This window comes from Fibrobacter sp. UWB7 (assembly GCF_900142945.1).
Classification (GTDB): Bacteria; Fibrobacterota; Fibrobacteria; order Fibrobacterales; family Fibrobacteraceae; genus Fibrobacter.
This window is the reverse complement of sequence record NZ_FRCO01000001.1, coordinates 115,344-346,029: the sequence shown is the minus strand read 5'-3', so window position 1 is coordinate 346,029 and position 230,686 is coordinate 115,344. Positions and strand designations below refer to the sequence as shown.

The following is a 230,686-nucleotide window of genomic DNA, read 5'->3' as shown; positions in this document are numbered from 1 at the left end:
TATACTCGCTTTGTCTGCGGTACAGGTTTTTGCCGCTCCACCTAAAACGTGGGATGCCATTTTTAACGCTGAAGGTCAGGGCGAATATGGCGCCGCCAAGATTGACGGGGATATCCGTTTTGGTGAATACACTCATTACAAGAACATCCAGCCGGTCTCGTTCCGCATTCTTGATGACAAGTTTGATTTTTCCGTTGCTGGTAACATGACGGTTCCGGCAAAGATGGTGGAAGATCCGAACTTCTATGAAAACTGCCGCAACACAATGGAAGCATGGGTTTCTTACTTTGACAAGCCGCGTCACTTTGGCAATGAAGATCTTATCATTAATATTGCCGGTGTGGACTTTGCATGTGGCAACGACTTGTTCAACGTTCATGACTTGCGTATAAAGTTTACGAATCCACAGGCCCAGAAGGCTTGGGTAGCAGAACTCGAAGGCCGTCAGAAGTACAAGCGCGAACAGCTTTCCGCTTTCCGCGTGGCTGAACAGGAACATCGTGCTGAAATCCGCGACAAGTCCACTTCTTTCACGGACCCGCGTGACGGACAAGTTTACCGAATCATCAAGGTCGAAGGTCGTGAATGGTTTGCTCAGAACGTGAACTACAATGTCGAAGGACATTCCTGGTGCTACGAAGACAAGGACTCTTACTGCGCTCGTAGCGGTCGTCTGTATGACCTCGAAGGTGCCCGCAAGGCTTGCCCGGAAGGCTGGCACTTGCCGCGTGACCGCGAATGGTCCGATATGCTCAAGGGCCTCACGGGTTGCTACGATGGTGTGGACAAGTGCGGTAACTTTGCTACAAAGATGAAGGCTACGACTGGCTGGCAGGGCGGTGGCGGTACCGATGAATACGGTTTCACCATTTTCTCATCGGGCTATCGTAAGCTTCTTGGCAAGTCTACGGTTCGCTATGAAGATATGGGCGAATACGCTGGTTTCTGGTCTGCACAGAACGGCCGTAACGAAACCATTTGGCTCTGGGCTATGGGTCGTATGAGCGACCAGATGGTTCGTCAGCTCGTCCCGGCAACCGCAAAGAACAACGGTTATTCTGTCCGCTGCATCAACGGTAACTAGGGCTTGCGCAGAGCGCAAAAAAAGAGAGCTTAAAAAGCTCTCTTTTTTTATATGCATAAAAAATGCGTCGCGCCGAGGGCGCGGCGTATTTTACATCTGGCGGATCGGGAAGAGGCCGAGCAAGTCGAGGACGTTTTCGAGCACAATCTGTGTAGACTGCACGAGGAAGAGTCTGGACTTTTCTTCGGCGGATCCGAGCACGCGGTCTTCGTGGATGAACTTGTGTGCGGCTTCGGCAATTTCGAGTGCGTATTGTGCGAGCACGCTCGGTTCATCGTCCTTGACGGCGGCGAGAATCTTTTCGCCCTTCTTGGCGAGAATGTTAATGAGGCTGTAGGCGGCGTCATCGGTAAGCTGTGCGTAATCCACGTCTGCCACCGGAACGGTGTAGCCAGCTTTGCGCATAATGCTGCAAAGACGGACGTGTGCGTTCTGCACATACGGACCTGTGTCGCCTTCGAAGCTCATCACGGCATCCCAGTCAAAGCGGACGTCCTTCAAACGGCTGTTCTTGAGGTCGTTGAAGGTAAGAGCGCTGATACCGATCTGGCGTGCGATGAGTTCCTTGTTTTCGAGAGTCGGATTCTTTTCGTCAATGAATTCGAGAATCTTCTTCTGGGCGGCTTCGATCACATCGCGGAGGAGGCTTGCCGTACCGGTACGGGTCTTGCCCTTTTCCCACTTGCCATCGACCATCTGGAGAATCACGCCGAACGGAATGTGGTACATGTCCTTGTACCATTCGCGACCCATCTTCTTGAGCACATGGAACACCTGCTTGAAGTGGAGAGCTTGTCCCAAGTCCACCACGTAAAGGCACTTGTCAAAGTTGTATTCTTTCTTGCGGTAGATGGCGGCAGCGAGGTCGCGTGTTGCATACAACGTGGAGCCGTCACTCTTGCGGATAAGGCACGGGTTCAGGTCAAATTCGTCGAGCATCACCACGTCGCGTTCCTGGCTGTTCACCAACAAGTTCTTTTCGCGGAGTTCGTCGAGCACTGCCGGAATCTTGTCTTCAAAGAAGGATTCGCCGGTGTAGTGATCAAAGCCAACGCCCATCATGTCGTAAATGCGCATGAGTTCCTTGAGCGTTGCGGCGCGGAATGCGGTCCACAGCTTGCGGTAGAATTCGTCGCCCTGTTCGAGCTTCGTGAATGCGGCGCGTGCTTCGTCTTCGAGACCGGGTTCTTCCTTGGAAGCCTTGGAGAAGCTAGCGTAAAGGATGTTGAGTTCCTTCACGGTAAGTGCGTTCAAAGTGGCTTCGTCGGTCGGGAGCTTTTCGCGGAGGTACATCACGATGAGCTTACCGAATGCTGTGCCCCAGTCGCCCAAGTGGTTGATGCGTTCGACCTTGTAACCGGCAGCCTTGTAGATGCGGGCAAGCGAGTTACCGATCATTGTAGAACGCAAGTGGTGGAAGGCGAGTTCCTTACCGATGTTCGGGGAGCTGTAGTCGATGCAGACAACCTTGCCATTCGATGCGGCGTGGCCGTATTCCAAACCCTTGGCGGCGATTTCGTCGAGTGTAGACTTGGCGAGGAATCCGCGATCAATGAAGAAGTTGAGGTAGCCGTTCACGGCTTCAACTTTAGAAAGTCCAGCCGGGAGCTGAACCTTGGCTGCTAAATCTTCGGCAATGAGCTTCGGTGCCTTGCGCAGAGTCTTTGCGAGAGAAAAGCAAGGAATGGTGTAGTTTCCGTGACTTGTATCAGGCGGTACGGAAATAAGTTTCAATGCGGCTTCTTCGTCAAAAGCTCCAGTTGCTGCAAGTGCCTTTGCGATTTCTGCATTAAATGAGTTCATTGTCGTCTCCAGACTTCTTAGCGTCTTCGCGGATGAAGTCATGTTCATCGAGGTTCATGAGTTTGCCGTCTGCATAGAGGCGGTCGAAGGAAATTTCGTTTCTCTTTTCTTCTTCGAAGAGGTGAACCATCAGGTCAAGACCAGCATCGAAGATGGCCCAACGCACACCTTCCTTGTATTCAACGCCGACATAGTGGAGCTTGCGAGCCTTGAATTCCTTGGTCAGTTCATTCAAGATTGCCTGCATCTGAGCTTCACTTTCGCAAGTGGCGATGAGGAAGTAGTCCGCTTCGTTTTTTACGCCGCGGAGGTCGATGAGCTGCACGTTTTGGGCGCGAAGTTCAAAAAGGATACCTGCACCAAGCTTAACGGTTTCAGAAAAATCTTGGTTATTTGTTGCTGTCATTTTGTTCTCCCTGATCGGGTTCTATTATTTGTTGAAAATCTCTTCCGGTGTGTACGACGGCATCGACAGTCGCGTTCTTGTTGAGCAAAACAAGGACGTTTTTGGTCTTTAAGGTGGCGGCGAGAGCCTGAGCTCCTTCCCATTCCGGGTTTCTGAGCACGATGACCGTTTCTTCGTAGTTCTGGAGTCGTTCGTTTTCGATGTGGACGACATCAAATCCGTTGTTGCGCAAAAACGCCTGCATTTTTGTGGCTGCGCCCTTCATGCTGCAACTGTTCAGCACTTCGACTTCGCCCTTGATGCTGCGGACTTCGCGAACAACAGGAGCCGGCTTTTCTTCTTCACAGCCTGCAAAGAGGAATGCGGCTAGAACAGCCGAAGAAACTCCTACGGCAAAGTTTAGGTGGAGCGTTTTTGAATAGTTGCGGAACATTCTTTGCTATAAAATTTAGAAAAATAAAAAAGACCCCGAAATAAATCCGGGGTGACAACATAGAATAGATGTGCTTACTGGCAGAGGATGGAACTTCGGCTAGAACATTCGTTGTGGAAGAAACGGTGTGGACCGTAGGCTTTCAGGGCGTCTCGTTCATTGACGTAGGAAACTCTTATTAATGTGTTTTCGCTAGGCTTGTATTCCAAAGAAACATCTGGAATCAACACATTAACATTGCCTTGGCGTAAGTCCTCTCTTGCAATGCGCGAACCGTTGCTAATGTTTGCGTAAATTGGCATCCAGAGACCAATATTTGCGTATAAGTGAAGATTCGGTGTGAACTCGTAGGCAAAATGCCCCATAAAGCTTTGGTTTGCGAATGAACCGAAACTTCCTGCAACGAAATTGAGTGAATAGGTGTATGCGACTTTTAATGCCGGGTCGAATGTTTGGTGACGGACCATGCGGTCGGAATCAAATTCGCGGTTCCAGGGGATGCCATCGTTTCGAAATTCGTAATTGGCATCGGCTTCATTGCTTTTGGATACTGATGTTTCGGCAATGACTTGGGATGCCATTTCGGATGGTTCGATGTTTGTGGTTACGTTTGCAAAGGCAAACGTTGATATGCAAAGAGCAGATAAAATAATTTGTTTCATAAAACCGAATATACAAAAGTGTGCAAGGCGAGAGTAGCAAAATTAACTACCAACAATAATGCGGGTTTCTCCATGGACAATCGTCATAGAAGTAACGGTGTGGTCCGTAGGCTCTGAATGCGTCTCTTTCGTTGACGTACATGATACGGAATGAGACCTTGTCGCTCGGCTTGTATTCGAGCGCGATGTCTGGAATCAATACGCCCACGTTTCCTTGCTTCACGTCCTCGCGGGCAATGCGGTTGCCAAAATGGAGGCTTGAATAGAGCGGCATCCATAGTCCAACGTTGGCGTACAAGTGCAAATTAGGGGTGAACTCGTAAGCGAAATGAGCCATAAAGCTTTGCTGAGCAAACGATCCGAATGAACCGCCGATAAAACTTACGGAATAAGTGTAAGCGACTTTTAGCGCTGGGTCGAATGTGTCATGGCGTATGAGTCGCTCTGGGTCAAAGTTCTCGCGGTTCCAGGGGATTCCGCTTTCTTGAATGACGTAGATTGTGTCGACTATGGTGTCTTGTGCTGCAACGAGTGTTTCTGAGAGCGCGGTAGAATCAGCCTTTGCGGGGGAGGCGGCAAAGGTGAACGCTGCTAGGAATAACACTGTAAAACACATGAATCGCATATCATGAATATAAAAAAAGGAGGCTTCGAAATAAAATGAAGTCTCCTCGTTTTGACGAAATTTTCAGTATTTATGGTTTACGCCTAGATTTTTTCGATGATTTCGTTCTTGCCGTTGACGCGGATGACGGTTGGCTTCCAGGTTTTGGCTTCTTCTGGAGACATCGTTGCATAAGCTACGATAATCACGAGGTCACCTGGCTGTACCAAGCGAGCGGCTGCACCGTTCAGGCAAATCACGCCAGAACCGGCTTTACCTTCGATAACATAAGTATCGAGGCGAGAACCATTATTGACGTCAAGGACGCCGACTTTTTCGAAGGGGAGGATGCCTGCTGCATCCATCAAATCGCGAGCTATAGTGATGGAACCTTCATAGTTGAGGTTTGCATCAGTTACAGTAGCACGATGAATTTTGGCTTTAAGTAATTCTAGCTGCATTGCTGCTTAGAACTTGACATTGAAGAAACTTGCTACGCCCTGGTCCGGAGTCGGAATAACACCAAAGCTGAAGCGGTTTGCATCCGGGTTGCTATCCCACTGAGTGGTAATGAAGGCATCTGCAAAGGACCAGAGATGAGCGGCTGCGATTCCGAGGAATCCGTACCACCAATAGCTTTTGTCTTGAACTTTGAGAACCACAGTAACAGCAATACTACCGATTTCAAGGACGTCCATGAAGGTTGCCTTAGCAGTTTGCTTTGTTTTCCACTGATAGTAGGAAGGAATTAAAAGAGAAAGATAAGCGCTGCCCTGATCACCGTTGCGATAGCGATAAGAACGGTCGATGTCAGCATCTTCCATGCCTTCGGCACGCTGGCTGAGCCAATCTTCTTCGCTCACACCGAGTCTGTTCCAAGGCTTTTGGAGATATTCTGTCGGGCGGATGCCAAGTTCGACGAGCTTCGTCAACTTTTCGCGAGTGACGCCTTGTTCCTTAGCCTGCTGATATTCCCACTGAGTAAGACCCATGTCTTCATATTTGAAGCCATCCCATTGACCACCAGTTGCCTGTGCGTTACCAATGTTTGATTGAGTCGTTGCTTCAGCGTTAGCTTGTGCGATAGAATCTGCAGTTGCAGCGTCTTGGAAATCGTCAGAGAAGAGGTCGTCAGACTGAGCAAACGCTAGTGAGCCCGCGAAAAGAACAGCAGAAAGCACTTTGAACATGTTACTCATTTTGATCTCTTTCTTAAACGTTTAATGCCGGGGGAGGGAATCGAACCCTCACACTCTCGCGAGTACTGGATTTTGAGTCCAGCGCGTCTACCAATTTCACCACCCCGGCGGGGGAGCAACACAAATATAGCACTATTTTTGCTTTTTTTGTAGGTATTAAGCAAAAAAACGCAAGTTTTAGTCGATAAAATCTGTAAAAAATTTTTTCGAGTATAATTTTATTTGCTTAAAGGGCTTGTTTTACTAGCATCGGCCTGAATTCTACGTTAAGTGGGGCAAGCTTTTTAGCTCCGTAATCTACTGCGCTTTCCTTTGTCTCAAATGGACCTGTGCGAACTATATAAAGGACTTTGCCGCTTTCAAGCGTGTTCTGGATGATGGTGCAAGCGATGTTGCGCTTTTTAAGATTGTCTACGAGCAGGTCTGCATTGGACTTGACGCCAAATGCGCCCAGTTGCAGCTGCCATGCGGATTTTTCTTCGACAGGCTTTGCTTCGGGAGATTTTGTTTGTGCGGGTTCTGCGGTGACGGTTGCTGAGGCTACAGGCTTGGAGTCTGCGACTTTTGCGGCGTCATTGTTTGCAGATGGATTGCTGCTTGTTTGCGGGGCGGTACTTGCGACTTGATTGTTCTTGGCTTGCTCGGTTTGAGCTTGTTCCTTCTTGGCTGCGGCAAGCTTCTGGGCTTCCGGATTGCCGAGATTTTTGCAGGCTTCATTCAGCTCTTCGCTGTGGGCGCGGTCTTGAACGGCGACGCAGACTTTCTGCAACACAGTCACTTGGTGTGGTTGCGAAGTTTCAATAGCGTGTACGAGGGATTCGGCGGCTTTGTTGTAGCGACCAAGGTACATTTGGAACTGTGCCTTAGTCATCATGAGGTCGGCGTAAATAGCTTGCTGCGGGTTCGTCTTGTCGATGAGACTATCGAGGCGCTTGCCTGCCTTGCTGAAATCAGCGGCAATACCCGTTTGCGAAAGGGCTAGCACGTTCCATAAATAACATTCGGTACGAGTGGCTTCGGGTTCGTTCGGGCAAACCTGCTCGTATGCGGCTGCGGCGACTTTCCAGTTGCCATTGACGTAAGCTTTTTGGGCGGTGGCGAGAGTCGGTGCGGCCTCAGCAAAAGATGCTGTGGTGGCAAATGCGCACAGTGCGCCTGTAATAACCAAATTGTGAATAAAATATTTAGCCATATTACCCTCAAGAGTAAAGATACAAATATATTTACAAAATGGCAGGTGCGAAAGCGTGTAAGTCGTTGATACTCCGTAAGTTACGTGAATGAACCTCGGTGCGGAGTCTGCTTTTTCGATGGCTAATAGGCTTGCGCGAGGGGAGGGCTACACGAGAGTGCCGCGGAGCGTCCAGCCACGGATATCGTCAATTTTCACCTTGACGTAATCGCCCGGCTTGATGATGCGACCTTCTTCGGGCTTGAAGATGACCTTCTTGAAGTTGTCCGTCTTGCCGACGAGTTCTGTCTTGTCGCGGGTGGAGCCGTGTTCGACGAGGATTTCTTCGGTGCGGCCAATCATCATCTGGTTGCGCTTGAGCGTGATGGCGTTCTGGAGTTCCACGAGGCGTGAATGGCGTGCCGATTTTTCTTCGGGCGTGAGGATTTCGGCTTCGTTGAACGATTCAGTGCCTTTGCGCGGGCTGTAGATGAACATGTATGCCGTGTCGAACTGGCAGGCCTCAAATGCCTTGATCGTCTGTTCAAAATCTTCGTCAGTTTCGCCGACAAATCCGCAAATCACGTCTGTTGAAATGGCGTAGTACGGATCCTTGCTGCGCAACTGCTCGATGACTGTCATGTACTGTTCCATGTTGTGCTGGCGGCGCATCTTCTTGAGGATGGCGTCGGAGCCGCTCTGGAGCGGAATGTGCGCGTAATGGCAGACCTTCGGGTTGTTCAAGAGAACGTCAATGAGTTCGTTCGTATAATGGCGCGGGTGCGGGCTTGTAAAGCGGATGCGCTTGATACCACCGATTTCGGAAACTTTTGTCAGTAATGTCGTGAAGTCAGCGTTTGGCGTCTTGTAGGCATTCACCGTCTGGCCGAGCAACATCACTTCGGTGATGCCCTTGTCGGCGGCGCGCTTGACTTCTGTCAGCACGTCGTCCATGTCGCGGTATTTCTCGGGACCACGGAGGTACGGCACGATGCAGTAGCTGCAGCGCTTGTTGCAACCACGCTGGATCGCGACGAATGCGCTCACGTCATTCTGCAGCTTGGCGTATTCGCCGAGGTAGTTCTCGTCGCGGTCTTCGTCGATGAACATCTTGTGGTGCGTCTTGTGCAGCGGGCTCTGGGCATCCCCGAACAGGAGTTCCGGAATTTTGCGGTACTGGTCCGGGCCTACGATGTAGTTCACGTTCTTGAGGCGCTTGAGCAGTTCCGGCCCGCGATTTTTTGCCATGCAACCGCATACGACGACTTTCACGTCGGGATTCTTCTTGCGCAAGTACTTGAGCTTGCTGATGTTGACGATGGCTGTTTCCTCGGCCTTTTCACGCACGCTGCAGGTGTTCACGATGATGATGTCGGCGTCTTCCTGGTTGTTCGTCTCGACGCAACCGCACATGTCTAGCTCCTGCGCTATCATCGCGGAGTCGTATTCGTTCATCTGGCAGCCGTATGTGGCCAAGTGGTATTTTTTCATGCGCGCAAATTTAGTAAAAGTGCGCAAGGTGAATAATGCGCGAAAGCTTGCTTTCGCATATTTGAGCCGCCGCCACGGACGCCGGAGGCGTCAAAAGGCGAGCGACGCGCGAGTCAAGTTTGCTTGAATGAGCATGTCCGAGCCGTACTAAATGCATGCGAAGCGTGCCAATTTAGTAAAAGTGCGCAAGGCGCAAATGGCGGATGTTACCGTTCGAATGTGCGGGAAATGCGGAAATGTGCTACAAAATTGCCAAAATACCTGATTTAGTAGCATGAAATTTGAATAAAATAACTAAAATTAATGCATGATTTCATGATTGAGCTCTTTTGTATGCTACAGAATTGCGTAAATGCCCGTTTTAGTAGCATAATTGCTGCGGCCTAGTCTTTAAATGTTGAATATAAAGTAAAATTTGTGCTACTAAATTGTTAAAAAGCTCATTTTTGTAGCATGTTTTTTCAAAAATTTCTCTTTGAATGTGAAATATGCTTCTCCACTTGTTTTTTCGCGACTATTTTTGCATATTTCAAATGTCGGGTTATGCAACCTGACCTATCTTATTATATGTAGGATGCGTTCGCTCCTTGGTTTGCTATATCGTTTATTATATGAACTATTACAAGAGGGTGCGATGCAATCATTTGAATGTTTGTCTCCCGACATTTTGTTGCTATCGTTACAAAATCGTGCGGAGGAACTTCTCCGTGCTGTTGAAAGAACGAAAAAATCTTTGAAGCGTGCTCCGCAGGGGCATTTGAGGCTCGCAAAACGCGGAAATCAATTTTACGGTTATCATTTGACTGATGCCAAATCGCTAAAGGGCGAATATATTCCCAAAGACAATGTTTCGCAAATGTCAAAACTTGCGCAGAAGGATTATGACGAAAAAGCACTTCGGGAAATGGAACATGAACTTTCGTTAATTGATGGTTTTATTGCAAAATACAGTCCCGAAGAATTGACAAACATTTACAATCGGATGAATGAAGTCCGCAAGTCTTTGGTTGAACCAATCCTGCTTTCGGATGAAGAATATGCGAGGCGATGGCTTGCTGTGCCGTATAAGGGAAAACATTTTGAAGCGGGAGTTCCAGATTTGCGGACTGCAAAGGGCGAACGAGTACGTTCAAAGTCAGAGGTGATTATTGCGGATACGCTTGGGCGTTTGGGAATCCCTTATAAATACGAATGTCCGTTGAAACTCGCGGATGGTGGTCGGAGCGTTTATCCAGATTTTACTTGTCTTGATTTGCGTACACGTAAAGAACTGTTATGGGAACATTTGGGAATGATGGATAATCCTGAGTATGCTTCTTTGTCTGTCAAAAAATTATCGTCTTACCTCCAATGCGGCTATGTCCCTGGGAAAAATCTCATAATTTCAATGGAAAGTTCTGAAAAACCGTTGAGCCAAACAGAAGTAAGATTAATTATTCAAGGTGTATTTAGGGTGAATGGAAAGTAACTCTGAAATACTGTATGTCGATTAAAATTTGTATTATTCCTACTATGAATAATATCGCAAAATCTCATTTGTTCTTGCTTGGCTTAGTTCTCCTGACAACGCTTTGGTCTGTTATTGGAGTTGAAGATACTTACCTCACCTGGATTCTTGAAGCGGCTCCCGCGATTGTTGGGCTGTTGGTCCTTGTATTTACCTACAAAAAGTTCAGGATGCCCACGTATCTTTACGTGGTAATGGCGCTCCACATGGCGGTGCTTTTGGTGGGGGCGCATTATTCGTATGCGAAGGTTCCGCTTGGATTCTGGATGGAAGATTGGTTCGGTTTTACGCGCAACAACTACGATAAAATCGGGCATTTGATGCAGGGCGTTACACCTGCACTTGTGATGATTGAACTTTTGCGCCGCACGACTCCGATCAAGACGGCTGGCTGGACGGGATTTTTGTCGGTGTGTGTGGCTGAGGCTATTTCTGCGCTTTATGAAATTATTGAGTGGCTAGCATCGCTCAGCAATCCGACGGATACGGAGGCATTCCTGGGAACGCAGGGCTACATTTGGGATACGCAGACGGATATGTTCATGTGCCTTATCGGGGCGACAATTTCTGTTTTAATTTGTTTAAATGCTAAAAAGTTCCGCAAATTAGAAACTTAAGAAATATATTTAAGTCATGGTTGGATTTTGGGTTAAAGCTTTAGAAAAAAAGATGGCGGCGTTTTGGGCGCTGGCTTTTGCGTTGATTGTTGCTGCTTGTAGCAACGATGATAACGGTTTTGTTTCGGTGAATCCTATAGGTGGCGAAAGTTGCGCTGCCATTGAAGAATCAAGTTCTTCGGATTACGCGTTGTCCTCGTCTGTTGTTGCATCGAGCTCTTCCGCGGATGGATTAGTTTCGATTTCAACGACTGTTATGGAGGATACGCTTGAAATTTTTGCATTCGGGGGTGTGAAACTTGACGTTGTTGCGGATTCGTTCCTGACAAAGTTTGATTATGGCGATGTCGTGACGGTGATGATTGCGGGTTACGATACAGTGGACGTTCCTGTGGTAGCTGGCTACGGATATGTTTTCCCTGGCGAATTCTTTTTGTATGTCTCCGAGGGGTTAAACTATATCAAGCTTGAGGCTCGTTACGGCCAAATGGCGGAGATTGTTGGTCTTGGGCGAGGTTTGACATTCCCGATAGATGTTGTTGTGCAGATGAAGGAAAAGGGTGGCTATGTGGACCATCTTGAAAATTTGAAGTCGCTTTCGTTTGCTTATTATTCAGAATCGTATCCAGACTTATCAATTGAGGAGTTTGCGAATTTTAGAATGGTGCGTACAACCGGAATGGGCGAGGGTGTGCTTTATCGTTCTTCAAGTCCGATTGATCCTGCAATTTATCGCAATGCCATTGCGGATTCATTGGCTGCGGTGGCTGGCGTTAAGACTTTTGTGAACCTTGCAGATGAATTGCAATATGCCGAAGAATACAAAGGCTTTGCTGAATCTTATTATGCAACGCAGAATGTGGTGTATCTTAATGTGGAGCCTGCTTTTGCGAATACGCCGTTCAAGGATGGGCTAGTCAAGGGCTTGCGCTATATGATAGAGCATGAAGTCCCGTATCTAGTGCATTGCACGTATGGTATGGATCGAACCGGATTTACGATTGCCGTGCTCGAAGCGTTGATGGGGGCGACTGCTGATGAAATCAAGGCGGATTACGCCACGACTCACAAGAATTTTTATAACGTGGTCGATGGTAAACATGTTGATTTAACAACAAAGCAGGTTGAGCTGCTTCAGGCGATTATTGTAAGACTAATGCAGAATGCGTATAAAACAACTGGTGTTGATATCTCTGATTTCGAAAATGCAGATTTAGCGTCCGCTACAGAAAAGTATTTGCTTGCGCTCGGGATGGAAAAGAGCGAAATTGAAGCGCTGAAATCGCGACTGAAGTAGATAATTTTGTTATTTATGATGTATGGCAAAAAACTTTAGCAAATTTCTTGGCAAAATCGCTTTGATGACCGCTGCAGCGTTGTGGTCGGCTTGTAACGATTCTGATAAAAAGGAATCCTCTAAATTTGATACGCCTAAAGCGGAGAAGGCCAATGAACAGCAGTCTGATACTCTCAAAGAAAGGGCTATAGTTTATCCGTTAAAATTAAAAAAGGTTGATGTCCCTAAAGTTAATATCGATACTTTTTCGGAACGGATCTCAAAGGGTTTGGACGGTCTTTTGCAAACTGTGGCTCTTTATGGTGTCCTTCCGGATGTTGTTCACAAAGGGGGTGATGGCAAGGTGGTTCCTAGATGCCGTATTAATCCTTTGTCTGCAAAAAACGTTGTCGTTGAAGGTCGTGATATTGATGTTCAGACTTTTTTAAAGGTTTATCGCCAACGAGTTCCTGGTTTACGTTTTATCTTCGATAAGAATGTAAGGCGTCGATCAGATTTAGCAAGTGAATTTGAAGGAAGAATAGTCTTGATTTTGAAAATTGCTTCAAGCGGCGAAGTTGAAAAAGTTCAAATTAAATCGACTACAATTGCCGAAAATAGCCCCTTTAGCGCTATTAATGAAGATGTCAAGGAATCTGTCAGCCATTGGAAATTCCCGAAAACGAAAAACGGGGCGACTTTCTCGTTCCCGATTTCCTTTTACATGATGCTTCCGCAACCATCGATGTTTGATGATTCGTCCTCAATAAAGAACAAGTAGCTTGTCGTGAAGTTCTATCCTTTTTGCGGTTCGCGATTTTCGTAGTCTTCTAGGAACGAATGCAGTTCGCCGCCGGCCTTGAATCCGGGGAAAGTCTCGATGCAGACGGAGTGCAGGCTGTTGAAGATGCTCTTTTCGATGTTCGGGTTTTCGCGCTTGAGACGCTTGATGAGCGCCTTGATTTCTTGGCGTTTGCTGCCGCCACCGCCGTTGTCGCAGACGGTGCAGCTTTCGGTAAAGCGGCAGGCGCACTGGATAAATTGCAACCCGTTGTAGTTTTTCCAGTTGATGATGTCCTGCTCGTTGATGCAATACATGGGGCGGATGAGTTCCATGCCGCCGAAATTCAGGCTGTGGAGTTTGGGCATCATGCCCTGCAGTTGCGAGCCGTAGAACATCGCCATGACGGTGGTCTCGATGACGTCGGAGAGGTGGTGGCCCAGCGCAATCTTGTTGCAGCCCAGGTCCTTTGCCTTGTGGTAGAGGTGGCCACGACGCATCTTGGCGCAGACGTAGCAGGGGGAACGTTCGGTGTTGTTCGCCACGTCGAAAATGTTCGTCTCGAAAACGGTGATGGGAATTTCCAGGAGCTTCGCGTTGCTTTCGATTTTCTGGCGGTTGATTTCGTTGTAGCCGGGGTCCATCACCAGGTATTCCACGTCGAATTTCACGTCGCTATGGCGGTGGAGCATCTGGATGAGCTTCGCCATGAGCATGGAATCCTTGCCGCCGGAAATGCAGACGGCGATTTTGTCGCCTTCTTCGATGAGCTTGTAGTTCTTGATGGCGGTAATGAATGGCGTCCAGAGCCTTTCTCGGTATGTTTTCGAAATGCTCCGTTCTACGCTTTGGACAAATGAAAGTTCTCTTGCCATTTTCATTACCTTTTTTGCGTTTATTTGCAAAGTTCCTTGTAGCAGCTGTCGAATGCGGCCAAGAATTCGTCGATTTCTTTTTCGGTGGTGAGGTGCGAAAGGCTTATACGCCAGGAGTTCAAGGCGTTTTTGCGGTCGCGGCTGACGGCAAAAACGGCGCGGGAGGGGAGCGCATCCACGCTGCAGGCGGACTTGACCGACACGTAAATTCCTTTGTCCGAAAGTGCCTTTTGGAAAACGCTTCCGCGAACCCCTGCGACACTCAGGTTCAAGATGTGCGGGACTGCGTCTGCGGGCGAATTGATGCGGACTTTCGGATAGCCGCAGAGTTTTTCTTGCAAAATCGTTCGCAGTTCCTTGACGCGGGCAAATCGTTTTTCGAAATGTTCCATGGCAAGCGACAGCGCTGTTTCAAGGGATGCGTCCAGCGCGAGCGTCGGGGTTCCGCTGCGGTAAATGGTGGTGCTTGCGCCACCGTAAATGAGCGGTTCCATGGCGATTCCGCTTTTCTTGTACAAAAGCCCGCTGCCCGAAAGCCCATAGAACTTGTGCGCGCCGATGCTTGCCGTGTCTGCCAAATTCAGGTTTATAGGCGTTTTGCCGATGGCCTGCGTTGCATCCACGTGAAGGCTGCAGTTCGGGAACTCGCGGACAATCTTACTGATGGATTCCAGCGGCTGCACGGTCCCGAGTTCGCTATCGACTGCATTCACTGTTACGAGCACCGTATCTTTGCGGAGCAGGCTGCGTAAGTCTTCCAGGTCGATTTTCCCGTCGGTACCGATTTTTACCATCTCGATTTCGTAGCCTGCTTCTTGCAGAGCCGTGAGCGTGGCGCTTACCGAAGAATGTTCCAGCGGGTTCGTGATGATGTGCTTGCCCACATGGCGCTTGGCCTGGACGATGCCGCGGATGGCGGTGTTGTTGCTTTCGCTTGCGCCCGAGGTGTAAATGATTTCGCCGGGATTTACGCCCAAAAGTTTCGCGATGGAATCGGTCACTTGGGCGAGGAAAGCTTTTGCTGCATGTCCTGCTTCGTGATTCGAATTGGCGTTGCCGATAAACCTGCGTTCAACTTCGCAGAATCGTTGCAAGGCTTCTTCGCATGCCGGGGTGTTTGCCGTGTAGTCGAAATAGGACATAACTATCAAAAAGATAGAAAATTGGGAGGTGCCTTCTGCGGTTAAATGAACTCGGCGAAGTCCTTGATATGGCCTGCTGTGTACCGCGGTTCTAGCGGGAGCAAGTTTTCAGCTTTGCCGAAGCCTTCAAAAAGCGTGATACAGTCAATGCCTGCGTTCTTTGCTGCTAGAACGTCGGGAGTGTCGTCTCCAATCATAATTGCTTTTTCGGGGGCAATTCCGGTTTGGCGGAGAATCTCGTAAATGCCGGCGGGGCTTGGCTTGCGTTCGGGGGTGGTGTCGCCGCAGAGGTATGTGGCGAAAGAATTTTCGAGTCTAAATTTTTCAAGAATCTTTTGTGCGGGGGCGACGGGCTTGTTTGTGAGCATGGCCGCGTATCTCGTTTCGGCGCATTTTGTCGCGACGCAGTTTACGGGCTGCGCACCATTCTTGTCACATTCCGCGCAGTCCTCATTTCGATTGAAATTTTCCGCGCGGTTTGAAATTCGTTGCAGTAGTTCCACGACGCCTTTGTATGGTTCCGTATTTTCTATGCAATGCTCCCAATAGAAATCTGAATAAACTTTATGGATTTCCTTGATTTTCTCTTCACTGTAGTTTTCGCGAGCGAGCGTTTCGGCGACTTTTGCCATGTCGCGGGTGCTTGCGACGGGAATGAAATTGGCAGCGACTGCTCGGCGGATCAAGTTCATGGAACCGTTTCCGATGAATGTGCGCACGTCGTCGTTTGAATGCGTGTGCAGGCCGAATTGCGTCATCGCGTAGTTTACGGCTGGAGCCAAATCGCCAAGCGTATTGAATAGCGTACCGTCCAAGTCGAAAATGAACAGTTCTTTTTGCGCAATGAGTGCCTTGATTTCGTCGAGTGAAGTCATGGCGCCAAAGCTAGAAATTTTGTATATTCACACCATGATGTCAAAAATTTTTAAATCTGTTTTTGCGACGGCTCTCGCTTTTACGGCGACAGTCATGGCTGAAGATATTATCCGTTTTGTGCCGGACCCGTACCCGATTGGTTATGCAGATCAGGGCGATGTGCGCCATATCGTTATCAAGGGTGCCAATATTACGAATAAAGAAATTGTTCTTGAAACTGTGATGGGCCAGGGCATTGGCATGTCGAACTTCAAGTATCCGACGAAAATTGCGCCGAATGCTCCGGTGACGATTGAGTTCGATATGGATTTTGCAGGTATGGACGGCCAAATCAACCCGGTCGTGGTGATGGTCGATAATCAGGGCAAATCGTATGCCGCGCAACTCGACGGCTATGTGAAAAATCCGATTTTCTTTGGCGAAAAGCTTTTTGATACGGGCTATTATGCCCCCAACGAAAAGCGTGAATGGACGTTCTACGTTTGGGGAACGGACAAGAAGACGCGCCCGGATTTGGCGCTTGACGAAAATGCCCAGAAGGAATTCAAGCTCAAGACCAAGAACGTGATGCTCAATGTCGATGACATGGGCAAGATCAAGGAAGGTGGCAAGGTGCCTGGCATCAAGGTCACGCTTTCGACCGCTGGACTTACACGCACGGGCTGGGAACTCAAGCAGAAGAGCATCCGCAAGATTGTGGGCTTCAAGAGCAAAAAATTCCCGAAGGCAACGCCCGAAGTGCTGATTGTAGGCTATTGGAAGGACTAGCGATATTCTAGAAAGGACTGGAAGTGCCGGAATGGGCTAATTATTGCTTTTTTCGGTAGCTTGCCTTGAAAAAATATCGTGGTTTAACTAACTTTGGCATACTCTTGTAAGAGACCTCGGGATGTAGCTCAGCCTGGTAGAGCGCTTGAATGGGGTTCAAGAGGTCGCTGATTCGAATTCAGTCATCCCGACTAAAAAGACTCGTCATTGACGAGTCTTTTTTGCGTTATAGCTTGCGAGCTTTGAGCGCGCATCTTGATATGTGCCGTTTGGATTGCGCGCGTCTTGTACGCGCGTTTCGCGAATTATAGCCCGTGTTCGAGCGAATAATCCGAAATTTTGATGAGCGTGTCGAGCGTGGCATGCATTTTGGCAGTGCGTTCGGCTTCTGTTTTAGCGAGGTCGTGTTCCTGACGCATGTCTCCATCGTTAAAAAGGTAGACTTCGTCGTTGCTAGCGGTCTTGGAAACAACGCGGTAGTTGTCGAGGCCGAGTGCGGAGTAGCCCGAGTAAGCGCCTAGCGAGAGCCCTGCGCGTTCCTTTTTAACGCTCGTGCTATCTGCATTGAAAATGGTTTCTGTGTCGCGCAGCAAGTTGTGTCCCATGAAAATGTTCGGGACGGCGTAGCCGGCGAGTTCAAGCACGGTGGGGGCGATGTCGATTTGAGCGGCTGTCGTTGTGTCGCGTGTTGCGTCGAGTCCTTTGCCGTGGATAAAGAACGGAATCCAGCTGATGTTCGAGAATCCGCCGCCGTTCATGGTCGAAACGCCGTTTTCACCCAAGGGGAATCCGTGGTCAGCCATGATGATGACGTAGGTGTTCTTGTACCATTCTTCGTTTTGGATGGCGCGGATGAATCGGGCGAGCTGCCTGTCGGCGTAATTCATCGTGACGTTGATGCGTTCTTGCAACGGGCGCGCTTTTTCTTCTTCGGTCATGCCGGCGGCAAAGTTGAACGGGTAATGGTTGGAGCGCGTCATAAGCGTGGCGAGGAACGGCTTACCAACTTTGGAAAGCGTGTCGCGTACGAATTCTGCGGCATGGTCCATGAAGGTCGAATCGTCTTCGCGTTCGCGGCTGTAATGTTCGGCGGTGTACCATTTTGCCATCCAGACGCCAAGGTTATCCCAGGCGGGGTCTGCGGCAGACATGTAATGCGTGCTGTAGCCATTCTCGGTCAGCACCGAGACGAAACTCGGGAGCGTCACATGTGCAAGGTCGGTGGCTTGCGCGAGTCTGGAGTGGTGCGGGATGCCGAGGTGCGTCGAAAGGACGCCGCCTGTGGTCGGAACGCCGCTGGTGTGCATGCGCATCCACACGTGTGAATTGGCGGCGAGCGAATCAAGGAACGGCGTGGGCGAGGGCTGAATCTGCGGATTCATATAGCCTGTATTGAGTCCTCGATGCGATTCCATAAGCACGAGGATAAAGTTTGGCTTCATTTCGCGCTGGGCGGCGAGCTTTTCGCTGTTCTGGAGTTCTGCGGTTGGGACTCGGTAAAGCGGGAGACCGTGGCCTTCCTTGGCGTCCGAGAATTTCCAAAGGCTATCGCCTTCAATGCGCTGCCACAAATTCTGGTAGGAGGTTCGGTAGGTGGCAAGCTCTTTTTCTGTAAGACCTGCAACTTTTTTAGTGACAAATAAATCGTTGTAGACGAGCGATACGACTGGACGGAGCTTTGCCATGCGGGCGTTTCCAGTCCAGATAAAATAAACGAATAAGTACGAGGCAATGTAGAAAATGACCATTGCGATGACGGACTTTTTCATGCGGAATCCGTCAGGCGTGCGGTAATGCTTGTACAGCAGTTTGTATAGACCGTAGGTGAGCGGGAGCATCAGCACAAGTACGACGAACTGCAAGTACGGAACGGACAAGTCGTTTGCCACGTAGTCGTAGAACATGGCGATGGACGAAGTGTCTTTGTACGTGTCCATAAGCCCAAAGCTTAAATGCCCACCGAGGAAACGCATCACTTCGTTATCGAGGAGCGTAAAGAGCAGAATGACGCTATGGAAAACCGTGTAGGCGATTGTCGTGATTTTTGTTTTATTAAACTTTGCGGCAATTCCGCCGAGCACCATAAATACCACGAGCGCATTGCAAATCCACATGAAGTCGATGCAAATCGCGTGGAAAATAAACCAGTCCGGCTTTGAAACAAACGGGAATCCGTAAGGGTTACTGCGGAACAAGAGCATCACGCGCAGCAGAATGTGCGTGACCCAGAATGCGAGAGTGATTAAAACCAAGTTCTTGGACGGCTCTAAGAACTTGGCGATTTTCTGTATAAAGTTTTTCATTTCTTATTTCCAGAAATTTCTTTGTACAAAGCGAGCTGGCGCTTGAAGCAATCGTTCCAGCTGAATTTTTCAGCGTATTTTCGAGCTTTAATCTTCTTGTCGGTGAGGTCGGAATGGTAGAGCTCGACAATCGCATCTGCCAATGCTTCGGGCGTGCGTTCCTTGAGGATTGTGCCTGCGCCTGATTCTGTGACATGCTCGAATGCGGCTCCAGCGGCAGCTCCGACGAGCGCGTTCCCGCTTGCCATGCTTTCCAGAATCGAAAGACCAAAAGTTTCCCAGCCAGAAAGTGCAAGTCCCATGTCGACGCTAGCGTAATAGCGAGCCATCTCGTCGATGGAATTCACAAAGCCGATATAGCTGACGTGCTTGTATTTTGCGGCCGCTTCTTGTACGAGCGGGAGGCTTGGGCCCGTGCCTGCAAAGACAATGGCGGGCTCGTGTCCGAGCTTTTGCGTCAAGATGTCATAAGCGCCGAGAACGAGGTCAATGCCTTTTTCGTTGCAATGCCTGTGCGGGAAGAATATCGTGAGTCGATTCGGATCGCCATCCTTGAGTTCGTTTACGATTGCTTCGTCGCGGCGGCTTGGCGAGAATGTATCGATGTCGCAACCGAGCGGAATCCAACGCGGGTCGGGGAGTCCGTTCTTCTTGAGGCGAGCCATCGCTTCTTTCGAAGACGCTTGTACGCAATCGTAGCCTTTAAATTCTTGCTTGGCGTACCAGAATGCTATTCTGCGGGAAAGAACGCCTACGCCTGTGCCGAATTTTTTGGCGATGGGGCGCCCCACGTAAGTCACGGGGAAGTCGGCGTGCCAAAAGCTGAACAGTGCCGCATTGGGAACAACTTTTTTTGCAATGCTGCGCACGGCGGATGGCAAAATGTAGGGCGAGCCCACTTCAATCACATCCGGCTTGTACTTCTCAAGAATCGGTCGAATTTGTTTAGACTTCCACATGAAGCGGTATTCCCAGTTGCCGGGGAATCGGAATGCTTCCACATGTTCGATAATTAAACCATCGCTTCGCGTTTCTGTATAAGTGCTCGCCGAGGGCATCACGAATACGGAACGGACTTCGTTTTGGCGTTCGTAAAACGCCATTTTCTGCAAATGGTAACGGCGGACTCCGCCTCCTGACGGACTCCAGAAGTTGTTAAAATCGACAATGGTAAACATTAAGCTTCTTTCATGCGGCTAGATTGTGGGTCAATCAAAATCTTGTCTTCGTACACGCGGCTTGTGCCCATGCGCTTGGAATCTACGGAGAGATTCAATGCGCCCTCCTTTTCGGTAAGCCAGTAAATGGCGTCAGAATCGCGGAGGTATGCACGCGGGCCAAGGAGTCCCATGTTGGAATCGATGAGCTCGCCACCGAGGAATATCGGGATATCGAGCGCCTTGTACAAGTCGAGCATGATGGACGAACGCTTCTCGTGGATGTCCGGGAGTTCCGGACGGTCGGTAATCTTCATGTGGTCGATACCGTCAATCACGAGAATCAAGTCCGGGTGGTCCTTGAGTTCCTGGCTAAACGTCTTGAGCAAGTCGTTAAAGTCAAGCGACGGCATATCGTCCCAGATTTCGAGACGGTTGTTGCGCACGTAACCCATGAGCTCGCGCGTTGCATCCAAAATCTTTTTATTGATTTCGTTATTCGTATTCTGCTTGCGGACGTTCAAAATTGATTCGCCGATGAGCATGGAAACGAAACGGTCAAAAATTTGGCGGCGCGGCGTTTCGTAAGCGACGTAAATGACCTTGAGGTTCGGGTTGCTCTCGATAAGGTCGAGCGTAAGGCTCGAAAGCAAGAATGTCTTGAGGCCGAATGGCTGAGACGATACAAAGAAACATCCCGACTGAACGCCGTCGATTTCCTTGGTGAGCTTCGGGAATGTGCTGAGCTTGTAGCCTACGCTCTGGTCTGGCGGGCATGCCATTGCGGTATCGAAGTTCTCCTTGATGTCCTGCAATAGCATGGAGCGGCGGTGCGAATGAATAGTATCGACTTCGGTATTGGCGATGAGGTCGATGAGCTGGTCGGCGCCGTTCTTGCGGACAAACGTATCAACGGATTCGTCCTTAGGGAGCACGATGGACTTGAGGCTCATGTGCATTTGTTCGGCGAGCTTCAAGTACTTCTGAATCTTGAGTTCCTGATTGCGACGGTCTTCTTCGCGGCGCAAAATAACTGTGAACGATTCGGCCCCGCAAGCTTTGAGTTTGTACAGGTGGTTGATGTTCAGTTCTTGGAACATCGTGGAGACAACGCCCGGGATGCCGGCGAGGTCAGCGGTGAGCGCGTCAAAGAATCCCTGTACGATAATGGGGTTTTCGCTATCTGCCTGGATGTTGAACGGAATAACGGTCGGGCCGGAAGCATACGTAATGTAGGTATGGCTCTTTTCGTTATCATCGATGAGTCTACCATAAACGGAATGGATAAATCCCTTGGAATTACGGGCCGGAATGGTAATTCGCGGTTCGTGGTACGCTTCGAGGTTGTCGAGGTAAAAACTGATCTGGTGGCGTTCGATGCCGGAGAGCATGCAATAGCTGATGAACGGTTCCGGGTCGCCGCTGTAGTAACCGAGACCGTAAAGTTGGGCTTGGCCAATGCTCCAGCCGCGGGCTTCGAGGAACTTTGCCGAGGAGGGACTCTTGCAGGCTGCCCAGTGGCAGTATCGCACAAAGCATTCGAGCACTTTGGACTTTTCGCCACCGACTTCCTTGACCCACGGGTGTTCGCTATCCTGGCTGTTCGCAATGTCCTTGTCGAGTGCGCCGAGGAATTCAAACGCTTCGGAACGGGCGGTCTGTTCGTCTACGCCGTTAAAGCGGCTCTTCATCAAAAAATCGACCAAGTCGCCTTCGGCACCGCATTGGAGACAGCGATAGCGCCAATAACCTAGCGCATCGTAGAAAAACAGCGATGTTTCTTCCGGTGAGTGGAACGGACAGCAGGCGATAAGGTTGCGCCCCCAACGGCTCAGGGGAATTCCCAGCTGCCTCGGGTGAGCTTTGGTTCTCATATACTCTGCATGTTCTTGATCAATCAGCATTGCGGCCTCCTATAAGAGAAATCTAATAAAGTACGCCCCCATAAATGCGTTTTTTTTGAAAAAAAAGCAATTCTTTAGTCTTTCATGCTTGCTTAGTGATAAAAATTAGGTCTTATTAATGAATGAATATTATTAAAGGTGTAAGTGAGATATTGATTTAAATAGGATGAGTATTCTTCGTTGAACAAATAAAAGCGTCGGACACAACCTTAAAAGGCGAGGGCCGCGACCATACTTGTATGGTCATGGTTGAGCCGTAAGGTTGGCGCTTGCGCCAGGATGGGTTAAGAATTCTCCGAGCTGGGGCCCCGCCCGCATGAAGTTCATTCTTGAATTTTTTATAAGCTTTTGGCGATAAGCCCATCTTTATCTATTTTTTGGATTATGGTTATTCTTGGTATTGACCCGGGCTCGATTACGACCGGATATGCTTTCTTGAAAAAGACCGGCATCCAGATTCAGGTGCTGGAATATGGCACATTCCACGCGAATGCCACTAAAAATCTCGAAGACAGGCTTGTGCATATCGTGACGGAGTTGGAAAAGCGCCTGGACTATTACCACCCGGATGCGCTTGCGATGGAAGGCGTGTTCTTTGCGAAGAACGTGAAGAGTGCGCTTGTGCTTGGGCATATCCGCGGGGCGATACTTGTGGCGTGCCACCGTCGCGGAATGACGTACGAGGAATACCCGCCGAAGGTCGTGAAACAGGCGGTTACAGGCAATGGTGCTGCCTCGAAGGAACATGTGGCGAATATGATTTTTGCGCATTTGGGAATCGCAGGCGGGGACCTTCCGCTGGATGCTTCGGATGCGCTTGCGATTGCATGGACTCATGCGAACCCGGCTCCGTTGGCTCAGTCGCTTTTGGGTAAAAAGTCGAAACCTAAAAAGAAAACGACGGTACAGCAGTGGAAAGACTTGATTGAAAAAATGGGAGGGACGATTCAATGACGGACTTGTTGTCTCTGGATTTGTTGCCCTACGGTCTTGGAACGCCTGACTTGGTGGAATTCCAGCCGGGATACTTTGTAGACCGCGAAATTGTGGATGACTTGCGTGCTTTGTCAAACGAAGCCAAGGCGAACGGTTTTGAACTGCGCATTGAATCGGCGTACCGCTCGTTCGAAAAGCAACTTTCGATTTGGAACCGCAAGGCTCGAGGTGAACTCAAGCTCTTGAATGAAAAGGGCGAGCCGATGGAACGTCCGAAAGACGAAGAAGAGCTGATGTATGCGATTCTCACATGGTCGGCATTGCCGGGGGCGAGCCGTCACCATCTGGGGACGGACATCGACGTGGTCGATGGAGCTGCGTGCCCGGAGGGCTATGAGGTTGAGCTCACGCCTGCGGAGTGCAGTGGCATGTTTGCGAAGTTCCATGCGTTTTTGACGTCTCGGATGGAAGCTGGAACATCGTTTGGCTTTAGCCGTGTGTTCATTCCTGGGCGCGGAAAAATTAAGCCTGAAGGTTGGCACATTGCGCACTTGCCGACATCGCGTAAGCGCTTGGAGCATTTCTCGCTGGATACGCTCCGGAGCATCTATGAACGCTCGGACATGGAATGCAAACGCTCTGTACTAGCGAATCTCCCGCAGCTCGCGGAGGAATACATTTATCCTTACTTTATCTAAAATTTCGTTATTAGTTGTTTGTCAATAGTCATTAGTTTCAAGTTTGGCGGCTTCGCCGCATTAAAAATGCTAATGACCAATGACTAAAGACTATAGGCTAAGTTGATTATGAAATTTTCTCCAGATTCTCGCGGTATTATCCGGTTGCCTTCTCTTGAATATGGGCGTTCTGTATTGGGCGCGCCGCTGCTGTACTACCCGTGCAAGAGCGAATGCAAGTTGCTTGTAATGGCGGGGATTCACGGCGAAGAGCCGGAGACGACGTTTCTCCTGAGCCGCGTGCTCCGTGCTTTTGATGAGTCTTTTGAATCTATTGCGTTTATTCTGTGCGCTAATCCGGACGGTGTTGCTCTTGGAACGCGCGGGAACGCAGGCGGCGTGGACTTGAACCGCAATTTCAAGACGCAGAATTTCTCGACGGAAAAGGTCGGTTCGCGCTCGATTCTCGAAGCGCCTCGTGATACGCTTTTATCGCCGGGTGCATTTGCAGAAAGCGAACCGGAAACGCAAGCGCTTGTTGCGTTAATTGAAACGCTGAATCCTGCGAGCGTACTTGCGATGCATGCCCCGATGGGCTGCGTCGATGCCCCGCAAAAGACTACGCTTGTTGAGCGCGTGATGGATGCGTTCAACTTGCCTTGGCTACCGGACATTGGATACAAAACGCCAGGGAGCTTCGGGACGTGGTGCGGTGAACACCATTTGGAATGCGTGACGCTTGAACTTCCGCGCATGTCGCTAGAACAATTGTTTGACCGCTATGGTCGCACGTTCGCTGAATTCCTGGAACGCTTTGTGTCGCGCTAGAAAGCTTCTATAATCTCCATAAAAAGAAATGCCCGCTCGCGGCGGGCATGACTTCAAATTAGCGACTGACGGCTATCCACTGTCTACCGTCTACTGTCTACTTCCTACTTCTTGGCTGCTTTTGCTTCTTCGATAATCTGCTTGCGGTAGATGAGGCCTACTGCAAAACCGATCACCATGTAGCTCGAACCGAGAATGAGCAGGTATTCGAGAATGTACGGCACCTTCGGGTTGTAGAAGAGGATTCCGGCAACGTAGGTGAGCAAAATCAGCACAATCTGGAAAATGTTGAATGCCTTGTTCTTGCGCGGCTGGAGTTTCGGGAGGAACAACGGGCTTACCATCAAGAATCCTGTAACGACAAACACGATAATCGGGAGCCAGAAGAGGAACGTGTTGGAGTCTGCGAAAACGCCCTTGGTCATGAGGAACACGATGAGAGTTGCATTGACCATGCCTGCAAAGGTGGAGGGGAGGCCGGAGAAATGGTGGTGGTACGTGTCAGAATCGCAAGCATTGTACTTGGCGAGTCGCATGGCGGCACAGAGCACGTAAACGGCAAGTGCAACCGTCATCAGAAGCCCATGGTTCTGGAACCATTCCGGTGCGTAAATTTTGTAGGTGAAGAAAACGCAGAATGCCGGGGCGAGACCGAAAGCGACCAAGTCGGCAAGGCTATCGAACTGGGCGCCGAATTCAGAACTGGCGTTCACGAGGCGGGCGGCAAAGCCATCGAGCTTATCAAAAAGGGCACACAACATGACGAAGTAGGCACCCATGCGGATCTGGTCTGCCGTACTAAACGAACCGAACGCTCCGGTTGTCCAGCAAATGGAAAATACACCGAGCAAAAAGTTCAGGCTTGTGAAAGTATTAGGCAAAACAAAACGTAATTTTCCCACGATATACTCCTTAGAATGGTGTGCTAAAGATAATTTTTTTACCGGAAAAGAGGAACTTTTTTATTGATTATCCTGCGGTTCGACAGGCACAATTTCCCAAAGTGCGCTAACGCCAGCCGCTACAATGAGGTTATTGGGCGGTGCATAGGGGTTTTCTTCTGTCGGAAAGTTCGTCCAATGCTTGGTCGAGAACTGGTAGAATGTCGCCGGTCTGTACATGACTGGGAGCACAGGGACTGTTTGCATAAACAGCCTGTTGAGCTCTTGGTAGGCATGCGTAAGAGAATCTTCATTCGAAATTGTCGGGATGTCGTTTAAAAGCTGGTTGATTTCATCGTTCTGGAAGCGCCCCTGGTTTGCGTAGGATTCTTCGCCGACGGGCTTGATGGTGGCGTTGTTAAGCATCTGGTAGAATCTGTTCCACGGATTGGCGATGGAATGCTCCGAGGGTGGCGTCTTCATGGCGAGGTCGAACGTTCCCTTGCGGAGGTTCATGTCCCAAATGCCGTAGTCGACGATGCTCGGTGTTGCCGTAATGCCGATTTCTGCAAAAGATTCTGCGATGACGTTGATGGCGTCAATCCAGTCGGTCCACCCTTGCGGACATTCTATAGAAATATTGCGGACAAGTTTTTTCTTCTTGTCGAGGAGCTTGCCTTCTTCGTTCCAGGAATAACCTGCTTCGGAAAGAATCTCACGAGCCTTTTCTGTGTTATAGCTATAGCCAAGTTCGTCGGCATCTTCCTTGTTGAAGTACTTTTTTTCGATACCAAATGGGAGGATGAACCCGGGCTGCATAGCTGGGGTGTAGTTTGAAACCGCTCGTGCCTTGATTTTTTCAAAGTCGATGGCATGGGCGAGGGCGCGTCTGAAACTTACATTGTTAAACGGTTCTTTCGTGGTGGCGATGACAAGGGCTGTGATCGTTGACGGAAGGTGGTAGGGTTCGACACGGCTCCAGGCGCGGATGCTGTCCTTTGTCTTTTCCCAAATTCTCGGGAGATAAATGGAGGATACGTCCAGATTCCCGCGGACCATCGCGTTATTGAAATTGTCGTTCCCGTCGTAAATCGGGTGGATGATGTACTTGGGAGCGGGCTTTCTTCCACCATATTTGCTCGTTCTCCAGTAATTTTCGACGCGCGTGAGCACAATCTGGTCGGGCGAGTAGTTTGCTAAGGTATAAGGTCCCGAAGCGACCGGTTGGTAGTCGTTCTTGAATTCGAGAATCTTGTCCATGTTGTAGCTCTTTCCGCTTTTTGCAGAATTGAGCAGAGGTTCAAAGACAGACTTGGGGAGGATCGATGTCTCGGCAATCGCATTCAGGACCATGAGCGGGTTTCTGTTTGCGGCGAGTTGGAACGTGATGTGGTTTTCGCTGTCGGCAGAAACGGTTTTGATATGCTTCCAGTTATTATGGTGAGCAGTCGGGAGAATGGAGTCGATTTTGAAGGAGTAAACGACATCCTCGACGGTGACCTTTTCTCCGTTATTCCACTTTGCCCTTGTGTCCAGATGCACGGTAATGGTCGAGTCCGTCTGGCTGTACGAATCGGCAAGCATTGGATCCAGATTCCCTGTGAGCTGGTTATAGGCGAGGAGCGACTCGTACATGAGTCGGATGTTGCCATCCGCTGGGAAATTCGGGTCTGGATCGAGCGGGTTGAACGTCGTTGGGGGTGCCCAGTCAAAACCACCTACGTAGAGAGTTTCGTTTCTGGGGTAATCGGATAACTTTGTCTTGACTGTCTTTGAAACGTCGTCTTTGCAACCTGTAGCCCAAAAAGCGGCCATTATGGAAAGGCTGCCTAGAGACACTATTTTTTTGAAATTAGCGGTCATGGTTATCCTGCAAAAACGAACTTGCTAAATGTAGTGAGATTTTGCAAAAATGACCACTAAAATTTAGTTTACCATACTCCAAGTTAGAGGGGGAACGCGTAAAGAACGTGCTTGGGGGAGGCTGTAAACAAGGTGTGGTTCAAAATGAAGGGGGTACCCGCGCCGCCTGGCGTGTTGAATGTCTTTACGATTTTGCCAGTTTTGATAGATATGGCGATAAGTTCGCTACCCTGGTCAATCCACGCTTTTCCATCGTAGATAAAAGGCTTGGAGAAAATGGATTTTTTCCCTTGGAATTTCCAAAGAGGAGTCCCGATGTTCGAATAAAGGAGAATCGACTGGTCTGCAAGCGAGATGATGATTTTGTCCTCGTTTTGGTCGCGTAGCACCTGCATTGAGATAATCGGGTATTCCATGAGCACTTGTATGGGGCTGAATTCTTTGCGTTTTGTATTTTGCAAGAATAGCTTGTTTGTGCTGGAAACGAGAACCAGTGTCGAATCAATACCTTCCATGGCGGTGATATTGACCTGGATTTTGTTTGTAGTATTATCTATGGTAAGCCCATTATCGTCATTGAGGCGAGTCAGTTCCCCATCAAGGTTGCAAAGTTGTAACGTACGGTTGAGCTTGACAACATGGAATGGCATGGAATAAACTTTGCGCGACCAGACAATGCTGTTGGTGTTACGGGAAATTTTGAGCAAGAATCCGTTCCAAGTGGCTGCGTAAATGTAGTCCCCGCTTATGGTAAAGTTAAATGCCTTGCCGGGCAGCTGTAATGGCTTGTTGAACGAATCCTTGTTCATGTCGTAAATGTTCATCTGGTAGCCCGTTGATATCACGATGGAATTCTCGTCGGATTGGATGACGGGGGCGTTACCGATTTTACCGATGTACTTGCTCCAGCGCTGTTCGCCTGTTTCGGCATTGATGCAGATGAGCTGCTCGGTGGCGGGGTCTACCGTGTAGATGTTCTTTTTAGAACCCAGTAATTGAGGGTATAGCGTTTTCGGGGAAACGCTGAGTTGGCTTGCAAATGTGGCTCCGATGACTTTTCGGTAATACTTTAAGACGATTCGAGCAATTTGCGGGCTGCCTGTAGAGAGTCTTACTGCTTCTGCCCATGCTTTCTGACGGTCTTTTTCGGACGACTTTTTCCGCTCGAGGTTAAACGCCTTGAGGAAATGTGCTTCGGCATTGCCTGGCTCGTTCTTGATGATGGAATCGAGAATGGGGGAAATGTTATCCCAACGATTTCTCTTGGCTAAGTGTACAGCCTGTGAAGCAAGCTTGCTGGAGAATAGTGGGCGTTGACCGTAATAATGGGCGTCGATGGCGTAGATTTTTTTGTTGTCGAAAGGAACGTATATAAAACGTCTTTTGGCGACGGGCTGCGTCATGGGGGCTTTGGCAAAATTGAACCCCCATAGCGGGCGGAGCAAAGTATCGACGGTAATGACGGAACCTTCGTTTGAAAACAGTCCGAGGGTGCCTTGTGCGAGTGTGTATATGTTTGAAGCGTTTGCACGGACGCTTGAAAGAATGGCGCCTGTCGTTCTGTTGTACAGGGTAATTTTTCCAGAAGCTTCTAGCGTGACTATGTTGTTTTCAAAATTCTGGAGGCTTTCGATATTTCCGATGGCAACTTTCCAAAGCGGGTTCTTTGTGTTTTGCAGCGAATAGCAGAACAGTTCGTTCCCGGAAACCAGGTATATGAGGTTTTTGAAGACGAATACTTTTTGGATGATGTCGTATAAGGCAATCGTAAACGTTTCTGTGGCGGTACTTGCAGAAACAAAGTGGAGTGCGTTATCGGGGCAGTTGAAAATAAAGTTGTCGTTGATAAATTGATCGTTTATGAGCTGGCAAGAGGCGTAATCGGTGTTTCCCTTGACGATAGAACCTTTGCGGTCGATTATGGAAAAGCCCTTGTCTGTGATGGCGATGGCGTTATTGCTTGTGGCTGTAAATTGGGAAATGTTCTTGACTTCGAAAGAAACTTCTTGATTAGGAGCGTTGTGTGGCTTGTAAAAGAGCGAATCACGAGTCGGATTCTGGAACCACATCCCGTCGGCATTGATTTGCAGCAGGTGCTCGTTTTCGTTGAGCTTTGAGGCGATTTCGATAATCATGCCGCTTTCGATTTTGGCGATATGACCGTTTTCGAAAAGGATGTTGGCATTTTTTCCATCGAAGAATTTACGGATGGGGCTGCGGAGCGGAATGGTCTTTTGCAGGAGCCTTTCCGGGGCAAAACTCGTGGCGGCGTCGCGTTGGGCGAGCCAATAAGATTTGCTTGTATTCTGGGTAAACGCCTGGCTTCGGCTATAAAAATGGTTTGCCTGAGCTTTGTTGCTCCCTAAATCGTAAATTTTGCCGAGATAGAAAAAGGCGAATTCCTTGTCATCGGCATCGCCCTGTCGGGATATCTTTTCGAGCAGTCTTATGGCGTCATCGACATCCCCTTTCATCTCGAAGAGGTAGATGGCTTCCTGAAGTTGCGAAGCCATCTTGCTCGCTAGCGCTTGGTTAGAAAACAGCGAACAGAGGGCGAGGATTGTAAGAATCCACGCCTTGAATATGTTTTCTTTTAGCCCAAGATTATGCATCGAACTTGTAGCCTGCTCCACGGATAGAAAGGATAATCTTTGGATTTGCCTGGTCGTCTTCGAGTTTGCGCCTCAAGTTCACGATATGGTTGTCAATCGTGCGTGTGGAGGGCATGTTGTCCGGCGTGTAGCCCCAAAGATCTTGCAGCAAGTCTTCGCGTAATACAACTTCGCCACGGCGCTGCCAGAAATACTTGAGGATTTGGAATTCCCTTGTGGAAAGTTCCAGCGGAACACCGCCCTTTGTGGCAACGAATTTTTTGAAATCCAGATGGATGTCTGCAAAGTCAATGGCATCGACGGAGGCAAGCTGCTTTGCCGGACTTGCTTGCGTCTGCAAGTCGATTCGGCGGAGGAACGCCTTCACGCGTGCCAAAAGTTCCAAAATCGAGAACGGCTTTGTCACGTAGTCGTCGGCACCCATGTCGAGCCCTGCGACTTTGCTCGTTTCTTCGGTCTTTGCCGTGAGCATGATGATGATGCATTCCGGATGCTTCTTGCGGATGATGCGGCAGACTTCAAAACCGCTTTTCTTTGGGAGCATCACATCCAGCAAAATCAAGTGTGGCTGGAACGAGTCCGTTTTTGCGATAGCTTCTTCGCCGTCGCATGCCGTTTCGACTTCGTAGTTTTCGAGCTCGAAGTTGTCCTGGAGCCCAAGCCGGATGATTTCTTCGTCTTCAACAATGAGAATTCTGTGTTGTTGCATAATCATTCTGCCTTTTTGAATCGTACGGTAAAGGTGGAACCCTTGCCGGGTTTACTGGTGAGAGAAATGGTTGCCTTGTGTGTTTCTGCCACGCGTTTCACGATGGCTAGCCCAAGTCCGGAGCCTTTTGTGCTGCGGGTCATTTCGTCACCGACTCTATAAAAATCATTAAATATATTTTTTTGTTCCGAAGACGGGATGCCTATACCGGTATCCGCCACGGAGAAAACGACTCTGTCTTCGTCGGGGGCGACCGTTATGGTAATATCGCCCGGAGCGTTAGTGTATTTGATCGCATTTTCAATCAAGTTTTGAACCAAGCTGTAAAGGGCTGTATAATCGCCAATGACAAATAGGTTCGGCTCAAGTTTTGTATGGAATAAAAGTCCTTTTTCGACGCCAATGTCTTCAACGTTATCGAAAACTTTCTGCACGCAGGCGGAAAAGTCGAGCTTTTCCCAATGGAAACCGCCTTTGCCGTGTTCCATGCGGGTGTAGTTCAAAATGGCGCCTATCAAGTTTTCCAGACGAGTCGCTTCCTTGCCGATAAGGCCCGAATATTCCTGCACCTTCTCGACTTTTTGGACTCGTCCGCGAGCCATCATTTCGGCAAACATCTTGATGGAGGTAAGCGGGGTCTTGAGTTCATGCGAAATGCTCGAAAGGAAGTTCGCCTTCATGGCTAGGAGCTTGTGTTCTTGCGTGAGGAATCGGAACATCACGATGGAACCGAGCAACACTGTAATCAGCGAGAACGACAAAAGCCCATACATGAGGAACATGCGCTTGCGCGTTTCTTTCTTGATTTCGCTGAGACCTTTTTCGTATAAGGTTAAATTCCAAGAAATGACTTTGTCTAAAATGATCTGAGCCATCACGGCGGAACTGTCCGAAACATGGCCGAGGATAAGTGTCTTGTCAGAACCTTCGGTAATGGAGTAAGGGATGTTTTTCCACCCTTGAGCCGAAGTCTTGAGCTTGGAACGCATGCGCTCGCGGTATTCATCGATGTTTACCTTGGCTAGCACCACCTGGTCGCCTGAGAGGATCGGGTAGCTCATCTTGATGAAAGTCGACTTGTTGTCGCTCATGATGTCGATGCCGCTCTTGGAAGTCGTTTCCTTGTTCAAGAGAGCTTGGACGATATCTTTGTTGCTAAAGAAAATGTCCATGTAGCCGAGCTGGCGGTTGAAGTTCTCGCGCAAATTCCAGAACGCTTCGCGTTTTTCCTGGCTTAAGTTTTCAAAAGAAAGAATCTGGGTAAATGCGGTTTCGAAGAAGAACTTTGCCGAGGGGAGGTTCTCGATGTTCTCGCTTTGCAAGAACTGGTTTAAGACTGCAATCGTGTAGTCTTCGGCTTCTTTGTGCTTCTTTTGTGCGACGAGAATTTCAAAGTGCAGCAAGTTGACGGAGCGGGTCAAGTCTGAATGGAGGTAGCCCTGCTGGTGTGGGTGCTCCTCGAGGATATTCAAAAGACGGAGCGCTTCGTCGTAGTCTTTGGTCTTGTAGGCAATGCGAACCAGTCCCAAGATGTTCTGAATCTGGTCGTCGACTGAATCGAAAGAGAATCTCAGCTGGCGAGCGGAGCGCGTGAGGTTTGCCGGCTGCGGCATGGCGGTATTGACCTCTTCGCGGAAAAGCATTTTTTCAAACGGACTGGCGATGCTGTTCGAGTAGTCTGAAGTCTTCGAAAAATGCTTGGACGAAATATCGGGGTAGATGAGCGTTCCGTTGTTGTACAGGAACATCGCCTCGATGCCATTTACCGTCTTGAACTGCGTTGCATTTCCAAAGTCGAGTAGGCTATGCGGCTGTTCGTAAAGGTACAGCGAAGCGGACTTGACTTCCTGGAATATCTTGCTTTGTTCTTTGCTGATGGTCGATTCACATTCTTCGCGGAATGTCGCTACACTTTCGCTAAAGTTCTTTTGAGCAAGGAAAGCTTCGTTCTGGATGTTCCTTACACTCAAGAACGAGAGGATTGCCGTCGGTAAGACAATTCCTCCTGCAAAAAAGGAAAGAAAAAGAAGGTTGCTACGAGATATCCGCATTGGCGTCCATTTCCTTAAAATGGAATATGTGCCGACAACTCAGGATAATGGATAATAAGAACACTCCCAGCCATGAGGATGGCTAGAAGTGAAATTGCTATGCCGATTATAATCAATAAGTTCTTTGTCACTGGGCCAAGTTTGCTTGATGGGTTATAGAAACCTTGTGGCCAACTTCAATGCGGCGGCTGTTCGAATAGACTTCACGAACAAGAACTGTAGATTCGTTGTCGGTAGCTCTTGCGATGATTCCGCGTCCAAGGAGTCTCGGTGGGAGACCTGCATCGGACTTGTCTTCTTCCCAGATGGCAATGGCATCGCCGGTATTGTATCCCTGTTTGGTACCTTTGTCTACCATGACATAGGCATAAGCGCCAATGATGAGCATCGGATCCATGGTATAGCGAAGCATTGCCATTTCTTCGATCTTGGCTTCGGGAACTGCGGTGTAGCCGGTTACGTTCAAAATGTTAAGCGGCTGTTTTAAACGTGCCTTGGCATGGTCGAGCTTGATTTCCCTAAAGCTTTGGACAATCTTTGCTCTCGAAAGAGTATCGCCAATAGCGGTAATCTTTGCGTATCCCGTGAGCCTTACCAATGCAAAGTTATCATAGCTCTTGCCCTTGTTTGCGGGCACTTCGATAGCGCGTGCGTCAAGAATTTCGACGAGGTCACCTTTCTTGAGGTCGGCGTTCGTTTTACGTCCGATGCCTACGACAACTTCGGATTCCGGGATGTGGATAATCGGTTCCTTCTTTTCTCCAGAGCGGATAGAGAAGAATCTCTTGTCTTTTTTGATGGAATCGAGCGTATAGATTTCGGGGGCGAGAATCTGGTAGTAGCCGTTGAAAATCTTCGGTGCCGGACGCTTTTTATAAAGGTAAGTGTCGGCAAGTTTTTTCTTCTTGTGCTTCTTGTCCTTGTCGCGGAGATTCCCGAGCATGTTTTCGAATTCACCACTGCGGGCGTCTTTTTCGTCACAGCCTACGGATTTGATCCCCTTTGGCAAGTTGGAATCGGCGACTGCGGCTTCGCACGGTCTTGTTTTCGGGAGGCGGTAACCTTCATCGATGCCATCGCCTAAATAAATAGAGTCGCCCGGATAAATCCAGTGCGGGTCTTCAATGTGCCTGTTATTTTCCCAGAGGTCCGGCCATGCGAACGGATCGTTTAAAAATTCGGCACTCAAGTCCCAGAGGGTATCGCCTTTTTTGACCACATAGGCAGATGCAATCAGAGCTGAAAGACCAAGACAGATCGAAGCACATTTTAAAAATCGCATACTATTCCCTAAGCAAAATTTTGGTGTTATGTTAAATAATTTAATCTTTTCTTTGCTTAAAAGTGGGCGTTTTTTGCACAAAATGAGGAATATCCGACGAATTTGAGCGCATGGGGCGTTCTTTCGGGCGTTGGATATTGCGTGAACGGTGTGCAAGGGCGGGGTTTTGGCCCAAAATGCCTACTCTATCCGGCACGAACAAGAAGAGAATTTCGAAAGTTCCGCGACCCGGTTCCATGTAAAGCGGGATGTTTTTGCGGAGCATGTAGCCCTCGTTACGGAATGCCTTAATCGCCTTGGAGGCGGTTTCGAGGTTTCCGGTCTGCAAAAGAATGCGTTCGGGGCGAGAACCGGCGAGCGTCTGCACCATTTCGGAATTGATGGTGTCGTTCATGCCCAGGTTGAGGTAGAACGTCCAGCGGCCTTCGGCGTTGTCGCTCTTCGAGAAGAATTTCGAGACGAAATTGGCGTCCAAATGGCTGCGGTGGAAACGCATGTTCTGCGTGGCGAGGTTGCGAATATTCAGCTTAGAAGACTGCATGGCGGATTCGCGGCAGTCAAGTGCTTCGACCTGTTTGAAGAACGGGGCGAGCGAAGCAGAAACGTAAGACGGGCCCGAGCAGAATTCGAAGAAACGGTCTTCGCGGTTCGGGTGGATGGCGTCCTTGATGCGCACGGGGAGGTTGAGCCATGCATCCTTGATGCGCGGCGTCCAGTCGAGGACGTGCATGCTAAAGCCAGTCGAGGCAATCGGCATAAAGCTACTGCCGAAAGAGCACTTGGATTCGACCTTCATGCCCTGAGCATCGGCGGGGTCAAAGAGGCGATCCGGCAAGCACTGGATTTGGTGGCAGCTGATGACTTCGGGACAGCTGCGTTCGATAAAGTCGACGAACGTCTTGTAGCCGTGTGCCGAAATCTTGCCTTTGACATTCACTTGTACGAGGAGCGCAAAGCGGCCGTCGCCTGTGGCGCGGAACCAGATTTGGCGCAAAGCCTTTTTGAAGATGCGCAAATGTTCCTTGTGGAGCTGCTCCAGGACGCGCTTCACGAGCTCGAGCGGCTTCATGTCGCGGGACGGTGCGTCAATGACCAGGTTTTCCTGGGCACCGTGGTATTCCTTGATGATTCTCCAGTCGGAGTTTTCCGGTGTTGCATCGGCGGTAAACCATGCCTGCAACTTTCCCGGAATACGATCGTTTTCCATCCAAGCGGCAACTTGGGTCTTGATGTCGTCGAACGAAAGTATCTTGCGGACAACAGGCTTTTCTGCCTTAGGCTTCTTTTCGTCGAGTTCATCGTCCTTGCGGACATCGGATTTTCTGGAAGCGTGGAATTTGCCTCCGGCGAGGGGTTTGCCGATTCTGTTGCCCATGGTGTTACGGGCAAAGCTCCCTTCGGAGCGGCGTGAAAAACGATTGTTCTGTTTGTACATCTTTATAATTGTGTTGAATGTTTAAACTACAAATCTAGGATAAATCCAGGAGCATTCGCGGGCGAGAGTCTTCGGGAATTCGCGGAACGAACCTTTAATCTGGTACGTGTTCAGGCTACCTTCAACCGGCGTGAGCGAAATGACGCTATCGGCGCGGGATTCAAGATAGGGGTATTCGTTGAAATTCGTGGAAGTTACGACGGCGCAACCCGTGAGGGCGATAATCGAATCGACCATCTGCATCAAAATCTGGTGCGGAGAGCCACTGAGTCTTGAAGACTTCGGGTTGTGCAAAACGGCAGAAATCGGGTCGATTACGACGACCTTGTAATCGTGATTTTCGAGCTTCTTGGCGCCTTGAATGCGCTTCGCGATAAGCTGTGCGATTTCGAGCGGTGTTAGCGCTGTGCCGCGGAGGTTCAAGAAACCGAATTTGGGCGTGTTAGGCTGGAGATTGCGCTTTTCGCCAAGCAAAAAGAGACGGTTCAGGAACACGGACTTGGTGAGTTCCAAGTTGATGTACAGAACATCGTTTTCGTTTGTCGCGTTGCCAAGCCAGTCTTCGCCGTGGCAAATGGAAAGAGCCATGTCCATAAGGGCAAGAGACTTTCCGCTTTTTGGTGGCGCTGTGAACAAGAAAAATTCACCAGCGCGGAGCACGTTTTCAATAATGCAAGGATCTTTTTTCGGAGCTTCTTCGCTATCGCTTGCAAGTTCTACGAGCGGTTTTCCGTCGAGAGAGTATTCAGCCCATTCGCGCCATTCCGTGAAATTCTTGGCGCCTTGTTCCAAAGCGATGAGGTACTGCTGCTTGCCGTTGCGGAGCACGCCTGGCATGCGGACCATCTGGTTCGGGTTGCGGTTGCCGTCATCGACTTTAAAGCCTTGCGATTCAAGCGTCTGGAAAAGGAAGTCTACGCGTTCCTTGTATTCTTCCTGGTCGTGCGCTTCAATCTTGATCCAAGCCTGCACGGAATTTGCACCCGTGTTTACAAGGGCGGCGCAGGGGAGGTTCAAGGCCTTGTAGTAAGCGAGCTGTTTGGCAAGCGTCATTTTCGGGTTGTCTACGACAACGTAACGGTAATGCCAGCTTTCGTCGGTCGCGTCGGCGCCGCCTTTCACAGCGTTAATCGTGAGGAGCGCTCCGTCCGGACCGTCGAGCTGCTTCATGATTTTCTTGAGCGCTTCGTCTTGCGCGATAATCTTCGAGACTATTTCGCGAGAACCGGATGGCGTGTTCGAAATCTTGAATTCGACAGTTTCGTCGGGCTTGAACGTTGCCGCCAAGAGCTTTGCAAAGTCCTTGCGCCAGTCTGGAGCGGGCCATGGAATCGAGAGCGCTTCGGGGTCAATCTTGAAGTTCTGCAACAGCTCAAGAGACTGGTTGTCGAGACCGAGCGCAATCATCTGCTGCATCATCGTTGCCGAAATGGGCGAGATGACGGTTGGGCCCATGGCTGCGTAGCCCGGAGCCATTCCGGGAGCCATGCCCGGTTGCGCTTGGGCTGACTGAGCTTGCGGCGCTTGTGCGGGTTGCGCTGCGGCTTGTGCGGCCGCTTTTTGTTCGGCTTCGCGTTCGGTACGGCGCTTTTCTTCGGAGAAGGCGTTGCGCAAAATCTTCTCGACATCGTCTGCCGAGAGCCCCTCGTCGCGTGCCTTGCCACCTAGCTGGAATGTGGCGTCCATGAACGTCCAGCCTTCGTCAAGCGCGGCAACGCCGGCTTGGTACAAAGCCTTTTTCAGTTCATTCTGGTCAGCGAATTTGCTCTTTACGAAGTCGTTAAGAAGTTTCTTTCCGTTTTCCATGGACACCTCCAATTCTTGCGAGTGGTTTGGCGAGTTTCAGTTTACTTCAGCGGGTCGCTGTTCGGGTCGAGCTTGCCTGTCTTTACGTATTCCTGAATGTCTTTAGAAATGCGCATCGAGCAGAACTTCGGACCGCACATCGAGCAGAAGTGCGAGGACTTTGCGTTGTTGCCCGGGAGCGTTTCGTCGTGGAATTCTACGGCGCGTTCCGGGTCGAGCGAAAGCGCGAACTGGTCGTTCCAGCGGAAGCTGAAACGGGCACGCGAAAGCGCGTCATCGCGGAAGTGCGCGGCAAAGTGGCCCTTGGCAAGGTCTGCGGCATGGGCGGCGAGCTTGTATGTCACCACGCCTTCACGCACGTCATTCTTGTCCGGGAGGCCCAAGTGTTCCTTCGGTGTCACGTAGCAGAGCATGGCGGTACCGAACCAACCAATCATAGCTGCACCGATAGCGGACGTGATGTGGTCGTAACCCGGTGCGATATCCGTGGTGAGAGGTCCAAGCGTGTAGAACGGTGCGTTGTGGCACATTTCAATCTGGCGGTCCATGTTTTCGCGAATCTTGTGCATCGGCACGTGACCCGGACCTTCAATGATGACCTGAACGCCCTTCTTCCATGCAATTTCGGTGAGTTCGCCGAGCGTATCGAGTTCGGAGAACTGTGCCATGTCGTTTGCATCTGCAATGGAACCCGGACGAAGACCATCGCCCAAAGAAACGCAAACGTCGTACTTCGCGAGAATGTCGCAGATTTCGTCGAAGTGCGTGTAGAGGAAGTTCTCTTGCTTGTGAACCATGCACCAGCGGGCGATGATGGAACCGCCACGGCTCACGATGCCTGTCGTGCGTTCCAAGGCAAACGGAATGTACTTGAGCAAAAGTCCTGCGTGGATTGTAAAGTAGTCGACGCCCTGTTCTGCCTGTTCAATAAGCGTATCGCGGAACACTTCCCACGTGAGGTCGTCGGCGATGCCGTTTACCTTTTCGAGTGCCTGGTACATCGGCACGGTTCCTATAGGCACGGGACTATTGCGCAAAATCCATTCGCGCGTTTCGTGGATGTCCTTGCCGGTCGAGAGGTCCATTACCGTATCGGCACCCCAGCGTACGGACCAGACCATCTTTTCGACTTCCTGTTCAATGGAAGAAGCGACAGAAGAGTTACCGATGTTGGAGTTGATTTTTGTGAGGAAGTTGCGGCCGATAATCATCGGTTCGCATTCCGGGTGGTTCACGTTGGCAGGGATGATGGCGCGGCCTTCGGCGAGTTCCTTGCGCACGAATTCCGGCGTGATGGCATCACCGTTGCTACCAAAAATTTCGTCCATTTTCTGGTTTTCGCGGATGGCAACGTATTCCATTTCGCGAGTGATGACGCCTTCGCGGGCGTACTGCATCTGAGTCTTGTGGGCGCCGTCTTTTTCCAAGCGTTCGCGGATCCACGGTTCACGAATGCGTTCAAGTCCTTTCTTTACATCAATCGTCTTGTCGGGGTCGCCATAAGCGCCACTCGTATCGTAAACAGGGAGCACAGGGCATTTCGGGTCGTCGAGCGAAATTTCGCGCATGGCGACTTTCAAATCCGGGAAAATCTTGCCGGGTACATAAATCTTGCGAGACTGCGGAAAAGGCTTGAAAAAGCCGTTGGATTCAGACATATTCGTTCCTTTTGTTCAATTACGAACCAAGTTCAAGGGGTATAATCTCAGCCCGCGTATTGTGTGCAGGCACCCCGCCTATAATATAGAACATTGTAGCCGGTATAAAAAAAGCACCTCGATTGAGGTGCCTATTTTGCAAGTTTTCTGGATTACTTTTGCTTTTGAGCGCCGTAACCTTCCATTAGTCCAAAGAGGGCTAGAGCTTCTTCCATCGGGTACTTGTTCATGAACATAGATACCTTAGACTTGATGGAACCCTGTTTGTTGAGACCCATAGCGGCTCTGAAAAGGTTTGCCGGGGAATTTTCATTGTACGAAGCTTGTTCTGTGTAAGTTGCGTTTAAGAAACCTTCCAAGTAAGCCTGGTTGATTTTTCCCTTGAAAATGCTAGGATCGCTAATGGAAATGTTTCCTTTGAGGCTCTGAATGCTCGGTGCGTCTTCTAAGTCTTCGAATGCACCGTCGGCGACGTTAAGCCAAAGGATGTTCGGGCTCACGGTAACAGTGACGTCACCCTTCTTGTTCAGGATGAATGCGTTCTTGTCGAGATAGACCTTTTTTGATTTGGGGTCACCCTTGGTGTTGTCAAATCCAGCCATCATATTGAGGGCTAAAATGTTGTTATGGATTCGGGTAATGCAGTTTGTGTTGGCTCGTACGCCGTAGCCCATGTCTTCGAACAGTTTGGTGCGAGTCCAGGTAAACATCACAGTATTGTAGGCAAATTCATAATCGACGGCATCGACTTTATTTTGCTTGGCTTGTACGTTTGCGCCAACGATTCTATTAGCGATAAAAATGTTGTTCAAAACTTTGACCTTGCCTGCGACATGGTTTAAGTTCAATGCAATATTACCGGCATTTACAAAGACGCAGTTCTGGATGGTAAGGTCGCCTTCAGAGTTTTCACCGTAGAGGCTGTAGTTGTTAAGGGAGGGGAAGGTGGTATTTCCCTTGGACGGAGGTTCAAGCCACATGCCGGTTTCGACGCCTTCTGGCTTGCCTTCAACCGGGTGGTAACTGTTGGCTTCGCCTTGGTCAAAAATGAATCCATCGATGACGACCTTCGAATTTGCTCCCTTGTAATTGAGGTGCAGAATTCCTTGGCCTTTGGTGCCGTTCATTTCGTTCGTCGGCTGGAATAAAGTCTTGTTTTTAACAACATCGCGACTGGAAAAATCGTCCGAGTAGCCACCGATGATGGACACTGGCTTGTCGAGCTTGATCCACCCTTGCTTCATCTGTCCGTTGTAATTGCCAGCTGCCACGCGGATGACATCTCCGTTAGAAGCGAGTTCAATGGCTTTCCAGATGTTTTTGAGCGGGGCGGATGGAGATTTTCCTTCGTTTTTGTTTTTGCCGCTTGGACTTACGTACCAATCTGTTGCGAACGATTGACTTACGAGGCAAAACGCTGCTACTGCAGCTAAAATTTTAATGGATTTCATTATTTTCTCCTTATTAGATGCTTGAAATATAGTAATGATTTCTAAAAATGGAGTATCATGTTGGTATTGTTGTTTGAATTCGCTAAATAATATTTAGATTATCTAGAGTAGTTTTATAAACAATCAAAGGATAAAAATCATGTCGGAAAAAGAGATGAACAACCAGAGGGCTATCTATGCGCTTTCTGACCTGAGAATGTATGCGAGCTCGCATTCCTTGGATGCGATTGATTACGCTATTGAAGTCTTGCAAAAATTGGAAAATGCAGGGATTAAAAATCCGCTCAAATCCTTAAATCCAGAGGAACAGTAATTTATGGAACAGGCCACAAATTCAATAATGGCTTATGGTACTTTCTTGGCTCTCGTGCCGGCTCTTGTCGCAATTATTTTAGCCCTTGTGAGTAAAGAAGTTTACTCGTCGCTTTTTTTAGGCGTCATTGTCGGAGGACTTCTTCTTTGCCAGGGGACTGGCTCGGGATTCTTTGATGCTGTTTTCAAGAACGGCTTGATTGCAAAGGTTGCTGACCCTTATAACGTGGGCATACTCGTATTCCTTGTTATGTTGGGTGCAATGGTGGCGCTTATGAACAGAGCCGGCGGTTCTGCCGCTTTTGGCAACTGGGCTAAAACACATATCAAGTCAAAAGTCGGTGCGCAGATTGCGACGATTTGCTTTGGCATCTTGATTTTTATCGACGACTATTTCAACTGTCTTACAGTAGGTAGCGTGATGCGTCCGGTAACAGACCGCTTCAAGGTGAGTCACGAAAAACTAGCGTACTTGATCGATTCTACGGCTGCACCGATTTGCATTATCGCTCCGATTAGCTCGTGGGCGGCTGCGGTTTCTGGATTCGTGGAAGGTGAGGATGGACTCACGCTTTTCATCAAGGCAATCCCGTTTAACTTTTATGCGTTGTTGACGATTCTTACGTTGTTCTTGGTTGTCGTTTGGAATGTGAATATCGGTCCGATGAAAAAGCATGAAATGCATACAAACGCTGTCGGCGGAAATCTGGAAGACTTGAATTTTACATCGACAAAAGGCAGAGTCTTGGACCTTGTGATGCCGATTGCTTCTTTGATTGTTTTCTGTGTTCTCGGCATGATTTATACGGGTGGTTATTTTGCATCAGGCGATGCGGCAAAGGGCTTTGTCGATGCGTTTGCTTCTAGCGATGCGTCTGTTGGTCTTGCGATTGGTTCGTTTGGTGCATTTGTTTTTACGGTTTGTTTTTACATGGTTCGTCGCGTTTTGCGTTTCGGTCACTGCATGGCTTGCTTGCCAGATGGCTTCAAGGCGATGGTTCCTGCAATTTTGATTTTGGCTTTGGCTTGGACGCTTAAGGGAACAACGGATGCGCTTGGTGCGAAGGAATTTGTAGCAGGTCTTGTGAAGGGCGGTGCCGCTGGATTCATGAACTTTATGCCGGCGATTATCTTTGTGATTGCGGCGTTCCTCGCTTTTGCAACGGGAACTTCCTGGGGAACATTCGGCATCCTCATCCCGATTGTCGTCGCGGCGTTTGGCGGCGTGGATTACAGCCTTATGGTCATCTCGATTTCGGCTTGCATGGCGGGTGCCGTTTGCGGTGACCATAGCTCTCCGATTTCGGATACGACGATTATGGCAAGTGCGGGTGCGGAATGCAATCATGTGAATCACGTCAATACGCAAATCCCGTACGTGCTTATCGTGGCGGCAATTTCATTTGTCACCTACATTGTTGCTGGCTTTACCCGTAGCGCAATACTTTCGCTCTTGTTCGGCTTTGTACTGACCTTCGGTACACTCGTGATGATTAAAAAGCGTGCCAAGAAAAAAGGCGAATAACTCCGCACTATTGGCGTCTGATTTTGACTTGCGCGAGGATGACGGCGGTAAACATTAGCACGCAACCGATTCCTTCTTGAAGGGTAAATCGCTCACCGAGCATCACCCATCCAGAAATCACGGAAAATACAGATTCAAGGCTCATCAATAGCGATGCTATGGTGGGCCTTAATTTATTTTGCGCGACAATTTGCAACGTGAACGCCACACCGCTCGAAAGGATGGCGGCGTATAAAAGCGGAATCCATGGTTTAAAATGCGAATAGACATCAATTACTGTGCCAAAGCCCGCGAGACTCCCTTTCAAGTCCACGAAAAACATCGGAAAAATGGAAAGTGTTGCCACCACGAGAAACTGTATTGCCGAAAGTCTCACATTGTCCATGTAAGGGCCGTACTTTCCGACGACGAGAATGTGTGCCGCAAAGGCGAGCGCGCAAAGCAATAGAACGATATCGGATGGTTGGATGGTAAAATCTTCCTTGATGCAGAGCAGGTAAAGCCCTTCAAGCGTGATGGCAACGCAAAGCCAAATTTTTGGGGAAATCTTTTTGCCAAAAAATGTGCTTAGAATCGGTACGAAAATGATGTAGCACGCGGTCAGGAACCCAGCCTTCCCGGCGGAACATCCGAGGAAAAGTCCCGTTTGTTGCAAGTTCATTGCAAAGAAAAGCGTAAGCCCGCAGAAAAGTCCTGCTTTCCAGAGAGCTTTGTTTTCTTCTTTAGTTTTCGGTCTTCTAGGACTTTTGTTGAATTTGTCCAATACCTTTGCAAGCCCGAAAAGGACTCCTGTCGCAATGAAATTACGCATGCACACAAAAGCGAACGGGCCGACGTCGTTGCCTTCGATTTGAGCGACAAATGTGGAACCCCACAGAAATGCCGCCAGTACCATTAAAAAACTATATCCAATATTTGCCATTCTAGTGTAAAAATAGAAATGCTTGTCAAAGATTGTTCAGTCTAAGCCCTAAGTTCAATAACCTTATATTGCCACTATTTCCTCTCGTCTCTCGTCTCTCGTCTCTCGTCTATTTTCTAAATTTCCCTCGTAAAATTTTAAAAGGACCCTGTTATGGAAATCCCCGAATCTTCGAATTTTATTCAGGACATTATCGTTAACGACCTCCAGACCGGCAAGCGCGATCACGTGCTGACGCGTTTCCCGCCCGAACCGAACGGCTACATTCACATTGGCCATGCCAAGTCCATCTGCTTGAACTTCGGCACCGCCAAGAAGTTCGGCGGCTTTACGAACCTCCGCTTCGACGACACGAACCCGACCAAGGAAGATGTGGAATACGTCGATTCCATCCGCGAAGACGTGAAGTGGCTCGGCTTTGAATGGAAAGAAGAATTTTTCGCAAGCGACTACTACGACCAGATTTACGCCTTTGCCGAAAAGATGATTGAAATGGGCAAGGCATACGTCGAAGATTTGACTCGTGACGAAATGCAGGAATACCGCGGCAACGATGCCGGCAAGCCCTCCCGCCCGAGCCCCTATCGCGACCGCAGCGTCGAAGAGAACATGAAGCTCTTCCACGAAATGCGCGACGGCAAGTACGCCGATGGCGAAAAGTGCCTCCGTGCGAAAGTTGACCTCGCAAGCCCGAACATGAACATGCGCGATCCGGTCATCTACCGCATCAAGCATTGCACGCACCATCGCACTGGCGACAAGTGGTGCATCTACCCGATGTACGACTTTGCCCACCCGATTAGCGACTGGATCGAAGGCATCACGCACTCCATCTGCACGCTCGAGTTCGAAGCCCACCGTCCGCTTTACGACTGGTTCCTCATTGAACTTGGTTTGCAGAACCGCCCGCAGCAGATTGAATTTGCCCGCTTGAACCTCACGTACACGATGATGAGTAAGCGCAAGCTCCTCGAACTTGTGCAGACAAAGGCTGTGCTTGGCTGGAACGACCCGCGTATGCCGACCGTTTGCGGTTTCCGCCGCCGTGGCTTTACCCCGAGCTCCATTCGCGAGTTCTGCAGCCGCATCGGCGTTTCCAAGGCCGACTCCATGGTTGATGTGAACCTCCTTTACTTCTGCATCCGCGAAGAATTGAACCAGACCGCTAACCGTGTGATGGCCGTGATTGATCCGGTCAAGCTCGTGATTGACAACTGGGAAGCGGGCAAGGTCGAAATGATCGAAGTCGAGAACAACCCGAACGACCCGAACGCAGGAACCCGCAAGGTGCCGTTCAGCGGTGAACTCTACATCGAAGCAGACGACTTCATGGAAGAACCGCCGAAGAAGTACTTCCGCTTGAAGCCGGAAGGCGAAGTCCGTCTCAAGGGTGCTTACTTTGTCACTTGCAAGAGCGTTGAAAAGGATGCTGACGGCAAGGTCAAGGTCATCCACTGCGTCTACGACCCGCTTAGCAAGGGTGGCGAATCTCCGGATGGCCGCAAGGTCAAGGGTACGATCCACTGGGTTTCTGCAGCACATGCTGTGGATGCCGAAGTACGCCTCATTGATAACTTGTTCACGCTCGAAGATCCTGCTCAGGTCCCAGAAGGCGAAGACTGGCACGATTATCTGAACCCGAACTCCATGGTCATTAAGCAGGCCAAGGTGGAACCCGCTCTCGCTGACGCGAAGCTCGAAGACCGCTTCCAGTTCATGCGTCAGGGCTACTTCTGCCTCGATAGCGAAGACTCCAAGCCGGGTCATCTCGTGTTCAACAGAACTGTGGGATTGAAAGATTCATTTAATCCTACAAAGTAAATTGAACTTGGTTTGTAGTCATTAGTCAGTGGTCATTGGTTTTGAACTAATGACTAACGGCTAACTACTAATGACTATTCCTTTTAGTTACCTCGGCCCAACAGCCGGGGTATTTTGTTTTTGCGGTAAAAAAATTGTAGATTAAAAAGAGGTCCTTTAAAGAAGGAGGTCTTATGAAACGTTTAATGACTCTGCTTGTGGCGATGATTGCGCTCCCGCTGATGGCGAATGCCCAGACTCGCTATACGCCTTCGGAACTCGATACGCTAGTCGCGACGATTGCGCTTTATCCAGACCCGCTCTTGGTGCATGTTCTGGATGCTTCGGTGTATGTTGATGATATTCCGCGTGCGTCTGCTTTTGCTACTGCCCATCGTCATTTGTCGGGCGACGGTTTGGCGAGTGCCATTGAACGAGCTGATTTGGAATTCGACGAATCGGTAATCGCGCTTATCCCGTTTCCGGATGTGCTCCGTAAAATGTCGAAGTATGCCACTTGGACAAAACAGCTTGGCGAAGCCGTGGATATGCAAAAAGCCGATGTGATGGATGCCGTGCAGAGAATGCGTCGGGTTGCTTACAGAAATGGCTATTTGAGCAGTGATGACAAAATTGCAGTGACCGTTGATGATAACGTTTCGATTCAGCCGGTTCGCGAAGAATATGTGTACGTCCCGGAATACGATCCGCGTGTTGTTTATTACGTTGTTTCGGACGGCAACATTCGCCTCCGTTATGTGAATGGCGTTTGGACTGGTGCGGGTCTTGTTTATTGGGGCTGGGATCCGTTCTATTATGATTGGGTGCATCGCCGTCCGCATTATCGCCATCCGCATCGTTACGCACCGCCTCCGCGCCGCCATGTAAGGCCGCGAAATGACAGGCCGCGTTATGATAGGCCTGCGCCCAGGCGTTTTGACAATCCGCCACCACCGCCGCGCCCGCATTCCAATGGCTGGCGGCCATCGGCGCCTCCGCCTCCGTCGAATTATAAGCGCCCGGCTCCGCCTCCGCCGCAGGCCTCTAGCTCGAACGATGATGAGGATCGTTGGCAATCGCGCCGTTCAGAACGTCATCACGGCTCGCATAATGCGCCACCTCCGCCACCATCGCGTAGAAGGTAAGGTTACTTGCGCTTATTCACTACAGAGCAAATCGGGCATTCTTCATCTTTGTGCCCGCGCGCTTTGCAGTAGTTGCGCCCAAAATAAATGATTTGCAAATGACGCTTTTCCCATTCGCTTTCGGGAAAAGCTTTTTTTAAATCTTCTTCGGTCTTTTCGACGCTCGAACCATCGCTTAAACCCCAACGTTCGGCGAGGCGATGAATGTGCGTATCGACCGGGAATGCAGGGAGTTTAAAGATGTGGCTCATGATGACGCTTGCCGTCTTATGTCCGACTCCAGGGAGGCTTTCGAGTTCCTCGAACGTGTGTGGGACTTCGCTTTTGAACTTTTCGACGAGCGCTTGCGAGAGCTTGAAAATGTTCACGCTTTTGGTGTTAAAGAAACCGCAGGGCTTGATGATTTCGGCAATGCGGTCTACTCCGAGCTTGATCATCTTGGCGGGAGTGTTTGCTTCTTTAAAGAGAACCGCGGTCACCTGGTTCACACGGATGTCGGTGCACTGGGCGCTTAAAACGACTGCAACGAGGAGTGTGAATGGGCTTGTAAAATCCAGCGGAATGGGCGGATTCGGGTATAGTTCGTCCAGCTTATCGCCAATGAATTTGATTTTGTCGCTCTTCTTCATGCGATGCCCCCTGCGCTCTCGTCTTTCGTCTGTAGCCCTTGGGCGTTTTTCCGTTTAGTTTTTGTCGCGCGTAAAGTCTTGCTGCATGTTGAAGCTCGGCATGTCGTCGTGCGGGTGGCCCACCTGAACGGCTGGGACGCCTGCATACGTCGTGTGAGCAGGAACATCGCAAAGCACCACGGCGCCAGCGCCAATCTTAGCGCCATCGCCGATGTGGATATTTCCGAGCAATTGGGCATGGGCGCCGAGCATCACGCCATTCCCGATTTTCGGGTGACGGTCGCCGATTTCGTTGCCGGTTCCGCCCAAGGTCACGCCATGCAAAAAGCTCACGTTGTTGCCGACGGTCGCGGTTTCACCGATGACGATATTTGTGGCATGGTCCACCAAAAGTCCGTGACCAATCTTTGCTGCTGGGTGGATGTCCATACCGAACTTGCGGCTGATAATGCTCTGGATCATCTTGGCGGGGAAGTGGCGGCCTTCTTCATAAAGAATGTGGGCTACGCGGTAGGCTTGCAAACCTTGGAATCCCTTGAAGAACAGGAGTGGTTCGAGGGGACCCGTGCAAGCGGGGTCGCGGAGGACCGTTGCGTGCAAGTCCTTTGTCGCGCAAATGAGCAAGTTGGGATACTTTTCGTACATGACGCGGAACATCTTCTCGAGTTCTGCGCGGTCGATGACTTCACCGGCGAGCTGACAAGCGAGGGTTACTCCAAGCATATCCGCAAAATTCTTGCGGTTAAGGATTTGCTCTTCGAGCATCAACTTCGAAAACGGCTCGGTTTTGACGAGCTCTGCTGCGTCCTTGCGGAGTAACTGTTCCATTTCTTCTGGTGTCATGATGACGCCAAATATAAAAAATATGTGACCGCGGCGCGTTCCTATTTGCTTTTCTTATAACTCTAGCAATGCTTTGGCGGGGATCCAGAACCAGTCGGGGCGGAATTCTAGCTCGTAGCATGCTTCGTAGATGGCTTTTGCGAGAATGTAAGGTTTGGATTCCTTTTCGATTTCTTCGGTGGAAATCCCGGAGACTTTGGAATATCCTGTGATAAAAGATTTTTGTGCTTCGGTCGGGTCGGTCTTGGCAACGGCGCCTGCGTAAGCAAAGCTGCGCAGCATTCCGGCGATATCGACAGCGGGGGAGCGGATGGTGCGTCTGTAGTCGAGGCTACGCGTGGGTTCCCCTTCAAAGTCTATAATCTCGAAATGCTTGGTGCCGTTTGCACTTTGCGTAATCAGCACTTGCCCAAGATGGTAATCCCCGTGGATGCGTTGCTTTTTGATGGTCTTATCGCTGAACGTTTCGCGGAGCAAGTCGCTGTAGCGGATGCGCAGTTCCGGGAGCTTTTCGCGCAATTTCGGAACGTACTCGGTATCCGTGGAGTTCTTCAAAAGTTGTGCCAATCGGTCGAAAGGTGGCTCGATGCCACTGTACTTGGGACCGCTTAATCGCTTGAGGCTTTCGTGCATCTGCGCGGTGGACATCCCGAGCTGGAAAGCGTCCGTGCTATTCATGTTATTGCAGAATTCGCTCCAGGCGTCAAGTGCGTTCGGGAAATGCTCTTCGAGGATTCCCCACGTGTAAATTTCACCGCCTTTGGCCTTGTAATTGCAGACGGCGTAAAGTCTTGGAACGCGGCTGCTGTCTGCCTTGTTCATCGCTTCTAGAATTTCGGCTTCGGGATGCAGCCCCGGTTCTAGCCTGCGGTATAGCTTGAAGAAAAACTTGCCGGGAGCGCAAAATGCTGAATTGCTCTGTTCCTTCGAAACGGGCTTGATACTCGTGAGCGCCGCTCTAGAAAATGGCGATGTAATTCTAAACGAGAAAAATCCGGAGTCGCCTGCGAAAACAGACTGCTGAGAGCCATCGAGGAATGCGTCTTCGAGAATTTTACCGACCGCATTTTCGTCATCGATGACAGTGTAAATATCGCTTTCGCCATCGTCAAACGAAACCTTGATAAGCCTGATGCGCGTGTTGCCGGCTTCTGTGGAGTCGAGCGTGTCAGCGCGTAAGATGGTTCTGTTTTTTCCCATGAACCAACGTTGCTTGCTAAAATACTTGATAAGGTTCATAATATAAACTTGTCATTCCCGCGAAGGCGGGAATCTCCCTACACGTTTTTTTTGAATATATAATTTTTGATTAGAAAATATTTTTTTAATAATAATCTATTTGACCAAAATAATGTATAATATAAAACGTAGGAGATGGAAGGGTGGATTCTCCTTGGAAAAACAAAGAAAGTGTCTTCGATTATGGTCGATGTTTGGTCGATACGGATTAGGAGAGGGCACTTTCTTTTTTATTTGCCCTAAATTATTTCCCTGGATTCTGAAGCGTTGCGAAATAGCCTTGTGAGCGTAACGAGGCTAGTACCTTGAGTTGCTGTGGCACGGGTTCGCGCGGTAGACCTTCGATTACGAAGGCGGGAATCTGCTTGATGGGCTTGAACGCTTCTGGAACATCGCTGTAATCGCAGAGCTGCCATGCGGCAAGCAGTTTTTCGATGAATTCCGTCCATGGAAAATTGTCGGACGGATGCATGGTAAATCTTGCGGGCTTGAGGTTGTCCCTCGCATCGAGCAAGAGGCTCCCGTCTTTATAACAAGCAATAACGGCGGCCTTACGAGAAGCTCCGTCGGTTGCTTGTTGGGCGGGTATGTTCAGAATGAGCTGCAAGCCTATGCCGTTGCGAGGAGTTCACGCTGGAGAAGGCTGTACTCGTGTTCCGAAATAGAGGTGATTTTTAAAATCAGCTCGCGTTTGAGCCCTGCTTTGATGAGCTCTTTTGCTTCGTCAATTTTTCTTGTTGTTGCCATATTAAGCCTCTTTTCTTAAAAGACGTAATATAAAAATAATCTTTCTGTGGTAAAAATGTCAATACCGGAAAGAAAATTTTTCGGCAAATATATAAAAAACGTGTTCTGTAACACATTGATAGTCAATGGATTGGGCTTGACTGATTGTCCAAGAATCTTTGAGCCACATCCCTTTATGGTGTGATTCAGTTCACTTGATTCTTACGGATTCGTCTATGATTTGCGCCAGTTCTATAAAAATTCTGGAGGGACGATGCCTTCGAGAACGGGGAAGGATTTACGATAATCACGTTCAGCTTGGAGGTCCAGTTCGGCATAAATGACGACTTCGTTTTGAGTTGGGCCTTCGGCGAGAATGTCTCCGTTCGGCGAAATGATGAGAGATGTGCCTGCAAGCGGGAGCTTTTGGTTGGGGTTTTCGCTGACGGCGTTCACGGCGGCGATATAGACTTGGTCTTCGATGGCGCGTGCTCTGAGGAGCGTCTCCCAGTGGGCTCGTCTTTTGGCGGGCCACGCTGCCTGGATCGTGATGAGGTTTGCCCCTTTTTTGGTCGCTTCGCGGAAGATTTCGGGGAACCGCAAGTCGTAGCAGATAAACGAAGCTATGGTCCAATTATTGAACTTAAATAAATTAACTTTCTCGCCCGCTTTAAAGCGTTCTTTCTCGGGAAAGAACAAGTTCATCTTGTTGTACCCGCGGAATTCCTGGGCTTCGTGTGGATTGTAGATGCTTACGTGGTTATAAAATCCGTGGCTTGCGCGGGTGATGCCTGCTCCCATGATGGTGCAGTTCGTTTCGTCTGCGATTTCGGAGAGCGTGCGTGCGGTTTCACCGGTGCTATTCGAGCTGAAGTCTTCGGCGGCATTGTCGAGGTCTGCGGGGACATACCCTGTGGCGAACATCTCGGGAAGGAGCACGAGACTCCCCTCATTGGGCGTTGCATCGAAAATCATCTTCTTTGCACGGGCGAGATTTTCGGTTTTGTTGCCTTTGGCGCTGTCAAATTGGACTAAATAAACTTTAAGCATGCGTATAATATAAGATGTTGAGGAACCACATGAATTTTTCTTGCATAAAATATCTATTTTGAAAGTATGAATTTCCGCTTATTTTTCAGTTTTGTCCTGTTTATTGTGGTTGGGGTCTTTGCGGCTTCGCCTACAACGGTTATCGGTGTCGTCCTTGAAGCAGAATCGGATTTGCCTGTCAAGGATGTGGCTATTACGTATCAGTCCGGCAAGCGCATCGGTGAGACGGATTCCCGAGGTCGTTTTGAGTTGACCGTGGATTCCAAGAATGCCTCGCTTGTGTTCAAGAAAGAGGGCTTCGATAGCGTCTTTGTGGATTTGCAGGACTATGCCGACTTGATGGACATGGTCATTACGCTCAGTACGAATGTCACGAATCTTGGTTCGAGCACGATTATTGGCGATGGTGAACCGGTCAAGTGGGAAGTTGAACGAACGGTAAAACTTGAAAAGCTTGAAGATGCGGCGGGAATGCGTTTTGACTTGACGGAGCACTTGAGCCAGATGCCTGGTATTTCGGGTCAGAAAGATTTTAGCAGCGCTCTTTATTATGAAGGTTCTCGTGCAAGCGACGTTGCCTACCATTTGGGCCGCCTCCGCATCCCGAACATGCGTCATTTGGATGTTGGCTTTCCGGGCAACTTGTCTATCGTGAACCCGCACACGTTAAGCGGTATCGAGGTTCATGACCATTACGGACAAGGACCTCTTGGGCAAGGCTTGGCAACTTCAATCCAGTACATTCCGGAACAGACGAGTGGCGAATGGGGGCTGAGAGGCTCTGCCGGTCTTACACTCCAGGAAGTTGTGCTTGATGCACCGTTTTTTATCTGGGATAGCTTCCGCTTTGCTTTCCGCCGCCTGGATGGCGAGATGCTCAAAAATTTGGGCGAAAAGTTCTTTACGGAATTCCGCAAGCGTGATGACGATTGCTCTGGCGACTGCAAGGTGAAGTCTTCGGATCCGTTTGATCTTACGGCATTTGATGTTTATGCACAGTTGAACGGTTCCGATTCTCTCGGAAATAAGACTTGGGCTTTGAGAGCGTTGTACAGCTCTGATGAATACAAGATCAGTCAGGATACATCGTCTACTTATGGTGCCATCAATTCGATTGATATTATCGAGGGTAGTCAAAAGTATTTGGTGCTTGGTGCTGAATACGCTTCTAAGTTTGGCGCGAGCTTCCATGCGGGGCTTGTCCGCGAGAGCTTGAGCGATACGTTGCGTGATACGACGGGATTCCGTTCGGGCAAGCTTTCCGATGAATCGGCAAGAACTTTTATTGACGGTTACAGCCAAACGCATACGACGCTCAGTGCTGGTGCGGATAAGAGATTTAATGCTGACATCTTTGGTGCGGACTTGCGTGGCGCTGTTCTCTATGAACACCACATGGTTGAACGCAGTTTCCCGGTTCCTGGTGGTGAAGAAAGTAGCGATTACCAGACGGGCGTTCTGTCGGGTGCAGTGACTCTTGACTGGAAGGATAATTATTCGGAACACATGCTTTCTGTGGGAGCTGTGGCGGATGCTGCGGACCACAAGGCTTTGCCGACAGCTTCTTTCGATATGGAACGCAATTTGTCTAAAACAGACTCTGCTTACTGGAGACTCTTTGGCAATGCCGCTTACCGTGCAGACTGGAAGCATTACTTTGACAATGGCGATTTGACCGGTCGTTTGGAATCGGGAACGTCGCTCAAGTTTGGCTTTGGCTACCGCTCCAAGTACTTGGTGGCTCAGCTCTCGGGCTTTGGCCGTTTCTACTTTGATCCGCTCCTCCCGTTGCCGAAGGCTTTTGCTAATTACAATGATGTGACTCCGGTTGATTACGCTTGGGTTTCTGGCGCTTCGGGATCTTTGGAATGGAAGACTTCTCATCACTTCTCGCTCGCGATGAATGCAAGTTCTGTGTACGGTGAATACGAACTGAAGGGCGGAAAGTCTTTGCCGTGGGAAGCGAACTCCCGTTTGGATGTGGTGACGCATCTCAGATATTATCCGCGCAAGGATTCGATTGTGTCTGTGATTTTGACGCACCATGCGGCATGGCATAGACCGCTTTACTATTATGCGATTAAGCCTGCAACAAATGATAAGAATGGCACGCGTGAACTTAAGGATTATCACGAATTCGCTGACTTGTACAGAACGGATTTGCGTGTGAATCTCGACTTGACAAAAACAAAGGGTTTCTTCAGGAATGCTAGATTCTACCTTGAACTGGATAATATTTTCTCGAAGCTCGATGTGGCTGCGTTGAAGTTCCTCGGTTCCGAGAATGCTCGAGAACGTTCTTGGGTCGCTCGTGATAACGACAAGAATACTGCCAATGGCTATGACCTCGTGCCGTTTATTGCAAAGGGCATGGGCCTTTACTTCCAGTTTGGCGTAGAAGTTCAGTTAGGGTTGTAATTGACGAAGCTATCTATTCTTTTGGTAATTGCGTTTTTCGCGGTTTCCTCGTTTGCGCATGTAACGGATAGCTTGTTTGTGCCGCCGAAGCCCGCGAAACCTTTGCGTTATTGCTCTTCGGCAAAGCAATGGGTGGATTACGCAAGCCACGATTCTAATTTGGTCGAAATTACGTATATGCGCGGGCTCCGCATGGACCTGCGCTATGCCACGTTTAACAACGTGACTGGTCACGATATGTATTGCGGTATCCAGCGTGCGTTTATCCATAAGGATGGCTTGCCAAAGCTGAAACGAGCGCTTTCGATTATCGCCAAGGAATTGCCGGGATATACGCTTGTGATTTTTGATGCGGCGCGCCCGATGTATGCGCAATCGGTTCTGAAACAATCTGTGGCGGGAACGCCTTACAGCCATTTCGTTTCGTCGGGCAAGACGGGTGGGCTCCACAATTACGGGCTTGCGCTTGATTTGGGAATTGCCGATAGCACTGGCAATTTGCTTGATATGGGAGCCGACTTTGATTCGTTTGAACGTTGTGCGGGTGCAGTGGGTGAGGCTGATGCTTTAAAGTCCGGGCGCCTCACGCAACAGCAAATCGATAACCGCAACTTGCTCCGCAATATCATGAAGCGTGCGGGGTGGGTGATGCTCCCTAGCGAATGGTGGCATTTTAATGCATTCACGCGCGCCTATACCAAGGAACACTACCCGCTGTTCCCGATGTAAGTTAAATGCTCTAAGTTACGAGTTTCTAGAAAATTTTATGTCAAGATTTTCTAATGACCAATGACTACTAACTAGTAACTATAATCTCGTATTTACGGTAAGGACTTGATGCTTGCGCGTTTCAAGCGGTCGTTGAGCGCCATGCCAACGCCTGTGTTCGGGATGGGGTCTACGAGAATCAGGTCGTATTTGGGGTCGTCGAGGTCGTGCATGAATGCGTAAAGCTTGGATGTTGCTTCGACCATGTCGCCTGTAGCTGACAAGTTTACTGTAGCAGGAATTGGACCTGTTTGAGTGCCGAATGCAATGCGAACGGTATGCTCGGGGAGCGTGTAGCCTGCCGGAACTTCGCCGTAGTAAAGCGGGACTTGCGGGCGGTAATGTGTATCGCATTGGCCAGGAGCGAGCATCGGCTGGCCCGGCTTAGATGTAGATTCCTTGATTTTCACTTCACCGAGGATGGCTTTGAACATCTCGGGTGTGATGGCGCCTGGACGCATCACGGTCGGTTCACCGACGAGCGAGATGATGGAACTTTCGACGCCAACGGAGCAGGGGCCGCCATCGACAATTCCTGCGATGCGGTCGGAGAGCTGTGCTGCTACGTGTTCTGCCGTTGTCGGGCTTACATGCTTAAAGAGATTTGCGCTCGGGGCGGCAAGCGGGAGCCCTGATTCCTTGATGATTGCCTGCGCAATCGGATGGCTTGGGAAGCGCACGGCCACGGAGGGGAGGGCGCTTGTACAAAGGTCGGGGATGCAGTCCTTCTTGGGGAGGATGATAGTCATCGGGCCCGGCCAATAGGCTTCGGCGAGCTTGTAGGCGCTATCAGGGATGTCCTTGGCGATGTCGGTGAGCTGTGCAATATCTGCGATATGGACAATCAGCGGGTCGAACGTCGGGCGTTCTTTGGCTGCGAAAATCTTGGCGAGAGCTTTGGGCTCGAATGCGTTACCGGCGAGGCCGTAAACCGTTTCTGTCGGGATGGCGACGACTTCGCCTTCCTTGAGGAGGCGGGCCGCTTCGCTTACACTTGTCCATGGCGGAAATTTCATGACCCAAAAATAGAAAAAGGATGGCTTTTCTGCCATCCTCTTTTTTGCTTATATGTTTTTCGCTTAAGCTTCAGTTGTTGCTGCCGGAGCTTCTTCCTTCTTTTCGTCCTTGCGGCCGAAGGCGAACACCTGGTCGCAAGCAGAATTGAAGCGCTTCCAGATCTTTTCGGAGTGTTCACGAGGAACGGCACCGACTTCCTTCCACAAGCGGCGGAAATGCTTGACCTTGTTCATCGAGGCAACGACCGTCTGATCGTTCAAGTCGGTGAGCAAGTCTTCGGCCTGTTCGCAGAGGAGAATCTTCTTCTGGAGGTTGTTCTGACGAGCCTGTTCCTGAATGTCGAGCTGGTCGCGGCGGCGGGTAAAGAAATCATCGCAGACATCGCGGAATGCCTTGCGGAGTTCATCGTCGTCGTTACCGCAAGAACCGAGCGTGACCCATTCCTTCTGAATGTCGCGAACGGCATCGGCGAGCTGGTTGGAGCCTGCGCTTTCGGCAAACTGGCGGACCTTTTCGATCATTTCCTGCTTCTTCTTCTTGATGTCTGCAATCTTGGCCTGGAGTTCCGGGTCAGATTCAGCCATCTTGGCGACAATCTTATTGACGATTGCGATGAAGCGTTCGTTGATGGATTCTACAGCGTCCTTCGGGACCATGCCAATCGTCTTCCATTCAGCATCGATGGCCTTGTAAGCTTCGATGACTTCTGGAGTGATGTTGGCGATGTCGAGAGCTTCGAGCTTTTCGCAGAGGGCCTGCTTCTGTTCGAGGTTTTTCTGCTTGGCGGCGTCCATTTCTTCAAAGTGGCTGCGCTTCTTTTCAAAGAAGGAATCGCAAGCGGTGCGGAAGCGTGTCCAAATTTCGTCGGACTTGCTCTTCGGCACTGGGCCTGTTGCCTTCCATGCGTCCTGCAACTGCTTGAGCTTGGTGGAGGTGGCGTTCCAGTCTGTCGAATCCTTGATGGCTTCGGCTTCCATGCAGAGAGCAACCTTCTTTTCGTAGTTAGCTTCGCGGCTGTCATCTTCGCGCTTCACATTTTCTTTGTGCTGGGCATAGAAGGCGTTCACGGCGTCCTTGAAACGCTTGTTGAGGGCTGCAAAAGCTTCCTTCGGGACCATGCCGATGTTCTTCCAGTTTTCCTGGATTTCCTGCACTGCCTTGAACTTGTCCTTCCAGAAAATTTCAGCGTTAGCAACGAGGTCTTCGACCTTCTGGCAGAGGGCTTCCTTGTCGACGAGGTTCTTTTGGCGTTCGGCGTTCTGTTCTTCGATGAACGGTGCGCAGTTTTCCTTGACCTTGTCTACGAGAGCCTGGAAGCGGTCGCGGTAGTCTTGGAACTTGGCTGCAGAAATCGGGCCGATTTCACGCCATTTGCCGCAGAGTTCGCGGAACTTGGCAAGCACAGCCTGGCTAGGAGTTTCCTTGGAGAGCGCGTCCATTTCTTCGATGATGGTGTCACGGTCCTTTTCGTTGTGCCAGTTTTCCCACTGCTGCATTTCCTGGAAACGGGAGGTGGCAATCTTGTATTCCTGCCAGAGATCGTGGTACTTGAACTTCTGTTCGCCAACGATTTCCTTCCATTCCTGATAAGTGTCGCGGAGAATTTTGTGAATTTCGCGGAATTCCTGGTTTTCATCGATGTTCTGGATGCGTTCGATGAGGCCGCGGAGCTTCTTGGAATTTTCTTCGATGACCTTCTGGGTCTTTTCGTTGAATGCGCTGATGAGTTCGCTCAGCTTGGTGCGGAGAGCATTGTATGCCTGGAGAATCGGATCGTCGCCTTCGAGGAGGGCTAGCTTTTCCCATTCGCGAACGATGGCATGCAAGTGCTTGCCCGTGTTTTCATCGATTTCCGTTTCAGAAAGTGCCTGGAGACGTTCGAGAAGGCTCTTGCGGATGGCTATTTCTTCTTCGCTTGCGTTTTCAGATTCTGCGGTCGGAATTTCAATCTTCTTTGCTTCTTGGGACTTGAAGTAGGCGTTGTTGAAGCGCTTGATCAAGGCGGCGTCCATGACGGACTTGCCTTCGTTCCATTCCTGGATGATTGTATTCACGCGGTCTGCGTTTTCTTCGGTCGTGCCTGCTTCGAGCAATCCTTCGAGTTCCGTGAGCGATTCCGTGAGGCGTGCAATCTTTGCCTGCTTTTCGGCTTCGGCATTTTCTGCAGCCTTCTTTGCGGCGTTTGCTTCGTCGTAGAACTTGTTGAAGCTTTCGTAAATTTCATTGAGCGTTGCTGCAGATTCGCCCATGCCGAGAGCATTTGCTTCGTTCATCAAGTCGTCAAACTGCGGCTTGGTGGCAAAAGCGTCCTTTTGGGCGGCGAGGAAGTGAGCCTGCTTGATGAGGGCTTCGCGCTTGCTCTGCAAGAGTTCGGCTGCCTTTCTGCCGTTGTCTTCGGCTTCCTTCTTTGCACGAACTTTGTCCGAAATCTTCTTACGGACGGACGTGTGCTTGGAGCTCTTGATGAGGTCTGCCTGCAATGATTCAGACGTGACGCGGTCTGCGGCTTGCAGTGCGATTTCTTCGCTGGAATCGCGGGTAGCGATCTGGGCGAGCAAGGACTGCTTGCTGCACTGCTTGACAAGTTCTCTCTTCAAAGTTACGTTGTCTGTTGCCTTGAGGACATCTTCGGTATAGCGCGTGTCCTTGATGGCTTCGATGTAACCGAGGACTTCGCTATTCAGAGCGGATTCTTTAAAGTTTTTCAGCTTTTTGACGATTTCTTCGAAAGCTCTCGATTCTGCCAAACGGCGTACGCCGGCATCGCTGTCTTTTGTCGAAATATCCTGAAGTGTCTTAATAATTGCAAGTTTCTTAACTGCAGCCATTCGCACTTCGACATTATCATCAGAAAGGGCCACTCGTTCGACAATATCTTGACTAGTGAGTTCATCCAAGTCTGCAATTGCTTCGATGCGCTTTGCGGGGTTGGAATTTTGCCATTTCGGTTTAAATGCGTCAAAAATGCTCATAATATCTCCAATAGGTAGGCGGGGCTTCCTCAGCTCCGTATAGCATAATCTAACTAAAAAAATATTATAGTCAGGAAAAACAGTGCGAATTTATGCCCATTTAAGCTTGTAACAATACTATCTTTGCCGCGTGGCAAAAAGAATTCCCAAAACGTCTGCTCCGGAGATGGTCAAGGAACGCTGTAATTCGGCGCTTCTGTCGCGTTTTTGCGAGGTTTACATCCCGTTGTCCCCATCGGTTTTTACTTACGGGGTGCCGGAAGGAGCGGATATTCAGCGGGGGAGTGTCGTTTGGGTGCAGCTTGCCCGCCGTAAGCCTACGCTTGCCTTGGTGAGCCGTGTCCATAGCGATAAACCGTCATTTGACGTTCGGTATGCGTGTCCGCATGAGTCGGGGTATGTGTTTTCTGAACGTTATATGGAATCGCTGGAGTGGGTGTCTAAGTATTATATAAGTTCGCCCATGCGCACTCTGAATGTCTTTTGGCCTGCTGATTTTGACAAGTTTCTCGATGCCTTGCTGGCCGAAAAATCTGAACCTCGGGGCGAGGCTCTATCAAATGGACCCGAAATGGAGGTTTGTTCGGACCTGCCCCCCTTGACAGGCGAACAAGAGACTGCACTTGCCAGTCTTGTTGAAGATTTGGATAAGGATGGTTTTCGTGGAACGCTCCTGCATGGTGTGACCGGCAGTGGCAAAACGAGAGTTTATCAGGAATTGGTGCGCGAAGCGCTTAAGCGCAATAAGCGTGTGCTCATTCTCGTGCCAGAAATTGGGCTTACTCCGCAGACGGCATCGCGTTTTGAAGATTATTTGAAGGTGCCTGTTGTTGTATTGCATTCGGCGCTCTCGGCTCCGCAAAAACGTGCGGGTTATTTGGCTGTGCTAGATGGCTCTGCAAAAGTGGTGCTTGGGACGCGCAGCGCCATTCTTTCGCCGTTTGATTTTGATGTTGTTATTTTGGACGAAGAACATGATTCCTCGTTTAAGCAACAGGATCCGGCTCCGCGTTACCATACGCGTGATTTGGCTTTCCACTTGGCGCAAAAGTACGGAGCGCTTGTGGTGCTTGGCTCTGCAACGCCTTGCCTTGAAACATTCCGCAATGCAAAGGCAGGGAACCTCAAACTGTTGACGCTCAAGAACCGTGCGACTGCGGCTCCGCTCCCTGAAGTGAAAGTGATTGATATGGGCAAGGTGCGCCAGCAAAAAGGCGTGCTCATGTCTCCTGCATTGCGCGAAGCGCTTTCGGATTGCATTGCAGGTGGTGACCAAGCGATTATCCTCATGAATCGTCGCGGTTACTCTAAGATTAGAGTTTGTTCTGAATGTGGTGAAACGCTTTACTGCAAGCATTGTCATATTCCACTAGTTTATCATAAACAGTACAATGCGCTGATGTGCCATTACTGTGCTGCGCTTTATCCGGTCGATACGCCGTGCCCGACATGCGGTGCCGAAACATATGAATTTGTTGGTGGCGCGATTGAAAAGCTCGAAGAAGAAATCCATGAATGGGTGGCGGATGCGAAAGTGATTCGCATGGATCGCGATACAACGCAGAACGTGGGCGCTGTCGAAAAAATCTTGACATCGTTCAGGAATCGTGAATACAATATTTTGCTTGGAACGCAGATGGTCGCAAAAGGTCACGATTTCCCGGGTGTGAAACTTGTGGGAATTGTCGGTGCTGATTCGGGACTTGGCATTCCTGATTTCCGCTCGACGGAACGCTTGTATCAGCTGTTGAGCCAAACGGCGGGACGTGCGGGGCGTGCAGGTGGCGGTGGCCGCGTGTTTATCCAGACGCTTAATCCGACCGAACCTGTAATGCAGTACGCCATTCGCCATGATTTTGATGGCTTTGCCGAAACTGAATCTTCGAATCGCCAGATGGCTTTTTATCCGCCGTTTTGCAAGCTCGTTGAAATCAGTTGCGGCTCGCGTGATGAAAACTTGCTTCGCGATACGGTAAACCGCCTTGAAAACATTTTACGCAAAGAATCTTCGATGACGGTGCTTGGACCTGTAGATGCGTTTGTTCCTAAGGTGCAAAATGTGTTCTGGGTGAAACTCTATATTAAAACGCAAAACCTTGCGGCTGTGCGCAAGGTGCTTGCTCCCATTTTGAATGCGCCTAAGGCTTGGGTAGCGGGCGTAGATATTAAAGTCGAATTGGATTGATTATAAATCAATAATGAATCTGTAAAAACAGAGCACAGACATCCCTAGAATAAAAACAACGACGAAGATAAATTGCACCGGGTGCTCATGAAAATCGTAATCGGCTTGACCGTACGTAAACTTGCCGCGGACAATGGCGCTTATGAAAAGTGCTAAGAAAAGGATGCCTAAAAGAAGAGTCATTAGTGGCTAATTGCTCCGTTCACTTTGCTGATTTTACCGTCAAAATAGACGAAGTCGCTGTCTTTATTTTTCCATACGGCGCGGAAAACGGTGGGGCGCTTGATGCCATCGGAATAGGTTTTGTAGTTTTCGCATTGCGCTTCCCACGGGGTGTATTCGATGGTTCCGTCGGATGATATTTGACCACGATCATTTGTGGTAAACGAGGTCATTTCGTAAGCGTCGTTGAAATGGAAAATTCCGGTTGCAGTTACGCCTTTGTTTGTAATTGAGGCTTCGACGGTGTGGTCATCAATTTGCTTGAACGTGATGAAATCTTTTAGGAGTGCTTCGGGCAAAAAGAATGCTTCGGCGAGATAGGTGATGAGGCAGGCCTTGTCCATTGCGGGGCCAGTCTGGTCGAATAGCGTGATGAGTTTCGCGAGGACGCCCTTCATGCCTCCTTTGCCGTTCATGTAGTAATCGTAGCCCTGGAATGGGATGCCGAATATTTTGCTGTCGATAAAGGCGAGCCTGTCCGGCGAATCGGTAAAGTCCACATGCGTGTAATCGATTTTGATTCGCGGCTTGTTTACGCCCATGCCGAAATCGACATCTTTGTATTCCATGGTTAAGTGCGTGCGCCTTTCGCTGCCGATGTAACCGCTTGTTTCGAGATATTTTTGAATGAGGGGTGGGAGGCTTGCGATACTCGCGGAATTAAGCGTTCCGGCGGGTGCGACGGAACTGTCGGTGTCTACGTTTGTGTGAGTCACGGCTCTTTGCAACCTTGCTTCAACATCGTTCTGAAACTGCGTTTTGACGGACGAATAGGGAATGTTGAACCAAATTGCCAAAAGCAAAATGAGGGAGACTATGATAATCAAGATGGTCATGAATTTTTTCTTTGCAAGCTTCATTTTTGTGCGTCTTTCGTCGTTTAAAATTTCTGTTAGGAGTGTTAAAATAAATCCAACGTACTGTCCAGATAAATTTCTTCGCGGATTTTGAGTTGGTGCTCGGGCTTTGTCATGTAATAAAGTAGAAATTCCAAAATGAGGGCGCTACCGAGACTGCGACCCTCGATTTTAAAGTGTTGGAATCCTGCGGGGGCGTAGATGTTTTGAATGTCCTCGATTCCAATAAAGCCGGGATTCTTCATTGCATCGGAGAAACGGTAGCCCCTTTGGGCTGTGGGCGAGACGCAGATGTGGTCTTCGCTGTTTTCACCGAGACTTTTCTGGCTCACGTTCTCATAGCATTTTTTGCGGTCATAGCAACCGAACCAACAACATTCATTGCAAAGAAATTCGACCTTTTGCTTTTGCGCATCTGTGAGCGTATTCAGTTTCTCGAATTGCTTGTTGAGCCTGAAATCAGGAACGACATAGCGGAATTCTTCGCGGTCTAGCTCTGCTTTGAATTGCTCAAAATCGGTGATGACTTTTGTGGTCGAGGATACGAAATAAAAGTCGGGATACTTTGCTTTGATGTAATTTAGCAACAGGTCGGAATGAACGATGATTCCATTTTGAACTGCGCGCATCTCGCCAGCGCTGGAAACTGCGCCGTTTTCGAACATTTTGCACAACTTGTTGCATCGGGCATCGGCGAAGTGTTCTTCGCGAATCAATGAATTGCTGAAAGTGAGCCTCGCCGAAATCTCATATTCTTTCATGAGTTCAGCTACTTTCCGTGGTTCTGCTTCCCCGAGGCCTACGCGCCCACCGCCCCAAATGCAATCGTTCGGTGCTCCGTAAATGGAGCCGATTTCGCACCAGTCGTAAAAATATTCCCGGTGCTCACGCCAAAGTGGCAAGAACGCTTTGTACAGCTCGTAAAATTCAAATAGCCCGGGGAGGTGGTAGTAGATTTTCATTTTCACGCTATGGTGTGGGGTGTTGTTATTTCAAATGCTCTACTTCGACATTCAACCCAAGTTCCTGTAGCCGGCGGAAGAATTCGTTTTCAATAGCAGTTTCTTGGATGTTTCGTGAAAAATTAATGAACGCTTTGCCGTTCACGCTGATGATACTGCAGGTGTTGGGAATCGTTTTTTCCGTTCCTAAAATAAAGTATAGACGATCTATGAAGGGACGCATTTCGTCTGGAAGATTTGTATCGCCAAGGTTTGAAATAACAATGCTTATAACAGCGTCTGCTTCTCTTGAGTACAGGTAGCTGATAATCCTGTCCTTAATAATGCACGGCATATATTTTACCAGCGGATTCTCCAATGGCGCTACGTAGGCAGCGGTCATATTCCGCACTAAATCCTTGTCTTGCAAAAAATCTTTAAGCTGTTGCCCCATCAGATTGCACTTTTGCTGTAGGCTGAGGTCCAATTGCTCGGGAAGAAGAGTAATGCTCTTTTGCACGGAATAATTGCGCATGGTTTTGCTTGCAAGAATTTCCCTAACATTGACCGGAATGCCGATGGCAATGGGTTGCTTTTTCTGCTCCTTGTTTTGCATGCCGTTGATCACTTCAGCCATAACTGCAGAAAGGAGCGTTGTGACCGTAGTTCCATAGCTATGTGCTTTGGCAATGAGCGCGTCCGTATCGATGATAGCAATCGTGAATAATTTTTGACCGCTAGCTAGGCGGGTGCCATGCAATTCGTATGATTTGGGTTCCTTTAAATCGACGGGATTCTTGCCTGCATTCTTTGCAAAGGCGTTTTCCGTTTCTTCTTTTAGTGGCTTGCCGTTAAATGAATAGACTAGGTTGTGCTGAAAATTTGCAGGAATACCTGGCAAACCGTGTTTCAGTTCCAGATAGCGGTGCAAAAGCGTGAGCAAGATAACGCTTGCTCCATGACCATCCGTTAGCGAGTGTAGAACCTCGAGGGCGATATGTTTTTCACCGTAGAGGATGCGAAAACAATGGTGCGAAGCCTCTTCCTTTCCGTAATAGGTGAGGACGCCTTCGTTATCGGGCGTAATTTTTAAGGGCTCGTCGTTCTCTTCTAAGTAGTAGGAACAGGTACCTTTCTTTAGGGCAACAAATATGTAGGGAAATCGGATTCTGAGTTCATCTGCCGCTTGCTGTAGCAAGTCAGGGGAGACAACGTCGTGTAGCGTTGCCTGCAATCTGAATATGGGACTCCACGTTTTGGAGTGGATAGCCCCATAGATTTGTCCTACTGTATCAAGCTCGTATTTTTTCATTTGTCTATTTTTTGAATGTCATAAAAATTATAGCGATTTTTTTCAACTTCAACATCCGGTTTTCCATCTGTTGTGCTAAAATATGGTATATTAAGAGTGTCTAGAGTTATCAAGAGGGGTTTATGAAAAAGGTATGTTTGGCTTTTTTGTTTTTTTGTTATTTGGCGGCTTGTAGTGATAGTTCCCCTAGTTTTGTAGATAGTGCTCCCTGCAGTTCCTCAAAAAAAGTGGATGGGATGATTCTTGTTCATGGAGGATCGCTTACTTTAGGTAGCAATGATTCTAGTTATAGAGAGAATGAACGTCCTGCAATGAACGTGTTGTTGGATTATGATTTTTATATGGATGTTCATGAGGTAACTTGCGATGATTACCAGAATGCAGCAAAAAATGGAAATCTCAATGATTTTGGTAAATGCGAAGATGGTAGATATCCTTTATCCAATGTGACTTATTACGATGCCGTTTTGTTTGCGAATGCGAAGAGTAAATTGGAAAACTACGATACGGCTTATACATATAGCAAGGCTATTTTTGACAGCGATGGTCATTGTACAAATTTAGATGGCTTTGCTTTCCATCCAGAAGTAAATGCCTACCGCTTGCCTACAGAATCGGAATGGGTCTATGCCGCTTCTCGTGGGTGGAACCCATCGCGAAACAGTTGGAATGCCGATAACGCCGATTTTAAAGTGCACCAAGTCTGTACTGTAGAAAAAGACACGCTTGGTTTCTGCGATTTAGCAGGCAATGTAAAGGAATGGGTCAATGACTGGGCTGGAAAATTACGTGACACAACTATTGTGAATTTTGTGGGAAGTGCTGGCGATGGCAATGTCGGTGAACGCATCTTGAAAGGTGGCTATTATTCGGATCGTGCATCAAACATGAATGTCGTTTCGCGTGGAGATGACTATACGGTAGTTTCTTCCTCTAGGGCTAAACATATCGGTTTCAGACTTGCTTTGGGCTCGATTCCTGCGCCGACGTGGCTAAGCGTTAGTGGAAATGCGCAATCAAGTATTGTTTCCCCGATTGTAAGTGCATCGACATTGAAACGTTTCACTGGAACCAATGATATGATACTTGCTTTCCGCGATGACATTAGCGGAAACCTGGCTTACATAAATTATAAAGACGTTATTCTGACCGTAACGGAAATTAGCGATTCTATGGAAGTTTACCATCCTGATATTTCGCCTGATGGGAAAAAGGTGGCGTTTTGTACCAAGTTTGAAGGGCTCGGTGGTGATTCTCGTCTTTACGTGCGTGATTTGAATGAAAAAGGAACGAACCTTGTAAAACTGGATGTCGCAAGTGCCGCTATTCCTCGGTGGCGAATCCTCGAAAACGGAGATACTGTCATTGTTTATGTTACAGATGCGGGCGATAACAAAGATGAATTGACTTTCAAAAAAGCCTCTACTTGGCAGGTCAAGTTTGCAAACGGCAAATTCGGCGTTCCTGAAAAACTTTTTGATGGTGCATACCACGGTGGTATTAGCGAAGACTATTCGCTTGCTGTGAGTGGGGCTCGCCTGTTGCGCGCACGCATGGCTAAATCCGGTTCTACAGTCTTAGATAAAGCTCGTGATACGGTTTGGTATAATGGTGAGCAGGCATGTAATGTTTCTCTAGCGCAAGATGGCAGCAAACGCGTTGTGTTTCTGGATTTTGGCGGAAATACTGGTAGAACGTTTGCTAACGAAAATTATTCCACACACCAACGTTTACTTATCGCTGATAGTACGGGTAAATTAATAAAGAGTATTAAGGCGACATCTGGTTACACGTTTGATCACAGCGAATGGGTGAGTGATGGTAAAACTTCTAACATTGTAGCGACCCTTGCCAATGTAAACGGCGCGCATACAAAAATTGTCCTTGCGAACCTTGCTAACGAAAGTATCGTTGAATTGGCTGAAGGCGAAGAACTTTGGCATCCGACTTTATGGGTAAAACGCAAAGTTTCTTCAACAGAAGAAACTTTTGTACTCAATTTAGATAGTGCTGGAGTGTATTATAACAATTTTGGTGCTTGCCCACGTGCTGCAATTTTCCGCTACAAAATGGAACTTTTATGGCATTATAAGGATTCTGCCAAAACCGTCATTCTTGGATCTTCTCGAGCTTATCACGGTGTTAATCCAAGACTCTTTGATGAAAAAATGAAGGTCGTCAATATGGCGGTTCCCGCAGCCACTATCTATGGGAATATGTCCCTTTTTGAAAATTACATATTGCCCCATATGAAAAATATTAAGCTCGTCATCACCTCCATCGACATTGATCGTGGGTACCTTACGGGGCAAGACTCCGAAAATATCTTCTACAAGACTTATAAATCTTATCCTGGTTACGTTTATGACGAAAACCACAATTTCTGGAAAGACGGGTACCCCGAAGGACTTTATCAGGCTACGTATGAAAGCGCTGGTGGTGATTCTGTATTGGAGCATAAGATGCGAGAGGATCTGGGTTATTATTCCTTATTTGGTTCATCCTGGGCGACAACGTCAGTTTGGGTTAGAGAAGATTCTTGTTGGATGGATGAAAAATCAGATATTTACAGAATGAATTTTGGACTGTTAGAACGCCTTTTACAAATTTGCAAAGAGAATGATATTTTTGTTATAGGCGTTTTGTTTCCACAGAATCCAAGATACAAGGATACGGGGGCTTATGGTTATACGGGACTTCGTCGAAGTGAAGCGCCTGCTCTTATCCAGGAAATATCAGATTTGAGTAAAGTTTATTCGAATTTTATATTAGTTGATGAAAATAAAATGGGAAACCATGATTACACGGACATCATGGGGTATGACAATAGTCATATTTCGGATTATGGTACCCAACAGCTGACTCATCGTTTAGATTCTTTGGTTCACACGCTAGATATTAAGTTTTAAAAAGAATCGCAAAGATTACTTATTAAAAATATTGAAGATTTTTTGTAAAAGTTTAGAATGTCATTATATGACATTCTTTAAACGTATATTTGTCTTGTAACCTTCAGAAAGGAGGCCTGCAATGGCAAATGAAATATTTTATATCAAGATAGAGACAGATCGGGATATAATGTTTTACGGTTTCTCGCGGAGCGCAACCGGGATTCTTGATCTTGTCGATGGAGCGTCTGCGACAGATGAGGAACTTTCGCAGATGCAGTGTGTTGACGGGAGTGCTTATTTCACGCCTTCTTGGTACATGTACTTGCCAAAGGTTTTGCAAGCGACGATCAATGTTTATTTGCCAAACGATGTCAAAAATTTAGATGTCGGGCAATATTCGTTCTTGCTGCATGTGGGCGCGCTGCTGCTGGCTGTTGATGAACATGATGGACTGCTTGTTGCGGAACTTTTGCGTCGCCGTGCTGCGGTGTTTGCGAACTTTTTGCCACTGGTGGTGCATCTCATAAAACCTGTTGCGGCTGAGGCTCTGTTTGCGTATGTCTATGGCGGTTTCCGCGGCGATTCTGACTTTGCGCAGATTTACAAGGCAAATGCTCCGATTTCTACGGGCGAAACGAATGTTGCGGCGATTCTCCTAGAGGCTGCAAAAGGAGTTCTCAAGCCGAATCCTGAAAAGGAAACGCCGGAGGAAATGTTCATCCGCTATTTCCGCGAAACGGAATCGTTTGACTTTACGATTGGGCTTGTGGGTGCAACGAACCATCCCTGGATTGCAGGCATCGAAAAGTTCGAATCGGTTGTTAAAAGAGCGACGGCGTTCCGATTTTTTGAAGATGCTGCTGCAGTTGGCTTGAAATGTCAGGAATTTTTCGCATCGCTTGCGACCAAGGTGCAGGCTGAACCGTATAACCCGCATGATCATAATGCCATTAGTGTGAGTATTGATGATTTGGTGGCAAGGCTCAAAGGGGTGACGTCAAAGAGCAAGGCGGGGTATCTGCGTGCGACGGGGGCGGCGATTTTGCGCAAGGCTCGTCCAGGCTTGTTTGCTTACGGCTCTAAGCTGTGGCGTTTGGGGGCGGATCCGAGCTTCTTTGAAAATTCCATTGTCGTAAGAATTCACACATAACACCTCACACAAAAATTCCCGCCTCTCGGTAAACGATGGGGCGGGAATTTTATCAAATGCGAATTCGAAGTAGGATCATGGCCAATGACTAATGACCAATGACTAATGACCAGCAAGCAATTTACTTCTGGCTCAAAATAGCGCGGAGTTCGTCAGCGGCTTTCTGAAGATCATCGTTCACGATGGTGTATTCGTACTTGCCCTTAGTCTTTGCAAATTCGATTTCTTTCTTCGCGTTTGCAAGGCGGAGCTGGATGACTTCTTCGCTGTCGGTGCCACGACCACGGAGACGGCGTTCGAGTTCTTCGTCGCTTGGCGGCAAAATGAAAATGCCTGTTGCGTCAGGGTAGACCTTGTCGAAGTTGACCTTACCGAAAACGTCAAGGTCAAACAACACGCGGTTTCCTTCGGCGAGTGTTTTCTCGACAAAGCTCTTGGGCGTTCCGTAGTAGTTACCGTGAACCAGGTTGTATTCGACCAAAGCGTCGTCCTTGATCATCTGCTCGAATTCTTCCTTGGTCTTGAAGAAGTAGTGGACTCCGTCGATTTCGCCTTCACGCGGCTTGCGCGTTGTAGCCGAAATGGAATACTTGATGTCCGGGAAATCCTTGATGACAAGATCCTTGAGGGTGGTCTTGCCCGCGCCACTGGCGGCACTCATAACGAAAAGCTTGTTTTTCATTTTTTAGTCAATGGTCAATAGTTGTTAGTCAATAGCCATTAGCTTTAACTAGGCTCTATATGCGCCAAATATAGCTAATAACCAAAGACTAACAACTCGCTCGTCTATTTCTTGTCTTCGATGTACAGCGGGCGCTGCTTGACTTCGTCGTAGATTCGGCCGATGTATTCGCCGAGAATGCCGATGGTCAAAAGCTGCACGCCTGCGAAGAACACGATGGCGGTCATGAGCGATGCCCAGCCCGGAACCGTTGTCGCAGGGGAGAGGAACTTTTCGAGAATCGACCAGACGAGGAGCGCAAAGCCAACGATTGTTGCAATGAAGCCCATGTAGAAGCTAATCTTGAGCGGAGCCGAGCTGAAGCCTGTGATGCCGTCGAACGCGAGGCGCAACATCTTCTTGAGCGGATACTTCGAAGTGCCTGCGGTGCGTTCGGCGCGGTCATACTTGATGCCAATCTTCTTGAAGCCGACCCAGCATACGAGCCCGCGCAAGAAGCGGCTGCGTTCCGGAAGGTTCTTGAGCTGGTCTACCACGCAGCGGTCCATGAGTCTGAAGTCGCCGGTGTCAGGCGGAATATCAATGCTCGTGAGCTTGCCAATCAAACGGTAGAAGCAGAATGCCGTGAAACGCTTGAAGAGTGTTTCGCCTTTGCGCTTGTTGCGCTGGGCATAAACGACCTGATAGCCTTCACGCCACTTTTCGAGCATTTCGTGGATAAGGCTTGGCGGGTCTTGCAAGTCGCCGTCGATAATGACGACGGCTGCGCCCTGGGCGTGGTCGAGACCTGCGCTGAATGCTGCCTGGTGACCGAAGTTACGGCTAAAGTTGATGATTTTGTTGTTCGGGTTCCCGGGGAGGAGGCCTTCCACGATTTCTCGGGTGCGGTCCTTGGAACCGTCGTTTACGAAAATGAGTTCGTGTTCGATATCCTTGAGCTCTTCCTCCAAGACGCGGTAGGTTTCGGCAACGATCTCTTCTTCATTAAAAACAGGTATAATTACGGATAAAAGCATAGTGCAATTATAGCAATTTAAAAAATAGTTACTAGTTAGTAGTTATTAGTTACTAGGAATTTTTTATATAAATTCTTCTAGTAAGTTGGTCATTAGTCATTAGCAATATAATCATAGCTTTGCTGCCATACATAAAACTAATGACCAATGACTATTGACTAATGACTAAGGTATAAGTACGGGGTTGATGATGTCTACGTGGCTGCAGTTGATGCCCTCTTTTGGGAAGGTCATGATGGTGAGCTTTTGGACACCAGCGACATTCGCCTCGACTTTGTGCAATTCGCCGTTTCTAAAGAAAGGTGTTTTTGCAATCGACTTGCCGTCTCCGAAAACTTCTACAGCAGCGCCCTCGCTGCAAAGCGATTCATCATCAAGACCTGTCGCGAAGTTGAGTTTCGCGAACTTTTGTCCGATATCAAAAACGGTTGTTGAAGAGGCATGTGTGCCAAGACCATTAATAAAGCTTTGTCCATTGACGTTGAGCTTGTTTCCTTCTATGCTTTCGTTCTTATGCAATTTGCCCCATTCCTGTTTGTGGCTTTCAATGGGGTAGTTCGTGAGGGCGATTGCACCGTTAGCTTTTTCAAAGTAGAATTTGGAAACATCGGCGAGCTTGCTTTTGGTAACCAAGTCCTGCACCAAAAAACGCACCTGGTTATAGCCCGGCTGTAATTTGGCTACATCGATTTCCTTATCGTACGAACCGAATTTGTAAATGGCTTGCTCGATAATTTTGTCATTTACCAATAGCGTTATGTTCCAATTCGCGGCGGCTTTACTTTGTTCTTTAAGCTCGTAATGAATTTTGAGTGATGCAGACTGTGCTGCAGCGGAATCGGCAGGAGTGACTTCCAATTCGTTCGTGGCGATAATTTTCCCTGGATTGTAGTTCTTGCGGCCATTGAACTTCGCTATTTGGACCCAGTAGTTGTTCGTAATCAAGATGTTCTTGACTCCTGTCAAATCCATCTCGCGTTCAAACACGTCGCAGGTCGTGGCGATGCGGTGTTCCACGGCTTTCTTGTGGTACGTGTGGCTGTCCCAGCAGTCCAGTCCGCGGATGTAATAGACTTCGCCCTTGTACTTGTCAATCAAGTCCTTCATTTCGCTGTTCGACATTTTGCGAGCGTTGTCGTAGTGGATGGAAGACATGCCGTAACCCACAAAGTGCCAAGGACGGCCGTAAATAAAGAATCGGTCTGCCTTCGGTAAGTCTTTGAGCCATCCGAGAATTTCATGTTCTTCGATGGTCAAGTGGTTGCGGTTGTACATGATATTGTTTTTAAAGTCTTGCTTGTAGTGGAATGTCCAACCTGTAAAGACGAGTGCCACAATCACCATCCCGATAATTGCATTTTTGCCGTTCCGATTTTTGCTGCCTGTCGGGGTGGTAAAATACTGAACCATGTGCGTGACTGGGAGCGCTGCGACAAATGCCATGGACGGTAACATCACGAGGCTATAGCGCTGGTTGATTTCGATGCTGAAATCGCCAGAGACGTTTTCGAGAATCACATATGTTTGCAGGTGGTAGAGGAGTAAAAAGGCGAGAATCTTGAGGTATGTGAAATTGCTCTTTCTGGCATCGTTGATGGCGCGGAAGAGGAGGTAAATGCTACCGATGGCGAACAAATAATTAAAGTAGCTGAGGAACGGATTTTCGAGTTCTCCATTGCTCTTGAGCGGTTTCGTCATGACTTCCCAGTTCTTGGCGAGGTCTTCGAAGAAGTGACCGTGGGCTTCAAATTCACCACCCTGGAAACCGAATCCCTGGAAGTAGCTAATTGTGAGGAGGGCGGGTACGGAGAAAAGCGAAAGGGTCACGAAGAAGACAGGCGCTTTTTCGTCTTTCTTGTCGAGAAGCTTCGGAAGTGCAAAGAGGACGAATGCAAAGATGCAGAAGATGGTTTCTTGGCGGGTCTGGGCGAAGAAGGCTAGGATGAGGGCGAGGAGAGTCCAGTGCCAAACGGTGTTCCTGTCGTAAGCCCATTTAAAGACGAGCAATGCGAGTGCGGAGAGGAAAATATAGAGCGGTTCAACGGACATGGCGCGGAACTGGAACAGCACTGTCGGTTGGAGAGCCATGAGGAGCGAGGCGAAAAACGCAAGGAGGGGTTGCCTTGTCCAGGCGACAATCGCAAGGAACATGAGTAGGAACGAAAGCGGGAGCATCACGAATTCGGCTGTGAATATCCAGCGCAGATCGCTGCCGAACAATGGCATGCCGAGGTAATAAAGGAACGAAAGTCCTTTGGTCTTAAAGCTGTTGGACGTAGATTTGCATTTTAGTGTGCCGTTGTCGAATTCGCCCTGGTTGCAGGTGTAGGATTCGTGGTTGTAGTACATGTTCTGGGCGACCGACATGAATACGCTTTCGTCACTTTGGACGCGGTGCCGGGCTTCAATTTGGGTGCCTGCAAAAATCGAAACCGCGACGGCGAATACGAGAGTCATGATGCTCACGGACTTTGCGGGGAGGATTCCCTTGAGCCATTCTCTAAAATCTTTACTCAAAAAACAGAAAATAACGATTCCAAGAATGAACTGGATCCCAAAAAGTGGGAGTGGGAGGTTTATATCCAGTTGGCGGATGGTTTCCCTGTGCTTGATGTTTGGGGCGAGGTAAATAAGGAAGGGTATGGCTATGGCAACGATGGTGCCTAAAATGCCTGCGGGGTGAGCTAAGTTCTTGAATAATCTCAAGATAGCGTCTTTAATATTCATTGGGTTCCTTCTCGATAACACGTAAAAGCGCTCCAGGAATTGCTTCTTTTGGGGCGTTTTTGGATTTTTTTAGGTTGTTGCGAAAATATAACTTTTTATTGCTTTGGGCTTTTCATTTGACAATATACCTTGAGAGTTTCACAAGAAAAAACTAAATTTGCCGCGTAAAAACAAAACTCTAAAGGGGTTAGACCGTGCAAGATTCATTAGTTACAAAAGCAGCTGACAACGTCCGTATCCTTTCTGCCGCAATGGTGCAGAAGGCCAAGTCCGGACATCCGGGTGGAGCCATGGGCGCCGCAGACGCCATCACGCTTTTGTTTGCTGAATTCTTGCGTTACGATCCGGACGATGCCAACTGGATGGCTCGCGACCGCTTCTTCATGGACCCGGGTCACATGAGTCCGCTCCTCTACTCCGAACTCGTCCTCACGAACCGCCTCACGCTCGAAGACGTGAAGAACTTCCGCCAGCTTGGCAGCCGCACTCCGGGCCATCCGGAAGTCGATGTCGCCCTCGGCATTGAAAACTCCTCGGGCCCGCTCGGTATCGGCCACGGCATTGCTCTCGGTGGCGCTATCGCCGAACGCTTCATGGTCGAACGCTTTGGCTCTATCCTCGAACACAAGACCGTCTGCCTCGTTTCTGACGGCGGTCTCGAAGAAGAAATCGCATACGGCGTGGGCCGCATTGCAGGTCACCTCAAGCTTTCGAACCTCATTTTCTTCTACGACGCTAACCAGGTCCAGCTCAGCTGCAAGACTGAAGACGTGATGGACCACGACTTCGTTGGTCAGTACGAATCCTGGGGCTTCCGCGTTATCGAATGCGACGGATCCAACATTGCAGAACTCCGCAAGGCATTCAAGGCCGCTTGGGCAGAAACCGAAAAGCCGGTTCTCGTCTATGGTCACACCACGATGGCTAAGGGTGCAATCGCTGAAGACGGCAAGAGCTTCGAAGGCGCAGTCTCTACGCACGGTCAGCCGCTCAATGCCGCAGGTGCTTCGACCTCTGCTACGGTCAAGAATCTCGGTGGCAATCCGGACGATCCGTTCCAGGTCTTTGACGATGTGAAGGCTGGCTTCGAAGCACGCGCAAACGAACTCCGCAAGCAGGTCGCCGAATGGAAGAAGGCTAAGGCTGCTTGGGACAAGGCTAACGCCGAAAAGTCCGCTACCCTCAACGAATGGCTCTCGGGCAAGGGGCTCAAGATCGACCTCTCCAAGCTCAACATCAAGGAAGGTGTTGCCACTCGCGTCACTAGCGGTACGGTTCTTGGCTACCTCGCCGAAAATTATCACAACATCATCTGCAGCTCTGCTGACCTTTCAAACTCCGACAACACGCAGGCATTCCTCGACAAGACGGGCATCTTCCGCGCTAACGACTTCAAGGGTGCTTTTGTCCAGGTCGGCGTTGCAGAACTCACGATGGGTGCCATTGCAAACGGTATCGCTCTCCACGGCGGTCTCTATCCGATTTGCGCAACGTTCTTCGTGTTCAGTGACTTCATGAAGCCGGCAATCCGTATGGCCGCACTCATGGGCCTCCCGGTCAAGTACGTATTTACGCATGACAGCTTCCGCGTGGGTGAAGACGGCCCGACGCACCAGCCGATTGAACACGAAACGCAGATTCGTTTGCTCGAAAGCCTCACGAAGGCTAGCGGCAAGGCCGAAATGCTCGTGCTCCGCCCGGCTGACGCTTATGAAACTCTCGCTGCCTGGGAAATGGCTTTCGAAAACAACGACAGCCCGACGGCTCTCATCCTCACTCGCCAGGTCGTGAACACGCTTCCGGGTGAAAACCGCTACGAAGCTGCCAAGGCTTGCCGTAAGGGCGCTTACATTGTCAGCGACAACACTGCCGCAGGCAAGAAGCCGGATCTTACTTTGGTTGCAAACGGCAGTGACGTTCTCCTCGAACACCAGGCAGCTGAACTCCTCCGCGACGAAGGCAAGTCTGTGCGCGTAGTTTCCATGATCAGCCCGGCTCTCTTCCTCAAGCAGCCGAAATCCTACCGCGATAGCATCATCGCTCCGTGGACTCCAGTGTTTGCAAAGTCTAGCGGTCTTCCGCTCTTGTTCGCCCAGGTCGTGGGTGGTTTCGGTAAGGTCTCCGGTCTCGAACGCTTCGGTGCATCTGCTCCGGCAGGCGTCCTCGAAAAGGAATTCGGTTACGTTCCGGAAGCTGTTGCCGCAGCCGCTAAGGAATACCTCGCTGAATACGCCAAGAACGTCGAAGACTTCAAGAAAGCTAACGCTTAATTAGCGAGTACAAACGAAAATTTGAAAACGGTACCTGACGGTGCCGTTTTTTTTTGTTTGTAACGTTTCAAAGTCTAATGGTCTGTTTTTGTATAAAAAGAAAACACCGGCTAGTGAGCCGGTGTTCGTTTTAGAATAATTCTGTGGACTAGACCAAACCGATCGTTTCGTCGAGACCGAGCGCGATATTCATGTTTTGAATAGCTGCGCCGCTAGCACCCTTGCCGAGGTTGTCGATGATCGTCGTGACCTGCATGATGTTTTCGTTGCCGAAAACTTGGATGCGAGCGTTGTTCGTGTCGTTACAGACCGTGGGGTCCAAGCGGCCGTTGAAGAGCACCGGAGCGGCTTCGTACGGCAGGACCTTCACGAACTTCGATCCTTCGTAATGCTTGGCGAGGATTTCGGTCAAGTCCTGCGGACCGATCTTCTTCGTGAGCATGTTCGGGAAGATGGCGACCGTCACGGCCATACCCTTGTAGTAGGGGCCAAGCACCGGGTTGAAGAACGGAACGTTTTCGAGTCCGCAGTACTTCTTCATTTCGGGGAGGTGCTTGTGGGCGAGCGCAAGCGCGTACGGGGCGGGAGCCATGATAGCCTTCGATTCACCAGCCTTGTGGCTGAGGGCGTCTTCGGCTTCGTATTCGGCGATGAGCTTCTTGCCACCGCCGGAGTAACCGGTGATGCTGTAGGCGGCGAGGTTTGCGCTCTTCGGGAGGATTCCCGAGGCAACGAGCGGATGGACGCCGAGGATAAATCCCGAGGCGTGGCAACCAGGGTTTGCAATGCGCTTGCTCTTGGAAATCGCTTCGCGCTGTTCAGCAGAAAGTTCCGGCATACCGTATGTCCAAGCCGGGTTCACGCGATGAGCCGTGGAGGCGTCGATGATGCGCGTGTTCGGATTCGTGCAGAGGGAGGCACTTTCCATGGACGCTGCGTCCGGGAGGCAAAGGAACGTCACGTCTGATTCATTGATCATCTTCTGGCGTTCATTCACGTCCTTGCGGAGTTCTGGATTGATCTTGAGAATTTCCAGGTCGTTGCGGTTGGCAAGTCTCTCGAAAATTTGCAGGCCAGTGGTCCCTGCTTCGCCATCTACGAATATCTTGAACATTTGATTTAGTTACTAGTTAATAGTTGATAGTTACTAGGATTATTAAGTTATTAGTTTATAGATTACAGCTACTAGAAATTCTTGTTATGAAATTCTAGTAACTCAGAATTCTTAACTTCCTACTTATTCGCACCGCAGCACTTCTTGTACTTCTTGCCGGAACCGCACGGGCACGGGTCGTTACGGCCGACAACCGGACCTTCGTGGCGGACAGTTTCCTGCTTCACTGCACGACCATCATAGAAGTACCATGCACCGCCGACCTTGTGGAATTCACCAAGTTCGTGGTGGTTGCGGGTGATGTTGCCCTGCTTGAAGCGAGCGACAAATTCGACCCAGCCGATGTTCTTGTCTTCTTCGGTCTTGGTCTGCTTGATTTCGATGCCGAGCCATTCAGATTCACGGCTCCAAGCTTCTACGCTCGGTTCGTCAAAGTCGTCACGCTGGGTGGCTTCGAGGGAATCCTTGAGCCATGCAATTTCGTGCTTGGCATAAGCGGTGTAGCGGGAGCGCATGAGGGCTTCCGGGGACGGGGCGAGAGTGGTCTTCTTAATAATCGGTTCGCAGCAGTCGCAATATGCTTTGCCAGAACCGCACGGGCATAAATCGTTAGCCATAGTAAAATCCTTATAAAAAACTGGGCTAAAAATACAAAAAAATGGTGCGCCTGTGGAGTCTATCGCGCTTTTTTTACAAGCACAAAGTCTAGAAAAAAGAGATGCCCGCTCGGAGGCGGGCATGACAGCTAAAATTACAACGGACTCAAATTCTAATAACTAAAGACCATTGACTAATGACCAAAGGCTTTACAGGCACTTCTTCATGAGCCAGAATTCTTCCTTGCCTTCGCGGCCCGGAATACTGTTCGTGGGCTTGATGCGTTCAACAATGTCGAACACACCGTCCAGACGAGCCATGAGTTCGCCTTCACTCATGCAGTGCGGAGGGCCCTGCATGGTCTTGCCGTTCATGAGCGGGTACATGAGGCAGATGAACACGCCATCGTCCTTCATCATCTTGTAGCAGACTTCGAAGAATTCGTCGCGGCGACCCGGATGGATAGCCGAGAACGTGCCGTAGTCATAAATGATGTCGAACTGCTGACCGCCGCGCTTGGCATCCTTCGGAGAAAGGGTGAACAAGTCGAGGTCGAGGGAGCGCAAGTTCTTGTGCTTGCGGCTCAAGTGGTCCAGTTCATCAACAGCGGTCGGCGCAAAGTCGACTGCCAAAACTTCGTGTCCACGCAAAGCCCATGCTTCGGCATCGTAGCCGAACCCGGCACCTGGAATCAGCACGGAGCCCTCAGCAGGGCAGGATGGGTGCTTAAAAAATTCAATCAGGGCTGGAGTAGCCTTCTTGAAATTCCAGTAGTCCTTGCCTTCGGCATAAAGATTATCCCAGAATTCCGGGAGGTTTTGCGTTAACATTCTTTACCTTCCTTTTTGTACGCTAATTGTCCACACGCAGCAAGGATATCCCTACCGCGTGGATTGCGGATCGTTATTTGAATTTCAGCTGCTCGCACGGCGGCGAGGAAATCTTCCACCTCTTCGGGGGTGGGGGCGTGGAGCGTCGGGTCATCGCCGTCGTTTAGCACGATGGCATTTACCTTCACGCGGCGCGGGGCGCAGATGCGGATGAGCTCTTTTGCGGCCTTGGGCGTGCAGGTGATGTTCTGGATGAGCACGAACTCGAACGTCACATAATTATCGGTGCGACGGATGTATTCGTCAACCGCTTCCAAAAGTTTTTCGATAGGCCAAGTCTTGTTTACCGGCATCACGGATGAACGGTATTCGTTGTTCGTGCTGTTGAGGCTTACCGCGAGGCAGCAGGGCGTGTTCCTGTCCACGAGCTCCTTGATCTTCGGGACGACACCCGAAGTGCTCACGGTCATGCGCTTTGCGCCCATGTTGAAAAGTTTCTGGTTGTGCAGCGTGCAGCAGACGCGGTGGACGTTCTCGAGGTTGTTGAGCGGTTCGCCCATGCCCATGAAGATAATGTTCGTCACCTGGGCGACTCCGCCTTCTTCGTTCATGAAGCCGTTGTCCTTCAAGTACCAGTTGACGTTGATGATTTCTTCGAGAATTTCGCCTGCTTCGAGGTTACGCGTGAATCCCATCTTGGCGGTGCGGCAGAATGCGCAGTTCATGGCGCAGCCGACCTGGGTCGAAACGCAAACGGAATAGCGACCGTTTGCCGGGATCATCACGGTTTCGATATGGTGACCGTCTTCGGTCTCAAAAAGCCACTTGACCGTTCCATCGACAGAAACAGAACGCTGGTCTTCCTTGAGACCGCAAAGCGTGAACTGTTTTGCCATTTTTTCGCGGAGGGCAGGGGAGATGTTTACCATCTCATCGTAGCTACGCACCTGCTGGCAGAATAGCCATTTTTGAATTTGGTCGGCGCGGTAGGGCTTTTCGTCAACATCCCGAAGCCAAGCTTTGAGCTCGTCGGTTGTCAAAGTTTTTATATTGCGCTGCCATTCCATGTCCTGTAAAGATAGAAAATTTTAAGCTTTTTGTTAAGGGCTATGGCTTGTCTAACCCCCTCGCCTTGCGGATGTATTCAAGGCTTGGGGTGCGTGTATCGGCGGCGCTCCGTGCGGAATAATCCTCTGTATTGTCGTTCTGTCTTGCCTGTCTTTGCCGGAACAGGTGCTGGTAAATGCGGTCTAGTTCTGCCATGAGTGACCCCATACTTGTCTTCAGCGCAATTGCGAGTTGGCAGAGTGTATCTATCGATGGAATTCGCTTCCCGCATTCCAGTTGCGATATGAACTGTCTAGAAATTCCTGATTCGATGGACAGCGATTGTTGCGTGTGCTGCTGTTTTTGTCGAACCGAAATTATAAGAAGCCGTATGGCTTCATGGAATAGGAGTGTCTCGTAATTCATCGGGCTATAATTTTACGAAAAAACACAAAATTTTTGTGCATGCGATAGTTTGCAAAAGACGTAAAACTTTGAAATCTTTTGATTTTCTTAAAAACATATGTCATAAAATGACGATGAGTTTTTTTCCTCGGAAAACACTTGTTTTGGCTAAAAAACGGGAATTTTCGTATCGAAAAACGAGTGAAAAATTTGGGTATCTTTTACGTTTGTATACAGAAACGTTTCATTCGTTTGTTTTTATTCAAAAAGGTTTGATTATTTTTCCGTAGGGACATATTTATCGCGCGTTGCGCAAAGGGATACGGAATGATTGATGTAAAAGGAAAATGGTGCTTGGTAACAGGTGGATGCCGTGGTGTCGGTCGTCTCATCGCTATCGAAATGGCTAAACTCGGTGCAAACCTCATTTTGCAGGGGCGCGACAAGAGCCATGCCGAAAAGGTCATTGCAGAACTTGCTCCGTATGGTGTACAAGTGAAGGCTGTGGGCTGTAATCTCGAAAACGAAGCTGAAATTGATGCTGCCCTTGCCGAAATCGATTCCTTTGGCGTACAGGTGGACCTCGTATTTAATAATGCCGGTCTCATGAGCCACTATTTTTCCGATTATACGACGAACACGATGGATGACTTCCGCCAGGCGATGGCGGTGAACTTCTTTGCGCCGATGAAAATTGTGTATCACTTTTTGCCGGGCATGATCAAGCGCGGTTTTGGTCGCATGCAGCTCACGACGAGCGGTATTGCCAATGAACCGGAACTTGCCGCTTACGCCTGTGCTAAGGCTGCTCTCACGAAGTTCGTGAAGGATTTTGCTTGCAAGCTGAACGGTACGGACGTGATGATGAATGTCATGGATCCGGGGTGGCTCCGTACGGACCTCGGCGGTCCGAACGCTCCGAACGCACCTGAAACTGTTATTCCGGGAGCTCTTGTGAGCGTGCTTCTCGATGACAAGAAGAGTGGTCGCTGGTTTAGCGCCCAGGATTACGTGGGCAAGAGTATTGCTGAAGCTGTAGACGCTGGTCGCAACGTCTTCGCTTAATCGTTATTAGTTTTTTTGCCTGAATGGCGAATGTTTAATCCCGCATGGAATGCGGGATTTTTCTAATGCTAGATTTTCTTGATTTACAACATGTGCTGCCGGTCACAACAATACTTTAATTTTGATACAAAAATATTTTGTAAAACTTGCGAATTTTAAAAATTTATGCTATTTTAATAAATAAAGGTTATTTTTAGCTTTTAGGGGGGATCTTGGGAGGGGAGTGGTTTTGGACCGTTATGGGATGTAAAATCCTTCGTTGCGGAGGCGTGTGGTTATATGTCTGATGCTGGTGAAAAAAAGATTCCTGAGGGGATACGGAATGAATTGGAGCATTCCGAAGTTCCGCTTGCTGTCTACCGATTTGTAGATGGTCATATTCAGACTATTCTTGTTTCTGATGGGCTTATCCGTTGGCAGGCTCCTGGTTGTACACGTGAAGATTTGTTGAAGTTCCTCGATACGGACATGTACAAGGATGTCCATCGTGAAGACATTGTTTTTGTAGCGACTAAGGCTAAAGAATTTGCAAAATCCAAGGATGGGCGCTACGAGGTTGTTTATCGCCAAAAACTGTATGGCAAAGACGAATACCGTACATTGCACGCCCAAGGTTACCATCGTGTTTTGGATGATGGTTCAGAATGTGCAATCGTTATTTATGACGATGTGACTTCCGCTTGTGAAACATGTAGAGATTTTCGCAATGAATTCGATAATGGCTTGATGGAGTTCTTGAACAATGACAGCGTAGAGCCTTTTGTCATTGTCGATGCAAAAACTCATGAAATCTATATGCTCAGTGCGTCTGTTGATAAAGTTTGGACGCCTGTAAAAGCTTTTGATTCCGGCATTACGTTTGAAGAGTATTTCTTTGACCCCAATGAAGTCCAGCTTATCACACTTGACGAGGTTCTAGAAAAGGGCGAAGTCCTTGTTCCGAATTCCCGTACCGGCGGTGACTTGATTTTGAAAGCTTCCTTAATCAAGTGGCATGGCAAGGATGCGATTTTCCATAGGATAAGTGAAAGGACGGACCGTTATTTTGATACATTGACGGGACTTCCGAATATGGAATATTGCCGCATGCGTGGCGAGAGCTATGTTACCGATATCCGGATTGCCGGAGGAACTCCTTCTGTCGTATTCTTTGACATTGTCGGGATGAAACTCTACAATAACGCCAATGGCTACGGCAAGGGCGATGAATTTTTGCTCAATTTTGCGGCAACGCTAAAAAAAGTATTCCCGAATAACTTGATTTGTCGCATGGCGAATGACCATTTTACGGTCGTTGCTGACATGAAAAACATCGAGAAAAAACTTTGTGAAATCCGCAAATATGTCAAGAGTGTCGTTTCCAAGATTTCGATGGATGTGAACATCGGGGTCTGTAAGATTGATGATTTTGAAACGATGGTCGATGCCTGCGAAAAGGCTAAGATTGCATGCAAGGTTCAGAAACAGTCTAGTGATAACTTTTTCCGTTATTACGATGAAGATTTGCGCAAGACGCTTGTGCTGCAGAATTACGTGGTAAACCACATTGACGAGGCTATAAATAATGGTTACATCAAGGTTTACTACCAGCCGGTGGTCCGTACGATTACGGAAACTTTCTGCGGTATGGAAGCGCTGGCCCGTTGGGTGGATCCGCAATATGGTTTTTTGAATCCGGCGGTCTTTATTGGCGCTCTCGAAGAATCTCGCCAGATCCATAAGCTTGATAGCCACGTCATTAACATTGTCTGTAAGGAAATGCGAGCGGAACTGGATGAAGGAAAAACAATTGTCCCTGTGTCCTTTAACCTTTCGCGTTTGGACTTTATCGGCTGTGATATTTTTGAAGTTGTCGAACGTGCGCTAGACAAGTACAAGATTGATCGCGATTACATTCGCGTTGAAATTACGGAAAGCATCATGGCTTCGGATTCCTATGTCCAAAGCGAAATCCAGAGATTCCGTTTGGCCGGTTACGAAGTCTGGATGGACGATTTTGGTAGCGGCTATTCTTCGCTCAATACGCTTAAGGACTATAAGTTCGATGAACTCAAGATTGACATGGTGTTCCTCTCGAATTTCAACGAGGCCTCGCGCACCATTATCCGTTCGACGGTCCGTATGGCGAAAAACCTTGGGCTTAAGACTCTTGCCGAAGGTGTCGAGACCAAGGAGCAAATGGAGTTCTTGAAGGGCATTGGTTGCGAAAAGGTCCAGGGCTATTATTACGGAAAACCCATGCCTTTAAAAGAGACGCTTAGACACATGGCGGCTATGGGGATGCATATTGAAGACCCGAAATCGCGTCTCATCTATTCTAGGCTCGGTAGCCTAGATTATTTGGTGGATACGCCTAAAGCGGTCATGTCGTTTGAAAATGGTATGTTCAAGTTCCTGTTTGTAAATAAGCAGTACGAAGAACAGCTCCAAAGCCTTGGCTTTAGCGGTTTCAAGGACGCCGAGGATGCTTGCAACGACCCGAAAAACCCGGTTTACAACAAACTCCGTGAAATACAGCAGGCGGCATACAGGGCGCCTCAGCAGGTGACTTACGCCACTCACGGAACCTACGTTTTTTTGACGGGTCGGTTGATTGCCGATATCAATGGCGCCCGTATTTACGACATGTCGTTTCGCAATACTCATGTGAGCGCTGAAGACAGTTCGTCTGGTTCTCAAAATGTCGTAAAGTTCCCAGTAGAAGCAAAGACTATTTTGCTTGCGACGGTCAATTTGCCGAACAGGTCCATTCTTGAAGGTATTTTAAGGTCAGATTACAATCTGTTGTTTGCCGAAGATGGTGAACAGGTCTTGAATATTTTGCTGGAATATGGTAATAAGATTTCGATAGCTTTAATCGATGCGGCCCTCCCTAAAATTGATGGCTTTAAGATCATCCAGAAGTTCAGAGGGAAAAAGCGTGAATTCCAGATTCCTTTTGTCGTGATGTCGGATAACATGGAACTTGCGAAGGAAGGCGTCCGTTTAGGGGCTTATCAGTTTATCTTGACGCCTATCAGCAACAAGGAACAAGTCAAGTCCAAAATTGACGGAGCCATCAAGAATACGGAGTTGCTCTACCAGCTTGCTCTAAACTATATGGAATACGTCCCGGGTGGAGTTATCCTTTTGGAAGCTGTCAGTGGGGATATCCTGTATGTGAATGGCCGTGCGCTTGAAATTTTTGACTGCGACAGTGTTGATGATTTCCGCTGTCTGGCGGGTAATAAGCTTGAGGGGGCTGTTCTTCCAGAAGATTATGCTGCCGTTGATGAAACTCTTGAAACTCTGTTCCGCAGTGGCAGCGCTTTGCCGACGCAGACAACCTATCGCATCAAGACTAAGAAAGGTACAGTCAAGCGAATTTACCACGTAGGACGTTTCTTTAGGGATACTCCGTATGGGCGCATTTTGTCGGTGTTCGTCTCCGAAGACGATATGGCATTAAAGAATTACTTTGGCCGAAAGAACGCTTTCAAGTTGTTCATGGCGTCTGGTGAGGCGACCCATACCAAGTCGTATGAGCCGGGATACAAGGGATACTTGTTCTGGAATCTCACGAGGAATTCGCCGGTAATCAGGATGGACGGTATTTCGTATATTCCGAAAGAACTTACGGGTAAGTACACTTATGACGCCCACTTTGACTATTTGGTGAAATTGATGTCAAAGGATAGCGTCAATCTTCAAAAAACGACTGCCTATACCCGTGAAAAGTTGATTCTTGCCTATGCGAATAAGCGAGCGGTCCCTTCGCTGAACTTGAATTATAATTTGAAGAATGGATGGTTCTCCATCAAATCGACTTTTGACATGATGGCAGACCCGGATACGGGTGACGTGATTTTGAAACTCCAGAATGAAAATAATACGGATGTCGAAGCCTACAAGGAATTGACGGATGCGGTCGTTTTGAATCTGTATGACCAGATCATCTACCTCGATGGCAATACGGATAGGCTACTGAGTCTTTCTTGCCTTGAAGGTAAGCCTATGTATGTCCAAAGGTCTATTTCTGATTCGATAGAGAATCTCTGTAAGTTGTTCCAGATGCCGCTTTGCTCTGTGGAAACGTTTATGGAACGGGCTAATCGAAATAGTGCTTCTGGTGAAACTTATGGCAGAACTCTGACGCTTGAAGATGGACATGTGAAGTTCGTTCGCGCAAAAGCGCTGTATAATGGTTCTAACAAGTACATCATTACCGTTTCGGATGTTACGCATGCCAAAAATGAATTGATATAAAGCTTTTCCTCCATGCAAAAGTCAATTTCCCGTCCTATGGACGGGAAATTTTCCGTATATTGTCACCTTTTGACATTCTACTTTTATTATATTAGTGCTCATGGTAGCACTAAACAAGTCGAAGAAAGAAATTGAGTATCTCTGTACGGAATGCGGCAATACAACTCCGAAGTGGGCTGGCAAGTGCCCGTTTTGCGGGGCGTGGAGTTCGCTTAAGGAACATGTCATTGAACGGATTACTGAAGGGGCTGGGCGCACGGGACGTGGGCTTGGCGGGCCTGTCCATAAGGTGGTGCTGCTCAAGGATGTGGCGACAGAAGATACGCGGCGCTTGAGCACGGCGAATTCGGAATTTGACCGTGTGCTTGGTGGTGGCTTTGCGCCGGGAAGCCTGGTGCTGATTGGGGGTGACCCGGGAATCGGTAAGTCGACGCTTGTGCTCACGACACTTGCGACGATGAATGCGGCGGGAGTCAAGGCTTTATACGTGAGTGGTGAAGAAAGTGCGTGCCAGGTAAAACTTCGCAGTGAACGCTTGAATGTTTCGGGGAGCGACATGATGCTCCTCTGCGAAACGAATCTCGAAAAGATTTTGGAACAGGCAAAAGAGGTAAAGCCTCAGGTTCTTGTGATAGACTCCATCCAGACTGTTTACAAGAGCGACCTTGCTGGGACGCCCGGATGTGCAACACAACTGCGTGAATGCACTTTGGACTTGATGGTTTTTGCCAAAAATTCCGGATGCATCACGATTCTCATTGGTCATGTGACGAAGGACGGTCAGATTGCTGGACCGAGAATCTTGGAGCACATGGTCGATACGGTTGTTTATTTCGAAGGCGACCGTAATCACCAGTATAGGCTTTTGCGGACTATCAAGAACCGCTTTGGCGCTACCGATGAAATTGGCGTTTTTGAAATGACGAGTCATGGGTTGAATCCTGTGCTGAACCCGAGCAAGGTCTTTTTGCAGGAGGGGGTTCCGCCGACTCCGGGGAGTGCTGTCTGCTGTACAATGGAAGGCTCTCGGGCGCTCCTGTTCGAAACTCAGGCTCTTGTGAACCAGACGAATTTTGCAGTGCCGCAGCGTGTAGCGGCAGGGATAGACCCGAAACGACTTACGATTATCCTTGCGCTTTTGGAAAAGTTCGGTGGTGTGACGATTGGCGCCTCGGATGTGTTTGCGAGCATAGCTGGTGGCATGAAGGTAAATGATGCTTCGTCGGACTTGGCGCTTGCGTTAGCGGTGGCGAGCAATCATTTGGGAATCCCGCTTTCGCGGCAGACGATTGCGATTGGAGAGCTTGGACTGTCGGGCGAGGTGCGTGGCGTAAGTCTTTTAGACCAGAGGCTCAAGGAAGCGAGCCGCCTTGGGATGACGGAGGCGGTTGTGCCGGCGAGCTGCAAGCTTTCTGAGAATATGGGTTCGATGAAGGTTGTGCGGGTTCATTCTCTGTCCGAAGCGATAAGCTGGCTCATGGACAAGAAGTAAGGCTCCTTTGACGCAAAAGGGCAAAAGAAAAGGGGCGCTCAAGTGAGCGTCCCTATATTCCGTTATTGAAAGGCTTTATTAGCGCTTTTCGCCTGGTCTAGAGAAACCGAATGCGCGCGGATCGAAACCGCTGGGGAACTTTGTTCTTTCGTTGTAGATCACGCGCTTGGCGGTGAACTTTTCAATCTTTGCACCGGTGAGGTCTGCACCAGAGAAGTCTACGTCTTCCATCTTGGTGTCGGCGTCGATTTTGACACCTTCCATCTTGGCGTTGGTGAAGGTAACCTTGATGAGCTTAGCACCAGAGAAATTTGCACCAGAAAGCTGAGCGTTGTTGAATGCAGAGCGTTCGATGGTGGAGTTTGCGAAGTTTGCCTTGGTGAGGTCTGCGTTATCAAAGATGTCCTTGAATACATAAGCACCGTCGAAGACTGCCTTCATGAGTTCAGCGTAGTTGAACACGTTCTTGCTGACGCTCGCATCGAAGAAGGAAGACTTGTTGAGCTTGGTCTTGTCGAAAGAGCTCTTGGAAACTTCGCCCTTGTCGAAGATGACGCCGTTCAAGTCCTGGTTGTTGAACTTCATGTTCTTGACCTTGGACTGGGCGAACTTAGCCTTCTGGAGCTGGGTTCTGGAGAGGTCGACATCATTGAACGTGGTCAAGGAAAGGTCAGCTTCCTGGAGGTTCACGTTGTTGAACGTTGCACCGTCGAAGTCAGCCTGAGAAAGACCTGCCTTAGCAAAGTTTACGTTGTTGAGCTTCACACCGGAGAAGTTTGCAGCGATGAGGTTGCAAGCTGTGAAGTCCGTCTTTTCCATGGTGGTCTTGCGGAGGTCGCTGTTAGCCATCAAGGAACGGGAGAAGTTCGTGTTGGTGAGGTTTGCCTTGCTGAAGTCAGCACGGGTAAGGTCCATGTCCATCACAGATGCCTGAGTGAGGTCTGACTTGCTGAAATCGCATTCGTCAGAGACCTTCATAGCGTCAAGACGAGCACTCTTGAGGTTTGCCTTCGGGAATTTGCTATCGAGAAGCGTTGCACGATAGAGGTTTGCGCCTTCGAGGTTTGCGCCTTCAAAGTTTGCAGAACGGATGTCTGCACCGCTAATCGTTGCACCCTTGAGGTTTGCCTTTTCGAAGTTGGCTCCGCTAATCACAGCATTGCGGAAAGAGACTTCGGGAAGGTTTGCTTCTTCGAAGTCCGGAGATTCACCGGCAGAGCGCTGGAAGTCCGTAACGCCCTTGACAGCTCTTGCCTTCTGGAACTGATAGTTGTCGATACGCTTGTCGCGGAAGGAAGTGTTCAGGTCCTTACCTCTGAAGTCCTGTGCAGACACGTTGAGCGCGAGAGCACCAAGGAGGCAGAGACCAAATTTATAGACGTTCTTCATATTCATAGTCAAATTCCCTTTATGAAAAAAAGTAAATCAAATAACGGATAGCCCTAAAATAACTAAAAAAATTGCAAAACTAACAATGAAAAATAAAAACTGACCAAATAAATACTAATTTTACGTTGAAATGACTTGTTTTCGTTCAAATTCTTACAAAGTGGTGATCTGCGGGGCAGGTCCGGCCGGTCTTATGGCTGCTTACCAGCTTGGAAAATTGACGGGCGGTGCTGGACAAATCCTGCTTTTGGACAAAAAGGAACCCTGGAAGGAACCCATTTTTTGTGCCGAAGCGGTATCGACCCATCGTTTGAACGATTTGTGGCCTATTGATGAATCTTGGGTGCGTGGAAGCCTTTCGGGTATCTATTTTACGTCGCCTAAGGGTTATAAGGCTGAATTTTACAGCAAGGACTGCGGTCGTCTGCTCGATCGTTCGAAATTCCACCATGCGATTGCCGATGCTTGCGTCGAAGTGGGCGTGGAATGCCGTTTTGATGCGCTTGTGAAAAGCATCGAAAAGGCTGAAAAAGGCTGGAATTTGAATGTCCAGGTGGGCGGAGAAAAGTTTTTGCTTTCGGCTGAGGCTTTTATTGATGCCAGTGGTCCTGGCTGTCGCCTGACGCGTGGTATTCCGTGCCTTGAAGGGATTGAATCGGGTGATACTGATTTGGAACCGGGCATTTTTGCTGTGGCTGAAGGTATTGAACACGAACGTGACCATATCGATTTGCTTTACGGAAGCGAATTTGAAGGTGGTTACGGTTGGATTTTCCCGCGTGATGGCAAGGAAGTGAATGTCGGTTTTGTGCTTTCGAAGGATGCAAAGCCGGATATGCCTTTGCGTGAAAAACTCAAACATTTTATTGCGACGCATTACCCGAATGCCATAATCAAGGCGATTTATGGTGGCATGATTGCCTGCGGGCAGTCTGATAAGCCGCTTGCCAAGTGTGGTCTTTTTAAGGCGGGCGATGCGGCTAGTTGCGTGAATCCGTTGAGCCGTTCGGGAATTGTTGAAGCGCTCCTTAGCGGAAAGATTACTGCAGAAGCGGTTCATGAATGGCTGAATGCAACGGACGATGGCGCTCGTGCCCGTATTGAAGCTTCTGTCCTTGATCGTTGGATGGCTAAGCTCGGAAAGTCTCATTTGCAAATTGCGAGAGCAAAGCCCGGGCTTGCAAAAATCAAGGATGAACAGTTTGACAAGGCGGCTATGCGCCTCTCGAAGCTCCCGCGTGAAAAGCAGACTCTACTTAGAATTTTCTGGGCGGTGCTTTGGTCTTGCCCGTCTGTAATTTGGAAAATGCGTTCTTTTTTGCATTAGTATGATTATGTCTGAAAGTATTGTTGATCGTCAAGAAAAGATTAGAGCAAAATTTGCATCGTTCACAGATCCGGATGACAAGTGGAAGTTCCTCTTGGATTTGGCTCGTGAGCACAAGGGAATGGATGCCTCCCTCAAGGCGGAAAAGTTCATTATCCAGGGTTGTGCCTCGACAATGTATCTGGTGCCGAAGTTTGATGGTGCAAAAATTCATTTTGAGATGGATGTGGAAGGCGGTACGACGAACCCGCTGATTAGCCGTGGTCTCGGTGCGCTTGCCTTGCAGATTTTCAACGACATGGCTCCTGCCGATATCCTTTCGGTGGATCCGACGTTTTTCCAGAAGATTGGACTCAATGTCGGGCTTTCGCCGACGCGTTCGAACGGTTTTGCAAGCCTTTTGAAACAGATTTATTTATACGCACGCGTCTTTGACGCAATTTCAAAAAAATAGGACGACTCTATGTTTAGTTTCTTGAATGGAAAAAGCCCGTTTGACGAGGCTGAAGAAAAACTGGAAGCCGGTGAAACAATCAATGGTAGACCGAAGCTTCCGCAGGCGCCGATTATGGGCTGGCAGGACGGTGTGTTCTTGCTCGTACTCATCGGTTTAATCGTAGGTGGTTATTATTACTACCAGTATGCTAAGCAAAAAAGTGCCGATACATTTGCTAAGTGCGACGCCTTGTTTGTAGCTGCAGAAACGGATGCGGCAAAGTATGTCGAAGCTGAATCTTGCTACAACGAAACCTGGGATTTGGGTTTTGTGAGCGATACTATGGAAATCCTCCGCCAGAACCGCTTGGGTGCTATCGAAGACTTGCGCAACCAGCAGAAGGACTTGTATGCTGAAGCTATGGGCGCTATGGCTGCCCGTGATACGGTTGCTGCATACAACGTTGTGAAGGATTACAAGGGCCCGATGCTCTTGAATCAGGGTGACCGCAAGGATTGGAACAACATTGCTGAAAACGAAGCTGTCAAGGCTAGTGTTGCTGCTGCCGCTGCCCGTGCCGATTCGATTGCTAGAGAAAAGGCTATTGCGGATTCCTTGGCTCAGGTTGCTGCTGAACTCCGTGCAAAAGCCGTTGCTGATTCTATTGAAAAAGCGAACAAGAAACTTGCTCGCAAGGGTAAGCGCAAGAAGGCGCAATAAGTTTTAGTCTGTAGTCAATGGTCATTGGTCAATAGCATTTCTAATAACTAACGACTAATGACCAACGACTGTTAATGTAATTTCTCGTTCGGTCTCGGATACGATTTGGATTTTAACGACGTGGGTGATGCCTGCGTCGTTTTCTTCTAATCGCTCGGGCCATTCGATGAGGCTGATGCCGCTTTCGAGATAGTCCGGATCCATACCGACTTCATAGAGGTCTGCGCCGCCTTCGAGACGGTAAAGGTCGAAGTGGAAAATAGGCGGGTTGTTCGGGTATTCGTGGAGAATTGTGTAGGTCGGAGAACAGACTGTGCCTTCGAAGCCGAGCCCTTTGCAGATGCCGCGGCTAATGACGGTCTTGCCTGCACCGAGGTTCCCGTAGAGGGCGACTTTGTCGCCGACCTTGAGTTCCTTCGCAAATCCAAGCGCCCAGTTGTATGTGTCTTGTTCAGAATGGAATAGCATAATGAAATGGAGTTGTTAGTCAATGGTCGTTGGTCTGTAGTTTATATTTGGCGCCTATGGCGCGATTATGCGACTAAGAACTAATGACTACTAACTAATTACTGTGGCGTTGTCAATTACAATTTCTCTTTAAACTGCTCGTACGTGAATTTGTGCAGCAGGTGGAACTTGCCGTTTTCGTCGAACTTGCCGATGCTCGGGTGGCGCACACCGTTGAAGAACGTGGTCTTGACCATGGTGTAGTGGATCATGTCTTCGAAGATGATGCGGTCGCCGACCTTGAGCGGTTCGTCGAACGAGAAATCACCGAGCTGGTCGCCGGCGAGGCAGGAGTTGCCTGTGAGCTTATACGTGTGTGCCTTTTCGCCCGGGAATGCGGCGCCGATGACGCTTGGACGGTAAGGCATTTCGAGGCAGTCCGGCATGTGGGCGCTGATGGAAACGTTGAGTATTGCGATATCCATTTCGTTGTGGACGATGTCGCCAACGCTTGCGACGAGTTCGCCGGTTTGCCAGCCGATGGCTTCGCCCGGTTCCATGATGACTTGCAAGTGCGGGTAACGTGCGGAGAAATCCTTGAGGATGCGCACGAGTTCATCGCGGTGGTAGTCCTTGCGTGTGATGTGGTGGCCACCGCCAAAGTTTACCCACTTCATTTGCGGGAGGTACTTGCCGAAGTGCTTTTCAAATGCGGCGAGAACGCCTTCTAGGGCGTCGGCATCTTGTTCGCAAAGTGCATGGAAGTGGAGCCCGTCAATACCGTCGAGGAGTTCGGGCTTGAATTCCTTTTCGGTCACGCCGAGGCGGGAGAACTTACCGCAAGGGTTGTAAATGTCGGTTTCGACTGTCGAAAATTCCGGGTTCACGCGGATGCCGGCACTCACGCCGTGGGCGAGCGTTTTGTCCTTGAATCGCTGCCACTGCGAAAAGCTGTTGAACGTGATATGGTCCGCTGCATCGAGGATGGCGTCGATTTCGTCGTCTTCGTAGACGGGTGCAAAGACGTGGACTTCCTTGTTCATCTCTTCGCGGGCGAGGCGTGCTTCGTTGAGGCTAGAGGCGGTGGCGCCGGCGAGGTATTCGCCGATGAGCGGGAACGAACGCCAGAAACTGTAACCCTTGAGGGCGCAGATGATTTTGACGCCGGTCTTGTTCTGGATATCGGCGAGGATTTCCATGTTGCGGCGGAGACGTGTTTCGTCAAGTACGAAACAGGGACTTGGAACTTGAGAATAGTCGAGCATGGTTAGAAAGATAGAAATTATTGTCTTGTCGCTCAAATGCTTTTTTGTATTATTCAGATGTATTGAATCGGAGCTTTTTATAAATTTGTTGAAATTTTCTAAGGTTGTGTTTGAATAATCGGAGGTTCGCTTGCGTCGTTTATTGATTGGATTTGTAGCGTTAGCTGTTTTGATTGCGTTGTTATGCGTAGCGACGCTTTGCTTTGGCGCGGTGAACATTCCGTTTGCGGATGTGGTGCAGGCTTTGTTTAGCCCGGGTGCGGATGTTTCGTCGAACATTTTGTGGAACTTGAGAATCCCGCGAATGATTGCTGCGATTTTGGCGGGGGCATCGCTTGCGGTGTCGGGCTTGTCGCTGCAGACGGTGTTCCGAAATCCGCTTGCGGGACCGTTTGTACTTGGCATTAGCAGTGGTGCTAGTCTCGGTGTGGCGCTTGCGCTTTTGGCGGGAATTGGCTTTGGTAGTGTCGGCGTGCTGGGTTCGGCGGCGCTTGGGGCTCTGCTTGTGACGCTTGTCGTGATGTTTGCTGCCACGCGTTTTGCGCAGACGGGCGTGCTTTTGATTGTCGGGCTTTTGACGGGTTACTTTATCGATTCGATTGTGAGCGTATTGATTGCTGGGAACTCTTCGGAGTCGCTGCGTGTTTATGTGGCTTGGGGCATGGGTAGCTTTGGCCGAGTGACGCTCGGTGATGTCTGGATTTTTGTAGTGGCTGTGCTTGCGGGATTGGTGATGATTGGCGTTTCGTTGCGGTATTTGAATGCGGCGCTTTTGGGCGATGATTTTGCACATGGGCTTGGGTTGAACGTGAAACGTTCCAAGATTTGCGTGTTGCTCGGGGCGAGCCTTTTGGCGGGTGCAACGACTGCGTTTTGCGGGCCTGTCGCGTTCATCGGAATTGCTGTGCCTCATTTAGCTTATCTGCTTTTCAAGACGACGAACCATCGCGTACTTTTGCCCGGGGCCGCGTTGTGCGGTGTGGCACTTGCGCTTTTGGGCGGGCTCTTCCCGGCTTCGGTGCCATTGAATGCTGTGCTTTCGCTGGTGGGTGTTCCTGTGATTTTGTGGGTGCTTGTGCGCGGTTCCGGTGCGCGTTTTTAGGGGGCTTTTATGACGAATGCTGAATCGCAGAACATTTTGCTAGAATGTAAGGATTTGCTTGTCGGCTATGGTAAAGCGCTCCCGTCCATGAAATTCCCGTTTGATTTTTCGCTTGCATCGGGAATGGTTGTAGCTTTGATGGGCGAGAATGGTTGCGGCAAAAGTTCGTTGTTAAAAACTTTTGCAGGCTTACTTGCGCCGGTGGCAGGCGAGGTTTCGCTTGAAGGGAAATCTCTTACGGAATGGGCGCCTCGTGAACGCGCTCAGGAAATTTCGCTCGTGCGAATGTCGAGTGCAGTGCCCCCGCGAATGAGTGTGAGTGAATTTGTGCGCTTGGGACGTTCGCCGTATTCGGGAATTTTTGATAGCCGTACGGAAGAAGACAACCGCATTGTCGAAAATTCGATGGCGCTTTTGGATGTGGCCAGTTTTGCAAATCGCCCGATTGCAGAATTGAGCGATGGTGAACGCAGTCGTGTGTTCTTGGCGGAGGCTGTAGCGCAGCAGGTGAAAATTTTGTTGCTTGATGAACCGAATGCGTTCTTGGATATTCCGCGTAGCCATGCGCTTTTTAGGTTGCTCAAGAAAATCGCCGTGGAACGCCAAATGGGCATTGTTGTTTCGACGCATTCCGTGGAATACGCGGAACGCTATTGCGATAAGATTATGGTTGTAAATGGCGGAACGGTAAAGGTGGCTTCGGCTGCGGATGCTCGAAAAAATGGACTTTTAGACTGGACGGAAATATGCGACGCTCTTTGATTTTATTTTACGCTATTGGTGTGTTTTGTGTTGCGCTATGCTTGTCATCGTGTGCGGGTAACCGGAGTGCGGCGGGTTCTTCGGAACAGAAACATTTTTTCTGGAAAGTGTCCGATGAAAATTCTTCGGTGTGGGTGCTCGGGAGCATTCATTTGGCGGATTCGACTTTGTACCCGCTTGCTCCTGTGATTGATTCGGCGTTTGCACGTTCGGATGAGCTTGCCGTCGAACTCAACATGAACGATGAAGAAGTCGTGAAGGAGATTGGCAAGGAATCGGTTTCGCAGGGAATGCTTGAAGATAGGTTGCTTCGCGATATACTGCCGCCGGAAATGTGGAAAACTTTAGATAGCCTTTGTGCGTCCTGGGATATTCCTATGGTGGTATTTGAAAAAATGCGTCCCTGGCTTGTAGCGACAACGCTTAGTGCGTATGCATTTGAACAGGCCGGATTGAATCCTGAATATGGGATTGACTATGTGCTTTTGGATAGAGCGGCGTCAGATGGCAAGGCCATTGTCGGCTTGGAAACTGCAGAAGAACAGATTGGCGCGCTTGCTGATACGACTGAATCGGATTCGGCGGGTGTGTATTACTTAAAGACGACTTTACGTGAAATTGCAGATTTTGAAACGCTTGTGGGTAATTTGATTCATGCCTGGAAAACGGGTGATGACGATTTATTGCGTAGCTTGTTGAACAAAGATGATGAAGAAGACGAAAGCGATGAATCGTTGTCTAGCGATCAAAAGTTCAAGGATGGTTTTGAACAACGTGTTTATGTGAATCGCAATGCCAACATGGCGGAATCCATTGCGACCTTTTTGCGCGAAGATAGGAACGTTTTTGTCGTGGTCGGTGTAGCGCACTTGGCGCTTGAAAAAGACAACGTGATTGATGCGCTTCGCAAGCGCGGTTTTAAGATTGAACGTTTTTAATGCTTAAGCCGAGTCGTGTGAGTCGGTTGTAAAGGGCCGTGCGGTTCATGCGGAGCCGTTCGGCGGCAAGGCTTACGGAACCATCGCAATTGCGAATGGTCGATTTCAAAAATTCTCGTTCTTCGTCGAGCTGCAATTCGCGAAATTCTTCGTAATTGCTCGCGTTGAATGCTTTTATGGCTGCGCGATCGACGCTGGTGAGGCTAGTGGAGTCGTTGTCGGAACTTTCGTCAATTTGCAAGTCTTCAGCGCGTAAAACGCCTGGGTCGGTAAAGCAGAGCGCCCGCTGGATGACGTTTTCGAGTTCGCGAATGTTGCCTGGCCAGTTGTGGTCTTGTAGCTTTTGTAAAGCTTCTGGCGAGAGCGTGTAAGGCTCGCCTTCGGGGGCGTACTGGCGGATAAAGTAATTCGCCAAGTCTTCGATGTCTTCTTTGCGGTCGCGGAGCGGCGAAAGTTGCATCGGGATAACGTTTAGGCGGTAGTAAAGATCTTCGCGGAAACGCTTTTCGCGGATTTCTTCGCGGAGGTCGCGGTTGGTAGCGGCGATGATGCGCACGTCGATGTGTCGCGTCTTGTTTGCACCGATGGGGCGGATTTCGTGATTCTGGATGACGCGCAAAAGCTTGACTTGAGCGTGGAGCGGCATGTCGCCGATTTCGTCCAGGAAGATGGCGCCGCCATTGGCATCTTCGAAAAGACCGATGCGTTCGTTTTGCGCTCCCGTAAAGGCTCCGCGCGTGTGACCGAAAAGTTCACTTTCGAAAAGTGATTCCGGAATGGCGCTGCAGTTGACCGTAACGAATTTGTCGTAAACGCAAGCGATAGCTCTTGCGACCAGGTCCTTGCCAACGCCCGATTCTCCTTGAATAAGGACTGGGCCTGTGTGCAAGATGGCGCGTTCCACTTTTTTGCGGAGGTGCTGCATGGCTTCGCTTTTGCCGACGAGGTGCGACATTCTTTCGCGGAAAATGCGCTTTGCGTTGTAAATTTCCTTGAGCCTCGCAATCTTACTCATCAGGTGGAGGCGAAGCGCTTCGACGGAGAGAATCGTGTCGTAGAGTTTGCTTGAAACTTCGGTGTAGCTTTCGGGAGATTCCGCGTAGGCGAGAATCATGGAATCTGGGCTAAAGTCGCGAAGTCTCGAAAGCAGTTCTGCATTTTTTGCAGTGAAAGAATCAAGGTCCCAAATGACGATGGGCGCGAGCGGGTTGCGCAAAGCTTCTGCGATTTCGGGAGCCTTGTCGCTTGTTGGGGTGTGTACATCGACGGTGTTATCCACAGAAGAAAGGACGTCCAAGATGAACGAGGACGTCGAAGTTTCTTTTGTGAAAAAGTCGATGGACGGGCGCACGCTTTACTTGCCCAGTTCCTTGCTGCGGTTTGTGCCGGCGACAACAGCCTTGATAAGCGTGCTGCGGAATGCGCCTTCTTCGAGAGCGTCGATGCCTGCAATTGTCGTGCCTGCCGGAGAGCAAACCATAGCGCAGAGGTCGCTCGGGCTCTTGCCGGACTGCTTGACGAGTTCGACGCTGCCTTCGATGGTGCCGAGAGCGAGCTTCAATGCGACATCGCGAGTGAGGCCAGCCTTTACGCCGCCGCGGGTAAGACCTTCGATGAATTCAAAGACGTAAGCAGGGGCGCTGCCGGAAAGTCCGGTCACGGCGTCGATGAGGGATTCTGCAACGCGGCAGGTCACGCCGATGTTGCCAAAGATTTCTTCGGCGAGCTTGAGCGTTTCTTCGGAGACGCCGTCGGTGGCAAGGCCAACGGAGCCCTTGCCAACAGTGAGCGGCAAGTTCGGCATCACGCGGAGCACCTGGTTCTTTTCACCGAGCACTTCGATGAGGCTCTTGCGGGCAACACCTGCCATGATGCTGATGAACGTCTTTTCGCTCTTGAGAGCGGATGCGGCTGCCTTCCATTCGGCGGCAACGAGCTTAAAAATCTGCGGCTTGACGCAGAGGAAGGTGACGTTAGCCTTTTCGATGCCTTCGGCAAAGCTCTTGACGCGGACGCAACCGAGGGCGCTCACGGCTTCGGCAGCCTTGTCGCTCGGGTCAAAGAAGAAAATGTTCTTGGCGTCTGTGCCTGCGTTCAAAAGACCGCGGAGGATGGCTCCGCCCATGTTACCAGTACCGGCAAAGAAAATCGTAGTGTTCATTTTTATTCCTTTTTAAAATTTCGTAGTAAACGTAAAAATATTTTCGATGTCCAAATGGCGATGCCGGAACAAAGTCCGGCATGACAGGGGATAAAAAGGCGATGCCCGTTCGGAGACGGGCATGACAAGCGTAAAAAAGAACAGCCCGCGCTTTTGGCGGGCTGTTTGGCTGGGTTTTAGCCGAATTTGTATTAGTCTTTGGGTTTAGAAAGAGCGCTCATAAGCTCAGAGTTTGTCTTAAACTTGTTCAAAAGCTTGAGCAGGTTCTCCATGATGCCCGTTTCCGTCTCGTTCTGGCTACCGCGTCTGAAGTTCCAGGCGGCATTCTGTTCAAGTATCGTAAGCAAACGTTCTTCCTTACGGGTGCCGGACTTAAACACGTCAATGGCGGGCCAAATGCGCTTTTCGGCGATGCGGCGGTCAAGCACGAGTTCCATGTTGCCGGTGCCCTTGAATTCTTCGAAGATCACTTCGTCCATACGGCTGCCGGTTTCAATAAGGGCTGTACCGATGATGGTAAGGGAACCGTTCTTCTGGACTTCTTCGCTAATCGAGCCGTCTTCGTTCTTGATGGTACGAATCTTGTCCTGAATCTTACGGGCGGCACCGAAGAACTTCTTCGGAAACTGCATGGCGTTAGCGTCCACACCGCCAGACAAAATCTTGCCGGAATGCGGGATGACAACGTTGTTTGCACGGGCGAAACGCGTGATGGAGTCGAGCAAGATCACAACGTCCTTCTGGCTTTCGACGAGGCGCTTTGCCTTTTCCAAAACCATGTTGGCGACGCGGGTGTGGTGCTCAGGCGGTTCGTCGAACGTCGATGCAACAACTTCAGCCTTGATTTCGATCCCTTTTTCAGCAGCCTTTTCCTTAATGTCCGTGATGATGTCGCGCATTTCCGTGACTTCTTCCGGACGTTCGTCGATGAGGAGTGTAATCAGGATGATTTCAGGATGGTTCTTCGCAATAGCGCGGGTTATGTTCTGCAAGAGAACGGTCTTACCGGTACGCGGAGGGGCGAGGATGATACTGCGCTGACCCTTACCGATCGGGGAGAAAACGTCCATGATGCGGGTGCTGAATTCCGTTTCGTTCCATTCGAGGTGGATCTTTTCTTCCGGGTGGATTGGCGTTAAATATTCGAATGCCACACGGCGGCGCATCTTGTCCGGTTCTTCAAAGTTCACGCGGTCGATGCGGCGCATGGAAAAGTACTTATCTTGTTCGCGAGGCGTGCGGACGAGACCTTCAATTGTATCGCCAATCTTGAGATTGAATTTACGGATAAGGTTTTGGCTCACGTAAACGTCGTCGGTGCTTGTCTGGTAGTTCTGATCCGGCATGCGGAGGAACCCGTGACCCTGTGGCGTGACTTCGAGAACGCCTTCCGTATAAATTATATTGCCTTCATTTTCAAGGCTCTGCAAAATGTAGTTGAGGGACTGCTTGCGCATTCTGCGGAAGTCCACTTCCTTCTGCACGGCGAGTTCCTGGAGTTCGCTCATGGAGAGCTTGCGGAACTTGAGCCAGTTTTCCTTTGCCTTTAAAATAGCTTCGGAACCCGGTGCCGGGAGCGTTGCAGAGTCGTCGACAAATTCTTCTTGCTGCTGGAAATTGCGGTTGTTGCGGTTGTTCTTGTTGAACTTGTTGTTCTTATTGAACTTGTTGAATTTACCGTTCTGGTTGTTGAAGCGGCGGTCATCTTGACCTTCACCGTTTTGAGCCTGGGCTTCACCTTGCTGCTGGGCGTTCGGATCTGCATTTTGATCGGTGGCAACTTCACCTTGGTTTTCTGCTTGTGCCTGAGCCATATCGCCATTCTGCGGGATAACGGCTTCGCTGGTGTTTTCGCTTACGAATGCGTTTTCTTCGGTAGATTCGGCTGGTTTGTAGTTCTGTTCGCCGGTGTAAATCGGTTCTGCGATGGCATCGATGTTTGCGACACCGTACTGCTCGGCGAGGCGCTTTTCAGCAGCTGCTATACCATCGACCGGCTGTTTCTTTTCTTGAAATTCTGGTTCGGTTTCGGCTTGGACGTTCTGTTCTAATGCAGGTTCTTTGCGTGCCTTCGTCTTAGGATTTGGTTTTCTGCCTCGGCGCTTAGGTTGAGGAACTTCTTCGGTGTTGTCCGGCAGTTTGTCAACCGTTCCTAAATATTCGGGAACAGGGATGCCTGTGCTTTCGGGGTAAACGAGATCTGTCAAAGACTGTGTTTGAACGTTTTGTTCTAAATTCTGATTTTTAGGTGTTCTGGGCACGATAGCGTCCTATAATTACATATTTCAAAAAATGAAATAGACGATATAATTGAAACGACAATAAGGGCTTGTTGCCCCATAAATTTTATTGATAATTAATATTATGTCCCGAAACTGCGGAACGGCTTAAAAGATACATTAAATTTTGTGAAATGTCATAAAAAAATTTTTTTTTATGAAAAATATTGCGAGTTCTTAGTTCTTAGTCACTAGTTATTAGTTGTTAGAAAAATTTTTTAATCACTAGTAACTAATGACCACTGACTAACGACCTATAATCAATAACTAATAACTAGAAATTGACTATATTTGGGGCGTGGATTCCTTAAATAGAGTATATATAGCACTCGGAAGTAATCTTCCTGACCGCTCGGCTCACTTGAAAGCCGGGAGAGATATGCTTCGCCGTATAAGCGCAGGTGGCTGGGTCGAAAGCCCGATTTATGAGACGCCTCCTGTTGGACCGGCGGGTCAGGGTCCTTATTTTAACCAGGTGGTGAGCTTCTGGTACGATGGCGATCCCGTAAAGTTACTCTATTATTTGAAGGGCTCCGAGCTTATTCTTGGGCGTAAGGACCGTGGACATTGGAATTCTAGGGAGGTCGACCTGGATTTGCTGTTCTTCGGTCGCGAAGTGTGTTCTGGACGCCCGAATATTCCGCATTTGCAGATTTATAACCGTCAGTTTGTGCTGGTGCCGCTGTGCGACATTGCGCCGGACTGGGTGGACCCGAAGACGAACAAGACCGTGAAGGACTTGCTAACGGAATTGCTTGAAAAAGAAGAAAAGATTCCGTTCCGCGTCATTGAAGGGGAGGAACCCTAATGCTTTTGGACAAGAAAATTCATTTTATGGCGATTGAAGGTGTAATTGGTGTCGGAAAGACTTCACTTGCCAAAGCCATTTGTGAACGTTGGAACGCCATGTTCATCGAAGAAAACTTTGCCGAAAACCCGTTCCTCCCGAAGTTTTATGAAAACCGCTCGGCATACGCTTTCCAGACACAGCTTTTCTTTTTGCTCGACCGTTTTAAGCAACTCCAGAATTCCGCTTTGCAGAGTGATTTATTCCACGATTTGCTGGTGAGCGATTACACGTTTGACAAAGACCGCATCTTTGCCTCGCAGAACCTCACCGAAAACGAACTTGCCATGTACGACCAGGTGTCGAACGCCTTGAACCACGATATCCGCAAGCCGGATTACGTTGTCTATTTACAGGCGAGCGTCTCGACGCTTTTACAACGCATCAGGGGTCGTGGTCGCGCGATGGAAAAGACCATTGACGGTAACTACCTGAGCGATTTGCAGGACCGTTATGACCATCATTTTTGGCATTACACGGATGCTCCTGTGCTGATTATTAATACGGATAATATCGATTTTGTCCATAACGAAAGCCATTTGCAGATGGTATTGAACGCGATTGCGTCCTGCCCAAGTCAAACGACTTATTTTGTTCCAGAAGGTAACTAAACATGCAGATAATTAAGTCTATCGATTCCCTACGTCAAACGCTTGCTCCTCTTGCAAAGGAAGGGAAAAGAATCGGTCTCGTTCCAACGATGGGTGCGCTCCATGAAGGTCATGGCGCTCTTATCAAGGCATCCGTGAGCGAGTGCGATGTGACTGTTGTAAGTGTATTTTTGAACCCAATCCAGTTCGGTAAAAACGAAGACTTGGACAAGTATCCGAAACGTTTAGAAGCTGATGCTAAGCTTGCCGAATCTATCGGAGCAGATTACGTTTTTGCTCCGTCTGTTGCTGAAATGTACCCCGATGGCGACCCGATGACGCTTGTTCGTGATGAACAGCTCGAAGGCATGTATTGCGGTGCTTACCGTCCGGGACATTTCCGTGGTGTCTTGACGGTTGTCTCTAAGCTTTTCCTCATTTCTGGTGCAAATGACGCTTACTTTGGCGAGAAGGATTACCAGCAGGTGTTCTTGATCGAAAAAATGGTGAAGGACTTGAACTTCAACATCAAGATTCATCGTGTGAAGATCGTGCGTGAAGAAAGCGGGCTTGCCCGTTCTAGCCGTAACGAATACTTGACGGAAGAAGAACGCGCTCAGGCTCTCGGCATTTACAACGGCTTGAAGGCTGCTAAGGTTGCCTACGAAGCTGGCGAACGCAGCGTTACGAAGATTCGCGATATCGTCGTGAAGTCTATTGTCGCTGCCCGTGGCATTGTGCAGTATGTGGAAGTGGCTAACCAGAAGAATTTGCAGAAGTGCAATGGCGCTCTCGCTGCAGAAGACAAGGTTGTGATTCTCGCCGCCGCCTTCTTCGGAAAGACCCGTCTCATCGACAATATGGAACTGAACTAGGAGTTTCCCGCTACTTTTCTGTAGCGGTAAAGATTCCATCCCATTTTTCGCCTGCGTGAGCGGGCGGATTTTGTTTATAGGCTTTGCAGCGCTTGATGTAGACTTCACTCGGACAAGTCTTGCTGCCCGGATCGCGCCCAGGCAGGTGCGGCTCGAATTCAAGACATTGCGTGAAGAGCTCAATTGCCTTGTCCCATTGCATGTCGAGATAGGCAGTGCGGGCTTGTTCCCAAAGCTTACAGAGCTTGTTGAGCGTATCTGCATTTTCGTCGTTGGTGTAGCCGATAAGTTCAAATGTTTCAACGGGTTCGTCTTTACCGACAACGCGGATGATGTCGAGTGTACGGTAGATGTACTGGTCGTTGATTCCCTGTTCGACAAGCTGGTCAATGGTGTTCTTGCAGATGTGGATGTAGGCTCCGTACTGTTTGGCTGCACTTTCAAGGCGTGCGGCAAGGTTTACTTCGTCGCCCATCATTGTGTAGTTTTTACGCATGGTTGAACCCATGTTTCCAGTCACGATGTTGCCTGTGTTGATGCCAATGCGCATGTGCATGTCGTGGACGACTTGTGGCCATTTGTTGCCTTCGCTGTGCCATTTTTTGCGTAATCTTAAGAGTTCGCTTTGCATGTCGAGTGCGGTGTCGCAAGCGCATTGGGCGTGCTCGGTGTAAGGCTTAGGAGCGCCAAAGAATGCGATAATGGCATCTCCTTCGTACTTGTCCAGCGTGCCTTTGTTTTTCATCAAGACATCCGTCATGGCGGTCAGGTATTCGTTTAACAGTTCGACTAGCTTGCTTGCGCTTCCAATCTTTTCGGAGAATGTCGAGAATCCCTGGATGTCGGTAAAGTAAGCGGTAATCTTGGATTCTTCGCCACCGAGTTCCGGGGTGATGCCGCCTGCCACCATTTCGTCAATCAGTTCCGGAGAAATGTATTGCTTGAATGAACTTTCAATGAATTTTTTCTCCTTGTTTTCGAAATACGCTTGCACGACCATGGCAAACATGTTGGTCGAAATGATTGCCAAAAGTTGCTTTGAAACACCGATGTAAATATTGTGCTTGAAGCAGAAGAACGCAAAAAGTGTATAAAGAACGGAAATGCCAATTACAAAAAGGAGCGAGGCAAAACTTCTGAAGTAAAGACCGACGAACGTGCAAATCAGGGCGAGCAAAATTACGGCATAACGCTGGTAACGTTCTTTCATTATGGTCAGATAGTCGTCTTCAAGAATGTTTTTGATGGTGCTTGCGTGCACAAGAATCGCAGGGAGGTTTTCTTCGTGCGGACCGTTCACAATATCGAAAAGTGCCGAAACTGAGGAACCGAGAATGATGGTTTTGCCGGCATACTGGTCAAGATTTATGGAATCTCTGTAAATATCATAGTAGGAAACGTGCTTGAATGTTCTCGTATTCGGTGTGACTTTATTGAATCTTCCCTTGAACTTGATTAAAAATTGACCTTCCTTGTCGATGGGGATTTTTTTGTATGGACCGAATCGTAATTCTTCACCGGCCTTTAAGTTGCTGATTTGCTCATCCGTTGCCTTGGCGATTTCCTGTAGAATATTATTCGTGAAAAAGCTGTTGGAGGCAGACCACTCGTCTTTTTCCCTATTGTAACTGATATCCATGTGTCTGGATAAATTTATGTATTCGCCAATTTTTATGTGCCGATAGCTGGGTTCGTAAAAATGAATCGTCTTGAGAATACTTGGCGTGATAAAGAATTCTTCGTCGTTTTCATCTGTGATGACGTAGACGCCTTCGTCGTCTTCGCTCTTTGATATTTTGTAGCCGAATTTCAGGTCGATGGAACTGGTTCCTTCGAGCTTGTCGAATATGCCGATTGGAAGTCTTCGTAAAATGCGGGAAAGCTTGCTATCGAGTTGCTGTTCGTCATCGATAAAAATGTCAAAAACGATATGCCCGTCTTCGTTTCGTTTGGCGATGATTTTGGAGGAGGTCTCGACGAGGTTTGCCTTTTTTACACCGCTTGCTTTAATCTGTTTCATCTTGTCGCGCAAGGCGGTAAACATGGGGTAAGTGAAGTTCGGGTATGTCGTGTGGTATTCGCCGAGGGTATCGCGGTAAATCCCGAAAGGCTTTCCGATGTCGATGTACTGTCCCATCTTGATTTTCACGTCTTTGGGATCTTTGTGGAACAGGTGCAAAATGGTCATTAGCGAAAGAGTCGAGTAAATGCGTTGCGGCGCGAGTTTATCGTTTTCGACATAGGGGAACTTGTATAACATTTTGATGCGGCGAACTGTACCGTCGTTATCGGGATAGGCGTTTACTGCTCCGAGGCGGGCGCCTGCGTTAGCAAGTTCCGGGAATACGTTGTCGAGCAACTGGCGAGATTCGATATCTTGAGGCTTGTCGACTTGGTTTAACTGGAACGTCGATGAAAAGCCGACTTCTTTGGCGCGCTCCCAGGTACTCAGGGGTTCCCAGTCGCTTTTGTTTTTGTAGTACGAGACGTGCGGCATCAAAAAGCTGACGATGCAAATGTTAGAATTATGCGTTGCCTCGACGAGCATGGAATCGTAGTTGTAATAGGACTGGATTTGGGTGAAAAATTTGGTATGGCTTGTATCTGGATCGAGTTCCGTAAGAATTTGCTGGCACTGTGTAGCCTTCTTTTTGCCGAAGTCGGCATCTTTAAACAGAATATCGAATGCGACAGCTGCGGCTCCGCCTTTACCCAGGTTTTCGATGACCTTGGCATGGATTGATCTGTCCCAGCTATAGTAGTGCCCGAGTTTTTGCAGCGATTTTTCATCGATATCGGCGATGATGATGTTGGGGTCGTTGTAGGAATTGGTTTCTAGTGTAATTCCATCTTTGACACCTGTGGTGTCCATGACTTCGGTATTCCATTTAAAGAACTGGTCGTAAAAAATGTTTTCTGCCGATTCAGCGATATAGTTTTCGTGTGAATTACCAAAAATGAGAATGAGCAAGACGGCGATTGCCGAAAATGCTACCCCGAAAAAAAGCTTTTTTTGATTTTTTGAATTTTTCTGTGCCATGACATAAAAAAGATAATAATTGAGTAAGGGGTGTCATTTTTTGTGCTAAAATAATGAACCATAAAAACTATATTTATGAAGAAAAATAGAGGAGCTTGTTTTTGGCTGCACAAAAGAAAAAAACTGTAAAGAAAACGAAGAAGCCTAAAGTCGAACCGAAAAAGGACATTCAGGAGCCAGATTCGTATTTTATTACGATGATGGTGGGCTACCTGATTATGCTTGCCGGTGTCATTCTGCTGCTTGGCTGCATCACGACTTCGATTGTGGGCGAGCAAGAAAACTGGCTTGGTGATTATTTTGGCGTCATGTTCCCGAGCTTTATGACGTTCCTGTTTGGGCGTGTGGCTGTCGTTATCTTTACGGCGGCGCTTATCCTTTGGGGTGTTTTTATTGCGATTGCTTCGCTTCGTGGAAAGTTGCTGCGTTTTGCAGTGGGGGCAAGCCTGCTTGCTGTGAATGTGTCGTTCCTCATGTCGCTTAAAAATTTTGGCGATAAGCATGTCTCGAATGAAACTCTTTCGATGAGCGGTGGCGTGTTGGGCGAGTTCTTTTTGCAGAACTTGGCGATCCCTGTGTTTGGGAAAGTTTCGTATGTGGCTCCACTGATTTTGCTATTGGTGGCGCTTGCCTTGATTCTTGTGCTTTCATTTGGTGTGCGACCGAGGCATTTTAAGTTTATCGCGCAGGCGATGCGTTATGTGTGTGGTGTTTTTGGACAGCGCCGTTCGATGGGCAAGATTGAGATTGAAACGCTCGATTTCCCTGCCGTTAAGAGCGATAAGAAGAGCGAAAAGGTCGAAGAGAAAAAGACGCTCCGCCGTGGTGTGGTCATGGAAGACGAGACGATGATTTTTGTTCCGGATTCCGTGAAAATGCGTAGGCGCGGGAAAGTCGAACCGTTTAACGGTCGCCATAACTGGCTCACGGACGATTTAGATGTGAATCGCTCGGAGATGCAGACGCAAGTCGGGGATTCGTTTGGTTTGCCCCAGTATGCGACGGGGAATGTTTTGCCTAAAAATGCTGCGGGGAATGCGCGACCGGGCGATTTGCCAAATGCGACGATAGGTAATGCCGGGAATGTTCCAGTGGGAGGAACGTTGGGCGGAACGGACAGTGATGGAGTCTATGAAGATCCGGAAATCCGTCGCTTGGAAGAAGAATTGCGTTTGAATGAACGCCACATGAATGCACTCCAGATTTTGGAAATCAAGGAACGCATTGGCGCGCTTCGCCGTGCCCGCGACCTGATTGACTGGGAAAAGGGTCATAAGGGTCGTATGCAAGTGAAGGGCGATGTGCGCCGTACGGCGGGCTCTGAAACTGTGGATGCAGCTATTGCTGGAAATACTGCTGCGAATGCTGGCGTAAATGCGGCAAATGTTGGCGGGGCTGCTCGTCGAACCTCTGAGAGAACTGTTGTTGGAAAAGTTGAAGTACCGAAATTTTCGAAAACGGCTAAACCTGCGGGGGCTACGAATTCTTCAACGAGCGCGAATACGATTGTCCGTGATGCTACGCTTTCGGATTCTGTGGAAACTCGTGCGGCAATCCATGCCGAAGAGCTTTTGGGCGGCGATGGCGCCTACGTAGAGGACTTCCCGGGAAGCCCGGCGGTCGAAGATGATGAATCTTTTGCCTCGGTTGTTGTCGGTGCTGATGAAGCGGGCGAGGACCCGACCTTTGGATCTGATTTTGGTGGAAATGCGCGCCCGGCATCTAAACCGGCTGTTCATTCTGCTCCGATTCCTGTGGCTCCGACGGCGTCTTACGACGAATACAAGATTCCTGAAATCGCAAAGATTCTTGACACGCACGAAGCGCAGACTGCGGATTACACCGAAGAAGAGCTGAACGCCATCGGTAAGATGCTCGAAGAAAAGCTTGAAAACTTCAAGGTGAAGGGCCGCGTAATCGGTTGCGAAACGGGCCCGATGATTACCCGTTTTGAAGTGGAACCGGGCCCGGGCGTGAAGGTGAGCCGCTTCTCGGCATTGCAAGAAGACTTGGCGCTCCCGCTCAAGGTCTCGTCCATCCGCATTTTGGCGCCGATTCCTGGCAAGGCTGCAGTGGGTGTGGAAATCCCGAATCGCAAGTTCCAGACAGTGTTCTGCCGCGATGTGTTCATGAGCGAAAAGTTCAAGCCCGCGCATGACAAGATTCTCGTGGCGCTTGGCAAGGACATCACGGGTGAATCGTTTACGATGGATTTGGCAAAGGCTCCGCACTTGCTGATTGCCGGTCAGACGGGTTCCGGTAAGTCTGTTTGCATTAACGCGCTCATGGCGTCGATGCTCTTTAGCAAGACTCCGGATGAACTCCGTATGATTCTTGTGGACCCTAAGGCGGTGGAACTTAAGATGTACGAGAATATTCCGCACCTCTTGGCTCCTGTCATCACGAAACCCGAAATTGCTATTCAAGCACTCCAGTGGCTCTGCTACGAGATGGATCGCCGTACCGAAGTTTTGGCTTCTGCGAAGGTGCGTAACATTGGCGGCTTTAACGCAAAGTTCGAAGCCGGTGAATTGCCTGACGAAGTTCCAGAAGAAGATCGTGGACACCGCATGGCGTTCATTGTTGTGATTATTGACGAAATGGCGGACCTCATGATGGTCGCGGGCAAGGAAATCGAAAAGTCCGTGGCTCGCTTGGCGGCTAAGGCCCGTGCTGTGGGCATCCATTTGGTGCTTGCCACGCAGCGCCCGTCTGTGAAGGTTATTACGGGTATCATCAAAGCGAACTTGCCGACTCGTATCAGCTTCAAGGTTGCATCGCAGATTGACGCCCGCACGGTGATGGATCATGCCGGTGCAGAAAAACTTTTGGGTCGTGGCGACATGCTTTACAAGGCTGTGAACGACCCGGATCCGGTGCGCGTACACGGTGCATTCCTCAGCGACGAAGAAGCCGAACGCTTGGCCGACGCCTGCTCCGATCAGAATGTGTTCTACCCGCAGGTGGAATCGTTCGATGTCTCGGGCGGCGAAGAAGGCGATGAAGAGGGCGGTGGTTCTCTCAAGAACGAAAAACTCGACAAGTTGCTTTTCGAAGTCGCGCAATGGGCTATTAGCGTGAACGGTCTTTCGACTTCGGCGGTACAGCGCCACTTTAGTGTGGGCTACAGCCGAGCAGGGAAGATTGTGGACCAACTGTATGGCCTTGGCGTGTGCGGCCCGAGCAAGGGCAACTCGAAACCGCGTGCCATGCTCATTGGAATGGATGAACTCATGCAACTCGAACGCTCCGGAAGATTCGGGTAAACTTATTTGATACTATACTAAAAGGTTTTTGACCTCAATATGCCATCAGTAAAACTGTGGGTATAGGGTTTATTCGTTTTTATTTTATTTCAGCAGCTTTTTACCACATCTTTGTAATAATATTGTTTATATTTTCGTAGTAATATTGTAAAGGTGTGTGCTGAAGTGTATGTGTTTTTATCAGAACAGTTTTATTGAGGAGCTTTCAACCCCTTGCTACATCGTTAACACTGATGTACTTGCCGAAAATTTCCGGAACATACGGGCAAAAGCAGACCAAACAGGCCTTTCTCTTTTGCTAGCCATGAAAGGTTTTCCCTTTGCAAAATCGTTCCCCTTTATCAAACCCTATGTTGACGGAGTTTCCGCGTCTGGGCTTTTTGAGGCAAAGTTGGGGTCAAAGCTCGGAAAAAAAGTTCACGTCCATACTCCGGCATACAAAAAAGAAGATGCGGAAGAAATTGCAGCCCATTGCTCTCACATTGTCTTAAACTCACCTCATCAGCAAGAGGTCTTTAGTCACGTCGCTACTGCTAAAAACGAATTTGCCCTCCGCTTGAATCCCGAGGTTTCTATCGTAGAAGAACCAGTTTACAATCCATGCGCCCCGTATTCCCGTTTTGGCCTTACAAAAGAAATGCTTTCGGCTGTAGATGGTCGCTTTTTTGACAAAATTTCTGGTTTTCACATTCACGCCTTGTGCGGATCTTCCTCAAAAGATTTTAACAATTTGATTTCTGCCGTTCTGGATAAATTTTCTGACAACCTTCCTTCTGTATCTTGGATAAATCTTGGAGGAGGACAGGCTCTTCTCGAAGACGATTTTGATTTTGCTGACTTCGCCGAAAATCTGGACATTCTGCATTCAAAGTATCACTTAAAAACCTACATTGAACCCTGCGAGTATTTGGTGATGGATGCGGGCTTTCTTCTGACCACTGTTTTGGACGTGGTGCATAATGGAAAGGACATCGCCATTTTGGACAGTTCTATTTCGTGCCATGCCTTGGATGTCCTTAAAAATTACTATCAGCTGCCCGTAATTTATCCACAGGCCGGGGAAAAGGGCTATTCCTATCTGCTTGCAGGAAACAGCTGTCTTTCTGGCGATGTATTTGGCGAGTACTCTTTTTCTGCCCCCTTAAAGCCGGGTGACAAAATCGTCTTTGGTGACATGGGTTCTTATTCCTTTGCACAGATGAATTATTTCAACGGCATCAATTATCCTGATATCTGTTTTTACAGCGAAAAAAACGGATTCCAGCAGATAAAATCCTTCGACTACATGAACTACGAGGCTCTCTATGACTGATTATGAAATTGAAATGGAATTGGAAGCTGCTTTAGAAGCATTACCAAAAGAAAATCCGCCGGTAAATCTTTCCGACTGGAATTCTGGTTCTGACTATAAGGAAAAGCTTGCATCAGTTGTAAAGCTTGGTAAAAAGTCTGACTTGTTTGATTATCAGTATTTCTTTCCTGACTGCATAAAAAAAGACCTTGCCCATAAATTGGGATTTTCTGATGAAGCTTATGAAAATTCTTTTTTTGCGCCTGTATCTCAAAGCACCCTTTCTATCGTAACGCTCGCTATATTCTTAAAAAAGCATAATCAAAAGGTGGGGATTGTAGAGCCGGTTTATTTTTCTGTACAAAGTTGCGTTGATGACATTGGCATACCTTATCGCCTTTTTAGCGATTACATGGAAAACATAAACAGTACTTTTGATGTAGAAGAACTCCTACAGTCTGACTGTACTGCATTTTGGTTTACGTCTCCGGTCAACTCTTGCAGCATTTATTTTAAGGAGCGCGTTACAAAAGGAATTCAAAAACTCCTGGATGCAGGTAAAATAGTCATCTTAGATGAATCCCTATGCGTAAACGGATATGAACTTTCAAGAGTTTTTGGAGTTCAGGAAAATCTCCTCTACATTTATAGCCCTCATAAGGCTTTGGGACTCCAAGGAATAAAATTCTCTTACGTTGTGTGTCATACAAAATACTATGATGACATCAACAACCTTGAAGATATCTACGGAGGCTCCTTGTGCTATTCCTGCCAGGAAGGAGCAAGACATTTTGTTTCAAAGAATTTCGACGACTGCCGGGATGTTTACACAGCCTTTTGGCAGGATAACATTCTGAAGGTGAAAAACATTGTAAAAAACTATGATTTTGCCCGAATCTCGCCGGAAACCTTTGGCCACTATGCCATGATTTTTATCCGTTGCGCTGTAGACGATGCATCCTTTGTAGAGGCGATGAAACGCCTGATGAAGGAAAAAGGCTATTTTGTCTATCCCGGCATTTTGCAGGGCTTTGACCCAGAAAAGTGTTTTTGTTTTCGAATAAATATGCTTTTAAATAGCAATGATATTGAAAACGGGCTGAAGGCTGTCCTTGAATACATAAAAAATACCGAGAAGTAATCAGGGGGCATAAATATGATTGATTATTTGCAGAAATTTAAAGAAACCGTTGCTGCTTACCCTGAACGTGTAGCTGTTTTAGATAAAGACGGTGATCGCAGTACCACTTACAAAAAACTTGACGAACTTTCGGACAGAGTTGCTGCTTTTTTGAAGAACAAAGGCTTTCAAAAAGAAGACCTGATTGCCATAAATCTTGAAAAATCTATGGAATATCTCGCTGTAGAACTTGGCGTGATGAAAGCGGGAATTGCCTATGTGCCTCTTTCTGAAAGTATGGGTCAAGAAAGAATTACTCACGTGCTGAAAGATTCCGGTGCAAAGCTTGTTTTTGACGCGGCTTGCTGGGAAAAAGCTATGGAAGCCGAGCCTCTCAGCCCTGAAGCATGGGCAGATTCTGACGAGCACGATCTTGCCTTCGTCATCTATACATCCGGAAGCACCGGAACGCCGAAGGGAGTTGTAGAAGAATATGGTGCGTATAGATTTATCACTACAGGAACTGCATTGCCTGTACTCTCACCGTACCATAAAGAAGATGATGATTTACGATTTGCAAATGTGGCACCGGTAACTTTTTCCGCCTTCAATATTATCTCATTTAGTGTGCTGTATTTTCAAGGAACAGTCTGCCTTGTTTCAGAACCCCTGCTGAAAAATCCTGCGCTTTACATGCAGTATCTGGTCAAAAATAGAATTGAAATCATGTTTTTAACAGCATCTCTCGTAAATACATTTTCAGAAGCACCAAATCTCTCGCTTAAAGCAATTGCCCTTTCTTCCGAGCGGGTAAGCAATGTTTTCTCAAAGTCCTTTGACATATTGAATCTTTATTGCAATACGGAACTTATGTCTACGGCCTGTCTTTTTAAACTCGACAAATCCTATCCCAACACACCCATTGGGAAAGGCTGTACATACACGGATATGCTTTTGCTCGATGACGGTAAAGTTTCGGAAAAAGAAGGGGAAATCTGTCTGTATCTGCCTTATTTCCGCGGCTACCTGAACCAAAAGGAAGAGACAGAGAAGGCTTTTGTCTCGATTGGCGGGAAAAAGTTCTTCTGCACGAGGGACGTTGCCCGCCGCGGAGAAGACGGACTTCTGTATGTGCTGGGTCGGGCAGACGATATGGTAAAGATTAACGGAAACCGGGTGGAACCAGCCGAAGTAGAGACAGTACTGAAAAAAGTTCTGGAAACAAAAATGGTTGCTGTAAAAGCCTTTGAAAAAAAAGGAAAATATTATCTCTGCGCCTATTATCAGAAAGAATACTCTATTCCTGTGGAAACCATCCGCGCCTCGCTAAAGCCCTTGCTCCCCGCCTATATGATCCCCTCATTTTTTGTGCAGATGAAAAAGATTCCCCTGAATACAAACGGAAAAATCGACAGGAAAAATCTACTCATCCCGAATTTTGTTTCTCAAAATACATATGTTGCACCTCGGACAGAATGTGAAAAAATACTCTGCGATGCATTCAAGGAAGCCCTTGAAGACTTTGAGGAAATTGAAAAAATCGGCATTGACGATGACTTCTTTTTAATGGGAGGCGACAGCGTAAGTGCCATGGAGCTTATGCTTGCTTGTGAGGAGTTAAAGTTGACCGTGCCGCTTATTTATGAAAAACGTACTGTCCGTGCTCTTGCCGAAGTGCTAGATAAGAAGATATCTTTAAGTTCCCCAGCCACAGCAAAAGAGACTCCAGAAGAAAAACTCCCCCTTATCCTTTCTCAAAAGGAGGTGCTTGATTATGAAGCTTGTCTCCCAGACACCATCGTAGACAATGTTCCCTTGTATTTGACTTTACGTTCGGATCTTGACGAAAAAAAACTCTATCAAGCTCTGAAAAAAGTGATTGAGGCGCACCCGGCCTTACGCACCGTGATTGAAAAGGACAGGGAACAAGGCTATGTGCAGTATCAAAAACAGAATATTGACGATGCAATAAGCGTAGAGGCTATGTCAGAAAAAGAACTTGACGCTATCGTCGAAAACTTTGGAGAAATCTTCCCTCTTGATGGAAGCCCACTTTTCAGATGCCGCATCATCAGAACAGAAAAACGGCTTGTTCTTCTTTTAGAAGTTCATCACGCTATTGTAGACGGACTTTCCCTGCATATTTTCCTTTCCGATATAGAAAAGGCTTATCGAGGCGAAGTTCTTACAAAAGACTGCTACAATGAGTTTATAAAAGAAATCTTCGCAGCCGAAAAAGATACATCCCTGCTTTCATTGACTGCAAACCAAAATTCCACACTCACTTTATCAAATGGCAAAATCTGTTATTGTGCGCCAAAGCATGATTTTGAAAAAGAAGATAAGGCCGCTTGTCAAGAAATAGCAATCCCTTGTACAAAAAAAATAAGAGATTTTTGTTTCTCGCATTCCGTCAGCCAGAACGAGTTTTATCTTTTTGCCACGGCTCTTTCCCTTGCCCTTTACAATGACTGTGAACAAGTTGCTTTTGACTGGATTTGGAATGGTAGAGATTCTGCAAAATATGCAGATACCATTGGTTATTTCTTGAAGGAATGTTTTATTGCGCTGGAACTTCCTCAAAGTACCCCCGTTCTTGACGCTCTTATAACTTGCAAAAATAAAATTTTACAATCCCTTTCCAGTGCAAATGACATGTCCCAAAAGAGGGTTCTGCCAGATGAAAATAAAATCTGCTTTATTTTTCAGGGTGAAATGTACGTTCCGAACACCCACGGCTTTTTCACTTCTGCCAAATGGATTGAAAATTCGGATAGGGCTGCAGAAAGCATCATGGACATCGAGGTTAAGGTAGATGATGGAAAAACCGAAGTTTCTTTTGACTACGACGGCGGAAAATACAAGAGTGAAAGTATCGCGACTTTTTCGAAAGTATTTGTCTTTTGCTGCCAGATGATTTTACAAATAGAAGAAAATGACGGGCTTACGATTGGGGAAGTAAAAAAACAATGGCAAAAAAGATAACTTTTAAGAAAGCAAGGAGTCTATATGGAAATTAAGTCTAATTTGAATGGTGAAGAATTGACGGTGGAACTTTCGGGGGAGCTGAATGCAATGACGGCTCCACAGCTTTCGACATTCCTCGCTCCGCATCTTGAAAAGATAAAATCCCTTGTTTTTGACTTTAAGGAATGTGATTTTGTTTCGTCGGCAGGGATCCGCGTGCTGCTCTCTTCGTTTAAGACGTTAAAAAAGAACCAGGGCGATATGCGACTTGAAAATGTGGGTCCCAATTTTAAGGAAGTTCTCGAAGCAACCGGATTGGATGTTGCGTTCGGAATTTTGTAGCGACTTCTATGTTCAAGACATTCCTTTCAAGAAAATTCTTTTCCCTCTTACTATCGAGTTCGATTAGCATTCTCGTTATTTCGGTACTTGCTCTTTCGGATTCGGTAATTGCGGGTGTGATGCTTGGCGAAGATGCCGTTATGGCCATTTGCCTTGTTGTCCCCGCCTATTCTTTGGCTGGCTTTGGTGCTTGTGTGGTTGCTTTGGGGATTCCAATCCTCTATAATCGGGCCATGGGGGAGTTTAATAAGGAAAAGGCGGATCGTTGTTTTGCGTTTGGACTCTTTATGGCTGTGGTGATGGGATTAATCCTGTATACCGTTTTTATGCTGTTTGGGGATGCCTATCTTCGTTTCTATGAGCCTTCTACAAGCGTTTTCAATGCGGCAAAGGATTATTTCTTTTGGTATAAGTACACAATCTTGTTGTTGCCTATTATGACGTTAATGGACGAAATGGTCCTTGCCGACGGCGATGAAACTTTGTCGATGGTTTCAGGGATTGTTCAGATTGTCGGAAACATCGTCTGCTCGATTGTTCTTGCAAAATTTGTAGGTGTTGAGGGGATTGGGTTTGGCTCGTTTTTTGGCACTGTTGCTGCGGTACTCGTTACATTTGCCCATTTCCTCCGTAAAGGCAATTCCTTGAAATTTGGCTTTTTCTTTTCGTTCAAATGGCTTGTCGATGTCGTGAAGTATAGTGCAATTGATGCGGGTACATATCTCTTTTTGGCTTGTTTCACCGCTGCAATGAACCGTTTTATCACCTTCGCCTATGGTCCCGAAATGCTTGTACTTGGAGCCGTTATCCTTTTTGTTAAAGAGATTCAAATTGTGTTTGATGGCGTAGGGGAGGCGTTTACTCCGTTAATGAATATCTATCTAGGCGAAGAATCTTATGATGCTGTCAAAAAATGTTATAACCTTTCTTTGAAAACCGCTGTTGTTGAAGGCCTGGCTTTGACGTTGTTGATGATTTTTGTTGCTCCTTTTATTGTTGAACTTTATGATATTTCTGATCCGGCGGTTTATTCTTATGCGGTTCTTGGTGCTCGAATCGAAGTGTTTGGACTTGTGTTCTTGAGTTTGCTGTATCTGTTGAGTTCTTACTATTTGCTCATTGACAAGATTAAGCTTGGTTTTGTGATGAGTGCTCTCCGTGATGTACTTGTGGTGACCCCTGTCTGTGTAGTTTTGGGGTATTTCTTTGGTATATATGGAATGTTTGCCGGAGTTGCTATTGGCCCTGCATTGACCTACGTGATTACGGTCTTGTACATCCGCTTCCGGTATGGAAAAGATAATTACCCTTTATTGCTTTCGGAAAAGTTAAAGGGTTTTAAACATAAATTTTATGAGTTTAAACTAAATCCGGAGTCGATTGTTGGGACTCAGCATCAAGTAGAAAAATTCCTTGTAGAAAATAATATTGAACAGAAAACCATTTCGAAAGCGAAGTTGCTTATAGAAGACCTTTATATGCTCATTTATGAAAAAAATGGCGTGGATAAAGCCGTTTATGCGGAATGTACTGTCATTATTCGAGAAACGGACGTGCAGATTATTACTAAGGATGATGGTGTTCTGTTTGATTTGTCCAGTGAAGATGTTATCGCGGGTTCGATTATTGAATTTATGGTTTCTGGCTACATGGAGAAATTGAAGGAAAACAAGAAATACCTGACGACTATGAGCTATAACCGTAATACATTCAGGATTAAATACGAGGGATAAATATGATTGCAGATAATGTAACCGAGACCCTTTTTATCGAAATATCGCTCTTTTCAGTGCTGTTGCTTGTTTTTATGCTGTATAACAATATTGTATTGTATAAAATAAGCTTGAAGGATAAGCTATCTGTTGTCCTTATATCGTCTATTGTACTTGCGGTTTTTGATGGAATTTGGCATTTTGTCGATGGGAATGTTGAACTTAGGCTGTTGAATTATGCCTGTGGCTATGTTTTTGCGATCAGTTTCGTTTTTGCTACATCGATGTTTGCGTGGTTCAGCCTAGAACGTTTTGAATTGACTTTAAGTTCAAAAAAAATGTATGCCCTACTTTTTGTAGCCCCTACTATTCTTACCGTGTTTTTGTGTCTTTCGACTCCATGGACTGCTTTAATATATTCTCTTGATGAAAGTTGTAGTATTCAGTACATGGACTTGTTTGAATATTTTCTTGCTCCTGTATGTTTTCTTTATATGGGTTCTTCGATTTTTCTTGCAATCTATTACGTAATAATGCATCGTGAAAAGAAAAAAGAAAAGGTTGCTTATGCAAGGAATTTGCTGATATTTGCTGTAATAGGTGTGGGGGTACAATTATTGCAGGGTTATATCCTTGAAATTGATGAGAATTATGTGGTGACGAGTCTTTCCTGGGCAATAGGTTTTGTGTTCTTTACGACAAACGTGAATACGGATAGGTTTGTAAAAAGCCGTGAAAAAATGGCTGCGGTGGAGTCGGATTTACAGCTGGCCGCAAATATCCAGTCGGGGGCGCTCCCTACGGTGGTGCATGCGTTCTCGAAGCATCCCGAACTCGATGTTTTTGCATCAATGACCACGGCAAAAGAAGTGGGCGGTGACTTTTACGATTTCTTTGAAATAGATGATTCGCATATTTGCTTTGTGATTGCTGATGTCTCGGGCAAGGGCGTTCCTGCAGCTCTTTTTATGATGGTTGTGAAAACGATGATTCGAGACCACGCGTCCATGAAGCTTTCCACGGCAGAGATTTTTAATGACGTGAATCGCCTTTTGTGCGAAAACAATGCTGAAGAAATGTTTGCGACAGCCTGGATTGGTATTCTCGATACTAACACCAGGATTATGAAATGTACCAATGCGGGGCATAATGCCGTATGCTTTGCCAAAAAAGACGGCTCGTTCGAGTTCCTGCGGCAACGCCATGGGGTGTTCCTTGCCGGGTTTGACTCTACGCAATATAAGGAAGCTGACATCCAGTTTGAAAGCGGTGATTGTTTGTTCCTTTATACGGATGGACTCACCGAGGCTCACAATGTTTCCGCTGAACTTTACGGTGAAGAACGACTTTTGAAAAAATTAAATTCCATCAAAAATCGTGGCGGTGAAAAATTCTTGAGGGAAATCTCGGATGACGTGAATGTATTCTCTGAAGGAACAGATCCCTTTGATGACCTTACAATGATGGTCCTCAAGGTGGACTAAAAATTTTTTTGCTAGGTTTGTGGTCATGAAAGAATACGCTCCTGCAAAAATCAATTTGTTTTTAGATGTAATCCGCAAGCGTGAAGACGGTTATCACGATTTGGGAACGGTCTTCCAGACTATTGACGCTGGCGATACGGTCGAAGCGACACTTCGCGAAGATGGCGAACTCCACCTGACGTACAACGAACCGCAGAACTATCCGCTGGAATCCGACCTCGTGTTCAAGGCGGCCAAAGCGCTCAAGGAATACGCGAATTGCGTTCTCGGAGCCGACATCCACCTCACGAAGGTCATGCCGCTTGGAGCTGGCCTTGGCGGTGGCAGTGCCGATGCTGCGGCAACGCTCCGTTTGCTCAACCGCCTGTGGAACTTGAACCTCCCGTTCGAAACTTTGGAATCCATTGGTGCCCGTCTTGGTGCCGATGTGCCGTTCTTGGTTCGCGGCGGGACCGCTTTTGCCGAAGGCATCGGCGAGCGTTTGACTTTTGTGGAACCGCTGGACCTCCCGGAAGGGGCTGCACTCCTCATTGCGACTCCGCTTGATTCTGTCCCGACGAAAGACGCTTATGCGGGTGTCCCGAAGTCAGGGCCCGACCGCTGGGAGCGGTACAAGGCCGCATGGGATTCTCAGGTACAGGTTTGCTTGTGTGGGGAACCTGCCACAGAAACGCCGCACCATGAAGATTTGTTTGAATTAGTTCTCAATCCCGAAACTTGCTTCAACGCGTTCGAAATTTCCGTGTTCCCGACACACCCGCTTGTAGCCGAAATGAAGCAAAAATTCATTGAACTTGGGGCCGATGTCGCCTTGATGTCTGGTTCGGGCGCCTCCGTTTTTGGCATTTTCAAGACCAAGGAACTTGCCGAAAAGGCTGCCGCTGCAATGAAACCGATTTCCCGCTACCAGACCGTCACCAAATTCTGGCATAGGTAGTGCCGCTTTTTTGTCAAAATGTGCGAAAAATGACTTTTTTCAGCTCTTTTTTTGCACGTTTGTCTTTGACAAAAGGGACTTTTTTACTATCTTTGTCGCACCATTGGGGTATCGTCAAGTGGTAAGACAACGGATTTTGATTCCGTTATTCGTAGGTTCGAATCCTGCTACCCCAATGAATTTTTTTTATCTAATGGAGATAACACAATGGAACTCACAACGCTCAAAGCTGCCTCGAGAGTGCTAGGTGCAAACCGCGACAACGCCCGTTTGCGTAAGGCTGGTCAGATTCCGGCCGTCTATTATGGTAAGGGTATCGAAGCTAAGAACATCAGCGTCAGCGAAATCGACTTGCGCAAGGTTCTTGCTCCGGGCAAGCGTTACACGCTTCTTGACCTCGAAATCGATGGCAAGGCTGGCAATCCGGCTCTCGTCTACAGTGTCCAGAAGGACGCTCTCACCCAGAAGATCACGCACGTTGACTTCATCAAGATCGCTGATGACGAATTCGTTAAGGTTCGCATCCCGGTCAAGCTTTCCGGTCTCCCGGTTGGCGTGAAGACTCAGGGCGGTCTCTTCTCTCAGGAAGCTCGTTATCTCATGCTCGCTGCTAAGCCGGCAAGCATCCCGTCTGTTCTCGAATTGGACATCTCCAACTTCGAAACGAACGTGACCTTCTACGCTAAGGATTTCAAGCTCCCGGAAAACGTTACGCTCGCTTCTGGCCCGCGCACCGTTATCTTCACGATTTCTTCTAAGTCCAAGAAGAAGGACGCTGCTGCTGCTCCGGCTGCTGACGCCGCTGCCGCTGCTCCGGCTGCCAACTAATTCTGGCAACAAGCTGAAAGGCTTTAAGAGACCTGCTCCGATTGGGGCGGGTCTTTTTTTATGTGAAAATTCTATATTTTAAGTTATGAAATTACTCAAGCTTTTATCTTGCCTTTCTTTTATCGCCCTTCTTGGGTGTGCTAGTTCTGAACCTGTCGTGCAGCAACAGGATAGCAATGCTGATGAAGTTCGCGCAAATTCCGCAAAAGCGTATAGCGAACTCGATGCAGAAAAGTAACGATATTTTTTAAGGTTTTATTATGTATTTAATCGTCGGTCTTGGAAATCCTGGAACGCAGTATTCGAACACGCACCACAATGCCGGTTTTATGGCAGTTGAAAAGCTCGCTGACCCGAGCAAGGACTGGAAATCGGAACACAAGGCGCTCACCATGAAGGTGAACATTGCAGGCGAAGAATGCCTCCTCGTGAAGCCGCAAACCTATATGAATCTCTCTGGTGAAGCAGTGCAGGCTCTGATGACGTGGTACAAGGTCAAGGTCGATCATTTACTCGTTTTCAGCGACGATATTAATTTGGATGTAGGCCGTATCCGTTGCCGCAAGGACGGTAGCCATGGCGGTCAGAATGGACTCCGCAACATTATTGAACATGTGGGCGACAAGTTCCCGCGCATCCGTTTTGGCGTTGGCAAATGCCCTCCGAAATTTGACCTCAGCAACTGGGTCTTGGCGAAGTTCTCGCCCGAAGACCGCCCGAAATTCGACGAGGCCATCGCGAAGGTTCCGGCGCTAGTGGAATGCTATTTTAAACTCGGCATCGAAAAGTGTATGGAACGTTATAACGGAAAGTGACGCCGCTATATGCAACTGATACATTAAAATTGTTATGAGCTCGACTAGTGATTAACTTGTCGGGCTTTTTTATTATATTGAAATTAAACTTTTGGTGGAGAAACGCATAATGAATAAAATGGTCATTATCGCTTTCGGTATGGGACTTTCGGTGGCTGCTTTTGCGCAGGATTTCTGCAGCTCGGCCAAACATACTGGTGCAAGCAAAAAAGTGAATGGAAACGAAGTGAGCTCGTACAACGGTGTCGGTTACGAGCTTTGGTACGATAGGGCTACTTCGGGTTCGCTTACGATTTATGAAGACGGATCCATGTCTTGTTCTTTCCAGAGCGCTGGAGACTACCTTTGCCGTGCAGGGCTTTCGTTCGATAGCGACAAGAAGTATAACGAACTTGGCGGCGATATGCTTGCGGAATTCAAGCTCGTGAAGCAGAATATCAATGGTGCCGATTACTCCTATGTCGGTGTCTACGGTTGGATGGAAGAAGTTTCGAAATCCCCGAGCAAACTGGTCGAATATTATGTTGTCGATAACTGGCTGACGGGGTGGAGGCCTGGCGATTGGGTCGCTAGCCATAAGATGGGCGATTACACAATCGATGGTGCCAAATACTCCGTTTATTGGGGTGAACATACGGGGCCGGCCATCAAGACACAGGGCAATACGACTTTTTTGCAGTATTTCAGCATTCGTGAAAATGCCCGTGATTGCGGAGTCATCAATATTAGTGCTCACATGAGACAGTGGGAAAAGCTGGGCATGGAGATGGGAAAACTCTACGAAGCCAAGGTCCTTGGCGAAGCCGGAAGCATGGGAAACGGCGTTTCCGGTACGGCTGATTTCCCGCACATAAAGGTTTACGTCAAAGGTGAAGAAGTTCCGTCGTCCAGTTCCGTTGCTTTAAGTTCAAGTTCTGTGGCGTCGAGTTCCTCTGAAACTGTGCCGAGTTCGTCATCGGAGAAGGTAGCGAAATCTTCGAGCAGTGTTGGCGGTTCTTCGAGTTCGGGGACCGATGCGATTCCGTTTACGGTACAGCGCTTTGACAAGGCGGGGATTTATCAAGTGTTCGATATGCAGGGAAATTTCCTCGGCAAGGTTGAACTGAAGAGTGGTTTGTCGCTTAAGCAGGCTGTAGCAAACAAGTTTGCTCGTTCGTCCGTTTATCTGGTCAAGCGTGGGGCCTTTGCCAAGACGATTGCAGTTGAACGCTAATACATCGCTTCAATAAGCCTCGTTGTTACCCCGGAACATGTCCGGGGCTGTTTTTTTGAGGCTCGGTTTTGTGTTTTTCCTGAACGAAAAAGCCGATTTTATATTATTTTTGCCATTGACATAGAGTCTTGCGGAAATCTCTGTTTCAGCATCACTCGTTTGAAGAGTTTATTAGCTCTTGTTCTCTGCGTGAAATCTGCAAATTTCTAATAACCGGGAACAAGGCGAACGCTCACGTAAATGCGATTTTCGAACCGTAGCAATGCGGCTCGTTTAGGCGTATTTCGACAAGAACAGCAACGTTCATCGTGTCATTGCGAGCCTTTCGCATGGCATCACGGATTCGTTCCGAGTGTCATTGCGAGCCGAAGGCGAAGCAATCTATACGAAACTTGCTGTGTTTTCTGTCGCCCGTATTGGGGCGTGGGTCGCTCGCGTTTATCGGTTATAGGCAATGCAGAGCCTCACGCAGGTAAACCGTAGCGATTCCACGCCTTCTTTTTTAGGTGTTGTTCATTCGGACAGTTCAAGAGCCAACTGGAGAATGACGACATGGCTATTAAGAAATCGCAACTTTATAATACCCTTTGGGAAGCTTGTAACGCCCTTCGTGGAGGCATGGATGCCTCGCAGTACAAGGATTATGTGCTGGTGGTATTGTTCCTCAAGTATATCTCGGATAAAGCGAAGTCGGATCCGAATACTCTCATTTCTGTCCCTAAGGGTTGTAGCTTTTACGATGTAGCAGAACATATCAACCAAAAGACTGTCAACGAGAAGATGAACTCCTCGCTGGAGAAAATCGCCGAAGAGAACGGTTTGGAAGGCGTAATCAACACTGTTGATTTTGCTGATGAACAGAAGTTGGGCAAAAGTGATGAAATGATTCGTACCGTTAGCCAGCTTCTCAAGGTTTTCCAAAACGAAAGTCTCGATTTTTCGAACAACCGTGCTGCCGATGACGACCTTATTGGTGATGCCTATGAATATTTGATGCGTAAGTTTGCATCGCAGTCGGGTAAAAGTAAAGGACAATTCTACACGCCTGCCGAAGTGAGCCGTGTAATGGCGAATATCGTTGGAATCAATAAAGACACTCGAAAGTCCAACATTTCCATTTATGATCCAACTTGTGGCTCCGGCTCTTTGCTTTTGAGGGCGAGGGCAGAAGCAAGACGCAACAATGTAAGTCTTGACGGTCAAGAAAAAGATCTTGCGACAATCGGCATGGCTAAGATGTCGATGATTATCCATGGGGTCGAAACCGCTTGCCTTGAACATGGCGATACGCTGAATAATCCGCTTCACAAGGACGATGAAAAGACTCTTCACCAATTTGACTACATTGTGGCGAATCCTCCGTTTTCAATGAAAAGTTGGATGAAGACCGCTAAGGCTGAAGACGTTTTTGGACGTTGGGGAACGGCGGAAGGGCTTGCTCCCGTGCCGCCTAATGGCTGTGGCGACTATGCCTTTTTGCTCCATATAGTAGCCTCGCTTAAGCCCGATGGTCATGCAGCCTGCATTTTGCCGCATGGTGTTCTTTTCCGTGGAAACGACGAAGCAGCAATTCGTGAATGGCTTGTTCGCCATCACCTGATTAGCGGAATTATCGGGCTCCCACCAAATCTCTTTTATGGTACGGGGATTCCTGCTTGCATTATTGTCATTGACAAGAAGAACGTTCTTGAATCTAAGGGTATCTTTATGATTGATGCCAAAGAAGGTTTTGCAAAGGATGGCGATAAGAATAGATTGCGTGAAATGGACATTCGTCGAATTGAAGATGCCTGGAATGCCCATCAAGACATTCCTCATTTCGCTCGGTTTGTACCTTACGAAGAGATTCAGGACTCGAAGAATAATTTCAATCTCAACTTGCCTCGTTATATAGCTCCAGAAGATTCTGAAATTCAACAAGATATTACCGCTCATTTGCATGGGAATATTCCCGCTTACGATGTTGATGAAGTTTTCTCGCATTATTGGGAGGTTTGCCCTTCGCTCAAATCTCAGCTTTTTTCAAAGTTGAATAAGGAGTATTACAAATTCAAGAAAAGTGAGGCTTCAGAAATCAAAAAGATTATTGATGCGAATATAGACTACCAACGTCATTCTGCTTTGTATAGACAAAGTGTCGCAGACTTCTTTGAATCGAAAAACACTGAAATGAAGAAACTCCCGCTAGGCTTCAATCCGAAGGAAAAAATTGAACAGTGGGGGAATGCTCTTTTAGAACAGGCTGAAAAACAGCAACTTGTGAATCCTTATGAAGTCTATGAAATTCTGCTTTCTTACTGGGCAGAGACGATGCAGGATGACTGTTATCTTATTTCTCGTGACGGTTGGAATATTTCTGTCGGTACGGATAAAAAGAAACCGACCTATAGGGATATTCTCTGCGATTTGGTTCCTGTAGATGTTGTGGTGAATGAATATTTTGCGGCTGAAGAATCTGCTATTGCTAATCAAGAAGCGACAATTGAAGAAATCAATTCTCAGATTGCGGAAATGGAAGAAGAAAATCCGCAGGAACTTGGTGATTCTGTTTCGGTTATCAAGTCTAAACTTGAAACAGCTTCGCTGCCGTTGCCTTTTGAAAATGAAGAACAGGTGCTGCTTGAATTTTTGCCGTTGCTTGCAATAAAGGGTAAGGAGGGCAAAACCAAGCAGAATGCGTATATGACGAAGTTCAAGAAAATTTTTGCTCAGTTTGATAAGGTAAGCAAGGCTGCGATAACGAAGCGTATTAAACAGATTCCTCTTTTGAATGAAAGCCTTGATGAAGAAACAAAAGTTTTGTATGAAAAATATGTCGCACTGCAAGATAAATTGAGTGAGGAAAAGGACTCGCTCAAGGAAATGATGGTTGAAATGTACCAAAAAGTGAAGTCGAAATACGATTCGCTTACGGAAAAGGATATTCGCCATCTTGTGGTGGATTGTAAGTGGCGTGGAACACTAACGGCCCGCACCGATACACTTTTGACGGATGTTTGCCAAAAGATTACGACGGATATGATCGCCTTGCGTGACCGTTATGCACATACATTGCCGAATATTGAAAATCGTGTGAATGATTTGCGTGAAAAAGTAAATGAATCGCTTGCCGCGATGGGTATCAAACTTTAGTTCGGAGGCGTTATGAAAGAAACGAATTTTAAGCAGACCGATATTGGGTTGATACCGGAAGATTGGGAAATTGTAGATATATCTTCTGTTGTTGATAATTGCTGTTATGGAGTGGGTGCTGAAGCTGTTAAATATAATGGTGAAGTCAAGTATCTTCGTATTACAGATATTGATGACGAAAGTCATGCTTTTGTTCCAAAACCATTGGCGTCGCCTTCTTTTTTTGATGATGACTATTTTGCTAGAAAAGGTGATTTATTTGTTGCTAGGACTGGAGCTAGTGTTGGCAAAAGCTATTTGTATAAGGAATGTGATGGAAAACTAGTATATGCGGGCTTCTTAATTAAAATTCATATTTCAAATGCAGATCCTTACTATGTTTTTCTAAATACGCTTACAAAATATTATAGTAATTGGATTCTCTCTGAATCTGCACGAACTGGACAACCAGGAATAAATGCTCAGCAATTAAAATCTTTTGTTTTTCCTATTCCACCGACGATTGAGGAACAGGAAAGAATTGCAAATGCGTTAAGTCAAGTGGATGATTTGCTTGCCGCTCTTGATGAACAAATCGAAAAGAAGAAACTCATCAAACAAGGTACGATGCAACAACTCCTCACAGGAAAAACTCGCCTTAAAGGATTTGATGGTGAATGGGAAACTGTGAAATTGGGACAATTGTTGGATGTTGAAAAAGGTCAACAAGTAAATGGTGATGAATTAAATGATTTTGCGGGATTTCCTATGATGAATGGAGGTGCCACACTATCTGGGTATTATACGGACTATAACTGTGAGGCTGATAATATTATCATAAGTGAAGGTGGAAATTCCTGTGGCTTTGTCAACTATATGCGGGAACGTTTTTGGGCTGGTGGACATTGCTATATAGTTTCACTTATTCGAAAGGATGTCATTTTATACATGTATAATCTATTAAAGTATAATGAGAACTGGATTATGGCTTTGCGAGTAGGAAGCGGGTTGCCGAATATTCAAAGAAAGGATTTGTTAGATTATGATGTTTTGTATTGTTGTGATATAAATGAACAGCAGGCCATTGCTTCAACGCTTTCCACGATGGATGATGAAATCCAAACATTGCAAGAGGAACGCGATAAGTATGCTCTTGTAAAGCAAGGCATGATGCAGCAACTTTTAACCGGGAAAATCCGCTTGAACTAGGAGATTCTTATGGCAGATGAATTTGAAAATTCGCAGGTGCCCACTGAACGCGAAACGCAAAATAAAGTCATCAGAATTCTCCGAGACTTTGACAATTACGAATATTTGGGGAATCTTTCGGAACAAGAAAATAAACCCTACGTTGAAAGTATTCTTAAAGAGTTCCTAATCAAGCATCAGGGTTGCACAGAAAAACAAGCCGAAGAAGCGACGAAAAAGTTAAGAGACCTTGTCGCTCAATGCCATGGTGAAGATTCTCTATACGACGTAAACAAGGCCGTTTACAAGATGCTCCGCTATGGAACATCGGTAAGTCAGGGCTTGGGTCGTCCTAGCAAAAAAGTTTTCTTCTATGATGCTGGCACTCCTGAAAATAACTTTTTCCACATCGCCGAAGAGGTGACCGTTCGTCGATTAACAGGAGAGGATAAACACCGCCGCCCTGATGTTGTCATTTATGTAAATGGTATTGCTGTATGCGTCCTTGAACTCAAAAAAGCGACTGTCAGTGTTCGTGAGGGCATTCGCCAAAATATTCGAAACCAGCAGTGTGGTCAAATTACTCCGTTTTTCTCGACAGTGCAATTACTTCTTGCCGGTTCCGAAAGCGAAGGCGTTTATTATGGTACGATTCTAACAAAGGAAAAATATTATCTCCGTTGGAAAGAACCTGTCGGGGCGCATTATCATTCTGCGTTGTCCAAAGAGCCGACTTACAAGGTTATGTTCCCTGCAAGTGAATTCAGCAATGAATTGCATCGTTCATTGTTGCAGATGTTACGCCCAGGGCGATTGATTGATTTTATCAATAACTTCGTTGTCTTTGATGGTGGTATCAAAAAAGTCGCTCGCCCAAACCAGTATTTTGCATTGCAGGCAGCAAGAGAACGATGCCTCAATAATGAGGGCGGTATTATTTGGCATACGCAGGGGAGCGGAAAATCCCTTACAATGATATGGCTGGCTCAATGGATTTTAGAAACTATCCCAAAATCAAGAGTTGTCGTTATCACTGACCGCGATGAACTTGATACGCAAATTACCAATGGCTTTATTGATGCCGATAAACACCCTGTTCGTGCAACATCGAGTGAGCATCTTATCAAGATGCTTAACGGAACCAATGATCGTCGTGATGAACAACCTGAACCGGATTTAATCACAACGTTGGTGCATAAATTTGGTATTCATACCCCTGTGCAGCAAGGTGGTGATTCTCGTAAATTGCGTAATAAAGTTCCTGTCGATTATTATTTGGAGCAAGTTGCAGAACATCTGCCTAAAGGCTTTAAGGCAAAGGGAAAACTTTTCGTATTTGTCGATGAATGTCATCGTACTCAGGGTGGTGTGTTGAACAAGGCTATGCGAAAAATTATGGGCGATGATGTTATGCTCATTGGTTTTACAGGCACCCCTCTATTCAAGGTTGATAAGGATAAGCTTACATCAAGAGAAGCGTTTGGCCCTTGGATCTCAACTTATAAGTATGACGAAGCCGTCCGCGATAAGGTTGTGCTTGATTTGCGTTACGAGGCTCGTTCCGTTGATCGGATTGTATCGGATAAAGAAAGCCTGGATGAATTATTCGAAAAGATGACGGAAAAACTTACACCAACGGCGAAAACTCGATTGCAAAAACGGTGGGCTGTCATGCAAAATATTTATTCAGCACGAGAGCCGATAAGTCGTGTTGTCGCTCAAATAAAGAAAGACTTTACCCTGATTCCTTGTTTGCGAGAAGGTTGGGGTAATGCCATGCTGGTCGCAGACAGTGTTTATCAGGCGTTCCGTTATTGGTCTGAATTTGAACGAGATGGAGAATTTGCCGGGAAAACAGCCGTTGTTACGTCGTATGATGGCAAGGAACCTTCATTGACTGAAGGTTTTTCAGATAGTATAAAAACGCAGGCTGAGTTTAAGCATGAGCAATTCATCAAGATGATTGGGGATAAAACTCCAGAAAAGTTTGAAGAATATGCTAAAAATGAGTTCGTGAATAATCCCGGTTCAATGAAAATTCTTATCGTAGTCGATAAACTCATTACGGGATTTGATGCTCCTGCAGCAACTTATATGTATATCGATAGCGAAATGCATAACCACACATTGTTCCAAGCGATATGCCGAGTGAACCGCACTAATGGCGAAAGGAAACAGTATGGCTACATTGTCGATTACCGAAAACTATTTGATGATATAACCAACGCCATTGAAGATTACACGAATGGAGCCTTTAAGGAATTTGACAAGCAGGATGTGGCAGGCCTCTTAAAAAATCGCTTGAAAGAAGCAAAGAAAGATTTAGATTACGCTATTGAAAAGGTCCATCGCCTTGCTGAACCTGTAGAATTGCCGCGTGAAATGAGTGATTTCTTTAATTACTTCTGTTGTAATCCTGCTGAAATTCCAGAGGCTGAAAAGCAGCAGGAAAAAATTGCTCAGAACCAAAATAAACGCGAAGACTTCTATAATGCTTGTGCTGAATTGGTTCGTGCCTATACCGCAATTGCACTAGAAATGGATAAGGTCGGTTACACCAAAGAAGAATCTGACCGAATCTATAAGGAAGTCAAGAAATTTGATGATTTGCGAACAGCGATAATGCATAATAGTGGCGATTTTGTAGATCTGCATACTTACGATGCCGATATGCGAGCTCTGCTTGATGATTATATCGTTTCGCCTCGTGCAGAAGTTTTGCAGAAATTAGATGATTTCTCGTTCCTTGATATTATTGATGTGAATAGTGATGGAGAAGGGGCTGAGCTTGGTGTCGATGACAAGACCGAAGAAGAACTTGGCGGAAAACGCGGTGTTGCTGAAACTCTTTATCAGAATGTGCGTAGAGTCATTAATCGCAAACGAGATACAAACCCCGAAGAATATCGCAAGTTCTCTGAAAAAATTGATAGATTGCTAGAAGAGTATCAGCAAAGTAAGATTGAATATAAAGAATTGCTGAAACAAATAAAGGAATTGACGGAACAGCTTAAACAGCAAGATACTTCTGACCCTCGTTTAGACAATGAGCTTAAGAATGCGTTGTATGACAACTTGGGAGAAAATGTTGAACTTGCTTTAAATGTTTACGCCGCTGTTGAACGAAATGCTCAACCGGGATTTCGCAATAATCCAATGAGAAAAAGAATCGTAGAACGGGCGATTCGAGCGGCTCTGTCTGATACGGATTACGATGTAAATGCTATACTTGCGATTGTAATAGCACACACCGAATTCGTTCCATGATTATTGACGGCATTGACATACAAGTAGAATACAAACCCATCAAGAATACTCACCTTGCTGTGTATCCTCCTGATGGGCGTGTTCATGTGTCAGCTCCGGATTACCTTACGGAGGATGATGTCCGTAGCTATGTTGTCAGTAAATGGGATTGGATTATTCGCCAACGAACTGTTATCGCGGAAACGCCGCGACAAACTGAACGTCAATTTGTCAGTGGCGAAAGTCATTATCTGTTTGGAACACGATATTATTTGAAAGTCGAAGAGATTTCATCAGGGCTAAGTGAAATTGTAATTCAAGGAACGAAAATGATGATGAGACTAAATAAGGTTTCAAATCGTCGAGCCTTGATGCAAGATTTCTACAGAACAAAACTGAAAAACTTTTTGGAAGAAGTTATAAGCAAATGGATGGTTCAGTTGTCTATTTCCAATTTTACTTGGCAAATCAAGATGATGAAAACGCAGTGGGGAAGCTGCACAAAAAAATCTCGTATTTTGCTTTTTAATCTAGAATTAGCCCGTGTTCCTAAAGAATGCATCGAATACGTTGTTGTGCATGAACTCACTCATTTGACTGTTCCAAGCCACAATCGTGTTTTTGAAACTTTGATGACGGAACGCTTACCGCGTTGGCGTGAAATTCGCAAACAACTCGGTGATTTCATTGCCTCTGAATGGAATGGATAAGTTTTTCAAGAAATTAACCTAAACCTCTTGACAATCGCAATTTCCTAATTTATATTATATAGTGAACAAATGTTCATTTTGTGGTAAGCACTATTTAAATGCCTCGCTGTTTTACGCTTGTCTGCGAGGAAGGAGTGAAAGATGAAAGAACGTAAGTCCCTCAAGGACTGTATCGTGAAACCGGGCGAGAAGAGTCCCTTCGCAAATCTTCTTATTGATTTGGCGTTCAAGAAAGCATTCGATCCGGACAAGCCCACTAGCCGCAACAATCTCATCAACCTGCTGAATGACCTGCTTGAACCGCAGCTTAAGCGGCCAATCAAAAACGTGTGGACTCGCAATGTCGCAAAGAATCTGAGTGGTAGCAAAGAATCTCGCACGGCAATTTTCGATTTGCACTGTAAAGACGATATGGGTAATTTGATTGAGATTGAGGTGCAAATTCGCGAGATGGATAATTTTATGAAGCGTCTGGCTTTCTATGCGAGTGAGCTGGTGGCCAATCAGGCCGAACCTGGTGAAGAGTGGAATTACGATGTTCAGCCGACATACGTAATCGCGTTGACTCGTATTCATGTTTTTGATGACGAAAATGCTGTTCACCGTGCCGCCGTGACAGATTTGGAAACAGGCAAACAAGTTATGGATACATACAACTATGCTGTAATTGAGCTTTCTAAGGTTCCGTTTTTCATTGAGAAAACATCCAGTGATTTAAGCAAATGGCTGTTCTTCTTCCGTTACTTGAACCGCCTCAAGGAACTCCCCGAAGAGTTGAACGAGTCCAAGTTTCAACAGTTGACGGAAAGCTCGAAAGTGTCTAACTTTTCAAAAAAGGAATTTGAGGCTTATCAGCGTATGCATCACGAAAAATGGGATCACAATGTCATGGTGCCGGGCATTTTCAAGGAATTCGCGACGGAAATCAACGCAAAGATTGAAGAACGTATTTCCGATCGAAATCATGAAATAGCCAAGAAAATGGTTGCCGCAGGCAAGTTGTCTGATACAGAAATTGCAGACTATTCTGGTCTATCCGTAGAAGATGTTGTCGTTTTGCGGAGTCAAATGTGCGAGTCGGATTAATATCCTGTAGTCCTTGCCGAGCCTATTGATTCTTGTCTTGAGGCTTGCTCGCCTTGCTTATGCTCTTTTTTACATATTTCTAGCGGTTTAGAGCTAGGATTTAAAACCGAAAATTACTATATTCAATGCGCAAAAGAGGTACTTTATGAAACTTTTGCCAGAAGCTTTGACGTTTGATGACGTCTTACTCGTTCCCGCTGAATCTTCTGTTCTTCCGGCTCAGACGGATGTGAGCACCCAGCTCGCCCCGAATATCAAGCTGAACATTCCTATAATCAGTGCTGCAATGGATACCGTTACGACGGCTCCCTTGGCTATTTCCCTAGCTTTGCAGGGTGGCCTCGGTATTATCCACAAGAATATGTCCATTGAAGACCAGGCCGAAGAAGTTCGCAAGGTCAAGCGCTGGCAGTCCGGTATTGTGACCAATCCGGTGACGCTCGATGCCGATGAACCGGTGTCTGCTGCTTTTGAACAGCGTGCTCGCAACAAGGTGAGCGGTTTCCCGATTCTCTCCAAGGGTAAGCTCGTCGGTATGCTCACGAGCCGCGACCTCCGCACCGTTAGCGACATGAACGTGAAAATTAGCACGGTCATGACCAAGGATCCGGTGACGGCTAGCCCGAAGGTGAGCCTCGCCAAGGCGAAGGAAATCCTCGCCGAAAAGCGCATTGAAAAGCTCCCGCTCGTGGATGCTTCTGGTGCTTTGAAGGGCCTCATCACGATGACTGACATCTTGAAGCGCGAAAACAACCCGAACGCAAGCCTTGACAAGAATGGTCAGTTGCTCGTCGGTGCTGCTGTTAGCACTTCTGCAAATACTCTTGAACGCGTTGCTGCCCTCGTGGACGCAGGCGTTGACCTGTTGATTATCGATACGGCTCACGGCCACCACATCGGTGTGCGTAACATGGTGAAGACCGTTCGCAAGAAATATCCGAAGCTCACGATTTGCGCCGGTAACGTCTGCACGCCGGAAGCCGTCGAAGAACTCGCCAAGTGTGGTGCCAACATTGTTAAGGTGGGTATCGGTCCGGGTTCCATCTGTACGACCCGTATCATTGCTGGTGTCGGTTACCCGCAGTTCTCCGCTGTCGTGGAATGCGGCAAGATGGCTCGCAAGGTCGGCGTGAAGATTATCGCTGACGGTGGCCTCAAGTTCTCTGGCGACATCGTTAAGGCTCTCGCCGCTGGCGGTCACGCTGTGATGGTGGGCTCCTTGTTTGCCGGTACTGAAGAAGCTCCGGGCGAAGTCATCCTCGCTGACGGTCGTAGCTACAAGAGCTACCGCGGCATGGGCTCTCTCGGCGCCATGAAGGCTGGCTCTGCTGACCGTTACTTCCAGGGTGGCGTTCAGGAACCGCGCAAGTTTGTTCCGGAAGGCATCGAAGGCCGTGTTCCGTACAAGGGACCGCTCCGCGACACCGTTTACCAGCTGATTGGCGGTATCCACTCTGCTATGGGTTATGCCGGTGCTGCTAACCTCGAAGAACTCTACAAGAAGGCAACGTTTGTCCGTATTACGGGCGCTGGCCTCCGTGAATCTCATCCGCACGATGTGACCATCACGAAGGAAGCTCCGAACTACAGGACCGGTGACTAATCGTTTGCTGAATACCCGAGCTTAATCGGGAATAACCTTTGAAAATCCGTTGCATACAAGTGCAGCGGATTTTTTTATATATGTTGCAAATAAATTTTAGAATAATATCAAAGAAGGAGTTGAAAATGAGATTAGTGAAGTTGATGATTCCTATGGTTCTTGCAACTGCAATTTTGGGCTGCTCAGGGACAAAGCAACACAAGGATGCGTCCTGGACACAAAAACCGGCTAGCATGAACGTCTTGTTTACGGAACCTGTAGTTTTGAACAAAGAAAAAGATTCTGAAGACTCTAAGGAATGGACCGTTTTCCCGTGGTTTTATACAAGTGCGAATGATGCTTCTGGAATGTCAACATTTTCCGAAAAAACAGTGGATTCGAGAGACACGCTCATGATGTCTGAAAATATGGAAAAAATGAAGGAGTGGTTCTCGAGCAATGTGGACAACACGCTTAAGTTTAACTCGAATGTTCATTATAAACTGGATGGTATCTCGAAAGACAGTCTCACGTATTCTGTAGAGGTCTTGGATGGCGATAGTCTTCGTGTGCCAAAGCCGGTTTCGATGTCTGACGGTGCCGAAGTTTATTTTGTGCTAGACAGTATCGAAATGAAGTCTTACCAGAACTTGAATCTTTATAATTCGGGCTTAAGCACGCCTGCTTTTCCAATCCCGGTTATGGGGTGTCGAACAAACAACTGCGTCAAGATTTCGGCTTCATACGCTTTTTATGATGCAAAGGCTGGAAAACGAATGGATTTTGGACGCTTGGATGAAGATCAATGTTCCAAGGAACGGGTAATCGAGCATGACTGGGTAAATGTTTTACGAGAATTGATTTTACACATGATCGAGAAAACTCCAATTGCGCAGTTTTAAATAAGGATCGCAGCTTCTCCAGGCTGCGTTTTTTTGATATATATTAGGAAAAAGAGCTTTTTGAAAAGGAGATGCCCGCTTTCGCGGGCATGACAGCAAGGTAGCGTTTTTTATGAATAAAAGGTCACGTTCGAGTTGGTTGTTGGCGGCTGTGCTCGCAGGTTCGTTTGTGGTGCCGTTTGCGTTTGTGGCGTGTGGCGATTCGTCTGATGGCTCGCCGGTTGCGGTGGGTGAGGGCTCCTCTTCTTCTGAGATGCTGGCTGAATCTTCGTCTTCTCAAGAATCCGCGAAGCCATTGAGCAGCTCTGCCCAAAAAAACGCAAGTTCATCGTCGGTGAAGTCCGAAAGCTCGAGCTCGGAAAAGTCTGCGGAATCTTCTTCTGAAAAGGTCACGCAATCATCAAGCTCTAGTGCCGAGAAGGCCGCAGAATCGTCTTCTTCCGAGAAGCCTGCGGAATCGTCGGATAGCGGTGTTTGCACGAACTGCGATAGCTTTACTGCGGCAGACCCGACGCTTGTTGAAAATGGTGGCAAGGGTTCCGTGACAACTTACGGGAGCATCACTGCTAAAGAGACGAGTCTCGGTGGCGCCTGCAATTATGGACAGACGAATATCCAGTATTATGCAGCCATCCATGTGAATGTTTCTCCGGGGGATGATAAGGGCCCGTGGGATGGTGGCATGGCATGTGGCGGCTGCGTTCACGTGAAGGCGAAGACGCCGGATGGCTGGAAAGAGGTGACTGTGCGCATTACGGACCGTTGCCCGGATGCAAACTGCGGTGTGGATTTGGGCGGTGCGCCCGCTAGCGACATCATGGGAATCCAGGTCGGTCGTTATTACGGCGAATGGGAATTCGTGAGTTGCGAAGGAATCGAAGGCGTGTGGGGCGATTCCACATCCATTTGGGTTAAAGAAGGTGCAAGCACGTATTGGAGCATTATCCAGGTGCGCAACCCGAAAGATGCTGTCCGCAAAATTGTATTCAATGAGTTGGATTGTGACAAGTCTTATACGCTTGAGTTTGTTGTGGGGACGGAAAACTTCTGGACCGTTCCGCAAGAAATTTTGCAGTCCAATAAAAAATATAGCGTAGTCGTTACGTATCGCAGCGGTACCGATGACGAATGGATTTTAAAGGGTTCTGATTTGGCGGTGCCGGAAGCGAACCTTTATTTGTACGAACACCGGAAGAAATAGAAAAACGGCGCCTCGCGGGCGCCGCTTCTCGTATAATTTTGTTTTACTTGTTCAAACGCTCGGTTGCTTCGGCGACTGCGAGCAAGTCCGCTTCCTGGAACGGCTTGCCAATCCACTGGAGGCCAACCGGGAGTCCGCCTGCCATACCGCACGGAACGCTCACGCCCGGGAGACCGGCGAGGTTCAAGCTAACGGTGTAGATGTCGGAGAGATAAACTGCCATCGGGTCGGATTCGTTCATGCCGCACTTGAGCGGGAGACCCGGCATCGTCGGGCTTGCAATCACGTCGCAAGTCTTGAATGCTTCGGTGAAGTCGTCTGTGATGAGGCGGCGAACCTTCTGGGCCTGCACGTAGTAAGCGTCATAGAAACCGGCGGAGAGAACGTAGCTTCCGAGGAGGATGCGGCGCTGCACTTCCTTGCCGAAACCTTCGCTGCGGGACTTGGCGTAAAGGTCGAAGAGCTTACGAGCTTCGGGACTGCGGTAGCCGTAACGCACGCCGTCGTAGCGGCTGAGGTTGGAGCTTGCTTCTGCCGTTGCAATGATATAGTAGCTCGAAACTGCGTAGCTGATGTGCGGGAGGCTCACTTCCTTGATCGTGGCACCTTCGGCTTCCATCTTCTTAAGCATGTTTTCGATGGCGGCCTTGCATTCTGCATCGAGGCCTTCGCCAAAGTATTCCTTCGGAACGCCGATGACCTTGCCCTTAACTCCGGTGCCGAGCTTTGCGGTAAAGTCTTCGGTCGGGCGAGTGCTCGTGGTGTTGTCGTGCGGGTCAATGCCGCAAATAGCACCGAGGAGCGTGGCGCAGTCACGAACGGTTGCACCGAACGGACCAATCTGGTCGAGAGAGCTTGCGTAGGCGAGGAGGCCGTAACGGGAAACGCGGCCGTAGGTCGGTTTCAAACCGACGACGCCCGTGCAGGCTGCCGGCTGGCGGATGGATCCACCCGTATCAGAACCGAGAGCGCAGGGAACTGTGCCTGAGGCGACGGCGACTGCGGAACCACCCGAGGAACCACCCGGAACGCGGGATTCGTCGAGCGGATTCTTGACCGGGCCGTAGTAAGAGGTTTCGTTGCTAGAACCCATGGCAAATTCGTCCATGTTCGTCTTGCCGACGATGATGGCGCCTGCGGCTTCGAGCTTTTCAAGTGCCGTTGCAGTGTAGGGGGCAACAAAGTTATCGAGAATCTTGGAGGCGGCCGTGGTGCGTGTGCCGGTCAAGCACATGTTGTCCTTCACGGCGACCGGGATGCCATCGAGAGCGCCCAGAGACTTGCCTTCGGCGCGGCGCTTGTCGCTTTCCTTAGCGCGTTCGAGAGCGCGGTCGTTCAGCACCGAGATATAGGCGTTCAAATTCTTTGTAGATTCAATTTTTTCGAGGGAAGCTTGTGCGAGCTTTTCGGCAGTGGTACTGCCGTTAGCCAGTTGAGCCTGAAGTTCCTGAATAGTCTGCATTATCTTTCTCCGGACCATTTCATGATGTAAAGAGCTAAACCCATGCCAACTGCACTTAGGGCATTCACCTTGAAGCCAAAACCAAGCGCAAATTTGACGAGGTACAAATCAATGACGACGGGCTGCGGGGTATCGCCAGAAAAACCGATACTGTAATCGGCAGCCGCTGTAAAAATGTGATGAACGCTGTTATCGTATCCACCGGCGTTCAAGAGGACTCCGAGTTCGCCAAACAAAGCTCCGAGAGCTTCGCTCATGATGCCGCCTAAAATGAGGCCGACAAAAATAAAGAGGACGACACGTGCCAATGAGTTCTTGTGAGTCATGCCGCAAATATAGTATTTTAGTTATTGGTTGTAGGTACTAACCCAAATCGATATCGGGTGAAACCTGTATCGTGAAGTCGGGGTAAAGCTCAGCTGCTTCGCTCTTGATGGTATCGAGGGCTTCCTGGGCGTTCACACCGAATTTGATGACCACGTCAAAGCGCATTTCCTTGGCTTCGATGTCCACGTAAAAACCGTGCATCTGGAGCGCCCAATCGTGTGACTTGACTTTGTCTAAAATCGTGTCGCGGATTTTGGCGGATTCGTCGTTTTGGGTGTTGTAAGAGTAAACGCCGATAGCGGTGAGGATGACGCCTGTTTCGCGATAGACTTTCTTTTCGATTTTGCGCGTGAGAGAATCCAGGTCGGCGACAGTCATGGTGTCGGGGAGTTCTACGTGCACGGAGGCGAGTTTTTTTTCGGGACCGTAATCGTTGATGACGAGGTCGTATGCGCCGTGGATGCCTTCTTCGCTGCGGATGAGGCTCTTGATTTGCTTGGTGAGTTCGTTGTCGTTTTTCTTGCCGAGCAAGTCGCTCACGGTGTCCTTCAACATTTCAAAGCCGGCCTTGATAATGAAAATGGAAATCAGAACGCCGACGTATGCTTCGAGCGAGAGTCCCGTGAAAATGAAGATGAGTGCCGAGGCGAGAACGGAAAGGGAGAGGATGGCATCGAAGAGCGCGTCGGAGCCGGAGGCGATGAGCGAACCGGAATTTACGCGTTCTCCTTGCGATTTCACGTAACGCCCGAGGACGATTTTTACGACAACAGCGATGGCGATGATGACTAGTGAAACGGTGGAGTAGTCGGCTTCTTCGGGGTGGATGATTTTTTTGACGGATTCCACGCAAGAGGTGATGCCCGCGTAAATCACGATGGAAGCGATGACCATGGCGGTCAGGTATTCAATGCGGCCGTAACCGAGCGGATGCTTTTCGTTGGGCAATTTTCGCGAGAGTTTGTTGCCGACAATCGTGATGATGGACGAGAGTGCGTCCGAGAGGTTGTTTACGGCGTCGAGAACGACAGCGATGGAGTTCGCCATGAGGCCGATAACCGCCTTGACGCTTGCGAGAATGACGTTGGTGACAATCCCGACAACGCTAGTTCTGACGATGACCTTATTGCGGTTTTCTTCGTTGTGCTTTTCTTCATTGCAGTTCTTTGCCATATGATTCTCCTACTAATTTTTCTTTGGATTATCGCTTTGCTCTAATCCCAAATGCTAACCTCGGTCATGCCAAAACAAGTTTTGTCGCGACTCTCGGCTTTCGCATTTGTCGTCTCTCGTCTATTTTATGCTCCAGTCGATGGGCTCAAGTCCTTTGCTGACAAGGTAAGCGTTTGCCTTGCTGAAGTGCTTGCAGCCGAAGAATCCGCGATAAGCCGAGAGCGGGCTCGGGTGCGGGGCGGTGAGAATCAGGTGGCCGCGATTGGGGGCGATGAGCACTTGCTTTTTGATGGCGAAGCTGCCCCAGAGCAAAAAGACGAGGTTTTCGCGGACCTGCGAAAGACGCTGGATAATCGTGTCCGTGAACTGCTGCCAGCCAATGCCTGCGTGGCTTGCCGCCATGTGGGCGCGCACCGTGAGCGAAGCGTTCAAAAGCAAAATTCCCTGGTGGGCCCAACCTTCCAAATTGCCATGTGGTGGCGGTGTGATGCCGAGGTCGTCGTGCAGTTCTTGGAATATGTTCACGAGGGATGGCGGCGGCTCGATTCCAAACGGCACCGAGAAGCAAAGACCGTGAGCCTGACCCGGATTGTGGTACGGGTCTTGTCCGATGATGACAGCCTTGACTTTATCGACTGGGCAATAGTCGAGTGCTGCAAAAATCTGCGGTCCGGGAGGATACACCACATGATGTTCCGCATGTTCCTGCAAAAGTTTTGCCTTGATTTGCTTAAAATACGGCTGTTCGAACTGGTCGGCGAGCAGTTTTAGCCAAGATTCTTCAAGTTTAACGGACATAGTATAGGTTGTAGGTTATAGGTTTTTAGGGGCGGCTCAGCCGCTTGTCATGCCCGCGGAGGCGGGCATCTCCTTTACAGGATTCGCGAGTATCGCGATTTTCTCGCCGTCGAGGCGTGTGTAGAATAGCGTTGCGCTGTTTTTGCCTTTGGGCTTGAGGCGTTTGATTTCTTGGTCGGGGTCGACTTTGACGCCTCGCAGCTTGAGCGTGAGTTTTCCGATGTCGTGCGATTTGAGCATCGCGCGGACGGCGCCTGTCGAAATCTCGGACGATTCCAAAATCTCGTAGTTGGCGAAAGCGGGGGCGGGGAGTGGTTTTTCGCTGGTTACGTAAGCTATGCCCGGCGAAATCAGGTGCGTTGTTTCGTCGTGGGCGAGGGCAACCACTCCAAAGAGGTGGCTGCGGAGCAACACCGGTGCGGGTTCTGCGATGAACTTTGAAATTCCGCCAAGAGGCAAGTCGGATTCGCTGCTTGATGTGCGGTAAACTCGGTCGCGGCCTTCGAGTTCGTAGTTATGGTCGTATTGCGATTGTTCGCTCTCGTTGCGGGCTTCGCGCTTTTCGTCGCGGGTGAACGTCCAGTTGGCAATTTCGTTCCCTGTTTTGTCGACCATCACAGCGCGCACGTGGTCTGGATTTTGGGCGAGTTCGCCGAACAGCACTAAGCATTCGCGGCAGTCCGTGCGTTGCCCGATGTACAGGATTTCTGTGCCTCGCGAAATTTCGCAAATGGGGTAGCCGGGCGGAATTTTTGCCATGCCGCCTTTGTAGTGCTTCGAAATTTCGATGACTTCTTCGAATGTGGGCGTGAGGTTGCGCATGTCGCGTTGGTTCTCGCCTTCAATCGCGCGGCGGGCAGGGTCAATCGTGAAATAATCGGCTTTGGGGCGGGCGAGCGTCGCATTCTTGGAATCGTTTTCTTTGGCGACTTCGCGGACATCGGCGAGGATGGTATGTGCGTTGCTGGCTTCTGGCGAAACGCCTCGCATCACGCTGCTGTTGTAGCGGTACATTGCAAGTCGGTTTTCGTCGAGGTCAACGCCAATTGCAGTCAGTTCCTTCGGCAAAAAGAAGGAATCGCCTCCCATGCCGCAGCAAAGGTCGTGTACGACGGGGGTGCCTTCACTACTGTTCTTGTTCGTTTGGCGAGCGCATTCCCAAAGCGTAGCTTTCCAGCGTCCGATATCTTGCGCGGTGCTCTGTTCCAGCGCTAATTTGTCGCAAAGGAGGAATTCGGTGTTTTCGATTCCGAATTTTTCGCGAAATTTTGGCACGAGAGCCATATAGTCCATAATGGCGGCTCGTTCTTCGTTGCTGAATTCCTTGGCTAGCTGCGTCGAAACTTGCAATGCATCCAATTTTTTCTTGGTTGCAAGCTTGATGAAATCCTGAACTTTAGCCGAAGTGAGTAAATCCGCGTTGAACATGCTAGAAATTTAATTTTTATGCGGGAATTTTACAATTTAAAATTTTGAGGATTAGTGATTAAGATGTATTTTTATGTATGTCATTCCCGCCTCTGAGCGGAAATCTCCTTTAATAGGATTGGGTTGGTATGAAGTTTTTGAAAAATCTTGCGGCGTGCGTGTCTTGCGCTTCTGTTGCTTTGCTAATGCAATCTTGTGGTGACGATACGGCATTGTCACCTGTTTATGCTTTAAGTTCTTCGTCTGTGCAAGAATCTTCGTCATGTCATTCCGGACTTGATCCGGAATCATCTTCTAGCGTACCGGAATCCTCGGCTCAAGAATCTTCGTCGTCTGTTGAAATTTTTTCGTCTTCTAGTCAAGATGTGGGGGGCCCCTCGTCCTCGGAAACCTCTTTGTCGGCAGGGACGGAATCGTCTTCAGCCGTGGCGACATCGTCTGCGGTAGAACCGACGTCGTCTGAAACGTTGCAGAGTTCCTCCTCGTCCGAAGCTCAGTCTTCGGTGGCAGAATCCTCGTCATCGCAATCATCCAGTTCTTTTTCGGAAGCGCCAAGTTCATCTTCCGCTCAACCTATCAAAATTGACTTTTACAATGGCGCCGATATTTCCGAAGTCCAGGAATACGAACGAAATAATACGAAGTTTTACGATGTCGATGGCAAAGAAAGCGACATCTTCACAATCCTGAAAAATCACGGATTTAACTCCATTCGCTTGCGCACGTTTGTTTCGCCCAAGGCAAAGTACGGCTATGCGGCGAGCGGTTGCGGTCATGATTCCGAAGCGTATGGTGACAAAGACCACGTTGTTGCTTTTGCCAAGAAAGTCAAAGCGGCGGGCATGGGGCTTCTCGTTGATATCCATTACAGCGATGTCTGGGCGGATCCTGGTAAACAAATTATTCCCGAACGCTGGCGTAACGTGAATAATGCCAATGCGATGGCGGATTCCGTGTACGCATACACCAAGGATTTGATGATTGCACTTAAGAATGCTGGCGCAACGCCGGACATGGTGCAAGTGGGCAATGAAACGACTCCGGGCATCTTGATCCACAAGCCAAACAGCAAAACAGATTGCTGGGGTAATGGCGTCGATAAGGCTGCAACTTCCGTCAATGGCGATATGGGGACTTCGGCGGGCAAGGCAAATGCCGCCAAGTATTTCAATGCGGGCATCAAGGCGGTCAAGGAAGTTTCGCCATCAACGAAAACTGTACTTCACATTGAAAGTATCCGCAAAGAAGAAACCGTAAAGTGGTGGATGGGCGTCATCTTTGATGACTATAAAATCCCTGCTGACGTGATGGGCTTCTCCGCTTACACGGCATACGGCGACGGCACACCCGATAAGTGGAAGAATTTGTTCAATACGATTACGACAAAGTATTCAAAATTGGAATTTATCGTTGCGGAATACAACGGCGGTGATTCCGATAACCACTACAATTTTGACAAATCCCGCCAAAAGACTCGTGAATCCGTCCGCGAAATGAACCGCTGGATTGGCTCCTTCTTCTGGGAACCGACAATCGGCGGTGCGTGGGGTTCGGGACTTTTTGACTGGCGCGGTAAAGACCTTTACGCAAACGCCAAAGCTTTCGAAGAATTTTTCTAGGAACTAAACTTCCGCTGCCATTATTTCGGCGACGTTTCCCAGAGTGATTCCCTTGAGGGCGTTTCTAAGCATAATATTCAATATGAGATACTTTATGGGGCCTGGTGCAGGGATCATGTGGTATTTTATAGTCACAGCCATGGCTAAGTGAAGCCGAATCTTTTTCCTGAACATTTCGTCTGGTTGAATTGATCTGCCAAAATATGCGGCTGTAAATTCCACCCAGTAATCGCGCAACTGTTGTTCTGTCATGTGAAATATTTGTTGCACGCTCTTTTTGGTACAAAGAATGTTGGTAAACATGTACAGAAAGGCTATATCAAAAAGGTAATGCCCATAGCCGAAATCGCCCATGTCTATCCAGTAATTTTCACCGGTTTTGTTTGAATGTACGATATTGCCAGGCTGGAAATCGTACTGTAGGCAACCATGACTGTCAGGAACTAGCTCTATAGCGGCCTTCAAGATATCTTTGTACTTCTTGAATGTGAATAGCTTTGGAATGGCCTTGCGTATGGTTTCTTTATAGCACAAGAATTGGGTTGGGTCGCAGTTTATGCCATGAAATTTTTTCGCTTCTTCGGCGTGGATTTTTGCGATGCGGGGCAGGTCACTTGGATTGTCGTGAATCATCCTTGTGAACGAAATTTTTTCTTGCACTTTCTCATAGATTATGCCAAGGCGTCCCGATTGACTTTCTTCAACCAGTTCGATTGCTGCAGGAGTTTTAAAGCCGACGGAAGCGATCTTTTTAGAGTTTTCAAACTCTGCGATAATGTCTTCCTTGTGCCCCTCTGGTTTCATGAGCTTGAGCATAATGCTCGAATCTGTTTTAGAAAAGTAGCTTTCTCCGAAAGCCCCTTCCCCTTGCAATTCCCAGTCATTTAAATTGATCTGTTTGTAATTCATAATTATGAATATAAACAAAAAGGCGACTCAGTGATTGTCTGGTCGCCCTTTTTTCGAATTTTTTGCGGTTAAGCAAATATTTTGTGATATCCGTTAAGCGTACGCTCTTTCATCAAGGCATTTTTCAAGCTCGACAATGATGTCGTCCTTGTTGTAGCCTTTGCCGATAAACACGACTTGGTTTTCGCGGTCGCCAAATTGAGTGTCCCAGTTTTCTTTGATTTCTGGATTTTCGGCGATGTACGATTGCTTAACGTCTTCGCGCAGAGCATCAATCCAGTACGAAACGGGCAAAATCGAGGAATTACGACCTGCCTGTTCGAAAAGCTGCACGTCCTTGCTGGCGTCTGAAAACCAGATGTAGCCCTTGGAACGGATGAGCTGCGATGGGTAACGATTGTTGACAAATTCCATAAAACGGTCTCTGTTGAACGGGCGTCTAGCTTCGAAAACGAATGACGTAATCCCATATTCGTCAACGCAACCATTGCTTTTGCGACCTGGCTGGGTTAATGTTGCGGTAGCCTTCTGGATGGCCGAAGAGGAATCAATTTGATCGTAGTTGAACGGCTTTGTCGTCATGATTTTTTCGATGTCGATATCGCCGTTGACGGAATGGATAATCGGGGCGCGAGGCTGGAAATCGCGAACGATAGATTCCACTTCCTTGAGCTGGTCTGCGCTGAGCAAATCGCACTTGTTCAAAATGATGAAATTGCAGAATTCAATCTGGTCTACGATCAGTGTCGAAATTTCTTCATCGCTCAAGTCATACTTTTCTGCAAGGCTGTCTCTTGCTTCTTTTTTCTGCTTCAATTCGCTAAGGAATTCACGATAAATTCTGTCACCATCGACAACAGTGACGATGGAAGTCAAGTAGACATTCGTATTTGGATTGTCTTCTTCGTAAGCAAGGAAACTGGCGCTCACCGCACCCGGATCGCTGATGCCGGAGGCTTCGACAAATACGACTTCAATGGAATCGAGGTTGGAAATTTTTTCAATCTGCTGGATGAATTCATCGCGCAAGGTGCAGCAGATGCAGCCGTTTTGCAATTCGAACATCGGGCATTCGGTGACGTTCGAACCGTTCTTTTTCAAGATTTCAGCATCGACATTGATGCTACCCATATCGTTTACGATGAGGGCGACTTTTCTCTTTTCTTGCTTGAGAAGATTGTTCAAAAGCGTGGTTTTACCTGACCCCAAATACCCGGTGATGAGTACCACCGGTTTCTTATTCTTTTTCATAAGAATCCTTTGCTAAAAAATTATGTAATTAAGTTGTTAGCTCGCTAGGCGGCAGTTCTCACAGAGTCCGTAAAAAACAGTGCGGAATGGATCAAGTGCAAAACCGTGTTCTGCCATCAGGTGCGAACTCAGCTGTTCAAGATCGTGACATTCGAGATGGATGAGCGTGCCGCATTTTTCGCACTTCAGGTGAAAATGCGAAACTTCTTTGTGGCATTCTTCGCCCATGTATTGGAAGCAGGCGGCATTCTGTTCGCCAAGGAAATACTTTTGAACAACGCCCATCGCCACAAACTTTTCAATCTGGCGATAGATAGTTGCAATGCCGATAGAAATGTTCTGCTTCTGGAAGTAAGCCGCCACATCTTCTGCTGTGAAATGGCGGCCTTGCATCGCTTTGAAGCAAGATAGGAGCAGTTCCTGCTGTTTGGTTTTGTATTTAATAATGCCCATGCTTATCTCGAAATTTGATAACCGTTATCAAATTATACTAAAGTAAGAGATGTTTGGCAAGGGGAAAGGTATATTTACGGTTCCACTCTAAAAATAAACTTGTTCTTTAGGCGACTTTCGTGGCCTTTGTTTTGTACGCTTTTTCCGAGTGCATCTACGCGCTTTGTTTGCGCATTCGTTTTTTTCGAGGCGTCTAGCCGGGAGCCTGTCGCGCGTTTCTTGTGAAAGTCACGGATTCCTGTCGTTTCTTCGTGCAATACAATAGCGATGCTATCGAGAATCGGATTCCCGACGCCTTCGATGTAGTCGTGCGAAACTTCCCAGACCATGATGCCGGCGTAACCGTTTTCTTTGACCCAACGCGATTTGACGGCGGAAGAATGCGGGTCTTCGAAGGTCACGTAGCCGGTCGAAGATACGCCGTAGGGCTCTACGGCAACGCTGTCATAGAAGTATTTCCAGTCGGTGTTTGTGACGATATCTTTGTATGCGATTTGCTTGGCAGTACCTTTGGTAAAGTCGGAGCCCGGTCCTGTTGCTCCTTGAAATTGAAACCCGAATGACGGAATTCCGAAGACCATCTTTTCTGTCGGGACGCCGCGCTTTTTCCAGTAGTCGCGTGTTTCTTCCCATGACCAGGTGGTGTAACCTTCGTGCGGGTATAGCGGCGAATCGAACATGGCTTTGTCATCCCAGTCGCCGGTCATGTCGTAGGTCATGAATCCAAACCAGTCCAAGTTTTTCACGAGGACTTCGGCTGTGAACCATTTCCCGTAATAGGGCGAGCAGGGAAGTGCTGCCGAGAGGCTTTTATCTTTGGGGAGGGCTTCGCGTAGTTCTGTGAGCAATTTGCTGTAGGCGATAGTGTCTGCTTCGGGGACGGGATTGTATTCCCATTCCCAGTCCATGTCGAGCCCGTCGAGGTTGTGGTCATCAACATATTTGACGAGGTTTGCGACGAATTTTTGACGGAGCGCATCGTTTGATGCTACTGGCACAAAATTTTCGCTTTGTCCGCCACCGCCGAGCGAGACGATGACCTTTGTGCCGGCAGCGTGGGCGAGTGCTACCATTTCGTCGAGTGCGCTTGGGTCTTCTGCTGCATCGCCGCGCAATGAACCATCCGTATTTGGCGTGATGAAACTCCACAGCACGTGTGTTAATTTGTTGTACGGAACTTTATCTACAGTGTAGGCTGGCTTGTGCCATTTGCCCCAATCCGGGTAATAGCCGATAAACAAAGGTGCTGCCCACGCGGAACTAATCTCGGCGAGAGTGAAAATAGCGGTTGCAACGAACGTTGCAAAAATATGTGAAATTCTATTCTTCATCTTTAAACTCCTAATTAACGACTCCTAGCCTCTCTTCAATTCGACCACATAATCTGCGGCGTCGACGAAGTCTTGTGCATGTTCAATAGCAATGACGGTGTGGCCGGCATTGCAAAGTCCGTGAATGAGCCCGAGCAACTGCTGGATATCCTTTTGATGGAGACCGCGGGCGGGTTCGTCAAAGAGGAACAATGTGTTCGGGGCTTTGGCTCGCGCGAGTGTAATGGAGAGGCGGAGTCGAGCGCGTTCGCCACCGGAGAGGTGTGCTGTCGTTTGACCGAGTTTCAAGTAGTCAAGGCCTGTGTCTACAAGCGGTTTCAGTTTTTCAGCGAACGGCTTCATGTTCGTGAATAGCTTGTATGCACTACCGATTTCCATGTCCAAGATGTCGGCTATGGAAAGCGACTTGAATCGGATTTCCAAGACTTCATCGCGGAAGCGCTTGCCGAGGCAAACGGGGCATTCGGATTCTTCGTAGCCGAGTGGATCGTAGATGACTCCTTCGCCTTTGCAGTTCTCGCAGCGACCGCCGGGGGCGTGCATGCTGAATTTGGAGGCGGTGTAGCCGCGCACTTTGCTTTCGGGAAGTTTGGCGAACAAGTCGCGTAATAGTGTGGTAAGGCCGATGGCGCTCAAGACGGTGCTGCGTTTGCTCCCGTGAAAATCTCCGGTTGTGAGAATCGAAAGAGCGTCGATGCCGAGTTTTTTGAATCCTTCGGCTTTGGCGCGTTTGGCGATGTTTTCAAAAAGGAGCGTCGATTTTCCGCTGCCGCTTTGGCCGGTAATCACGCTGAATTTGTTGATGGGGAAGGCGGCGTTGACGGGCGCCATGTCGAACTTCGCGAAGTTATCAACGAGAATCGCTGTGCTTTCTTTGGTGTTTTGGATTGCCGCCGAGCGGGAATCCCCTTTTACTCCTAATTCACGAATCCACTTTCCTGTGGGCGATCCCGGATTGTTCAGCACTTCGTCGCGAGTTCCTTGAAATAAAATTTCGCCGCCTTTTTCGCCTGCGCCCGGACCCATTTCAATAATGTAGTCAGCACGCTTGATGATTTGCGGATTGTGTTCGATAAGTACGAGCGTGTTGCCGCGCTTGCGGATTTTCTCGAGAACTTTCCAAAGAGCCGTGACATCGCTGGCATGGAGACCGCTGGCGGGTTCGTCAAGCGCTATCAAAAGACCATTCAAATGCCCTGTGCTGAGACTGGCGAGTTTGAGTCTTTGCAATTCGCCGCCAGAAAGCGTTTGACCTGCGCGCCCTGGCGTGAGGTAACCAATGCCCAAATCGTTAATCGCTTCAATGCGGTCGAGGAGCGAATTGAATGTCGCTTTTAAGTTCTGTCCGATTTTGTTATCGAAAATTTTGTGCAGAAGTTCTGGCAAATTTGCAAATTCCGTCGTGAGAATTTGCTTGTAACTGACGTCATCTACGGTGGCGTTCAAGTATGTTTTCTTGAGGCGGAGTCCGTGGCAGTGCGGACATTCTGCGTTTTCGTCCTCGTCACTTTCTACATTGGCTTCGGCGCGACCTTTGCCGCCTCCTTTCTCGTTGATTTTTGCTGGGGCTGCTTCTTGAATGATTCCCGTGCCGTAGCAATATTCGCAGACACTGGTTCGACTGTATGGCGAGAACGCACGCGCATCTAGGCTCGCGATGGTTTCTTGTATGTCGCTTGTTTGGTGCTGTTTGTCGTTTGCATTCGGGCAGCACGGCTTTGTACTATAGAACTTGCGTTCGCCAGCAATGTCAAGCGTGATTGCGGAATGCGTAAGCTTTAATATGCCGTCAACGGCTTCTGCAATTCGCGTGCGCGTGTTTTCACGGACGATGATTCTATCGACGATGATGAAAAATTCTTTGGGCGTCAAAACCTTTTCGCCAGGGAGCAAGTCTGCAAGCGAATACATGGTGCCGTCGGCAATCGCGCGTGTAAAACCTTGCGCCAAAAATACGGCAGACAGCTTGTCGAGCGTCGTGCGACTCTTGCCCTGCGCTTTCTTTTTGTCATTTCTGTCTGCATTGATGTCACCCCGCACTTGTTGCGGGGGCGCCATTTCCGCATTTCCCGTTTCAATTTTTGCCAAGAACTGTAACTTTGTCCCAACGGGCATTCCTGCAATTTCGCGGATGATCTCTTCGCGGCTTTGGCTTACCATCGGGGCTCCGCAAATGGGGCAGGCGGGCTTTGCAAACGCAGCGAATAATGTTCGCAGTGCATTGTCACATTCGGCAATCGAAAGCGCAGATGCTTTTGCGGGGGCTTCTCCACGCGTGGCGGCAATCGCTAAACTCGCTGGGAGTCCTTCGGCGCTATCGAGCGGAATCATTCGCTTGCCTCCGAGTAAATCTGCCGCAAAAGGCGAGAGCGTCTCAAGGTAACGTCGCTTGCTTTCTCCGTGGAGCGTGTCCATCACGAGCGTCGATTTCCCGCAACCCGACGGCCCGCACACAACCGTAATTTTCCCCAGTGGAAACTGGGCGTTGACATTCTTTAAATTATGGAGTCTGCCACCGCGAATTGAAATGTAATCAAGCATCGTTTAAAAGATAATTAATATGATTGTTCAAAGCAAATTTTAGAGGTTTCTTAGTGCGAAAAGGCTATATTTGTAATAAAGAAAATCATTCTAAAATGTTTATTGAAAGGCGTCTGTCATGAAATTGCTAATCCCCTTTTTGTTTTCTCTATTCTTTATCGCTTGCGGCGGCGATTCGTCAACCTCGGCAAATGATTCGAATGATGAACGAATCGGGCTTATAACGGACTCTCGCGATGCTCAGACCTACAAAACTGTAACTATCGGCTCGCAAACATGGATGGCGCAGAACCTGAACTACGAAACGGAAAATAGCTATTGCTATGGCGATGATCCGGCAAATTGTTCCAAGTATGGTCGCTTGTACACTTGGGCTGCTGCGATGGAATCTTGTCCTACGGGTTGGCATTTGCCGACATTGGATGAGTTTCAAGTTTTGATTGATGCCGTTGGCGGAAAAAATATTGCGGGTAAAATGCTAAAGGCCACAAATGGCTGGGTTAAGGATGGCAACGGTACGGATGCATTCTTGTTCTCGGCTTTGCCTGCTGGTTTTGGGATTGGCAGGGGAAAATATGAGCGTGAAGGAGAATTTGCGGAATTCTGGAGCGCTACTAAATATGAACGCACTGACCCAGATTCGTATGATATCTTTTTAAGTCATTTTTCAGATGGTGCTGGTTGGGACTACTCCTCCAGACGCGATGTGTTTTCTGTCCGTTGTTTAAAGGACTAGCTTTAAGATTTCGCAGGAAGCCTCTAGTTTTCAGTGATTGCTAATATCGCCGAAGCTGGCTTCTATGAAGAAAATGTGAAATACTTGTTGTTCCTGTAATCCTACTAAAACGCGATTGTCCCCGCTTGAACGGAGAATGTGCAAATCTTTTACGTCAGGTGTTAGACATTCGACTTTTGCGGTATGTTTAATCTGACCAACAGGCATTTTTTCCATGCCCCATTGATGTCGCCCTGAAGCGCGGATTCCTTGCCAACCTATTGTCGAATATTTTTTGAAACGTCCAAGTAAATCGGTAAAAAATTTTGAGTTGCTGCACTTATTGTATGATTCTTCAACCAAATATTTGAATGAAAAAAGAACGTCGTTGCTGGATACAGCTGTTCTAGAAACACTTGCGACGCCTTGTATTGGCGGAATAATTTTGAATTTATGTGTCATTTCTTTTAGGCGAGTCTTGTTAAGAAGAATTTCTTCATTGATTCTTGGCTGATAATGTTGCCTTTGCCTGGAGATACTGAATTCCATGGCGGCTCGCTATGTGTCATTTCCACTAGTTTTACGGCTGAATACTGGTTGTAAACATCAAAGACGTTGTTGAACAAAGTTGTTTCTTCTTCGTTTAGTTTGATGTCTATTTGGGTAGGTGGTTCAATTCCCTTTGCATCATATTTTGCATATTTTTCATAGACTTCAGGAACTACAGGACCGAACATCCATGCTTCGATATTTTCGTCAAATAAAGGAGTGTCAAATGCGGCCAAATGGAAACCCTGTTCGTAGTAAAGCATTTTTTGCAGCTTGAGATTGGACATCAATTCTTGATTTCCTTCTGCAGCTTTTGATAAAAGCAATTGAGCTATTTGTAACGCCTTGTATGCCATTTATGTGCCTTTTGCCTCTAAAAATAAGTTTTGCAAAATCAGATGTCAATGATTCGTATTTTTCTTGACATTTTGCAGTTTTTGCGGTTTGTGGTAAATCTACAAACGAAAATCACGAAAAACGGGAAATCATTGAATTTTGCAATCAACCGTTAGCAAAAATGTTGGAAAATTCTTTTTACAAAGACTATATTTACAATTATGAAAAAAACTTTATGGCTTTCTTTTTTATTTGCTCTGTTTTTTATTGCTTGTGGTGACGATTCATTGACGTCAGCAAATAATTCGGATAACGGTAAAATTTTGTATAAATTTAGCAGTAGTTCAGCGTTGTATTTATCAAGCGTTGCTTTGCCAACGTCGTCTGCCGTCAGGACTGTTGATCCTATTGAGGTAACCGTAGATTCCATGACGGACTCTCGTGACGGTCAAATCTACAAAACTGTGAAAATTGGCGAACAGACTTGGATGGCTCAGAACCTGAACTACGAAACTGAAAATAGTTATTGTTACGATGATAAAAACTTTAACTGTGTCAAGTATGGTCGCTTGTATACATGGGCTGCAGCGATGGATAGTGCTGGCATCTGGAGCGCGAATGGCAAAGGCTGCGGTAATGATTTTATATGTTCACCAACATTTCCTGTTCGCGGAGCTTGTCCCGAGGGGTGGCATTTGCCAAGCGATACAGAATGGGAAAAATTATTCACGGCTGTCGGTGGACGTTTGATTGCGGGCAAGGCTCTCAAGTCCTCATCAGGTTGGTCTTCTTATTTCTCTGGTGAACCCTGCAATGGTTCTGATGCTCTGTTTTTCTCGGCGTTAACAGCCGGTTCTTTGGATGGTGATGGGGCTTATATCGGTGAGGGATACGAAACGTTTTTTTGGAGCTCCTCACAGGTTGTTTTCTGTAGTACTACAAAACGCGAGTCCTGTTATAGTAATAGCGCGCGTAACGCTTTCTTATACATCGACGATGGCGTTTACTTGCTCCCCTTTGAAAAAAAAGGAGGCATTTCCATTCGTTGCCTAAAGGACTAAAATAAACGGATCGCTTTGAGCTGACCAGAATGTTCTAGATAAATCGCTATTCGATTTGATATCCCATCTATTCCTCCGCATCAAGATCAGCAAATAGGGCGTCAACAGAATCGAACTTCTTTGCGTTCGGATCGTTGAGCATAGTTTCGCTTTCTTTGATTGCGGCGGTTAATTCATCGGATGGAACTTTTCTGATTTTTTTCTTCAAGTGCAGAATATGTCATAAAAGCCTCCGGAAATATCGACTTCATTAAAATACATTTTTTCTAAAGTGGGCGCGTTTGTGTTGTTATACGTTTTCTCTAAGAAAAAGCTGATAAATAGGCCTTCTTGACAAGGACTTCATCAAGGATGTATCTTTGAAAGGGTACACAGACGAAACGCTTTTGAATGAGGTTGACGGAATGACAGATTTGCTTTATGAGAAACAAGGATCTTACTTGCAAGGAAAAGGTGATGGTATTCTTGAATCTGCTAAAATTCTGTTCAACGCAGGAAAGTTGACGGTCGAAGATGCCGTTGCGCTTCTTCATATTTCTAAAGAAGAAGTGCTTTCCTGGAAACGCTAACTAAATTTCAATTGAAAAAAATCAAAAAAAAACGGCCCGCGCAGTTAGCTCCCTGCCGGCTTCTGGGGCCTCAATGGGGATTACGACAACAAGGGCAACAACGCGTACTTCTGGAGTTCTACCGAGGACGAAAGGATTCCGAATAATTTTTCAGAATAAGCCGTCTCCCTTGATTTCGGCGCGTGCCATTTAGACATAAAATTGCCTGTTTACAGTCTAAAAACAATGATTTTGTCTCTTTGGGAAAAACGTGGTGGCTGTTAACGGGCGAACGGAATATCAAATAATGATTATTTTTTTGCCCTATTCTGTTACGTTTTGTAAAATTAAATTATAGATTTCTTACAAAATGCTTATTATGGAGATTCTATGAAATACCTGAAACATTTGCAACTTTGGAGCCGCGTAGTGGCTGTAGGATCCCTGGCACTCCTTGCTGCTTGCGGTGGCGTCAGCGATTCTAGTAAGGTCACTGAGCCTGCCGATGTGACTAACGGAAATCTTACCGACAGCCGCGATGGTAAAACGTACAAGACCGTGACAATCGGTTCCCAGACCTGGATGGCCGAAAACCTTAACTACGCCGACAGTGCCAATACCCCAAGCCTCAAGGGGAAGAGCTGGTGCTACAATGATTCGGTCGCAAATTGCGAAGCGGCAGGTCGCCTTTACACCTGGGCGGCAGCCATCGACTCGGTGAAACTTGCAAACGATGCCTCGAATCCGTTGGACTGCGGTTTTGGCAAAACCTGCGGTCTTTCTGGCAAGGTGCAGGGGATTTGTCCTAGCGGTTGGCACCTGCCCAGTCCGGCAGAATGGAAAACGTTGTTCGCGGCAGTGGGTGGCCAGGACAATGCGGGCAAGGTTCTTAAGTCCCAGAGTGGTTGGGACGAAAATGGAAACGGTACGGATGCTTACGGCTTTTCTGCACGGCCCGTTGGCTACAGGGAAGAGGATGGCTATTTCTACGATGGTGGCAAATACGCGTACTTTTGGTGTGCTACGGAGTTCACTAGCGGCTATGCCAACAACATGTACCTGCGCTACTACTATGGAGACGGGTATCTGTACGACTTCAGCAAGAACAATGCCTTCCCGGTTCGTTGCCTAAAGGACTAACAACAAGGGACTCTGCAGAAGTTCCGTAGAAAATGGACAGCTTTGGGCTGTCCGAGATTTGCAAAAAAAAGCCCGCGCAGTTCATCTGCCGGGCTTTTCTAATAACTATTAGCTAAGAACCAACGACTATTCCTTAAACGTGAATCTCAGTTCGCCAAACGGGCTGCGGAAATCCTTGTTCTTCAAGTTGTTTTCTTCGATGCCTGCGAACAGTCTGTAACCGCCACCGATAGAAACTTCAAAGAGCTTTGTCACGCGGAAGTTGAATTGTGCCGAAAAGTCAGCTACAAAGAAACCGTCTTCTGCCTTGAATCCGTCTTCGTCACCCTTGTCCATAAAATCGACTTCGCCACCGCCGATGCTCACCGGGAGCGAAATCGAGAAAATGCCATTGCGGAAAACGACTGGTTCTGCAAAAACGCCATAGGCATGGTAGTCAATCATCTGTGAATGATGGACTTTCGGATTCTGTACATTGCTGAGTATAGAGGAATGGTATGCGCCAAAGCTGATGTAGGGATTTAAGGCGATACCAATGCGAAGGTTCATGAAAATTGTACCATCGCGGGCAATCAGCGAGTTGCCTCCGCTAACGCCAACGAGTGCGCTCCAATCGGAAGATTCGGCCTTGCTCGGTTCGTAATCTTTGGAACCCTGGAGTTCTGCGTGGGAACTTACGGCGAGCGAGAGCGCCATGAGGAGAGATGTCAAAAGTTTTGTTTTCATAGTCCGTCCGTGTTACCTTCCCATCTCCAGTTCTTTGCGCTGACCGCGGGCCAGTGGCAAATCGTCCATACGAGACTGTTGCCGCACAAAATGATGGACCAAACGCCAAAGAGCAAGAAGAGGAATAGTGGAATAAAAGCTAGTGATCCATAGAAAATGGACATGCGCGTGACCATTGCGGTCTGGATGAGCATCAAAATCTTCACGTAAATGTTGATGGCAAGCCAAGAAAGCAAAGTCGAGAGCATCGACGCCAAGAACAGCTTACGGCGGGTGTAGGGCTTGTGGCCTGCCGGGCGCGCCGGGAGCGCATAAAGCATAATGAAAATCACGAGGAGAGCCGCGATGTGGAATGCCGAGTACCAGAATACGGTGATGAGCGCCTTGATGACTTCCGGCGAAAAGTGGAATCCGTCAACAATGATGACTTTGAGCACGTTCTGCACATGGTTCACGAAACCTGCGAACATGCCGACTACGGCAGCCCCGATGAGGAGGAATGGTGTGTAAATCTTAATCTGGCGAATCAAAGTTCTGGAAGTCTTGTTTTCCCAGACCACGTTGAAATTCGTTTCGAGGCTTCCGAATGCGAGGATAAACGTGACAAAAAGACCGCCTGCACCGATAAATCCAAGCTTTTTGATGGGAATGTGTTCGGCGTTTTCGACGATGTCCATGATTTGCTCGGTCGGCCAGTCTAGATTGAGCATGTCAATCACGATGGGGAGGTAGTCCGAAATGAAGTTGCCGAACCCGACTGCGAGAGTGATGGAGGTGAGCATGATGAGGAGTGGAACGACTGCCACGAGCGTCGTGTAGGTCAAAGATGCGGCACGGGTCATTCCGTGATAGTACAGGAATGATTTTCCGGTGACAACCATGATTTTTACAAATGTCGGAGAACGGGCTGCGATATGATCGAACAGCCATTCCCACGAAAAATTTTTCCACCAATGCGGCATACTCGTGTTAAATATAGTTAAAGGAACGACTTACGAGAACTTTTGGCGCGTTTCGTTTCGTTTTTTTACGAAAAACTGTACTTTTTGTGGTCGAAATTTCCTAAAAACAGGTTTACTAATGTAGACAAATAATAAATTCCTTTTGTGGACTTTTTCTAGCAGATTATCGTTTGAAAGTTAAAAGTATAATAAAAAATGTGGACTTTTTATTGAAAAGAGATTATATTTGAAAGAAACAAGAGTTTGGTTTTACACCGTTAGGAGCGTTGTATATGGGATCCAATCGTAATTTCAAGTCTATTCTTGTAAGTTCTGCGCTTGCTGCAGGGCTTGCTGTTCCATCTTTTGCTGCGCCTCGTCAAATGGAAAACTTGACGCGCGGCCTTGTCGCGTCAAACGTGGGCAAGGGTATGCTGGTTAGCTGGCGCTTGCTTGGCACCGACGACCCGGCGACGGAATTTGTCCTCTATCGTGATGGAAAGAAGATTGCCTCGGTTGGTAAGTCTGCCGGCACGAGCTACCTTGATGCTGCGGGCGCAACGACCTCCAAGTACACGGTGGCTGCCGTTGTCGATGGTAAAGAACAGTCCCAGATTGGTCTGTCTCTCGTTTTGGATAAGACGGTCTCGAACAGCGGAAATTCCTTCCCCTACAAGACGATTAAACTTGAAGTTCCTGCTGCTCAGACGATGCCGAACGGTGAAAAGTGCACTTACGTTCCGAACGATATGAGTACTGCCGACCTCGATGGCGACGGCGAATACGAATTGATTTTGAAGTGGGATCCGTCTAACGCACACGATAACTCGCAAACGGGTTATACGGGTACGGTGTTTATCGATGCCTACAAGCTCGACGGCAAGCGCCTGTGGCGCATTGACCTTGGCAAGAACATCCGTGCGGGTGCTCATTATACGCAGTTCCAGGTCTTTGACTACGATGGCGACGGCAAGGCGGAAATGATTGTGAAGACCGCCGACGGTACAATCGACGGAACAGGCAAGGCGATTGGAGACAAGTCCAAGGATTACCGTGACGGCAACGGCCTTGTGCTCAAGGGACCGGAATACTTGACCGTTTTCCGCGGTGCTGATGGCGCTGCGATTTCGACGATTGATTTTGTGCCGAGTCGAGACATCAACCAGCATGTGAAGGGCAAGGATGGCAAGGGCTACTGGGGCGACAACTACGGTAACCGTTGCGAACGCTACCTGGCTGCGACTGGCTACTTGGATGGCGTCCATCCGAGTGCAATTTTTGTACGTGGTTATTACACGTCTGCTTATGTGGTTGCGTATGATTTTGATGGCAAAACATTGAAGCAACGCTGGTACCACAAGTCTGAAGACCCGGGCAAGGGTCTCTATGGCGAAGGAAACCACAGTCTTCAGGCGGCTGACCTCGATGGCGATGGTTATGATGAAGTGTTTTTCGGTGCTGCAGCCTTGAACCATGATGGCACCCTGCGTTACCGCACTGGTCTTGGCCATGGCGACGCTCACCATATTGCCGATATGGATCCGGACCGCCCGGGCTTGGAAGTCTGGGACGTTCACGAACACAAGGATGCTAAGTACACTGATGAATTACGTGCCCATGATGGTACGATTATCTGGGGAACGGCTCAGCCTGGTGTCGATAATGGTCGCGGCATGGCTGCCGATGTCGACTCGACCCATCGTGGTTACGAAATGTGGTCTGCAAAGGGCGGTGGAATGTTCACTGTCAAGCACGAAAAAATCGGTTCTCCGGCTGTTTCGCAGAACTTCCGTATTTATTTTGACGGTGATGAATACGATGAGCTTTTGGACGGTGCTTACGTGACCAAGTTCAATTCTAAGGATGTCAAGGCCGAGGTTTACTTTGATGGCCCGACGGCGCTTGGTGTAACGGGTTGCAATGGCACCAAGAATACTCCGAGCCTTATTGCAGACTTGTTTGGTGACTGGCGTGAAGAACTCGTTGTGCGCTCTGAAAAGGATCCGACGACGATTTATATCATTGCCACTCCGGTTACAAGCCCGCATCGCGTCTATACCTTGATGCACGACGCCACGTACCGTACTGCGGTTGCCTCCGAAAATACGGCATACAACCAGCCGCCGCATGTGGGATTCTTTATGCCGGACATGGTGAAGAAACTCAAACAGCCGGATATTTACGTGGTCGGTGAAAATGTCGTAGTGCCGGTCGATACGACTCCGGTTGTGAACGATGGTTTGTCCATGCTTGATGCCTCTAAGCCGAAGGATGGCGTTGGTTGGACAGAATCGACGAATGAAGGATTCCTCAAAAACGGTTACTTCAATTTTGATAACACACTTTCTAGCTATGGTGTTTGGGAAATCTTCTCGAAGACCGAGGCTAAGACGACTTTGACAATCCGTTACGCCAATGGTGGAAATGCTGATCGTAGCATGGCTGTTAGCGTGAATGGCAAGTCAGCAGGTACGGTTAGTTTCCCGGCTACAGGATGGACAACGTATAAAGAGGCCTCTGTAGATGTGAAGCTGAAGGCTGGCGTCAATACGCTCAAGCTTACGTCGATGACGAGCGATGGTGGCCCGAATGTCGATATGTTCACGTTCGGAATTGACGGCGTAGAACTTTACGATGGAACGCAGGTTGTTGACAAGCCGGTATCGATTGTTCCGCAGATGTTTATGCCGAACGTCTACAATCCGGTGACGGGAATTCTCAAGACTCGTGAAGCTGGGCTTGCTGAAATTTACGCTTACGATATGACGGGTAAGCTCGTTGGCGGAATCTCCCGCAATGTGACTGCCGGAACGTCTAAGGTGATGTTTGACCGCGAAATGCTCCCGCGTGGTGCTTACATGATGGTTGTGAAATTGAACGGTCGCGTGATTTCGAAGAGCTTGCGTAAGGCCGCAAAATAACTTGTGTGCTTCCGGGAGTTGCTCTCGGAAGCTTTTGGGATTTTTTTAAGAGGTTTTCAAATGGGTATGTTTTCTAAGGTTTGGCAGGGTGCTGTTGTAGCCTCGATGTTGGCGACTCCGCTTGCGATTGCGAAGGTTACAATTTATATGCTTGGTGATTCCACCATGCAGGACTGGGCTGATGGTTATTATCCCAAACAGGGCCAGGGCCAGGATTTTCATTACTGGTTCGATGTAAACAAGGCGGCCGTGGTGAACCGTGGACAGGGCGGCATGTCGCTTGGCGGCGGCGGTAAGGACAAAAAGGGTAACACCGCGGTCGGCTATTACGACATGTTCTTTAAGAAGGGCTGCTCCAATGGTGGTTGCATTGCGGACAAGTTGCAGGCTGGCGACTATGTCGTTGTCCAGTTCGGTATTAACGACGTGAACTACAGCACGGAAGACTTCTTTGCCTCCAACATGAAAAAGCTTGTGAGCGATGTCAGGGCGAAAGGCGCTTATCCGATTATCATGAGCCCGATTCGTCGCTTGTACTATGATTCTCCAACGCAGATCCATAACAGCTATCGTGGCTACCCGGCTCTTAACCAAAGCCTTGCAACGGAATTGAACGTTCCGTTTATCGATATGAGCGAAATGGTCGCGAACTACATGATTTCTGTGGGCGAACGCTATTCGGCACAGTTTATCTTCAACTATGCTACAAAATCTGAATATAGCAACTTGGGCAGTGACCAGACGGACCAGGTGCATTTACAGATGAACGGTGCGAATGCCTTTGGACGTATCATTACAGAACAGATGCGCGCCCACAAGGATCCGATTGTGAAAAAACTTGGCGACTACATGGCGCCTATGTACCAGGTAGATGTCAAGGTGAGCCCGGAAGGCGCTGCCGAAGCGACTTCTCTTAGCGCTTACTACCCGAAGGGCATGACGGTTATGCTCAAGACAATTCCGAAGTCCGGCAAAAAGTTCTTGGGCTGGTATGACGGTAACGGCAACAAGGTCGGCGCCCCGAGCCGCTCCAATGTAAAGTCTCCGTACATCCACACGTTTGTCATGGGTTCTGCATCGACGCAGTTCACTGCAGTGTATGAAGGCGGTACCGCTCAGAAGTACACGGGCGATGGCAAGGCTTTGACCGCATTCCCGACAACGACCCCGAAGAGCCTTGACGATGTGACGTTTGAACCGTTCACGCCGATTGATGGCAGTCAGGAGACAGAAACCAAGGTGGATAAGGATATCAAGAAATTCTTTGACGCAAGTAAGCCGGATACTGCAGGAATTGGCTGGACCCAAACGGAATGGACTGGCTATATTGGCGATGGCTATTTCAACTTGGATAACACGAACGTGTCGTTTGCAAGTTACAAGGTGAAGTTCCCCGGTGCAGGCTACGTGACGCTTGCTGTGCGTTACGCCAATGGCGGTTCTACAGACCGTATGTTCAATGCCTACCTTGACCACGACTACTATTTGAGTGCCCCTCCGACAGGTGGCTGGGACAAGTGGGATACCGCTTACGTTGTGATGGATGCGCCGCAGGGCGAAGCCGAACTCAAGTTTATGTCGGTGACTTCTGATGGTGCTCCGAACCTTGATGCGTTTGGCTTTAACCTAGATGGTGTCTGCCGTGTTGGTGTGGATTGCAAGGATGCTAAGGATTCAATTCCGACATCGCTGCAAGGTATCAAGATGGCGGCTAGAGCAAAGCTCCTTGGCGATAAGCTTTTGCTTCCGGAACGTGCTGACATAAGCGTGTTCGATATGAGCGGAAGTCTTGTCGTGCGTAAGGCTGTTTTGGCGGGCGAGGTGGATATGTCTTCTCTCGTGCGTACAAACGGAGTTTACCGTGTTGTCGTTCGCCAGGGTCGTGAAAAGCTTGTTGCGACTTGGGCAAAGGTAAAATAAGTACAAATTGTCATCCTGAGCGAAGAGGCGTAGCCTCGAAGTCGAAGGATCCAGAGGTTGTATATGAAGTTTTCTTTAAAAATGATTCTTGCTGCCGCTGTTTTCACAGGTGTCGCTGTAAGCGATTCCACCAGTTTTTCGATTTACGTGGTGGGCGATTCGACCGTGCAGACGTATAAGGATAACGTCTATCCGCAAACGGGCTGGGGCCAGGTGCTTGGGCATTTCTTTGACGCCTCCCGTGTGAAAGTCCTTAACTATGCAATCGGTGGCCGTAGCTCTAGAACGTTTATCGAAGAAGGCCGCTTGGACGAGGTCAAGGGAAAGCTCCAAAAGGGCGACTACCTCTTTGTGCAATTTGGCCATAATGACCGCGACTATTCAAAGGCCGCGCGTTATGTGGAGCCGTCGAAGTTCTCTGGATTCATCCAACAGTATGTCGATGCTGGCAAGGGCAAGGGCGCCAATGTCGTCCTCGTCTCTCCGATGAACTTGAACGGTAGCCGCAACGTGTTCTCGACGGGCTCTAACAACTACGATGCCCGCGGCATGATGCAGACGGTTGCCAAGAACAACAAGATTCCGTTTGTCGATTTGAACATGAAGTCGTACAACACGTATAACAATACGTACAAAGGCATGGGCGATTATGTGACCCGCTATCTCTACAAAAAGCTGGAAAAGGGTGAATACCCGAATTTCCCTGATGGTGTGAACGATGGTACGACGCACTTCCAGGAAATGGGCTCGATGGGCCACGCCCAGATGATTTGCGAAGAGCTTGCAGATAATCTCAAGTCCAACACGAACCTCTCTGCCGATGCAAAGGCTGCGCTTACGACGCTTGTGTCTGCAATTAAGAAGCGTTATACCATCAAGGTCAAGACGAACCTCTCGAATTACAACGGTCTCATTACGCAGACGCAGTATTTCCCGGCGGGTTCCCCGATGACGCTTCGCGTGACGCCAAACGGCCAGACGTTTGAAAAGTGGGTCGATGATGACTGCAACGAGCTCTCGAAGGACATGATTTATTACGGCTTCAAGACGAAGGCTCGCGATATTACCTACACGGCGATGTTTAAGGGTGGTGCCGCTTGCACGCCGATTTCTCATGCTTCGGAAGATTCTTACGAAGAAGGTCCTGGTGGCGGTTCGAGCAGTTCAAGCGGTGAAGTGGAAGTCAAGGAACTTGACGAAGCTCTGTGCTCGCTCAAGGCTGGTACGGATGCTTGGCCGTCAGTGATTGACATGGCGGAACCTGAATTTGGAGATGGCTGGACTGAAAAGAATCATGAAGGCTATACTGGCGGCGGTTTCTTCAATCTTGATAATTCTGCCTACAGCAAGGCCACGTACATGGTGACTTCGGACCAGTCTGCAGAAAAGGCCCGTGTGATGATCCGCTATTCGTTTTCGGGAAGCGCTAATCGCGATATGAAGGTTACGGTAGATAATGGCACCTACGATGTGACATTCAAGTCCACCGGAAGCTGGGACAAGTGGGATACGGTCTATATCGACAACGTCTGGGTGGATGCCTTGGACTTCAAAGTGATTTTACAGTCGGCGACGGCAGATGGCGGCCCGAATATCGACATGATTGCGTTTGATATGAAGGATGTTTATCGTACCGGTTGCAAGGCCGTTCGCGAAAATCAGCAGGGACAGGGACCTGTTTCGATTGTTCCGAAAAAGCTTGCGACAAAGCCGCGAGCCAAAGGCTTTACGGTCAATGCGCTTGGCCAAAAAGTGCAAAATGTTCGCAATCAGTCGGATTTGCGAAACCTCCCCAAAGGCAACTACTTCCGCTATTAAAAACGAAAATTCCATTTTTAGTTGGATATTACGTGAATATCTTCAAAATAAGCTTGATATTCACGTAAAATTTTGATGTTGTATGTAGTTAAAATCCGCTCGAATGCGGATTTTTGCTTTAAAATGAAAAATTTTGAGCTTTTAAAGCTTAAAACACTGTCTAAAAGGTGGCGAAAGATACTTTTTGCTGAATTTTTAATAAGTTTGTCTGAATTTTTACGTGAGAAAATCTGATAATTCGATATTTTTCACGTAAAAAATGAACTTTTTTAGATTTTAAAAAAAAAATAACACATTTTTTATAACATAATGTGGACATAAAATTTGCAAAACTGTGGACAATAATGTATATTAAGTTATGCAGTTCCTGCCTATTGTCTACTTCTAACTGCCTACTAAATCATGATCAATATTTTTGAATATCTGAATTACCGCGAATTTTTGAAAGACGCCTACGAAGAGCGCCATGCAAGCGATTGGCGTTTTAGCCATCGTTTTATTGCCGAAAAAGCGGGCTTCGATTCATCGATGTTCAATAAGATCTTGCAGGGCAAGCGCAATTTGACCGACCGCATTGTCGAAGTTTTTGCGTCTATCTTTTGCAGTGACGAACGCGAAAAAGCGTACTTTGCAAACATGGTAGCTTTTAACCAGGCTAAAACGCATACCGAAAGCCGTCAATTCCTGGAAAAGCTTGTCGCGTCCAAGGAATGCAAGGTGGAAAACTTGGCGAAGGACCAGTTTGAATATTTTGACCATTGGTACCATGCTGTTGTTCGTGAACTTGTGACGTTTTACCCATATGTGGGCGATGATGCCGCTTTGGGTCTTATGGTGCGCCCGCCGATTTCTGCAAGCCAGGTAAAGTCTTCGATTGCGCTTTTGGAACGCTTGTCGATGATCAAGAAAAACGAGCAAACAGGATTTTATGAACAAACGCAAGGTCTTGTTTCGAGTGGCTTTGAATCGTACAATACGGCGGTGAACGCTTACATCCAACAGAATCTGGACGTGGCGCAAACGGCGATGGACCGCTTTGATCGCGGTGAACGCAATCTTTCGACGCTCGCATTTGGTTGTGACGAAACGACTTATAAAGAGCTTGTCGAAATGGTGCGCAGGTTCCGTCGCGAAGTGCTTGCTAAAGTAGGTGCGTGTCAAAAGCCGAATCGCGTTTTCCAGCTCGGCATGCAACTTTTCCCGCTTTCGGACCCGTATCCGCCACCGCAGAGGCGTGGGCGCAAACGCCGCATTCGCGGTGCCGAAATACAGAATGCTTCTCGTGAAATTGCGGATGAATCTCGTGAACCTGCCGGAGTTCAAGGGGGCAATCATGAAAACTAGTTTGATGACGGTTGCTCAAATGCGTTTGCTCGCGTGGCTTGGAATTTTTGCGTTGGCTTTGACAGCGTGCACCGAAAGAAACGTTGCTGGTGGCACCGAAGCCGAATCGACAATTGCTTTGTATGTTCAAATGGCTGATGGAACGCCTGCATCTACAGCGCGTGTTCGTATTTTGCCTGATGACTACCTTTCTAGCGGTCCTACGGAAAATGCTTGGAACGAAACAGATGAGGATGGGCAGGTTTCGTTTGAAGTCCGTAACGGCCGCTATACCATTGAAGCGCGTAACGTGAGTGAATCTAAGGCTTCGGGTGCTGTGCATTCTATAGCGCTTGATGCCAAGGCCGATTCCAAGGTTGATACCATCAAGTTGGGCGAACTAACGTCTATTGAAGGCTATGTAGTCCTTGGTGAATCGCCTGTTGTCCGCGTGGCGGGTCTTGACCGTTATGTTGTTCCTGATAGTACAGGGCATTTTGTAGTTGACTCGCTTCCGCAGGGGAGTTTCGATGTGCAAATTGGCGACCCGGAGGAAGTCCATTCGACGACGGTCCAATCCAATGCAGGGGATACTTTGTTTGTTGACGGCTCCGATGTGGCTTCGGACATCAAGGTCGTAAAGCCTGAAATCGCAACAGCAACAGAATATCCCGAGAGCGACTGGAGTGCTCATGAAGCCTTGCTCAAACAAATTCAAGGCTATGCAGTTGGAACGCTTGGTGCTACTGGAAAAACCGACAGCACGGGAAAAATTGAGAAAGTGGAAGGCGAAGTTTGCATTGTCACGACAACTGAAGATTTAATTGATGTTGTCGACTCTTCAAAGGTGGATTCGTTGGGAAATTACGGAACTAAGGTCGCCTTGTCCCAGGGCTCTTTCCGTGAATGCGCCGAGAAGGATACTCCAGTCTGGATTCTCTTTGAAAAAGATGGAACGTACAATTTGCGTTCGCCATTGCGCATAAAGTCTGATAAAACTGTGGATGGTCGTGGGCGTGATATTCGCATTACGGGCATGGGGGTTTTGACAAATGAATCGTCCAATCTTATTTTTGAAAACTTGACTTTTACGGCGCCTGCGATAACAGCTCATGATACAACAAGCCGTCGCGCTCTCTCGATTCATAACCGCACGCACCATGTCTGGGTGGACCATTGCACGTTTGAAGAGTATCCGCTAATCTTGGTTGATGTCAAGCGAGGCTCGAATGCGGTCACGCTCTCGTGGAACCGTTTTGAAAATGCACAGTCCGGCATTTTATTTGGGCTTGAACCGGACATTTTTATCGATTCTGCGCAGACATTGACTTTGCACCACAATTATTTCTCGAATTTGGAACTTCGCGGTGTGCTTGCTCGTCGTGGTAAAATCCACGCCTACAACAATTTCATTTACGGCGTGGGCGATGCCGGAATGGAATGTTCTGATTATGCGGCTTGCTACATCGAGGGCAATGTCTACAATAACGATGTGCCAGTTCGGGGATATCGCCTGAAAAACGAAGATGGCTCGCTGGACGAATCGACGGTTGGATTTGTCTACATGGATTCGAATACGTTTGGTCGTGGAGGCGAGGAACTTGCTGGCGATGCCCAGGGCTATAAGCCCGATTACAAGGTTTCTGTTGATGAAGCTGGTGCAGAACTTGCCGTTCGTGTGAAAAACGAAGCCGGTCCCCGGTAATTTCTATCAACTCCGTCTATTAACTAATGACTAATGACCATTGACTAATGGCTAAAATTACTATATTTGCGGTGCGAACTTTAAAGGAGCTATAATGCTTAAATCTACATTGCAACAGACCGATCCGGAAATCTATAACATCATCCAGAAGGAAGCCGAACGCCAGGAATATGGCATCGAACTTATCGCTTCTGAAAACTACACTTCCAAGGCTGTGATGGAAGCCATGGGTTCTGTGCTCACGAACAAGTACAGTGAAGGTTACGTTGGCAAGCGCTACTACGGTGGTAACGAAGTTATCGACGAAATGGAAGCTCTCGCTATCGATCGTTGCAAGAAGCTCTTTGGTTGCGACCACGTGAACATCCAGCCGCTTTCCGGTTCTCCGGCTAACGCTGCTGTCTACTTCGCTGTTCTCAAACCGGGTGACAAGGTCCTCGGCCTCAAGCTCGACCACGGTGGACACCTTTCTCATGGTCATCCGGTGAACTTCTCCGGCATGCTCTACAACTTCGTGCAGTACGAAGTCGATAAGGAAACTGGTCGCATCGACATGGACAAGGTCCGCGAAATTGCTCTCCGCGAAAAGCCGAAGATGATCCTCGCTGGTTTCTCTGCTTACAGCCGTAACCTCGACTGGAAGCGCTTCAAGGAAATTGCAGACGAAGTTGGCGCTCTCACGATGGCTGACATTTCTCACATTGCTGGCCTCATCGCCGGTAAGGCAATCGAATCTCCGGTGCCGTACTTCGACATCGTGACCACCACGACCCACAAGACTCTCCGTGGCCCGCGTTCCGCTATCATCATGTGCAAGGACCGCACGATCCAGAAAATGGTGAAGGGCGAACTCAAGGAAGTTTCTTTGGCCAAGGAAATCGACAAGGGCGTGTTCCCGGGCATGCAGGGTGGTCCGCATGACCACATCAACGCCGGTAAGGCTGTTGCATTCCTCGAAGCTCTGCAACCGGAATTCCAGACCTACGCCAAGAACGTCATCAAGAACGCTCAGGCTATGTGCGCTGAAATGCAGAAGCTCGGCTACAAGGTCATCAGCGATGGTACCGACAACCACCTCATCGTTGTCGACATGACTTCTAAGGGCGTTTCCGGTAAGGAAGCCGAAGTCGCTATGGAAAAGGTCGGCATCTCCTGCAGCCGTTCTACGATTCCTTTTGATCCGCGCAAGCCGATGGACCCGTCCGGTGTTCGTCTCGGTACTGCTGCTATCACGACCCGTGGCTTCGACGAAGAAGACACCCGCGAAGTGGCTCGCATTATCGACCGCGCTATCCAGGCTAAGGATGACGAAGCTGGTCTCGCCAAGATCCGCGAAGACATCGTCGCTCTCTGCAAGAAGCACCCGCTTTATAAGTAGGACAAATGCGTTGGTTGAGTGTCGCGGCCAAACTTGTTTGGACATGACCGAGACCAGCATTTAACGCCGTTGGTGTTCGTGGCTGCGGTTATGCCATATCTGAATACAAGTATTCAGTTGCGTCATAACCTTGCACACTATTGGTACTTGAACGAAGTGAATGTACAAGTAGACAGTGGTTAGGAATTGCTGCTGGACACTGCTGTTAGATGGCACCTTCGGTGCGAAAGATTAAAAGGCGACCCGTTAAAAACGGGCCGCTTTTTGCATTTGTGTCATACGGAAGCTTTACTCACGACTGTCATTCTGGAGCCACGCAGTGGCGATAGAATCCAAACAAGTGTTGTCTGTAGAGGACACTTTGCAAAGCTCGCCCTTTTTTTGTGTGATTTTGTACGCTTCCCGTTTTAGATTTATCTCCAAAAAAGGTGTCGGGATGTTGAAAAAATATGTGTTAGGGCTGTTTCTAGGCATTACGGCTGCTTTTGCAAGCGGCCAACAAAAAACAATTGCTTTCTTTACTCCGTGGTCGAATACGAATGCTGTCCTTTATATGGGCGGCGATTCTGTAGCCACCATGACTTCGCTTGAAAATTACTGCGGGTGGTTCAAGGCTACGGTAGATGCCCCTGAAAGCGATTTCAAGGTTTACTTTAAACAGACCGTCGGATTTAATTATGTCGGCGCCGAAGGCTTGGTCTCGACGGAACCGACTATGGCGACTGAAATTGCGCTTGATTCTGTGGCGGCCCTTTCGGATACGATTTGGGTTCAAGGCTACAAGACGGATGTGCCCGCGCTATTTTCGAAATATCCTGGCGTTCTTGGCGATTGCCCGCTAAAGAAAATACCTGTGACTGTTTACGACTGGCTTCATGGAACTAAGGGCGATGGAGACGGTAGCGGTAAAAATGGCGACCCGGCAAACGGTGTGAGCGCTGATTTTGGGTCGGGTGGATGCTCTGGCAAATCGAAGGCTGTGACGGGCATGGTCGAATACAATCTCGGTCCAAACGGCGTTCCTGTTCGTGCAAATCCGTTCCCGGAAAACTGCAAGATTACGGATCATTTGGATAGCTGGTTCTTGCCACAGGTTATCGGCATGGATACTGCGGGTAACGAGTACACCAATATGACTTGCCGCGACCTTTATGTTTCTTTGGACGATGATGGATTTTGGCTTGCAGAAGTGTCGAAAGATCGCATATCGGAAGGCAACGAAAAGAATTCAGATGGCATGTTCCTACTGGATGATTTTGAATATCTCGATGATGCAAAGACCGTTCCGAATCCTTATTTTGACCAACTTAAGGGAACAAAAATCGGCAAGCATAATTTTGGCTATACTGCAAAAATTCAGGCGACCTTTGAATATGTTCCAGGGCAGTATTTTGATTTTTATGGAGACGATGACGTTTGGGTGTTTATTGATAATCGATTGGCTGTAGATATCGGTGGCCAGCACGCCCAAGTGGCGGGTGCCGTGGATCTCGATACGATTGGTCAAAATACTGGGAACAAGCTTGTTCCTGGAAAGACTTATGATTTCCACATCTTTTACGTTGAACGCCATACGGGTTCCTCGAATTTCCGCATGCGCACCTCCATTGACTTGCATGTGGATGCGTCGATTTTCTTGACGTCTGATAATCGCGATGAAGGAAAGCGTTTTGAAATTTGGCAAATCAATAAGAAAAATAAGCTGTCTTGCAATTACGATGCAAATTCAACGGAACTGGATACGATTGGAGGCGTCTCTACGTTTACGCTCAGCGGCGGAAATCTTGCAGGACCTGAAATTCTTGATGTCGGAACGCATTACGAAGGCATCGTAATTACAAGCGATTCGACATTCTACATTGACTCGGCGGCGATTGTGTCGAATGTTGCCCTTGCTCCTGGTCATTACTTCTTGGAAATTACGTTGAAGGCAGATCCCAGCCAAAAGACTAAAGTTGAAATTACGGTTCCCTCTTATGCGGTGCCAAGCGTTGCTTTTATGAAGACGGATTGGACTATTCTCGGGAAAAATGTTTCTGGCGATACGGCGCAAATTGGCGAATGGGCGTATGCGACCTATCAAGTGAATATTGCCTTCTTTGAAGAATGGGCGAAGGTCAACAATTACAATCGAAAGATAAATCTATCATTCTCCGATGTGAATATTGATGTTTTGGATACTGTGGACGGAAATAAAATCAATGCTGTGAATTTGGATGCAAATGGAAAAGCAACATTCTTTGTCCGTGCTAATGCGCCTGTGTCGGGCGTGACGCTTACGGCGAAGGGTGCTACTGCAGGTGTGTCCGTGTGGACGGACCTTGTGTTTGCGGCTCCGCCGGTTCCCCGCGTGTCAAATGCCATTGCAATTGACCGAAACGGTGATGGTCGTGCCGATAGTTTGTATGTGCATTTTGATAAATCTCTCAAGCAAAAGAGCAAACTCGATTCTATCCAGTTTACTTTTGGGGAATCGTTTAATACGACCTCCAAGTTTACGATTGTCAATGAAAATGATATTGTAATTACGGCTGAAAACTTGACTCCGCAAAATTGCTCTGGGGATGTGTGCGGCTTTGGAAGCAAGGTCTTTACAGGGGGCACCTCGGACGTTTATGTCGGAAGTTTAAACAATTGGTTTACCTATGAAGACAAAGGAAAGACTGGTCGCTTCTATATGGAAAATGAACCCATTGCTGATGGGGTCGGGCCTATTATTCTTACGGCTGTAAAATCAAAAAATAATAATGGAAATGTAATGCTCTTGCTTACTTTCAGCGAAACCGTGTCCGATGAATCCAAAAAGAATTTTGTACAAATGTTCGATTTCCTCTGTGTACGTTCAGGAGAAAATCGTACTCCTGAAAATCCGATGCTGCAAGGAGGGGCTGATAAAACCATGTTGCTCATTTACGAGGCGACTGCAAAAGATGCGGTGCTCCCGACTAGTGGTGATCGCGTTCGTTTTACCGTTGATGGAATTGTTACGGACCTTGCACAAAATAAGGCCCATAAAGAGAACCCTTGGGTTGTCATAGCCGGGGATCAGGAACTTTCTCTTGAAAGTCCTAATGTGGTACTGATTGGCGAAGATCCTTATGATATCATCAAGAAGGATTCCGTTACACAGGCTCTGCTTATTCCTAACACAGCGCAGAATGCTCAGGAAATAGGGGATTCTCTTGGCGTTCAGGGAAGTCTTGTCGATTTCGATGTCTCGAAAATTATGATTGAACAGACTCAGACTGCAGTGAATCATCTTGATGCGTTTATTGAATCTCGAATTGATAATACGGTCCACTACGACACCACCGTTACAAGCATCAGCGAAGAAGAAGCTCTTGTGCAACTTTTTAACGACATCCGTACCGTAGTTGTGGATACGTCTTACGGGTTTAGCGAAGAGACGGTCAACGGGATTTTAGACGGAGCTATAAACGAGGGTAATTATAAATTAATTGTTCGACCGGAAGACCAGGCGCTTATCGCGACGATGGTCGAAGCGAATGTTGATGCGAGCCGCGATACCACCATTGCGATAGATGAAATTTTATCTGTAACGCAGACAGACTTGTTCGATGCAATTCGACAAGGAAAAATGGATAGAGAACTTTTGCAAGCCGGTGTAAGCCAAGAACTGATTGATGCCATAAAAAATGGCGATGTAAATGAATTCAATATCGGTGAATATCGCAGTGGCGAAAAAACTGTAATTTCGGGTGATGATGTTGAACTTTATTACCATACGCGGTATTTCAGTCACTTGGGAGAATTTGTTGGAGATTATTCCAGTTCAATTAAATGTTCGGATCGTGATTTATATGGAGAAGAAGGTTGCTTAAAAAACAAGGGAAGAATTTTCCTAGCTTGGAATATGCGCTCTAATAATGGCCGTTTAGTGGGCACCGGAGTTTATATCGAACGCCTTGAAATCAAGGTTATCGTGAACGGGAAAAAAAATATACACCAGGTTCGGGATAAATTGATGGGCGTACGCCGTAAAGGTGGCGCGTTGTCTCATAAAAATAGTCTTTGAAATTGAAGCATATACAACACTCACAGACTCCAAATGCGCAGACTCGAAAGAGCCTGCGTTTTGCAATTCAGGGTGCTTTTAGCATTTTGTCAATGTTTTTTGTAACGTAGTTTGTTCTCTTTACCTTAAAAGAGGGTATTTTCATGCATAGAAAAATGTATGGGAGATATGTATGGAATGTTTAAAATTATCCTTTGCTGCGCTTTCTTTGGCCGCTGTTTCTACTTTTGCAGGCCCAATCACGACGGTTCCTTGGAATGGGCACCCGGGGGCGGCGTCTTTCACATTCGATGACGGTCTGCACTCGCAGACGAACAACCTGACCTTCCTGGACAATATGCCGGATGTGACGGTGACATTCTTTGTTTGTACCAACACGATGGGCTTTGGTAGCAATACGCAACCTCATTTGAATTATGCAAAGAAGGGGCATGAGATTGGGAACCATACGGCGACTCATAAGAACTTGACGCAGAACGCCGACTTGAATTCGGAAATTAGTGGCGCGGCCTCGAAACTGCGTGGTATGGGCTTGGAAGCGACATCTTTGGCGACTCCGTATTGCGCGCAGAATCAGACAGTCAAGAATGCGATTAACAAGGAACATTTCATTAGCCGCGGGTGCGGCGGTTCTGGCCTTACGGGCTGGGATACGGAACCTGATTGGATGCAGATTGATTCCCACTATTGGCAACAGAATGGAAGTACGGTGTCGGCATTCAAGAGCAGTGCGGACCAGGCGGCAAGCCAGAGCAAGTGGCACGTGCAACTGAACCATGGCGTAGGTGCTGACTGGGACGTGATTTCTGCCGCCGACATCAAGACGCTTATTGAGTACGCGGTCAGCAAGAAGTTGTGGGTGGCGAGCTTCTCGACGGTGGGGGCGTATTTGCGTGCTCACTTCACCATTGACAAGGCTGCCGCAACGAACACCGCAAACGGGTTTACGGTCAAGTGGACTTCTCCGCATGCGCATATGCCAAAGAGTGTGCCGCTTCGCGTAAAGATTCAGGGCGCGCAGGGCAAGACTGTTAGCCAGAAGGGTAAAGAAGTCAAGCCGAATTCCGATGGTACTTACACGATTGAATTCATGGCGCTTGAACTTGAAGTTTCGGGCGAGCCGATTGAAGTCAAACCGTTCAAGGGCGCAATTGAAATTCCGGGAACTCTTGAAGCCGAAAATTATGATACCTACGCTTACAGCGATGCCGATGGCAAGAGCGATGAAACAGGCTACCGCAGCGATGATGCTGGCATTGTCAAGGGCGGCTCGGGTTATGCGCTCGGCTACACGAGTGCTGACGATTATTTCGAATACACGCTCGATGTGAAAAAGGCGGGTAAGTACAAAGTAGTTATCAATGGAGCCACTGGCAATTCTACAGCGTCTTCCGTGACCGTTTCTGTAGGCGACAAAAAGGTTGAAACGGAAATCCCGTCTAAAGGCGATTGGGTCACGTATTCCGAAGTGGAAGCGGGCGAGTTGGAACTTGCTGCGGGTAAGCAGACGCTCCGCCTTACAATCAATACAAACTATATAAATGTCGACTGGATTAAATTCGTGGATGAATCTGTGCAGTCTTCAAGTTCCGTTCAGCAGTCCTCAAGTTCTACGAATCCGGCAGTTTCTAGCTCTTCGACTTTGGCTGAATCCAGTTCTTCGGCTACAAATGCGATTGTTCAGAAAGTTGCATTAGAACATGGCGTAACAATGGTGCATTGCCAGGTGTTCGATTTGAATGGTCAACTGATCAAGTCTGCGAATGTGATGGCGGGTTCCGCAAGCGAGGCTTGGAATCTCGTGAAGACGGGGCTCAGAAAAGGCGCTTACATCATGCGTTATGGCGAAGCGGATCGCGAAATGCGCGTTATCCAAATTCGTAAGTAGATCAAATGAAAATAGTGCGACTCGTTATGGCGGGTCGCTTGTTGTATGTTGACTCATTCATTAAAGAATGGTTTAAGCTAATATCTGTGTAAAAGACGAGTTGACTGTATATTTTTGTTAGAGTATATTTGGGGACGGGTTAAATAAGCTGACAAGTAGTGTTAGTGAATAATTCATCTGTGGATGAGGTTGTCCTTATGAAAAAAAATATTCTATTTCTTGTTCTTTTTTCAGTCGTTTTTATTTTCGCGCAAGGTAATGTTGAATCTAAAATCGAAGAAGGTGCTTCTGTAACCTCAGCTTCTGATAAAGACAAACAGATGCTTATTGAACAACTGCATATTTGCAAAAGCTCATTAACCAAGATTATCCACCATAGTTCTATGGAGGTCTATAACCACGAAATTGATCTTCTGCTTAACAACTTGCGAATTAAAGAAATTAGCGCTCTTGGCTTGTATGAAGTGCAGGATTTTCGAGAGGACCTTCTTGATGAGCTGAAAAAACTACAGCTGAATGAAGAAGAGCATGATCTTATGAAAAAAATTAATGCGATGGAACGCGATGCCATGAAATGGAATGCTCTTTCTAATGCGTTGAGTCCAACTCTATTAATGGTTGGTGTGGGAAGCCCCCAAAAAATGCTTGCTCAGTTGGCCTTCAATGTTGGTGTAACTGCCGTTCGTTCTATGGTTGAATATAAATCTGCTGGAAATGCTCAGAGTATTAACGAGCTTAAGCAACGTTTTGAAATACGAAAACGAGATTTAGAAAGTGTTGGTCGTTTACGTCAAAAAGCAATGGATGTGGAGTACAAACTCTTTAGTAGATTTGGAAAAGACTTGAAACTTGCAGAATTTGACAGAACTGTTGAAGAAGATGAAGAAAATTTTGTTAAAGTTATTTCTTTGCCTGATGCCTATTCTCGAATAGCGAATATGGAAAATGAACATTTCAAGAGTCTTTTTGGAAAGTTTGCTGATTACGACTACTATCTAGGTATGGCTTATTTGGACAATCGAACTGCAAAAGATTCTGCAGAAGCTTTTAAAATTCTCAATCGTTTTGTTGAAAAAGCTAAAGAAACTCCTCTATTTAGAAAAGATGAAAAATTAGGAAGTGCTGCGTTGGTCCTTATGACTCAGGAAAGGTCAAAAAAAGTGGTCAATCTCATTAAGATTGTAGAAGACAATCTTCCTACAAATGGAGCTGCTTTAGTGCAATGTGCTGCCACTTATTTTGAATTGGCTGAAAAATATCCGGAATACGAAAAGGATGGGCTGAAAATTTTGCTGCGTGTGGTAAACGATGTTTCCATTTCGGACAACAAGAATCTTGCTTTTCTACTGGTGGTAAACCGATATGAATCTGTCAAAAAATTTGGATTGGAAAGCAAATTCTACAATACCGTCAAAGGAACAGAGGGCCTGGATTTTACCCCGTATATTAATTACTTGTGGCATTACAAGGTTGAAACCATCAAAAAGGAACAAAAATTTTTAACCATCAAATCTTCTGCTGAGGGCTCTTGTAAGAAAAAATTCCGAAACTATTTGAAAGGTTGTGAAGACTTTTATTTTGATTTAAAATTAGAATTAAGCGAAAAATTTAGTTTTAATCTTGACGAAGTACAAATGTACACAGAAATGTACAATCACAATTCAGGCAATTTAAATGTGACTCAGTATAAGATTGAAAAAAAGAATTTGTTCACTTTAAAAGAACTTCGTGAAAGTAAAGCTAAGGAATTCTTTGAGGCTAACCCTGAAGCCATTTATTTCTTTGTGAATACGGTGGTTCTTGATTCTCTTTATTCTGTTAAAGAGTCGTTAAAGGAAATGGATATTCGTAATTGTGATATTTTCCGTAACCAAATTGATGGATGTAGCGATTATGTTGAAAATCTTGTTAAATTTTGGAAGGAATATAAAGATAAAAAGCCTTATATGGCTGCAACCTACATTGATAAGGAAAATTATCTTATAGACTTTGCGTATTATAGCGATTTCTTTTCGCAGGATTGGGATAAAAAGATAGTTTTTACTGGTGATAGTCTTACGTATAACCCTTATATGATTAAGAATATTTTCAGTGAAAATGCGAAAAAACGCGTCAAGATGTTTTTTAAGATTGTATTCCCAAATCTAAAAGATCCTGAAGAAACGGACAAAATCATTTTGACATATGTCAAGTATGTAGGACATGAACCGGAGCTTTTCTCCATAGAAGATGGTTTGAAAATTTATTTTGTTGATGATGGTAGAATTGTGGAAAAAATATGATTGTAATTCGCCAAATTTTGTTTCTTGTGCTATGTTGCTTTGTCTGTTTGGCATTTTCAAAGATGAAAAATGAACATGTAAACGATATGTGGCTCGTTTTTCCATTTCAAGAAAGTGAAAAAAATGGCGTTAACAAAAAAATTCATGAATTCTTTTTGGATGTTCATAGTTATCTTGATTATTGTGATTATCCCTTGAAGAAAAATAACGATTCGGATCGGCGACATTCTTGTAATAACTTATGTGAATTGCTTGCGACACAAAGTTGCCATATTACCATTGGTAATGTTAGCAAGGGAAATCATCGAATTTTTTATCACTGGGGATGGACCCCCTATGTCAAGGATATGAAAAATGATCATCATTATAAATCGTTAAAAAATTATGTAATAAGATCTTGTGATGATGATGCTTCTTGTGTAGACAAATTCTTCGATAAATTTAAGGATGTCAAGAAAAAAAGAGACTCGCACCTTCAAGATCAGTATGCAGGATTACTGGGAAAGAACAAATTTAGTCTGTTAAGCCGTAGAGATCAAGAACAAGGTAACGCATTTATTGCGATTGCCTATATTGTGCATATATTGGGTGATTATACCACCAATCAAGGTAATGATAAAACGCAGGAATTCGATAGCGTTGTAGACGATATAAAACAGTCTTTGATAGCTTTGGCTCCAGAAAGAAAAGCTGCTATAAATGATTTCATTGCTAAATTAGAGAAAAAAGCCTACTCTGGCAGTATTGGTCAATTTCGTGCATCTAGTTCTAGTGAATTAGGTGAGAACACGTTGAATTTCCTAAAAAACAACTTTACCAATTTCTTATACGCCACAAAATCGGAAAATTACTTAAAAAAGTTTGAATCATTTAATTATAAGATGAAGTAAGTAAAATCTAAAAACTATCTTTGTATTATAAACACGAGGTTTTATGCAGTCCTGGACCGAAATCAAGAATATTGAAAACCCCACAGAAGAACAACAGCTTGAAGCAATTAAGCTGAACTGGTATGCCATCAGTCTCATCCAGAACCCGACTGAAACAGTGCAAAAGGCTGCATTTGAAAAAAATGAGCAGGCCATTCTTTACGTGAAGTGCGGTCCGTGCGAAGCTTTGAAGCAGGCGCTTAACGCTATGGACGAGGCTAAGTTCCTCGCCGCATTTAAGGCTGAACCGAACTTGCTCAAGTTTATCACGAATCCCGCTCTTCTCAAGGTTGCTGTGTCGCAGGATTGGCGCATCGTCCGTAAGATCGATGGAGCCTCCGATGAACTTTGGGCCGAGGCCGTTCGTCAGAGTGCGGACGCTTTGAAATTTGTTCACAATGCGGGTGAAAAAGTACTCGTTGCTGCTGTGGAACGTGACTGGAAGTACATTCAGGAAATCGAAGTCCCGACGGCGGCTGTCGTTGTGGCTGCGGTCAAGCAGGACTACCATGCGTTTGAATACGTGAGCATTCGTCGCCGTACAGAACCGGTGCAGCTCGCCGCCGTCCGCACGGATTGGCGTTGCATCCAGTACTTACAGCGTGCTAGCGAAAAGGTGCAGATGGAAGCGGTCAAGGCATCTAAGGATGCTCTTAAGCTGATCAAGAATCCGACTCCTGCCGTCAAGGAATTCTGCGCGTGATTGAGCTTGATTCGGTAACATTCCGTTATCCGAAATCCACGGCAGATGCTCTGTCTAATATTTCTCTCAATATCCCGCAAGGGAGCTTTTTTGCGCTGATTGGCCCGAATGGCGCTGGCAAGACAACTTTGTTGCGCTTGCTTTGCGGGCGTCTAGGCGCATTCGAAGGCTCTGTCAAAATTGACGAGTCCTTGCGCAATTCTGTTGGATTCCTGAATGCCGAAAAGTACGGTGTGCTTCTCGAAAATCCGGGCGTTTATCCGAAACTTTCCATCAAGGAATATCTCCAGTATTTTACAGGCTTTTATGGCTTTGGCGCAGAGAATTGGCGCGAAAATGGAGCCATGTTGGAACGTTGCAAGTCTTTTGCTGAACGCCTCAAATTGCCGCCTCTCGATAAGCGCTTGGAAACGCTCTCGCTTGGGAACCGCCAAAAGGTGCAGATTGTCCGTGCGCTTTTGCATAGTCCAAAGCTTTTGATTCTCGACGAGCCTGTTGCAAATCTCGACCCGATTTCAAGAGATACGGTCTGGCAACTGCTCGACGAATGGCGCAAAGAAGAAAACGGAACAGCGATAGTCTGCTCGCACGTGCTTGCTGAAATGGACCAGTGGGCAACGGATTACGCCATTATCGACGGCGGTCGCGTTTTGAAAAGTGGGCGAGTCGCCGATGTTGGTGCCGATACCACTTCGTTTAAGATAAATGCTACTGGCGCGACTCTAGAACAAATCCGCGCTGCTCTTGATGCTGCCGGAATCTCCGCCGACGTTAATCTTGAACACACAAGCCTTTCAAAGCTTTATCGTTCAATTATTCAGTAAATTCCTAATAGGCGGTCTTCTACTAGCTGCTGCGCAGCCACTTTAGAATGCCTGCGACAAGTCGAAGGCGAAACGTCCCCATTTAAATCTGGTGGAGTTCTTCTTGCTTTCGTCTACGCTTGTAAGCCCTGTGATAATTGCATAGTCCAGGCGGAATGTCAGGAATTGCCAATGATAGCGGATGCCAAGACCAAGGCTTCCTTCTTGCGATGAATTGAATTGGTCATCTTTCATGTCCATGACTTTCGCCCAGTCAAAGAATTGCACGATTTGCCAAGCTCTCAAAGATTTCCATGGCAACGTCCAGCGCAATTCCTCGTTGATGCGGAAATACATTGGCGTGAGTGCCGTATTGGTGACTTCTTTAGTCGTATCTTTTGTAACTACAGAACCATCTTCATCTTTTGTCGTGATTGTAGTCGGAACTTCTGAAGTGTAGCTCGCGTAAATGCTGCGGAAACGGTAACCGCGTACAGAACGGGAACCACCTTGATAGAACACGCGGGCGTCATCTTCGATGGCTGTGTTGAAAAATCTGCCGACACTGCCACTTAATGCTCCGTATAGCGTCCAGAACAGCGGCATGTACAGGTTGACAGTCGCTTCGCCATAAGTGTAAATGTGTCCGTCTTCGTAGTCGTTCTTTCCGCTAAAGTTCGTGCCAAAACCCGCCGTGGGGAACACACGAATACCTTTTGTCGGATTGAAGTAGTCGTTGGTGTAGTCGAACGTCAAACCGATTTCGCCTTTGAGCTTGAAAAGCTTGTCTTCGTTTTTATTCACGTATCGAGTATCAATAGTACCGCGGAATCTGATGTTGTTCGTGATGCCGAATGTCAGGTCACCGCGGTTGATGATTTCGTAACGCTCTTCAATACTGTCTGGGTAAGCGGGCGGGTTAATCTTTTCGTGGTTGAAAGAAAGTCGGTCTACAAAACGGATAGCCGTCGGGATGAACGTGAATGCTGTTCCGAACAAGAGCGGGTTTGCGTATCCGAGCGTGATTTCTTGCTTGTGCTGTGCAATCTGGACGCTAGTTGAAAATTCGTTGAACTTTCCAAAGAAGTTCTTGTGGTCGGCATAAGCCATGGCGCCGAAACCGTAGATTTCTTCGAAGAAAAATCCGTAGCGCGCTTCGCCCGGCACGCGTTCGATCACGTCGAGGTGAACGTCCGAAAGCCCGTCTTCACGAAGTGAATCGTTCAGCTTGACTTGCGTAAACAACTGCGTTGAATAGAGCTTGCTCTTGAAGTTGAAATACTGGTTACCGTCGATGATTTCACCTTTAGGGATTCGCCAAAGTGAAGAAAGCCAGGATGTGTCTGTCAGCCCTTGCTCGGGTGTCTGGTTCTTTTCGTTCTTGTTGATGACGCGTTGCGTGGTGGTGATGACGTTACCCATCAAGACTTTGGGGCCGGGGTTCACATTGATGATGACGTTGATTTGTTTTGCCGTTGTATCGACATGTTCTTCGGACGAAATGTAAACGTGCAAGTTACCTTGTTTGCGGTATGCTTTCTGGACTTCTTGCAAGTCTTCGGAAATGTCGTCCTGGTTGTAATATCTGTGCTTTGTAATCTTGAGTGATGCTAAATCTATAGGGATGGGTTCATCGCCGGCAGAAATGATTTTGGCATCGTTGAATTTATAGCATTCGCCTTCGCTTACAGTAATATCGTAGTTGCGCTGGATGTTTCCGTTCGAAAGCGGTTCACGATTGATTTCCAATTTCAAGTCGAGACTGAAGTATCCACGGGAATAATAAAGGGCTTTTATGTTTTCCGAAGAAAGGCGCATCAAAAAGTCTTGCTTGATGGTGTCGAGCTGTCCAAATTCATCGGGAATGTCAAGCTGTTCGTTTAACTGGAACTTCGAGAAAATCTTATTGCCTTCGATGGACACAGACCAAGGACTTTTGTCATCGTTATCCGCAAATGCAATCGACGAAAAAAACAATAATGCACAAATCAATAAAATCATTTTGCTTTCTCCGTGGACTTCGTATCGCTAGGCTTTTTGTTTCCAAACTTGCTAAACGTAGTGGAATCGAAAACGTCCGTATCGTTCGGCTGGCGCATCGCTCTTGGCGGGCGGACCGTTTCGCAGTGCCCGATACCTAAAATACAGGGGTTCCAGAACTTGTATGTGTAGTTGATGCCGATGTTCTTTTCGACACGACTTTCGTTGTTACTTTCTGTACCAGAGTTCGATGTGTATTGCTTCGAAATCAAAAGACCGTTCAAGGATAACGTTGGCGAGAAATGGTTCTTGTGCGAGTATTCCTTGTCCTGGAATACTGGGAGCGTGTAGGTAGCGCCAAATTGCAATGCCTGTTCGTAAACCGGGTCTATACTCTGGTCTTGCGTGTAACCGAAAATGAGGCTCAAGTTCTTGACCCAGCGATCCAGAGAAATCGGAACCTTGACGTACGAAGAGTCCTTGTCGTTGGCAGAGTTGTCGAAGAGCATCACCTTCATGTCGATATCGCCAATGTAGTCGCCACCCAAGGTCTTGTTTGCGGTCGAAGAAATGACTTTACCGATTGCCTTGCCGGCAAGCTTGTTCCAGTCGGCAGAAACGCCATCCTCTGTAGCGACGCATCCAAGGAATATGTTGCGGTACGTATCTGCAGCGGTCGATTCTGTTCCGCAGTTGGAACTCGGCATCGGTTGCGGGTTGGTAATGGTTCCTTGAATATCAAAGTTAATCGGGCAGGTTTCTTTGTCCTTGTCTTCTTGTTCTGTACAGTAGGGGAGTTCCTGTGAACTAGAAACGTCGATAATGCCTTGCTGCCAAGGAACGTCGTTCCACGAGAGATTGAAGCTGCTGAGTTCGAATTCGTAAATGTCCTTAACGCCGATGAAGCCGTTGTCTGCGTTAGTCACGTCGCCGCGTAAGAGAGGTCTTGTCGTCGTGCCGAGCACCCAAATATCAAGCGTGAGCGGGAAAGAGGCAAACGGCGAGATGATTTCGACGGAGTCGCTCTGGGAATCGCTGATGTGGAACGACAAGTCGATGGGGCTCGATACAGAAATCTTGGCTTCGGTCTTTTCTTTATTGCGGAGGTTGGCAATAGCGTTATTGAAGAGCGTTAGCACCTTGTCGAGAGAACTTGGCGTAATCTCGATATCCAAATCCTTTCTATAGACGAGCTTATCGATAATGAAGTTGCCGTTGATGCTCTTGTTCTTAATCTGTCTGTCTTGCGTATGCGGAATGTTGAGCGTAAGATCGCTTTTGCCTTTCAGGTTTGCTGTACCGAATGTTTCATCATTAAATTTGTATAGAATCAGAGGGAAGTTCGCGACGAGGGACATCTGTTCTTCGGAATCTTCTAAGTGGCTAGTGACATTTTTCAAGATGACTGTGTGGTTGTCCGTTTCGAGCGTGTAACTGTCGGTGCTGATATCAAGCGCTTCGAGCCTCATGGTTCTCAAATCGTAAAGCAAGGTTGCGAGAATCAAGTCGCCGCGATCGTTCTGCGTCGAAATTTCGTTGATGGCGAGCACACCGTCTTTGAGGTCGCCTCTCACGCGGAGCGGGAAGTCCATCGGGAGTGTCCCGTAACGGACAATGGTAGAATCTGACCAGAGCGTTGCTGCGATTCCCGGTAAGCCTTCACGGAGTTTCGCCTGAATGTTGATTCTCATATCGGTCTTGTCAATTTCGGCACGGGTTTCTGGGATAAGCCATATGCCACCGAGATTGATTACACCTAAGAAGTCGAGGTCGTTATTGATGGAGCCTTTACCATTAATGAAGCCTCCGTTCGGGCTTGTGTAGGTCAGGCTGACAAGCCTATTGTCATCGAAAATGTTGTCTACAACAATATTTGTAACACCTGTCCAGACGCCATTCATGATGTCGAAGTTGGTAAGCAATTCAATCTTGTTTTTCTTTGCCGAAACGTTCAGTTGCTTGAGGTTCAAAAGTTCTGGAGGAATGTTGGTAAACTTCAAGTCCTTGAATTCGATATTGCCGAGCATGCCGGATTCTTCATTAAACGAAATCTCACCGTTGAAGCTACCGGAAGAAAGCGTTGTGTCTCCAAGCGGTTCCAAAAGAATCGGCAAGTTGAAGTCTTCAGCCGAAGCCCAGGAATGCAAAACCTGGATGGGGAGCACAGCGGTAGGCTTGAAGTCCGGGTTCGAATCGTTAGGCAATACGAACGAAGCCTTCATGGCGACCTTGTTGCTGTTGTGCGTGAAAACCGCCGTATCGACAATTACGGTATCGCCAATTTCTCTAATCTTAGTGTGTCCGTGCACGATAAACGGTTCCACATTGCCGTCTATATCGAGCTCAGCTTCGCCGACACGGGAATCGAGATTGTAGTCAATGGTGCCAGTGACTGTGCCCTTGAGCTTGTCGTTCAGTTCAATGTCCGAGAGGGGGAGTGTCGATATTTCTGCATGGTCTACCCGAGCCCAGACGAGGAGTGAATCGCCAAGGTGGACAACCGTTTCGGCAGTACCTCCGTTCTTTTGCGTGAGCTTCCAAGAAGTGTGGAGCGTCGGCTCGTGGAAATCGACATCGCCTGTAATGGCAAATTCCTCGTTTGGCGTGAATACGGTCACTTTCGGGAACTCGATGTAATTGCGGTTGAGGTCGAGGACCAAGTGCAGGCGGAGGGAGTCTGCTTTCAGGTGGTAAGCGTTGACGATGGAGTCTGCCTTCAGGTAAGCGCGCAATTTGTTGTTCTGGAACGACCCTATGAGCTTGGGGTTACGTCCGAGTTCGACATTCCCCTTAACCCAGTCCAGCGCCCAAGGTTCTGTTGCGGCGAGGTTAGCAGCGAAGAATACCTTGAGACTGTCCTTGGTCTTGATTCGCGTTCTGATGACGGAGCCTTCGCGGGTTTCAATGGAGGCTTCGATGTCGTCACCTGTTTTTGTAATCGACTGGATGTCCATGTCCATCGGCATCATCTGCGGCCCGTACATGGCGCTCATGTATGCAATTTCACCGGAAAAGTCAAAGTCCAGCTTGTCGTTGATCACACCGTCGAGATTGATGTGTCCGCCTTCGTTATTGCGGAATACGGACTCGATGTTGGTGTGTTTCGGGCTTCCGTTGACCTTAATGGTGGCATCAAGCGGCAAGAACGGCCAAACTTCTCCGATGTGCGTCTTGAGCGTAAAATTGTACTGGAACGTTTTTTTGGTAAGCGATGTCGAAACATTTCCGCTTAGACTCAGGTTGCTTATTCCTGGAACTGCCTTCGGAAGTTTCATCGGGACCCAGCTAAGAGGATCTTTGACGTTCACGTTTGTGGCGACTTTCAACTGGGTCACGTCGCTTTTGGGGGCTGTCGCGTTTATCGTCACGCTGTTGTTCGGTGTCGAAACATTGACGTTTGCGATGACGTTTTTCTGTTCGAAGTCCAAGTCGAGCCGCACGTTGGCGGGCTCAGCGATGTAGCTGCCTTGGATGCTGTCTGCGTTCAGCAGTAAACTTCTTTGACCTTTACTCTTGGCGAGGATATTCTGCGCCTTCCAGCCCATGTCTCCCATGGCAAAGTCTAGCTTTCCGACACTGATTTTTACAGGGAGCGGCGTACGCCAGTTGTCGGGAATCGCAAATGCTTCAAGCTTTGTCGTGTCTTTTGCCGTCGGTTGGCTTTTGGTTGTGTCCGGGACCTGGTTTATGGAAACCTCTTTAACATCCAGGGCAACCCCTTTATCTTCTCCGAGAATTGTGATGTCCAGGTGGGGACCACGGACCATGTAGGTCGAAGCTCCCTTTTCAACGAGGATAGAATCGTAATAGTGGTCGAGGAGGTTGTTTTGATGGTGCCCGTAAGGGGTTATTGTTACGTCGCCAAACGTGTGCGGGGTCGAGAGGAGCTCTTCAATGGCAAAATGGACATACCAGACGCCTACAGCGATGGCGCCCACAATAGCCGTCGTAATTGCGGCTTTTATAAGGAATATTGATAGAATACTCTTCAAGTGCCCCTAATATAGATAATGTTGGTATTTGTAAAATGAATGCTTACGTGGAACTTACGCTTGAAAGTATATAGGATGTGTAAATTATTATTTATTTAGAATAAAGTAATTTGTTGTTGGTCGTTAGTCTATGTTCATTAGATGTTGGTTCATGAATTTCTAAATCATGAGTTAGGAATTCTTGCCATAAAAAACTATTAACTATTGACTAATGACTATTGACTAAATTCTAATAACTAATGACCAATAACCAGTAACTATTAACTATAAAAATTGTTATATTCACGCGTACATATTCATGAGGACTTTATGAAAAAGGGTTTGCTTGCGTTTTTGTCTTTCTGTACTCTTGTTTTTACAGGGTGCAATTCCATCGGAGAAAAGGATACTCTCGTAGCTAGGGTGAATGGTGAACCCATATACAAGGAAGACTACGCCTTCATGATGCGCGTAGGCAATATTGTTCCCAATACGGAACAGATGAGAAAAGCGTCGGGCTCGTTGTTTAGCCGCAAGGCCCTTTATACGGTTGCTCTCCAGAAGTATCCTGAATTCAAGGATCAGCTTGCTGCTCACAATGTTTCCTTGGAAAATTACCTCCTCACGTTTATCTATCAGCGCCTCTATTCGATGGACCGCCTGATGTACAGCGACGATGAACTCGCTTTCTACTACGACAAGCACCGCGACCAGTTCCCGGATTCCCTGGCTTACATGAATCTCCGCGACAAGGTTGCCGATGCCAAGTATATCGAGGCGAACCAGGATTCTTTAAGGGCTTATGCGTTCCAGCACAGGAACTTGGCTGATTCTACAGCCGAAGTCAAGATTACGGACGATATCAAGGAAAGTTTCGTCTCGGACCATCGCCAAAGGATTGTTCGTGAAACGGGTCCTGCACTCCTGAAAAAGTACAACATCCAGGAAACCGAAATCCAGCTGCCGTCGGCCGAAGTTTATTATGAAAAACACAAGAATAAGTACACGACCCCGAACGGCTTTGTCGTCTATCATGTGGAAGCCGCCGATTCTTCCGCTCTTGCCAAGCGTTTCAAGGGCAAGAAGGTGGATCTTAAGGGCTTCATGAAGATTGCTTCCAAGTTCAGTGAGAACAAGGAAACCAAGAAAGCCAAGGGCTATGTCGGCAAGGTTATTCTGGGACATCCGCTTCCGTACGGCATCGGTTTTGTCTCGAATATGTTTATTGAACTCGATACATTGGCTGATGGAGCCGTTTCTTCGATTCTCAAGTCTGAATCGACAGGGCGCTTCCATGTATTCTACCGTGTTTCGGCTGTTGCTTCGGAACAGAAACCGTTTGACCGAGTCCGCAAGACTGTTGAACGCGAGCTGGCAACGTCTGCTAATTATGAACTGGATTCCTCATACGTTCTCGTGACGAAAAACGGTGAACCGGTTATCCGCGAAAAGGACGTTCTTGCGGCATACGAAGACAATCCGATGATGATCCGTTCCCGCAGATCGCACGACCAGGTGGTAAGTTCTCTTGCTCTCCAGCTTGCCTTTGCTACAGAAGCCCGCGAAATCGGTCTAGACCACTCCTGGGAATATAGAGCCTTGCAGCGCCAGAGCGATGTGGATTACGTTATCAAGCTTTATAGAAACAAAGTGTTGAGCCAGGTCTCGGTTCCCGAAGATTCCCTCAAGGCTTTGTATGACCGCATGGGCAACCCTGCACAGCCGACCCTTTCTTATGAACAGTCCCGTGCGGAACTGAGCGACTGGTTTACTATCCCCGAAAACCTCATGAAGAGGACGTACTACTACGCCGAAGAAGACTACTTGCCGAAAACGTACGAACAGGCTAAACAGAACGTGTTTGAATCTGCTTTCCTGAAGCTCCGTTCTGGTCGTTGGGACAGGGAAGTCGTGTCTTCCTGGGGTACTGCAAAGGTGGATCTTTTTGCAGACAACATTACACTCATGCCGCAGGAAGCTTCTCCAGAACAGGCCATGAGAGCTGCCGATTCCCTTTACACGCAGGCAAAGAATGTTGAAAAGGCTTACCTCGCCTGGGATGGAATCCGTGACCGCTATGTGGACATTGATTCTGTTGCCAAGAAGGCAACGTTTGAACTGGCTCATATCTTTAGCGATAGGGAAAATTTCAACGAAGCCCAGAGAGAATACAAGGCTTTCTACCGTACATGGCCGGACTCTCCGGATGCTGAAAAGGCGATGTTCAGCCGCGGCTTCATCCTGACGGAAAATCTGCACTTGAACGACGAAGCCCTTAAGGTCTTTGACGAATTCAAGAAGCTCTACCCGAAGAGCGAACTCAATGAATCTGTCGATTGGCTTGTCCAGAACATCAAGAGCAACGGCAAACTTGCCGATGATTTGATGAAAAAAATCGAAGCCGAGGAATAGTCTCTAGTTTTATAGTCAATGGTCGTTAGTTTCTAGTTTGGCGGCGTAGCCGCGATTCTTAAGTCTTACGACTAATAACTAATGACCAAAGACCATCAAAAAACCTATATTTCTCACATCTTTAACTAAAAGGTACTACTATGGAAATGACATTTGCAATGATCAAGCCGAACGCAGTCAAGTCTGGCTTGGTTGGTCGTATTATCGATCGTTACATCGCTGCCGGTCTCTCTGTCTGCGCCGTCAAGATGCACCAGATGACCTCCGAAGATGCTCGCGGTTTCTACGCTGAACACGTCGAAAAGCCGTTCTTCCCGGAACTCGAAGCCTACATGACCAAGGGTCCGTCCGTGATGCTTGCTCTCGGTGGCGAAAACGCAATTGCAAAGGTCCGCGCCATTAACGGTGCTACCAATCCGGCTAAGGCGGAACCGGGTACCCTCCGCTACGATTTTGCTCCTTCCATGACCGAAAACGTCGTTCACAGCTCCGATAGTCCGGCTTCTGCAGAACGCGAACTCGACTTCTGGTTCAAGAAGGAAGAACGCTACGCTTACGAAATGCCTTCTCTCAAGGCCTGCTGCGTCCTCTAATTTTTAACAATAAAACAATCCTTCTAAGGAGTAGACTCAAATGCAATGGATCATCAAGTATCTTACCTCGTCCATTGGTAAGAAGCAGATCATGGGATGCACTGGCGCCTTCTTGGCTCTGTTCATCTTTGGCCACATGTGTGGCAACTTCCAGCTCTTGAACTTCGACCAGGCTGCGGCACAGGCGTCCTACAACGCTTATACCGAATTCCTGACCGGATTCAACCCGCTCCACTTCCCGGTGAAGATGATTTACCTCGTCGAACTGGTACTCGTGGCTGCTTTCGCCATTCACATCTTCCTTGCTATCAAGCTGAAGATTGAAAACAAGAAGGCTCGTGGCGGAATTGAATACGAAGTCAATGCACGCAAGGGCAAGAAGACTTTCGCAACCTTCACCATGATCTGGTCTGGTCTCTTCATTCTCGGCTTCCTCATCCAGCACCTCATGATGCTCAAGTTCGGTGAGCACTATCTCTATGTGAACGACAAGGGCGAAATCATCCGCGACATGTGGCTCACCACGATCCAGATGTTTGCAAACCCGGGCTGGGCTGCATTCTATGTTGTTAGCATGTTCGTGATCGGTATGCACCTCTTCCACGCCATCTCCTCTGCATTCCAGACGATGGGTATCGCTCACCAGAAGTGGACCCCGATTATCGACATCGCCGGTATCGTTTATAGCGTCGTCGTTGCTCTTGGCTTCGGCATCACCGCTGTTGCCTCTTACTACCTCGCTAACCAGCCTGAAACCCAGGCTCTTATCGAAAAGTCCCGTAGCCTCCAGCAGCAGTACGAACAGCAGAAGGCCAAGGCCGACAAGGCTGCTTTCGTCATTCCGTCTGTTGGCGAAGTACAAGTTTCTTTCAATATTGAAAAGTAAGGAGCCCACTAATGATTCTTGATTCTAAAATCCCCGGTGGTTCCATCGAAGAAAAGTGGACCAAGCACAAGTTCGAACTCAAGCTCGTGAACCCGGCTAACAAGCGTAAGTTCACAGTGATCGTCGTGGGTACTGGCCTTGCAGGTGCTTCTGCTGCCGCATCCCTCGGTGAACTTGGTTACAACGTAAAGTCTTTCTGCATTCAGGATAGCCCGCGCCGTGCACACTCCATTGCAGCCCAGGGCGGTATCAACGCAGCAAAGAACTACAAAAACGATGGCGACTCCGTTTATCGTTTGTTCTACGATACCGTTAAGGGTGGTGACTTCCGTGCTCGCGAAGCCAACGTTCACCGCTTGGCAGAAAACTCCAACTTGATTATCGACCAGTGCGTCGCTCAGGGCGTTCCGTTCGGTCGTGAATACGGTGGCCTTTTGGACAACCGCTCTTTCGGTGGTACGCAGGTTTCCCGTACGTTCTACGCTCGTGGCCAGACGGGTCAGCAGCTCCTCCTCGGTGCTTACCAGGCTCTCATGCGCCAGGTTGCTGCCGGTAAGGTCAAGATGTTCCCGCGTCGCGAAATGATGGACCTCGTCGTGATCGACGGCAAGGCTCGCGGTATCATCGTCCGTAACCTCATCACTGGCGAACTCGAAAGCCACGTTGCAGACGCTGTCTGCCTTTGCACTGGTGGTTATGGTAACGTCTACTACCTCTCCACGAACGCTCAGGGCTCCAACGTCACGGCTGCATTCCGTGCTTACAAGCGCGGCGCTCTCTTTGCAAACCCGTGCTACACGCAGATCCACCCGACCTGCATTCCGCGCCATGGCGACCTTCAGTCCAAGCTCACCTTGATGAGTGAATCCCTCCGTAACGACGGTCGTATTTGGGTTCCGCGCAAGGCTGGCGACACCCGTTCTCCGGACCAGATCCCGGAAGAAGAACGTTACTACTACCTCGAAGAAAAGTACCCGAGCTTCGGTAACCTCGTCCCGCGTGACGTGGCATCCCGTAACGCCAAGCAGGTTTGCGACGCAGGTCTCGGCGTGGGTAACACCAAGCAGGCTGTGTACCTCGACTTCGCCGACGCTATCCAGCGTATGGGCGTTGCAGGCGTCTCTGCTAAGTACGGCAACCTCTTCCAGATGTATGAAAAGATCACAGACGAAGACCCGTACAAGGTCCCGATGCGCATCTTCCCGGCTATCCACTACACCATGGGTGGTCTCTGGGTTGACTATGATTTGATGTCCACCATCCCGGGCTGCTTCGTTCTCGGTGAAGCTAACTTCTCCGACCACGGTGCAAACCGCCTCGGTGCTTCTGCTCTTATGCAGGGCCTCTCCGACGGTTACTTTGTGATTCCGTTCACCATCGGTGGCTACTTCGCAGGTACCAAGCTCGAAAAGGTCTCTGAATCCGATGCTGCATTCGAAGACTGCAAGAAGCAGACCGAAGAACGCATCCACAAGCTCCTCTCCATCAAGGGTCACCGCACTGTTAACGATATCCATCGTGAACTCGGTAACATCATGTGGGAATACGTTGGCATGGCTCGTAACGAAGCCGGCCTCAAGACGGCTCTCGAAAAGATTCCGGCACTCCGTCAGGAATTCTGGGAAAACGTCAACGTGCTCGGCTCCGAAGGTTCCTTCAACCAGAACCTCGAACGTGCTGGCCGCGTTGCTGACTTCCTCGAATTCGCCGAAGTCCTCACTCTCGACGCTCTCCATCGTAAAGAATCTTGCGGTGGCCACTTCCGTGAAGAAAGCCAGACTCCGGAAGGCGAAGCAAAGCGCGATGATGAAAACTTCTGCTACGTCGGTGCTTGGGAATACAAGGGCGACGGTATCGCACCGGAACTCTCCAAGGAACCTCTTACCTTTGATAACGTCCACCTTGCTACTAGGAGCTACAAATAATGAGCGGACTGAATTTGACTTTGAAGATTTGGCGTCAGAAGGATGCCAAGACCAAGGGACAGTTCGAAACTGTCAAGATCAACGATGTTTCTCCGGACATGTCCTTCTTGGAAATGCTCGACATTGTGAACGAAGAACAGATGAAGCAGGGCAAGGAAGGCTTCGCTTTCGACCACGACTGCCGCGAAGGTATCTGTGGTATGTGCTCTCTCGTCATCAACGGTATGCCGCACGGTCCTGACCATGCAACGACTACCTGCCAGCTTCACATGCGTAAGTTCAAGGATGGCGACACCATCGTGATCGAACCGTGGCGCGCTGCCGCATTCCCGGTTATCCGTGACTGCGCTGTTGACCGTACCGCATTCGACCGCATCATTCAGGCTGGCGGCTTCGTTTCCGTGAACACCGGTGCTGCTCCTGAAGCATCCACGATTCCGGTTCCGAAGGCTGATGCCGACCGCGCATTCGACGCTGCCGCTTGCATTGGCTGCGGTGCTTGCGTCGCTGCATGTAAGAACGCATCTGCTATGCTCTTCGTCTCTGCTAAGGTTTCTCACCTCAGCTTCTTGCCGCAGGGCAAGGTCGAAGCAAAGAAGCGCGTTTTGGCCATGGTCGCTCAGATGGACAAGGAAGGCTTCGGCAACTGCACGAACCTTTACGAATGCCAGGCTGCCTGCCCGAAGGGTATCACCGTCGATTACATCGCCAAGATGAACCGCGAATACCTCGGCGCAACAGTCACCTACGCCGAAAAGGTGTACGGCAAGGATTAATAAGTTCACTGAGCTTGCCGAAGTGAACTGAATAGTCGGTTCGGCAGGCTCATCGACCTTTCCTGTGTCATCCTGAGCGGAGCCTGTCATTCTGGAGCGAAGCGATAGAATCCAGGCGTAGCCCCGATAGGATCTAGTGCATTTAAAAAGGACCGCAGCGATGCGGCCCTTTTTGTGTTTGAAAGATATTAAAGGTTGTCTAAAATCCTTAGCATCTCAGCTGGAGATACTATTTTCGGATGTTGCGGAAAATGTTTCAAGTTGCCAGTAACTAAAAAGGCGTTATCTGTCTTGTTCTTTTCCATTGTGACTTCGAAAAATACAACATCCTTTGGGTCTGGAAAATCGCCTATAAGAGATTCTACCGTTGCGAGGTTCTCTCCAATGGCTTTTAGACGCGATATCAAAAAATCGACAGTTTCTTTTGGAAAGTGAAATTTTTTACGCGATAGAACTTCTTCATATTCCTGCAAAATTGAATCGTTAAAAACGGGAATAATCTCATGGGCGTAAGTTTGTTGCACAACTTGCCCTGGGACTGAATTCCACTTCAAAAGAGCTGACACGAGTACATTTGTGTCTATAACGGCGTAACACTTCATTTGCCGGCTCGAACTTGTTCGATTTCAGCGTTGATTTCATCAAGAGACATGTCTGAAACTCCTGCATTTTCTGCAGATTGAGAAGCTTGCTTCATTGCTTCAAGAACATCGTCAGGAGCGCTCGGACGAAGTTTCATGCTGAATGGAATTCCGTTTTCTAGAACCGTGCGTGCCAGAAATATGCGAACAGCCGTAGGCAAGTCTATGCCGAGCTTTTCGCATATACTACCCGCTGCAGCTCGGGTCTTTTCGTCCACTCGGACTTGTAGTAGTGTACTAGACATGTCGTACCTCTGTATTTGATTAAAATGCAAAAATATTCTAAATGAATGCGAAACTCTTTAGTCTTAATATAAATAATTACCTGTGAATTATCAATACTATTGTAAATTTTTATTGGCAAATATTGCGTTTTAAGTTATTTTTAAAGTATGAATTTGGGGAATGTTCGATTTGTGCATTTAAACGTGTTGAATAAATCGAGGAAATCAGCATGAAAAAATCTTCCATGAATCATTATACGATAGGTGCTATTATTTTTGCAATGGCTAACATTGCACTTATCGCTTGCGGAGGCGACAGCAGTGGCACAAACTTCGATGAGCCATCGAAGGTAAGTGACGCCGACATTGAGGTGGTTGACTTCGATGACCTTCCCAAATGTAACAGCAAGAACGAGGGTTCGACCGCTTATGTTCTGGAAGATGAAACTGGTTATGTCTGCGGCGAAGACGGTAAGTGGCGTAAAGATGGCGATGTCGTGCCGGTGAATTCCTGTAGTAGCAGTAAAGTTCGCAGTTCGTCTTCGAAAAAATCTGTCGTTGATACCGTTACCAAAAAAGGACCTGAAACGGGCGATTCCTCGACGCTTCGCAAGTGTGCTCCCGAGTTTGATGACAAGTATATGACATACAACGGTATGATTTATCGCTGCTATGATGATTATTGGCGCCCTGAGAAAAATCCGCCTAAGGATACTGATGCTCAGGTGATTTGTCTCAAGACGACCGACCCGAACGCTCCTCTCAAGTGTTACCTTGATACGGCTATTTGGAGCAGTTCCAGCTATCAGGCTTCTCCCGAAGACTTTGTAGACCAAGACGTCATCAAGATTAAGGATGGTTCCATTTCGGGTGTGGCGCAGAAGGGGCCGTACCTGCAAGGCTCTACGTATCGGATTATTTCGCTTGACGGCAAGACTTTCAAAACCACGGGCGACACGCTTACCGATCAGTTCAATAACAGCAAGGGATCGTACACATTCACTGACCTGAATCTATCTAGTCAGTATGCGATGATTGAGGCGAGCGGATATTATCGCAGCGAGCTCACGGGTAAGAAAAGCAACTCGCAGATGACTATCGGCGCTATTGTGGATGTGCAGAAGGATGCGAACATCAACATAATTACGAATCTGGAATATGAACGTGTAAAATACCTTGTTCGAAATGAAGGCTACAATATTGCGGGTGCAAAGAAACGCGCTCTCACCGAAGTCCTTTCTGCTTTCCATATTGAAAATGTGACGGGCTCTGCAGAGCAGCTTGATATCACGAAGAACGGTGAAGCGAACGGTGCGTTACTGGCGATCTCTATCATGATTCTGGGGTTTGCAGGAACGGAAAATGTCGCTGACATGATGAATGACTTTCGCGATGACTTAAAGGAGGACGGTCAGTGGACGGGAAAAAATGTACGGACTAAAATTGCCGATATTGCATATGCCGCTGATAGTACTGGAAAATTTGAGGAATATCGTCGTAACATCGCCGATTGGAATTTATCGAATTCTATCCCTAATTTTGAAAAGTATATCAATGATTTTTGGGGAAGTGAATATGGCATAGGAAAATGTACAAAAGATCGATTTGGTGAAATCAAGACCAATCAAAACGAAAATAGTAAATACGCAAACAGTTATTTTATATGCGGTGGCAATTTAAATGATGAAGAAGAATTAAATTCATGTCTCAATCAATCGGATTTATCAAACTTGGAGTCCGCTTTAGAAAACTGCGTGAAAAGAATCTCTGCCGCTTATTTTGACTCTCTATGGATACCTATAGGGCAAATGAAAGCTAATACATCCGGTCAGGAATGTAAAATTGGTGTTTCTGGAAATATTGACAAAGATAGATTCTATACATGTGAAAAAGGTAATTGGCGCGAAGCGACTGATGATGAAATTCTTATTGGAAGGAATACGCAAAATCAGGCTTGCACTGTAGATGGCTTGGTTATCTCTGGAGCTGTTGATAAGGACAAGTATTTCTATTGCGAAAAAAAATTAAAAGACGTAAGTTTGGGCCATAATGAATGGATTTATGAATCGAATTGGCGGGTGGCAACACCTTTGGAAGTCGACAAATATCGAACTGAATGCAATATAAATACTCAAGATGGGAAATTATTCTTCTTTAGTGATGGTAATTACTATGCGTGTGATACCAATGGAATTAGGAAGGCTTCGGCTACGGATGTTTCTTTGGGATTAGCTTGTGTTGCGGCCTTGGAAGGGACTGCTTCTGTATCTCCAATAAAAACTCCGATAATATGTAAACGTGGAAAATGGGTTTTTAATGGGGAATTCGGTTCTGTAGAAGATCAATATGGACGAGAGTACAAAACGGTACAAATAGGTTCACAAATATGGATGGCAGAAGATTTAGGCGAAAGAAGTTATGTATGGGGTGGTAATAGCGATATTTGTCCAACAGGTTGGCATGTTCCTGATACATCGGAGTGGAAAATTCTTTTTAAAAGTATTGGATATACTTCGGAGGCTTTATTGAAAGAATCCTTGAAAATTGTTGCAGATGCATTTTTCACCGATACATATGGTTTTTCTGCAAATGGGTTTATTTATTGGAGCCGGAATTACGATAGTCAATCAATTACATATTATGACCCCTGTTATGTGAGTTTAAAAGATTTTTCTTCTAGCTGTAAAGGAGCATGTCATGTCCTTTACAATAGAAATATACTCGGTAAACCTTGTGATCAGTATCCGATTCGTTGCGTAAAAGATTAAAAAAGGGAAAAAATGAAAAAGTCTTTACTTTCAATATATTATAGGGTAACTTGCGTTTGTTTAGGAATAATCTTTGTTGCATGTAGTGATAATGCTACAAAGTCCAGTGATGAATCTTATAGAAAAAAAGCTGATTACGAGGTTTCTCAATTAGGGGATTTGCCTAAATGTAATTCTTCCACAAAAGGAAAAACAGCTTCTGTAGGCTTATACGGAAAAGAATATGTTTGTGATTGTAGAGATTGGGTCGATGTTGAAATGCAACAAATGATTGATGAAGGTCTTGAGAGAGCTAGAAATAATCATGCCAATGATTCTATCCTTGCTATGTATGACAAAGCTCAAAAGTCTTTAGGTAATTTACCTTGTGTAGATAGTTATTCAAATCAAGATAAGCCGAAAGATAGTAAAGAGACTGGTAAATATTCAAGTTCATCTAAGGCTAATCCCGTAACAGAGGAACCCATTGATATTGGGGATACATTGGCTAATGGAAAAGATACTCTTTTTTCATCAAGTTCTAGCATTTCCTTAGAATTGTCAGATTTTGAAAAAGAGGAAGTTGTCAAGATTGAAAATGCAACCCTTGCCGGTGTCGCTCAAAAAGGGCCTTATTTGCAAGGTGGAATATATAGAATTATTCCACTTGATGGAGATACGTTTAAACCTGTAGGCGATACCCTTACGGATTATTTTAAGGCTAGTGATGGATATTATTCTTTTTCTGACTTGAAAATGCCTAGTCAGTATGCTTTTGTTGATGCAAACGGCTATTACCTTAATGAACTTACTGGCAAAAAAAGTGGTTTGCAGGTATCCATAGGTGCTATTGTTGATGTTCAAATGAGTGCTAATGTCAATATAATTACAGATTTGGAGTATGAACGAGTGAAATACCTTGTTCTTAAGAAAGAGTACAATATTGCTGGAGCAAAGAAACGTGCTTTTTCTGAGGTTTTGGCTGCATTCCACATAGATTCTGTAACAGGTGTAGCTAGTGAACTTGATATTACAAAAATTGGTGATGCAAATGGTACTTTGCTAGCTCTTTCCATAATAGTGCAAAACGCGATAAGTTCAGGTATTTATATGATGAAGGACTTTCGTGAAGATATAAAGGAAGATGGCGAATGGAACGATAAGGCAACACGTGCAAAAATGGCTGATTTAGCTTATGAATCCGACAACGCTGAAAAACTTAGTACCTATAAAGAATATGTTGTCAAATGGGGTGGCAAGGTACCTAATTATGAATCGTATGTAAATGAATTCTGGAGTGGAGAATATGGATTGGAAAAGTGTTCTGGCTCGACTGTTGGAAAAATCAAGAAAAATCAAAATGCCTTGAGTGCCTATAAAAATAATTATTTTGTATGTGAAAATAGCAAATGGCGTTTTATTGACCAATTAGAATATAATACATACAATCGGGAATGTGATGTTGAAGGAACGATTATTTCCGGAATCATAGATAAGGATTTGTATTATAAATGCGAGATGAAATATGATTATGCTGGGTATAAAATAGGACTAATGTGGCGTGAAGCAACCGCACTTGAGGGAGGAGTGTATTATTGGGATGGCGAATATGAATCTTTTGTAGATGATAGAGATGGCCGAGTGTATAAATCGGTGAATTACGGTTCCCAAAAATGGATGGCTGAAAATTTAAAATTTACATCTAAAGAAAATGGACTTGCGTATGGCCATATGTTTACGTATGGAGATTCCGAAATTGATAGCAATCGTGTCGTTTATTCTTGGGGAGGGGCTATGGATAGTGCTGGAATTTATTCAACAAATGGTATAAATTGTGGAACTAAGATAGATGATTGTTTTCCGTCCTATCCGGTGAGAGGAATATGTCCTGAAGGTTGGCATTTGCCAACCAGCTCAGAATGGGAAAATTTGTATTCTGCTATGGGGAATACTCCTTATGCTATGCAGGCAAAGGGGTATGATTCGTGGCCCGAAGCTACGGATGCGTATGGATTCTCTGTTCTCCCTACTTACCTATCATCCTATACTGATTTTTGGACCGCTACATATAGCGATGCTGGCAGAGCAAAAACATGGGATTTAGGCAGAACAGAAGCTAGGCTTGGTCAACAAATGAGACGCTCATATATTTCAGTTCGTTGTGCGAAAAATACCGCTAAATAGTACTGTACAATGTTTTTATAAGGTATAGAAAAATATGATTACACGTATATTCCATCCGATAGGTCAAGGTGCGTTTTATTCAGAGCTTCATGAACTAGATAATGGAGAAATGTTCAACATTATCTATGACTGCGGTGTGGTTGGTCGTAAGGGAATTATATCTAGTAGTGCGAAAGCATTGCTTCAAGGTTTCGCCGCTCAATCTCAATATAAGACGATAGATATTCTTTTTATTTCGCATTTAGACTATGATCATGTTTCTGGAATAACAGAATTGCTGAATAATGGAGTTAAATTTAAAAGGATTATTCTTCCTTTGCTATATCCTAATTGTGGTAATTCTGTATTGTCTATTATTCAGCGAGTTGTGCAATCTGTATTGAAAGGAACGCGTCTTATTTATGTTTCTCCAGAATCAGATGAACGTCCGTCGGAGCTGACTGTGGAACAACTTGATGATGATAAGAATACCATCATAAAAAGTAATACCCGTATTTGTTATGCCCGAAATTCATGGGTTTTTGTTCCCTATAACTACGATTATTCAAATCGAAATAAAGTTTTAATGGTAAATTTAAAAACGAATGGCTTTAGTGTAAAATCGTTGATTCGAAGTGTTCGGTACATATCAGGAAATTTAAAGAATCCGGTCCGTTATAAGAAGCTAAAAGATGCTTATGAAAAAATTTGCAATGGTAAAAATGGTTCTGGTATCAACGAAAATTCAATGCTTGTTTATTCAGGCCCAAATACAAATAATTCATTGCATGTGGTTCAATGTTCGTTTTCTGCTTTCCCTAAAATAGTCTGCTTTAGACAAAATAATCTTCCTGGATGCGTATATATGGGAGATTCCGATATGCATGTGTGTGACATTAAGAATATTTATAACTCTTTCTGTGCTTTTATTGGTTGTGTGCAGATTCCCCATCATGGGAGCTACAAAAACTATGATTCAAATAGCTTGAAAAATTTTATTTGTCCGATCTCAGCAGGAAATAGCAGCAAACATCCATCGAAAAATGTTGTTTATAATTTAATTCAAAATGACTGTGTTCCTTTGGTGGTAACGGAAGATCCTACTACGGAATATATAGAAGAAATAAAACCGTAACTTATTTTTTTATATGATATGAATTATGTCTACTCCCGCAACAAAGAAGTTTACGTATAGCCAGATAATGTCTTTGGCTTTGCAACTATCTGATGCAGAGCGTGCTCAACTATGTCGTGATTTAACACATGCAGACCGTGCTGAAAGCTTTGGTCGCTTGAGTTATTTAGTTGCGCCTTGTGATTTGACTGATGATGAAATTCGCGAGGAATGTGAATCTGTTCGTCAGGAAATGTACGAGGCGCGCCTTGCAAAAAAGTAAGAAACCACAAAGAATTGTCGTTGATACTGATTTTGCCTCCTTTCGTCCAAATCTCTTGGAAAAAGGTCATTTTTTCGAGATATCTCTGAAAGAAATTGTAGCTTGATGGCATTTGCGGCGCCTTATAACCACTCTCTTTCCTATATTTCCATCAGAAATTAAAAAAGGAATCTAAGATGAAAAAGATTTTTGCGATGCTTGCGGCTGTTGCTTGTGCCGCGGTTCTTTCTGCCTGTAACGACCAGAAGTCTGAAACGAAGACTGCTGCCGATGAATCCTTCAACAAGGTCAAGGCTGCAGGCGTGTTCGTGCTCGGCCTTGACGATTCTTTCCCGCCGATGGGTTTTCGCGACAAGGACAACAACATCGTGGGTTTCGATATCGACCTCGCCACTGAAGTTTGCGCTCGCTTGGGCGTGAAGCTCAAGACTCAGCCGATTTCGTGGGACGCGAAGGAACAGGAACTGAACACCGGCAAGATTGACTGCATCTGGAACGGCATGAGCGTTGACTCTGCACGTGCCAAGGCCATGAACTTGAGCGATGCTTACCTCAAGAACCGCATGATTTTCACGGTGAAGGACAAGGCTATCACGAACCTCGCTGCTCTTGCAGGCAAGAAGATTGCCGTGCAGAACGGTTCTACCGCACAGAAGTTGCTCGATGCTTCCGAAGCCGGCAAGGCTGCCAAGGAAATCGTCCCGTTTGACGATAACCAGACGGCTCTCATGGATTTGGACAAGGGCGGTGTCGATGCCGTATTCCTCGACGAAATCGTAGCCAAGTACTGGATTGTCACGAACGCTAAGCCGTACGTTGTCTTGGAAGAAGGTCTCTCCGACGAAGTTTACGCAGTCGGCTTCCGCAAAAAGGACCAGGCTCTCCGTGACTCTGTGAATAATGTCCTCGCTGCAATGAAAAAAGACGGCAAGTTCGCTGAAATCTCCGCCAAGTGGTTCGGCAAGTAACGGTCGGCGCGCAATCTCATGTCTGATTTGAATTCCTTACTCCCGATTCTCTGGGGCGGTTTCTGCACAACGCTTGCGATTTTTGCGCTCACGCTGTTGTTCTCGATTCCGCTCGGCTTGCTTGTCGCTGTCCTCAAGATGAGCCGCTACCGCATTGTGCGTTACCCGGTATCGTTCTACATCTCGGTGATGCGCGGCACTCCGCTTTTGCTCCAGATTGTGGCGATTTACTTTGGCTCGTACTACTTGAGCGAATACACGGGAGTGGAGTTCTCGTTTGACCGTTTTCCGGCAGTGATTGTCGCCTTCTCGATAAACTATGCCGCTTACTTTGCCGAAATCTTCCGCGGTGGCATCCAGTCGATTCCGAAGGGCCAGTACGAGGCTGCAGCAATGCTCGGCCTTACGCGCGGTCAGACATTCTATCGCATCATTCTTCCGCAGGTGGTCAAGCGCGTTGTGCCTGCCAGTGCAAACGAAGTCATCACGCTTGTGAAGGATACTTCCTTGGCGCAGGTCATTGCTGTGACGGAACTTTTTGCACTCGCGAAAAAGCAGCAGGCTGCTTACGCAAGCATTTATCCGTTGTTTGTCGCGGGCGTGTTCTACTACATCGCCAATTTGCTTTTGAGCATGGTCTTTGCTTACGTTGAACGTAAGTTGAATTACTACAAGTGAGGCGTGTCATGGATTCTCAAGTTCAGTCTGTTATCATTAATGACGCGTCTCTGGATTCCACTCCGATTCTCGAAGTCAAGCATTTAAAGAAGTCCTTTGGCGATTTGCATGTTCTCAAGGATATTTCGTTTGACCTCAATGCGGGCGAGGTACTTTCGATTATCGGGCCTTCCGGTTCAGGCAAGAGTACGCTTCTCCGTTGCCTCACGCAGCTCGAAACCTTTGAAGCGGGCGAGGTATGTGTCGATGGTAAGGATATGGTAATTCCCGGTTCGAGCAATGGCGGTAAAATCAAGTACGCTCCTGCAAAGACGCTCCGTGACATTCGACTTTCTACGGGGCTTGTGTTCCAGAACTTTAACTTGTTCCCGCACTTGACCGTACTCCAGAACTTGACGCTTGCGCCGATCCGCGTGCTTGGCGATTCCCGTGAAGATGCCCGTGCGCTGGCTCGATTCTTGCTCAAGCAGATGGGGCTCGAAGGAAAGGAAAAGTCTTACCCATGTGAACTCTCGGGCGGTCAGCAACAGCGCGTGTCCATTGCGCGTGCGCTTGCATTAAAGCCGAAGATTCTTTTCTTTGATGAACCGACGAGCGCTTTGGACCCAGAACTCACGGGCGAAGTCCTCAAGATCATCAAGAAGCTTGCCGAAGACCGCATGACAATGGTCATCGTGACTCACGAAATGGCTTTTGCCCGAGATGTGGCGAACAAGGTTATGTTCATGGACCAGGGCGTTGTCGTGGAACAGGGAACACCGGACTTTGTGTTCAACCAGTCTCAGAACAAACGCTTGAGTTCGTTCCTGGAAAGATTTTCAAGAACATAATACATCCAAATTTGCTGTTTATCTTCAAATTTTGACGTGTTGTAGACTTTTAAAACATTTTTGGGATTTTTTTGTAAAAAGTTCTAGAAATGTTGTCTACCATTTTTGTATTTTATCCTTCATCTAACAAATTTTGAATTTTTAAATAACATTTGTGTTATTTGAAGGAGATTAAATGAAAAAGCTCTTTATTGCATCCGCTATCGCCATGATGTGTCTTAGCGCAAACGCCTTTGCCGAAGATGATGGCTACGGTAACGATATCCCGGCGGCAAGGTCCGAAGGAACTGTCGATGACGGCTATGGCAACAAGCTCCCGTCGTCAAACGAACCTGAATACAAGAGCTTCGAAGAAGCCCGCTCTTCTTCAAATAACGGTCAGCGTCCGAAGTTGCAGGTCGGTGTCCACATGGGCATTGGCTATGCCGGTTTTTATGATTATCCGACCGATGAAGATTTTGTTGATGAGTTCGGCAAGAATGAATGGGGTGGCTTATCCTTTGATCTCGGTATTGTGCTCAAATACCGCCTGAACCCGCTGATTTCTTTTGTTCCTGAAATCAACTTTGGCGTGAGCTACTTCTCGGAAGAAATTAAAGGCTCCGAAGGTTATGACAGTTATTGGAAATGGTACAAGGTCAATGACACTCGTACCCTTGTCAATTTTAATATTCCGCTCGCTCTCCGCTTGAATGTCCCGTTTGTTTATCTGGAAGCTGGTGCTCGCCTTAACTTGAATTTCGTAACATCTCATGACTATGAATACACCGATGAAAACGGCAATGCTCTTCAGTACTATGATAGAGAAGAAGGTGAGTACAAGAACGTGACGCGTAAAGCCGATGATGAATGGGATGTCAAAACTTTTGTTCCGTCCCTCATGGCAGGTTTAGGCACGACATTCCTCATCAATGGTCATGAAGTTGACTTGGGTATCCGTGCTTTCTGGGACTTGACTGCAATCGAAGAACACGACAAGCTTTTCTATGAAACTGATGATTCCCGTTACCTCAAGGCGGTCGACGTCGGTTCGAAAATCTTCTCAATTCAGTTTGTTCTTAACTACTTCTTCTAATGTTTAAAAAGGCGGGCTTTGACCCGCCAAATTTTTTTCAAAAAAAGTGAAATTTTTTCCTGAAAAAAGCGTGTTATATAGTAGACACTTTTAGCAGGAGAAAAAATGAACCATAACCAACTTGCGTTATACGCCAAACCCGAATTTCATTTGTTGCCTCGTGAAAAAATGGAAAATATAGGTGTAAGCGCATTGAGCAATGAAGAATTGTTAGCCATTATTTTGGGGAGCGGCAGTCACGAATGTAGTGTGTTCGAACTGTCGAGGCGGCTCTCGGATTTTTTGTCGACGGAAACTTCGATCCCGACATTGGCTCGTCTCAAAGAAATTCGTGGACTTGGAAAAGTCAAGGCGGCACAGATTCTTGCCTGTTTGGAACTTTCGGGGCGCTTTATTTTGAGTGACAAGGCTGTTCCTGTTTCGACTCCCGAAGATGTGCTTTCACGTGTGGCGTACTTGAAGTATGAATCGCAGGAGCATCTCGTCGTTGTTTCGCTAAATTCCGCCAATTACGTTATTCGCGTGCATGAACTCACGACCGGACTTGTCAACCAGACTCCGGTCCACCCGCGAGAAGCGTTTGCCTTAGCTATCGAGGACCGCGCTGTATCGGTCATTTTTGTCCACAATCACCCCTCAGGATCGCTAGAACCGAGCCCAGAAGACATTTCAATTACGCGAGTCCTTTGTGCATCAGGTAAAATTTTGCAAATACCGGTTTTGGACCATATTATTATTGGTAAAACTGGGTTTACAAGTCTATGCCGTCTTTACCCAGAAATGTTCGAAAGTACATTTTTTAAGTGAAAATGTGTAAAAAAAAAGACATAAATAGGCAAAATACAAAAAGTATGTATTATTTATCAATTAAATCGAACGACAAAAAGTGCGGACTTTTTTTTAAAGAGTTATATTTTCGTTAAACATTACTATAAAGGACCACTCTATCCAAGGGTTGGTTAAAACAAGGAGACTCTATGAAACGAGTAGCAATGGGATTGGCCCTGGCTTTGGCGGCATCATCCGCCTTTGCTGGTCACGCCAATACGATTAACAAGACGGGCTTCGTCGGTGTCAATAAGACACAGTCAGCTCAGTCTCTCGGTCATTCAAAGCTTGTGTTTACAGCTTTGGGCGACTATGCTTTTGGCAATAGCATGTTCAAGAATGAACCGGAACTCGGTTACAGCCATGTGTTGCAGAATGAGTACACGAATCAGAGAGCTAGTGTTGCTCAGTATAACGGTATCAGCGCCTATGTTGGTCTCGCTATTGGTCTTTTGGACTACTTCGACATCGGTGTGACGTTGCCGGTCTATTATGACAAGTTTAACGGCAATACCGCTTGCGAACCGTCTGAAATTGATGGTGGTAAGTGCGATGGCAATCCGCTTGCTGGTACGAGCAACGCATACGTCGGTAACGTGACGGCTAGCTTGAAGGCTCGTGCTCCGATCCCGGCTGATGTGCCTATCGACTTCGCTGCATTCTTCAGATATTCTTTCAAGACTTCTAAGAATACCAAGCAAGGTCTTTGGGTTCGTGAACCGGAATACTTCCAGAAGGAAACCGGTATTGCTTATCCGTACGGCTCTGCTAAGTCCGTATTCACCGTCGGTGCTGCTTTGACGTTCGACCTTACCAAGGCGGACATCATGCCTCTCCTCGTCCATTTCAACGGTGGTTACCGTATGTCCATGGACAAGGCTTACTTGTCCTTCCCGTTCGCAAGCGCAGCTCTTGAATTCTATGTGCTTGACTTCCTCTCCTTCTTCGGCGAACTCTACATGGATATTCAGACAGATGAATTTACATGGAATGTTCGCAATACAGAACTCAATAATGGCAAGTACAGTGCTCCTGAAAAGCTCGACATGAAGCAGGTGACTGCTGGTGCCGTGTTCCACCTGCCGGTGGGCCTTGACATCCAGCTCGGTGCTTCTTTCTATGTGGGCAACGACAACTTTGTTCATTATGCTCGCGTGATGCACAATGAAGAAAACTTGAACCAGGCTGCCGCTAATGGAGCCGTTTCCACTGACGGTCAGCTCCTGTCTGGTATTGAAGTGACTAAGACCCGCGTGAACCCGCAGATCGCTTTGTTCGGTGGTCTTACCTGGTCGGGCTTCCTTGCTCCGCAGGACCGCGACGGTGACGGCGTGGCTGACTCTGATGACCGCTGCCCGGATGACTATGGTCACCGTTTGAACGGCGGCTGCCCGATGGGTAACCCGGATAGCGACGAAGACGGTGTCTGCGACGCTTGGGTTTCTGAAAAGGGTATGCTTGACGAATTCCGTAATGTTTGCGAAGGTATCGACCAGTGCCCGACCGAAAAGGGTAACAACTCTAACGGTTGCCCGAGCGATGATCCGGACCCGGATAAGGACGGCGTCTGCGATTCTTGGGTAAGCCAGAAGGGTCAGCTCGATCAGTTCAAGGATATTTGCGAAGGCATCGACCAGTGCCCGGCTGAAGCTGGTACGCTCGTCAACAACGGTTGCCCGGAAGACAATCCGGATCCGGATGGCGACGGTCTCTGCTCTCCGTGGGTTACCGACAAGAACAAGCTTGACCAGTATGCCGGCGTCTGCAAGGGCTACGACATGTGTCCGGGTGAAGCTGGTGCTGCCGGCAATAAGGGCTGCCCGTGGGATGACCCGGATAGCGACGGCGACGGTATCTGCGACGAATGGGTTGTTCAGAAGAAGCTCGGCTACTACTTCGAAAAGGCTGCCGAAGACGAATCTGTTGCTAAGGAATGGTTCATCTCCAAGACCTGTAAGGGTCTCGACAAGTGCCCGCTCGAACACGGTGTTGCCGCTAACGATGGTTGCCCGCTCCCGGATCCGGACCTTGACAAGGATGGCGTCTGCGATGCTTGGGTCACCGAAAGGAACATGTTCAACCTCTTCGAAGGTGTCTGCGCTGGTATGGATCGCTGCCCGGCTGAAGCTGGCGACGATGGCTTCGGCTGCCCGAAGAAGAAGGTAGAAAAGCTCGAAGGTATCTCCTTCAAGAGCGGCTCTGCTACTGTCAACGCTAACGCTAAGAGAATCCTTAAGGGTATCGCTCAGAAGCTCAAGGAAGACGAAGCCTATAAGGACCTCAAGATTGTGATCCAGGGTCATACCGATAACCGCGGTAAGGCTAAGAAGAACCTCAAGCTCTCTGACCGCCGCGCTAAGGCCGTTATGAAGCAGCTCACGAAGTTCGGCGTTGCCAAGAACCGTATCAAGGCTGTTGGTCTCGGCTCTACCTGCCCGGTTGACGATAACTCCACGGCAGATGGTCGCGAAATGAACCGTCGTATTGAAATGCACTTCGTCACACCGGAAAATGACGGTATGAAGTGCGAAAGCAACTACGTTGGTGACTAATAACTTTTAGAGTCTCAACCAAAGCCCCGGGCATTAGCCCGGGGCTTTTCTACATTTACGGCATGACAAAACTTGATGAAATTCTGACCGCAAATAACTTTAGCAATCACGATCTCGTTGAAATGCTCCCCGTAAACTTGAACCATAAGATGGTGCAGAAGGCGCGCCTCGGCAAGAAGCCTGTGCCAAAGCACTCGCAAGACCTGATTTTGCAGGCTTTGAACAAACTTTTGTTGCAATCCGCCGCCGAAGTGGACGGCAAGGTTGTGAAGCAGTACAAGCGCGTGGAAGTGTTCGGAAACGACGAAGTCGCTTAGCAACTTTTATTACATTAACAATATGCAGCAATACTTAGATCTTCTCAAAGATATTATCGATAACGGTGTAGATCGTTCTGACCGCACTGGCACCGGCACTCGTTCTGTGTTTGGCCGCCAGACCCGCTTTGACCTTTCCAAGGGCTTCCCGTGCCTCACGACTAAGAAACTCCACTTGCGCAGTATCATTCACGAACTGCTGTGGTTCTTGAAGGGCGATACGAATATCAAGTACTTGCACGATAACAAGGTTACGATTTGGGACGAATGGGCTGATGAAAATGGCGACTTGGGTCCGGTTTACGGTCACCAGTGGCGCTCCTGGCCGACACCTGATGGCGGACACATCGACCAAATTGCGAACTTAATCAATAGCCTCAAGAACAATCCAGATTCTCGCCGTCATTTGGTTTGCGCTTGGAACGTTGCCGAAGTCGACAAGATGGCTTTGCCGCCGTGCCATTGCCTGTTCCAGTTCTACGTGGGCGGTGTAGGCGCTAGCGGTAAGCGCAAGCTCAGCTGCCAGCTTTACCAGCGCAGTGCCGACATGTTCCTCGGCGTGCCGTTCAACATTGCATCGTACTCGCTCTTGACGATGATGCTTGCCCAGGTCTGCGGTTACGAAGCGGGCGAGTTTGTCCATACTTTTGGCGACCTGCATTTGTACAGCAATCACTTTGACCAGGCTCGTGAACAGCTTTCGCGCACGCCGCGTGCGCTCCCGACGATGAAGATGAATCCTGATGTCAAGGATTTGTTCGATTTCAAGTTCGAAGATTTTGAACTTGTGAATTACGATCCGTGGCCGACCATCAAGGCTCCGATTGCTGTTTAATGAACGCATCGATTGACTTCATTGGCGATATTCATGGGCATTACGATGAACTCGTAGTGCTCCTTAAAAAGCTGGGCTACGAAGAACGCGGAGGCGCGTTCCGCTATCCGGGCGATGCTCGGACGGTCATCTTTTTAGGCGATTACATTGACCGCGGAAGTCGAGTGCGCGATACGGTGAATCTCGTGCGTGCTATGCGCGATGCGGGTTCTGCTGTGGCGTTGTTGGGCAATCACGAGTTCAATGCGCTTAGCTTTTGGCACGAGAATGGAGCCGGTGGGCGACCCATAAAATCGATTTGTGGCGGTTATTTGCGTGAGCATACTTTTAACAAAGTTGCGATTCACGTGAAGACTGTCGAAAGTTATCGCGGGCGCAAGGCGGAATTCCAGGAAATGCTTGATTTCCTCAAGACGCTCCCGTTTTACTTGGAAACAGACTTGTTCCGTGCGCAACATGCCTGCTTTGACTTGAAATGCGCTGAAGTGCTTAAAGCTGAAGGTATCCGTTCTTTTATGGATGGCGATTTCGACGAGCTTATTGCACGTGCGAACGACAAGAATGACGAATACGATGATTCGCTGTATTGGCCGATAAGTTTGTTCTTGAAAGGTCCGGAATTAGATTTGCCGGAGGGAGTGACGTTCCGTGATGCCGAAGGTGTAAATCGTAAACGTACGCGAATCCGCTGGTGGATCAATCCGAAAAACGTCACTTTGCAGGATCTCAGTTTCCAGCCGGGTGTGGAATTGCCTCCGCGCGAAGTTCCGCTCGAAATTCAGACACGCGATTTCTATGGCGAAAATGAACGCCCTGTTTTCTTTGGGCATTATTGGTTGACGGGGATGCCTGAACTTATTCGTGATAACGTTTGCTGTCTGGATTACAGCGTTGCAGGTTATCGCGGGGACGGGCGCCTAGTTGCTTACCGTTTTGATGGCGAACAGAAACTCGATAACTGTAAGTTCGTCTCGGTCGAAGCTGGAACAGCATTATAAAAACCCATAGCTGAACGCCTTATTGCTATATTTATAATATGCTACAATGGGATACGCTTCTTTCTGCAACGCGTTACGGTCACCCGGCCGATCCGGACCCGAACCGTTCTGACTTCCATCGCGATTACGACCGCATCGTTTTTTCTACCGCATTTCGTCGCTTAGGCCGCAAGACTCAAGTTCACCCGTTCTCGGTGAATGACCACGTTCACAGCCGCCTCACGCACAGCCTCGAAGTTTCGAGTGTGGGCCGTAGCCTCGCGATTACGGTGTATCACCTGATTAAAAAGCATTTGCCGAAGTACGTGAACGAATACCAGTTCGGTACGATTGTGCAGTCGGCATGCCTCGCTCACGATATTGGAAACCCGCCGTTTGGCCATGCGGGTGAAGCCGCTATCCGCGAATGGTTCCGCAAAAATCGCCATTCCGCACCGATGTCTGAACTGAGTGACAAGGAAATTGCAGACTTCGAAAACTTTGACGGTAACGCTCAAGGCCATCGCATTTTGAGTAAGCTCGAATACCACTTCCTTGATGGCGGTATGCGCCTTACGTATGCGACAATCGGTTCGATGATCAAGTACCCGCGACTTGCGTATTACGGTTGCCCGACGAGCTTGTTCCGCACCGAAGCAGAACTCTATCGCGAAACGGCTGAAATTCTTGGAATCCCGGAAATTGGCAATGGCGTGTGGGCTCGTCATCCGCTTGTGTACTTGATGGAAGCTGCAGACGATATTTGCTATTCCATTCTCGACGTTGAAGATGCGATTGAACTTGGCATTTTGACGTTTGGCGATGTGCGCAACATGTTCAGTTTCTTGTGCGGCCCGGAAGTCGATATCGACCGCGAGTTCGAAGAAAACGGTCAGAACTTCAGAGACTTCCTCAGTAGCATTCGTGGGCGCGCAATCCAGAACTTGATTGATGACGTGGCGGTGCTCTTTGTGAAGCATTACGACCGCATCATGGAAGGGACGCTCGACAAGCATTTGATTGACCTTTCCCGTTCTGATACGATGGAGGGCATCCGCATTGCAAAGCGCTTGGGCGTAGAACGTATTTACCCTGACCGCCGTAAGACGGAACTTGAAGTCGGTAGCTATACGACGCTCAGCACCGTGCTCGACGCGTTTATCAACGGTGTTTACGATTACCGCCAGAACGACCGCAATTCGTACCGTGCAAACCGCATTGTCCGCTTGATTGGGCAAGCCAAGATTGGCCAGAGCGTGACGACCGCCGAAGCTTATCACCAGGTGCTCGATTTTGTGAGTGGCATGACGGACAATTATGCCACATACCTTGCTCGTCAAATTGGCGGGCTTGCGATGGGCTACTAAGAGGTCTTGCTCCGTGAGTGCGCTGGATATCGGCATCAAGAACGATGCTTCGAAAATTTGGCTATTCGATTACGACTTGACGCTTTACGGCGAAGAGGAACGCTTTGTATTAAATTCGCTTGACCACCGCATTGCTGAATTTGTCCAAAAGACCGTGGGCGGGACGTTTGAAAGCGCTACGGAAATCCGCAAGGATTATCTGCACCGCTTTGGCACGACGCTTTCGGGACTCATGGCGATGAACGGCACGCATCCGGACGATTTTTTTGACTTTATCCATGAACCCGAATACCTGATTTACCCGAAGGTGGCGCCTGAAAAGCTTGAACTCCTGAAATCGCTTGTGGGGCACCGCTTTGTGTTTACGAATGGGCGTGGGGATTGGAGCCGCGCGGGCATGGCGCACATGCAGCTCGATTCTGCGATTGAGGATGTTTTTGACCTCAAGCTTATGGATTGGGAAGGCAAGCCTCACGTGAGCGCATACGATAAAATCGAAAAATGGCTAGTGGCGCGGGGCGTTTTGGCTCAAGAATCGTCCGAAAAGTCGAAAATTGTGTTGCTCGAAGATTCGTTACGCAATTTGGAACCCGCTCATGAACGCGGCTGGACGACTGTTCTTGTGAATCCGAACATTCAAGCGCCCAGTTGGGTGGATTTTCATATCCCGCATTTACTAAATTTACGGGAGAAGTTAATTACGAATCTATAACAGAGGTCTTTAGTCAATAGTCATTGGTCTTTAGTTTTTATAAGACGCCTTGGACGCGATTATTAAACAAAAGTCTATTGACTAATAACCAATAACTAATAACCAAAAGCTAAAAACATGCTCGATTTACTTTCCATGGATTTTATGCAGAACGCTCTCATCGCAGCGGTGCTTGTTGCCATTGCCTGTGGCGTTATGGGAACGTATGTCGTGGTGAACCGCTTGACGGCTCTTTCGGGTGGCGTGGCGCATGCCTCGTTTGGTGGGGTGGGGCTGGCTTGCTTTATCGGCTTTTCGCCGATGCTTGGCTCGCTTGGCTTTGCGCTCGCCTGTGCAATGCTCATGGGAGCGCTCACGTGGCGTGACCGCAAACATGCTGATACGTTTATTGGGATTATTTGGGCGGCTGGCATGGCGCTTGGCGTGATTTTGACGGATTTGACGCCTGGTTACAGTGGCGAAATGATGAGTTTCTTGTTCGGTAGCCTTTTGACCGTGCCGACAGAACTTCTCTGGTGGATGGGGGCGTTGCTCGTGTTCATCTTGGGGGCGGTCTCGGTTTGCTTCCGCAATTTCCTTTCGATTTCATACGATCCTGAGTTTGCTCGCGTCCGCGGCATCCCTGTGCTGAATTACTACATGCTTTTGATTGCGCTAATTGCGCTCACGGTCGTGATTGCCGTGCAGGCGGTGGGCATGATTCTCGTGATTGCGCTCCTCACGATTCCCGCTTACATCGCGGAGTGCTATGCCAAAAATTTACTCCAGATGATGGTTATTTCGGTTCTGGTTTCGCTTGTACTTGTGGTGCTTGGACTTTTAGTCGCGTGCCAGTTGAACTTTGTCGTTGGACCTACGATTATCGCAGGTGGCGTCATCTTGTACTTGCTCAACTTTGCCGTTAAAAAGATTGTAAAAAAATAGGAGAGGGAAAATGTTTTCAATGTTGCGCGTTTCTGTAGCTTTAGCCTGTTCGTTCTTGGCGACGTCTGCATTCTCTGCCGTTGCCCGTAATTCGTTCGACAACATGGACGTCAAAACGTCTTATTCCGAACTTTTGCAAGAGAAAAACGCCCGTAACGATTCGCTCTTGCCGGCATTCGATGGCGACAAGGCTTTTGCCGAAGTGCTTCGCCTGAATCCGAATTTCTGGAGCTTGGGTAGCGCCATCAACAAAGAAGAATCCCTCGTAACAAAGCTTCACGTGAACTTGATTTTTGTGGACGGTACCCGCGAAGAACCGTTCTGCGAACTCGACAAGGCGGCGAAAAATACCGCTGACGAATGGAACGTGCGCATCGGTGCGGACTTCGTTTCTGCAGGTTCCAATACGGTCCACATTCACGTGCAACAGTGCTTGGATTACGTGCGCGACCAGCTTGGTTACGCCATCAAGAAGGGCGACAAGATTATCCACGTGCCGCCTAAAGAAACTCTTGACAGAATCAAGAAGAGCGAAATTCCGGACGCTATCGACATTGATTTGCAGCAGACCCTTCTCAAGGCTCACGAAGACGTGAATCTCACCGGCAAATGCCCGAAGGATATCGAAGCTTACATCATCCTCATGAATGTCTACAATCAAGTCAAGAAGATGAAGATGGACTATGTGGTCATCAATGACCAGCTGAACAAGCAGCGCAATGGCGGTTCACGCGTGCAGTCCTGCGCCTTTAGCCGCGAATGGAATAAGCGCTACCAGGAAAGCGCAAGCTTCGAATGCGATATTGATAACGACCGTTGCATCTACCGTCAGGAAAATGACGGCGATACAGAATGGTCCATCAACTACGAAAAAGACCGCTTTGAATACATCAACAAGAAGTTCCTCTTCTTCAATCGCGATCCGATGAGTATCCACAAGGGTGGAACCATGATGGATTTGCGCCTGATTCGTCTCTCGACCACGCTTTACCTGGAAGCCTACATCAATTTGAAGGGCGAGCCGGTAACCCTTGGACTTATCGTTGTGCCGGGCGACAAGACCATCAAGGATTACGAAGACGATCGCCCCTCTAATGAAGAGGCCCGTGAACTCACGGAATAATTTTTATTTCTCTAGCACGCGATTCCCGTACTTCTTCTCGAATTCCGTTACCAACTTGTGCGGTTCCGGGAAGTAGTACTTGAGAATATTCATGCCGACCGTGTAGATCTTTTTCGGGATGCCGAATACCGGTTCTGCGATGCCACCCGCAATGCAGGCGAGAGTATCGCTATCGCCACCAATGGATACTGCGTTTCTAATGGCATCTTCGTAATCGGTCGCTTCCAAAACGCAGCGGATTGCTTGCGGAACCGTACCCTGGCAAAGTGCCGCTCCCGGGTAGTTCCAGCTGTATTCTGGACGCAACTTGTCAAGCGTGAAATTCAGATCGTAGTCGAAATCGCTCTCGATAGCCATCTTGATTTCGTCCTTGCTAGCGCCCATGCGTGCCATGAAAATCGCAAGTGCAGTTGCCTGCGCCCCCTTGATCCCCTCGGGATGATTGTGCGTGCATTCGGCAGATTCTTTAGCCTTCGCAAGCACCTCTTCCTTGGTATTGAACGCCCAGCCTACAGGCGAAATGCGCATGGCGGAACCGTTACCGCAGCTGTTGTAAGGCGTGCCAAAGCCGTCGCGACGGGCTCGAGCGACATATTGCGTAAATCCGCCACCGTAGCCACCGACCGGACACTCGTACTTGCTCGCGTAAGCGACGTAATACTTCCACGCTTCGCCCCCGCGCATAATCCAGTCTGCCGTTGCAAACGAGAGAATACTATCGTCCGTGGGCGAGACCCCGTCCGGGAACAACTCGAAATCCTTAGCTTTGTAGTTTTCAAATTCGTAAATGGAACCGACGGTGTCGCCGATGATTGCTCCAATCATAAAAAACTCCTTATTTCTATTCTAATAATAATATCGTATTATGAGGGGAAAATGTAAACTGAAAAAAGTTTTTTGGATAGCTTCTAAAGAAGAGGCTTCCAGTGAGGTTGTGAATAATTAGACTTGGTTTGCAATGTAATCGACATGTTCTAGCAATTCCCCCCCCCCAAAAAGTGTCGTTAAGCCAAATAAGGAATAATTCCCCTCCTTTAACGTCCTTTTGGGCTTATATTTCTAGTGTATGTCGCTTGAAATAGCAAAAATTTAATGTATATTAATGAAGTAAAAATTTAAGGAGAATATTATGAATTCTTTCGTTAAGGCTTCTTTGATTGCTGCAATGATGACTGCTCCGCTTATGGCTGACGAATCCTTTGGTGGCGTCGGCATCACCATTTACCAGGTGCGCGAAGGTGTTCACGTGGCAGAAGTTATTCCGGGTACGCCTGCTGCTGAGACCAATCTCCGTGCTGGCGACGTGATTACCTCTGTTGACGGTGTGAGCCTCAAGGGGCAGGATATTGAATTTTCGAAGTCTAAGCTTCGCGGTCAGGTCAATAAGCCTCTCGAAATTACTTACACGAGCAATGGCGAAACCTATTCTGCCGTGATTCGTCGTGCCCAGATTACGGTGAAGGACTTGGACAACAAGGCTGTCAAGAGCTGGTATGGCGACAAGGAACGCGTGAACGCTCAGGAACTTGAAACGTTTGCTAGCGCTACCGAAAACGACAAGCAGCTCGTTGCAGTGCTTAGCCGTGGCAACCTCATCAAGAACGATGTTGCTGTCGCTTCTGCTGATGTCAACGGAATTTATGTGGAAAAGGCTAAGACTGCTCCGAAGTTTACCAAGACGACTCCGGTCCGCACGGGTGATGCAAGCCTCCGCCTCTTCAACCGCAAGGCTATCGCATTTACGCTCAAGTCTCCGGGCCGCGCAACGGTTACGATCATGAGTGCTGATGGCGAACAGGTGGCAACGCTGAACCTCGATAATGCTATTGCTGGCGTGAATACGCTTAACTGGAATGGTGCTCAGGTGCCGAGCGGCCGCTATGTTATTTCCATTGACCACAATGGCGCTGTGAGCGGTGCAAACGCTGTGCTGAAGTAATTCGCTGCGATTCTCGCAGGCGGTATTAGTTTCTGCTTTACACAAAAAATTTGATGAACGCTTCGTATTTGGAGCGTTCATTTTTTCTATCTTGTGGAACCGTGATTTTATCCAAAACCCATTGCGTTCTGTGGGCCGTTATCGCATTGTTTATCGCTGCGGTCTTTGCTCCTTGCTCTTACGGCGAGGAAATGACCCGCTTTGAACTTGAAGAACGCGAGCAGCCTGTCGAAGACACGACTGAAGTCGATTGGATGAACGATACGACTGGGGTGGATACGATTGAATATCATGCGGTCGATCTTGTGTACGATGTGGAAACATCGACGTTCAACTTGAACAAGTCGGCGCAGCTCAAGTACCGCACAGCAACGCTGGAATCAGATACGATTTGGATGGATCAGAAAAACCAAATTCTCGCCGCAAGCGGAAATCCGATCCTTCGTGAATCCAAAAATCCGTCCTTGTCGGGTATGCGTCTCAAGTACAACCTCAAGTCCAAAATAGGCGAGGTGTATTACGCGACGACGTTCCAGGACAACCAGCAACTGAACGGCATGGAAGTCCGTCGCTTGCCGGATACGAGAATCCAGATTGCTCGTGGTGACTTCAGTACGTGTAACGATACGACGCATCAGCATTTCTACTTCTATGGCCGCCGCATGGTGGTAAAGCCCAAGGAAACGATTACTGCAAGACCGGTGGTGTTGAATATTGCCGATGTGCCGGTGGCGGTTCTCCCGATGATTGTGGCTCCGCTTAAGAGCGGGCGTAAGTCGGGTCTTTTGACGCCTAAGTTCGGTGGTGACCAGAAGCAGGGCTATTACATGCGTAATATCGGTTTCTATTACGCCGCTAACGATTACTGGGATGCAACAATCGCTGCCGACATTATTGAAGGTGACGAGGCTCGTTTTGAACGTTCGACGCTCACGGGCGAGGTCCGTTACAAGAAGCGTTATTTGCTAGATGGGTACTTGAAGTACACGAGTTATCTCAATGAATTTGATTTTGCCAATAGCGATTACGATATCCAGTTCTCGCATAACCAGAACTTGACTCCCGATGCCAAGCATACGTTGAGCGGTCAGGGTTCTTTTGTGAGCAAGCAGAGCGTCCGTAAGGATAACTCGCTAGAAGCTAGTACGATTTTGAACCAGCAGGCTAATGCATCGTTGGCGTATTCCGGAAAGTTCGGGAATAACAAAAGTTTGACGGTCAAGATTTCGCAGAGCCATAACCTCACGACGGGCATGCTCGAAAGGGATTTGCCTGATATCCAGTACCGCATGAGCGGGAACCTTTTCAATTTTGAGCTGGAAGAAGGCGAGGTGGCTGCAGAGGACGGCTCGTTCCAGTCGTTTCTAGAAAAGTTCAATTACAGCTTTACGAACCGCTTTAACTACAAGTCGCATCGTGAACGTGATACGACGCTCAACAAGGATACGACCGCGCAATACTTGGGCTATACGGGTACGTACACGTTGGATTACTCTGGACGACTTTTTGACGTCATTAACATTACTCCGAGAGCGACTTTTACGGGCTATTGGACGGGTACGTCTTGGCGCAATCCGAACGATTCTCTGTACAAGAGAAAGCGTTATATGAGCTTTAATCCGGACGAGGGGACGTTTGGTAATGTCGCGTACAACCACAATTACAGCTTGACGGCCGACACGAAACTTTATGGTATCTGGGTGCCTGAAATTGGACGTTTCACGGGTGTTCGCCATGTGCTTTCTCCGAGTGTTTCTTACACGTACGCACCTGAAATTGATACGGTCAAGAAGTTTGCTCCGCATCCGTATTTGGGACAGTATCCGTACCAGCAAAAGCAACAGACGATTGGCTTTAGCCTGAGCAACGACTTTGATATCAAGTATCTCAAGGTGGCTGGGCATGTCGATACAACGGGCGATTCTACGAAAAAGGCTAAGGCAGTTGAGGACCAATATGGCACACGCCGTTTGCTCACGACAAGGCATAGCTTCTCGTATAACTTTGCTGCTGATTCGCTCAATTTCTCGGATATTTCGTCGTCATTTGGTTTCCAGATTTTGCCGGACTACATGTTTACCATCAATACGCGTCATAGCTTCTACCATAAGTACGACTCGAATCCGAACAAGGTAAAATTCCCGGAACTCACGTATTGGGGCTATGAGCTTTCAAAGGATTTCCATTGGAGCGGTACGTTTAATGGCGGTCTTCCGTCACAACTTGAAAAGTACGAGATGCTCAAGTGGTCTTTGAGTTTGGATTACCGTTATTCGTTTAGCAGTACGCGCGTGGCTAAGAATTTGTTTAAGGACAACATATCTCATTCGACGGGAATTTCGGCAACATTCCAGCCGACGGTCAACTGGGATGTTTCTTATAGCACCCGTTACGATTATAACGAAGGCAAGTTTGTCTCGCATGAATTTACGTTCAAACGTGTGTTGCATTGCTGGCAGCTCGATTTCACATGGACGCCGACTGGTCCTGCTGCGGGCTGGAGCTTCTCCGTGTATGTCCGCGACTTGCCTGATATCAAGCTTAACGCCGGCAGCACCGATACAAAGAGTTATGACTAAATCTGAAATTGTACTTGCAAGCGGTTCGCCGCGCCGTTCCGAAATTTTAAGACAGTTGGGTGTTAACTTTCGCGTGGTTGTCTCGGGCGAAGATGAAAAGCCCACAAGCACAAATCCGCTCGACTTTCCGCGTGAAAACGCCTGCATCAAGGCTTTGTCAGTTTCTCGCCAGGAACGCGACGCTTATGTGCTCGGCTTTGATACGCTTGTGTTTTTGGATAACGTTCCGCTGGGCAAGCCGAAATCCGAAGCGAACGCTCTTGAAATGTTAAGCAAACTAAACAATCGTAGTCATTTTGTGATTACTGGAGTCGCCATTGCCCGTAACGGCGAAATCCTTAGCGCATCTGAAGAGAAAACAGAGGTGTTTTTCAGAAACTGCACCTTACAAGAGCTCAAAGATTATGTAAATTCTAGGGACCCGATGGATAAGGCTGGCGCCTACGGCATTCAAACGAATGGCGCGCGCTTGATCAAGTCTATCAACGGTTGCTACTACAACGTGGTTGGGTTACCAGTTGCACGTACACTGGAAATGTTGGATGGTTTACAAGTTAGGGTATAGCAAATGATTCAGTTGGAAGAGAAAAATCCAAACGAACGCCTTGGTGACTTTTTGGTCCGCGTTCGTGAATCTCAAGGACTTACTATTGATGATCTTGCCGAGCGCACGAAAATCTCGGTAAAGATGCTTCATTTCATTGAATCGAGCGACTGGAAGTCTTTGCCGGTCGAAGCTTATGTCCGCAGCTACTTGAACTCCGTAAGTACGAAGCTTGGCTTGGATCCCAAGGCTGTCCTTAAAATGTATGCCGAAGAAGTGGGCTCAAGCTATGAAGTCCGCGAGGCTGAACCCATCAAGAATATCGCTCCGATGACGGACGAAGAAAAAAAGCCGCGTAGCAAGGCTGTGCCTATAGCTATCGTGATTATTCTCGTCCTCTTGGTGGTCGGGCTCCATTTTGTGACCCGTGAAAAAGCCGCTTCTGACGCTAGTGCCAATCCGCCATCGGTGGTTGCTGCCGAAGAATCTGCCGAAGTCAATCAGGACATGCCTGAAGGCGCTATTGCGGTTCCGGTCGATTCCATCAAGGAAGAAAAGAACGAAACGGTGACTCAGGCAGAAGTCGATAAGGCTGTGAAAAAGGCTGAAAATCTCCCGGCATCTGCAACGATTTTTATCTCTTCGACTTCCAAGAAAGATACGACAGTGACGACGGGCCCGGTTTCGGATAACGGTCGTACTCGTATTGAACTCGTCGGTTCCGGCGAAATGCGTTCTTGGGTCGGCATCAAGCGCGACGAAGACGATGATGATTTTGTGAAAGAAGCGAACATTGCAACGGTCGATAACAAGCTTGTCTATACCGCAAGTGGTACGCTCTACATTGTGATTGGTGAACCGCGTGCCATTGGCAAGATGTACTTGAATGGCGTGGAAACTCCGGTTCCTGTACCGAAGTTTGGCCGTGTGGCTCGCTTCAGCGTTTATGACGGTCGTGTCCTTAAATAAGAGGTGCTAAGATGCGTTCTTCTAAGATTTCTCGCAAGACGAGTGAAACCGACATTCAACTTTTCTTGAATCTGGACGATTGCTCCAGAGGTCAGATTAGCTCGGGCTCGGGCTTCTTGGATCACATGCTGAACTTGTTCCAAGTGCATGGTGGTTTCCACCTCGATTTGACCTGCAAGGGCGATACCGAAGTCGATATGCACCACAGCATGGAAGACATCGCCATTGTGCTTGGCCAGGCTCTCGTTGAATGCCTCGGCGACAAGAAGGGCATCGAACGTTATGGTTTTTACTTTGTTCCGATGGACGAGGCCTTGAGCCGCGTGTGCATTGACTTTAGCAACCGCATCGGCTTTGTCTGGAATGTGAAGCTCCCGGCTGCAACTGCTGGCGGAATTGAAGCAAGCATGTTCGAACACTTCTTCAAGAGCCTTTGTGAAAACGCTCGCATGAACTTGCATGTGGAACTCTTCTATGGCAATGACAATCATCATTGCCTGGAATCCATCTTCAAGGCTTTTGCTCGCGCTGTTGCCATGGCTGTTGCTCCTTCCCGCAACGTGAAGGGTGTCCCCAGCAGCAAGGGCGTTTTGTAGTAAGGTCGCGAAAAAATCCTTTTCACATCTTGTAAACCTTTACATGGCGAAACTTCGGTTTCGCCATTTTCTGTAAAATTTTGACTCTGCGTAAGAAATTAAAAGCAATTATTTACGACACTTTCCTAGAATTTTTGTTCTAAAAGTTTTATGTTTTGCCTCGGTTTGGGTAATATAGCGAGGATGAGATGAAGGTGATTTCTACGACATTGAAATTGGCGTGTTGCCCTTTGGCTTTCTGCGATATGGCGTGGGCTAAAAGCGATGTCGACTATCGTAAATCGCTTGGTAAAGCTCGCGTCTATATGGTGGCTAAAAAGCCCCGCCTTGATTTCTGCAATGTGAAATTTTCGGGTCATAAAATTGATCTTGACCTCGTAAGCGAATACGGTCGCGTAAGCGCTTCTATCACTGCCGATGAACCGCTTTTTAAGCCGAGCGAAAAGAAAACGCTTGTTGTCGATGTGGGCACTGACGTGCCTCATGTCCTCGCCAAAGATGAAGTTGTCGCAACAACTCACGGAATGAAATTCTATGAGATTGATACGGCGTTCTATGAAAAGGCGAGTGACAAGGAACTGAAAAAGTGCCTAGACGAAGACTCTTTTGTGGCTTGGCTTACGCCCGAGAAACTCCTGTACCTTTATTCGAATAGATTGATTCGAATCCCGAATTTGGATAAAACCAAGAGTTTCCTTTGGAATTATGAACCGATGTTTATCGGGAAGGTTGTGCGACCAGTTGTGAAACATGCTGAAATGCGTCATACTCGCGAGCCCTTCCTTGATATGCTCGAATCGGAAATCGAAGATTGCGAGGATATCCGCGATGATGTTGTGCTCCTGTTCTTTGATGTCGAAGAACGGGATAACAGCCTTTTGATCGGCAATGCGGTTTCGATTAACGAATTCCAACTCCCTTTAAACGGGCTTGCTTTGCCTTCTATTGATTTGCTTGCGATGGATGCGGAGAATGTCTTTATTGAAAAATTCAAGCCCAAGTACAACGCCGCGCTTTTCCATCCGTACCTGAACGGTGTGGATGCTACGCCTGATTCCGAATACGATGCTATTGATTACGCTATCGATGACTGGATGACTCTTGTATTCAAGGGCTTGAAATGGTATGGCGGGCTTGAGGGAAATTGCTTGGTGTATAGCAGAGGCGATGGCCTGCGTGTGATGGCGCCAACATCGTTTGATGATTTCCTAGAACGGAAATTTATCGAATCCGTGCTCGCGTGCTAAAATAGTCCTTCTCGACTCCAGTGAAGTCTTGAATTGATTTGTCATGCCCGCCACCTTGTCATGCCTGCGAAAGCAGGCCTCTCCCTTATGAAACATGTTGTTTCATATACTTAAATAAAAATCTGCAATTTTAAATAAAAATTGTTAAAAATATAGAAAATTTAAAAAATTTGTTTCATTATTATTGAATTTTTTGGCGGTGTAATTTATCTTTATTGGTGTAAAGGTTACCCATAAAATGAAATCCGTTTTTGAATATAGAGATTACCGCGAATACATGCGAGATTTTTACGAGAGCCGTAAAAAGTGTTCCGCATTTACGTGGCGCGAGTTTGCAAAACTTGCGGGCTTCTCTTCGTCGGGATTTTTGAAACTTGTTTGCGATGGTAAAACGCGTCTCTCGAAAGTGGGCGTTGAAAAAGTCTTGCCGGCGATGAACTTGTCTGGTGCGCAAGCAGAATATTTTCGTGCGATGGTCGAATTTTGCGATTCCGCTCGCTCTGAAGTCCGTCAAGTCGCTTTTGAACGGATGATGAAAATTGCGCAAGAAAACAAGATTGATTTTTTAGAGGCAAAGTCGTTTGAATATTTTTCGTCGTGGGCAAACCCGGCACTCAGGGAACTAGCCCCGATTATGAAGGACGCAACGCCTCTTGAAATGGGACATGCTCTTGTGCCTGCCATTTCTGCTGCCGAAGCTCGTGAATCATTGGAACTTCAGGAATCGCTTGGGCTCTTGAAAAAAGATGAATGCGGAAATTACGTGCAAACAAGCGAAGGTGTTTCGAGCTCTCGTGAAGTTATCTCCGCGACTGTCGTCAATATGCAAAAGCAATATGCGCATTTGGCGGCTGAATCCCTAGAACGGTATACGCGAGAATACCGCCACATTTCGGGCATGACGATGGGCCTTGACCGAGAAGCTTATGAGCGCCTAGCTGCAGAACTTGATGCCTTCCGCAAAAAAGTAGTGGAAATCGTATCGAACGTGAAAAGCTACGATCGCGTTTATCGAATGAATTTACAGCTCTTTCCTTTGAGCAAACAAGTTGGAGAAAAAAATGAAAAAGAATAATCTGATGCAAAATTTATTTGCTATGAGCCTTGCTTGCGCAACGGTTCTTTCGGGGATTACGCTACTTGCGGGGTGCTCCGGTTTTACCGAAGATACGAATACGTCTTCGAATGATGATGGCGGAATCATTGATGTTCAGACTGCTTTTGCTTCGGCTCGCGTGTCTCAATTGGGTAAGGCTGTGGTTGATGAATCCAATGATTCTCTTACGTTTGTAATTGAAAACTTGGGGGGCTGCTTTAATCACAATGGATCGCTTTATTATGATCCAGACTATTATTCTGCAGATACAAATCACTTTGCCTATAACTTCCGCAAAGATACATTGCAGCTTTCCTTCATTTACGAAGATGAATCAACAAAAGAACTTGAGACGGTTCAATATATTGGCGGAACCTCTGGTGTGTTGAACGGCACTTGGCGCTTGACGCAGTGCTTCTATCTTGACGGCGTTTATTACTGTAATAATGACGCTTACGAAAAGTTTTTTAAGCTCGATGGCGATAAAGTTGAATTCCGTGTTGGTGATGTGGCTAACTATGATTATATGAACTCGGATTTTGTGGGTGATGTATTCCGATTTTTGAACGATAAACAAACCATTATGTTCGAAGATGTTTTCTATTCACGTTATAACAATAGTCCTAAAAAATATGGAATTACAGTTCAAGAAAAAACGAATAAGAGTATAAAGTTTACACATGAAGGTCGCACGTTTGACTTGAAATTGGATTATGTCCGTTATAGCGATAGTATGGCTGTAACGCTCTCGTCTAATGGAACGACGTGCGTTGGCAATTATAGTAAGAAAAATGATGTCACGCCCGAATTATGCCGTGAAGAAAATTCAGCTTATCTGGATTTTCTAGCAAAAGATTCAGATTCTGATGGTCATGCGCTGCGATATCAAAGAGATAATGGTCGAGAATTCTCAAAATGCATCCAGGGAATTCTTGAAAGTGATGTAAAGACATCTACAAGTGCGGATTCAGGAAATGTTGATGTGCTGGCTGGTTTTGCATCGGCTCGTATGGTGTATTCCGGTAAAGCTCTTGTTAATGAAACTCAAGACTCGTTAACGTTTGTTGATGAACAAGTGGGTGGATGCCTCAAGAAAGGCGAATCATTTATGTATGACCCTGATTTCTATTACGGTGATTCAAATACGTATGCCTATGGCTTCCGCGGCGATACTTTGGCGCTTACACGGCCGGCGGTACTCTATGCAGATGGTAATGACGGTTTTGAATCGACAGAGACGATATTCCTTGTTGGAGGATCGTCTGGAAAGCTTGATGGAATCTGGAAAATTTTGCCGTGCAGACTGATTGATGCTAAAGGTGAAATGGGTTGCCTGAATGATGCCGATGAGGATTTTGTAAAAATAGATAATGGAAAAACGGAGTTCTATATTGCAGAGCTCGCGGACTATGATTACATGAAATCCGTTTTTGTCGAAGAATTATTCATGTTCTTGGACAGTCAAAATTCTATTCAGATTGAAACTCCGTTCTATGGTGGTCGGAATGTTGAATCTTTAGCTGAAGATTATGGAATTACAGTGCAAGAAAAAACGAATAGGAGTATGAAGTTTACTTATGAGGGACACTCTTTTGATTTGAAATTGAATTATGCGAGAATAAAGGATAGTGTGTCCGTAACATTGACATCGGGTAATGTTGTTTGCAATGCATATAACCGTGAAATTCCAAATATTACGCAAGAGCAGTGCCGTGAAGAAAATGCTCCCTATCTAAAAGAAATGGAATCGGGAGCGTACGAGATTAGAAAGCGTAATGACACTGAATTCGAGGATTGCATTAATGGAATCCTCGGACGCGAACGGAAAGATTAAAAAATTTTTCTACACCGGTGTCTTGCTCTTTTCTCCGGCGATTTCTCGCACGAGCTTGGGCACTTGATAGCCGGGGAGCTTGGTGCGAATCTGCGCGATGAGTTCTCGGGCGCGTTCGTCGCTGACTTCAAAATGGGCGACGCCTTTCGCGTGGTCGAGTTGGTGCAGGTAGTAGGGGAGTACACCTTGCTCGAATAGTCTGCGGCTCAAGCGTTCAAGTGTATCGGCGTCATCGTTCACGCCTTTCAAAAGAACGCTCTGGTTCAAGAGAGTCCAACCGCTGAATTTAAGTTGTGCGAAAACGGCGGCAGATTCTTCGTCCAATTCATCAGGGTGGTTCACGTGTACCACGAGTACGCAATTGAAACGCGCGGGGAGTTCGCGCAAAAGTTCAAAATGCAGCATCACGAGGTCCGGTCGCATAATCGGGAGTCTCGTGTGGATGCGGAGCGTCGTCACAGACGGGTGGAATGCGATTGCTTCTACTAGGTCGCGGAACGGTCCCGGTCCAAGCGTGAGCGGGTCTCCGCCTGAGAGGATAACTTCCCAAATGCTCGTATGGACGTCTAGCCAGTTCGAAACTTCACTCGCGATATTCTGTGTGTCCTGAAAGGGGTAATTGCGCCTGAAGCAGAAACGGCAGCGCACACCGCAGGCAGAAGTCGAGACGATGAGGGCGCGGTTGTCGTACTTTTGCAAGATGCATTCGGACTTGCCGGCGGGGAGGTCACCCACAGGATCATCGACAAAGCCGGGGGCATCTTTGAGTTCGTCCTTGCTCGGTAGAACCTCGCGTAGCAGTTTGACGGGCTCGGCCGAAATCTTGATGAGGTCGGCGTAGTGCTTGGAACAGTTGAATGCGAATGTGGGCTCTTGGTCGAGGTTTGCGCGCATTTCGCTTGTCAAACCGGTAAAATCATTGCCCAAATAGTCTAAAAATTCAGAAATATGCGTGAATGTTTTAACAGAATTGTCCATTATATTGCTAAATTTAGAATCAAAAACCAAAAGAGGATAATATGGGTACTGTAAGCACCAACGAATTCCGTAAAAAATTGAAAATCATGGTTGATGGTCAGCCGTATGAAATCATCGAAAACCAGTTTGTGAAGCCGGGTAAGGGTCAGGCTTTCAACCGCGTTCGTATCAAGAACTTGGTGACTGGCCGTACTCTCGAACGCACCTGGAAGAGCGGTGATACGGTGGAAGAAGCTGATGTGACCTACACCGAAATGACCTACCTCTACAACGACGGTTCTACTTGGTACTTCCTCAACAGCGAAACTCAGGAAACTGAAGAAATCTCCAAGGAAGCTCTCAATGGCTGCGAAGTTTGGCTCCTCGATGGCGCTACTGTCGAAGTCACTTGGTGGAAGGATCCGAAGACGATGGCTACACTTCCGATCGAAGTTATCCCGCCGACCTTCGTTGACTTGATGATCGTTGACGCTCCTCCGGCAGTTCAGGGCAACACCAGCGGTAACGTGATGCGTGAAGCTACTCTCGAAACTGGCGCTAAGGTGATGATTCCGCTCTTCATCGAAAACAACACCAAGATTCGCGTGGATACCCGCGACGGTTCTTACCTCGAACGCGCTAAGTAATCTTGTCATCCTGGAGCGCGTAGCGCGATGGGATCCAGTGATTTTTCAAAAGCCTCGTCCAAGCGACGGGGCTTTTGTTGTACTGCGGCGAAGTCGCATAGACAAACTGTCTATAGTTTTTCTCGGGGCATTCGCGCGCTTAGCCGCATTTCTGTATAATTTATAATTGTTGTTTAACCCAAAGGGATATATGGGAATGTTTAATAAGCTTTCTGGTTTTGCGTCCGTGGCATGCGTTGCTGCGGGCTTGATGTCGTTTGGTGCAATTTCGGCAAGTGCTGCTCCAGACCCGAATTTCCACATTTACATTGCGTACGGGCAGTCCAATATGGGCGGCACGGCTGATGCTCAGAGCGCAGACAAAGTCGAAAATTCGCGCTTCAAGATTTTCGCGACGCAAAAATGCTCGGGCAAGGGGCGCAACACGCTCGGCGATGTTTACCCGGCAGTGCCCTCGCTCTTTAACTGCGGCAACACGATTTCTGTGGCGGACTGGTTTGGCCGCACAATGGCGGACAGCATGCCCGACGTGACGATTGGGATTATCCCGGTCGCGGTGGGCGGTGCGAGCATCAAGCTCTTTGACCAGGACCAGTATGCGAGTTACCTTTCGACGGCTGAAACCTGGCTCCAGAACTACGCCAAGGAATACGCGAGCGATGGCAACGTGACGAAGACGATTATCGACATCGCAAAAAAGGCGCAGGAAAAGGGCGTCATCAAGGGTTTCATTTTCCACCAGGGCGAAACTGACGGCGGTTATTCCGACTGGCCGAAAATTGTGAAAAAGACCCGCGACGATATTCTCAAGGCTCTCGACATGAGTTCCGATACCGTGCCGTTCGTGGCGGGCGAGCTTTTGCGCGAGGGCTGCTGCTATTCTGACCGCGTGTCCAAACTCTCAAACACGATGGACAACACCTACTATGCTTCGTCCGAAGGCTTGGGCGGTAACGGCGTGGACCGCTACCACTTCAATCACGATGCCTACGTGGAATTCGGCAAGCGCTATGCGGCACAGATGCTCAAGGCGGTGAACCGCAAGCCTGTGGAACCTGTTCCGCAGAAGCCGTTTGGCAAGGTGGAAGGCGATAGCGTTGTCGCAGGTGAGGCCGTCAAAATCCCGGGCAAGATCGAGGCGGAAAACTATGATATCAATGGTGTAGGTTCGGGCAATTCCTCTTACTTGGATAACGATTCCGAGAACAGGGGTGGCGAGTACCGTAAGGATGGTGTCGATATTTATAAGGGCGGAGACAATTACGCTATCGGTTATACGCAAGAAGGCGAATGGCTGGAATACACCGTGAATGTGAAGCGTGATGGCAAGTTCTACATTTCTGCGAATGTGGCTTCAGGTACGGAATCGTCTAGCTTTAGCTTGCTTTTGGATGATAAAGAAATTGTCCCTTCCACGAAAGTTCCAAAAACGGGCGATGAGTGGGATGTCTATGAAAGATTGGAATTGGGGCAGGCCGAATTTACTAAGGGCGAGCATGTGCTGAAGCTCTTGATTACAAGCAATTACGTGAATATCGACTGGATTGAAGTTTACGATCCGTCGCTTGCCATTCAACCGAAATTCGTAGCGTCGTCGGGTCCGCAAACTTACGATGTGTTTGATATGCTCGGAGCGCATGTCGGTCGTATCGAGGCTACTACCGCTCAAAATATTTCGCAGAAAGTCCGCGCACTCGTGAAGCAGAACGGTACGTATCTCGTGAAGTCCCGTAACAGCTCCGCGACGATACGGGTGATGAAGTAAAAACTAGCGCGCTATTCTAATGGCAAAGTTGAAACTGTGATTTGTATTGGTTTCCCAGTCGTCATCAATTTTGCCATAGGAGTAGTTGAATGCGACGCCAAATCTCCAGCGTGGGCTGAACCACCAGTCGTAACCGATTTCAGGTCGGATAAAGACGCTGGGGAAATCGTTTAAATCATCTTTTGCGCTGTGATAGATCAAACCATCGTTGTAGTCTTGCGTCTTGACCATTTCATAGCCTACGCTAAGCCCGAAATACAGTCCGTAAAGAGCGCTTTCTTTGTTCTGGAATGGATAGAATTCGGCACCGACACCTAATAGCGCTTTCATTATGACGGCGTCCATTTTTCTTTTATCTGAATCGTGGGCGCTCGGGTTTTCATAATCGGCTTTCCCTAATCCAAGACCGAAAGCTCCGTAAACAGATACCATGTTTGCAATGTATCCGCCGACCCGGACCTCGCTGTAAGGCATCCAGCCATTGCATTTCAGAGCGACTTTATCATCCCAGTGGGGAACAATGTCTTCTGATGTTGCGTAGCTTAAAGCCAAATCTGCAGAGAAATAAAATCCATGGTGGGCGTGAACTTTGCTTGCGTCTGTGCGCGTATCAGCCGCAAAAGCTTGCGATGTTAAAAACAGTGCGATAGCAGTGGTGGCAAGTAGTTTCTTAATCATTTTTTTTTATAAAAATAGCCCGCTTTTTTTAGCGGGCGTCCTTGGTTAATTTTTTAGTGAGACAGCCTGATGGTCAAACCGAAGGTGTGTTGAGCATAAGTTTCGCTATCTTGATAGCTTCTGTCATAGTAGTCTGAATCATCGAGGTCAAGCCAGCCAATAGTGTAGTTGAAGGCGACACCAAAGCTCCAGCGTCTGCTGAACCAGAAGTCCTTACCCACTTCAAATCTAAAGGCGCCAGTGATGAATCCTTCGGACTTGTCGTATTTGTATCCATCATAGGTGTCGACTTTTTCGTAAAAAGCTCCATCAACAGCAAGACCGTAAGAAAGTCCGAGGAACAATCCGTACATGGGATTGTCGATGTCTTGGATGGGGTAGAATTCACAGCCTGCACCGAAATAGAACTTTATGCTTGTGGCGTCGTACTTTCTTTGGTTGTGATAGAATCCGTTGTCATAGCTATAGTAACTATCATAGCTATGTCTATCGTTGACGCTTTCCGTTTTGAACGTTCCTGTTCCAATTCCCAATCCCAAGAAACCGTAAACAGAGGCTACGTTGGCGATGGAACCACCGAGGCGGACTTCTTCATAAGGAGTCATGAAACCGGTAAACTTGTATTCATCGATTTCCACGCCATCGTAATACACGTCGTGGTTGTTGTAGCGGAGATAGGTGTAACCAAACGTCAGGCTTGTCGAAAAATAGAAACCCCTATGAGCATGGAAGTATGGGTCTTTTTTCTCCTTTTTTTCAGGAGCGGTAGTTGTGGAGTAAGAAGTGCTTTCGAAAGCGCTTGTGGAATTTGTCGGTTCGCTTGTTCCGAAGTAATCGCCGCTTGTTTCATATTGAGCGAATGCAAGCGATGCCAGTAAAAGCGTTGCGCCAATGATTTTTTCTCTCATCTTAGATCCTCTTGGTGTATAATTGTATTTAAAATACAAATTAGCAATTTTTAAGCTTTGTGCGGAATACCTCTGCAACTTTGTCGGGATTATCGCTTTTCAGCCAACTTAATGTTTCCGTGCCACGGTAGCTCCAGGCAAATATGTTCTTGATGCCTGCGGCTCGACTTTCATCGATGGCGATGGCGAGGTCATTTTCGCGCCCTGCTTCAATCTGGTAAGCCTTGACCCACATTTGTACGGATTTCCCGTAGCGGTTTGCGACTTCGACGAGCTTATTTGCGGTTTCGCGGTATTTTTCACGGACCCATTCTTCACTTGCTCCGCGCTCCCAGTACGGGTCGCTTGCGATTTCATCGACGGCATCTAGGCGCGCGACACGACTCCAGTCGTCGAGCCCCGCCGGGAACCACGGTGGGAGCATGCAAACGCAGTTGCGTTTGCCGCGCGCTTTAACATCTTGTGTCATCTCGTCCAAGAATTCAATAAGGCTTTCTTCGCGGAACTGTTTTACGTCATCCGTAAGCTCGGCGGGCATCTCGTAGCCAAACTTTGTACGGAACTTTGCGCGGCATTTTTCGCAGCGGCAGCTCCAGTTGCTAAGCCCGCCTTTTTCAAAATAAAAGTGCGGCTCGTCCCAGAAAATCGTAGAGACGTTTGTTTCGCAGACTGTGGCAATCCACTTGTGCATGTAGGCGCGGAACTCCGGGTGGTTCGGGCAGGCGGCAACCTTAGGCTTTCCGTCTATGGCGACCTGACACATGTCGTGATTCCTCGCTGTGAGTTCCGAATAAGCTTCGCCGCCAAATACGCGTCCGACTCCCCACGGATTCACGTAAACGGAAAGTCCCATGGCGGCAGAATCATTTACGATCTGCTTCATGGTATCGTAATAGTATTGCAGGTCTTCTTCGCTCCATGTATGGAGGACTGCGTTGTATCCTGCTTCTTTTATATGTACAAGATCTACGTGTGCGAGCTGCGGAGAGCGCACACCAAAGTAGCTGACGCCTTTAATCACGGTTAAAAACCTCTGTTTTAAAATCCTCTGTAGCTCTTGTGCTGAGTCCATTTTGCCCACTGCGGGCAGCCGTTCTTGTGCAGCACATTTTCGAGCGTAGCGCACCATTCGTCTTCGTTGATGGGGCGCCTAATCCAGAACGTTCCGTTGTCGCTCGAGTCTTCAGGGAGCGGCATGTCGTCTGGGATGATTTCGATAATCCACGATTCGGGAATGCCGTTGTGGAGTTCCTTGCTAAAAGCCAAGTTCTTCTCGGTAGCGTGGTCGGCATGGTCAAAGATAATGAGCGATGGCGACTGACCGATGATGAGGGCTGATTCCAAAAGGCTCTGGGCACTTTCGATGGAATTGCAAGTATAGAGGGTGGAATCTTCCGCCATGTTACCATGTTCTAAAAGCCAGCGGAAGGTCCACTGGTTCAGCTTATCGAGGCTGCCTGGCGATGATGGCGTTATAAAAAATATATGTCCCACGCCTAAAGTATAGAAAGTTTATTGTTAAATTATTGGGAGAAAATTTGAATTGTCCTTGAAAAATATGAATTTCCCTGATCTTGGTGAATTTCGGTTTGTCCGTAAAATATTGGATGGGGTCGCTCCCTTAAAAAATGAACCACCCACGCACCGCGGTTGGCTGTCGGCGGGGGATGACTGCGCCATCTTTGATGGCTGGCTTGCGACCAAGGACCTCTCGGTCGAGAACACGCACTTCCGCCTGGACTGGTCGAGTCCGGAACAGGCGGTCGAGAAGCACATTGTGTCCAACGTTTCAGACGTGTCTTCCATGGGCGGTCGACCCAAGATTGCGCTGTTCGGACTTTGCGTGAACAAAAACTGGAGCGAAGAAACTCGAAACAGAATTGCAAAAGCGGTTGCGCAAGGCTTTGAGAGAAGAGGAATTACGTTGATTGGTGGAGATACGGTCTCTGGCGATGTCGGGATGTTTTCGACAACACTCCTCGGCACAACTGATGGCAAAACGACACTCCTTCGCAGTGCTGCAAAACCGGGGGACCATGTTTTTGTGGCGGGCACGCTCGGCAAATCCGATGCCGGACTCTGGATTTTGATGAACCATCCCGAGGAGGCTAAACGCTTCCCGAGGCTCGTCGAATACCACCTTGCCCCGAAAATTTGCGAGGATGCGGGGGCTCAACTCATCAAACAGGGGGTGCGTGGCGCCTGCATGGACATTAGCGATGGGCTTAGTTCCGAAACAAACCACCTTGCGCTCTCGTCGGGCGTTTCTATCGAAATTGACGAGGAAAAACTGCCTATTGACCCCGATGTTTTGGAAATGTGCGGGTATTTTGGGCTTTCTCCCCTCCAATTTGCACTAAATGGTGGCGAAGAATACGAACTTCTGTTCACTTCTAATCTTACAAAAAGTATATATTTAGAAAGTGTGCCCCAAAAGGGCGAAATCCACGATATCGGTTTGGTATCTTGTGGCAGTGGTGTTTATTTGAAAAGGCAAGATGGAGTTAAGGCACTCCTGAATGCTCAGGCTTGGTCGCATCTATGAAAGATTCAAATAGTTTAGGGCAGTTGCTGGTTCGCGTTAACCTGATTAACGAAGACCAGTTAAAGTACGCCGAAGACGAAGTTAAGTTTTGGACGCAAAAAGGCAAAAAACTGACTCTTGCCCAGGTTCTTGTGAAGGCGGGAATGGTCTCGCAGGAACAGCTGACCGATATTCTCGGTGTCCAGATGCAGAGCGTTACCAAGAAACGTATCGGTGAAATGCTCCTGGACCAGGGCTTTATTACTCAGGAAAAACTGAACGAAGCTCTTGAAAAGCAAAAAACGTCGGGCGGCAAGCGCCTTGGCCGTGTGCTTATCGATTTAGGATTTATCGACGAGAAAAAGCTCACGGACATTCTTTGCTGCCAGTTCGAAGTGCCTTACGTCAAGCTCGATTCCATCAAGCTCGATGAAAAGGTTTATGAGTTTATCCCCGAAGAACAGTGCAAGGCGAACAAGATTGTTCCGCTTTACGTGTCGAAAGATGCTCGCCAGGCTCTCGTGGTCGCTATGGCGGACCCGACGAACGTGCGTCTCAGGGACTCTATCAAGTTTAAGGTCAAGCGCAATGTCGATGTGGTCATGGCGTCTGAACAGGACATCAAGAAGACTATCGATATTCTCTTTGCTGGCCACGGTCCTGCCGAAGAATCCCTTGCAGAACTTATTGGAGGTTCTAACGAGGATGAACTTGAAACTGTCGAACGTGGAAGTGGCAATAGCGATGAACCGGAACTGACCGACGAAGAAGGCCGCCAGGTCGTGAAGATCGTGACGACCTTGATTCACGAAGCTATTGCACGTCACGCTTCCGATATTCACCTTGAACCGCAAGAGACGTTCCTCAAGTTGCGTTACCGTATTGACGGTGACTTGCAGGTGATGTCTCCGATTCCGGCTCGACTCATGCCGCAGATTCTTTCGCGTATCAAGCTCTTGTCCAAGATGGACATTGCTGAAAAGCGTAAGCCGTTGGACGGACGTTTCACAGTGCGTTACAAGGGATCCGAAGTTGACCTTCGTGTGAGCTCGTTCCCGATTTCTTTGCGTAAGCGCGGTGTCTGCGAAAAGATCGTTATGCGTATTTTGGACCCGAATTCGGGTCAGTTCCCGCTTAAGGAAATGGGCTTTGACGCCCGCGTGCTCAAGCAGTTTATCGATGCGATTAATGCCCCGAACGGCATTGTGCTCGTTACCGGTCCGACGGGTTCCGGTAAGTCTACGACGCTTTACGCTTCTATTCGAGAAATTTTGGATTCCACGATCAACATCTCGACGATGGAAGACCCGGTGGAATTGAATATTGACGGTGTGAACCAAGGTCAGATCAACAATGCCGCAGGCTTTACCTTTGCGGCGGGCATTCGTGCCTTGCTCCGTCAGGACCCGGACGTGATCATGATCGGTGAAATGCGTGACCAAGAAACCTCGACGATGGCTATCGAAGCTGCTTTGACGGGTCACTTGGTCTTCAGTACGCTCCATACAAACGACGCTGCCGGTGCTTTCCCTCGTTTGCTCGAAATGGGATTGGAACCGTTCCTTGTGTCTACAGCTATTAAGGGTGTGTTAGCTCAGCGACTTGTGCGCCGCATTTGCAAGAACTGCAAGGAACCGGTCGAAATCTCGCAGGAACTTCGCGATGAACTCCACCTCTCGCCGGACATGCAGTTCTACCATGGCAAGGGCTGCGAAAAGTGCGATGGTTCGGGCTTCAAGGGTCGTTGCGGTATTTACGAGTTCCTCGTGCCGAACGAAGCTGTGCGTAACCTCGTGATCAAGCGCGCTTCCGGTGACGAAATCAAGCGCGAGGCTATTAAGTCTTGCGAAATGATTACGCTCCGTATGGACGGCATCAATAAGGCACTCCAGGGTCAGACCACTTTGGAACAAGCCATCGGCGCGTCCACTGCCGACGATTAATTCGACGCTTGTCACCTCGGACTATTAATCTTGTCATCCCCGCCTACCTGTCCTCGCGCCTGTCCTCGCTTGACGGGGATGACGGGGACGAGCGGGGATCTCCTATTTTTGTAAGAGTCTAAAATAATAACTAATGACCATTGACCAATAACCAAATTACTATATTGCACATCTGTATATCGACTAGGAGTGCTAGATGGACGATTTTGTAGAATGCAATGTTGTTGATGATAGTGTTTTAGATAAAGAGTTGAACCCGGAACAGGCCGCTGCCGCGAAGAAAATCAACGGCCCGATGCTGATTTTGGCCGGTGCAGGTTCTGGAAAGACGCGTTGCATTACTTACAAGATTGCTCACCTGGTTTCGTACCACAATATCGATTCTAATCGCGTTTTGGCGGTGACTTTTACGAACAAGGCCGCCCGCGAAATGAAGGACCGTATCCAGAAGCTTTTGAATTGCCGTAAGCCGTTCACGTGGATGGGCACGTTCCACTCTGTTTGTCTTAAGCTTTTGAAACTCTGCTTGGCCAAGGAATCCGTGATCAAGGCGCTTGGCGGCAAGTGGTTTGATGCAAACTTTTCCATTTACGATGACGATGACCAGAAGCGCATCCTCAAGGAAATCTTGAAGGACGATCTTGGCGACGATTACGACGTGAATGAATTGAAGAAGGTCCACAGCGCGATTTCCCGTTTCAAGAATACGGTTTTGTACAAGAACAATAATGCTGTCTTGCAGACTCCGGATGTCGCGGCTTTGAATGCCGAATTTGCTGACGAAGAACGTAAGGCGCGCTATTACGCTGCTTACCAGAAAAAGCTTGCGGAATCGAATGCGATGGACTTCGACGACTTGCTGTTCAATACGGTTCGCATGTTACAGATGGTCCCGAATTTAGCTGATCAGCTGAGGCAGCGTTTCCAGTACGTTGTCGTGGATGAATACCAAGATACGAACGACGTGCAGTATGAACTTTTGAAGTTGCTCATCGACAAGAATACGAAAAACGTAACGGTGGTGGGCGATGACGACCAGAGTATTTACGGTTGGCGTGGCGCAAATATCAAGATTATCCGTAACTTCCACCGCGATTTTGCTCCGGTGACGATTGTCAAGCTCGAACGCAATTACCGCTCGACCGCAAACATCGTTAAAGGCGCGGGTTCCGTGATTGCGCATAACGTCCGCCCGCAAGAAATGCAGAAAAACGTGTTCTCCAAGGAAGAAGCGGGCGAACTCATTCACGTGCGCTATTTTGAAGATGACCGTGCCGAAGCATCAAACATTGCAAAGACGGTGGCTCAGGCGGGGCCTGATTTTTATGCCAAGACTGCAATTTTCTACCGTACGAACGCGCAATCCCGCGTGCTTGAAAAGGCGCTCAACGATTTGCGCATCCCGTCGGTGATTTTTGGCGGTACAAGATTCTGGGATCGCAAGGAAATCAAGGATGTGCTTGCTTACTTGCGCGTGCTCGCTAACGAAAAAGACGATGCTGCCTACTTACGCGTGATAAACACTCCGCCGCGAGCCATCGGCAAGACGACAGTCGAAGGCGTACTCGCCAAGGTGAAAGCGGGCGAGGGTTCGTTCTGGGACAACTTATTGGCCGAGGCGAACGGCACGGGGCGCGGCGCTCCGAAGCTTAAGGTGTTTACCGACCTTGTGACGAACTGGAAGAACATGATGACTTCTGGTGAGTATCCGCTCCCGATTCTTGCAGAACATATCATCAATGATACGGGCTATAAGGACTTCTTGCGCAAGGAAGACGAAGTCACTGCCGACGAACGAATTGCGAACTTGGACGAAATGATTAACGCTATCCGCGAATTTGACGAAGAACATCCGGGTGCAACGCTCGATGCGTTCTTGCAGGATATTTCGCTTTTGACGGATGGCGATAAGAAGGTCGATACGTCGAAGGGTCTTGTAACGCTCATGACGATTCACATGGCGAAGGGCTTGGAATTCAATACGGTTCACTTGGCGGGCTGCGATGACGAAATCTTCCCGCTTGTGCGTGGAACTTCGATGCTCTCGATGGCTGAAATCAACGAGCAGATGGAAGAAGAACGCCGCCTGTTTTATGTGGGCTGCACCCGAGCCGAAAAGAAACTTTATCTGTACCATGCGGAACGTAGGTTCTTCCAGGGGAACATTCGACCGTTTGCGCCGTCGCGCTTCCTCAAGGAACTGGATCCGTCCGTTGTCGACTTTACACCGTGCTTGAATACACGCCCGTCTGTTCCTAGCTTTGTGGGGAATACGCGTTCTAGCTCATCGTACGGCTCGTCGAACTATGGATCTCGTCCGTCTTATGGCAATTCGGGCTCGGGCAATTCGTATGGCAATCGCTCGTTTGGCGGCGCCTCCCATGGCGGTAGCTTTGGTGGCTCCCGTAGCGGTTTTGGCGGGTCTTCGTTTGGTTCGCGCCCGGCGCCTGTGCCACAATCCATCAAGAAGAATGATAAGCACATCGTGTACCGCAACCCGGTGAAGGTTGTGAAATCGCCTGCTCCATCTGGTCCGACAATCGAGTACGATAATCCGTACCACGAGGGCGCTCGCGTTCGCCATTCCAGGTATGGAACGGGCGTGATTATGAAGGCTTATGGCAGTGGTGATAACGCTCGTGTCGATGTGCGTTTCGACCGTGAGAACATGAACCGTACCATTATCCTCAAATACGCTGCTTTGGAAGTGATTGGGTAGCTGCTCCGGCGCTGTTTACCAGCCACTTCCTACAGTCTACTTCCTACTTCCTACTAAAATATTCTATCTTGCATCCTGTAAAAAAGAGGTTTTTTATGCTTGAACGTGAAGAAGTTTTGAAGCTCGCGAAGTTGTCTCGCTTGAGCATTGCAGAAGAAGATATTCCGGCTATCAAGGGTCACTTGGACAAGATGCTCGACCATCTCGAAGCATTGAAGGCTTTGGACCTTTCGAACGTGGAACCGATGACCGCTGTCGAAAACGGCGCAACCATCCTCCGCGAAGACGTGCCGGTGCAGGGCTTTACGCTCGAACAGGCTTTTGCTAACGCTCCGGCTGTCGAAAACGACCACTTCGCCATCCCGAAGGTGATGTAATTCGCCTTGAACAAGGTCAGTTGCATCGTTCCTGCCCGCATGGGCTCGTCCAGATTCCCGGGGAAACCTCTCCTGAAGCTCAACGGCAAGGAGATGATTGTCCGTACTATGGAACGTGCGCTCCTTGCGGATTGCTTTGACCGCATTGTCTGTGCGACGGACAGTCCCGAAATCGAAGCTGTCGTCCAGGCGGCTGGCTTTGACTGCGTGATGACTGGCGAATGTGCAACAGGTTCCGACCGCGTGGCTGAAGCTGCTAAAAAGCTTGGCCTTGACCTTGTCGTGAATCTCCAGGGCGACGAGCCTCTCGTTGAACCTTCCGTGCTCCGTGATGTCGCGAAAGACCTCTCGGAACACCCCGACTGCTGGGTGACGGTCGCATGCCCGTTGAACCCCGCAGAAGCTGAACTCAAGACCGTCGTGAAAGTGCTCGTGCGCGACGGTGTGGCTGTAGACTTTACAAGGTCTGTGCCGCCTGCAGAAGCGAACCTCTGGTTCCAGCACCAGGGCATTTACGCATACTCCCGCGAAGCTCGCGACGAGTTTGCGTCGCTCCCGCAGAACAAGATTGAGCTGGAACGCTCGCTGGAGCAGATGCGAATCTTAGGGCGCCGCCCCATCCGCATTGTCCAGAGCGCTTACCCGAGCATTTCCGTGGACGTCCCTGCGGACGCAGCCCACGTCGAGAATATATTAGTAGATCGTTTATTATATCCCTTATTAGATGAACCCTCTATAAAAGGCAATGAACGCATCTGAAAAAAGAATTCTCAAACTCGCAATCCTCCTCTTTATCATTGGCTTAACCGTCCGCTACCTCCCGTGGGGACTCCCGTCTATCGAAACGTTCGAAGTCGGTGACGCTATAGTTGTCACAAATGCGCCTCCGGTAGCATCTCCGGCAGCGGTTCCTGACGCAGATACGAGTGCGGTCCCGTTTAACGATACCGACAAAGTAATAACCCTTACAGATTCCGTCCCGAAATCGTCCGAGCATCACCGTAAGACGAAGAAAAAAGTCACGTTCCCGCTGAACATCAATACGGCGAGTGCGGACGACTTGTGCGCGATAAAGGGGGTGGGACCCAAGCTCGCGGAGAAGATTATAGAGCGCCGAAACGCCTCTGGACCGTTCAAAGACCCTTCAGATCTCAAAAAAGTGCATGGAATTGGAAAGAAAAAGCTTGAAAACATGATACAATTGATAATTTTTGATTAGTTTTAGGATATAAAACTTTACATAAGCATATTTATGAGTGAAACGAAGTTATATCTAGGTGTTGAGGTAGGGGATACTTCCATGAAGGTCGCCCTTGTGGATTCTTCTGCAAAGAAGGTTGTCAAGGTGGCTGTCCTTCCGACGGAAACGAACCCTATTTACGATATTTTCCTTTTTGAAAGCACTCTCCAGCAGTGGGTAGACGAAAACCAGATTAAAGATATCGAGGCGACTTCTGTCACGATGCCTGCAACGATGTCGATTATCCGTAAGGTCTACGTACCGCCAGAGGCTGTCGCCAACAAGGACCAGTACTTGAAATGGTATATGGAACTGTTTACCAATGCCGATGTGAGTGCCTACATCGTGGACTCGACTACATTGAGTGG

General features: G+C 47.9%; 185 protein-coding genes, 3 tRNA genes and 1 pseudogene (2 of these 189 only partly in view). 109 read left to right on the top strand and 80 right to left on the bottom strand.

Features of this window, described 5'->3' with window-relative positions:
- Positions 1–1,084 carry the 3' portion of a fibrobacter succinogenes major paralogous domain-containing protein gene (locus BUC30_RS01415; RefSeq protein ID WP_073423192.1) on the top strand. It extends 38 nt beyond the left edge of the window, so only the last 1,084 of its 1,122 coding nucleotides appear in the window; its start codon lies off the left edge, out of view; the stop codon is at positions 1,082–1,084.
- A 90-nt stretch (positions 1,085–1,174) separates the two neighbouring features.
- Here the strand turns inward: BUC30_RS01415 and argS are convergent, their stop codons facing one another.
- From argS to miaB, 10 genes are all read right to left on the bottom strand, one after another.
- Entirely contained in the window at positions 1,175–2,887 is a 1,713-nt protein-coding gene (gene argS, locus BUC30_RS01410; RefSeq protein ID WP_073423191.1) for an arginine--tRNA ligase, read from the bottom strand.
- Entirely contained in the window at positions 2,874–3,293 is a 420-nt protein-coding gene (gene rsfS, locus BUC30_RS01405; RefSeq protein ID WP_012820303.1) for a ribosome silencing factor, read from the bottom strand. The genes argS and rsfS overlap by 14 nt, the downstream gene beginning before the upstream one ends.
- Entirely contained in the window at positions 3,277–3,726 is a 450-nt protein-coding gene (locus BUC30_RS01400) for a LytR C-terminal domain-containing protein (protein ID WP_073423190.1), read from the bottom strand. The genes rsfS and BUC30_RS01400 overlap by 17 nt, the downstream gene beginning before the upstream one ends.
- A gap of 74 nt (positions 3,727–3,800) precedes the next feature.
- Positions 3,801–4,388: a hypothetical protein gene (locus BUC30_RS01395; RefSeq protein ID WP_073423189.1), complete on the bottom strand. Its 588-nt coding sequence runs from the start codon at positions 4,386–4,388 to the stop codon at positions 3,801–3,803.
- 46 nt (positions 4,389–4,434) lie between these two features.
- Positions 4,435–4,992 carry a hypothetical protein gene (locus tag BUC30_RS01390; RefSeq protein WP_244536428.1) on the bottom strand — a complete coding sequence of 186 codons (558 nt, stop codon included), beginning with the start codon at positions 4,990–4,992 and terminating at the stop codon, positions 4,435–4,437.
- Positions 4,993–5,096: 104 nt separating this feature from the next.
- Positions 5,097–5,453: an aspartate 1-decarboxylase gene (gene panD / locus BUC30_RS01385; protein ID WP_012820298.1), complete on the bottom strand. Its 357-nt coding sequence runs from the start codon at positions 5,451–5,453 to the stop codon at positions 5,097–5,099.
- A gap of 6 nt (positions 5,454–5,459) precedes the next feature.
- Entirely contained in the window at positions 5,460–6,191 is a 732-nt protein-coding gene (locus tag BUC30_RS01380; protein WP_073423187.1) for a hypothetical protein, read from the bottom strand.
- Between the two features lie 25 nt (positions 6,192–6,216).
- Positions 6,217–6,300: transfer RNA gene (locus BUC30_RS01375), tRNA-Leu, on the bottom strand.
- A 117-nt stretch (positions 6,301–6,417) separates the two neighbouring features.
- Positions 6,418–7,383 carry an SPOR domain-containing protein gene (locus tag BUC30_RS01370; protein ID WP_073423186.1) on the bottom strand — a complete coding sequence of 322 codons (966 nt, stop codon included), beginning with the start codon at positions 7,381–7,383 and terminating at the stop codon, positions 6,418–6,420.
- Between the two features lie 147 nt (positions 7,384–7,530).
- Positions 7,531–8,853: a tRNA (N6-isopentenyl adenosine(37)-C2)-methylthiotransferase MiaB gene (gene miaB / locus BUC30_RS01365; RefSeq protein WP_012820295.1), complete on the bottom strand. Its 1,323-nt coding sequence runs from the start codon at positions 8,851–8,853 to the stop codon at positions 7,531–7,533.
- Between the two features lie 634 nt (positions 8,854–9,487).
- On the opposite strand from miaB, the gene BUC30_RS01360 reads away from it, so the two are divergent.
- Genes BUC30_RS01360 through BUC30_RS01345 form a run of 4 tightly spaced genes read left to right on the top strand, consistent with a single transcriptional unit; the run spans position 9,488 to position 13,034 of the window.
- Positions 9,488–10,321 (top strand): PDDEXK family nuclease, encoded by an 834-nt coding sequence (locus tag BUC30_RS01360; RefSeq protein WP_073423185.1) that lies wholly within the window; start codon positions 9,488–9,490, stop codon positions 10,319–10,321.
- A 44-nt stretch (positions 10,322–10,365) separates the two neighbouring features.
- Positions 10,366–10,977 (top strand): DUF2238 domain-containing protein, encoded by a 612-nt coding sequence (locus BUC30_RS01355; protein ID WP_244536427.1) that lies wholly within the window; start codon positions 10,366–10,368, stop codon positions 10,975–10,977.
- A gap of 52 nt (positions 10,978–11,029) precedes the next feature.
- Complete coding sequence (locus tag BUC30_RS01350; protein WP_139260793.1) at positions 11,030–12,274, top strand: tyrosine-protein phosphatase; 1,245 nt, start codon at positions 11,030–11,032, stop codon at positions 12,272–12,274.
- A gap of 22 nt (positions 12,275–12,296) precedes the next feature.
- On the top strand, positions 12,297–13,034 hold the full coding sequence (locus BUC30_RS01345) for a hypothetical protein (protein WP_073423182.1): 738 nt from the start codon (positions 12,297–12,299) through the stop codon (positions 13,032–13,034).
- A gap of 14 nt (positions 13,035–13,048) precedes the next feature.
- Here BUC30_RS01345 and BUC30_RS01340 read toward each other — a convergent pair whose 3' ends face one another.
- Genes BUC30_RS01340 through BUC30_RS01330 form a run of 3 tightly spaced genes read right to left on the bottom strand, consistent with a single transcriptional unit; the run spans position 13,049 to position 15,926 of the window.
- A complete protein-coding gene (locus BUC30_RS01340; RefSeq protein WP_073423897.1) occupies positions 13,049–13,909 on the bottom strand; it encodes a tRNA 2-thiocytidine biosynthesis TtcA family protein in 861 nt (286 codons plus the stop codon).
- A 20-nt stretch (positions 13,910–13,929) separates the two neighbouring features.
- Complete coding sequence (locus tag BUC30_RS01335; RefSeq protein WP_073423181.1) at positions 13,930–15,051, bottom strand: cysteine desulfurase family protein; 1,122 nt, start codon at positions 15,049–15,051, stop codon at positions 13,930–13,932.
- A gap of 41 nt (positions 15,052–15,092) precedes the next feature.
- A complete protein-coding gene (locus BUC30_RS01330) occupies positions 15,093–15,926 on the bottom strand; it encodes an HAD family hydrolase (RefSeq protein ID WP_073423180.1) in 834 nt (277 codons plus the stop codon).
- 94 nt (positions 15,927–16,020) lie between these two features.
- Here BUC30_RS01330 and BUC30_RS01325 point away from each other — a divergent pair, with 94 nt between their 5' ends.
- Positions 16,021–16,695, top strand: a complete 675-nt coding sequence (locus BUC30_RS01325) for a hypothetical protein (protein ID WP_170861483.1) — start codon at positions 16,021–16,023, stop codon at positions 16,693–16,695.
- A gap of 117 nt (positions 16,696–16,812) precedes the next feature.
- Positions 16,813–16,886, top strand: a tRNA-Pro gene (locus BUC30_RS01320).
- Between the two features lie 114 nt (positions 16,887–17,000).
- On the opposite strand, the gene BUC30_RS01315 is transcribed toward BUC30_RS01320, so the two are convergent.
- Genes BUC30_RS01315 through BUC30_RS01305 form a run of 3 tightly spaced genes read right to left on the bottom strand, consistent with a single transcriptional unit; the run spans position 17,001 to position 22,059 of the window.
- Positions 17,001–18,998 carry an LTA synthase family protein gene (locus tag BUC30_RS01315; protein ID WP_073423178.1) on the bottom strand — a complete coding sequence of 666 codons (1,998 nt, stop codon included), beginning with the start codon at positions 18,996–18,998 and terminating at the stop codon, positions 17,001–17,003.
- On the bottom strand, positions 18,995–20,176 hold the full coding sequence (locus tag BUC30_RS01310; protein ID WP_073423177.1) for a glycosyltransferase: 1,182 nt from the start codon (positions 20,174–20,176) through the stop codon (positions 18,995–18,997). Before BUC30_RS01310 ends, BUC30_RS01315 begins: the two co-directional genes overlap by 4 nt.
- The gene (locus tag BUC30_RS01305; RefSeq protein WP_073423176.1) at positions 20,176–22,059 is read right to left on the bottom strand and encodes a CHC2 zinc finger domain-containing protein; all 1,884 of its coding nucleotides are present in this window, start codon (positions 22,057–22,059) and stop codon (positions 20,176–20,178) included. The genes BUC30_RS01310 and BUC30_RS01305 overlap by 1 nt, the downstream gene beginning before the upstream one ends.
- 384 nt (positions 22,060–22,443) lie before the next feature.
- On the opposite strand from BUC30_RS01305, the gene ruvC reads away from it, so the two are divergent.
- The 3 genes from ruvC to mpaA all read left to right on the top strand — a co-directional run bounded on the left by ruvC (position 22,444) and on the right by mpaA (position 24,500).
- Positions 22,444–23,013, top strand: a complete 570-nt coding sequence (ruvC, locus tag BUC30_RS01300) for a crossover junction endodeoxyribonuclease RuvC (RefSeq protein WP_073423175.1) — start codon at positions 22,444–22,446, stop codon at positions 23,011–23,013.
- Positions 23,010–23,693: a M15 family metallopeptidase gene (locus tag BUC30_RS01295; RefSeq protein ID WP_073423174.1), complete on the top strand. Its 684-nt coding sequence runs from the start codon at positions 23,010–23,012 to the stop codon at positions 23,691–23,693. Before ruvC ends, BUC30_RS01295 begins: the two co-directional genes overlap by 4 nt.
- A 108-nt stretch (positions 23,694–23,801) precedes the next feature.
- Positions 23,802–24,500 carry a murein tripeptide amidase MpaA gene (gene mpaA / locus BUC30_RS01290; protein ID WP_073423173.1) on the top strand — a complete coding sequence of 233 codons (699 nt, stop codon included), beginning with the start codon at positions 23,802–23,804 and terminating at the stop codon, positions 24,498–24,500.
- A gap of 104 nt (positions 24,501–24,604) precedes the next feature.
- Here mpaA and BUC30_RS01285 read toward each other — a convergent pair whose 3' ends face one another.
- The 10 genes from BUC30_RS01285 to BUC30_RS01240 form a co-directional block, all read right to left on the bottom strand.
- Entirely contained in the window at positions 24,605–25,402 is a 798-nt protein-coding gene (locus BUC30_RS01285; RefSeq protein ID WP_073423172.1) for a CDP-alcohol phosphatidyltransferase family protein, read from the bottom strand.
- A 60-nt stretch (positions 25,403–25,462) separates the two neighbouring features.
- A complete protein-coding gene (locus tag BUC30_RS01280) occupies positions 25,463–27,196 on the bottom strand; it encodes an ABC transporter substrate-binding protein (protein WP_244536426.1) in 1,734 nt (577 codons plus the stop codon).
- Between the two features lie 131 nt (positions 27,197–27,327).
- On the bottom strand, positions 27,328–29,757 hold the full coding sequence (locus BUC30_RS01275; RefSeq protein WP_244536425.1) for a PQQ-binding-like beta-propeller repeat protein: 2,430 nt from the start codon (positions 29,755–29,757) through the stop codon (positions 27,328–27,330).
- A 91-nt stretch (positions 29,758–29,848) separates the two neighbouring features.
- On the bottom strand, positions 29,849–30,571 hold the full coding sequence (locus tag BUC30_RS01270) for a response regulator transcription factor (protein WP_244536424.1): 723 nt from the start codon (positions 30,569–30,571) through the stop codon (positions 29,849–29,851).
- Positions 30,568–32,616, bottom strand: a complete 2,049-nt coding sequence (locus tag BUC30_RS01265; protein ID WP_073423168.1) for a sensor histidine kinase — start codon at positions 32,614–32,616, stop codon at positions 30,568–30,570. Before BUC30_RS01265 ends, BUC30_RS01270 begins: the two co-directional genes overlap by 4 nt.
- A 127-nt stretch (positions 32,617–32,743) precedes the next feature.
- Positions 32,744–33,898, bottom strand: a complete 1,155-nt coding sequence (locus BUC30_RS01260) for a LysM peptidoglycan-binding domain-containing protein (RefSeq protein ID WP_073423167.1) — start codon at positions 33,896–33,898, stop codon at positions 32,744–32,746.
- Positions 33,899–33,938: 40 nt separating this feature from the next.
- Entirely contained in the window at positions 33,939–35,333 is a 1,395-nt protein-coding gene (locus BUC30_RS01255) for a class I SAM-dependent methyltransferase (RefSeq protein WP_073423166.1), read from the bottom strand.
- 21 nt (positions 35,334–35,354) lie between these two features.
- Entirely contained in the window at positions 35,355–37,139 is a 1,785-nt protein-coding gene (locus BUC30_RS01250; protein WP_073423165.1) for an AAA family ATPase, read from the bottom strand.
- A 41-nt stretch (positions 37,140–37,180) separates the two neighbouring features.
- The gene (thiC, locus tag BUC30_RS01245) at positions 37,181–38,797 is read right to left on the bottom strand and encodes a phosphomethylpyrimidine synthase ThiC (RefSeq protein ID WP_012820272.1); all 1,617 of its coding nucleotides are present in this window, start codon (positions 38,795–38,797) and stop codon (positions 37,181–37,183) included.
- 152 nt (positions 38,798–38,949) lie between these two features.
- Positions 38,950–40,248, bottom strand: a complete 1,299-nt coding sequence (locus BUC30_RS01240) for a DUF1565 domain-containing protein (protein ID WP_073423164.1) — start codon at positions 40,246–40,248, stop codon at positions 38,950–38,952.
- Between the two features lie 139 nt (positions 40,249–40,387).
- Between BUC30_RS01240 and BUC30_RS16000 the strand changes: the two genes are divergently transcribed.
- A complete protein-coding gene (locus BUC30_RS16000; protein ID WP_170861482.1) occupies positions 40,388–40,561 on the top strand; it encodes a hypothetical protein in 174 nt (57 codons plus the stop codon).
- A gap of 3 nt (positions 40,562–40,564) precedes the next feature.
- Positions 40,565–42,085, top strand: coding sequence for a Na+/H+ antiporter NhaC family protein (locus BUC30_RS01235; RefSeq protein ID WP_073423163.1), 1,521 nt, complete (start codon positions 40,565–40,567; stop codon positions 42,083–42,085).
- Positions 42,086–42,092: 7 nt separating this feature from the next.
- On the opposite strand, the gene BUC30_RS01230 is transcribed toward BUC30_RS01235, so the two are convergent.
- Positions 42,093–42,980, bottom strand: a complete 888-nt coding sequence (locus tag BUC30_RS01230) for a DMT family transporter (RefSeq protein WP_244536423.1) — start codon at positions 42,978–42,980, stop codon at positions 42,093–42,095.
- Positions 42,981–43,160: 180 nt separating this feature from the next.
- Between BUC30_RS01230 and BUC30_RS01225 the strand changes: the two genes are divergently transcribed.
- On the top strand, positions 43,161–44,828 hold the full coding sequence (locus tag BUC30_RS01225) for a glutamine--tRNA ligase/YqeY domain fusion protein (RefSeq protein WP_072826865.1): 1,668 nt from the start codon (positions 43,161–43,163) through the stop codon (positions 44,826–44,828).
- Between the two features lie 173 nt (positions 44,829–45,001).
- Entirely contained in the window at positions 45,002–45,952 is a 951-nt protein-coding gene (locus tag BUC30_RS01220) for a DUF3300 domain-containing protein (protein WP_073423161.1), read from the top strand.
- Positions 45,953–45,954: 2 nt separating this feature from the next.
- On the opposite strand, the gene nth is transcribed toward BUC30_RS01220, so the two are convergent.
- The 6 genes from nth to BUC30_RS01195 all read right to left on the bottom strand — a co-directional run bounded on the left by nth (position 45,955) and on the right by BUC30_RS01195 (position 50,439).
- A complete protein-coding gene (gene nth, locus BUC30_RS01215; protein WP_073423160.1) occupies positions 45,955–46,581 on the bottom strand; it encodes an endonuclease III in 627 nt (208 codons plus the stop codon).
- A gap of 54 nt (positions 46,582–46,635) precedes the next feature.
- On the bottom strand, positions 46,636–47,424 hold the full coding sequence (gene cysE / locus BUC30_RS01210) for a serine O-acetyltransferase (protein ID WP_073423159.1): 789 nt from the start codon (positions 47,422–47,424) through the stop codon (positions 46,636–46,638).
- A gap of 54 nt (positions 47,425–47,478) precedes the next feature.
- Positions 47,479–48,663, bottom strand: coding sequence for a phosphotransferase (locus BUC30_RS01205; protein WP_073423158.1), 1,185 nt, complete (start codon positions 48,661–48,663; stop codon positions 47,479–47,481).
- A 244-nt stretch (positions 48,664–48,907) separates the two neighbouring features.
- Positions 48,908–49,270, bottom strand: a complete 363-nt coding sequence (locus BUC30_RS01200; protein ID WP_073423157.1) for a hypothetical protein — start codon at positions 49,268–49,270, stop codon at positions 48,908–48,910.
- Between the two features lie 2 nt (positions 49,271–49,272).
- Positions 49,273–49,410, bottom strand: a complete 138-nt coding sequence (locus BUC30_RS15995; RefSeq protein WP_170861481.1) for a hypothetical protein — start codon at positions 49,408–49,410, stop codon at positions 49,273–49,275.
- A gap of 231 nt (positions 49,411–49,641) precedes the next feature.
- Entirely contained in the window at positions 49,642–50,439 is a 798-nt protein-coding gene (locus BUC30_RS01195; protein ID WP_073423156.1) for a nitrilase-related carbon-nitrogen hydrolase, read from the bottom strand.
- 66 nt (positions 50,440–50,505) lie between these two features.
- Between BUC30_RS01195 and BUC30_RS01190 the strand changes: the two genes are divergently transcribed.
- Together BUC30_RS01190 and BUC30_RS01185 are read left to right on the top strand one after the other, a co-directional pair.
- Positions 50,506–52,857 (top strand): hypothetical protein, encoded by a 2,352-nt coding sequence (locus tag BUC30_RS01190; RefSeq protein WP_073423155.1) that lies wholly within the window; start codon positions 50,506–50,508, stop codon positions 52,855–52,857.
- Complete coding sequence (locus tag BUC30_RS01185) at positions 52,858–53,586, top strand: M15 family metallopeptidase (RefSeq protein ID WP_244536422.1); 729 nt, start codon at positions 52,858–52,860, stop codon at positions 53,584–53,586. It abuts the gene before it with no gap.
- A 92-nt stretch (positions 53,587–53,678) separates the two neighbouring features.
- Here the strand turns inward: BUC30_RS01185 and BUC30_RS01180 are convergent, their stop codons facing one another.
- Entirely contained in the window at positions 53,679–54,641 is a 963-nt protein-coding gene (locus BUC30_RS01180; protein ID WP_244536421.1) for an L-threonylcarbamoyladenylate synthase, read from the bottom strand.
- A gap of 63 nt (positions 54,642–54,704) precedes the next feature.
- Entirely contained in the window at positions 54,705–57,614 is a 2,910-nt protein-coding gene (locus BUC30_RS01175) for a DUF349 domain-containing protein (RefSeq protein WP_073423153.1), read from the bottom strand.
- 130 nt (positions 57,615–57,744) lie between these two features.
- Between BUC30_RS01175 and priA the strand changes: the two genes are divergently transcribed.
- A complete protein-coding gene (gene priA, locus BUC30_RS01170) occupies positions 57,745–59,799 on the top strand; it encodes a replication restart helicase PriA (RefSeq protein ID WP_244536420.1) in 2,055 nt (684 codons plus the stop codon).
- 182 nt (positions 59,800–59,981) lie between these two features.
- On the opposite strand, the gene BUC30_RS01160 is transcribed toward priA, so the two are convergent.
- The 3 genes from BUC30_RS01160 to BUC30_RS01150 are packed head-to-tail and all read right to left on the bottom strand — an operon-like array spanning position 59,982 to position 63,131.
- On the bottom strand, positions 59,982–60,881 hold the full coding sequence (locus BUC30_RS01160; protein ID WP_244536419.1) for a DUF6544 family protein: 900 nt from the start codon (positions 60,879–60,881) through the stop codon (positions 59,982–59,984).
- 41 nt (positions 60,882–60,922) lie between these two features.
- Positions 60,923–61,840: a hypothetical protein gene (locus BUC30_RS01155; RefSeq protein ID WP_073423150.1), complete on the bottom strand. Its 918-nt coding sequence runs from the start codon at positions 61,838–61,840 to the stop codon at positions 60,923–60,925.
- Between the two features lie 25 nt (positions 61,841–61,865).
- The gene (locus tag BUC30_RS01150; protein WP_073423149.1) at positions 61,866–63,131 is read right to left on the bottom strand and encodes a hypothetical protein; all 1,266 of its coding nucleotides are present in this window, start codon (positions 63,129–63,131) and stop codon (positions 61,866–61,868) included.
- A 122-nt stretch (positions 63,132–63,253) separates the two neighbouring features.
- On the opposite strand from BUC30_RS01150, the gene BUC30_RS01145 reads away from it, so the two are divergent.
- Together BUC30_RS01145 and BUC30_RS01140 are read left to right on the top strand one after the other, a co-directional pair.
- Positions 63,254–66,040: a TIGR02171 family lipoprotein gene (locus BUC30_RS01145; RefSeq protein WP_073423148.1), complete on the top strand. Its 2,787-nt coding sequence runs from the start codon at positions 63,254–63,256 to the stop codon at positions 66,038–66,040.
- 169 nt (positions 66,041–66,209) lie between these two features.
- Complete coding sequence (locus BUC30_RS01140; RefSeq protein ID WP_170861480.1) at positions 66,210–67,172, top strand: hypothetical protein; 963 nt, start codon at positions 66,210–66,212, stop codon at positions 67,170–67,172.
- 121 nt (positions 67,173–67,293) lie between these two features.
- On the opposite strand, the gene gmk is transcribed toward BUC30_RS01140, so the two are convergent.
- The 3 genes from gmk to BUC30_RS01125 all read right to left on the bottom strand — a co-directional run bounded on the left by gmk (position 67,294) and on the right by BUC30_RS01125 (position 71,597).
- Positions 67,294–67,854 (bottom strand): guanylate kinase, encoded by a 561-nt coding sequence (gmk, locus tag BUC30_RS01135; protein WP_012820245.1) that lies wholly within the window; start codon positions 67,852–67,854, stop codon positions 67,294–67,296.
- A 104-nt stretch (positions 67,855–67,958) separates the two neighbouring features.
- On the bottom strand, positions 67,959–68,870 hold the full coding sequence (locus BUC30_RS01130) for a glycosyltransferase family 2 protein (protein ID WP_073423146.1): 912 nt from the start codon (positions 68,868–68,870) through the stop codon (positions 67,959–67,961).
- Positions 68,871–69,035: 165 nt separating this feature from the next.
- Positions 69,036–71,597 carry an NPCBM/NEW2 domain-containing protein gene (locus tag BUC30_RS01125; protein WP_073423145.1) on the bottom strand — a complete coding sequence of 854 codons (2,562 nt, stop codon included), beginning with the start codon at positions 71,595–71,597 and terminating at the stop codon, positions 69,036–69,038.
- Between the two features lie 194 nt (positions 71,598–71,791).
- On the opposite strand from BUC30_RS01125, the gene BUC30_RS01120 reads away from it, so the two are divergent.
- Complete coding sequence (locus BUC30_RS01120; protein ID WP_073423144.1) at positions 71,792–73,867, top strand: transketolase family protein; 2,076 nt, start codon at positions 71,792–71,794, stop codon at positions 73,865–73,867.
- Positions 73,868–74,015: 148 nt separating this feature from the next.
- On the opposite strand, the gene argC is transcribed toward BUC30_RS01120, so the two are convergent.
- The 6 genes and pseudogenes from argC to BUC30_RS16250 form a co-directional block, all read right to left on the bottom strand.
- Positions 74,016–74,981 carry an N-acetyl-gamma-glutamyl-phosphate reductase gene (gene argC / locus BUC30_RS01115; RefSeq protein ID WP_073423143.1) on the bottom strand — a complete coding sequence of 322 codons (966 nt, stop codon included), beginning with the start codon at positions 74,979–74,981 and terminating at the stop codon, positions 74,016–74,018.
- A gap of 119 nt (positions 74,982–75,100) precedes the next feature.
- On the bottom strand, positions 75,101–75,598 hold the full coding sequence (locus BUC30_RS01110; protein WP_073423142.1) for a YchJ family protein: 498 nt from the start codon (positions 75,596–75,598) through the stop codon (positions 75,101–75,103).
- 189 nt (positions 75,599–75,787) lie between these two features.
- On the bottom strand, positions 75,788–76,408 hold the full coding sequence (locus tag BUC30_RS01105; protein ID WP_073423141.1) for a methyltransferase: 621 nt from the start codon (positions 76,406–76,408) through the stop codon (positions 75,788–75,790).
- Complete coding sequence (gene rlmN, locus BUC30_RS01100; protein WP_012820178.1) at positions 76,402–77,475, bottom strand: dual-specificity RNA methyltransferase RlmN; 1,074 nt, start codon at positions 77,473–77,475, stop codon at positions 76,402–76,404. Before rlmN ends, BUC30_RS01105 begins: the two co-directional genes overlap by 7 nt.
- 40 nt (positions 77,476–77,515) lie before the next feature.
- Positions 77,516–77,683, bottom strand: a complete 168-nt coding sequence (locus BUC30_RS16255) for a hypothetical protein (RefSeq protein WP_244536499.1) — start codon at positions 77,681–77,683, stop codon at positions 77,516–77,518.
- A 6-nt stretch (positions 77,684–77,689) separates the two neighbouring features.
- Positions 77,690–77,881: pseudogene (locus BUC30_RS16250) on the bottom strand (helix-turn-helix transcriptional regulator); the annotation flags it as partial.
- Between the two features lie 306 nt (positions 77,882–78,187).
- Here BUC30_RS16250 and BUC30_RS01090 point away from each other — a divergent pair.
- The 3 genes from BUC30_RS01090 (at position 78,188) to radA (ending at position 84,662) form a co-directional block, all read left to right on the top strand.
- Positions 78,188–78,925 carry an SDR family NAD(P)-dependent oxidoreductase gene (locus tag BUC30_RS01090; protein ID WP_073423139.1) on the top strand — a complete coding sequence of 246 codons (738 nt, stop codon included), beginning with the start codon at positions 78,188–78,190 and terminating at the stop codon, positions 78,923–78,925.
- A gap of 279 nt (positions 78,926–79,204) precedes the next feature.
- Positions 79,205–83,170, top strand: coding sequence for an EAL domain-containing protein (locus tag BUC30_RS01085; protein WP_073423138.1), 3,966 nt, complete (start codon positions 79,205–79,207; stop codon positions 83,168–83,170).
- 100 nt (positions 83,171–83,270) lie between these two features.
- Positions 83,271–84,662, top strand: a complete 1,392-nt coding sequence (radA, locus tag BUC30_RS01080; protein ID WP_073423136.1) for a DNA repair protein RadA — start codon at positions 83,271–83,273, stop codon at positions 84,660–84,662.
- Between the two features lie 78 nt (positions 84,663–84,740).
- Here radA and BUC30_RS01075 read toward each other — a convergent pair whose 3' ends face one another.
- Positions 84,741–86,057 (bottom strand): pentapeptide repeat-containing protein, encoded by a 1,317-nt coding sequence (locus BUC30_RS01075; protein WP_073423134.1) that lies wholly within the window; start codon positions 86,055–86,057, stop codon positions 84,741–84,743.
- A 124-nt stretch (positions 86,058–86,181) separates the two neighbouring features.
- Between BUC30_RS01075 and BUC30_RS01070 the strand changes: the two genes are divergently transcribed.
- From BUC30_RS01070 to BUC30_RS01060, 3 genes are read left to right on the top strand one after another with little or no spacing between them, the layout of a single operon-like run.
- A complete protein-coding gene (locus tag BUC30_RS01070) occupies positions 86,182–87,378 on the top strand; it encodes an NAD(P)/FAD-dependent oxidoreductase (RefSeq protein WP_073423132.1) in 1,197 nt (398 codons plus the stop codon).
- Between the two features lie 7 nt (positions 87,379–87,385).
- Positions 87,386–87,832 (top strand): SufE family protein, encoded by a 447-nt coding sequence (locus tag BUC30_RS01065; protein WP_073423894.1) that lies wholly within the window; start codon positions 87,386–87,388, stop codon positions 87,830–87,832.
- Between the two features lie 9 nt (positions 87,833–87,841).
- Positions 87,842–88,534 (top strand): hypothetical protein, encoded by a 693-nt coding sequence (locus BUC30_RS01060; RefSeq protein WP_073423130.1) that lies wholly within the window; start codon positions 87,842–87,844, stop codon positions 88,532–88,534.
- Between the two features lie 54 nt (positions 88,535–88,588).
- Here the strand turns inward: BUC30_RS01060 and tsaE are convergent, their stop codons facing one another.
- Both tsaE and nspC read right to left on the bottom strand, forming a co-directional pair.
- A complete protein-coding gene (gene tsaE, locus BUC30_RS01055; protein WP_073423128.1) occupies positions 88,589–89,002 on the bottom strand; it encodes a tRNA (adenosine(37)-N6)-threonylcarbamoyltransferase complex ATPase subunit type 1 TsaE in 414 nt (137 codons plus the stop codon).
- Positions 89,003–89,118: 116 nt separating this feature from the next.
- Complete coding sequence (nspC, locus tag BUC30_RS01050; protein WP_073423126.1) at positions 89,119–90,246, bottom strand: carboxynorspermidine decarboxylase; 1,128 nt, start codon at positions 90,244–90,246, stop codon at positions 89,119–89,121.
- A 130-nt stretch (positions 90,247–90,376) separates the two neighbouring features.
- Between nspC and BUC30_RS01045 the strand changes: the two genes are divergently transcribed.
- The 3 genes from BUC30_RS01045 (at position 90,377) to BUC30_RS01035 (ending at position 93,048) form a co-directional block, all read left to right on the top strand.
- Positions 90,377–91,348 (top strand): FecCD family ABC transporter permease, encoded by a 972-nt coding sequence (locus BUC30_RS01045; protein ID WP_073423124.1) that lies wholly within the window; start codon positions 90,377–90,379, stop codon positions 91,346–91,348.
- 9 nt (positions 91,349–91,357) lie between these two features.
- Positions 91,358–92,110, top strand: coding sequence for an ABC transporter ATP-binding protein (locus tag BUC30_RS01040; RefSeq protein ID WP_244536418.1), 753 nt, complete (start codon positions 91,358–91,360; stop codon positions 92,108–92,110).
- Positions 92,111–92,217: 107 nt separating this feature from the next.
- Entirely contained in the window at positions 92,218–93,048 is an 831-nt protein-coding gene (locus tag BUC30_RS01035) for a TraB/GumN family protein (RefSeq protein ID WP_170861479.1), read from the top strand.
- Here BUC30_RS01035 and BUC30_RS01030 read toward each other — a convergent pair.
- The 3 genes from BUC30_RS01030 to rho form a co-directional block, all read right to left on the bottom strand.
- Positions 93,029–94,399, bottom strand: a complete 1,371-nt coding sequence (locus BUC30_RS01030) for a sigma-54 interaction domain-containing protein (RefSeq protein WP_073423120.1) — start codon at positions 94,397–94,399, stop codon at positions 93,029–93,031. The genes BUC30_RS01035 and BUC30_RS01030 overlap by 20 nt on opposite strands.
- A 3-nt stretch (positions 94,400–94,402) precedes the next feature.
- Positions 94,403–95,209, bottom strand: a complete 807-nt coding sequence (gene proC / locus BUC30_RS01025; RefSeq protein ID WP_014547045.1) for a pyrroline-5-carboxylate reductase — start codon at positions 95,207–95,209, stop codon at positions 94,403–94,405.
- A gap of 191 nt (positions 95,210–95,400) precedes the next feature.
- On the bottom strand, positions 95,401–97,416 hold the full coding sequence (rho, locus tag BUC30_RS01020; protein WP_244536417.1) for a transcription termination factor Rho: 2,016 nt from the start codon (positions 97,414–97,416) through the stop codon (positions 95,401–95,403).
- Positions 97,417–97,786: 370 nt separating this feature from the next.
- On the opposite strand from rho, the gene folK reads away from it, so the two are divergent.
- The 3 genes from folK to panC are packed head-to-tail and all read left to right on the top strand — an operon-like array spanning position 97,787 to position 99,800.
- Positions 97,787–98,296, top strand: coding sequence for a 2-amino-4-hydroxy-6-hydroxymethyldihydropteridine diphosphokinase (gene folK, locus BUC30_RS01015; RefSeq protein ID WP_073423118.1), 510 nt, complete (start codon positions 97,787–97,789; stop codon positions 98,294–98,296).
- Positions 98,296–98,946 carry a deoxynucleoside kinase gene (locus BUC30_RS01010; RefSeq protein ID WP_073423116.1) on the top strand — a complete coding sequence of 217 codons (651 nt, stop codon included), beginning with the start codon at positions 98,296–98,298 and terminating at the stop codon, positions 98,944–98,946. Before folK ends, BUC30_RS01010 begins: the two co-directional genes overlap by 1 nt.
- A gap of 2 nt (positions 98,947–98,948) precedes the next feature.
- Positions 98,949–99,800 carry a pantoate--beta-alanine ligase gene (gene panC / locus BUC30_RS01005; RefSeq protein ID WP_073423114.1) on the top strand — a complete coding sequence of 284 codons (852 nt, stop codon included), beginning with the start codon at positions 98,949–98,951 and terminating at the stop codon, positions 99,798–99,800.
- Between the two features lie 10 nt (positions 99,801–99,810).
- Here panC and BUC30_RS01000 read toward each other — a convergent pair whose 3' ends face one another.
- Entirely contained in the window at positions 99,811–102,771 is a 2,961-nt protein-coding gene (locus BUC30_RS01000) for a CHASE2 domain-containing protein (RefSeq protein ID WP_244536416.1), read from the bottom strand.
- A gap of 170 nt (positions 102,772–102,941) precedes the next feature.
- On the opposite strand from BUC30_RS01000, the gene BUC30_RS00995 reads away from it, so the two are divergent.
- The 21 genes from BUC30_RS00995 to BUC30_RS00900 all read left to right on the top strand — a co-directional run bounded on the left by BUC30_RS00995 (position 102,942) and on the right by BUC30_RS00900 (position 131,841).
- Complete coding sequence (locus BUC30_RS00995; RefSeq protein ID WP_073423110.1) at positions 102,942–106,106, top strand: FtsK/SpoIIIE family DNA translocase; 3,165 nt, start codon at positions 102,942–102,944, stop codon at positions 106,104–106,106.
- Between the two features lie 157 nt (positions 106,107–106,263).
- A complete protein-coding gene (locus BUC30_RS00990; RefSeq protein ID WP_170861478.1) occupies positions 106,264–107,418 on the top strand; it encodes a type III PLP-dependent enzyme domain-containing protein in 1,155 nt (384 codons plus the stop codon).
- Complete coding sequence (locus BUC30_RS00985) at positions 107,411–108,538, top strand: aminotransferase class I/II-fold pyridoxal phosphate-dependent enzyme (protein ID WP_073423106.1); 1,128 nt, start codon at positions 107,411–107,413, stop codon at positions 108,536–108,538. The genes BUC30_RS00990 and BUC30_RS00985 overlap by 8 nt, the downstream gene beginning before the upstream one ends.
- A 15-nt stretch (positions 108,539–108,553) precedes the next feature.
- Positions 108,554–111,502 (top strand): non-ribosomal peptide synthetase, encoded by a 2,949-nt coding sequence (locus tag BUC30_RS00980; RefSeq protein ID WP_073423104.1) that lies wholly within the window; start codon positions 108,554–108,556, stop codon positions 111,500–111,502.
- A 24-nt stretch (positions 111,503–111,526) separates the two neighbouring features.
- A complete protein-coding gene (locus BUC30_RS00975; protein WP_073423102.1) occupies positions 111,527–111,826 on the top strand; it encodes an STAS domain-containing protein in 300 nt (99 codons plus the stop codon).
- Between the two features lie 8 nt (positions 111,827–111,834).
- Complete coding sequence (locus BUC30_RS00970; RefSeq protein WP_073423100.1) at positions 111,835–113,559, top strand: MATE family efflux transporter; 1,725 nt, start codon at positions 111,835–111,837, stop codon at positions 113,557–113,559.
- 2 nt (positions 113,560–113,561) lie between these two features.
- Positions 113,562–115,022, top strand: a complete 1,461-nt coding sequence (locus BUC30_RS00965) for a PP2C family protein-serine/threonine phosphatase (RefSeq protein ID WP_073423098.1) — start codon at positions 113,562–113,564, stop codon at positions 115,020–115,022.
- 25 nt (positions 115,023–115,047) lie between these two features.
- On the top strand, positions 115,048–115,959 hold the full coding sequence (gene ispE, locus BUC30_RS00960) for a 4-(cytidine 5'-diphospho)-2-C-methyl-D-erythritol kinase (RefSeq protein WP_073423096.1): 912 nt from the start codon (positions 115,048–115,050) through the stop codon (positions 115,957–115,959).
- Between the two features lie 104 nt (positions 115,960–116,063).
- Positions 116,064–116,135 (top strand) — tRNA-Gln (locus BUC30_RS00955).
- A gap of 31 nt (positions 116,136–116,166) precedes the next feature.
- Positions 116,167–116,787 carry a 50S ribosomal protein L25 gene (locus tag BUC30_RS00950; RefSeq protein WP_073423094.1) on the top strand — a complete coding sequence of 207 codons (621 nt, stop codon included), beginning with the start codon at positions 116,167–116,169 and terminating at the stop codon, positions 116,785–116,787.
- Positions 116,788–116,872: 85 nt separating this feature from the next.
- Complete coding sequence (locus tag BUC30_RS15990; RefSeq protein WP_015732304.1) at positions 116,873–117,025, top strand: hypothetical protein; 153 nt, start codon at positions 116,873–116,875, stop codon at positions 117,023–117,025.
- A gap of 22 nt (positions 117,026–117,047) precedes the next feature.
- Complete coding sequence (pth, locus tag BUC30_RS00945) at positions 117,048–117,602, top strand: aminoacyl-tRNA hydrolase (protein ID WP_015732305.1); 555 nt, start codon at positions 117,048–117,050, stop codon at positions 117,600–117,602.
- A 109-nt stretch (positions 117,603–117,711) separates the two neighbouring features.
- Entirely contained in the window at positions 117,712–118,815 is a 1,104-nt protein-coding gene (locus tag BUC30_RS00940) for a glycoside hydrolase family 11 protein (protein ID WP_244536415.1), read from the top strand.
- Between the two features lie 552 nt (positions 118,816–119,367).
- The gene (locus BUC30_RS00935) at positions 119,368–121,947 is read left to right on the top strand and encodes a type I restriction-modification system subunit M (RefSeq protein ID WP_073423092.1); all 2,580 of its coding nucleotides are present in this window, start codon (positions 119,368–119,370) and stop codon (positions 121,945–121,947) included.
- Between the two features lie 12 nt (positions 121,948–121,959).
- Positions 121,960–123,135 carry a restriction endonuclease subunit S gene (locus tag BUC30_RS00930; RefSeq protein WP_073423090.1) on the top strand — a complete coding sequence of 392 codons (1,176 nt, stop codon included), beginning with the start codon at positions 121,960–121,962 and terminating at the stop codon, positions 123,133–123,135.
- A gap of 9 nt (positions 123,136–123,144) precedes the next feature.
- Positions 123,145–126,381 (top strand): type I restriction endonuclease subunit R, encoded by a 3,237-nt coding sequence (locus BUC30_RS00925; RefSeq protein WP_073423088.1) that lies wholly within the window; start codon positions 123,145–123,147, stop codon positions 126,379–126,381.
- Positions 126,378–127,070 carry a M48 family metallopeptidase gene (locus BUC30_RS00920; protein WP_073423087.1) on the top strand — a complete coding sequence of 231 codons (693 nt, stop codon included), beginning with the start codon at positions 126,378–126,380 and terminating at the stop codon, positions 127,068–127,070. Before BUC30_RS00925 ends, BUC30_RS00920 begins: the two co-directional genes overlap by 4 nt.
- Before the next feature lie 141 nt (positions 127,071–127,211).
- On the top strand, positions 127,212–128,156 hold the full coding sequence (locus BUC30_RS00915; protein ID WP_014547066.1) for an Rpn family recombination-promoting nuclease/putative transposase: 945 nt from the start codon (positions 127,212–127,214) through the stop codon (positions 128,154–128,156).
- Positions 128,157–128,301: 145 nt separating this feature from the next.
- A complete protein-coding gene (gene guaB, locus BUC30_RS00910) occupies positions 128,302–129,759 on the top strand; it encodes an IMP dehydrogenase (RefSeq protein ID WP_073423085.1) in 1,458 nt (485 codons plus the stop codon).
- A 125-nt stretch (positions 129,760–129,884) separates the two neighbouring features.
- Entirely contained in the window at positions 129,885–130,640 is a 756-nt protein-coding gene (locus BUC30_RS00905; RefSeq protein ID WP_073423083.1) for a hypothetical protein, read from the top strand.
- Between the two features lie 112 nt (positions 130,641–130,752).
- Positions 130,753–131,841: an expansin family protein gene (locus BUC30_RS00900; protein WP_073423081.1), complete on the top strand. Its 1,089-nt coding sequence runs from the start codon at positions 130,753–130,755 to the stop codon at positions 131,839–131,841.
- A gap of 43 nt (positions 131,842–131,884) precedes the next feature.
- Here BUC30_RS00900 and gatA read toward each other — a convergent pair whose 3' ends face one another.
- From gatA to BUC30_RS00875, 5 genes are all read right to left on the bottom strand, one after another.
- Positions 131,885–133,303, bottom strand: a complete 1,419-nt coding sequence (gene gatA / locus BUC30_RS00895; protein ID WP_073423080.1) for an Asp-tRNA(Asn)/Glu-tRNA(Gln) amidotransferase subunit GatA — start codon at positions 133,301–133,303, stop codon at positions 131,885–131,887.
- Positions 133,303–133,629 carry a DUF4321 domain-containing protein gene (locus BUC30_RS00890; RefSeq protein WP_073423078.1) on the bottom strand — a complete coding sequence of 109 codons (327 nt, stop codon included), beginning with the start codon at positions 133,627–133,629 and terminating at the stop codon, positions 133,303–133,305. Before BUC30_RS00890 ends, gatA begins: the two co-directional genes overlap by 1 nt.
- Positions 133,630–133,666: 37 nt before the next feature.
- Positions 133,667–134,803: a cation diffusion facilitator family transporter gene (locus tag BUC30_RS00885; RefSeq protein WP_073423077.1), complete on the bottom strand. Its 1,137-nt coding sequence runs from the start codon at positions 134,801–134,803 to the stop codon at positions 133,667–133,669.
- Positions 134,804–134,923: 120 nt separating this feature from the next.
- Positions 134,924–135,601: a uracil-DNA glycosylase gene (ung, locus tag BUC30_RS00880; protein ID WP_073423075.1), complete on the bottom strand. Its 678-nt coding sequence runs from the start codon at positions 135,599–135,601 to the stop codon at positions 134,924–134,926.
- Positions 135,602–135,637: 36 nt separating this feature from the next.
- A complete protein-coding gene (locus tag BUC30_RS00875; RefSeq protein ID WP_073423073.1) occupies positions 135,638–137,029 on the bottom strand; it encodes a class I SAM-dependent methyltransferase in 1,392 nt (463 codons plus the stop codon).
- A gap of 128 nt (positions 137,030–137,157) precedes the next feature.
- Here BUC30_RS00875 and BUC30_RS00870 point away from each other — a divergent pair, with 128 nt between their 5' ends.
- Complete coding sequence (locus tag BUC30_RS00870) at positions 137,158–138,648, top strand: glycosyl hydrolase 53 family protein (protein WP_073423071.1); 1,491 nt, start codon at positions 137,158–137,160, stop codon at positions 138,646–138,648.
- Between the two features lie 3 nt (positions 138,649–138,651).
- Here the strand turns inward: BUC30_RS00870 and BUC30_RS00865 are convergent, their stop codons facing one another.
- The 5 genes from BUC30_RS00865 to BUC30_RS00845 form a co-directional block, all read right to left on the bottom strand.
- Positions 138,652–139,557 (bottom strand): TIGR02172 family protein, encoded by a 906-nt coding sequence (locus tag BUC30_RS00865; RefSeq protein ID WP_073423890.1) that lies wholly within the window; start codon positions 139,555–139,557, stop codon positions 138,652–138,654.
- A gap of 93 nt (positions 139,558–139,650) precedes the next feature.
- Positions 139,651–140,808 (bottom strand): CobW family GTP-binding protein, encoded by a 1,158-nt coding sequence (locus BUC30_RS00860; protein ID WP_073423069.1) that lies wholly within the window; start codon positions 140,806–140,808, stop codon positions 139,651–139,653.
- Between the two features lie 36 nt (positions 140,809–140,844).
- Entirely contained in the window at positions 140,845–141,261 is a 417-nt protein-coding gene (locus tag BUC30_RS00855) for a Fur family transcriptional regulator (RefSeq protein WP_073423067.1), read from the bottom strand.
- A 74-nt stretch (positions 141,262–141,335) separates the two neighbouring features.
- Positions 141,336–142,592 (bottom strand): glycoside hydrolase family 18 protein, encoded by a 1,257-nt coding sequence (locus BUC30_RS00850; RefSeq protein WP_073423065.1) that lies wholly within the window; start codon positions 142,590–142,592, stop codon positions 141,336–141,338.
- Positions 142,593–142,616: 24 nt separating this feature from the next.
- A complete protein-coding gene (locus tag BUC30_RS00845; RefSeq protein ID WP_073423063.1) occupies positions 142,617–145,133 on the bottom strand; it encodes an excinuclease ABC subunit UvrA in 2,517 nt (838 codons plus the stop codon).
- A gap of 118 nt (positions 145,134–145,251) precedes the next feature.
- Here BUC30_RS00845 and BUC30_RS00840 point away from each other — a divergent pair, with 118 nt between their 5' ends.
- Positions 145,252–145,869: a fibrobacter succinogenes major paralogous domain-containing protein gene (locus BUC30_RS00840; RefSeq protein ID WP_073423061.1), complete on the top strand. Its 618-nt coding sequence runs from the start codon at positions 145,252–145,254 to the stop codon at positions 145,867–145,869.
- Between the two features lie 30 nt (positions 145,870–145,899).
- Here BUC30_RS00840 and BUC30_RS00835 read toward each other — a convergent pair whose 3' ends face one another.
- The 3 genes from BUC30_RS00835 to BUC30_RS16245 form a co-directional block, all read right to left on the bottom strand.
- Positions 145,900–146,397, bottom strand: coding sequence for a hypothetical protein (locus BUC30_RS00835; RefSeq protein WP_139260761.1), 498 nt, complete (start codon positions 146,395–146,397; stop codon positions 145,900–145,902).
- Positions 146,316–146,753 carry a Panacea domain-containing protein gene (locus BUC30_RS00830; RefSeq protein ID WP_073423057.1) on the bottom strand — a complete coding sequence of 146 codons (438 nt, stop codon included), beginning with the start codon at positions 146,751–146,753 and terminating at the stop codon, positions 146,316–146,318. The genes BUC30_RS00835 and BUC30_RS00830 overlap by 82 nt, the downstream gene beginning before the upstream one ends.
- A 152-nt stretch (positions 146,754–146,905) precedes the next feature.
- Positions 146,906–147,163 (bottom strand): hypothetical protein, encoded by a 258-nt coding sequence (locus BUC30_RS16245; RefSeq protein WP_244536414.1) that lies wholly within the window; start codon positions 147,161–147,163, stop codon positions 146,906–146,908.
- Between BUC30_RS16245 and BUC30_RS00825 the strand changes: the two genes are divergently transcribed.
- Positions 147,162–147,794, top strand: a complete 633-nt coding sequence (locus tag BUC30_RS00825) for a fibrobacter succinogenes major paralogous domain-containing protein (protein ID WP_244536413.1) — start codon at positions 147,162–147,164, stop codon at positions 147,792–147,794. The two genes, BUC30_RS16245 and BUC30_RS00825, sit on opposite strands and share 2 nt — an antisense overlap.
- A gap of 67 nt (positions 147,795–147,861) precedes the next feature.
- On the opposite strand, the gene BUC30_RS15985 is transcribed toward BUC30_RS00825, so the two are convergent.
- Positions 147,862–148,002 (bottom strand): hypothetical protein, encoded by a 141-nt coding sequence (locus tag BUC30_RS15985; protein WP_170861477.1) that lies wholly within the window; start codon positions 148,000–148,002, stop codon positions 147,862–147,864.
- Between the two features lie 151 nt (positions 148,003–148,153).
- Between BUC30_RS15985 and BUC30_RS00820 the strand changes: the two genes are divergently transcribed.
- On the top strand, positions 148,154–148,363 hold the full coding sequence (locus tag BUC30_RS00820) for a hypothetical protein (protein ID WP_244536412.1): 210 nt from the start codon (positions 148,154–148,156) through the stop codon (positions 148,361–148,363).
- A 369-nt stretch (positions 148,364–148,732) separates the two neighbouring features.
- The gene (locus BUC30_RS00815) at positions 148,733–149,482 is read left to right on the top strand and encodes a fibrobacter succinogenes major paralogous domain-containing protein (protein WP_073423053.1); all 750 of its coding nucleotides are present in this window, start codon (positions 148,733–148,735) and stop codon (positions 149,480–149,482) included.
- Positions 149,483–149,608: 126 nt separating this feature from the next.
- Here BUC30_RS00815 and BUC30_RS00810 read toward each other — a convergent pair whose 3' ends face one another.
- Both BUC30_RS00810 and BUC30_RS00805 read right to left on the bottom strand, forming a co-directional pair.
- Positions 149,609–150,208 carry a hypothetical protein gene (locus BUC30_RS00810; RefSeq protein WP_073423051.1) on the bottom strand — a complete coding sequence of 200 codons (600 nt, stop codon included), beginning with the start codon at positions 150,206–150,208 and terminating at the stop codon, positions 149,609–149,611.
- Entirely contained in the window at positions 150,205–151,170 is a 966-nt protein-coding gene (locus tag BUC30_RS00805) for a YihY/virulence factor BrkB family protein (protein WP_014547088.1), read from the bottom strand. The genes BUC30_RS00810 and BUC30_RS00805 overlap by 4 nt, the downstream gene beginning before the upstream one ends.
- A 272-nt stretch (positions 151,171–151,442) precedes the next feature.
- On the opposite strand from BUC30_RS00805, the gene BUC30_RS00800 reads away from it, so the two are divergent.
- The 12 genes from BUC30_RS00800 (at position 151,443) to BUC30_RS00745 (ending at position 172,876) form a co-directional block, all read left to right on the top strand.
- On the top strand, positions 151,443–154,070 hold the full coding sequence (locus BUC30_RS00800) for a rhamnogalacturonan lyase family protein (RefSeq protein ID WP_073423049.1): 2,628 nt from the start codon (positions 151,443–151,445) through the stop codon (positions 154,068–154,070).
- 60 nt (positions 154,071–154,130) lie between these two features.
- Positions 154,131–155,990 carry a GDSL-type esterase/lipase family protein gene (locus BUC30_RS00795; protein ID WP_073423048.1) on the top strand — a complete coding sequence of 620 codons (1,860 nt, stop codon included), beginning with the start codon at positions 154,131–154,133 and terminating at the stop codon, positions 155,988–155,990.
- Positions 155,991–156,053: 63 nt separating this feature from the next.
- On the top strand, positions 156,054–157,808 hold the full coding sequence (locus BUC30_RS00790) for a GDSL-type esterase/lipase family protein (protein WP_073423046.1): 1,755 nt from the start codon (positions 156,054–156,056) through the stop codon (positions 157,806–157,808).
- A gap of 402 nt (positions 157,809–158,210) precedes the next feature.
- Positions 158,211–159,152 (top strand): TIGR02147 family protein, encoded by a 942-nt coding sequence (locus BUC30_RS00785; RefSeq protein WP_073423044.1) that lies wholly within the window; start codon positions 158,211–158,213, stop codon positions 159,150–159,152.
- Positions 159,142–160,836 carry a pectate lyase family protein gene (locus BUC30_RS00780; RefSeq protein ID WP_073423042.1) on the top strand — a complete coding sequence of 565 codons (1,695 nt, stop codon included), beginning with the start codon at positions 159,142–159,144 and terminating at the stop codon, positions 160,834–160,836. Before BUC30_RS00785 ends, BUC30_RS00780 begins: the two co-directional genes overlap by 11 nt.
- Positions 160,837–160,930: 94 nt before the next feature.
- A complete protein-coding gene (gene glyA, locus BUC30_RS00775) occupies positions 160,931–162,214 on the top strand; it encodes a serine hydroxymethyltransferase (protein WP_073423040.1) in 1,284 nt (427 codons plus the stop codon).
- A 436-nt stretch (positions 162,215–162,650) separates the two neighbouring features.
- Positions 162,651–166,250, top strand: a complete 3,600-nt coding sequence (locus BUC30_RS00770; RefSeq protein ID WP_073423038.1) for a fibro-slime domain-containing protein — start codon at positions 162,651–162,653, stop codon at positions 166,248–166,250.
- Between the two features lie 172 nt (positions 166,251–166,422).
- The gene (locus BUC30_RS00765) at positions 166,423–168,138 is read left to right on the top strand and encodes a carbohydrate-binding protein (RefSeq protein ID WP_073423036.1); all 1,716 of its coding nucleotides are present in this window, start codon (positions 166,423–166,425) and stop codon (positions 168,136–168,138) included.
- A gap of 197 nt (positions 168,139–168,335) precedes the next feature.
- Positions 168,336–170,420: a hypothetical protein gene (locus tag BUC30_RS00760; RefSeq protein ID WP_073423034.1), complete on the top strand. Its 2,085-nt coding sequence runs from the start codon at positions 168,336–168,338 to the stop codon at positions 170,418–170,420.
- Positions 170,417–171,310: a hypothetical protein gene (locus BUC30_RS00755; RefSeq protein WP_073423032.1), complete on the top strand. Its 894-nt coding sequence runs from the start codon at positions 170,417–170,419 to the stop codon at positions 171,308–171,310. The genes BUC30_RS00760 and BUC30_RS00755 overlap by 4 nt, the downstream gene beginning before the upstream one ends.
- A 43-nt stretch (positions 171,311–171,353) precedes the next feature.
- A complete protein-coding gene (locus BUC30_RS00750; protein ID WP_073423030.1) occupies positions 171,354–172,052 on the top strand; it encodes a hypothetical protein in 699 nt (232 codons plus the stop codon).
- Positions 172,049–172,876: an ABC transporter ATP-binding protein gene (locus BUC30_RS00745; protein WP_073423028.1), complete on the top strand. Its 828-nt coding sequence runs from the start codon at positions 172,049–172,051 to the stop codon at positions 172,874–172,876. The genes BUC30_RS00750 and BUC30_RS00745 overlap by 4 nt, the downstream gene beginning before the upstream one ends.
- A gap of 42 nt (positions 172,877–172,918) precedes the next feature.
- On the opposite strand, the gene BUC30_RS00740 is transcribed toward BUC30_RS00745, so the two are convergent.
- The gene (locus tag BUC30_RS00740) at positions 172,919–174,856 is read right to left on the bottom strand and encodes a BamA/TamA family outer membrane protein (RefSeq protein WP_073423026.1); all 1,938 of its coding nucleotides are present in this window, start codon (positions 174,854–174,856) and stop codon (positions 172,919–172,921) included.
- On the bottom strand, positions 174,853–178,827 hold the full coding sequence (locus tag BUC30_RS00735) for a hypothetical protein (RefSeq protein WP_073423024.1): 3,975 nt from the start codon (positions 178,825–178,827) through the stop codon (positions 174,853–174,855). The genes BUC30_RS00740 and BUC30_RS00735 overlap by 4 nt, the downstream gene beginning before the upstream one ends.
- Before the next feature lie 309 nt (positions 178,828–179,136).
- Here BUC30_RS00735 and BUC30_RS00730 point away from each other — a divergent pair, with 309 nt between their 5' ends.
- From BUC30_RS00730 to BUC30_RS00710, 5 genes are all read left to right on the top strand, one after another.
- A complete protein-coding gene (locus BUC30_RS00730) occupies positions 179,137–181,218 on the top strand; it encodes a peptidyl-prolyl cis-trans isomerase (RefSeq protein WP_073423022.1) in 2,082 nt (693 codons plus the stop codon).
- 140 nt (positions 181,219–181,358) lie between these two features.
- Positions 181,359–181,811, top strand: coding sequence for a nucleoside-diphosphate kinase (gene ndk, locus BUC30_RS00725; protein ID WP_073423020.1), 453 nt, complete (start codon positions 181,359–181,361; stop codon positions 181,809–181,811).
- A 40-nt stretch (positions 181,812–181,851) separates the two neighbouring features.
- The gene (locus BUC30_RS00720; protein WP_073423018.1) at positions 181,852–182,697 is read left to right on the top strand and encodes a succinate dehydrogenase cytochrome b subunit; all 846 of its coding nucleotides are present in this window, start codon (positions 181,852–181,854) and stop codon (positions 182,695–182,697) included.
- A gap of 11 nt (positions 182,698–182,708) precedes the next feature.
- Positions 182,709–184,622: a fumarate reductase/succinate dehydrogenase flavoprotein subunit gene (locus BUC30_RS00715; RefSeq protein WP_014547103.1), complete on the top strand. Its 1,914-nt coding sequence runs from the start codon at positions 182,709–182,711 to the stop codon at positions 184,620–184,622.
- Positions 184,622–185,398: a succinate dehydrogenase/fumarate reductase iron-sulfur subunit gene (locus tag BUC30_RS00710; protein WP_014547104.1), complete on the top strand. Its 777-nt coding sequence runs from the start codon at positions 184,622–184,624 to the stop codon at positions 185,396–185,398. The genes BUC30_RS00715 and BUC30_RS00710 overlap by 1 nt, the downstream gene beginning before the upstream one ends.
- 188 nt (positions 185,399–185,586) lie before the next feature.
- Here the strand turns inward: BUC30_RS00710 and BUC30_RS00705 are convergent, their stop codons facing one another.
- Positions 185,587–186,000: a putative toxin-antitoxin system toxin component, PIN family gene (locus tag BUC30_RS00705; protein ID WP_073423016.1), complete on the bottom strand. Its 414-nt coding sequence runs from the start codon at positions 185,998–186,000 to the stop codon at positions 185,587–185,589.
- Positions 185,997–186,284, bottom strand: a complete 288-nt coding sequence (locus BUC30_RS00700; RefSeq protein ID WP_073423014.1) for a type II toxin-antitoxin system RelB/DinJ family antitoxin — start codon at positions 186,282–186,284, stop codon at positions 185,997–185,999. Before BUC30_RS00700 ends, BUC30_RS00705 begins: the two co-directional genes overlap by 4 nt.
- A 209-nt stretch (positions 186,285–186,493) precedes the next feature.
- On the opposite strand from BUC30_RS00700, the gene BUC30_RS00695 reads away from it, so the two are divergent.
- The 17 genes from BUC30_RS00695 to BUC30_RS00615 all read left to right on the top strand — a co-directional run bounded on the left by BUC30_RS00695 (position 186,494) and on the right by BUC30_RS00615 (position 205,756).
- Positions 186,494–189,031, top strand: coding sequence for an FISUMP domain-containing protein (locus BUC30_RS00695; protein WP_073423013.1), 2,538 nt, complete (start codon positions 186,494–186,496; stop codon positions 189,029–189,031).
- Positions 189,032–189,043: 12 nt separating this feature from the next.
- Positions 189,044–191,194 carry an FISUMP domain-containing protein gene (locus tag BUC30_RS00690; RefSeq protein ID WP_073423011.1) on the top strand — a complete coding sequence of 717 codons (2,151 nt, stop codon included), beginning with the start codon at positions 189,044–189,046 and terminating at the stop codon, positions 191,192–191,194.
- A gap of 34 nt (positions 191,195–191,228) precedes the next feature.
- Positions 191,229–192,308 carry an MBL fold metallo-hydrolase gene (locus BUC30_RS00685; protein WP_073423009.1) on the top strand — a complete coding sequence of 360 codons (1,080 nt, stop codon included), beginning with the start codon at positions 191,229–191,231 and terminating at the stop codon, positions 192,306–192,308.
- A gap of 25 nt (positions 192,309–192,333) precedes the next feature.
- Complete coding sequence (locus BUC30_RS15840; RefSeq protein WP_139260760.1) at positions 192,334–192,570, top strand: hypothetical protein; 237 nt, start codon at positions 192,334–192,336, stop codon at positions 192,568–192,570.
- Between the two features lie 176 nt (positions 192,571–192,746).
- Positions 192,747–193,538, top strand: coding sequence for an amino acid ABC transporter substrate-binding protein (locus BUC30_RS00675; protein ID WP_073423005.1), 792 nt, complete (start codon positions 192,747–192,749; stop codon positions 193,536–193,538).
- 18 nt (positions 193,539–193,556) lie between these two features.
- Entirely contained in the window at positions 193,557–194,216 is a 660-nt protein-coding gene (locus BUC30_RS00670) for an amino acid ABC transporter permease (protein WP_073423003.1), read from the top strand.
- A gap of 8 nt (positions 194,217–194,224) precedes the next feature.
- Positions 194,225–195,046, top strand: a complete 822-nt coding sequence (locus BUC30_RS00665) for an amino acid ABC transporter ATP-binding protein (protein ID WP_073423001.1) — start codon at positions 194,225–194,227, stop codon at positions 195,044–195,046.
- Between the two features lie 175 nt (positions 195,047–195,221).
- Positions 195,222–196,121 (top strand): porin family protein, encoded by a 900-nt coding sequence (locus BUC30_RS00660; RefSeq protein ID WP_073422999.1) that lies wholly within the window; start codon positions 195,222–195,224, stop codon positions 196,119–196,121.
- Between the two features lie 105 nt (positions 196,122–196,226).
- The gene (gene radC, locus BUC30_RS00655) at positions 196,227–196,928 is read left to right on the top strand and encodes a RadC family protein (protein ID WP_073422998.1); all 702 of its coding nucleotides are present in this window, start codon (positions 196,227–196,229) and stop codon (positions 196,926–196,928) included.
- A gap of 170 nt (positions 196,929–197,098) precedes the next feature.
- Entirely contained in the window at positions 197,099–199,501 is a 2,403-nt protein-coding gene (locus BUC30_RS00650; RefSeq protein WP_073422996.1) for an OmpA family protein, read from the top strand.
- 62 nt (positions 199,502–199,563) lie between these two features.
- On the top strand, positions 199,564–199,818 hold the full coding sequence (locus BUC30_RS00645; RefSeq protein ID WP_073422994.1) for a hypothetical protein: 255 nt from the start codon (positions 199,564–199,566) through the stop codon (positions 199,816–199,818).
- Positions 199,819–199,840: 22 nt separating this feature from the next.
- A complete protein-coding gene (locus BUC30_RS00640) occupies positions 199,841–200,653 on the top strand; it encodes a thymidylate synthase (RefSeq protein ID WP_072827012.1) in 813 nt (270 codons plus the stop codon).
- Positions 200,653–201,651, top strand: a complete 999-nt coding sequence (locus BUC30_RS00635; protein WP_073422992.1) for a metallophosphoesterase — start codon at positions 200,653–200,655, stop codon at positions 201,649–201,651. The genes BUC30_RS00640 and BUC30_RS00635 overlap by 1 nt, the downstream gene beginning before the upstream one ends.
- Positions 201,652–201,689: 38 nt before the next feature.
- The gene (locus BUC30_RS00630; protein WP_073422990.1) at positions 201,690–202,997 is read left to right on the top strand and encodes a deoxyguanosinetriphosphate triphosphohydrolase; all 1,308 of its coding nucleotides are present in this window, start codon (positions 201,690–201,692) and stop codon (positions 202,995–202,997) included.
- Positions 202,981–203,709 (top strand): HAD family hydrolase, encoded by a 729-nt coding sequence (locus BUC30_RS00625; RefSeq protein ID WP_244536411.1) that lies wholly within the window; start codon positions 202,981–202,983, stop codon positions 203,707–203,709. The genes BUC30_RS00630 and BUC30_RS00625 overlap by 17 nt, the downstream gene beginning before the upstream one ends.
- Positions 203,710–203,826: 117 nt before the next feature.
- Positions 203,827–204,633: a metal ABC transporter permease gene (locus BUC30_RS00620; RefSeq protein ID WP_014547123.1), complete on the top strand. Its 807-nt coding sequence runs from the start codon at positions 203,827–203,829 to the stop codon at positions 204,631–204,633.
- A gap of 10 nt (positions 204,634–204,643) precedes the next feature.
- Positions 204,644–205,756: a hypothetical protein gene (locus BUC30_RS00615; RefSeq protein WP_014547124.1), complete on the top strand. Its 1,113-nt coding sequence runs from the start codon at positions 204,644–204,646 to the stop codon at positions 205,754–205,756.
- Between the two features lie 3 nt (positions 205,757–205,759).
- Here the strand turns inward: BUC30_RS00615 and BUC30_RS00610 are convergent, their stop codons facing one another.
- Positions 205,760–206,581: an ADP-ribosylglycohydrolase family protein gene (locus tag BUC30_RS00610; protein ID WP_073422986.1), complete on the bottom strand. Its 822-nt coding sequence runs from the start codon at positions 206,579–206,581 to the stop codon at positions 205,760–205,762.
- A gap of 304 nt (positions 206,582–206,885) precedes the next feature.
- On the opposite strand from BUC30_RS00610, the gene BUC30_RS00605 reads away from it, so the two are divergent.
- From BUC30_RS00605 to BUC30_RS00570, 8 genes are all read left to right on the top strand, one after another.
- On the top strand, positions 206,886–207,695 hold the full coding sequence (locus tag BUC30_RS00605) for a PDZ domain-containing protein (protein WP_073422984.1): 810 nt from the start codon (positions 206,886–206,888) through the stop codon (positions 207,693–207,695).
- Between the two features lie 101 nt (positions 207,696–207,796).
- Positions 207,797–210,274, top strand: a complete 2,478-nt coding sequence (locus tag BUC30_RS00600) for a putative LPS assembly protein LptD (RefSeq protein ID WP_244536410.1) — start codon at positions 207,797–207,799, stop codon at positions 210,272–210,274.
- A complete protein-coding gene (locus tag BUC30_RS00595) occupies positions 210,267–210,839 on the top strand; it encodes a Maf family protein (RefSeq protein WP_073422982.1) in 573 nt (190 codons plus the stop codon). The genes BUC30_RS00600 and BUC30_RS00595 overlap by 8 nt, the downstream gene beginning before the upstream one ends.
- A 3-nt stretch (positions 210,840–210,842) precedes the next feature.
- The gene (locus tag BUC30_RS00590; RefSeq protein ID WP_073422980.1) at positions 210,843–211,787 is read left to right on the top strand and encodes a helix-turn-helix domain-containing protein; all 945 of its coding nucleotides are present in this window, start codon (positions 210,843–210,845) and stop codon (positions 211,785–211,787) included.
- Between the two features lie 11 nt (positions 211,788–211,798).
- Positions 211,799–212,383 carry an imidazoleglycerol-phosphate dehydratase HisB gene (gene hisB / locus BUC30_RS00585; RefSeq protein WP_073422978.1) on the top strand — a complete coding sequence of 195 codons (585 nt, stop codon included), beginning with the start codon at positions 211,799–211,801 and terminating at the stop codon, positions 212,381–212,383.
- A 188-nt stretch (positions 212,384–212,571) separates the two neighbouring features.
- Complete coding sequence (locus BUC30_RS00580) at positions 212,572–213,630, top strand: hypothetical protein (RefSeq protein ID WP_073422977.1); 1,059 nt, start codon at positions 212,572–212,574, stop codon at positions 213,628–213,630.
- A 238-nt stretch (positions 213,631–213,868) separates the two neighbouring features.
- On the top strand, positions 213,869–214,705 hold the full coding sequence (locus BUC30_RS00575; protein WP_073422975.1) for a TIGR02147 family protein: 837 nt from the start codon (positions 213,869–213,871) through the stop codon (positions 214,703–214,705).
- On the top strand, positions 214,692–216,560 hold the full coding sequence (locus BUC30_RS00570; RefSeq protein WP_073422972.1) for a hypothetical protein: 1,869 nt from the start codon (positions 214,692–214,694) through the stop codon (positions 216,558–216,560). Before BUC30_RS00575 ends, BUC30_RS00570 begins: the two co-directional genes overlap by 14 nt.
- A gap of 9 nt (positions 216,561–216,569) precedes the next feature.
- Here the strand turns inward: BUC30_RS00570 and BUC30_RS00565 are convergent, their stop codons facing one another.
- The gene (locus BUC30_RS00565; RefSeq protein ID WP_073422970.1) at positions 216,570–217,538 is read right to left on the bottom strand and encodes a KamA family radical SAM protein; all 969 of its coding nucleotides are present in this window, start codon (positions 217,536–217,538) and stop codon (positions 216,570–216,572) included.
- A 41-nt stretch (positions 217,539–217,579) separates the two neighbouring features.
- On the opposite strand from BUC30_RS00565, the gene efp reads away from it, so the two are divergent.
- Positions 217,580–218,164, top strand: coding sequence for an elongation factor P (gene efp / locus BUC30_RS00560; RefSeq protein ID WP_072827029.1), 585 nt, complete (start codon positions 217,580–217,582; stop codon positions 218,162–218,164).
- Between the two features lie 190 nt (positions 218,165–218,354).
- Positions 218,355–219,929, top strand: coding sequence for a sialate O-acetylesterase (locus tag BUC30_RS00555; RefSeq protein ID WP_073422968.1), 1,575 nt, complete (start codon positions 218,355–218,357; stop codon positions 219,927–219,929).
- 3 nt (positions 219,930–219,932) lie between these two features.
- On the opposite strand, the gene BUC30_RS00550 is transcribed toward BUC30_RS00555, so the two are convergent.
- From BUC30_RS00550 to BUC30_RS00535, 4 genes are read right to left on the bottom strand one after another with little or no spacing between them, the layout of a single operon-like run.
- Positions 219,933–220,607, bottom strand: coding sequence for a hypothetical protein (locus BUC30_RS00550; RefSeq protein WP_073422966.1), 675 nt, complete (start codon positions 220,605–220,607; stop codon positions 219,933–219,935).
- A 53-nt stretch (positions 220,608–220,660) separates the two neighbouring features.
- On the bottom strand, positions 220,661–221,515 hold the full coding sequence (locus tag BUC30_RS00545) for a hypothetical protein (RefSeq protein WP_073422964.1): 855 nt from the start codon (positions 221,513–221,515) through the stop codon (positions 220,661–220,663).
- 40 nt (positions 221,516–221,555) lie between these two features.
- Positions 221,556–222,536, bottom strand: a complete 981-nt coding sequence (locus BUC30_RS00540) for a hypothetical protein (RefSeq protein WP_073422962.1) — start codon at positions 222,534–222,536, stop codon at positions 221,556–221,558.
- A 17-nt stretch (positions 222,537–222,553) separates the two neighbouring features.
- The gene (locus BUC30_RS00535; protein ID WP_139260759.1) at positions 222,554–223,009 is read right to left on the bottom strand and encodes a hypothetical protein; all 456 of its coding nucleotides are present in this window, start codon (positions 223,007–223,009) and stop codon (positions 222,554–222,556) included.
- Positions 223,010–223,073: 64 nt separating this feature from the next.
- Between BUC30_RS00535 and thiL the strand changes: the two genes are divergently transcribed.
- The 7 genes from thiL to BUC30_RS00500 form a co-directional block, all read left to right on the top strand.
- Complete coding sequence (thiL, locus tag BUC30_RS00530; protein WP_073422958.1) at positions 223,074–224,060, top strand: thiamine-phosphate kinase; 987 nt, start codon at positions 223,074–223,076, stop codon at positions 224,058–224,060.
- The gene (locus BUC30_RS00525; RefSeq protein ID WP_244536409.1) at positions 224,057–225,982 is read left to right on the top strand and encodes a GspE/PulE family protein; all 1,926 of its coding nucleotides are present in this window, start codon (positions 224,057–224,059) and stop codon (positions 225,980–225,982) included. Before thiL ends, BUC30_RS00525 begins: the two co-directional genes overlap by 4 nt.
- Before the next feature lie 196 nt (positions 225,983–226,178).
- On the top strand, positions 226,179–228,701 hold the full coding sequence (locus tag BUC30_RS00520; RefSeq protein ID WP_073422956.1) for an ATP-dependent helicase: 2,523 nt from the start codon (positions 226,179–226,181) through the stop codon (positions 228,699–228,701).
- A gap of 95 nt (positions 228,702–228,796) precedes the next feature.
- Positions 228,797–229,078 carry an Asp-tRNA(Asn)/Glu-tRNA(Gln) amidotransferase subunit GatC gene (gatC, locus tag BUC30_RS00515; protein WP_073422954.1) on the top strand — a complete coding sequence of 94 codons (282 nt, stop codon included), beginning with the start codon at positions 228,797–228,799 and terminating at the stop codon, positions 229,076–229,078.
- Positions 229,079–229,084: 6 nt separating this feature from the next.
- Positions 229,085–229,837, top strand: a complete 753-nt coding sequence (locus tag BUC30_RS00510) for a 3-deoxy-manno-octulosonate cytidylyltransferase (RefSeq protein ID WP_139260758.1) — start codon at positions 229,085–229,087, stop codon at positions 229,835–229,837.
- A complete protein-coding gene (locus tag BUC30_RS00505; RefSeq protein WP_073422950.1) occupies positions 229,824–230,297 on the top strand; it encodes a ComEA family DNA-binding protein in 474 nt (157 codons plus the stop codon). The genes BUC30_RS00510 and BUC30_RS00505 overlap by 14 nt, the downstream gene beginning before the upstream one ends.
- 33 nt (positions 230,298–230,330) lie before the next feature.
- Positions 230,331–230,686: the beginning of a type IV pilus biogenesis protein PilM gene (locus BUC30_RS00500; protein ID WP_073422948.1), read on the top strand. It continues 556 nt past the right edge of the window; the window shows 356 of its 912 coding nt (coding positions 1–356); it begins with the start codon at positions 230,331–230,333; its stop codon lies off the right edge, out of view.

Coding starts and splice junctions, on each gene's coding strand:
- argS (WP_073423191.1), bottom strand. CDS start 2,887: ATGAACTCATTTAATGCAGAAATCGCAAAGGCACTTGCAGCAACTGGA.
- rsfS (WP_012820303.1), bottom strand. CDS start 3,293: ATGACAGCAACAAATAACCAAGATTTTTCTGAAACCGTTAAGCTTGGT.
- BUC30_RS01400 (WP_073423190.1), bottom strand. CDS start 3,726: ATGTTCCGCAACTATTCAAAAACGCTCCACCTAAACTTTGCCGTAGGA.
- BUC30_RS01395 (WP_073423189.1), bottom strand. CDS start 4,388: ATGAAACAAATTATTTTATCTGCTCTTTGCATATCAACGTTTGCCTTT.
- panD (WP_012820298.1), bottom strand. CDS start 5,453: ATGCAGCTAGAATTACTTAAAGCCAAAATTCATCGTGCTACTGTAACT.
- BUC30_RS01380 (WP_073423187.1), bottom strand. CDS start 6,191: ATGAGTAACATGTTCAAAGTGCTTTCTGCTGTTCTTTTCGCGGGCTCA.
- BUC30_RS01370 (WP_073423186.1), bottom strand. CDS start 7,383: ATGGCTAAATATTTTATTCACAATTTGGTTATTACAGGCGCACTGTGC.
- miaB (WP_012820295.1), bottom strand. CDS start 8,853: ATGAAAAAATACCACTTGGCCACATACGGCTGCCAGATGAACGAATAC.
- BUC30_RS01360 (WP_073423185.1), top strand. CDS start 9,488: ATGCAATCATTTGAATGTTTGTCTCCCGACATTTTGTTGCTATCGTTA.
- BUC30_RS01355 (WP_244536427.1), top strand. CDS start 10,366: ATGAATAATATCGCAAAATCTCATTTGTTCTTGCTTGGCTTAGTTCTC.
- BUC30_RS01350 (WP_139260793.1), top strand. CDS start 11,030: ATGGCGGCGTTTTGGGCGCTGGCTTTTGCGTTGATTGTTGCTGCTTGT.
- BUC30_RS01345 (WP_073423182.1), top strand. CDS start 12,297: ATGGCAAAAAACTTTAGCAAATTTCTTGGCAAAATCGCTTTGATGACC.
- BUC30_RS01340 (WP_073423897.1), bottom strand. CDS start 13,909: ATGGCAAGAGAACTTTCATTTGTCCAAAGCGTAGAACGGAGCATTTCG.
- BUC30_RS01335 (WP_073423181.1), bottom strand. CDS start 15,051: ATGTCCTATTTCGACTACACGGCAAACACCCCGGCATGCGAAGAAGCC.
- BUC30_RS01330 (WP_073423180.1), bottom strand. CDS start 15,926: ATGACTTCACTCGACGAAATCAAGGCACTCATTGCGCAAAAAGAACTG.
- BUC30_RS01325 (WP_170861483.1), top strand. CDS start 16,021: ATGGCTGAAGATATTATCCGTTTTGTGCCGGACCCGTACCCGATTGGT.
- BUC30_RS01315 (WP_073423178.1), bottom strand. CDS start 18,998: ATGAAAAACTTTATACAGAAAATCGCCAAGTTCTTAGAGCCGTCCAAG.
- BUC30_RS01310 (WP_073423177.1), bottom strand. CDS start 20,176: ATGTTTACCATTGTCGATTTTAACAACTTCTGGAGTCCGTCAGGAGGC.
- BUC30_RS01305 (WP_073423176.1), bottom strand. CDS start 22,059: ATGCTGATTGATCAAGAACATGCAGAGTATATGAGAACCAAAGCTCAC.
- ruvC (WP_073423175.1), top strand. CDS start 22,444: ATGGTTATTCTTGGTATTGACCCGGGCTCGATTACGACCGGATATGCT.
- BUC30_RS01295 (WP_073423174.1), top strand. CDS start 23,010: ATGACGGACTTGTTGTCTCTGGATTTGTTGCCCTACGGTCTTGGAACG.
- mpaA (WP_073423173.1), top strand. CDS start 23,802: ATGAAATTTTCTCCAGATTCTCGCGGTATTATCCGGTTGCCTTCTCTT.
- BUC30_RS01280 (WP_244536426.1), bottom strand. CDS start 27,196: ATGGCCGCTTTTTGGGCTACAGGTTGCAAAGACGACGTTTCAAAGACA.
- BUC30_RS01275 (WP_244536425.1), bottom strand. CDS start 29,757: ATGGCTTCGCAACTTCAGGAAGCCATCTACCTCTTCGAGATGAAAGGG.
- BUC30_RS01270 (WP_244536424.1), bottom strand. CDS start 30,571: ATGATTATGCAACAACACAGAATTCTCATTGTTGAAGACGAAGAAATC.
- BUC30_RS01265 (WP_073423168.1), bottom strand. CDS start 32,616: ATGCGGATATCTCGTAGCAACCTTCTTTTTCTTTCCTTTTTTGCAGGA.
- BUC30_RS01260 (WP_073423167.1), bottom strand. CDS start 33,898: ATGCGATTTTTAAAATGTGCTTCGATCTGTCTTGGTCTTTCAGCTCTG.
- BUC30_RS01255 (WP_073423166.1), bottom strand. CDS start 35,333: ATGTACAAACAGAACAATCGTTTTTCACGCCGCTCCGAAGGGAGCTTT.
- BUC30_RS01250 (WP_073423165.1), bottom strand. CDS start 37,139: ATGGAAAACGGAAAGAAACTTCTTAACGACTTCGTAAAGAGCAAATTC.
- thiC (WP_012820272.1), bottom strand. CDS start 38,797: ATGTCTGAATCCAACGGCTTTTTCAAGCCTTTTCCGCAGTCTCGCAAG.
- BUC30_RS01240 (WP_073423164.1), bottom strand. CDS start 40,248: ATGAAATCCATTAAAATTTTAGCTGCAGTAGCAGCGTTTTGCCTCGTA.
- BUC30_RS16000 (WP_170861482.1), top strand. CDS start 40,388: ATGTCGGAAAAAGAGATGAACAACCAGAGGGCTATCTATGCGCTTTCT.
- BUC30_RS01235 (WP_073423163.1), top strand. CDS start 40,565: ATGGAACAGGCCACAAATTCAATAATGGCTTATGGTACTTTCTTGGCT.
- BUC30_RS01230 (WP_244536423.1), bottom strand. CDS start 42,980: ATGGTACTGGCGGCATTTCTGTGGGGTTCCACATTTGTCGCTCAAATC.
- BUC30_RS01225 (WP_072826865.1), top strand. CDS start 43,161: ATGGAAATCCCCGAATCTTCGAATTTTATTCAGGACATTATCGTTAAC.
- BUC30_RS01220 (WP_073423161.1), top strand. CDS start 45,002: ATGAAACGTTTAATGACTCTGCTTGTGGCGATGATTGCGCTCCCGCTG.
- nth (WP_073423160.1), bottom strand. CDS start 46,581: ATGAAGAAGAGCGACAAAATCAAATTCATTGGCGATAAGCTGGACGAA.
- cysE (WP_073423159.1), bottom strand. CDS start 47,424: ATGACACCAGAAGAAATGGAACAGTTACTCCGCAAGGACGCAGCAGAG.
- BUC30_RS01205 (WP_073423158.1), bottom strand. CDS start 48,663: ATGAACCTTATCAAGTATTTTAGCAAGCAACGTTGGTTCATGGGAAAA.
- BUC30_RS15995 (WP_170861481.1), bottom strand. CDS start 49,410: ATGGCAACAACAAGAAAAATTGACGAAGCAAAAGAGCTCATCAAAGCA.
- BUC30_RS01195 (WP_073423156.1), bottom strand. CDS start 50,439: ATGCTTAAAGTTTATTTAGTCCAATTTGACAGCGCCAAAGGCAACAAA.
- BUC30_RS01190 (WP_073423155.1), top strand. CDS start 50,506: ATGAATTTCCGCTTATTTTTCAGTTTTGTCCTGTTTATTGTGGTTGGG.
- BUC30_RS01180 (WP_244536421.1), bottom strand. CDS start 54,641: ATGAAATTTCCGCCATGGACAAGTGTAAGCGAAGCGGCCCGCCTCCTC.
- BUC30_RS01175 (WP_073423153.1), bottom strand. CDS start 57,614: ATGAGCATTTTTGACGCATTTAAACCGAAATGGCAAAATTCCAACCCC.
- BUC30_RS01160 (WP_244536419.1), bottom strand. CDS start 60,881: ATGAAGCTTGCAAAGAAAAAATTCATGACCATCTTGATTATCATAGTC.
- BUC30_RS01155 (WP_073423150.1), bottom strand. CDS start 61,840: ATGAAAATCTACTACCACCTCCCCGGGCTATTTGAATTTTACGAGCTG.
- BUC30_RS01150 (WP_073423149.1), bottom strand. CDS start 63,131: ATGAAAAAATACGAGCTTGATACAGTAGGACAAATCTATGGGGCTATC.
- BUC30_RS01145 (WP_073423148.1), top strand. CDS start 63,254: ATGAAAAAGGTATGTTTGGCTTTTTTGTTTTTTTGTTATTTGGCGGCT.
- BUC30_RS01140 (WP_170861480.1), top strand. CDS start 66,210: ATGTTTTACGGTTTCTCGCGGAGCGCAACCGGGATTCTTGATCTTGTC.
- gmk (WP_012820245.1), bottom strand. CDS start 67,854: ATGAAAAACAAGCTTTTCGTTATGAGTGCCGCCAGTGGCGCGGGCAAG.
- BUC30_RS01130 (WP_073423146.1), bottom strand. CDS start 68,870: ATGCTTTTATCCGTAATTATACCTGTTTTTAATGAAGAAGAGATCGTT.
- BUC30_RS01125 (WP_073423145.1), bottom strand. CDS start 71,597: ATGAATATTAAAGACGCTATCTTGAGATTATTCAAGAACTTAGCTCAC.
- argC (WP_073423143.1), bottom strand. CDS start 74,981: ATGTTCAAGATATTCGTAGATGGCGAAGCAGGGACCACTGGCCTGCAA.
- BUC30_RS01110 (WP_073423142.1), bottom strand. CDS start 75,598: ATGGCTAACGATTTATGCCCGTGCGGTTCTGGCAAAGCATATTGCGAC.
- BUC30_RS01105 (WP_073423141.1), bottom strand. CDS start 76,408: ATGTTAACGCAAAACCTCCCGGAATTCTGGGATAATCTTTATGCCGAA.
- rlmN (WP_012820178.1), bottom strand. CDS start 77,475: ATGGAATGGCAGCGCAATATAAAAACTTTGACAACCGACGAGCTCAAA.
- BUC30_RS16255 (WP_244536499.1), bottom strand. CDS start 77,683: ATGGGGTCACTCATGGCAGAACTAGACCGCATTTACCAGCACCTGTTC.
- BUC30_RS01090 (WP_073423139.1), top strand. CDS start 78,188: ATGATTGATGTAAAAGGAAAATGGTGCTTGGTAACAGGTGGATGCCGT.
- BUC30_RS01085 (WP_073423138.1), top strand. CDS start 79,205: ATGTCTGATGCTGGTGAAAAAAAGATTCCTGAGGGGATACGGAATGAA.
- radA (WP_073423136.1), top strand. CDS start 83,271: ATGGTAGCACTAAACAAGTCGAAGAAAGAAATTGAGTATCTCTGTACG.
- BUC30_RS01075 (WP_073423134.1), bottom strand. CDS start 86,057: ATGAATATGAAGAACGTCTATAAATTTGGTCTCTGCCTCCTTGGTGCT.
- BUC30_RS01070 (WP_073423132.1), top strand. CDS start 86,182: ATGACTTGTTTTCGTTCAAATTCTTACAAAGTGGTGATCTGCGGGGCA.
- BUC30_RS01065 (WP_073423894.1), top strand. CDS start 87,386: ATGTCTGAAAGTATTGTTGATCGTCAAGAAAAGATTAGAGCAAAATTT.
- BUC30_RS01060 (WP_073423130.1), top strand. CDS start 87,842: ATGTTTAGTTTCTTGAATGGAAAAAGCCCGTTTGACGAGGCTGAAGAA.
- tsaE (WP_073423128.1), bottom strand. CDS start 89,002: ATGCTATTCCATTCTGAACAAGACACATACAACTGGGCGCTTGGATTT.
- nspC (WP_073423126.1), bottom strand. CDS start 90,246: ATGCTCGACTATTCTCAAGTTCCAAGTCCCTGTTTCGTACTTGACGAA.
- BUC30_RS01040 (WP_244536418.1), top strand. CDS start 91,358: ATGACGAATGCTGAATCGCAGAACATTTTGCTAGAATGTAAGGATTTG.
- proC (WP_014547045.1), bottom strand. CDS start 95,209: ATGAACACTACGATTTTCTTTGCCGGTACTGGTAACATGGGCGGAGCC.
- BUC30_RS01010 (WP_073423116.1), top strand. CDS start 98,296: ATGCTTTTGGACAAGAAAATTCATTTTATGGCGATTGAAGGTGTAATT.
- panC (WP_073423114.1), top strand. CDS start 98,949: ATGCAGATAATTAAGTCTATCGATTCCCTACGTCAAACGCTTGCTCCT.
- BUC30_RS00985 (WP_073423106.1), top strand. CDS start 107,411: ATGACTGATTATGAAATTGAAATGGAATTGGAAGCTGCTTTAGAAGCA.
- BUC30_RS00980 (WP_073423104.1), top strand. CDS start 108,554: ATGATTGATTATTTGCAGAAATTTAAAGAAACCGTTGCTGCTTACCCT.
- BUC30_RS00975 (WP_073423102.1), top strand. CDS start 111,527: ATGGAAATTAAGTCTAATTTGAATGGTGAAGAATTGACGGTGGAACTT.
- BUC30_RS00970 (WP_073423100.1), top strand. CDS start 111,835: ATGTTCAAGACATTCCTTTCAAGAAAATTCTTTTCCCTCTTACTATCG.
- BUC30_RS00965 (WP_073423098.1), top strand. CDS start 113,562: ATGATTGCAGATAATGTAACCGAGACCCTTTTTATCGAAATATCGCTC.
- ispE (WP_073423096.1), top strand. CDS start 115,048: ATGAAAGAATACGCTCCTGCAAAAATCAATTTGTTTTTAGATGTAATC.
- BUC30_RS00950 (WP_073423094.1), top strand. CDS start 116,167: ATGGAACTCACAACGCTCAAAGCTGCCTCGAGAGTGCTAGGTGCAAAC.
- BUC30_RS15990 (WP_015732304.1), top strand. CDS start 116,873: ATGAAATTACTCAAGCTTTTATCTTGCCTTTCTTTTATCGCCCTTCTT.
- pth (WP_015732305.1), top strand. CDS start 117,048: ATGTATTTAATCGTCGGTCTTGGAAATCCTGGAACGCAGTATTCGAAC.
- BUC30_RS00940 (WP_244536415.1), top strand. CDS start 117,712: ATGAATAAAATGGTCATTATCGCTTTCGGTATGGGACTTTCGGTGGCT.
- BUC30_RS00935 (WP_073423092.1), top strand. CDS start 119,368: ATGGCTATTAAGAAATCGCAACTTTATAATACCCTTTGGGAAGCTTGT.
- BUC30_RS00930 (WP_073423090.1), top strand. CDS start 121,960: ATGAAAGAAACGAATTTTAAGCAGACCGATATTGGGTTGATACCGGAA.
- BUC30_RS00925 (WP_073423088.1), top strand. CDS start 123,145: ATGGCAGATGAATTTGAAAATTCGCAGGTGCCCACTGAACGCGAAACG.
- BUC30_RS00920 (WP_073423087.1), top strand. CDS start 126,378: ATGATTATTGACGGCATTGACATACAAGTAGAATACAAACCCATCAAG.
- BUC30_RS00915 (WP_014547066.1), top strand. CDS start 127,212: ATGAAAGAACGTAAGTCCCTCAAGGACTGTATCGTGAAACCGGGCGAG.
- guaB (WP_073423085.1), top strand. CDS start 128,302: ATGAAACTTTTGCCAGAAGCTTTGACGTTTGATGACGTCTTACTCGTT.
- BUC30_RS00905 (WP_073423083.1), top strand. CDS start 129,885: ATGAGATTAGTGAAGTTGATGATTCCTATGGTTCTTGCAACTGCAATT.
- BUC30_RS00900 (WP_073423081.1), top strand. CDS start 130,753: ATGAATAAAAGGTCACGTTCGAGTTGGTTGTTGGCGGCTGTGCTCGCA.
- gatA (WP_073423080.1), bottom strand. CDS start 133,303: ATGCAGACTATTCAGGAACTTCAGGCTCAACTGGCTAACGGCAGTACC.
- BUC30_RS00890 (WP_073423078.1), bottom strand. CDS start 133,629: ATGACTCACAAGAACTCATTGGCACGTGTCGTCCTCTTTATTTTTGTC.
- BUC30_RS00885 (WP_073423077.1), bottom strand. CDS start 134,803: ATGGCAAAGAACTGCAATGAAGAAAAGCACAACGAAGAAAACCGCAAT.
- ung (WP_073423075.1), bottom strand. CDS start 135,601: ATGTCCGTTAAACTTGAAGAATCTTGGCTAAAACTGCTCGCCGACCAG.
- BUC30_RS00875 (WP_073423073.1), bottom strand. CDS start 137,029: ATGTTCAACGCGGATTTACTCACTTCGGCTAAAGTTCAGGATTTCATC.
- BUC30_RS00870 (WP_073423071.1), top strand. CDS start 137,158: ATGAAGTTTTTGAAAAATCTTGCGGCGTGCGTGTCTTGCGCTTCTGTT.
- BUC30_RS00865 (WP_073423890.1), bottom strand. CDS start 139,557: ATGAATTACAAACAGATCAATTTAAATGACTGGGAATTGCAAGGGGAA.
- BUC30_RS00860 (WP_073423069.1), bottom strand. CDS start 140,808: ATGAAAAAGAATAAGAAACCGGTGGTACTCATCACCGGGTATTTGGGG.
- BUC30_RS00855 (WP_073423067.1), bottom strand. CDS start 141,261: ATGGGCATTATTAAATACAAAACCAAACAGCAGGAACTGCTCCTATCT.
- BUC30_RS00850 (WP_073423065.1), bottom strand. CDS start 142,592: ATGAAGAATAGAATTTCACATATTTTTGCAACGTTCGTTGCAACCGCT.
- BUC30_RS00845 (WP_073423063.1), bottom strand. CDS start 145,133: ATGCTTGATTACATTTCAATTCGCGGTGGCAGACTCCATAATTTAAAG.
- BUC30_RS00840 (WP_073423061.1), top strand. CDS start 145,252: ATGAAATTGCTAATCCCCTTTTTGTTTTCTCTATTCTTTATCGCTTGC.
- BUC30_RS00835 (WP_139260761.1), bottom strand. CDS start 146,397: ATGGAATTCAGTATCTCCAGGCAAAGGCAACATTATCAGCCAAGAATC.
- BUC30_RS00830 (WP_073423057.1), bottom strand. CDS start 146,753: ATGGCATACAAGGCGTTACAAATAGCTCAATTGCTTTTATCAAAAGCT.
- BUC30_RS00825 (WP_244536413.1), top strand. CDS start 147,162: ATGACGGACTCTCGTGACGGTCAAATCTACAAAACTGTGAAAATTGGC.
- BUC30_RS16245 (WP_244536414.1), bottom strand. CDS start 147,163: ATGGAATCTACGGTTACCTCAATAGGATCAACAGTCCTGACGGCAGAC.
- BUC30_RS00815 (WP_073423053.1), top strand. CDS start 148,733: ATGAAATACCTGAAACATTTGCAACTTTGGAGCCGCGTAGTGGCTGTA.
- BUC30_RS00810 (WP_073423051.1), bottom strand. CDS start 150,208: ATGAAAACAAAACTTTTGACATCTCTCCTCATGGCGCTCTCGCTCGCC.
- BUC30_RS00805 (WP_014547088.1), bottom strand. CDS start 151,170: ATGCCGCATTGGTGGAAAAATTTTTCGTGGGAATGGCTGTTCGATCAT.
- BUC30_RS00800 (WP_073423049.1), top strand. CDS start 151,443: ATGGGATCCAATCGTAATTTCAAGTCTATTCTTGTAAGTTCTGCGCTT.
- BUC30_RS00795 (WP_073423048.1), top strand. CDS start 154,131: ATGGGTATGTTTTCTAAGGTTTGGCAGGGTGCTGTTGTAGCCTCGATG.
- BUC30_RS00790 (WP_073423046.1), top strand. CDS start 156,054: ATGAAGTTTTCTTTAAAAATGATTCTTGCTGCCGCTGTTTTCACAGGT.
- BUC30_RS00785 (WP_073423044.1), top strand. CDS start 158,211: ATGATCAATATTTTTGAATATCTGAATTACCGCGAATTTTTGAAAGAC.
- BUC30_RS00780 (WP_073423042.1), top strand. CDS start 159,142: ATGAAAACTAGTTTGATGACGGTTGCTCAAATGCGTTTGCTCGCGTGG.
- glyA (WP_073423040.1), top strand. CDS start 160,931: ATGCTTAAATCTACATTGCAACAGACCGATCCGGAAATCTATAACATC.
- BUC30_RS00770 (WP_073423038.1), top strand. CDS start 162,651: ATGTTGAAAAAATATGTGTTAGGGCTGTTTCTAGGCATTACGGCTGCT.
- BUC30_RS00765 (WP_073423036.1), top strand. CDS start 166,423: ATGGAATGTTTAAAATTATCCTTTGCTGCGCTTTCTTTGGCCGCTGTT.
- BUC30_RS00760 (WP_073423034.1), top strand. CDS start 168,336: ATGAAAAAAAATATTCTATTTCTTGTTCTTTTTTCAGTCGTTTTTATT.
- BUC30_RS00755 (WP_073423032.1), top strand. CDS start 170,417: ATGATTGTAATTCGCCAAATTTTGTTTCTTGTGCTATGTTGCTTTGTC.
- BUC30_RS00750 (WP_073423030.1), top strand. CDS start 171,354: ATGCAGTCCTGGACCGAAATCAAGAATATTGAAAACCCCACAGAAGAA.
- BUC30_RS00740 (WP_073423026.1), bottom strand. CDS start 174,856: ATGATTTTATTGATTTGTGCATTATTGTTTTTTTCGTCGATTGCATTT.
- BUC30_RS00730 (WP_073423022.1), top strand. CDS start 179,137: ATGAAAAAGGGTTTGCTTGCGTTTTTGTCTTTCTGTACTCTTGTTTTT.
- ndk (WP_073423020.1), top strand. CDS start 181,359: ATGGAAATGACATTTGCAATGATCAAGCCGAACGCAGTCAAGTCTGGC.
- BUC30_RS00720 (WP_073423018.1), top strand. CDS start 181,852: ATGCAATGGATCATCAAGTATCTTACCTCGTCCATTGGTAAGAAGCAG.
- BUC30_RS00715 (WP_014547103.1), top strand. CDS start 182,709: ATGATTCTTGATTCTAAAATCCCCGGTGGTTCCATCGAAGAAAAGTGG.
- BUC30_RS00710 (WP_014547104.1), top strand. CDS start 184,622: ATGAGCGGACTGAATTTGACTTTGAAGATTTGGCGTCAGAAGGATGCC.
- BUC30_RS00705 (WP_073423016.1), bottom strand. CDS start 186,000: ATGAAGTGTTACGCCGTTATAGACACAAATGTACTCGTGTCAGCTCTT.
- BUC30_RS00700 (WP_073423014.1), bottom strand. CDS start 186,284: ATGTCTAGTACACTACTACAAGTCCGAGTGGACGAAAAGACCCGAGCT.
- BUC30_RS00695 (WP_073423013.1), top strand. CDS start 186,494: ATGAAAAAATCTTCCATGAATCATTATACGATAGGTGCTATTATTTTT.
- BUC30_RS00690 (WP_073423011.1), top strand. CDS start 189,044: ATGAAAAAGTCTTTACTTTCAATATATTATAGGGTAACTTGCGTTTGT.
- BUC30_RS00685 (WP_073423009.1), top strand. CDS start 191,229: ATGATTACACGTATATTCCATCCGATAGGTCAAGGTGCGTTTTATTCA.
- BUC30_RS15840 (WP_139260760.1), top strand. CDS start 192,334: ATGTCTACTCCCGCAACAAAGAAGTTTACGTATAGCCAGATAATGTCT.
- BUC30_RS00675 (WP_073423005.1), top strand. CDS start 192,747: ATGAAAAAGATTTTTGCGATGCTTGCGGCTGTTGCTTGTGCCGCGGTT.
- BUC30_RS00670 (WP_073423003.1), top strand. CDS start 193,557: ATGTCTGATTTGAATTCCTTACTCCCGATTCTCTGGGGCGGTTTCTGC.
- BUC30_RS00665 (WP_073423001.1), top strand. CDS start 194,225: ATGGATTCTCAAGTTCAGTCTGTTATCATTAATGACGCGTCTCTGGAT.
- BUC30_RS00660 (WP_073422999.1), top strand. CDS start 195,222: ATGAAAAAGCTCTTTATTGCATCCGCTATCGCCATGATGTGTCTTAGC.
- radC (WP_073422998.1), top strand. CDS start 196,227: ATGAACCATAACCAACTTGCGTTATACGCCAAACCCGAATTTCATTTG.
- BUC30_RS00650 (WP_073422996.1), top strand. CDS start 197,099: ATGAAACGAGTAGCAATGGGATTGGCCCTGGCTTTGGCGGCATCATCC.
- BUC30_RS00645 (WP_073422994.1), top strand. CDS start 199,564: ATGACAAAACTTGATGAAATTCTGACCGCAAATAACTTTAGCAATCAC.
- BUC30_RS00640 (WP_072827012.1), top strand. CDS start 199,841: ATGCAGCAATACTTAGATCTTCTCAAAGATATTATCGATAACGGTGTA.
- BUC30_RS00635 (WP_073422992.1), top strand. CDS start 200,653: ATGAACGCATCGATTGACTTCATTGGCGATATTCATGGGCATTACGAT.
- BUC30_RS00630 (WP_073422990.1), top strand. CDS start 201,690: ATGCTACAATGGGATACGCTTCTTTCTGCAACGCGTTACGGTCACCCG.
- BUC30_RS00620 (WP_014547123.1), top strand. CDS start 203,827: ATGCTCGATTTACTTTCCATGGATTTTATGCAGAACGCTCTCATCGCA.
- BUC30_RS00615 (WP_014547124.1), top strand. CDS start 204,644: ATGTTTTCAATGTTGCGCGTTTCTGTAGCTTTAGCCTGTTCGTTCTTG.
- BUC30_RS00610 (WP_073422986.1), bottom strand. CDS start 206,581: ATGATTGGAGCAATCATCGGCGACACCGTCGGTTCCATTTACGAATTT.
- BUC30_RS00605 (WP_073422984.1), top strand. CDS start 206,886: ATGAATTCTTTCGTTAAGGCTTCTTTGATTGCTGCAATGATGACTGCT.
- BUC30_RS00595 (WP_073422982.1), top strand. CDS start 210,267: ATGACTAAATCTGAAATTGTACTTGCAAGCGGTTCGCCGCGCCGTTCC.
- BUC30_RS00590 (WP_073422980.1), top strand. CDS start 210,843: ATGATTCAGTTGGAAGAGAAAAATCCAAACGAACGCCTTGGTGACTTT.
- hisB (WP_073422978.1), top strand. CDS start 211,799: ATGCGTTCTTCTAAGATTTCTCGCAAGACGAGTGAAACCGACATTCAA.
- BUC30_RS00580 (WP_073422977.1), top strand. CDS start 212,572: ATGAAGGTGATTTCTACGACATTGAAATTGGCGTGTTGCCCTTTGGCT.
- BUC30_RS00575 (WP_073422975.1), top strand. CDS start 213,869: ATGAAATCCGTTTTTGAATATAGAGATTACCGCGAATACATGCGAGAT.
- BUC30_RS00570 (WP_073422972.1), top strand. CDS start 214,692: ATGAAAAAGAATAATCTGATGCAAAATTTATTTGCTATGAGCCTTGCT.
- BUC30_RS00565 (WP_073422970.1), bottom strand. CDS start 217,538: ATGGACAATTCTGTTAAAACATTCACGCATATTTCTGAATTTTTAGAC.
- efp (WP_072827029.1), top strand. CDS start 217,580: ATGGGTACTGTAAGCACCAACGAATTCCGTAAAAAATTGAAAATCATG.
- BUC30_RS00555 (WP_073422968.1), top strand. CDS start 218,355: ATGGGAATGTTTAATAAGCTTTCTGGTTTTGCGTCCGTGGCATGCGTT.
- BUC30_RS00550 (WP_073422966.1), bottom strand. CDS start 220,607: ATGATTAAGAAACTACTTGCCACCACTGCTATCGCACTGTTTTTAACA.
- BUC30_RS00545 (WP_073422964.1), bottom strand. CDS start 221,515: ATGAGAGAAAAAATCATTGGCGCAACGCTTTTACTGGCATCGCTTGCA.
- thiL (WP_073422958.1), top strand. CDS start 223,074: ATGAATTTCCCTGATCTTGGTGAATTTCGGTTTGTCCGTAAAATATTG.
- BUC30_RS00525 (WP_244536409.1), top strand. CDS start 224,057: ATGAAAGATTCAAATAGTTTAGGGCAGTTGCTGGTTCGCGTTAACCTG.
- BUC30_RS00520 (WP_073422956.1), top strand. CDS start 226,179: ATGGACGATTTTGTAGAATGCAATGTTGTTGATGATAGTGTTTTAGAT.
- gatC (WP_073422954.1), top strand. CDS start 228,797: ATGCTTGAACGTGAAGAAGTTTTGAAGCTCGCGAAGTTGTCTCGCTTG.
- BUC30_RS00505 (WP_073422950.1), top strand. CDS start 229,824: ATGAACGCATCTGAAAAAAGAATTCTCAAACTCGCAATCCTCCTCTTT.